We start from the raw sequence: 230,686 nt of genomic DNA on the forward strand, positions 1-230,686 counted from the left end.
TGGCCACCGACGCGCCCTTCGCCGCCTGCTACTGGGATACGCCCGACGGCCGCGTCTTCAGCCTGCGTAGCCGCGAGGACGGCGCCGACGTCTCCGCTATCGCCAAGCAATACGGCGGCGGCGGCCACCAGCACGCGTCGGGCTTTCGCGTGCCGTACGGGCATGAGCTTGCCCAGGATCGATCAAGCGTCGAACGGTTTGAATGGCGTGTAGTGGCTAATGCGGGACGTCTTTCGACCCAGGCACAGCAGCGATGGGCTCATGTGATGGATGCAACTGCATTGGGTAGTCAGTCATCGATTGAGCTATGTCATCGGCATGGCTTTGACCCTGATGAAGTGATCGGCGGGGTTGGCTCCGATGAATAGTATCGCCGCCACCATCGTCGCCCATGCCCTACGCCGCGCGCCCGACTTCATCGTCGGTGGCCCAGCCGATCCATACCTGCTGCGTTGGTACATCACGCCATGGAGTGGCCTGTATCGCGACATCCCCAACGACCAAAAAACGCTCTGGCAGAAATTCGTGTCGCGCCTGCCCGCCATCTACGTGCACGAATTCCGCCGCAGCGATGAAGACCGCGCGCTGCATGATCACCCATGGATCAATTGCAGCATCTTGGTCGGCGGCAGCTACGTCGAGCACACCATCGGCGCAGGCGGCATCAACGTGCGCACCCAGCGTGCAGCAGGTGACGTCGTGTGGCGCCTCCCAAGCGCCGCCCATCGCGTCGAGATAGCCCCCGGCACCGTCTGCCGCACCCTGTTCCTCACCGGCCCACGCGTGCGGGAGTGGGGCTTCCACTGCACGCGCGGCTGGGTGCCATGGCAGCGCTTCGTCGCGACCAATGATCGGGGTGCCGTGGGCGCGGGATGCGGTGAAGATCATGGCTAATGCCGAGCAAGCCATCACCGTCACCGCGCGACTCTACGAGCTGCGCAAAACAACTCGCAGCTTGCTCGGCGATCGTTACGACAGCGAGATCGCCGAATTCAGCGAAGCGCTGCAGACGATCGTAGCCAAACGCCACGTCACGCTGTTGGACGCTGCCATGTCCATGGGCAAAGCCGCACAGGAAATCGGCGCGGACATTGCCTTCATGAAGGTGATGTCCGCGTATGTCGAGATCACCGAAGCCGCAACGGAGCATGCTCATGGCTGACCTCGAAACCGTCATGCTATTTCTCAGAAAGTTCGGCAACCCCAGGCTTATGAGCCAGACAAAGGGCTGGATGTGCGCTATAGATATGCACGTCAACGCCACGGGCGCGACGTTCGAAATCCGCTCCGAATTCGGCCACGACACGCCAAAAATAGCCGCCAATGAGTGCCTGGATCGCGTGCAGGCAGTACTCGACGGCTTATCGACGACCATCGGCACGTCGAGCAAGGCCATTTCCCATGGCTGATGGCACCCGCCAGCACGGCTTCAACTTCCCTCGCAAAGCGCTGGTGTCCGCACTGCGCCCGGGCGAAATCGTCATCGACCTCTTCGCCGGCGGCGGCGGTGCCAGCGAGGCGCTCAAGCAAGCGCTAGGCCGTGATCCGGACTTGGCGTACAACCATGACAAACTCGCCGTGGGCATGCATGCGGCCAACCACCCGTTCACCATCCACAAGCGCGAGGATATCTGGGTCGCCGACCCATGCCGCGAAGTCGGCCTGCGCCCGGTGGGATGGTTTCATGCCTCGCCGGATTGCACCCATTTCAGCCAGGCCAAAGGCGGACAGCCGCGGTCACGCGCCACGCGCTCGCTCAGCTGGGTAGTGCTCAAGTGGGCGGGCAAGCTCAAGCGAACCGGCAATGCGCCCCGCATCATCAGCCTGGAGAACGTCGAGCAGATCCTCAAATGGGGTCCGCTCATCGCCAAGCGCTGCAAGGTTACTGGCCGCGTGCTGAAACTCGACGGCACCGTTGCCGCTGCTGGTGAACGCGTGCCGGTATGGAATCAGCAGCTGGTGCCGGACAAGCGCTACGCAGGCCGCACGTGGCTGCAGTTCGTCGCCGCGCTGCGCGCGCTCGGCTACGCCGTGGAATGGCGCAAGCTTGTGGCCAGCGACTACGGCGCCGGCACCAGCCGAAAGCGCCTTTTCATGGTCGCCCGCAACGACGTGGCCACCATCCCATGGCCCGCGCCCACGCACGGCAAAGTACCCGGCTTGCTGCCGCTGGTCACCGCAGCGGATTGCATCGACTGGTCCGTGCCGTGCCCTTCGATCTTCACCCGCAAAAAAGAGCTGGCGCCGGCCACCATGCGCCGTATTGCCAAGGGCTTGAAGCGCTACGTGATCGATGCAAACGAGCCGTTTATCGTGCCGCTAACCCATCACGGCGAGCGCCGGCAACATCCCGCCAGCGAACCGCTGCCGACCATCACCGGCGCCAATCGCGGCGAGCTGGCCGCCGTGTCGCCTACGTTGGTGCCCTTCGTCACCGAGCACGCCAACGGATCAGCACAGCGCAACTTCGCGGCCGATGAGCCGATGCGCACCCAGTGCGCCACCGTCAAGGGCGGACACTTCGCCGTTGTCGCGCCTACGTTGGTGCAGGCTGCGCATGGCGAAGGTAAGCACGACGGCATACAGCGGTGGGGAAGTGGTTGCAACACGGTGGAATCAACACTCGGAACGATCACGGCAAGTGGCGGCCATGCCGTTGCTGCGGCCACGTTGGTGCAGACCGGCTACGGCGAGCGCGAAGGCCAAGCACCACGATCGCTTGATATCGAAAAGCCGATTGGGACCGTAGTTGGCGGCGGCGTGAAACACGCCATTGCAGCTGCCCACCTGGTGAAGTTTCGCGGCGATAGCCAAGGATCATCCGCCGCCGCTCCCATGCCGACAATCACCAGTGGCGCGGGCGCCTCGCGTCCTGCTGGCGCAGCGCACGCCATGGGAGTCATGACGGCTTTCCTCGAGCAAGCCAACGGCGGCTACTACAACGGCGCCGGCAACGACCTGCGCGACCCGGCGCCGACCATCTGTGGCACAGGCAGCCAGCAGCGTCTGGTCACCGCGCATATGGCCAAGCTGCGTGGCACAAGCAGCGCCGCCGACGCTGCCGAGCCGCTGCACACCGTAAGCGCTGGCGGCGAGCACCATGCTGTGGTCGAGTGCACACTCAGCGAACAGTACGAAGCCGGCGCGCTGCGCGTCGCCGCGTTCCTCATCAAGTATTACGGCACCGCGCACGGCGTCGACCTCACCGAGCCGCTCGACGCCATCACCACACGCGATCGCCTCGCGCTGGTCACCGTCGTCATCCAGGGCACGCCCTACGTCATCGTGGATATCGGCCTGCGCATGCTGCGCCGCGAGGAGCTGTTCCGCGCGCAGGGCTTCCCACCTGACTACATCATCGACCGCACCGCCGACGGCAAGCCCCTCAGCATCAGCGCCAGCGTCCGCATGGTCGGCAACAGCGTCAGCCCGCCACCGCTTTTCGCCATCGCACGGGCAAATCTCGACTATGCAGAAACCAGCGAAAGGATTGCCGCATGAATAACGAAAATGAGCATGCGGCGTTTGAGAAGTGGTACGTCGAGAACGCGTTCGACTACGAGGCTAATCCTATCGGCAGTCGTGAATGCGGCTTACAACGCAAAGCATGGCAGGCAGCACGCGCCCAGCTCATCGCTGAGCAGGAGAAGGTGGAGCCTCTGGCTTGGTTGGAGACTGAGCCGAGTGCAACGATTAAATCGCTGCAGAACGAACACGGATTGCTTAGGCATTCGATGCAGTTCCATGTCGGAAAAGCCAAGCCAGTCAATCGACCGCCTGAAAACAAGCTATTCCCGCTTTACACAATGCAACCCATCCCAGCCGCGCAGGACGATCAAGGGAATTCGGTAGCGGCATTGGCGCGACCGATCGAATCTGCGCCTCGTGATGGCCGCATGCTGCAGCTGCTTGTTCAATTCGATGAGCATGCTACGGATGACACACTTGGTCCGGCATGGACTATCGGAAGCAACAGCTTCGACGAGAACGGCGAAGACAACTGGCAGTTCGCCGGATGGTGCTGGGATCACGACCATTTTACGGAAGGCAAAGGCACGCCTGTTGGCTGGGCGCCGATGATCGACGACAGATCCGCCCCATCCACCGACCGGTTAGCTGCGCAGGGTGGGGATGAGTTGGCGCGCGATGCGGCTCGGTATCGCTGGTTTGCATCCAACGCGAGCCTAGTGATCAAAGGTCGCGGCTCTTATTTGGAGCTACCAGTTCCCTATACTCATGACGGCATGTCTGTTGGCGAATACATCGACGCAGCCCTTCGCGCCACGCCAGCCGATGGAGAGTCGGCATGAAAGAACGACCGATCCTTTTCAGTGCACCCATGGTGAGAGCATTGCTCGAAGGCCGCAAGACGGTGACGCGGCGGATCTTCGCGCCGGAACGGATGACCTGGACGCCGAACGGTAGATACCAAACGCACGCGCTGCGCAATGGCGAAGTTGTTCAAACTGGATCGGGACCCTTTAAGCCTGAGTGCTGGTTGAACTATTGCCCCCACGGCCAGCCAGGCGATCGGCTATGGGTGCGCGAAGCGTGGCGAAGCGCTGCTGGCTTGGACGATCTCAGCGGCAAGCAGATCGCAGAGCGGTGCAAAGAGGCTGGATATCGCCTTCCATGGGCGCCGATACAGTACGAAGCTTCCGGATTTAGAAATGAACACTGGAGCGGATTCGGCGATCCGCACGGCAGTGCCATGGTGGGTCGCTATCGGCATGCCCGCTTCATGCCGCGCTGGGCCAGCCGCATCACATTGGAGGTGACAAACGTTCGCGTTGAGCGACTTTGCGAAGGCGAAGGTGATACCTCGTTCGAAAGTCGCTATCTCGCCGAAGGCATAAATAGTATTCACCACGGCGACGGTGACTATTACTACAGCGCGATCCGTGACGAACCTCACCCCAAGAATTGGAGCTACCCTGATAACGCATTTCGCGAACTCTGGGAATCAATAAACGGCATTGGCAGCTGGAACACCGATCCGTGGGTCTGGGCCATCGAATTCCGGAGGCTGGCCAGTGCTTGACGATCGTAGTCCCGACAACGACGCCACGCTCGACCTCAAGCAGGGCGCTGAATTCCTGCATCTGGGTGTGGAGGCGATGCGCGAGCTGGTGCAGAACGGTGAGGTGGCCGCGCTGGTGCTCAATCAAAAGCACACCGTCATGCTGCGCTCCGACCTCATCGGCTATATTCGCGAGAAAGGCCGCAAGCAGGCCGAGGAACGCCGCAACAAGCGCAAGGCCAAGCCGGAGCACCGCGAGCCTGCAGCGCCGCGCCAGGCGGCGCGCAGGGGCCGCGTTCTGCCCAACCTCGATACCTACGAGGCCGCTACCAAAGATGCTCAGCCAGATCAGAGCCGCGCAGGTTCGCATAGCGCTTGAGCATCGCCAGGCTGGTGTGGCCAGTAATCTTGCTGATCTGGATATCCGACAGCTTGGTGCGTTCAAACAGGCGCGATGTCGCCTCATGCCGCAGATCGTGAAAATGCAGGCCGGCACACTGCGCCGTTTCAAAAATTCGCGAAAACTGCCGCGAGAGTAGTGACGTCGTTTTCCTCAGGCTTTCGCGCGACAGGTCGCCATCCCACCACGGGAACAGCTGCGCATCCGGCGGCAGCCCTTTGATCGCCGGCCTCAGCTTTTTCAGCAGCACCGACGTGATCGGCACCTGCCGTTTGGATCCATTCTTCGTGCGGTCAAGAAAGATCGTTTTCTTTTCCAGGTCGATCTGGCCAACGCTCAGCGTGTACATCTCTCGCATGCGCATCGCCGACTCCAGCGCTATATCAAACAGCAGCACCAGCTTGTCGCCGTGCCGCAGCTCGAGCGCGCGCTGCCTGTCATCGCGCTTGCTGCCGGCGAGCGCCTCGCGGATGCGCGCTTCCTCATCGCCCTCCAGGCGGCGATCGCGTTCGTTGTCCGTCTTGGTCTTGCCCTCGATCACTTTCACCGCAACACCGTCGTCGCGTGTATACGTGGCATACCCTTTCGGTAACAACCTCAGCGGGTTGAACGGCAGCTCACCATGCGCTGCCAGCCAATCCAGCGCACGGGCCAGTGCACCCACGTGGTGGCGAATAGTCGACGGCGCCAGGTTCTGTTCGCGTTTCATCGCCGACACCCACGCCGTGGCCCACGTAAACGTCATCTCGGGAAAGCCCAACCCGCGCGGCAGGCGCATCTGCACCACCTTCAACAGATCCGCATCCTCATCGGACACGTGCTGCTCCGACAGATAGCGCCGGATACCTTCGCGTAGCGTTTTCTGCACCTCGCGCTTTTCGACAAACTCGTCGGGAACTACACCGCGATCGAGCAGCGCCTCAATGCGCCGAACATATTCATCACCCTCGGCCTCATCATCAAAGCTCAGATAGAGAGGCCTTGGCAGCAGATCAGCACGCCGAATCCGGTAATGCCATTTGCCGTTGCGCCTGCGCTTTGTCGCCATGCCTCAAACTCACGTCAGCGGAAATCACTCAAGCTTACGCCAGTTCAACACCCCAATACCGGTGGCCGAACGCGATATTTCGCCCCTATATCGCGTTATTACAGAAACGAAAAAGGCGCCCGAAGGCGCCTAAGTCGTTGATCGCAATGGAGGCCTAGGTCGGAATCGAACCGGCGTACGCGGCTTTGCAGGCCGCTGCATGACCACTCTGCCACCAGGCCGTTGCGTCTTGCTTTGCGAGTATCAGCCTATGCCGATGATCGCAGGTTGCCTCTAAAAAACAAAACCCCGGTGGACCGAGGTTTCGCTGAAACTGGAGCGGGAAACGAGACTCGAACTCGCGACCCCGACCTTGGCAAGGTCGTGCTCTACCAACTGAGCTATTCCCGCAACTGAGCGACGAATCATAGCAGAATCATGCCGGCTGTGAATACCTGCAGCGCCGATGAGCCTGCTGATTTTTCGCTCTCAACCTCGCAAGCCATGAGGCTTACTAAAACGGCAAAGCCCCGAACGAGTCGGGGCTTTGCTTGAAAACTGGAGCGGGAAACGAGACTCGAACTCGCGACCCCGACCTTGGCAAGGTCGTGCTCTACCAACTGAGCTATTCCCGCACTGCAGCCGCGCATTCTAATACGTGAACCCGGATCGTCAACCCCTTATCGTCAACCCCTGGCGTCAGACTTGATGCCACCTGCACTGTTTCAACGGCCGACTGCTGAAGATCAGGCTTCCGTATCTGTCTTGCTGGAAACCACCGGGGCGGGCACATCGCCGCGCAGCATCGGCCACGCCGCGCGCAGGTAGTAAACGCCGGACCAGATGGTGAGAATGCCGGCAATCACCAGCAGGCCTTCGCCGATGTGATACAGCCGCAGCGCCGTGGCCTCTTTCTCGTGCTGCACGATCAGCACCACCAGCGCCACCATCTGCATGATGGTCTTGAGCTTGCCGACCAGCGCCACCTTGACCGTAGCGCCCATGCCGATTTCAGCCATCCATTCGCGCAGCGCCGAGATGCTGATCTCGCGCCCCACAATCACGGCGGACGTCAGCGCCAGCAGAATGCTCGACCAGCCGCTGGTGGGATCGGACTCCACCAGCAAAAACAAGGTCACCGCCACCATCAGCTTGTCGGCGACCGGATCGAGAAACGCGCCGAAGGCCGAGGTGAGGTTCATGCGGCGCGCCAGATAACCATCCAGCCAGTCGGTGATCGCCGCCAGCACAAAGACGATAGCCGCCGTGATGTTGTGGCCTGGAAACGGCAGATAAAACACCGCGACCATCACCGGCAGCAGCGCCACGCGGAAAAGGGTCAGCCAGGTTGGCAGGTTGATACGCATGAAAGGTCCAGTGGTTGGCCGCAGTGTCGCATGGCAGGAAGTCAGCGAATGAACAAAAACGTCAGACGGCCGAATGAAAGTAAAAATCCGCGCGGGTCAGGGATGCAGGCTGGCGTAAATGCGCTCGGCCAGTCCGCGATCAATGCCCTTGACCGACATCAGCTCCTCGACGCCGGCCGCTTCAACGCCGGACAGGCCGCCAAACGCCTTCAGCAACGCCGAACGCCGCCGCGCGCCGATGCCCAACACGTCTTCCAGCACGCTCCGTTCGCGCGCCTTTTCGCGCCGCTTGCGATGGCCGCTGATGGCGAAGCGATGCGCCTCGTCACGTACGGCCGCGACCAGATGCAGCGCCGGCGACGACGACCCCGGGTGCAGCTCGCGCCCGAGACTTCCCGCGGCCTTGCGCGCCAGCACCAGGGTCTCCTCACCGGCACGTCGACCCGGGCCTTTGGCGACGCCGACCACCTCGATGCCGCTCACGCCCAGCTCGCTCAACACGTCCATCGCCTGGGCCACCTGTCCGTTGCCGCCGTCGATCAGCAGCACGTCGGGCTTGGCGCCCTCACCTTCGGCGACCTTGCGAAAACGCCGGGTCAGCGCCTGATGCATGGCGGCGTAGTCGTCGCCGGGCGTGATGCCGGCGATATTGAAGCGACGGTAATGCGACTTCTCCGGGCCTTCGGGCCCAAACACCACGCAGGAAGCCACCGTCGCCTCGCCCATGGTGTGGCTGATGTCGAAGCACTCGATGCGTCGCGGCGAAAAATCCAGCTCGAGCACTTTCTTCAGATCCTCGAAGCGCGTGCCCAGGGTCTGCCGGCTGGCCAGGCGCGCAGTCAGTGACGCCCGCGCGTTGCGCTGCGCCATCTGCAGGAACTGGGCGCGGTCGCCGCGCACGCTCGACTTCAGTTCCACCGCGTGGCCGGTCTGCTGCGCCAGCAGCTCGGCGAGAATGTCCTGATCGGCAATCGACTCGCTGAGAATCAGCTCGCGCGGCACCGGCCGATCGAGGTAGTACTGCGCAATGAACTGTGCCAGCACGTCCGCCGAATCGGCGTCTTCCAGCGGCAGGCGCGGAAAGAAATCGCGCGTGCCCAGGCTGACGCCGTTGCGGAAAAACAGCACGCTGACACAGGCAATGCCCGATTCGATGCTGCAGGCGATCACGTCCATATCCGCGTTCGCGCCCTGCACGTGGTACTGCGCCTGCAGCTGGCGCAGAGCGGAGACCTGATCGCGCAGGATGGCGGCGCGTTCGAACTGCAGCTCGCGGCTCGACCGCTCCATCGCCTCACCGAGCTCGTCGAGGACGGCCTTGCTACGGCCTTCGAGAAACATCTGCGCGTGGCGCACGTCGCTGGCGTAATCATCCACGCCGATCAGCTGCACGCACGGCGCCGTGCAGCGACCGATCTGGTGCTGCAGGCAGGGCCGCGAGCGATTGCGGAAATAGCTGTCCTCGCACTGGCGAACCTTGAACAGCTTCTGCATCAGGCTCAGGCTTTCGCGCACCGCGTAGGTGCTTGGGTACGGGCCAAAAAATTTGCCCTTGAGGTTCTTCGCGCCGCGATGAAACGCCAGCCGCGGATAATCCTCGCCGGTCGACAGATAGATGTACGGATAGCTTTTGTCGTCGCGCAGCAGGATGTTGTAGCGCGGCTTGAGCGACTTGATCAGCTGCGATTCCAGCAGCAGCGCCTCGCCCTCGGTCCGCGTCACCGTAATCTCGACGCGCGCGATCTGCGACACCATCGCGGCGATGCGCGGCTCCATCCGCGGTTTCAGAAAATAGCTGCCGACGCGCTTCTTGAGGTTGCTGGCCTTGCCGACGTAGAGCAGCTCGTCAGCGGCGTCGAAATAGCGGTAGACCCCCGACGACGAGGTCAGCGTCTGGACAAAGACTTTGCCGTCGAACGGCTGCACTTGATTGGCCTGCATGCCGAACTCTACGCAGTGCCGCGCGCTGGCGCAGTCAGCGGCTCGCCGCGCCGAAGGCGTTCGATCAATCCATCGACGCCCTGTTCTGCCAGCTTCAACACGTGGCGAAACGCATCGAGATCCTCGTAGTAGGGATCGGGGACGATCGGCGGCGCGTAGTCATCGAGACCGCCCGCGTCGAGAAACAGCACGGCGCGATCCCTGTACTGGCGCGGGCTGCTCGCTCGCAGCGCGGCGAGGTTGTCGTCATCCATCGCCAGCACCGCATCAAAACGGCCGAAATCATCCACGGTCAGCTGCCGAACACAGTGATCGGTCAGGCTGTAGCCGCCCTCCTCGGCGACGCGTATCGAACGCGCATCCGCACCCTGCCCCACGTGCCAGCCGCCGGTGCCGCACGAGTCCACATCCACCGACAGACCCGCGTCCGCAAACCGCTGGCGGGCAACGGCTTCCACCAGTGGCGATCGGCAGATATTGCCCAGACAGACAAAAAGTATCGATGAGGTCATGGCGTGGAGGTATTCGGATCAGTGTGATTTTAGATGGGGCCATGCGCCGCGCGGGCAAGGACCGCCGGCCGAGATGCCTCGGCATGGCGCAATGCGGCACATCGCCGGCACCGGGCAGGCTAAAATGGGGATCGCCCCACGTCAAAGGAAACAGCGAGTGATCATTCATCCCAAGGTTCGAGGCTTTATCTGCATTACCGCGCATCCCGTGGGCTGCGAGAAGAATGTGCAGGAGCAGATCCAGATCACCGAAGCGCTCGGCAAGCCGTCGACCGGCCCCAAGCGCGTGCTGGTGATCGGTGCCTCGACCGGCTACGGGCTGGCCAGCCGCATCACGGCTGCGTTCGGCTACGGCGCCGCGACCCTGGGCGTGTTTTTCGAAAAGCCTGGCACCGAAAAATGCGGTACGGCCGGCTGGTACAACGCCGGGGCTTTCGACAAGCTGGCCAAGCAGGCCGGTCTGTTCAGCAAGTCGATCAACGGCGACGCGTTTTCCAACGAAGCGCGCCAGCACGCCATCGACATCATCCGCAACGAGATGGGTGGTCAGATCGATCTGGTGGTGTATTCGCTCGCCTCGCCCGTGCGCAAGCTGCCAGGCAGCGGCGAACTGAAGCGCTCGGCGCTGAAGACCATTGGCGAGGTGTATACCGCCACGACGGTCGACACCAACAAGAACACCGTGGTCGAAGTGTCGGTGGAGCCGGCCACGGAGCAGGAAGTGGAAGACACCGTCGCCGTGATGGGCGGCGAGGACTGGGCGCTGTGGATTGACGCGCTGAGCGAAGCCGGCGTGCTGGCGGACCACGCGAAAACCGTTGCCTACAGCTACATCGGCACCGAAATCACCTGGCCGATCTACTGGCACGGCGCGCTGGGCCGGGCCAAGCAGCATCTCGACCGCACCGCCAGCGAACTGCGCGAACGCTTCAAATCGAAAGGCCTCGACGCCAACGTCGCCATGATGAAATCCGTTGTGACGCAGGCCAGTGCCGCGATTCCGGTGCTGCCGCTGTACATCGCGCTGGTGTTCAAGATCATGAAAGAGATGGGCCTGCACGAAGGCACCATCGAACAGGCCAACCGCCTTTTCCGCGACAACCTGTATCGCGCCGACGGCAAGGCACCAGTGACCGACGACGAGCACCGCCTGCGGCTGGACGACTGGGAGCTGCGTGACAACGTGCAGGCCCGCTGCAAGGAGCTGTGGCCGCAGGTCACCACCGAGAACCTGTTCGAGATCAGCGACTACGCCGGCTACAAGCACGATTTCCTGAAGCTGTTCGGCTTCGAGCGCGCGGATGTCGATTACGAAGTGGACGTGCCGACGGTACTGACGTTCGATTGCGACGAGCTCTGAGTGATCCGCTGCGCCGTCGACCCAAGTGTTCGACGGCGCACATCTCGATCGGCGGATAGACCGATCAAGCCTGCGCCTTTAGCCACTGCTCGGCACGCTGCAAATCCTCAAGCGTGTCGATGCCGGGCGGAAACGGTTCGGGAGTCATGCGCACCGCGATGGCGTAGCCGTGTTCCAGCACGCGCAGCTGTTCCAGCGACTCGGCCTGCTCAAGCACGGTGCGCGACAGCGTGGTGTATTGCTTGAGAAACCCCGCACGATACGCATAGATGCCAATATGCCGCAGAAAAGGCAGCTCTGGCGGCAGCACGCTGCGCTCCACCGCAAACGCGTCGCGCGCCCACGGCAGCGGCGCACGGCTGAAGTACAGCGCGCGACCGCTCGCCGCACGCACCAGCTTCACCACGTTCGGGTCGAACAGCTCATGCGCGTCACTGATCGGCGTAGCGAGCGTCGCCATTGGCGCGTCGTCCTCAGCCAGCGCCTGCGCCACCTCACGAATGCCCGCTGCCGGCGCAAACGGTTCGTCGCCCTGCAGATTTACCACGATGGCATCGTCGGCCCAGCCGTAATAGGCGGCGCATTCGGCGAGCCGGTCGCTGCCCGAGGCGTGATCCGCACGCGTCATGCAGATATCGACACCGTGTCCAGACAGCGCGTCGGCAATGCGGGCATCGTCCACCGCCACGACAACCTGAGTCGCTCCCGCCTGCAGCGCGCGCTGCGCCACCCGCACGACCATCGGCACACCGGCAATGTCACGCAGCGGCTTGCCCGGAAGGCGGGTGGAGGCGTAGCGGGCCGGTATGGCGACAATGAAGGCAAGCGCGGCGTCAGTCATGGGAGTCTCCCGACGAGGTCGCATCGCGTCGCCAACCGGATCGTGTGAGGCGCATCGCGTAGCCTACCCGACCGACCGCAGCGCGAAGCCGCAGCCGTTCGCCAGCTCCAGAAAACTGGGAAAGGACGTAGCGACATGGCTGCAATCGTGGATGCGCACCGGCGCCTCGGCGACCAGGCCGGCGACGGCAAAGCTCATCGCGATGCGATGGTCGAGATGAGTCTCCACGGAACCACCGCCTAGCGTGCCCCCGCGGATGATCGCGCCGTCCGGCGTCTCCTCGATGGAAGCACCGAGCGCGCGCAGGCCGTTCGCCATCGACGCAATGCGATCGGACTCCTTCACCCGCAACTCGGCCGCGCCGCGGATTGTGGTGGTTCCCGACGCCACCGCCGCCGCAATGAACAGCACCGGGAATTCGTCGATCATGTCGGGCACCAGCGATTCGGGCAGCTCGATGCCGTGCAGCGGCGCGTATCGGACCACCAGATCGCCCACCGGCTCGCCGCCGCTCTCGCGCGGCGACTCAATCGCGATGTTCGCGCCCATCAGGCGCAGCGCGTGCAGCAGGCCGGTACGGCGAGGGTTCAAGCCCACCGCCGGCAGCCGCAGCTGCGAACCCGGCACGATGCTGGCGGCGACCAGGAAGAACGCCGCCGAGGAAAAGTCGGCAGGCACCTCGACATCCGTCGCGTGCAGCGCGTGGCCGCCTTCGAGGCTGGCGTGACCCGGCGAAAAGTCGATCGGCCAACCAAATGCAGCCAGCATCCGCTCGGTGTAGTCACGGGTCGGATGCGGCTCGATAATCTCAGTGACGCCTTCGCTGTAAAGACCGCCGAGCAACAGCGCCGACTTCACCTGCGCACTGGCCACAGGCAGCTCGTAATGGATGCCGCGCATATGCTGACCGCCATGCACGATCAGCGGCGGCATGCCATCGTGCGTGTCGATCAGCGCGCCCATCTGCGTCAGCGGATCGGTGACGCGGCGCATCGGCCGCTTCGACAAGGAGGAATCGCCGACCAGCTCGCTGTCGAACGCCTGCCCGGCCAGTAATCCCGTCAGCAGGCGCATGCCGGTGCCGGCATTGCCGCAATCAAGCGGCTCCGAAGATCCGCGCAGACCGCGCAGACCCACGCCATACACCACCCGCTCACCCGTCGACGGCGTCTCGATACGCGCACCCAGCTGACACAGCACGGCCGCGGTGGCGCGGGTATCTTCGCCCTCGAGAAAGCCGCGGATATGCGACTTGCCCTCGGCGATAGCGGACAGCATCAAGGCGCGATGCGAGACCGACTTGTCACCCGGCACGCGAAGATCGCCATGCAGCGCCTGACCCGGCTGACTGGTCCAGTCAAAAGCATTCAATCAACGTTCTCCAAAAAAGATTTCGACAACGATCATCCACACAGCGAGAGCGTGTCGTCTCAGGGCAACGCGACCGGATAGGAACCCAGCACCCGCACGGTAGCCGCTTTCTCGCTGATTTCGCCGACCGCCGCCTGCAGCCTTTCGTCATCGATATGCCCCGACACGTCGATGAAAAACGCGTACTGCCACTTGCCCGTGTGCGCCGGCCGCGACTCGATACGGTTGAGGCTGACGTCATTCTTGGCGAACGGACTGAGCACGGCGTAAAGCGCACCCGGCTGGTCGTTCACGGTAACCAGCAGCGAGGTGCGGTCGTTGCCCGATGGGGGAAACAGCGAGCGGCCGATGACCAGAAAGCGCGTGGTGTTGTCGGCGCGATCTTCGATACCGGTAGCCAGCGTCTTCAGCCCGTAGATCTTGCCGGCCGTTTCGCCGGCAATCGCCGCCGCGTCATCCGCGTGACGCGCCATGCGCGCCGCCTCGGCGTTGCTGCCGACCGCGATGCATGCCACGTTGGGCAGGTTGATGCGCAGCCAGGTCTTGCACTGCTGCAGCGACTGCGCGTGGGCGTAGACGCGCTTCACTTCCTCGATCCTGCCGGCCAGCGAGTGCAGGCACTGGTGGACGCGCAGCTCCACCTCGCCGCAGATGGTCGCCTCGGAGGTGAGGAACATGTCCAGCGTGACCTGGATCATGCCCTGACCGGAATTTTCCACCGGCACCACGCCAAAGTCGGCGTGGCCGGCCGCCACTTCCTGAAACACTTCCTCGATGCTGCCCAGCGGCAGGCCGTACGCGGCGTGGCCGAAATGCTTGCGCACGGCCTGTTCGCTGAAGGTGCCTTCGGGACCGAGAAAGCCGATCTTCAATGGATCTTCCTGCGCCAGGCAGGAGGACATGATCTCGCGAAACAGCCGCACCATTTCGGTATCGGACAGCGGGCCGTCGTTGCGGTCCACGACCATGCGCAGCACGTGCGCCTCGCGCTCGGGTCGGTAATAGTCGATGGCCGAAAGCCCCTCACCTTTCACCTTCGCCACTTCCTGGGCGCGCTTGGCGCGCTCGGAAATCAGCTGCTGGATCTGCCGGTCGATGCTGTCGATGCGCTCACGCATTTCCGACAGCGGGGTCTGTGAATCGCTCATCAATTTAGCCGCCTGGAAGTAAAGAAGTCCAAATTACATCAGGCATCTTGCCCGAAATACCCATCTCTTGACCACTCAGCCGTGTTGACTGGCGAAGTCACGCATAAAGGTCGTCAATGCCTGCACGGCTTCCAGCGGCACGGCGTTGTACAGCGATGCGCGCATGCCGCCCACGGCCTTGTGCCCTTTGAGTGCCAGCAGGCCAGCGTCTTCGGCCTGCTTGAGGAAGGCTGCATCCAACGCACTGTCGTGCAGGGTAAAAGGCACATTCATGCGCGAGCGCGCGGGCACGGCCACGGGATTGCGATAAAAGCCGCCGGAGGCGTCGATCGTGCCATAAAGCAGCTCGGCCTTGATGCGATTACGCTCGGCCATCACCGGCAGACCGCCCAGCGCGTTGAGCCACTGAAAGGTCAGCCCCGCCAGATACCAGCCCCAGGTATTGGGCGTATTGAGCATGGAATCGTTCGAAGCCTGCTCGGCGAAACGGAAGATTTTTGCCATCGGCCGGCCGGCGCGCTCCAGCAGATCGCGACGGATGATCATCAGCACCAGCCCGGACGGGCCGATATTCTTCTGCGCGCCGGCGTAGATCAGGCCGAAGCGGGATACGTCCAACGGCTCAGACAGAATGCTCGACGACATGTCGGCGATCAGCGGTATCGAGCTGACCTCGGGGACGTTGTGAAACTCGACACCGTGAATCGTTTCGTTTGGCGTGTAGTGCACGTAAGAGGCGCCGGGATCGAGCTGCCAAGTGTCGCGCGCAGGGATGCTGCGATAGTCGTCCGCCTTGGCGCTGGCGGCGACGTTTACATGGATATACGGCGCCGCCTCGCTTATCGCCTTGCAGCTCCAGTGGCCGGTATCGATGTAGTCCGCGCTGTTACCGGCCGCCGCGAGGTTCATCGGAATCTGGGCGAACAACTGGGTCGCCCCGCCCTGCAGAAACAGCACGGCGTAATCGTCGGAAATACCGACCAGCGTGCGCAGATCGGCCTCGGTCTGCGCGGCCATCTCCACAAAACGCTTGCCGCGATGGGACTGCTCCATGACCGAGGCGCCGCTGCCGTTCCACTCCAGCATCTCGCGCTGGGCGCGCTCGAGCACCTCTTGCGGCATGGCCGCGGGACCGGCGCTGAAATTCCAGATTCTGCTCACGTGCGCTGGCATCCATCAATGAACTGTCGATCCATTATGACGCGGCACAGAACGCGATAGCCAACCGGAACATCGATTGGCGCGGCTGCCGGGCAGCCACTCAAAGATGGATCAGCAGGACCAGCGCAATACCCAGTGCAATCAGTGCCGCCGTCGTGATGAGCCACCACACTTCTCCGCTCGGGCCGGCGGCGGCTTCCGGCAACTTTGCGGGTATGGGTTCAGGCATCACGATTTCCGGCTCCGGCTCCATACCCGGTGCGTCGACCACGAATCGGTGCATGGCCACGCCGATCTGATCGCCCGGCTGCAGCGCCGTGGAGCCCGCTGTGACGCCATTGACCCGCAGCGGAAAGCGCTCGGAGGACTGCATCGGCTCCAGCATCAGCCTACCTTCCTGCCAGTGGATGCGCAGCGAAGCCGACTCACCCTGCGGCAACTCCAGCGGATAGCGGCCCTGCGCGCCGAGTTCGAGACTGGACTCCAGCGGCAACACGCGGCCCGAAAGGGGACCGGATACCGCCCGTAATGCGACCGTGCATCGAGCCTGCTTGGGCAGAGCGGGGGCGCATCGCTTTCCAGGATCCTGATCGTCCCGCAGCAGCATGCGGCAATCGCCGACGCTGATCACATCCCCAGCGCGCAGAAGGGCCTTTTCGCGCACCGGTCGCGCGTTCACGTGAATGCGGCTGGCGCTGGGCAGCACCTGCAGCACCAGGCCACGGCGATCCTGCTGGATGCGCAGATGCCTGGGCGCGGCCTGCGTAGCCGCCAGCACGAGATCATTGTCGGGCGCGCTGCCAATGGTGAGCTGCGCCTGCGTCCAATGAAAATCCTCGCGGGCCACATTGGGAAATTCGATGCGCATGGATCAACCAGTGAATAGACGCCAAAACTCTACCATGCAGCCCGTCACGTCCTTACGCCCTGCTCTCATTAAGATGCAGGTTCTTAAAATACGCATTCACTCAGTCAGAGGGCCTGTCATGGCCAAGATCGATATCCGCCGGCCGCACCATCTACCAATAGCCGACGCCCGCGCCGTGGTCGACAAGGTCGCGGTAAAGATGCGCGAAAAGTTCGCCACCGAAAGCCACTGGCAGGGCGACACGCTGAAATTTTCCCGCTCCGGTGTGAACGGCACGATCGCCGTGGCGGCCGATGCGGTGGTAGTTCACGCAGAACTTGGTCTGATGCTGTCGCCCATGAAAGGCCTGATCGAGCAGGAAATCCGCAACAAGCTGGATGAATACTTCGTCTGACGCCGGTGGACGACTACCTGGCCGCGATTTCATCGCTGATGATTGTTTAACCAAACGCTTATCCATGGCATAATCGGCGGCTTAGCAGCCATGACGGCTGTGCGTGACTACCGGAACACATGGCCAAAGACGACGTCATCGAAATGGAAGGCACGGTCCAGGAGACCCTGCCCAACACCATGTTTCGCGTGCAGCTGGAGAACGGGCACGTGATCATCGCCCACATCTCCGGTCGTATGCGCAAGCACTACATCCGCATTCTCACGGGCGACAAGGTCAAGATCGAAATGACCCCATACGACCTGAGCAAGGGACGTATTACGTACCGCATGAAGTAAGTTGCGTGGTCTAGGCCCTAGTCGACACTACTCATGCTGACGAAAAAGCCGCGCAATGCGCGGCTTTTTGCGTTGTTGCGCGGGAACTGGGTTTGGGATGTGTATTCATCCCAAACCCAGACAGCTCTCAGCCCGCCGACTCGGTGACTTCCACCGGTTCGATGCTCTCGCAGTCCACCTGCAGCTCGCCATCGCGCACGCTGAGTCGGACCAGACCGCCTTCGGCCAGCTTGCCGAACAGCAGCTCGTCGGCCAGCGCACGCTTCACCTTCTCCTGAATCACGCGTGCCATCGGGCGGGCGCCCATCTGCGGATCGAAGCCGTGATCCGCCAGCCAGCGGCGGGCATCGGCATCGACATCCAGGCTGACATGCTTCTCGCTGAGCTGGCTTTCCAGCTCGATCAGGAACTTGTCGACCACGCGCAGGATGTGCTCGAAGTCCAGCGCGCCGAACTGGATGATGGCATCCAGACGGTTGCGGAACTCCGGCGTGAAGGTGCGGCGAATCACTTCCATCGCGTCCGAATCGTGCTTCTGCTCGACAAAACCCATGCTGCGGCGCGAAGCCAGCGCGGCACCGGCGTTGGTGGTCATCACCACCACGACGTTCTTGAAGTTGGCCTCGCGACCGTTGGTATCGGTCAGCACGCCGCGGTCCATGACCTGCAGCAGGATATTGAACACATCCGGATGCGCCTTCTCGATTTCGTCCAACAGCAGCACCGCATGCGGATGCTTGACCACCGCTTCGGTCAGCAGGCCGCCCTGGTCGAAGCCGACGTAGCCCGGAGGGGCACCGACCAGCCGCGACACGGAATGACCCTCCATGTACTCGGACATGTCGAAACGGATCATCTCGATGCCGAGCTGCATCGCCAGCTGTTTGGTGACTTCGGTCTTGCCGACGCCGGTCGGACCAGCGAGCAGGAAACAACCGATTGGCTTGGACGGATCGGCCAGACCCGAACGGGCCATCTTGATCGACGCGGCCAGCGCCTCGATCGCCGGGTCCTGACCGAACACCACCATCTTCAGATTGCGCTCGAGGTTGCGCAGTACGTCCCGATCGGAGGCGGATACCTGCTTGGCAGGAATGCGCGCCATCTTGGCCACGATGTATTCCACCTCGGTCACGTCGATCTTGCCGGTGCGCTGATCTTCGGGCAGCAGGCGCTGACGTGCGCCCGCCTCATCGATCACGTCGATCGCTTTGTCCGGCAGCAGGCGATCGGGAATGTGCTTCACCGACAGATCCACCGCGGCCTTCAGGGCCTCGTTGGTATACGTGACGTGGTGATGCTCCTCGAAGCGCGAACGCAGGCCCTTAAGAATTTCCAGGCTGTCGGCCACGGTGGGCTCGACCACGTCGATCTTCTGGAAACGGCGCGCCAGCGCGCGATCCTTCTCGAACACGCCGCGGTATTCCTGGAACGTGGTCGAACCGATGCAGCGCAGTTCGCCCGAGGCCAGCATCGGCTTGATCAGATTGGAGGCGTCCATCGTGCCGCCCGACGCCGAGCCGGCGCCGATGATGGTGTGGATCTCGTCAATGAAGAGGATCGCGCCCGGCTGCTTCTTCAGCTGGCCGATGACCGCTTTCAGACGCTTCTCGAAATCGCCGCGGTACTTGGTACCCGCCACCAGCGCGCCCAGATCCAGCGACCAGATCGTGGCGCTTTCGAGCACCTCGGGCACTTCGCCGTCGACGATGCGCTTGGCCAGACCTTCGGCCAGCGCGGTCTTGCCGACGCCGGCCTCACCCACGTAAAGCGGGTTGTTCTTGCGGCGGCGGCACAGCACCTGGATGGTGCGCTCGATTTCGTCGGCACGGCCGATCAGCGGATCGATCTTGCCTTCCAGCGCCAGCTCGTTGAGGTTGCTGGCGAACTCGTGCAGCGGATTGCCCTTCGGCTCGCCGCCTTCTTCGCCTTCGCGCTCGGTGTTTGGGCTGCTGGCTGCCGCGTCGTCGCCGATCTTGGCGATGCCGTGCGAGATGTAGTTGACCACGTCGAGCCGGGTGATTTCCTGCTGATGCATGAAATACACGGCGTGCGAGTCCTTCTCGCCGAAGATCGCCACCAGCACATTCGCGCCGGTGACTTCCTTTCGGCCCGAAGACTGCACGTGATACACGGCACGCTGCAGCACGCGCTGAAAACCCAGCGTCGGCTGCGTGTCGCGCTCGTCGCCCTGCGGCAACACGGGCACGGTTTCGAGGATGATGCGCTCAAGCTCGGACGAGAGCCGTGGCAGATCGACGCCGCAGGCGCGCAAAGCGCCCAGGGCCGACTGATTTTCGGTCAGCGCCAGCAGCAGGTGCTCCACGGTCATGAACTCGTGGCGCTGTTCGCGGGCCTGCTTGTAGCAATGGCCGATGGTTACTTCCAGATCCTTGCTGAACATTCGGATCGTCTCCGCTTGCAAAGTTGAGCGGCCAGTGGCGCCGCGATGATCACGAAGTGGGGTCGCTCAGAGCTTTTCCATAGTGCAAAGCAACGGGTGTTGGTGTGAGCGTGAGTATTCGTTGACGTGAGTCACCTTGGTTTCGGCAACCTCCCTGGTGAAGACACCGCACACGCCCTTGCCACGAGTGTGTACATGCAGCATCACCTGCACCGCCTGCTCCTGATCGAGATTGAAGAAGCTTCGCAATACCTCTACCACGAAATCCATCGGGGTAAAGTCATCATTCAACAAAAAGACCTGAAAAAGTGGCGGACGAGCGACTTCCGGCTTGGCGATTTCCACCGCCAGACCGCGACCGCCGCCTTGTTCGTGTTCGGATTCGTGGGCCATGATTTCTTGGGTAGCTCATCTTTGATACGAAGTATACGCCGCCGCGGATGCGGCTTTTTCAAGCGCCGGCCGCTCGGACACACCCCTAGGTGATGGCACAATGGCGGCTTTTCCAGTGCCGTCATCCGTCCATGATCGAAACCGCCGCCCCTGCCGAAACCGGTGCCGACGTCTGGCGTCCGCATGTCACTGTGGCCTGCGTGGTGGCCGACGGCGACCGTTATCTGATGGTCGAGGAAGAAGTACAGGGCCGGCTTGCCTACAACCAGCCCGCCGGCCACCTCGACGACGGTGAAAGCCTGCTGCAGGCGGCCGTGCGCGAAACGCTGGAGGAAACCGGCTGGACCGTCGAACTCTCGCACCTGATTGCGATTGATCAATGGCGCAGCACCGAACACGGCGACGCCGTGATCCGTTTCAGCTTTGCCGCCAGGGCACTGAGTCACGATGCCGCACACCCGCTGGATATCGGCATCCAGCGCGCGCTTTGGCTCACTCGCAGAGAAATTGAAGCACTCGGCGATCGCCTGCGCAGTCCACTGGTGTTGATGAGCATCGACGCCTGGCTGGCCGGCCAGCGGCTGCCGCTGAGCACCCTCGGTTACATACCTGAGGAAGGCAGCTTTGAACGGAGCGCTCATCCGGCAGCGAAAAACTCCGCATGAAGGTCATGCTCGGCATCTCCGGTGGCGTCGACTCGTCCGTGGCCGCGCTGCTGCTGCAACAGGCTGGGCACCAGGTCGAAGGTTTGTTCATGCAGAACTGGGAGGAGGACGACCGCAGCGGCCCGTGCACTACCGACGCCGATCGCAAGGACGCCGTCGCGGTCTGTGGTCGGCTCGGCATTCCGTTTCACGCGCGCAACTTCGCCGCGGCCTACTGGGACGGCGTGTTCGAACATTTTCTGGCGGAATACCGCGCTGGGCGCACGCCGAACCCCGACGTGCTGTGCAATCGCGAGATCAAGTTCAAGACCTTTCTCGATGAGGCGCGCTCGCTCGGCGCGGAAAAAATTGCGACCGGCCACTACGCGCGCGTCGACTGCAAAGACGGCGCCTATCGGCTGCTGCGCGCGGTCGATGCAGCCAAGGACCAAACCTATTTTCTGCACGCCCTGGGCCAGCAGCAGCTGGCGGCCACGCTGTTTCCGGTCGGCGAGATCGAAAAGCCGCGCGTGCGCGAAATGGCGCGCGAGGCTGCTCTGCCGACGCACGCGAAAAAGGATTCCACCGGGATATGCTTCATCGGCGAGCGCGATTTTCGCAGTTTTCTCGCGCAGTACATTCCGGCACGGCCCGGCGAGCTGCGCACGCCGAACGGCGAGTTGATCGGCGAGCATCAGGGCGTGATGTATTACACGCTGGGCCAGCGCAACGGGCTGGGCATCGGCGGCCGCCACGGCGCCAGCGGCGACGCCTGGTATGTCGTCGGTAAAGATGTGGCCGCCAACGTGCTGTATATCGCCCAGGGTGGCGAGAACGACTGGCTTTATTCGCGACGGCTGCAGACGGAGGCGCCCACCTGGGTTGCCGGCGTTGCCCCGGCCGCGCAGTTCCGCTGCACGGCCAAAACCCGCTATCGCCAGATCGACCAGCCCTGCATCGTCGAGGTTGGCGAAAGCGGTCTTGAGGTACGCTTCGAAGACCCACAGCGCGCCGTGACGCCGGGCCAGTCCGTGGTTTTCTACGAAGGCGAGGCCTGCCTCGGCGGCGCGATCATCGCCGCCACCGACGCGCCTTACGGTGGCTTGCTGCCCGCCTTCAGGCCCTCAATGACATCACCCTCTGTTTCCGGAGAAACGCAAGCTCGTGTTTGACACTTTTGCCATGAATGAAGAGCGCGTGCTCGCCCTTGCCGGCGTCTTCCAGGCCTGCGCGCTGGCGCAGCAGCTCGCCAATGACGGGCGCTGCGACGAGGGCGTCATGGAAGCCAGCGTGGCCAGCATTTTCCGCATCGACGCGCCGTCGGTGGTTGGCGTCTACGGCTCGATTTCGAGCGCGCGGCTGGGCCTGCGCAACCTGATTGCGCAGCTCGACGAGAGCGATCGCGACATGTCGATCACCCGCATGGTGGTCACCGTGATGCGGCTGGAGCGCAGCCTGTCGCGCCGATCGGAGCTGCTGGAGAAACTGCAGCAGGGGATCGTCGCGGCACAGCGCCAGGTCGAGCACTTCGGCCAGGACTCGCCGCAGGTCTACGGCCGCCTGGCCGAGCTGTATGCCTCGACGCTATCTACGCTGAAGCCGCGCGTGATGGTCAGCGGCAATCCACAGCAGCTCGCCCTGCCGGCCGTGGTGGAGAAGGTCCGCAGCAACCTGCTGGCGGCGGTGCGCTCGGCCGTGCTGTGGCGGCAGGTCGGCGGCCGGCAGTGGCAGCTGATCCTGTATCGGCGCCAGTGCAGCATGCTGGCGCGCGGCATGCTGACCGGGGCAACGCTGGACAACCGCTGACGAGTGCGGTCCACTCGGCGCATCACCCTCGCGCCAGGACATACCATGCAAAGCACGCTGGTCAGACGCTCGTTTTCCGTGATCGAACGGATCGGACTGCTGGTGATCCTGGTCGCCACGCTGTTTGCCGTGATCGGCGAAGTGCGGCAGATGATTGCGGCCGGGCATTCCGCCGTCAGCGATCTGCTGCTGCTCTTCATGTACATCGAGCTGATCTCGATGGTCGAGGTGTACTGGCACGCCGGCAAGCTGCCCGTGCGCATGCCGCTGTATATCGCGATGGTGGCCCTGGCGCGACACATGATGGTCGACCAGCAGCTGCCCGCGCTCGATCTGCTGGGCACGGCCGGTGCGGTGCTGATCCTGGCGCTGTCAGTGATCGTGGTGCGCTACGGCCACCTGAAACTGCCCTACAACGACTCGATCGACGGGCGACACCTGAGCTGATCGCGCTGCCCTGAGCCATCCAGCCCCGAGAAAATCCAAAAGGTCTGCACAAGCATTCCCCTTCACCATGGTGCACAACCCTGCCCGCCTCAGCTGAACCATCTGGTAGCCCGACGTGCACATCCTTCTTGTGGAAGACGACATTCAGCTCGGCGAGGCGATCCGGCACGCGCTTGAGCAGCAGTCCTATGCGGTGACCTGGCTGCGCGACGGCAACGAGGCCGCGCGCGCGCTGCGGGATCCTACCGCCGATCTGGTGCTGCTCGATCTGGGCCTGCCGGGCAAGGACGGCATGGACGTACTGCTGGAGGCGCGCCGCGAGGGCGTGAAAACGCCGATCCTGGTGCTGACCGCGCGCGACGCCATCGACACACGTATCCGCGGTCTCGATCTGGGCGCCGACGATTTTCTGGTCAAGCCTTTCCACCTCGGTGAGCTGGCGGCACGCATCCGCTCGCTTACCCGAAGAGCGCAGGGTCTTGCCGATAACCTGATCGAAGCCGGCGGCATGCGGCTCAACCTGTCCACCGCCGAAGTCGAGTTTCGCGGCGAGAAAGTCAGCCTGACCCGACGCGAGTTCGCCCTGCTGCAAGTCTTGATGGAGCGCGCCGGGCGCATCGTGCGCCGCGATGCGCTTGAAAATTCGGTCTACGGCCTGGATACGGTGGTCGAACGCAATGCCATTGAAGTACAGGTGCACTGGCTGCGGCGCAAGCTCAGCCCGGAAGTGATCACCACCGTGCGCGGCATCGGTTACATGGTGCCGCGCGATGCCAGATAATTACGCCGGAATGAGCGCCATGACATGAAAGCGGCCAGCCTGCGCACGCGCCTGACGTGGCTGATCATCGCCGTGCAGGTTGGCGTGCTGATTCCGCTGGGCGTGCTGAGCTACCAGCGCGAACTGAGCGAAATGGATCATCTGCTCGACGGTCGGCTGGCGCAGGCGGGACGCACCCTCGGGGCACTGATCGAACACGTCTCGACGCTTTCCGCTCATGGCGCCAACAACGCCGTGCTGCCGGACGATGCGCTGCGCGGCGTGATGGTCCGCGTGCATGAGCGCAACTTCGAGCCGGAGGTCGGCTTCCAGGCTTATGCGCCGGACGGGCACCTGCTGGCTGCCACGGCCAATCTCGCCAGCCTGCCGCCGCCGGCCGCCAGCGAGCGAGGCTTTCGCGACCTTACCCTCGAACAGCAGACATGGCGCATTTTCACGCTGAAGAATCAGGCCGGGCTGGTGATCCGCATCGGCGAGCGGTCCGACAACCGTCGCGCCATCACCCGTGTACTGGTGATGGAACACAGCCTGCCGCTGATCATCGGACTGCCGCTGCTTGCGCTGCTTGCCAGCTGGGCCGTGGGCCGTGGTCTGCGACCGCTGGACCGGCTTGCCGAACACCTTGCCCATCGGCTGCCAGGCAGCCGGCAGCCGGTGGCCGTGGACGACGCGCCGCGCGAGATCACGCCGCTGCTGCTGACCTTGAACCAGCAGATCGAACGGCTGGAAGACACGATTGAGCGCGAACACCGTTTTGCCGGCGACGTGGCGCACGAACTGCGCACGCCACTGGCCGCGACCATGATTCATCTGGAAAGCGCGCAGATCGCCGGCAGTGCGGCGGAGCTGGATGCCATGCTGCGCAGCGCCCAGCTCAGTCTGGCCCGGCTGGCGCGCCGCATCGAACAGATTCTGGCACTCGCGCGGCTGGAGTCCGGTGCCGCGTCCGAGCAGCGTACCAGGATCGAACTGGTCGGGCTGGCGACCGAAGTGATCGAAGAGCTGGCGCCGCTGATCGCCGAAAAGGATATCGAACTCAGCCTCACGACCAACGCGGAACACATTCGGGTTAGCGGCCATGAGGTGGCGCTGACGGCGATGTTTCGCAATCTGATCGAGAACGCATTGCGCTACTCGGAATCGGGTGGTCAGGTCGATGTATCCATTCAGCGCGAGGCCAGCGCCGTTATCATCGCCATCTCTGACGACGGCCCGGGCATTCCACCGGATCGGCGCGCAGCCGTGTTCGAGCGCTTTCATCGCGAGGTCGAAAGCGAATCGCGCGGTTACGGCCTGGGCCTGAGCATCGTGCAGCGTGCCATCCAGCTGCATCAGGCGCATATCGAACTGCTGGCATCGCCGTTCGGCCATGGGCTGCAGGTGCGTATCCGCATGGCGGGTGCCGAGGCCTGACCCATCCCGCCATGGCGCGGCTCAAATGGACGGCCATTCAGGCCCCAGCAGGCCGCGCAGCCTTTCAAAAAGGTTTAGCAAAGGCTGGGTTGCGAAGATCCAGGGCAATCGCTGATCCGACCCCGGAGCTGTCCGTGGTGGTGCGCGAACCAACTGCCCACTGGAAACATCCATGCTCGGTCTCGTCCGCTTAGCCCTGTCGCGGCCCTATACCTTCGTTGTGCTGGCGCTGGTCATCCTCATCGCCGGCCCGCTGGCGGCATTGCGCACCCCGACCGATATCTTCCCGAATATCGGCATCCCCGTGATCAGCGTGGTGTGGACCTACAACGGCCTGCCGCCCGATCAGATGTCCGGTCGCGTGATCTACTACTACGAGCGCTCGCTGACCACCTCGGTCAACAACATCGAGCACATCGAGTCACAGTCGCTGCCCGGCGCCGGCGTGGTGAAGATCTTCTTCCAGCCGGGCACCGATATCCGCACCGCCACCGCACAGGTGACCTCGATCTCGCAGACGGTGGTCAAGCAGATGCCGCCAGGCATCACGCCACCACTGATCCTCAACTACAACGCCTCGACCGTGCCGGTGCTGCAGATGGCGCTGTCGAGCAAGACGCTGTCCGAATCGAAAATCCGCGACATCGCGCAGAACGAGGTTCGCCCCACGCTGGTGTCGGTCAACGGTGTGGCCATTCCCACGCCGTACGGCGGCAAGCAGCGCCAGATCACGATGGATCTGGATCCGCAGGCGCTCGACGCCAAGGGCCTGTCGGCGCAAGACGTGGCCAACGCACTGGCCTCACAGAACCAGATCATTCCCGTCGGCACCAGCAAGATCGGTACCTACGAATACCACGTGCAGCTCAACAACAGCCCCACGGCTTTCGAAAATCTCAACAACCTGCCGATCAAGACGATCAATGGGGCGACCATTACCATCGGTCAGGTCGCCCACGTACGCGACGGTTCGCCGCCGCAGAACAACCTGGTGCGCGTGGACGGCAAGCGCGCGGTGCTGATGCCGATTCTGAAAACCGGCAGCGCCTCCACGCTGGCCGTGGTGGCCGGCATCAAGAAACTGATGCCGCTGATCGAAGAGACGATGCCGCCCTCGCTGAAAATTTCCCAGCTCAACGACCAGTCGGTTTTCGTGAAGGAGGCGATCGCCTCGGTGGCGCGCGAGGGCATCATCGCGGCGCTGCTGACCTCGGTGATGATTCTGATCTTTCTCGGCAGCTGGCGCTCCACCGTCATCATTGCCGTGTCGATTCCGCTGTCGATCCTGTCCGCGATTGCCCTGCTGTCGGCCACCGGACAGACCTTGAACGTTATGACGCTGGGCGGCCTCGCGCTCGCCGTCGGCATCCTGGTCGACGATGCCACGGTGACGATCGAGAACATCAACTGGCATCTGGAGCAAGGCAAGGACGTCAAGTCGGCGATCCTCGACGGCGCCGCACAGATTGTGACGCCTGCCTTCGTCTCGCTGCTGTGCATCTGCATCGTGTTCGTGCCGATGTTCATGCTCGACGGCATCGCCGGATTTCTGTTCCGGCCGATGGCGCTGGCGGTGATCTTTGCGATGGCCTCGTCGTTCGTGCTGTCGCGCACGCTGGTGCCGACCATGGCAATGTTTCTGCTCAAGCCGCACGTCACCGAAGCTGGCGGCGGCGATCATCCGGAAGACGGTTATATCAACCATCACGAAGGCGATCAGCATCACGCACATCGGAATGTGGTGGTGCGCAAGGCGATCGCGTTCCAGCTCGCCTTTGAACACCGCTTCACCAAGATTCGCGACGGTTATTACGCATTGCTGGGTGCAGCGCTGGCTCGCCGTCGAGGATTCATTCTGGGCTTCCTCGGCTTTGTGCTGATCTCGTTCGCACTGGTGCCGTTCCTGGGCCGCGACTTTTTCCCCGACGTTGACGCTGGCGCCATCGCACTGCACGTTCGCGCACCGATGGGCACGCGTGTGGAAGAAACCGCTGCCGAGTTCGATCACATCGAACAGACGATCCGCAAGATCATTCCAGCCGATCAGCTCGAGACCGTGATCGACAACATCGGCCTGCCACTGAGCAGCGTGAACCTGGTCTACAGCAACACCGGCACGATCGGGCCGGAGGATGGCGACATCCAGATTGCTCTGAAGGAAGGCCATGGGCCGACGGCCGATTTCGTCAAGCAGCTGCGCGAAAAGCTGCCGCAGCTTTTCCCCGGCACCCAGTTCGCGTTTCTGCCGGCCGACATGACCAGCCAGATCCTGAACTTCGGTGCGCCGGCACCGCTGGACGTGTCGATCACCGGCCGCAATGCCGATGAAAACGAAGCCTATGCGATGCAGATCATGAAGAAGCTGCGCGCGGTTCCCGGCATCGCCGACGTGCGTCTGCAGCAGAGCACCAGCTATCCGCAGTTGAACGTGCACGTCGATCGCACCCGCGCCGATGCGCTTGGCATCACGGAGCGAGACGTCACCAACAGCATGGTCGCCTCGCTCGCCGGCAGCAGCCAGGTCGCGCCGGCGTTCTGGCTCAATCCGAAGAACGGCGTGTCGTACGCGATCGTCGCGGCGACGCCGCAGTACAAGATGGATTCGATGGCCGACCTCGCGCGACTGCCGGTGACATCCTCCAGCGACAAGGCCAGCCAGATGCTTGGCGGTATCGCTACCTTTACGCGTGAGCCCAGCGCGGCGGTGGTGTCGCATTACAACATCCTGCCCTCGTTCGATATCTACGCCGCCGTGCAGGACCGCGACCTCGGCGCCGTCAGCACCGACGTCAACAAGGTGCTGGCGCAGTTCGCCAAGAGCCGACCCAAGGGCACCATGGTCACGCTTCGCGGCCAGGTCGGCACGATGAACGAAGCCTTCAGCGGCCTGCTGTTCGGCCTGCTCGGTGCGGTGGTGATGATCTACCTGCTCATCGTGGTCAACTTCCAGTCGTGGCTCGATCCCTTCGTGATCATCACCGCCCTGCCTGCGGCATTGGCCGGCATCGTGTGGATGCTCTTCATAAGCCACACCACGCTGTCGGTTCCCGCACTGACGGGCGCCATCATGTGCATGGGCGTGGCCACCGCCAACTCGATTCTTGTCGTGAGCTTCTGTCGCGAGCGGCTGGCGATTCACGGCGACGCGGTGAAGGCCGCCATGGAAGCAGGTTTCACGCGCTTCCGCCCGGTCTGCATGACCGCGCTGGCGATGATCATGGGCATGCTGCCGATGGCGCTGAGCCACGAACAAAACTCCCCGCTGGGCCGCGCCGTGATCGGCGGCCTGCTGTTCGCCACCTTTGCCACGCTGCTCTTTGTGCCGGTGATTTTCAGCCTCGTCCATGCGGGTGAAAAACACGCTGCTTCCACTGACCCCGTTCTGTTGCCCGGAGAAAATCCCCATGTCGCCTAATCACGAAGCTCCAGCGCAGCGCCCGCTGCGTCTGGGCCGCCCCATCGCCATCGTTATTGTGCTGGCGGTGCTGGCTACGGCGATCGGCCTTGCTGTGCGCGCGCATGATTACCATCAGGTCGTCAGCTGGACCGATGCACAGGAATTGCCTACCGTGCAGCTGGCACCCGTTGCAGCCAAGGCCGACAGCCACGCCATGACGCTGCCCGGCCGCATCGACGCGTGGATCAGCGCACCGATCCACGCACGCGTCAGCGGCTATCTAAAGAGCTGGGACAAGGACATCGGCAGCACGGTCAAAGCGGGCGACACGCTGGGCGTCATCGATACACCCGAACTCGACCAGCAGTTCGAACAGGCCAAGGCCGTGCTGGTTCGCGCCAAGGCCGACCAGCGGCTGGCTCAGATCACCAGCCAGCGCTGGCAGCATCTGCTGAGCTCCAACTCGGTGTCCAAGCAGGAGGCCGATGAAAAAAGTGGCGAAGCCGAAGTGGCGGCGGCCAACGTGCTCTCCGCGCAGGCCGACGTGGACCGGCTGGCTGCACTGGAGTCGTTCAAGCACATCACCGCGCCATTCAGCGGCACGGTCACCAGCCGCAACACCGATATCGGCGATCTGATCTCCTCCACCAGCGACAGCAGCCCGGCGCTGTTCACCGTCGCCGATACCAGCAAGATGCGCCTCTACGTGCGTATTCCGCAGGGCTATGCGGCGTCGATAAAGCCCGGCATGACGGTCAGCCTCAGCGTGCTCGAGCATCCGGGGCAGACCTACAAGGCCACGCTGATCGGCTCGTCAGGCTCGGTCAATCAGGAATCCGGTGCGCTGCTGGCGCAGTTTGAGGCGCCCAACCCCAACGGCGAACTGCTTCCAGGCGACTATGCCGAAGTGAGCCTGCCGATAACTGTCAACAGTCACCTCATCACGGTGCCGTCGACCGTGCTGATTTTCCGCGCTGCCGGGCCACAGGTGGCCGTGCTGGGTGCGGACAACCGCGTGCAGCTACGGGACATCCACATCGGCATGGACATGGGCGATTCGCTCGAGATCGATCACGGCCTGCAGCCAGGCGACCGCATCATCGACCATCCGCCGGACTCGCTGTCACAGGGTGACAAGGTGCAGTTGGCCAGCGCGGCGACATCGGCAAAAAGCGCCCAAGCTCAGCCGAAGCAAGGTTGAAGTCATGCGCACTTATTCCTTGATGCACAAACGCAAACTGCGGATGCCTCGACGCAGCGGCGTGAAACATGCTCTGGCTGCGGCTCTGCTCGTCGCGCTTAGCGGCTGTTCGCTGGCGCCCACCTATCATCGGCCGACCGTCGACATGCCGGCCAATTACAAGGAAGCATCCGGATTGTGGACGCCGGCTGCGCCGGCCGATACGCAGGCACGGGGCGACTGGTGGCACATTTTCAACGACGGCACGCTTGATGGACTGGAGCAGAGACTCGATGCCAGCAACCCGTCGCTGGCGGTCGCGCTGGCGCGCTACGACCGCGCGCATGCCTTCGAAGGCGAACTGCAATCCGGACTCTTCCCGCACGTGGGCGTCGATGGCGGTCCGTCCCATAATCGCCAGTCGAACAATCGCCCCCTGCGCGGCAGCAACCAGCCCAACGAATACGATGCCAACACGGCGGAGTTTTCGGCGGACTATGAACTCGATTTCTGGGGCCGTGTACGCAATGAAGTCGCTGCCGGCAACGCGGAGGCGCAGGCGGCCAACGCCGACCTGGCCACCGCCAAGCTGAGCCTGCAGTCGCAGCTTGCCGATCTGTATATCCAGCTGCGCGGCTACGACATTCAGGCGCACATCCTCGCCGATTCGCTGGACGCGTATCGCAAGGGCCTCGTGCTGACCCAGAATCGCATGGAGGGTGGCATTGCCTCGGGGCTTTCCGTGGCCCGCGCCAAGACCCAGCTGTCGGACGCACTGGCACAGCAGGCCGAAGTGACGGCCCAGCGCGCGCTCACCGAACACGCCATTGCGACCCTGGTTGGCGTGCCGGCGTCGAAGTTTTCGCTGCCGGCGTCAGACGTGCAGATCGGACTGCCCGCCATTCCTGCCGAGGTGCCGTCGGTTCTTCTGCAGCGTCGCCCGGACATCGCCGCCGCCGAGCGGCTCACCTTTGCCGCCAATGCCAACATAGGCGTGGCGCGTGCGGCGTTCTATCCCAGCTTCAGTCTTTCGGCGATGTTCGGCTGGCAGAACACGGGTAACGGTAGTCTGCTCACCGCAGGAAATCGCATGTGGGCGCTGGGCCCGATCGGTGCGCTGAGCCTCTTCGATGGCGGGCTGCGCCGCGCGCGCGAGCGCGAGGCCAGGGCGAGCTTCGATGAGGCTGCGGGCCAGTACCGCGTCACGGTGCTGACCGCATTCCAGCAGGTCGAAGACAACCTGTCGCTGCTGAGCAATCTCAGCCGCGAAGCGCACGACGAAGATGACGCTGCCGTATCGGCGCAAGATGCCGCAACGATTGCGACAAACCGTTACAGCGAAGGCATCGTCAATTACCTGGACGTGGTCACGGCGCAGACCAGCTATCTCCAGGCCGAGCGCAACGCCGAGCAGGTGCGTACGCGGCGCTTGCAGGCCAGCGTGAATCTGATTCGCGCGCTGGGCGGCGGCTGGACCGAAGCCGACATGAAAAAACCGCCCACCGGGCAACCGGTGGCGGCTGTTCGGTGAGCGGCTGTTCGGTGAAACGCACAAAAGCAAACGGCGGGCCATGCCCGCCGTTTTCCGTCCCTGGGTCGAACTCCTTTCCGATAACTCGTTACAGCTGAAGCGTGGCACAGGCTGATGACATTTTCGAATCACCGCGGTGACAGTTTCGCTGCCAGCGCGGCGATGGCTGAAACGCGATCAGAACTTGTAGGTGAGCATCACGCGGTTGTACGTGAACGGCTTGTTGCCGGGGTTCAGATTGTTGATGCCGCCCGAGGATTTTTCCCAGCGATCCCGGATCTGGAAGCCCTTCATGAAGCCGTCGAAGTTGTAGATGATGTCGAAGTACGTATCGTGGAAGCTGCCGTTCAGATCGGTCGTGTACTTCGCATAGGCAGCAACCAGCTGCAGCTTCTTGTCGAACAGGTCATAGGCGAACTTGGCCTTCGTCGCATGGCCAGGACCGGCTTCCACCAGACCACGGATCATCGAGGTGGTGTACAGCGGATCGGTCGCATAACCGGTGGTGAACGGCGAAATGATCGACCCGTCGCCGATGCTTGTACCGCTCTCCTGTTCAACCTTGTTGTACATCAGGTCGAAGCGGCCGTTGGGGATCACCACGCCGAAGTCGGCGCCCCAGACGCGGCTCTTCACGTCGGTTCCGGCAATGCCGTTGATCTTGAGCTTGTTGGCAACCAGCACGTTGCTGGAACCGCCGCCGCTTTCGGTCAGGCCCTGAAAGCCGACAACGGGATTGAAACCGGTGCCCGTGTCGAAGATATAGCTACCCTCGGCATAACCCATGCGGGCGAAATCGAGGAAGTCGTAATACCAGCCCTGCGCCTTCAAACCACCGGCGACATACGTGCTGCCCAAGGCCCAGGTACCGCTGGTCTGTTTTGCGGTCAGCGGCAGACCCTGATTGCCGCCGTAAAGCGTGTCGCCTTGGTAGGCGGTGGCGTAGTAGTTGTTGTCGTTGAAGTAGTCATCGGAGGTACGGCTCTTGTAGCTGAGTTCGCGGATACCAATGATGTTCCAGCCCTTCACCGGAGTGAAAACGGCGCTCAGCGCCTCGTACGAGTTCGGCAGCAGGCGGCCGTCGCTGTTGCCCATCCAGGGCGTGTTCAGATACTGATAGCCAGCGCGTGCAAGCACCCAGTCGTTTTTGTACTGCAGGTAGGCCTGGCTCAGCGCAGTCAGCGAGTCGTTGGCGCCCATCAGCGTGGTATCGACCCGCTTCGGGTTTTCGGCCAGCGAACCCAGCGCATTGGCGCTGACCAGCGACGCGCCGGCGCTGAAGCCGTCCAGCGACGCGGTCTGGGCATTCAGAAGAATCGAGCCGCCGAACGCGCGAGCGCTGGGCTTTGCCGGGACGCTGTAGTCATAGGTGCGGTTGAAGTCGTAGAGACGAAGCTCTCCGTCGACATGGCCCTGCTTGAACAGATCGCTGAACGTGTTGATGTCAGCATCGTCAGCGTGAGCAGCGATGCTGAGTGTACCGAGCACGGTAGCGATGGCTACGGCGACGAGTTTGTTGCGCATGATGAGAAGCTCCGCATCGAGTTAGAAAAAAGTCGTACGACGGAGCTGACGCCGAATGCGCCTGTTAAATTGACTTAACGCCCCATCTCGAAGCGCAGCATGCCGGGCATGCATGACGCTTACGTATACGAATGATTACATTTACATGACAGGCCGCGCCACAGCCGGCAACAGCCTGCGGCAAATAGCAACACAGTCAAACCGACCGGTTTGGCGACGCTGAAGCAAGCTTTGCATGCTGCACGAATGAGATTTCCGGTCCGTGACATAGGCCCGCAACGCCTGCCGCTCATGTGCTGCTGGCGGCTGATACAAAAGGAGTCGTCCGACAATCGGGCATAAAAGCTCCGATGCTATGCTTCGCGCATGCCTTACAGTCCACTTACCCGTCCCGCGCGCATGGCCGAACGCTTTCGCGGCTTTCTGCCGGTTGTCGTAGACGTCGAGACAGGCGGATTCGACGCCGAACATGATGCCCTGCTGGAAATCGCCGCGGTTACCATCAGCATGGACGCGGACGGTCTCATGCGACCGCACCAGACCATCTCGACCCACGTCGAGCCATTCCCGGGCGCCAATATCGACCCGCGATCGCTGGAAATCACCGGCATCGACCCTTACAACCCGCTGCGCGGCGCACTGAGCGAACGGCTGGCGCTGGATCATGTTTTCCAGGCCGTACGGCAGGCCGTTCGCGACGCCGAATGCCAGCGAGCGATCCTGGTCGGTCACAACGCAGCGTTCGACCTGGGCTTCCTGAACATGGCCGTGCGCCGCTGCGGCAACAAGCGCAATCCCTTCCATCCTTTCAGTTGCTTCGACACCGTCAGTTTCGGCGGTCTCGCCTTCGGCCAGACCGTGTTGAGCAAGGCCGTGCTGGCGGCGGGTCATACGTTCGACGGCCGCGAGGCGCACTCTGCGGTCTACGACGCCGAGCGGACCGCGGATCTGTTCTGCACCGTGGTCAACCGCTGGCGCCAGCTGGAGCTGCTCGAACAGGAGCAACTCGGTTTGGGCGTTGCATCCTGAGCCGATTTCAGTTCAGAACCAGCTGACTTCCGAGGCGAAACCGGCGCTTGTGACAATAATTTCTTGCGTTGTCATCTCCTTGCAACATTCATCTCATCTCATTGCAACACGAAAGGCCTGAAATGGCGGGGTTCATTCCTCCGCCCCACCTAGGAGCTACCGTGTTGATCACTCGCAAATCCTCATTTCGATTCGCCGCCGTCGCGGCCATTGCCGTCTCATCGACGTTTGCCGTCGCCGCCCAGGCAACCGATATCACCGGCGCTGGCTCCAGCTTTGTCTACCCGGTGATGTCCAAGTGGTCCGCCGCGTTTGCCGAGAAAACCGGCAACCACCTGAATTACCAGTCGGTCGGTTCGGGCGCGGGCATCGCGCAGATCAAGGAAGGCACCATCGACTTCGGCGCGTCCGACGCGCCCATGAGCGCCGAAGATCTGCAGAAGCTGGGTCTGGGCCAGTTCCCGATCGTGGTCGGCGGCATCGTGCCGGTGGTGCATATCGAAGGCATCGCCGAAGATCAGGTCAAGCTCGACGGCACCACGCTGGCCGACATCTATCTCGGCAAGATCACCAACTGGAACGATCCGAAGATCGCTGCCCTGAACGCCGGCCTCAAGCTGCCGGCAGGCAAGATCACCGTCGTGCATCGCTCGGACGGTTCGGGCACCTCGTACAACTTCACCAATTTCCTGTCCAAGGTGAACGCGGACTGGGCGGCCAAGGTGAAGTTCGGCACGGCCGTCGAGTGGCCGACCGGCGTGGGCGGCAAGGGCAACGAAGGCGTGTCGCAGTACGTGCGCCAGATCCCCGGCTCGATCGGCTATGTGGAATACGCGTACGCGGTCAAGAACAAGCTGGCCTGGGTCGATCTGAAAAACGCCAGCGGCAACTACATGAAGCCCAGCGCTGCCGCATTCGCCGCCGCGGCCGCGACAGCGGACTGGAAGAGCGCCAAGGATTTCAACCTGGTCATGACCAATGCTCCGGGCGCACAGGCCTGGCCGATCACCGCGACCACCTGGATGATCATGTACAAGACGCCGAAGAACGCCGCCAACAGCAAGGTCGCCTTCGACTTCTTCAAGTGGTCGCTGGAAAAGGGGCAGGCCGACGCGTCCGCCCTCGACTACGTGCCGCTGCCGGCCCCGCTGGTCACGCAGATCGAAGCGTACTGGGCGTCCGACTTCAAACATTGAAACGACTCATGGTGAGAAAATGAAAGCGCTCACCATGTTCTAGATGGAAGTATTTGATGCGATGCCGCCCTTTTCCGGAAGGGCGGCTTTTCGCTGAAAGCGGTCGCTGCATCCGTCACACCATCGCCGTACCCTGCTACCTGTCAGTTTGAGGATCGCATCGCACATGTCAGCGCAACCCGGCACCATCGCGCCTCCCATGGTCGTGGAGCAACGTACGCGGCGCGACGCGCGGCAGGAACTGTTTTTTCGCTGGCTGCTCAAGAGCTGCGCCCTGCTCGTGCTCGCTTCCCTGCTCGGCGCGGCGTTCGCCACCCTGTGGGGCGGCCGCGAAGCCTTCGCCAAGTTCGGCTGGCACTTCCTGATAAGCACGGCCTGGGACCCTGGCAACGACGTCTACGGCGCTCTGGTTCCGGTCTACGGCACCATCGTCACCTCACTGATTGCACTGCTGATCGCCGTACCGGTGAGCTTTGGCATTGCGCTTTATCTTTCCGAGGTGGCGCCCTCCTGGCTGCGCACGCCGGTATCGTCGGCGATCGAACTGCTGGCGGGCATTCCCTCGATCATTTACGGCATGTGGGGACTGTTCGTCTTCGCGCCGTTTTTTTCCGCGCACATCAAGCCGTGGCTGACCAGCAACCTGGGTAACAAGCCCGATGACGGCAAGGTGTCGTGGGTGGCGCAGCACGTGCCCTTCATCGGCAAGCTGTTTGCTAGCGATTATCCTTTCGGCGCCAGCATCCTGGTCGCCGGCATCGTGCTGGCGATCATGATCATTCCGTTCATTTCGTCGGTGATGCGCGAAGTGTTCCAGACCGTGCCGACACGGCTGAAAGAGTCCGCCTACGCTTTAGGTTCTAGCACCTGGGAAGTGTCGTGGGACATCGTTCTGCCCTATACGCGATCGGCCGTCATCGGCGGCATCTTTCTGGGCCTTGGCCGCGCGCTCGGCGAAACCATGGCGGTGGCCTTCATCATCGGCAACTCGATGGCGTTTTCGGCGTCGCTGCTCGACCCGGGCACCTCGATCGCCTCGACCATCGCCAATCAGTTCAGCGAGGCCAGCGGACTGCAGAAATCCTCGCTGATGGCGCTGGCATTCCTGCTGTTCGTGGTCACCTTTATCGTGCTGCTCATCGCCCGGCTGATGCTTAGCCAGCTCAAGCGCAAGGAAGGCAACTGATGAGCTCGATCTATCTGCGTCGGCGCGTCACCAATTGGATCGCCATGAGCCTGAGCGCCGTGGCCACACTGATCGGGCTGGTGTTTCTCGCCTGGATCCTCTGGGAAACGCTGCGCCAGGGCATCAGCGCGCTGAACTTCAAGCTGTTCACCAGCATTACCGCCAACGGCGAGGACGGCGGCCTGGCCAATGCGATGGTCGGCAGCCTGATCATCAATTTTATGGGCATCGCCATCGCCACGCCGATCGGCGTGATGGCGGGCACCTGGCTTGCCGAATACGCCAACCGCACCAAGCTTGGCGAGACGATCCGCTTCCTCAACGACATCCTGCTGTCGGCACCGTCGATTGTTATGGGCCTGTTTGTCTACACCATCATCGTGCTGCCCAGCACGGTGCTGACCCACGGTTCGACGACCTTCTCCGGTTTTGCCGGCGGCGTGGCGCTGGCGCTGATTGCACTGCCCGTGATCGTGCGCACCACGGACGAAATGCTGCGACTGGTTCCATCGACGCTGCGCGAAGCGGCGTTGTCGCTCGGCGTGCCGCAGTGGAAGCTCACCATGCAGATTCTCATCCGCGCCGCGCGCTCGGGCATCATCACCGGCGTCCTGCTGGCGCTGGCGCGCATCTCCGGCGAAACCGCGCCGCTGCTGTTCACCGCGTTCGGCAACAACTACATGACGCTGAACCCGATCGAAAAAATGTCCAGCCTGCCGCAGATCATCTACCAGTACGCCAACGATCCGGGCGACAAGATGCATGCGATGGCATGGGCCGGTGCGTTTGTAGTCACCATGTTCGTGCTGCTGCTCAGCCTCGGCTCCCGCCTGATTTTCTCGCGCAACAAGGTTTCCCATGACTGATCCTGCCGTCGTCACCAATGTGGCGCAGACCGCAGCCACTTCGTTGGCCAGCACCAAGATGACGGTGCGCGATCTGCACTTCTACTACAACGGTTTCCATGCGCTGAAAGGCATCAACATGGACATTCCGGAGAAGAAGGTCACCGCCATCATCGGACCTTCCGGCTGCGGCAAGTCGACCCTGCTGCGCATCTTCAACCGGATCTACGCGATCTATCCGAAGCTGGAAGCGAAGGGCGAGATCGTGCTGGACGGCGAGAATATTCTCGACCCCGGTTACTCGATGAACCGCCTGCGCAGCAAGGTCGGCATGGTGTTCCAGAAGCCGGTGCCGTTCCCGATGACGATCTTCGAAAACGTGGCCTACGGCATCCGTCATCACGAAAAGCTGTCCAGGTCGGACATGGAAGGCCGCGTCGAGCAGGCGCTGCGCAGCGCCGCGCTGTGGGACGAGGTGAAGGACAAGCTGAAGCAAAACGCGCTGGGCCTCTCCGGCGGTCAGCAGCAGCGCTTGTGCATCGCCCGCGCGATCGCGCTGAGGCCCGAAGTACTTCTGCTCGACGAGCCGACCTCGGCGCTCGACCCGATCGCCACCAGTCGTATCGAGCAGCTGGTGGAAGAGCTGAAAAGCGAATTCACCATCGTCATCGTGACGCACAACATGCAGCAGGCGGCACGCTGCTCCGACCTCACCGCCTTCATGTACATGGGCGAGCTGATCGAGTTCGACCGTACCGAGAAAATCTTCACCAAACCCGGCAAGAAGCAGACCGAGGATTACATCACCGGTCGGTTCGGCTGAGCGTATAACTGATCCCTCTCCCCTGATGGAGAGGTCGGCGCGAACGGGCAAGCTGCGCGCTCCCCACGTGATGCATGAGAGAACACCTATGAGCAGCACCGGCAAAGAACACATCATCAAGAGCTACGACGGCGAACTGACCCGGCTGACCGGTGAAATCGTGCGCATGGGCGAACTCTCGGTCAGCCAGCTCGAAGCGGCCATCGACGTGATCGACCGCCGCGACGAGCGCGCCGCGCAGCGCGTGGTCGGCAACGACGAGGCCATCGACCAGCTCGAACAGGAAATCAGCCACGACGTGGTGCGCCTGCTGGCGCTGCGCGCGCCAATGGCCGGCGACCTGCGTAACGTGTTTGCCGCTCTGCGCATCGCAGCCGACATCGAACGCATCGGCGACTATGCCGCCAACGTGGCCAAGCGCTCGATCCCGTTGTCGATGGTGGCGCCGGTGGCACCAACGGCCGGACTGAATTACCTTGCCGAGCTGGCGGCCACCGAGGTCCGCGACGTGCTGCTGGCCTACCGCGACCAGGATGCCGAGAAGGCGTATCAGGTGTGGAAGGACGACGCGGAACTCGACGATGCCTACACCGGCTACTTCCGCCAGCTGCTGACCTACATGATGGAAGACCCGCGCAACATCACGCCGTGCACGCATCTGCTGTTCATGGCGAAAAACATCGAACGGATCGGCGACCACGCCACCAATATCGCCGAGAACGTGTGGTTCCAGGTCACCGGCGAACCGCTGAACAAGCAGCGCAACAAGCGCGATTTCACGTCCAACCCCGAGCTGGGCAAGCTGGGCGAATAAACCCTACCAGATAAAAAAGAAGCGCATCACGCGCTTCTTTTTTGTGCAACTGCTGACTGGCCGTCGTTCGTTCTCGCTATGCCTCGATAAAAACTATCGCACGACGTCGCTCACCATATCGGCATGTTCTGACCCTTTTCGCGGGCGCGCTGGCGAAGTCGGGTGCCGTGCACGATGCCGAACACGCCGATGATCACCCAGGCCATTTCCATCAGGAACGCCGGCCAGTTGATCGGCCCCAGGCCGAACACCAGCGAAAGGATCACGCCGATCGCACCAAGCACATTGAGCAGTTGGTAAGCGAGGCCGTTGCCCCGGATCTTGTGTGCCTGCAAAAGAAGATAGGCCAGCAAGACGAAAAAAACGCCGATGTAGCCGACCCAGTCATGCCAATAAAAGTCGCTCATTTCACTGCACTCCGTTGACGCAAGGCCTCGAATAAAACCACACCGGTAGCGACGGAGACGTTAAGGCTTTCCATCGCACCTGGCATCGGAATTTTCGCCACGAAATCGCACAGCTCGCGCGTCAGCCGGCGCATGCCCTCGCCTTCGCTGCCGAGCACGATGGCCACTGGCCCCTTGAAATCGACCGCATAGATCGATGTTTCCGTCTCGCCGTCCAGCCCGGTGATCCACACGCCGGCGTCCTTCAGCTCGCGCAGCGTGCGGGCCAGATTGGTCACCGCAATCAGCGGCACCCGATCGGCGCCGCCGGCCGACGCGCGCCGCACGACCGGCGTCAGACCGACCGCGCGATCCTTGGGCACGATCACCGCGGTGACCTTGGCAGCGGCCGAGCTGCGCAGGCAGGCGCCGAGGTTGTGCGGATCGGTCACGCCATCGAGCACCAGCACCAAGGTGCCGCTGCCGTCGCGCTCCATCAGCGCCGCCAGGTCGTTTTCATGCGCCATCGGCGGCGGCTCGTACAGCGCGGCCACGCCCTGATGGCGCGCCTCACCGGCGAGCTTGTCCAACTGCTCGCGCGGACGATGGTTGACGGTGATCTTCAGCGCCTTCGCGCGCTCGGCCAGTTCGAGCACGCGCGCGTTGCGCTGACCCTGCTCCACCACCAGCTCGCGCACGCGCTCCGCGTCGTTACTCAAAGCGCCTTCGACCGGGTTGATCCCGACGATCCAGCTCTCACTCATGGTTTGCCTTTCGGTTTCGGTTTGCGCGGACCGCGCTTGTTGCGGTTGCCGCCGGATGGCGCCGCGCTGGATGGTGCCGCCGTCGGAGCCTGCGCCGCGCGACCTGAGCGATTCTGCCCCTGCCCTTTACCGCGGCCAGAGCCGCTGCTGGATCGGCTGGGCGATGCATCTGCCGACGCCGAACCGCGCCGCGGACGCTGGCTGGCCTCGGGTTTATTCGACGCGTAGGAGCGGCGCGAGGGCGGATTTTCGTCTGCCACAGTTGGCGCCGGAGCGTCCACCACCACGGGATCCTTGCGGCCGAACGCGCGACCGATGGCTTTGGCAGCGCGGCCGAACATGCCCTGAGGCTTGGCCTCGGCGACCGGCTTTTTCGGCAGCGAATAGCGCTCGCCTGCGGCCGCGTAGTTATAGGCCTTTCCGGCCGCCTGCGCTGGCGCTGCCACGGCACGCGTGGGCACCAGTCGGAAATCGATCTTGCGATCTTCCAGGCTGGCACGCAGCACCTGCACGCGCACATGATCGCCGAGACGAAACTGCGTGCCGGTGCGCTCGCCCTTCAGCAGTTTGCGGATCGCATCGAAGTGGTAGTAATCGTTCGCGAGCTGGCTGATATGCACCAGGCCGGAAACCTTCGACTCGTCCAGCTCCACGAACAGGCCGAACGAGGTGACGCCGGTGACCACGCCCTCGAACTCGCTGCCGATGTGTTTTTCCATCCACGCGCACTTGAAACGCTCGTCGACGTCGCGTTCGGCTTCCTCGGCACGGCGTTCGCGCTGCGAGCAGTGGATCGCCATCGCAGCCATTTCGGCTGGCGTGTAGCTGTAGTCGCTCGGCTTGCGGCCGGTCAGCGCAAATCGGATCGCGCGATGGACCAGCAGGTCGGGATAGCGGCGGATCGGTGAGGTGAAGTGCGCGTACGCCGTCAGCGCCAGGCCGAAGTGGCCGCGATTGTCGGGCTGGTACGCCGCCATGCTCTGCGAGCGCAGCAGCACCGACTGGATCAGCTCGCGCTCGGGACGATCCCTGACCATGCGCAGCACTTCGGAGAAGTCGGCGGGCGTGACCCGATCGATCGACGGCATGCTGAGCTTGAATTCGCGCAGAAACTGCTGCAGGTCCTCGTACTTTTCTGCCGGCGGTGGCTCGTGCGCGCGGAACAGCGCGGGGATTTTCTTTTTCTCCAGATACAGCGCCGCCTGCACGTTGGCCGCGATCATGCACTCCTCGATCAGCTTGTGCGCGTCGTTGCGTTCGGTCGCGCCCATCGACTCGACGCTGCCGGTCTGGTCGAGGCGGAACTTCACTTCCGGCGTCTCGAAATCGATCGCGCCGCGCCGCTTGCGCTGCGCTGCCATGGCCTTGTACAGCGCGTGCAGGTTCTCCAGCTGCGGCAGCACGTCGGCCACTTCCTGCAGCGCCTCTTCCTCGCGCAGTCCCACCGCCTGCCACACCTTGTCGTAGGTCAGCCGCGCGTGGGACAGCATCACCGCATCGTAGAACTTCGACTTGACCACGTTGCCTTCGGCATCGACCTGCATGTCGCAGACCATGCACATCCGCTCGACTTTCGGCATCAGCGAGCAGATGCCGTTGGACAGCGTCTCCGGCAGCATCGGCACCACGAACCCGGGGAAATAAGTCGACGTGCTGCGTTCGTAAGCTTCCCGGTCCAGCGCGCTGCCGATACGCACGTAGTGCGATACGTCGGCAATTGCCACGATCAAACGGAAGCCGCCTCCGCGCTTGGGTTCTGCATAGACAGCATCATCGAAGTCGCGCGCATCGGCGCCGTCGATCGTGACCAGCGGCAGCGAGCGAATATCGGTGCGGCCTTCACGTTCGGCCGCGCTGACCTGCGGTTCGACCTGCGCCGCTTCGCGCAGCACTTCGGCCGGCCATTCGTGCGGCAGGTCGTGGCTGGCAATGGCCATTTCCACCACCAGCGACGGCTGCAGGCGTTCGCCCAGCACCGCCTTGATCACGCCCTTGGGACCACGCTGCGAGGTCGGCGGATCGGTGATCTCGACCACCACGATCTCGCCCGAGGTCGCGCCCTGCTCTTCGCCGGGCTTGATCATCACTTCCTGCAGGATGCGCCGATCGTCCGGCGTCACTGAAGTGACACCGTTCTCGACCACCACACGACCGACCAGTCGCGAGGAACGGCGCTGCAATACTTCTGCAATCGCACCCTGGCGACGACCACGGCGATCGATGCCGACCACGCTGGCGAGCACACGATCGCCGTGCATCACGGCGCGCATCTGCTGCGGCGACAGATAGAGGTCATCACCGCCCGCATCGGGGCGCAGAAAGCCGTAGCCCTCGGCGTTGGCGATCACCAGGCCGGCGATCAGGTCGAGCTTCTGCGTTGGCGCGTAGCCGCCGCGACGTCCCAGTAGCAGCTGTCCATCGCGCACCATCGCGCCGAGCCGCTTGCGCAGCGCTTCGAGATCGGTCTCGTCGTCGATAGCTAATGCCTCGGCGATGCGCGCCTCGGTCAGCAGCTCGCCGCGCTCTTCAAGCAGCGCAAGAATCGCCTCGCGGCTGGGAATGGGACGGTCATACTTCTGCGCCTCGCGCGCCGCGTGCGGATCGCGCACGGCGCCGCCGGATGCTTTGTTGCGAGGAGCCGAAGCACCGCCATTGCGCGGCGCTCGGCCGGCAGGTTTTGCGCGACCTTGGGTCGGGCCGGACTCTTGTCCGTTTCCGGACTGGCCCTTGCCAGACGGGGAGGAAGTTTTTCTAGTCACTAAGTTACCTTGAGTTGTTCGCGGCGCGAAGGATGACACGACGCGATGCATAGGGTGAAAAGTGTTGACAAGCCACCGGCAGGTGCCTACATTACGCGGCTCACGCAGCTTGTACAGCCCAGTGAGACCCTGCCCGGGTGGCGGAATTGGTAGACGCACTAGCTTCAGGTGCTAGCGGGGGCAACTCCGTGGAGGTTCGAGTCCTCTCCCGGGCACCAATTGTAAACGAAGGCCGCCTCACAAGGGCGGCCTTCGTCTTTTGTGGAATCCGACACGATGTCGATCGGCGATACGATACGAGCTCACCATCCACGGAGTTCGCCATGTCACGTCCGCCGCTGCCGCCGTTCACCGAAGCCACCGCCATCCAGAAAGTGCGCATGGCCGAAGACGGATGGAACGGCCGCGACCCGGCCAAGGTCGCGCTGGCTTATACGCCAGACAGCCAGTGGCGCAACCGCGCCGAGTTCATCCACGGCCGCGCGGAGATCGAAGCCTTTCTCACCCGCAAGTGGGCCAAGGAACTCGACTACCGGCTGACCAAGGAACTGTGGACATTCGCCGGCAACCGCATCGCCGTGCGTTTCGCCTACGAATACCACGATGACAGCGGCCAGTGGTTTCGCGCCTACGGCAACGAGAACTGGGAATTCGATGAGGAAGGCCTGATGCGGCGGCGTCTGGCCAGCATCAACGAACACCCGATCAAGGAAGCCGAGCGCAAGTTTCACTGGCCGCTGGGTCGCCGCCCCGATGACGCGCCCGAGCTGAGCGCGCTGGGTCTTTAGAACCGCTCGGCCACACTGTCGCAGCATCGAAGGCGCTAACGAATATCGCGGCGCTGTCCCTGTATAATTGAACGCGTAAACGCATGGTGGGAGAAGCGGATGGCGCCAGACCGGCCACCCGCTGCCGAAGACGCAACGCCCGTAATCGCTCAGGCTCCTGTACCACCACGCGCAAACACTCTGGAGAGACCGGTTCAATCCGGCGCCGAAGGTGCACGAAACGCCACGTTGTCGATATCGACCCTGATATCGACCGCCGCGTTTCCAAACTCTCAGGCAAAAGGACAGAGGGGCGCCCGACGTGCGGCACGGCACGTTGCCTTTGGATGCCTCCAGTCATGAGCCACAAACATTCCCCTTCGCTGCGCGAACTCGAGCATCACCACGCCTTCGTCGAGCGCCATATCGGTCCGAACGATGCCGAGATCGCGCAGATGCTGCACGTCATCGGCCATGAGTCGCTGGAAACGATGACCGACGCTATCGTGCCGGTCTCGATCAAATCATCCGCGCCACTGGCGTTGCCGCAGGCGATCACCGAAGTCGAAGCGCTGGCCAAGATTCGCGCCATCGCCGACAAGAACCAGGTGTTCCGCAGCTTTATCGGTCAGGGCTACTGCGGCACGCACACGCCGAACGTGATCCTGCGCAATATCCTCGAGAATCCGGCCTGGTACACGGCCTACACGCCCTATCAGGCGGAGATCTCGCAGGGCCGCATGGAAGCGCTGATCAACTTTCAGACGCTGTGCGCCGACCTCACCGGTATGGAGATCGCCAACGCATCGTTGCTGGACGAAGCCACCGCCGCCGCCGAGGCGATGACGCTGGCCAAGCGCTCGGGCAAGTCGAAATCCAACGTCTTCTTCGTGTCTCGCGGCGTGCATCCGCAGACGCTGGAAGTGCTGCACACCCGCGCCGAAGCGATGGGCCTGCAGCTGCATATCGGCGATGACGCCGAAGCCGCCAGCGTCGACAGCTTCGGCGTGCTGCTGCAGTACCCCAACACCTTTGGACAAATTCATGACTACAAGGCGCTGGCCGATGCCGCGCACGCGCGCGGCGCGCTCGTCGCGGTGGCCACCGACCTGCTGGCGCTGACCCTGATCGCCGCGCCGGGCGAATGGGGCGCCGACATCGTCGTCGGCAACTCGCAGCGCTTCGGCGTGCCGTTCGGCAACGGCGGCCCGCATGCGGCCTTCATGGCCTGCCGCGACGCGTACAAGCGTTCGATGCCGGGCCGGCTGATCGGCGTGTCCATCGATGCCGAAGGCAAGCCCGCGTATCGGCTCACCCTGCAGACGCGCGAGCAGCACATCCGCCGCGAGAAGGCCACGTCGAATATCTGCACCGCGCAGGTGCTGCTCGCCGTCATGGCCAGCATGTACGCCGTCTATCACGGTCCGGAAGGCCTGACCCGCATTGCCCGTCGCGTGCATCGCCTCAGCGCGATCCTGGCCGGCGCGCTGGGCAAGGCCGGCATCACCGTGGGCCCGGATTTCTTCGACACGCTGCACGTGGTCAACGTCGACGCCGACGCCATCCACGCCAGGGCCGAATCGGCGCGCATCAACCTGCGTCGCATCGACAGCCGGAGCCTCGGCATCAGCCTCGATGAAACCACCACCCGCGAGGATGTGATCGCGCTGGCCAAGCTGTTCGGCGCCGGGGTGGCCATCGATGACATCGACGCGCTGGATGCGGCTACCGACGACGCCCTGCCCGCTGGCCTGCGCCGCACCAGCGCCTTCCTCACGCATCCGGTGTTCAACACGCATCACAGCGAGCACGAACTGCTGCGCTACATGCGCGCGCTGGCCGACAAGGATCTGGCGATGGATCGCACGATGATCCCGCTGGGCAGCTGCACGATGAAGCTCAACGCCACCGCCGAGATGATCCCGGTGACCTGGCCGGAGTTCGGCAACATCCATCCGCTGGCGCCGTCCGCGCAGACGCAGGGCTACACCCAGCTGATCGATACGCTGGAGGCGATGCTGGTCGAATGCACCGGCTACGACGCGGTAAGCCTGCAGCCGAACTCCGGTGCGCAGGGCGAGTACGCCGGCCTGCTGGCGATTCGTGCGTATCACCGCTCGCGCAATGAGGGCCATCGCGACATCTGCCTGATCCCCGAATCCGCCCACGGCACCAATCCGGCCTCCGCGCAGATGTGCGGCATGACCGTGGTGGTGACCCAGTGCGACGCCAACGGCAACGTCGATATCGACGATATCCGCGCCAAGGCCGAAAAATATTCCGACCGTCTTGCCGCGCTGATGATCACCTACCCGTCCACGCACGGCGTATTCGAGGAAGATATCGCGGCGATCTGCGAAGTCGTTCACCAGCACGGCGGCCAGGTCTACACCGACGGCGCCAACATGAATGCCCTGGTCGGCGTGGCCAAGCCCGGCAAGTGGGGCTCGGACGTCTCGCATCTGAATCTGCACAAGACCTTCTGCATCCCACACGGCGGCGGCGGCCCGGGCGTGGGCCCCTGTGCAGTGAAATCGCATCTGGCTCCCTTTTTACCGAAGAAGTTCGGCGAAGAAGGCGCGGTCGGCATGGTTAGCGCGGCCAGCAACGGCTCAGCCTCGATCCTGCCGATCTCGTGGATGTACATCACGCTGATGGGCAGCGAAGGCCTGCGCAAGGCGACCCAGGTCGCCCTGCTCAACGCAAACTATGTGGCCAAGCGGCTGGCGCCGCATTACAAGACGCTCTACACCGGACGCAACGGCCTGGTCGCGCACGAGTGCATCCTCGACCTGCGCCCGCTGAAGGACGCCACCGGCATCGGCGCCGAGGACGTCGCCAAGCGCCTGATCGACTTCGGCTTCCACGCGCCGACGCTGAGCTTCCCGGTCTCTGGCACGCTGATGGTCGAGCCGACCGAAAGCGAATCGCAGCACGAGCTCGACCGCTTCATCGACGCGATGATCCAGATCCGCGAGGAAATCCGCGCCGTCGAGGAAGGCAAGCTCGATCGCGAGGACAACCCGCTCAAGCACGCGCCGCATACCGCAACCGCCGTGTCGGCCAGCGAATGGACGCATGCGTATCCGCGCGAGCTGGCCGCCTTCCCGCTGCCCAGCCTGAAACTGCAGAAGTACTGGTCGCCGGTGGCCCGCGTGGACAATGTCTACGGCGACAAGAACATCATGTGCTCGTGCATCTCCATCGAGGCCTTCAAAGGCGAAATCGAGGCGTTTAGCGAACCGAACGTGATGTAGCACGTCAGATCTTTTGCCATCCAGAGCCCCGCACACGCGGGGCTTTTTTGTGACCAGCGTTGAACGCGCTGTTCGATGGCGTATCCACTTCATCGTTCACACAAGTTCATCGTTCACACAAGCTTGAAGCACGGGCAATTCACTTCCCCGGGCGCACCGTTGATGGACGTCCCCACACCGCCACCGTCGATCGCTTCGGAGAAACCATGGCCAACGCCAAAAAAAATCCCAATGCTTCATCCAGAAAATCTGTCGCCAGCAAGCCGTCTGCAACAAAGTCAAAAGATCAACGCGGCAACGGCGACGAGTTGCATCAGAGCGCCGGTGGCCAGCATCCGCTGCTGACCACAAATCAAGGCCTGCCGCTATCGGATAACCAGAATTCGTTGAAGTCGTCACCGCGCGGTCCGACGCTGCTGGAAGACTTCATCCTGCGCGAAAAGATCACCCATTTCGACCACGAGCGCATCCCCGAGCGCATCGTGCATGCGCGTGGCTCGGCCGCGCACGGCTATTTCGAGCTGACCAAGTCGCTGAAGAAATACACCACCGCAAAAATCCTTACCGAAGTCGGTGAGCGCACGCCGCTGTTCACGCGCTTTTCCACGGTTGCTGGCGGCGCAGGCTCCATCGACACGCCCCGTGATGTGCGCGGATTCGCGGTGAAGTTCTATACCAAGGAGGGCAACTGGGATCTGGTCGGCAACAATATTCCCGTGTTCTTTATCCAGGACGCGATCAAGTTTCCGGACCTCATTCATGCAGTGAAAATGGAGCCGGACCGCGGCTTTCCGCAGGCGGGCTCCGCGCACGACACCTTCTGGGATTTCATTTCGCTGACGCCCGAAGCGATGCACATGATCATGTGGGCGATGTCCGATCGCGCGATTCCGCGCTCGCTGCGCATGATGGAAGGCTTCGGCATCCACAGCTTTCGTCTGCTCGATGCCGATGGCCAGTCGACCTTCGTGAAATTCCACTGGCGGCCCAAGCTCGGCCTGCAGTCCACCGTGTGGGACGAAGCGGTGAAACTCGCCGGTGCCGATCCGGACTTCCATCGCCGCGATCTGTTCGAGTCGATCCAGGCCGGTGAATACCCGGAATGGGAGCTGGCGGTGCAGCTGTTCACCGAGAGAGAGGCCGACGCCTTCCCGTTCGACCACCTCGACCCGACCAAGCTGATTCCGGAGGAACTGGTGCCGCTTACGGTCATCGGTCGCATGGTGCTTGATCGTTACCCCGACAACTTCTTCGCCGAAACCGAACAGGTCGCCTTCTGCCCGTCGCACGTCGTGCCGGGCATCGACTTCTCCAACGACCCGCTGCTGCAGGGTCGCCTGCACTCGTATCTGGATACGCAGCTGTCGCGCCTGGGTTCGCCGAATTTCCATCAGCTGCCGATCAATGCTCCCAAGTGCCCGTTCGCCAACCAGCAGCGCGATGGCCATATGCAGATGCAGGTGCCGAAGGGCCGCGTGAGCTACGAGCCAAGCTCACTTGACCCGACCTCGCCGCGAGAAACCCAGGCAGGTTTTCGCAGCGCCGCGGTGACCGATAGCAATGGCACCAAGGGCCGCGTTCGTCCGGAAAGTTTTGCCGACCACTACAGCCAGGCGCGCCAGTTTTTCCGCAGCCAGACCAAGTACGAGCAGGCGCACATCGCCTCGGCGCTCGTGTTCGAACTGTCCAAGGTGCAAACCCAGCACGTACGTGAGGCTGTGGTCGGCCATCTGCGGCATATCGGCGAAGACCTCGCCCGCCGCGTGGCCGACGGGCTGGGGCTGGACGCGCTCCCCGCGCTGCCGCCCGCGGTGGTGGCGGCGCAGGACGCCAGAGTGTCACCGGCGCTGCAGATCATCGGCAAGATGAAGGACACGCTGAAGGGCCGTACTGTCGGCATTCTCATTCACGACGGCTCCGATGCCGCCGCGATCAAGTCGGTGAAGAAAGCCGTTGAAGCCGCCGGAGGCGGGGTGAAGCTCGTGGCCACTCGCGTGGGCGGCATCAAGCTCAGCGACGGAAAAAGCACCGCGGCCGATGGCCAGCTCGACGGCACACCGTCGCTGATATTCGACGCGGTGGCATTGGTGCTGTCCCCGGCCGCCGGTAAACAGCTGGCCGGCGTGGCAGCCGCCGTGGATTTTGCCCGTGAAGCGTTCGGCCATCTCAAGGCCATTGCCGCCGACGAAGGCGCGCAGACCGTGCTGGCCGCCGGTGGAGTCGGCAAGGATGCGGGCGTGGTCGATGTCGACGACACCAAGGCCTTCATCAAGGCGGCGAAAACCCGCCAGTGGGAGCGCGAAGCCAAGCTGCGCATGCTCGCCTGAGCCTGTAGGGAGGCACAGGCCGCCCGTTGCTGGGGCGGCCCTTTTTTTGTCTTCGACGGCTGTTGATACCGAAGCCGCCGCCGACCGTGACCTACGCCGACGGCGCCTCGAACGATTGCACGATCAGCTGATGCAGCGCATCCGAGCCGTATGGCTTCTGCAGAATACGCGTACGGTCATCCAGATCGATGCCGCTCACCGTATCGTTGCCTGTGGCAAAAATCACCGGGAGATGCGCATTCTTCTCGCGCAGCGCCTTCACCAGGTCGACGCCGGACATGTCGGGCAGGCCGACGTCGGTGAGCAACAGATCGACCGGATGCTCATCGAACGCGCTGATCGCCTGCTCCGCATCACCCGACTCGATCACCTCGTAACCCTTCGCTTCGAGAATATCGACGATGCTGACGCGGATCATCCAGTCGTCTTCGCACACCAGAATGCGCCGTTTGGTGGCGGCCGCGAAGAGCGGCTGGGGAGCGGCAGGGACAGGCGATGACTCCACCTGCATGGCGGCTTTTTCGTTGCGCTGCGCCTGCGCGGCCAGCACCTGGCGCAGCTTTTTCGCCAGCGCCTCGCGCGTGTACGGCTTGGTCAGCAGATCCACGCCTTCGTCGAGGCGCCCACCGTGCACAATGGAATTTTCCGTATAGCCCGAAGTGAACAGCACGGCCAGATGCGGCAGCCGCTCGCGTGCCTTGCGCGCCACTTCGGGACTTTTCAGCGAGCCGGGCATCACGACGTCGGTAAACAGCAGGTCGATCGGAATGCCGCTTTCGATGATGGTGAGCGCGCTCTGTGCGTCGCGCGCCTTGAGTACCCGGTAGCCGAGGTCGGACAACAGCGCCACGACGGTGTCGCGCACGGCGTCATCGTCTTCGGCCACCAGAATGGTTTCCGTACCGCCGGTGACGACGCCCGAATCGTGATCGATGACCACGTCCTCGGTCTGCGCCGAGCGTGGAAGATACAGCTTGATCGTGGTTCCCTGCCCCGGCTCGCTGTAGACCTTGATGTGTCCGCCGGACTGCTTCACGAAACCGTAGACCATCGACAGCCCCAGGCCCGTGCCGTGGCCCTCGGGCTTAGTGGTGAAGAACGGTTCGAACACCTGACCGATGATGTCCTCGGGGATACCGCAGCCGGTATCGGTCACCGCCAGCATCACGTACTGCCCCGGCGCGGCGTCCGGATTGGTCTGCACGTAACGATCGTCGAGCGACGCGTTGCCCGCCTCGATGGTCAGGCGACCGCGGCCGTTCATCGCGTCGCGCGCATTGATCGCCAGGTTGAGGAGCGCGTTTTCCACGTTGGCCGGATCGATCAGCGTATTCCAGAGGCCGCCCGCCACGACCGTTTCGATTTCGATGGCTTCGCCCAGCGCACGGCGCAGCAGGTCGTCGAGATCGCGGATCAGCCGACCCAGGTTCACCACCTTCGGCGCCAGCGGCTGGCGCCGACCGAAAGCCAGCAGCTGCGAGGCCAGCTTCGAGCCGCGCGACACGCCGGCCATCGCGTTGACCACGCGGCGCTCGGCGCGCTCGTTGCCGGCCACGTCGTTGCTGAGCAGCTGGAGATTGCCGCTGATGACCTGCAGCAGGTTGTTGAAGTCGTGCGCGATGCCGCCGGTCAGCTTACCGATCGCTTCCATCTTCTGCGCCTGGCGCAGCTGCTCCTGCGCCAGCGCGAGCGCGTGGGCGTGCTCTTTTTCGCTGCCCACGTCCCGGCCGACCGCGTGGATCAGGCCGTCGTTCGGAAACGCGTTCCACGATATCCAGCAGTAGCTGCCGTCGCGCCGCCGGTAGCGGTTTTCGAACTGCATGGCAACGTGACCTTCCGACATCCGGCCGACTTCGCTACGCGTCGATGCCACGTCGTCGGGATGAATCAGATCGAACAGGTTGCTGCCGATCAGTTCGTCCTCGTGCCATCCAAGAATGCGCGCCCACGCCGGATTGGTGGCCACGATGCGCGCGTCCATCTGCACGATCAGGATCAGATCGATCGACAGCCGCCAGATGCGGTCACGCTCGATCGTGCGAGCCGCCACCTGCTGTTCAAGCGAGGCCGCTATCTCCCGCAGTTCCTGCTCCGCGCGGCGCCGCTCGATCGCCACCCGCGTGCGGTTGGCCACGTCGCGCATGAAAATCAGCTCGGCGTTCGACCACTCGCGCACGCTTTCGTGATTGGTGTAGATGATCGCCACGAAGCCGCCCTGCTCGGTGATCGGCATGTTGACCGCCGCCTGCGCGCTGATGGCTTTGAGCTTGTCCGCATTGCTGGCGGTGCGCGGGTCCTTGTAGGCGTCGGCGAACACCACCGTTTCGCCGCGCTTGAGGTCTTCGATGTACGAGCCGTACTCGCGAAAGCGCAGCGTGCCGGCAATTGTGTGGATGCCCGGAGCATTCCAGTCGCGTTCGATGGTGATGGTTTCGGCGATCGGGTCGATGGTGCCGTAGCCAGCCCGGCTGACGTTGAGCGTGCGGCCGAGAATCTCGGCCGAGGCGTAGGCCAGGTCGGAGGTGTCGTCCAGATCGAACAGCTTGGTGCTCAGCTCGCTGAGCGCCTGATGGCGCAACTCCGCCTGCTGGCGTTCGCTCTCGCTGGCGCTCAAAGCGATCTTGCTTTGCCGATGTTCGGAGATATCGCGGGAAATGCCGACGATCTGGGTGGGCTGCCCCTCGGCCTGAAAGGGTGCCAAGCTCACTTCCCAGCACATCAGCTCGTGCCTGGCGTTGTTGCAGCAGGCTTCGAAGCGCACCGTGCGCCCGGCTGCCGCCTGCTTTACCGCCGCATCGACCCGCTCGCGATCGTGCTCCAGCCACAGATCAACGTAGTGAAGCCCGACAATGTCGTTGACCGAGTCCAGCCGCATCAGCTCGGCACCACGCGCGTTCAAATACAGAATCTGCCCCTCGGCGGAGAGTATTTTCACGCAGTCCGGGCTGGCCGCCAGCATGGCAGACATCACCTCACCGGTGAGCTCAGGGTTCGCATCGTGCATCAAGCCGCTCTCGTCCGATGGGTGTATGGCGACCTAGTCTAACGGGGAGGTCGTCAAACGCCTTTCACATAATTGGGGTTAACCGGGCCGAACGACTCGGCGCAAGCGTGATGGCGAAGGACACGCAGCAGGCACGCGTCCAAGACGCGTGCGGCATTCGCTCCAGACGCCGCTTCGCGGCATGGCTGCTGACAAGAGGCCCCGCACGCGCTGCTGGAACGCACTCATCCATGCCGCCGGTCGTGAAGCCGGTCGTGAAACTGTCACGGCCGCATGGGTTGCACCGTACACTGGCCGCCTGGCCAGCCAAGGATCGTCTGATTCATGAATGCCGACACGTTACCCGCCACGGGTAGTTCGCTTGCCGCGCTGGCGCGCAAGGAATGCAAGGCGGTCGCAAAGGCCCTGGCCAACCGGAAAGACCGGCATCGCGGCATTCATGAGGCGCGCAAGGCCCTGCGCAGGCTGCGCAGTCTGCTCGCCCTGGTCGACGACGCCGTGGGGCATGAGACCGCAAAAATCGATATCGCCCTGCGCAACCAAGCCAAACGACTGTCGGCGCTGCGCGACTCGCAGGTGGCGGTAGCGATGGCTGAGAAGCTTGCCGCCGATGACGCCACGGGCGAATGGGCGATTGCGGCGCAGGTACTGGCCGTGCAGCGCGACCTGCTGCTGGAAACGGAGCTGGGCAAGGATCCGGGATTCGCCCGACGCATTGCGGCGGTGGCGGATATTGCCATGGTGTTTGACAAGCTGCGCTGGAAACACGTCAGTCAGAAATCCCTGCAGCAGGCGATCAAGCGAAGCCATCGCCGGGTGAGCAAGGCCGAGCGCGATGCCGCCGAACAGGGCACGCCGGCCAGCCTGCACCGCTGGCGGCGGCGGGTGCGGCGCCTGCGTCTGCAGCTGCAAGCGGTGCACGCGTTCAACCGACTGTCGGGCGTGGCGATCCAGGCCAGCGAAGTCCACAAAAACAAATCGACCAAGGCGCTCGGGCACCTGGCAGACCAGCTCGGCTGGCGGCAGGATATCGAGGTGCTGCGCGCGGCGCTGAGAACGTTTCCCGATGCCGCCATTCTGGCCAACCTGCGCAGACGCCTGCGTATCGAAACGAAGCGCGCCCGTTATTGAACCGCCGGCCGGAGCGTCAGCGCCCTCGGTATCATCCGGCGATAGCGGCCGCCACGTGGCGCTCCATGGCGATACTCAACCGATGCAGCATGTTCAGCACCAGGATGCCTGCGTGGGCACGCACCGCGATTTCCCGATGACGGCGAAGTCAGGGTACCTACCACGTTTCTCGCCTCGCAATCATCAACCGAGCATGCCAATGCGGCACGCGCACGGAAAACGACGGCGGCAGCGCGATTTTCCTGGCGCGGCACAAACCCTCGAATTGCTGCGGCGCCGCGAGACTGAATGGCAGCCTCCCTTGTAAAGAAGTGTGTCAACGCCCCGCAGGCAGTTGCCGTTCCTTGCCCTGCCTGCCGGCGATCGACTTGCCCGATGAACGCTGCCGGCACGCTCGACAACGGCACGGGAGATGTCGCTCGCGAGGTACGTATCCCAAGCCGGCCACCGTGGTCTGACCTTTCGCAGCGCTCGTCTGCCAGAGGTCTGATCCACTCACGCTTACCTACTCCACAAGGATGCAGTCATGAAAATCCACGCAAAGTTCCGTCTCGGCATGTTCGGCCTGGCTGCTTTTTCCGCGCTCGTCTGCGGTACGGGCATGGCGCAAGACACCAGCGTTCCCGGCCATCCGCGCGTCAACGAGGTCAACCAGCGCCTGAGCAATCAGCAGAACCGAATCCAGAACGGTGAAGCCAATGGCACGATGAACAGCAAGCAGGCCGCGCGCGACGAAAAGCAGGATGCCAATATCGCCCGGCGCGAAAGTGCCGACGAGGCCAAGCACAATGGACACCTCACCAAGGGCGAGGACCGCCGCCTGAACCGGTCGGAGAATCACGACAGCCGCCGTATCCGCCGCCAGAAACACTGACTGATTCGAAGTAACCGCCGAGCCTCTTCTCGGCGGCCTCTCGCCATACGCGTATACGGTGTGCACCGTCGGCAACTCGCCGGCGGTGCTTTTCCGGCGAAGCGCCAGCCGGCACTATGCCTACCGTCGTGCTCATGCGGTTCGTCGCCGCCTCGCAGGGATGGGACGCCACGCCGAGTGTTTGGCCGTCGCGATCGTCATGACGCCCGGCCGCAGATGCGACGCGTCCTCACATTGGCAATGCATTCGTTTTCCGGATAATCCGCCCGAACGCATGCGCAGCGTTTCAGGACGGCCGGTCGATGATTTTCTACGAGATTCCCTACGAAAAGGGGAACACCCACACTTGGTACCTGGATGGTCTTGCAGAAGGTCGCAAGAGCTTCAATTCGCGTGTCGAGGCGCTGTCTTTCGCCATGCAGTCGGCCAAGAAGGCAGCGAAGAGTTTTGGCGATAAGGCCTGCATCGCCATTCAGGGTGCCGACGGCACCTGGCGCACGTTCGACCCGGACATGCTTCCGCTGAAATAAGGTGGACGACGCCGCCTCGGTGCCTCATCCCGAAGGTCAGTGATCAGCTGATGTGGATCACCGATTCGGTCGACGGCTCGGTTTCCGCGGTCAACGGTATGCGCAGGATGAAATGGGTCCCCCTATTCGGCACCGAGTGCACCTGCACCGAAACACCCAGCGCTTCGGCCGTGCGCTTGACGATCCACAGACCCAGGCCCAGCCCGTCCGATCGCACGTCGCCCTGACGAAACGCGTCGAACAGTGCATCCACCGATTCGCTAGCCATACCGATACCGCTGTCGATGACGTGCACCGCTGCATGCTCGGCATGCCGTCGGCAGCCCACCACGATGCGGCCACCGGGCTCGGTGTATTTCACCGCGTTGGCGACCAGGTTGCCGATCAACGTTTCCAGTTGAACCTCATCGCTGTAGACGTGCAGACGCGTGCGCATCACGCGCAGGCGGATGTCCTTGCGTTCGGCCAGCGGTGAAAAATTGACGTCGATGAATTCGAGCACATCGCCCAGCTCGGCATCGCCCAATGCCGCCACAGTGAACGACGCCTTGCCGCTGGCCGCCACCAGCATGCGGTTGAAGCCCTTCTTGATGGTTTCCAGGCCGCCATCGGCCAGCGTCAGGCGCTTGACCTGATGCGGCGCCGCCTCCTGCAGCAGGCTTTGAACGGAAAGCGCCGCGACAAACAGCGGCTGGCGCAGATCATGTGCGGCGCTGGCAAGCATGCGCGCACGGTACTCGCTGGTCTGCTCACTGAGCCGGAGCATCTTGCGCAGCTCCAGCTGCATCATCACCTGACGGGCCAGCGTCTTAAGCGCATCAAGCTGGTCTGACGTCAAGCGGCGCGGAACCGTGTCGATCACGCAGACCGTACCCAGCGATAAGCCGTCGCCGGTAGTGATCGGTGCGCCCGCATAAAATCTGAAGTTGGGATTGCCGGTATACAGCGGATTGTTCGTGAAGCGCGGATCAGCGCTCAGGTCCGGCACGATCAGCAGATCGTTTTCAAGCACGACGTGGGCGCAGATCGATTCACTGATCGGGGTCTCGGCTTTGCCAATGCCGATCTGCGACTTGAACCACTGCCGCTCTGCGTCGACCAGCGTGATCGATGCGATCGGCGTGCCACAGATCATCGAAGCAATGCGCGTTATATCGTCGAAGGCTGCCTCACGAGGCGTATCCAGAATGCCGTAAGACTGAAGCATCGATAGGCGCCGCGATTCAAGCAGCGGCGGCAAGCTGGGTGCACTATTGTCTTTCACCAAGAATCCCAATGCCTTTGAAATCCTGACAGATCCGCCTGTCCGCGCAAGACGACGATTGCCTGGCCGTCTGAAGTCCTTTCATGCCTTCGTGCAGAGCCCGTTGAGGCGACGCCTTATCTTGACAGCTTATTCGCCACGCCACGCCACGCCGCATGACTCAAAAAGAGCATTGATCTCCAGGCACGATACACGCAAATCGTAGCCGCGCAGACTTTTGCTAGTCTTTGACAATTGAACCTGCGCGACCCGAATCCGGATGAACAAGGCGGCACCCCATCACACCACGCCGGATTTTCTCGCCGATGGCGGCGAGATGGGCGCCTTGATCCGCGCATTCGACTGGTCCAGCACTCCGCTCGGTTCGCCACACGGGTGGCCGCAAGGATTACGCACGGCCACGCGACTGCTGCTGACCACGCAGCACCCCATGCTGATCTGGTGGGGCAGCGAGCTGATCCAGCTTTACAACGATGCCTATCGGCGCTCGCTCGGCATCGAACGCCACCCCAGCGCGCTCGGCCAGCGCGGTCGCGAATGCTGGGCCGAGGTGTGGCACATCATCGGCGCGCAGATCGAAAAGGTGATGGCCAACCAGGGCTCGACCTGGCACGAAAACCAACTCGTCCCGACCACCCGCAACGGTCGCCGGCAGGACATCTACTGGACCTACAGCTATGGTCCGATCAACGAGGTCACCGCAGAGAACGGCGTGGGCGGCGTCCTGGTGATCTGCACGGAAACCACCCACACGGTGATGGCCGAGCGTCACAACGTGGCCGAGCGCAAGCGGCTGGAACAGATGTTCGCGCAGTCGCCGAATTTCATGGCGATGCTGGAGGGGCCCGACCATCGCTTCCAGCTGGCCAATGCGGGCTACATGCGCCTGGTCGGGGGGCGTGACGTGCTGGGAAAGACGGTGGCCGAAGCGTTGCCTGACGCGGTGGAGCAAGGCTACCTGCATCTGCTCGACGACGTGTACCGCAGCGGTACTGCCTTCAGCTCGACAGGCGCCCGTTACGCCGTGCATGCCAGCGCACAGGACACCATCGACGAGCGCTATCTCGATTTCGTCTACCAGCCGATCACCGACGGCACGGGCAGCGTCACCGGCATCTTCGTCGAAGGCGCCGACGTCACCGAGCGCGTGCGCGGCGAGCAGGCGCTGCACAGCTGGAATGAAACGCTTGAGCTCCGCGTGGCGGACGCGCTCGCCGAGCGAAAGATTTTTGCCGACGTTTTCGAATCGACCGATTCGCTTATCGTCGTGCTGGATACGGACTTCCGTATCCTGGCCTTGAACGACGTCGCCTCGCGCGAATTCCTGCGCCTGTACGGCTCGCAACCAAAGACCGGCGACAAGCTGCTGGATCTGCTGGCGCGATATCCCCATCATCAGCGGCGGCTGGGCGAGCAATGGACGCGCGCACTGGGCGGCGAGGAGTTCACCGTCAACAGCGAATTCCCGGAGTCCCCCGAGGGCACGCGCACCTACGAAACCCGATTCACCACGCTGCGCGACCGCAGCGGCAGGCAGGTAGGTGCGTTTTCAGTCAGCAGCAATATTACCGAGCGGATCCGCGATCAGCAGAAGCTGCTGGAGGCGGAAGAAAAAATCCTGCAGACGCAGAAAATCGAAGCGATCGGCCAGCTCACCGGCGGCGTGGCGCACGACTTCAACAATTTGCTGATGGTGATCTCCAGCGGTCTGGACATGATGGATCGCCAGAGCGATCCGGCGCGGCGCGAGCGCATCCTCGCGGCCATGCGCCAGGCGGTCGATCGCGGCGCTGCGCTCACCCGCCAGCTGCTGACGTTCTCGCGCCGGCAGAAGCTGCAGCCCGAGCCGATCGATCTGGGTCGGCGCATTGCCGAGATGCGCGAGATGCTCGATCGCAGCCTGCGCGGCGATATCCATGTGCAGATCGACTTCCCGTCCGACATCTGGCCGGCTGAAGTGGATCCGGGCGAGCTGGAGCTGGCCGTGCTCAACCTCGCGGTCAACGCGCGCGACGCAATGGCCGGCGGTGGCGTCATCTGCATTGCCGGCCGCAACCTGCCGGATATCGTCGACGACGATCGGCGCGGCGATTTCGTCGGCCTGTCGGTGGCCGACGAGGGCAGCGGCATGTCGTCCGACGTGATTGCGCGCGTGTTCGAGCCTTTCTTCACCACCAAGGACGTGGGCAAGGGCTCTGGCCTCGGGCTGGCGCAGGTGCACGGCTTCGCGCATGCGTCCGGCGGCACGGTGAAGATCGTCAGCGAACTTGGCCGAGGCACGACGGTATCGATCCTGCTGCCGCGCACGCTGAAACAGCCGCCGACACCTGCCTGCGGGCCGGGCAGCGCAATGCCGCCGCAGGCAAGCCATTCATCCGGGCTGGCCCTGCTCGTCGATGACGACGACAACGTCGCCGCGCTGGTTGGCGAGATGTTCCGCCAGCTCGGTTACGAAACGCTGCGCGTGGCCAGTGCGGAAGCGGCGCTCGGCGCGCTGGCGGACGGTCGCGCCGTCGACGTGGTGTTCTCCGATGTGATGATGCCCGGCGCCATGAACGGTCTGCAGCTGGCGCTGGCTATCCGCCGCCGGCATCCGGACCTGCCCGTACTGCTGACCAGCGGCTTTTCCGACGCGATCAAGCAGGAGGCTGCGCAGCAGAAGATTCCGCTGCTGCCGAAGCCTTACCGCGTGGATGAACTGCACGCCGCGCTGCGTCTGGCCAGGGACGAGTCTGCGGCTTCCAAACGGCGCTGACGAGAAGCCTGGCGGCGGACGGCGGCACGGCGAAGCGGCATCGGTGCAGCCGATCGTTCAAGCCAGTGGCGGCCGGCGCGCGCTCCACGGCTGCGCCTGCTCCAGCTGCGCGGCGAGCCGCAGCAGCATCGCCTCGTCGCCAGAGCGCGCCACAAACTGCACGCCGTACGGCAGCTCGGCACCGCCCGCGTCGGCGGGCGCCCAGTGCAGCGGCACCGACATGCTCGGCGTGCCGGTGAGGTTGGACAGCTGGGTAAACGGCACGCGCTGCAGGCTCGTCGCCACCAGCTGATCGACCATGCCGCTTTTGAAAAGCAGCTTGCCCGCACCGAGCGCCAGCACCACCTTCGCTGCCACCTGCTGCAGCGGTGGCGTGGCCAGTTCGCCGATACGGTTTGGCGGCTGCGCCGCCGTCGGCGTGAGGTAAAGATCGTAGGTCTGATGAAAGCGGCCGAGCGCGCGCGCGTAGTCGTTCCAGCGGCTGCGCTGATCGACGTATTCACCGGCGCCGAGCGTGCGGCCCAGCAGCGCAAGCACGCGTGTCTCCAGCTCGAACGCCTCGTCGCTCGCACCGGTCAGCCGCTTCGCCTGCGCGATGTTCGCCGCCGCCTGACCGAAATACATGGTGATGAAACTGCGCGCCAGCGCGTTGCCGTCGACCTCGGGCTGCGCCGGTTCCACCTCGTGTCCAAGATCGGTCAGCAGCTTCGCCGTTCGCATGACCGCCTGCACGTATTCGGGATGCACCGGCGTACCCAGCGGCGATGCCACGCTGTAGCCGATGCGCAGTTTGCCGGTCGGTCGCTGTATCTCCTCGGCATACGCGCGCTCGGGCGGCGCGATCGCAAACGGTGCGCCCGCTTCGACGCCGGCAATCGCATCGAGGATGCGCGCCGAGTCGCGCACGCTGCGCGTGAGCGCATGCTGGCTCGATGCGCCGTCCCAAAACTCGCCGTGCGTCGGCCCGCTCGGCACGCGGCCGCGCGAAGGCCGCAGCCCAAACAGACCGCAATACGAGGCAGGAATCCGGATCGAGCCACCGCCGTCCGACGCACCCGCGGCCGGCACGATACCCGCGGCTACCGCCGCCGCACTGCCGCCAGACGAACCGCCCGGCGTGCGCTGAAGATCCCACGGATTGCGCGTGGGCTCGTCCCAGATCAGCGGCGCCGTTTCACCCTTGAAGGCAAACTCCGGCGTGGCCGTTTTGCCGAAGATCACCAGCCCGGCATCGAGAAAGCGATGCACGATCTCGGCGTGTTGCGTCGGCGTCCAGTGCCTGAGCGCCCGGCTCCCGGCCGTCGTCGGCACACCGGCGTAATCCTGCGCAACGTCCTTCAGCAGAAACGGCACGCCGGCAAACGGCCCATGCAGCGGCCGCTTCGCGCGTTCGCGTGCCAGCGCATCCATCGGAATGCAGATCGCCGCCAGCTTCGGATTCACCTCGGCTGCGCGCGCCAGCGCTGCCTCCAGCACCTCAGCCGCCGACACATCCCCGCGAGCGATCAGAGCAGCCAGACCTGTAGCGTCGTAATCGAGGTATTCGTTGAACATGCGCAGTCCTTTTGAGGCAAGGTGCGGCGAGCGTCAGGTTATCGCGGTACGACCACCGCCGGACTGAGATTGAGCTTGGCAGACCGCCGAGCAAACCCACGATCGTCAAACGACGCGAGGTAGCGGCACTCGGCATAGCTGACGTGATGCAGCGCGTCGGCGAAATCGAGCCCGGCCGCCTGATTGCTCAGCGCCTGCGCCACGCGCTGCCGATCCTCGATCTCGATATGCGGTTGCGCCAGCAGATGGTTGAAAACTTTGGCAATAGCCGCGGCGCTATAGCCGTAAAAGCCTCGCAGTACCCACTCCAGCTCAAGCAACACGGTCTTGCATACCGCCAACGGTCGGCCAGCGTCGATCAGCTCGGCCGCCAGCGCATGCTGGCGCTGTTCGGTCGCATCGTCGCTGGCCGGCTCCACGTAATAGCGCGCCAGTACATTGGTATCCAGTCCGGTGATATTGCGCATCCTTTTGCCCCTTCAGTACTTTCGATCGCTGGTGTGGTCGGTATGACTGATCAGCGTTTTTTGCCGAGCAGGCTGGCCACGTCGAAATCGGCCGGCACAGCAGACCGCTTATGTTTCAGCATGCCGGCACCACTGCTCTGCACGGCAGTGTGAGCGTGTACTACCTGCAGCTCGGCGCGATCGCCCACGAGCGCAAAACGCACCCGGCTGCCAGCACGAATGCCCAACCGCTGTCGCACCGCCTTGGGAATGGTGACCTGGCCCTTGCTGGTTACCGAAAGTTCGTCCATCGACGTCGCCCGCAAAAGTATTACCTGGTAAGGATATTATGAGCATGCGCCGAAAATAACAATCGAGGCCGAGCAGCCAGGTGCATATGTGCCATATCGCCGGCCATCGTGGTTGCAAACCTCAGTGCCCCGCATAACTTGTCAACTCAAGCTCAACTTCGTTTGGCACATCACATGGCGTCCCATATCCACTTTCGATTCCAATGATGATGGCACCGCAAAGAAAGCGCCCCGACATGCGGGGCGTTTTCTTCCTAATGGCGGCAGTCACCGAATAATCGAAGGCGAAGCACCGTGCATAAGCACCCGTTCCCGTCGTTCCACGTCGTAGACAACGTCACGACGTCGCATCGCCCGTCTTGCCTGGGATCGGCGGATCGCTGATCGGCCGATCCGGTTCGACGTCAGGCGTAATCGCAGGAGCCTTTTGCGGATCGCTGGGTTCGGGCGTGGTCGGCGATGGTGAGTGCGGATGCGTAGTCGGCGGCTCTTCCTTCGGCGGCGGAAAGTCGGGGCCGTTGGGATCGGCGGGGGGATCGATCGGTTCGGGGTGACGGGGAATCGGGATGTCACCGGGTTGCTGCTGAGTCACTGCGTTGCTCCTCGACCGCTTGGGCCGCATGATCGGTTAATCGGCTTGCTTGCGCGTGCGCGCCGCTTTCTTAGCGGCGGCGGATCGCCCGGCCGCACCCTTGGTTTTCACCGCTTTCTTTGCCGCCGCCGACCTCGAGGCGGCCGTGCGCTTGGCGCTGGCCTTCTTGGTCTGCGCGGACAGCGCCTGGGTCGATGCCGCGCTATGGCCTTCCTTTTTCAGCGCCTTGGTGGTCGCCTTGGAGCGTGTGGCCGAAGGCTTGTGTGGATGCGCGGCAGCCTTCGTATCCTGCGCGGCTTTTTTCTTCACCGTCTTGCTGGCGGTTTTCGACACCGGCGCCTTGATGCCGTCGCGTCGCGCCTCGGAGAGACCGATCGCAATCGCCTGCTTGGGCGACCGCACGCCATGCTTGCCGTTGCGAATATCCTCGATCACCTCACGCACGTATTCACCTGCCTGCGTGCTGGCAGACTTACCCTCGCGCCTGTCCTTCTTCGCGGCAGCGCGCGCTTTCTCAATAGGCATGGCGATGACCCTGCGTACGACGTCGACCAGCGACATTGCCCCGATTTAGCGCGTCAAGCTGTGGAAGGCGTGTCAATCGGGAGTTGGGGGATTCGGCAGCTCATCAGGCGCATAACCAAGTCGCCACCGACTTACGAAAACTCCGTCCCACTTGAAAAAGGGACGCTGATGCTTATGGTCAAAACCAATCGGTCCATTGGCTCCGCCCGACCGCCCGCTCCTTGCATTCAGGCACCGGGACTGAGTTAATCAGCCTTTACCTACACGCCGGCAGGACGCTCGGATGACCGCATCGGTAGAGTCTGGGATCAACCAATCCGCCGCCCAACGCAAAAACATCCTCAAAGCAGCCTTCGCCGGCCAGCTGGTGCCGCAAGACCCCAACGACGAACCGGCCAGCGCGCTGCTGGAACGCATCCGCGCCGAGCGCGTCTCAGCCGGTGCGAAGCGACCGGTCAAGAATGGACGCAAGCCAAAGGAGAAGGCATGAGCGACGACAAGGGTGGGCTGATTCTTTACCGCACCGAAGACGGCCGCGCGGATATTCAGCTGCGCGCGGTGGACGGCACCGTGTGGCTGAGCCAGGCCGAGATTGCCGAGCTGTTCGATACCACCAAGCAGAACGTGAGCCTGCATATTAGAAACATTCTGGACGAGGGCGAGCTGACGGCGGAGGCAACTGTCAAGGAATCCTTGACAGTTCAAACCGAGGGCTCGCGGCAGGTCAACCGGCCCGTGCAGCTGTATCGGCTGGAAATGATCCTGTCGGTAGGCTACCGGGTGCGCTCGCCGCGCGGCAACCAGTTCCGCCGCTGGGCCGGTACCGTGCTCGCCGAGTATCTGGTCAAGGGCTTCGCCATGAACGATGCCCGGCTCAAGGACGCCGAGCGGGTCGATTACTTCGAAGAGCTGCTGGCGCGCATCCGTGACATTCGCAGCTCGGAGAAACGCTTCCATCAAAAGCTGCGCGACCTGTTCAAGGCCAGCAGCAGCGATTACGACGGCACGGCGCAGACCGCCAAAACGTTTTTCGCCACCATCCAGAACAAGCTGGTGTTCGCCGTCACCGGCCAGACTGCGGCGGAGCTGATCGTGGCACGCGCCAACCCCGACGCCAGCGATATGGGGCTGACCAACTGGCCCGGCACACGCGTGCGCAAGGCGGATGTAGTGGTGTCCAAGAACTACCTGCAGGCCGATGAGCTCGACCAGCTCAATCGCCTGGTGACGATGTTTCTCGACTTTGCCGAAGACCGCGCCATACGCCGCATCGAAACCCGCATGGGCGAATGGATCGCGCAGACCGATCGCTTTCTCACGTTCAACGAGCGCTCGATCCTGAGCGGCGCGGGACGCGTTTCGCATGACCGGATGGAAAGCATCCTCGGCGAACGCTTCGCCGAGTTCGATGCGCGCCGACGTGACCAGGAGCGGCTGGCGTCTGAAAAGGAGGCCGCCGACGATCTGGCGCAGCTGGAATCCGAAGCGGCAAAGCTCGTAACCCATAAGAAAACCAAAGGCCCCAAGAAGCCATGAACAGCAACACCCTTGTCCAGAAGCTCTGGAATTTCTGCCATACGCTGCGCGACGACGGCGTAGGCTACGGCGACTATCTGGAACAGCTGACCTACCTGCTGTTTCTCAAGCTGGCGCACGAATACGCACAGCCGCTGCATAGCCGCGATACACATATTCCGCGCAGCTGTGACTGGAACAGCCTGCGCACCAAAAGTGGCGAGCCGCTGGAAGCCCATTACCTCACCGTGCTGCACAAGCTCGGCGACGAGCCGGGCATGCTGGGCGCGATCTTCTTCAAGGCGCAGAACAAGATCCAGGATCCAGCCAAGCTCGCTCGGTTGGTGCAGATGATCGATGCCGAGAACTGGCTCAGCTTGGAAACCGACGTCAAGGGCGACCTTTACGAAGGCCTGCTGCAGAAGAACGCCGAGGACACCAAGAGCGGCGCCGGCCAGTACTTCACCCCGCGCGCGCTGATCCAGGCGATGGTGGAGTGCGTGCAGCCGGACCCGAAGAAGACCGTTGCCGACCCGGCCTGCGGCACCGGCGGCTTTTTTCTGGGCGTGCACGAGTGGCTGACCCGTCCCGGCAGCCGGCTCAATCCGACGCAGGCGAAGTTCCTGCGCCACGAAACCTTTCACGGCAACGAGATCGTCGCCAGCACGCGTCGCATGTGCTTGATGAACCTCTTTCTGCACAACATCGGCGAGCTCGACGGTGAGCCTGCCGTGGAGCGCGCCGATGCGCTGATCTCCGAACCGAAACAGACATTCGATTACGTGCTGGCCAACCCGCCCTTCGGCAAGAAGAGCAGCATGACCATCACCAACGAAGATGGTGAAGAAGATCGCGATGCACTGACTTACGAGCGCCAGGACTTCTGGCAGACCACGTCCAACAAACAGCTCAACTTTCTTCAGCACATCGTGGCGATGCTCAAGGTCACCGGCCAGGCCGCCGTGGTACTACCTGACAACGTGCTGTTCGAAGGCGGTGCCGGCGAAAAGATTCGGCGCAAACTGCTCGACACCTGCGACGTACATACCCTGCTCCGCCTGCCTACCGGCATCTTCTACGCACAAGGCGTCAAGGCCAACGTGCTGTTCTTCGACAACAAGCCAAAAGACGGCAAGGTGAACACCAAGGGCGTGTGGATCTACGACCTGCGCACCAACAAGCACTTCACCCTCAAAACCCGCACGCTCAAGCGCGACGACCTGCAGGACTTCGTCGACTGCTACAGCCCCGGCAATCGCCACGAGCGCAAAGAATCCGAACGCTTCAAATACTTCGACTACAAAACCCTCGTCGCCCGCGACAAAGCCAGCCTCGACATCTTCTGGCTGAAGGACGACAGCCTCGACAACCTGGACGACTTGCCGCCGCCCGACGTGCTCGCACTGGAAATCGTCGAGCATCTGGAAGCAGCGCTGGCGGCATTTAGAGACGTGGCTGCTGCGTTGCCTCGATCAAACGAAGAGCGAAGCTCCTGAAATAGCAAACGTGTTTCGTTCTTGAAAAACAATCGCTAGATACGAGCCATTTCTCTTACAGATTTCAGTTACATCGCCGGCTGCCCGTTCGACGCCGATACGCCGCCATCCACTGCCACGATCGAGCCGGTCATGAAGCTGGCGTCGTCGCTGGCGAGGAAGGCGATGACGGCGGCGACTTCTTCGGGTTCGCAGATGCGGCCCAGCGCGATGCGTTCTTCGAACTTGGCGATCAGTGCCTTGTTGTCCAGCATGTCTTCGGTCATGCCGGTGCGGGTGAGGCTGGGGCAGACGGCGTTGACGCGCACGCCTTTCTTGCCGAGGTCCAGCGCGAGCGCGCGGGTGAGGTTGACCACGCCGCCCTTGGAGGCGTTGTAAGGGCTCATGCCCCAGTCGCCGCCGGTGCCGGAGACGGACGCGGTGTTGATGATGCAGCCTTTGGTCTTGATGAGATGCGGAATGGCCGCGCGGCTGCCGAAGAAAACGCCGTCGAGGTTGGTGCTGATGACCTTGTGCCAGGCTTCGTCGTCGATCTCGACCGGGTCGCCGGTTTCGGCGGTGCCTGCGTTGTTGACCAGCACGTCGAGCTGGCCGAATTTTTCCACCGTCTGCGCGATGGCGCGGCCGATGGCGGCCGAGTCGGCGACATCCGCCTCGATGGCCAGCGTGCGTTCCGGCGGCAGTTCGCTGGCGATGTTGTCCGGCTTGTGGTGACCGACCAGTACCACGTTGGCACCTTCCTGCGAAAACCGCCGCGCGGTCGCCGCGCCAATGCCGGAGCGCGCGCCGGTGACGAGTACGGTTTTGTTGGCGAATCGGTGCATGGCTAAAACCCTCTTTCATTGGCTCGCGCACGGGAATGTGCGCGGCGCTGGATCGAGGGTGACGGCGCGTGGGTGGATGGCGCGTACAGGGACGGTGGGCGGAGTGATCACGCGATGGATCAAGGCCCATGGGTTGTATCCAGATGTGAAGCAGATAAATCAGTGCGGCGTCAGGGGCCGACTGAATCCCGGCTCCATCTGCTGCACGCGGCGATTCAACGCCTGCTTTACGGCGGGCGCTTCGTTCAACAAATCATCGTGAAGCGTCAATTGCTGCACGCTCGCCTCGAGCAACTGCACGATTCGCTCGTTTGGTCGCTGCACATCACAACGCTCGGCCAACTCGAACAAGTGCAGACGAGCCGCGCGAAAACTCTTGCTGCCACCGAGCAGAAGCGCCAGCGCGTCGTCCGGCAGATAGGCGGTGGTGTTGGCGATGTCGTAAGCCGGCGCCATGCGGCAATCATTGGCGGCGGGGTGTGTATAAAGCAGGCCGAAGTTTTTCAGATGCGCGTCGCCGTTACCGACGATGACCGACAGCGCCACCATGTCGAACAGCTGGGAAAGCGCAGGCCGTACGTGCTCGGCAAGGCAGTTATTGCGGATGACCTTGCTGAGGCGCTCGTAGCTGCCCTGGTATTTCTGCTGGGCGCCCAGACCCATCAGCGTCGCCATGTCCTCGAAGCCAAGCGGCATCCCGTACGCATCGCGATCGAAGCGGCGCATGACGAAAAGATCGTGCTTGTCGGAAAGAAAAAACTCCGGCACAGGAATGCCCGCCGCTCGCGCGATCGACATGCAGACGAACTCGTTGATCGCCAGACCGGGGAACTCACCCTGCCCGCTTTTCACGATCAGGTCGCCCGCAACCAGCGTGGCTTTCGAGCCGCCGGCCTCGGCGCGCTCGGGCACCAGTACTTTGGGTTGCACGCCCGACACGCCCGTGCTCAACAGATAGCGATCGACCAGCTCCGCAAACAGATTTTCGGTGCCGTCCCACGCGAGTATTTCGGACAGCCGCTCGCCCTTGGTTGCCGGCTGCATGCTGCCCAGGAAGTGATCGACATCCGGCGAGTCCACAGCGAGCCTGCCGATGGCACCGTCATGGCCGGTGATCGCCAGCAGCAGCATCGGGTCCAGCTGGGTAAGTTTTGCCAGACGCAGCCGCAGCTGCTCCAGCACGAAACCTTCAGGCAGGCTTTGCTGAAAGATCGGTAACAGCTGAGTCGATCGATACGGGCTGCGACGGACGGGCATCGTCAGACTGACGGCGACATCGGGCGTTGTGCCTGAGTAGACGTAGTCGTAGTGACCGGCTTCGTGGTGCAGGTCACCGCTGATGCCTTGCGGTGTCAGCACACGTGCTCGAGTCACTGCGACCGGCTTACTCACGGTACACATCCCCCAGTTCCTCGAACGTCGGCCGCTGCGCGGCCTCCAACAAGAAAGATGCGTCAAGCGCGGCGGCGACGCGCGCATAGCTTTCGAAAGCTACCGATCCTTGCCCTTGTTCGAGTAACACCACTTTGGACCGTGCCATGCCCGCACGCTCGGCCAATGCCGCTTGCGTGAGCCCGCGTCGCTTACGCAGCAGCTTGATCTGCCGCCCGAGGTTAGTCGTTAGGGTATGGGTATCCATGTCTGGAATATCAGACATTTATTATAAAATGTCCAGCAAATAGGACATATTGTTCATCGGCGCGTGCGCTTCGCCGGATCTTGAGGCGGGCGGTGCAAAGCCCGACTGGACGGAGCTTGATGGAAAAAAAGCCCCGCATCGCGGGGCTTCTCCATCACTTCAATGTTGAGCGATCAGGCGAACGGATCGTCCAGCACGATGGTGTCGTCGCGGTCGGCGCCGGTGGCGACGAGGGCGAGACGGCAGCCGGAAAGTTCTTCCACCGCGCGCAGGTAGGCGCGGGCGGCGGGCGGCAGCTGGTTCCAGTCGCGGATGCCTGCGGTGGATTCTTCCCAGCCCGGGAACTCCAGATACACCGGCTTGCACTCGTCCCAGCCGTCCGCGTCGAGCGGGGCCAGCTCGCGGCGCTTGCCGCGGTACTCGTACGCGATGCAGACCTTGATGGTTTCCAGGCCGTCGAGTACGTCAAGCTTGGTGATCGCCAGGCCGTCGATGCCGTTGATCTGGGTCGCCCGCTTGAGCGCGACCAGATCGATCCAGCCGCAGCGGCGCGGACGGCCGGTGCTGGCGCCGAACTCGTTGCCGACCTTGCGCAGGCGCTCGCCCATGGCGTCGTTCAACTCGGTCGGGAACGGACCGCTGCCGACGCGCGTGGCGTAGGCCTTGCAGATGCCCAGCACGTAGTCGATGTCGCGCGCGCCCACGCCGGTGCCGGCCAGCGCACCACCGATGGTGGTGTTGCTGGAGGTAACGTAGGGATAGGTGCCGTGATCGATGTCGAGCAGCGCGCCCTGCGCGCCCTCGAACAGGATGTTGCCGCCGCTCTTGCGCACGTCGTGCAGGATGGTGGCGACGTCGTCGACCATCGGGCGGATGTATTCACCCCAGGCCAGCGCGTCCTTGAGCACGGTGTCATAGTCGACCGGCTCGGCCTTCAGCCACTGGGTGAGGATGAAGTTGTGATAGTCGACAGCGGTTTTCAGCAGTGCCGGCAGCTCGTGCGGGTACATAAGATCGGCCACGCGCACGCTGCGGCGGGCGACCTTGTCCTCGTACGCCGGGCCGATGCCGCGACCGGTGGTACCGATGGCCTTGCCGCCGGCGGCGATCTCGCGCGCCTTATCCACGGCGATGTGGTACGGCATGATCAGCGGCGTGGCCGGGCTGATCTTGAGGCGCGAGCGCACTTCGACGCCGTTGCCTTCGAGCTCGGCAATCTCTTCCATCAGCGCGGCAGGCGACAGCACCACGCCGTTGCCGATCAGGCACAGCGCGTCGTCGCGCAGGATGCCCGAAGGGATCAGGTGCAGCACGGTCTTTTTGCCCTTGATCACCAGTGTGTGGCCGGCGTTGTGGCCACCCTGGAAACGGGCGACCGCGCTGACGCGCTCGGTCAGCAGGTCGACGATCTTGCCCTTGCCTTCGTCGCCCCACTGGGCACCAAGAATGACTACTGACTTACCCATGATGTTCTCGCTTGAGTCTCAAAATGTTTTACCTCTGGTAAAGAGGCGAGTTCTTTGACGCGGTTTGCAATGCGGTCACATCGCCTGGATCGACGGCGGCTTAGCGCTTCGGCGACGGATCGTTGAAGTAACGCAGGAATTCCGCATCGGGCTTGAGGATCAGCACGCCCTTGCCGTTCTTGAACGCGGTGCTGTACGCAATGAGGCTGCGATAGAAGTTGTAGAACTCCGGATCCTGACCGTACGACTGCGCGTAGATGGCGGCCGCCTGGGCATCGCCGTCGCCACGCACTTTTTCGGCGTCGCGTTCGGCGTCAGCTTTCAGCACCACCACCTGACGATCGGCGTCCGCCTGGATTCGGGTCTTGGCCTCCTGGCCGTCCGAACGCAGCTTGTTGGCTATTTGCACCTGTTCGGCGCGCATGCGTTTGTACACGGCAGCATCGACTTCGGCCGGCAGGTCGATGCCCTTGATGCGCACGTCGACCACTTCCATGCCGAGGCTCTTGCGCGCAGCCGCATCGGCGACCGTGCGGGACTGCTCGGTGATCTGCTGCGTGCCGCCGGCAATGATGTCGTCCAGCTTGTGCGTGCTGAACTGAGCGCGCAATGCGTCGTTGATCAACGGCATCAGGCGCTGCGCGGCCTGCAGCGGATCACCGCCGGTTGCACCGTAATAGGCGGTGGCATTGGCAATGCGCCACTTCACGTAAAAATTGACGTCGACAGTTTTCTTTTCCGCGGTGATGTACTGCTGCGGCTGCGCATCAAGCGACAGGATGCGGTTGTCAATGACGACCACCTGCTGCAGCAACGGAATCTTGGCGTGCAGGCCGGGCTGCTCGTCCGCGCGGACAATGCGGCCAAATTGCAGCACCAGCGCGCTGTGCCCCTCATTGACCACGAACAGGCTGTTGAGCCCGAGGATGATCAGTGCCGCAACCACGGCAGCGATAATGACCTTGTTCATGGCTGCTTGCCTTTGTCGTCTGCGGGCGGCGCATCGATGGTGGCGGGCACCACAGCGTTCACCGTCGTCGAGGCTGCCGGCGCCGCGCTGGATGCTTCGCTGCCGGCGGCCGGAAGGTTGATGACGTTGCGCCCGCCCGAGCCGTCGATGACCTTGGTGTTGTTGGCCATCACCTGCTCCATGGTTTCCAGATACAGGCGGCGGCGCGTGACTTCGGGCGCGCCCTTGTATTCCTTCAGGATCAGGTTGAAGCGGGCGGTATCGCCCTCGGCGCGGGCAATGCGTTCGGCCTTGTAGCCTTCGGCGTTGGCCGCAATGCGCGAGGCGTCACCACGTGCGACGGGCAGCACCTTGCTGGCGTAGGCCTGCGCGGCGTTCTCGCTGCTCTGCTTGTCTTCGCGCGCGTTGTTGACGTCGTCGAACGCGTCCTTGACTTCTTTCGGCGGCGCCACGTTCTGGAAGCTGATGTCGTTGACCTGCATGCCGGCGTTGTAGCTATCCAGCGTTTTCTGCACGGCCGCCTTGGCCTGCCCCGCCAGCGCCGTACCGCCGCCGGAGAGAATCTGATCCATGGTGCTGGCGCCGATCAAGCTGCGCACGGCCGACTCGGCGACGGCCTGCACGGTGCCGTCGGGATCGTTGAGCGAGAACAGGTATTTCTGCGCATCGGTCACTTGATACTGCACGCTGAGGTCGACCGCGATGATGTTCTCGTCGCGTGTCAGCAGGGTGACCTTGTCATTGACCGAACGCACGCGCGCGGCGTCGACTTTTTCGACCGACTCGAACGGCTGCGGCAGCTTGAAGTGCAGGCCCGGACCGAGCGTGCGCGCATACCCGCCGAAGCGCAGCACCACGCCGACCTGACGTGCCTCAATGACCGTGTAACTGCTCAGCAGCAGCCCGACGACGATGAGCACGATGACGCCGGTGATGATGTTGCGCGACATCTGCTTGGGCGAGCCGAGCAGCTTCCTGGCCTGCTTGAAAAACTCATCGAACGGCGACTTGCCGCTGCCGCCGTCCGGCTTGCGGTTGTTCTTGCCCCACGGATCACGCTTCTGCCCGTCGCCGGGTTCATTCCATGCCACTGTCAGTCTCCTTGGAGTCGGGAGGCCGGCAACCACGGCCGGAACACACGTTGAGGGGAATAGCGCATGCGAGGTAGCCAATACAGTCGAAACGGTGTGCTGTCCGGAAGGCTTTTAGCCGCACAAACACCGCAGATTCTAACAGAGAGTGCCGTGATCGTCCGCGGTCCGGCATACGGGTTTCAGGGCAACGGCGCCTCGGCCAGCAATTCGCGCAGGAGCTGGGTCTCGGTGGCATCGCCGCCGCTCAATGGCGCGATGACGCTGCGCGGGGCGTCGATGCGCAGCTGCCAGCCGTGCTCGTCCACCGTTTCACCGGTAATCGCACCGGCCGCCTTGAGCCGGGCATGCAGCCGGCCGGCGGTCAGCGGCAGCTGCAGACCGGACTGGATCCGCTCGCCGCCGAGCAGTTCACCCAGCGCCTGGCGCAGCAGTTCAAGGCCCTCACCCGTGGCGGCGGACAGCCACACCCGCACCGGCTTGCCGGCGGCGTTGCGATCGATGCGCGGCGTGATGCCTGATCGAGCGGGGGCGGCAGCATCTTGAGGTTCGGCGCCGGGCGTCACGCCCTCACCTTGCACGAGGTCGATCTTGTTCATCACCTGCAGCTGCGGCAGATCGCCGGCGTCGATTTCTTCCAGCACGGTGTCGACGACGTGATGCAGGCGATCGCGCTCGTCGTCCGAGGCGTCGCAAACGTGCAGCAGCAGATCGGCATCGCGCGCTTCGGCCAGCGTGGCGCGGAAGGCGGCGACCAGATCATGCGGCAGCTCGCGGATAAAACCGACCGTGTCGGCCAGCACCGCCGGGCCGCAGGCCAGTCCCTCGAGTTTGCGTACGGTGGGGTCGAGCGTGGCGAACAGCTGATCGGCCGCGTAAACCTCGCCGGTGGTCAGCGCATTGAACAAGGTGGATTTACCGGCATTGGTATAACCGACCAGGGCCACGCGCGGCACGGTGTTGCGCAGGCGCGCACGACGCTGCTGGGTGCGCTGGGTCTGCACTTTTTCCAGCCGCTTGGTGAGCATCTTGACCCTCTCGGCGAGCAGCCGGCGATCGAGCTCGAGCTGGGTTTCACCCGGGCCGCGGTTGCCGATGGCGCCGCCACGCTGAGCGTCCAGGTGAGTCCAGCCGCGCACCAGCCGGGTCGCGATGTGCTTGAGCTGGGCAAGCTCCACTTCGAGCTTGCCTTCATGCGAGCGGGCGCGCTGGGCGAAGATATCGAGGATCAGGCCGGCGCGGTCGACCACGCGGATGCCCAGGTGCTCTTCGAGATTGCGCTCCTGCACCGGGGTCAGCTCGTGATCGACCAGCACAAGGTCGGCCCCGACGGCACGTGCGGCCTCGCCCACCTCATCGGCCTTGCCGGTGCCGATGAAATAGCGCGGGTTGGGGTTTTCTACCCGCGCCGCGATGGTGCCGAGCACCTCGGCACCGGCGGACTTGACCAGCTCGGCAAATTCTTCGCCGCGACGCACAGTGTCGTGCTCGGCACGGGAGTGCGGCAGCACGAGCAGGGCGCGATCGCCTCTTTTCTGTCTATCAAACACGTGTGGGTGTGGCCTGATGAAAACCTACCCACTTCATGCGGGCTGCAGCCCCGTCAATCAAGCGTCGGCATCGGCCGATGACGCATCGCCATGGCCATCGTGACCGTCCGGGCCATCGTGACCGTTGCCGATTTTGACGTTGCGGCTGGGCACCACGGTGGAAATGGCGTGCTTGTAGACCATCTGGCTGACCTGATTGCGCAGCAGCACCACAAACTGGTCGAACGACTCGACCGTGCCCTGCAGCTTGATGCCGTTGACCAGATAAATGGCCACCGGTACGCGCTCGCGCCGCAGCGCGTTCAGAAAAGGATCCTGCAACGATTGTCCCTTGGACATTTCTTATTCTCCCCTTGGTGCGACCAGGTCCGAGAAAAAACGCCAATGGCGCCTCGGCCCAACAGTGCCATGATCTTAACCGCTTTTAAATGGCTGATGAAAGGGGATTTTTGCGCCTCGAGTCGGCGTGCGGCAAAGTGCCAAGGCCGACGAATTTCTGGACGCTACTCCGGCGCAAGACACGATTAACGGGGCCGGCCGAGAAAGAGCTCTACGGCATCAACGGCACGGGCCAGAGGAAGCGCCGTATCCGGATCGAATACGCGTGTACCGACGTCACTGCGCAGCCAGGTGATTTGTCGCTTGGCCAGCTGGCGGGTGGCGAAGATTGCGCGGTCGCGGAACTCGGCAGCATCGGTCTTGCCGTCCAGATGCTCCCACGCCTGCCGATAGCCCACGGCACGGATGGCGGGCAGATCCGCGTGCATATCGTGGCGCGCGCGCAGCGTTTTCATTTCATCGAGAAAACCATCGGCGAGCATGGCGTCGAAACGCTGCGCGATGCGCGCGTGCAGCGCGCGTCGGTCCTCGGGCAACAGTGCCAGCTTGAGCACGCGCCAGGGAAAGCGTGCATGGCCGCGCCGCTGAAGCTCGGACAGCGGGCGGCCGGTGAGTTCGATCACTTCAAGCGCACGCTGCAGCCGCTGCGCATCGTGGACGCCGATGCGTGCGGCGGCAGCCGGATCAAGCGCAGCCAGGCGCGCATGCATGGCCGGCCAGCCGATCTGCTGCGCTTCGGCGAACAGCTGCGCGCGCAGCGCGGGATTGGCGTCGGGCAGATCGGACAAACCCTGCTGCAGGGCGCGAAAGTACAGACCGGTACCGCCGACCAGCAGCGGGACCCTGCCCCTTGCCGTGATTTGCTGCATCTGCACCAGCGCGTCGGCCGCGAAATCGGCCGCGGAATAAGGCTGCGACGGTTCGCGAATGTCGATCAGCGCGTGCGGGTAGCGCGCCAGCGTGGCAGCGTCCGGCTTGGCCGTGCCGATGTTCATGCCGCGATACACGAGCGCGGAGTCGACGCTGACCAGGTCCAGCGGAAACTGATCGCTCAGTTCGCATGCCAGCGCTGTTTTGCCTGAAGCCGTGGGGCCCATGAGGAAGATGGCAAGCGGGCGCTGGTCGATGGGCATCGACGCATTGTAAAGGTCTGTTACGCAACCACGCATCGTTAGGCGCTGGTGCGAAACTTGTGACAGAGCCGTCCAAGTACCGGTTCGCAGCGATTGAAGAGGCGCCGCAGCGGCAGCCGGCTTATCTGAGCAACCACCCTCATCACGACGACGTTGACCATGCCCAATTTGCCTCGCTTCCTTTTCGTGTTCATCGCCGTTGGCGGGCCCGCCCTCGGTGGCGTTGCCGCCGCGGCCGCGCCTGCCCTGCCCGATTTCAGCGGCATCTGGCGCTTGAACGATCAGCAGAGCGATAGCCCCGACCAGATCGCCGCACGACTGCGCGCCGAGCGAAAGCGCGAAGAGGCCGCAGCACAACTACCGGCCAGCGCTTCCACCAGCAGTACCCCGCCGAGCAGCGCATCGAATTCGCATGGCGGTCGCGGCGGTGGTCACGGCGGTGGTGGTGGTACGGGTGGCGGCATGGGCGGTGGTGGAGGCCACGGCCACGGCGGCAATCGCAACCAGAGCAAAGACAGCAGCACCGACGGCGTGTCGCCAATCGTCGACACGCCGCCTCCATTGCTAGCGAACGACTCCATCCTCATCGTGTAACAGGACGCCAAACACATGCAGGTCGCCTTGAGCGACAGCGATCAACTCAACGCCAGGCTGGATGGCGTCGCGCAGCAGTCGCTCAACGGCAGCGCGGTGGTGCAAACTAGAAACTACACCGACGGTCTGTCGATCCGCATGCAGTTCGATGGCGGCACGCAGCTGGACGAATTCTGGGCGAAATCGGCCGATGGCCATCACTTGAACGTGACCGAGCAGTGGACGACGCCGACAGCAAGACAACCCATCGTATTCAATCGCAGCTACGACCGGCTGGATATCTGAATCCTCGCGTTGCCTGAGCGCCAATGATGCGGCGCGTCAGGGCGCCGGAGGGTAGAGGCGATCTATAATAAGCGATTGCCGTCACTCCTCCCCCGGATATCCCATGCAGCAGCAGACAATGAAAGCCCTGGTCAAGCGCAAGCCCGAGCAGGGTATTTGGATGGAAGAGGTGCCAATTCCCCAGATCGGCCCGAACGAAGTGCTGATCAAGATGGAGAAGACCGCGATCTGCGGCACCGACCTGCACATCTACAAGTGGGACGAGTGGTCGCAGCGCACGATCAACCCCGGCCTGACGATCGGCCATGAGTTTGTCGGCCGTATCGTCGAGATGGGCCCGGGCGTGACCGGCTACAAGATTGGCGACCGCGTGTCCGCCGAAGGTCATATCGTTTGCGGTCACTGCCGCAACTGCCGCGGCGGACGCACGCATCTTTGCCCGAACACCGTCGGCATCGGCGTGAATCGCAACGGCGCGTTTGCCGAATACATGGCGATGCCGGCATCCAACCTGTGGCCGATTCCCGATCAGATTCCGTCCGAACTGGCGGCGTTCTTCGATCCCTACGGCAACGCCGCGCACTGCGCGCTGGAGTTCGACCTGATCGGCGAGGACGTGCTGATCACCGGCGCCGGCCCGATCGGCATCATTGCCGCCGGTATCGCCAAGCACGTGGGCGCGCGCAATGTGGTGGTGACCGACGTCAACGATTACCGCCTCAAGCTGGCCGCCGACATGGGGGCGACCCGCGTGGTCAACGTTTCCAAGCAGTCGCTCAAGGACGCGATCGCCGATCTGCATATCGAGGGCTTCGACGTCGGCATGGAAATGAGCGGCAACCCGCGCGCCTTCGGCGACATGCTCGACTGCATGTACCACGGCGGCAAGATCGCCATGCTAGGCATCATGCCGCGCGGTGCCGGCATCGACTGGGACAAGGTGATCTTCAAGGGTCTGACCCTGCAGGGCATCTACGGCCGCCGCATGTACGAGACCTGGTACAAGATGACCCAGATGGTGCTGACCGGCTTTCCACTGCAGAAGGTGCTCACCCATCAGATCGCCATCGACGATTTCCAGAAGGGCTTCGACTTGATGGACGCGGGCGTCTGCGGCAAGGTGGTGTGTTCCTGGCACTAAGCGCTGCGCTTTGACGTTCAACGCAACGCCCCGCTTGTGCGGGGCGTTGCCGTTTGAGGCCGGGAAAAGGTGGACTGGCTAACGACTGGCCGACATGCCGCTGGCGTAAACTCGTTTCAGGAAAGTCACAGAACCGCAGCCTAGGGAACGCCCACGTTGCCAAATCGGCCACGCGGGATGACTCGCAACCAGGGGAGCAACGGTCGAATGCGGGAATGGAAACTGCCGCCATGGTCACATCCCTCCACCTGGCGTGAACCGGCGGGAAAATTTTATCGATCGCGCCGCGTGCGCAAGACGCTGTGTATTCTGCTCATCGTACTGGTGGCGTTCGGACTGCTGGGCTTTTTCGCAGCACCGCCGCTGATACGCAGCCAGCTGCAACGTCGATTGAGCCAAACCCTGCAGCGACACGTCAGCGTGCAGCAGGTGCACTTCAATCCGTTCACGCTGCGGCTTGCGCTTGACGGTTTGCATATCGGCGATCGCGATGGCCGCAGCCGGTTCGTCGATGTCGATCATCTGGTGATCAACGCCTCGTGGAGTTCGCTGTTTCGCTTCGCGCCGATTCTCGACCAGCTGCAGCTCGATCGACCGCGCATCCTGCTCTCACGCGACGGGCCGCAGCACTTCAACTTTTCCGATCTGATCGACAAGTTTGCTGGTGGCCCGGCCAAGCCCGATACCTCACCGGCGCGATTCGCGCTGTACAACATCAGCGTGCATCAGGGCGATATCGTTTTCGACGACGGCGTGCTGAAGACACATCACGAAGTGGCCCAGCTCGAACTGGGTGTCCCGTTTATCGCCAGTCTGCCAAGCGATACCGACATTTTCGTACAGCCCCTGCTGGCGATGACGGTAGACGGCAGCGTCGTCAGCCTGGCTGGTCAGATCAAGCCGTTCGCCAGCACGCGCGAGTCGGTGATGCATTTTCATCTCGATCATCTCGACCTGCCCCGCTACCTCGGTTACGTGCCGACGCTGCCGCTATCGGTGGCGAAGGGGCAGCTCTCCGGGGAACTGGATCTGCACTTCGTCGCCGACCCAATAGCGCCTCGTCTGAGCCTCACCGGCGCGCTGCAGTTGGATCAGCTGGCGTTGACCGACGAAGACTCGACGCCGCTGCTCAGCCTTCAACAAGCCCAGGTACAACTGACCGACGTACAGCCGCTGATCTCACGCTACACGTTCGGCACGCTGCGCCTGGATCATCCCGAGTTGCACTACATCAGCTTGATCGGAGGCCACAGCAACTTCGATCCGCTGCTCGGTAACGGCAAACCTGCCGAGGGTGCAAAGAGCGCCGTGCACATTGCACAACTGGATATCGTCGGCGGCCATCTGCTCTACGTCGATAAAACCGGGCCCACACCGACGCAGCTGAGCCTGGACAATCTGCATGGCAGCATCAGCCGATTGGCGACGATGTCGGCACCGCCAGCCGCGCTCGCTATGGCCGCCCAGCTCGATGGCGGCAACGTGAAAGCGAAAGGTACGTTGGATATTGCCGCCAGCGAGTTTCGCGGCCAAGTCAGTCTGGATGCCGTGGACATTACGCCGTTGCAGGCTTTCGGTGAGCCCACGCTTGCGGCAAACCTGAGCGGCAAACTCGCCGCCCATGGACAGCTACAGGCGCAGTGGCATGGTCCCTTCAATGCGCGGCTCAACAGCGCACAGATTACGCTGAGCGATGGCGCGCTGCTGCCGAAAAATCACAAGGATTCGGGCGTGCAGTGGAAATGTCTGCAGCTCGATCTCGACCAGTTCGATCTGGCTGAACAGCAGGCGAAGCTCGCCACGGTGACGCTTAAAGGTTTGACGGTTGATGCCCAACGACTAGCCAACGGCAATATCGATCTGGCCGAACTTGCTTCCTCAACCGCGGTGCCTTCCGCCTCAACGCCACCGTCATCCGCTGCGGATTCCCATAAAAAATCCAGGGCATCCAAAGGCATGCCCCCAGCCGGCGTTTGGCACTGGCACATCGATCATTTCTTGCTTGATGACGGCGCCGTGGCGCTGACCGATCAAAAAACTTCTGGCAAGCCGCAGACCCTGAAGTTCAGCAAGATCAGCCTGAGGGCCGACGGTCTTTCCAACGATATGCATCAGCCGTTGAAGCTCGACACATCGGGCACGATCGGCAAGAACGGCAGCTATCAGATCAGCGGTGCCGTGACGCCACAACCGCTGGACGCGCAGCTGCAGATCAAGACCACGCGACTGAACGTGGCACCGTTCGAGAACTACGGCAACGTGCCGCTGAATGTCCTGGTCAGCAGCGCGCTGCTGACCAGCAACGGGCGGGTCCACTACACGCAGCGCGGCGATCAATCGACGACTGACTACCGTGGCGTCGTCACACTGGGCCGCGTGCGGATCCAGGACAAGGTCAGCGGCGATGATTTCTTGCGCTGGGAGGCGCTGACGCTGAGCGGGCTCAGCGTGCAGCTCGGCGATGGTGCGCCGAAGGTTTCCATCGCGGCGCTGGCGATCGACCAGATCTATGCCCGACTGATCATCAATGCCAATGGACGGCTGAATACGCAGGACGTCGTGACCAACCCAGCCGCCGCACCCGTCTCGGTGACCCGCGCCGAGACCACGCCCGCTCCGGCCGCCAGCGCCGTCGCGCCGGCGATTGTGAGCAATCTGCCCGCCCCTCAGGTGCATATCGGCGCGCTGACGCTGGCGAACAGCCAGCTCAACTACACCGACAACTTCATCAAACCCAACTACACCGCCAATATCACCCAGCTCACCGGCAAGATCGGCGGCTTCGGCACCGATGCCGGGCCGCCGGCCGACCTGAGCCTACAGGGGGAACTCGACGACAACTCGCCGGTGGATATCGAAGGCTCGATCAATCCGCTGGCGCCGGTGGCGTTTCTCGATATCACCGGCAAAGCGGAGGGCATCGAGCTGACCAACCTCAGTGCCTACTCCGGCAAATACACCGGCTATCCGATTGCCAAAGGCCGACTCAATGCCGACGTTCATTACAGGCTGGATCAGCGAAAGCTGTCGGCCGACAACCATATCTTCATCGACCAGCTGACCTTCGGCGACCGCATCGAAGGCAAGGGCATCAGCCACCTGCCGGTCAAGCTCGCGGTCGCCTTGCTGAAGGATTCGCAGGGTCGCATCGACGTGCATCTGCCGGTTTCCGGCTCGCTGGATGATCCCAAGTTCAGCGTCGGCGGGCTGGTCTGGCACGCCTTCGTCAACCTGATCGGTCGGGCCGTCACCGCGCCGTTCCGGCTGCTGGCCTCCGCATTCAGCGGCAGCTCGGGCCAAGATCTGGGCTATGTGGAATTTGCCCCGGGCAGCACCGAACTCAGCGCCGACGCTCAGAAAAAGCTCGCGCTTATCGTGAAGGCGCTGACCGAAAAGCCCTCGCTCAACCTGGACATCATCGGCCGCGCGGATCCTTCCAAGGATGAAAAAGGCCTGCGCAGCGTCACCGTCGACCAGCTCGTTCGCGCCGAGCAGCGCGACGATGAAGGCGACAAGACAGATGCAGCGGCTACGACCAACGACGCACCGCTGAGTTCGGACAATTACAACAAGTATCTGGCCAAAGCCTACAAGCACGCCAAGTTCAAGAAGCCGCGCGACCTGATTGGGCTGACCAAATCGCAGCCGCCAGAGGTAATGAAGAGCATGCTGGAGGCCAATGTATCCACGGACACCGACGCCATGCGCCATTTGGCGCAGCAGCGCGCCGCTGCCGTGCGCGGCTGGCTGCGTGGCAAAGTACCGGACAAGCGATTGTTCGTGCTGGCACCCAAACTCGATACCAAGGGTATCGACGACAAGGGCGCGACCACACGCGTCGACTTCGGCCTGCACTGAAGATATGCCGGCGTGTTGCGACGAGATGACGCCCAAGGTTTTCTGATTGGCGCCGAAGGCTCACAATGGGCGCTTTCCTCCAGTCGGAATTTCCCCTCATGAGCTACCCCGGCCAGGCGCGCTACCAGAGCGAACTCGAATCCATCCGCGAACTGGGCCTGTTCAAGGCCGAGCGCATCATCACCTCGCCGCAGTCAGCGGAAATCACCCTGGCCGACGGCCGCAAGGTATTGAATTTCTGCGCCAATAATTATCTTGGACTGGCCGATCATCCCGACGTGATCCAGGCCGCGAAAGACGCGTTGGATACGCACGGCTTCGGTATGGCGTCGGTGCGCTTCATCTGCGGCACGCAGGACCTGCACAAGCAGCTGGAAGCGAAGATTGCCGAGTTCTTCGGTACCGAGGACACCATCCTCTATGCGGCCTGCTTCGATGCCAACGGCGGGCTGTTCGAACCGCTGTTCGGCGAAGAAGACGCAATCATCTCCGACGCGCTCAACCACGCATCGATCATCGACGGCATCCGCCTGTGCAAGGCCAAGCGCTTTCGCTACGGCAATTGCGACATGGCCGACCTGGAAGCGCAGCTGCAAGCCGCTGACGCCGCCGGCGCGCGCACCAAGCTCATCACCAGCGACGGCGTCTTTTCCATGGACGGCTTTATCGCGCCGCTGGACCAGATCACCGCACTGGCGAAGAAGTACAACGCGCTGGTCCACATCGACGAATGCCACTGCACGGGGTTTCTTGGCGAACATGGTCGCGGCGCAGCCGAAGTACACGGCGTCATGGACAAGATCGATATCTTCACCGGCACGCTGGGCAAGGCGCTCGGCGGCGCGCTAGGTGGGTTCACCACCGGCCGCAAGGAAGTGATCGAGATGTTGCGCCAGCGTTCGCGCCCCTATCTTTTCTCCAATTCGCTGCCGCCCCACGTGGTTGCCGCGGGTATCAAGGTATTCGACATGCTGGTTTCCGCTGGCGACCTGCGCAAAAAAGTGCAGGACAACACGCGCTACTTCCGCGAACAGATGACGACCGCTGGCTTCGACATTCGTCCGGGCGTGCACCCAATCGTACCGGTGATGATTTACGACGCGCCAAAGGCGCAGGCCATGGCCTCCGCCTTGCTGGAGCAGGGCATCTACGTGACAGGTTTTTTCTTTCCGGTCGTTCCGCAGGGCAAGGCGCGCATACGCACGCAAATGAGCGCGGCGCATACGCGTGAGCATCTGGACAAGGCCATTGCTGCGTTCACACAGGTGGGCAAACAGCTGGGTGTGATCGGCGCCTAACCGCTGCGAACAACGCGCCTTCGCTATCGACGGGTATCGAGAAGGCTCACTTCTTCGGCAGTGAGCTGGCGCCACTGACCCTTGGCCAACTCGCCGAGTGGGAGCTCGCCAATGGCGACGCGAATGAGGCGCAACACATCGAAACCCAGCGCGGCGAGCAGACGGCGAATGTGGCGATTGCGTCCTTCGTCCAGCACGACCTCGAGCCATGCGTTTTTTTCACCGGCTCGAAGCACGATGGCGCGTTTGGCTTTCAGCACCTCGCCGGACTCATTGACGCCCGCCAGCATGTTGGCCAGTACGACATCGTCCGGCTGGCCGACCACCTGGACGTGATACGTCTTCTCGAGGTGCGTCATCGGTTCGGTAATGCCGGATGCCCATGCCGTGTCGTTACTGAGCAACAACAAGCCCTCACTCGCCTTGTCGAGCCTTCCCACCGGCCCCAGCCATGGCAGACCCGCAGCAGCCAGCGCGGTGTAGACGGTAGCGCGACCCTTTTCGTCAGACGTACTGACAACCAATCCGCGCGGCTTGTTGAACATCACATACACATGGGCCTCGGCGGTGACGTTGACGCCATCCACTGCAATCACGGACCGATGCATCAACGTGGGAAACTGCGGATCGCGCTCGAGTCGACCATCCAAGCTTACCCGCCCCTCGCGTATCCACTGCTCGGCCTGAGTCCGCGAACAGATACCCATCTTGGACAATACCCGGGCCAGACCGAATCGCGGAGCTTTGGTGATCGCAGTTGTCCGCGTTGAACGTGAAATGGAGCGGTGCATCGGCGTAGGGTATCGGCGTTGGCTGCCGCGCCACAAGATTTGGTGCGCGACATTGCCTGAAAGTCGTTTGCCAAAACGCCAATCGCACACCAACGCCCATAAAAAAACCCGGCCGAAGCCGGGTTTTTTTATTTACTTGCTGCGATCTATTACTGCTTGACCTGCAGCTCGGTACGACGGTTCTGGGCGCGACCGGCATCCGTGGCGTTGTCGCCGATCGGATCGTTCTTGCCGTGACCGATCGGACCGTCGAGGCGGCTGGCGTCGATACCGTGGCTGGTCAGGTAGTCATACACGATCTGCGCACGACGCTCCGACAGGCTCTGGTTGTACGCATCGGTACCCTTGCTGTCGGTGTAGCCAGCAACGGTCACGTGCACCTGCGGGTAACGCTGCAGCGTGTCGACGGCCTGATTCAGCACAGCCAGCGAGTCAGCAGTCGGAACGGCGAGTGCCTTGCCGATTTCGCTGGCCTTGACGTGGCCCTTCTTCGGGAAGTCGAACTTGAAGTTCACGCCGCGCAGGTCGATGACGACCTTCTGCGGGCAACCGTCAGGTCCGACGATCGTGCCGGCCGGGGTGTTCGGGCACTTGTCGTCGCAATCGTTCACGCCGTCGTGGTCGCTGTCCATCGTGGAGCAGTCAGCCGGTGCCGGGGCCGGAGCGACAACCGGAGCCGGAGCGGCCGGCGGTGCACCGAAGCGCGAGACGATGCTCAGGCCCAGGAACGCATCGCCGTAACCGTTGCGGTTGGTGTTGTTGCCGGTGGTAGCAAATGCAGGGTTGCTGCTGGTGCTGTCGTCAAAGTCATAGCGGTAGCCGGCTTCCAGACGCACGTCGGTGCTGTCAGTAACGGTCTTGGACACGCCGACGCCGAGCTCAGCAGCCGGCGACCAGCCGCTGTCATACGGGTTGTTGTGATGGCTGCCCAGCACGCCAGCGAGCAGGTACGGGCGGAACGCATTCCAGTCGCCCACGTAATAACGAGCGGCGATGCCGACGTTGTTGTTCGCCCAGGAACCGTCGCCCTGACCGCCGCCGTTGGCCGGACCGCGATCGATCTTGCGCTTGGTGCGATCGACAAACAGGTCGATCGACAGATTCGGGGTGAAGAACTTGCCGAAGCCCAGGCCGTAATAGAACTGGCGGCTGTTGGTGTTGCGCTTGTCGTCGTTGTAGTAGCCGCCGACGGTCGGGGCGATGTACCAACGGTCGTCAAAGCTCGAAACCGGAGCCATCGAGGCCGAGCTGTCACCGGCCGGAGCAGCTGCGTCTTGCGCATGAACGGCACCTACGCCGCCCAGGGCCAGCGCGATCAGAAAATATAAGCCCTTACGATTCATCAGGTGTCTCCTCATTTTTAGGTTTTTTTTCGCGTCCGTTCAAATAAAACCGGAAATCGCGTATTAGAACTAAGTTACGTCATTCAGGGTTTTAAGCCCGTGCCTGGCGTTCATGCAACAAGCGGTGGAGAGTGTAGCAAATTCGTTAAGTGGTTGGGGAGTTAACACATTGGCAACTTATCTACCCCGGTGAGACTTCATTCAGGAAACTCTCGCGCCGATCAAACACATAGACGGTCGAGATAATCCTTCTCTACTCACGCCGAGGCTTGGACCAATGCGTCCGAGCAAGAGAATTGAACGTTAGCCCTGTTCTCGTGCGCTTAATATTCCAGTCACCTCGTCTTTACAATGTGAAGAGCGTGAGGACGGAGGGCTGCAAGTCGCATCTCGCGCTCGTCTCCAGGCTTCATCCGAGGAAACTCTGGTTAAAGGAGCTGAATGTTCGGATCGACCCCGTCGGACGCCTCCGCTTCTCTTGCGCGCAACGGCTCAGCTCCGTATCACGCTGAGCTCGCACCCGTAAGCTTCGCTTGACCTGCCTGCCCGCGCCACAGACAATCGAAGCTCAAGCCCCAAAAGGGAGTAGTTCCCGACGCAAGCTTCCCCTACGTCGGTGCTGTGATCGTCAACACGGGCGACGCTTCGTCCCGGTCACTGCGGCAGCCACGTTGCGAACAAGACTTTTGCGGTGGAGACGAGTCGAGCGCACTCGTCCCCATCGCATTGTCAGACGCGCGTGGAAACTGCATGGAACTGCTAGGTAGCGACTTTCTCTCCGGCCTGCTGGCCATCATCCTGCTCGATCTGGTGCTCGCCGGTGACAATGCGATTGTCATCGCCATGGCAGCCCGCGCGTTGCCAAAAAATCTGCAGCGGCGGGCAATTTTCTGGGGCAGTTTTGGCGCCATCGCGGTCCGGCTGCTGCTCACCGCGGTCGTGGTCTATATGCTCGCACTGCCCGGACTGATGCTGGCCGGCGGAATACTGCTTCTTCCCATCGCCTGGAGGCTGTTGCAGCAAAACGCAGAGTCGGAGCAGGAGGTTGGCGCTGCCAGCACTTTCTGGGGCGCTCTGCGCACCATCGTCGTGGCCGATGCACTGATGGGAATGGATAACGTCCTGGCTATCGCCGGAGCTTCCAGAGGCCATTTGCCCCTGGTAGCGCTGGGCCTGCTGATCAGCGTGCCGCTCGTGGTGTGGGGATCGACCCTGATCCTGAAGCTCATCGAACGCTTTTCCATCATCATCTATGCCGGCGCCGGCGCCATTGCATGGACGGCAGGACATATGTTCGCCAGTGACGTCCTGGTTGGCGACTGGTTCGATTCACGCGACTGGGCAGCTTACTCGCTGCAGGCAGCTCTGGTCGTTGCCATGTGCGGCGGTGGCTGGCTCCTGCAGCGATGTCGGCTTCGCGCCGCCTCTCGCACAGATGTCGCCCACTAAAAAGCCGCGACGGTGAGGCCGCGGCTCTTCAGGTTTTATCTTTTCGTTGTAGAACTCGCTGGCTGTGATCAGAAGCGGAATTTCACAAACGCCGAAGGCCCATGCAGCTTGAGATCCAGATTTGCGTTGTACGTGTCCTGCCGGTCGTTGAGCTTGATGCGGGTGTAGGCGTACTCGGCGCCTATACCGACGTTTTTCCACGGATACCATTCAAGTCCGAGCGCCGCATTGTAGATGTGACCGTTGAGATCACCGCCGTTCTTCTTGACGCCAGAAGCGTCAAAGTACATGCGCCAGCTGTCATTGAATGCGTGCCGCCAGCCGAGCTGCAGCAGCGGCGCGCCAGCCGTTTCGCTATAACTGGTGGATGCTTCCGCGCTTTCGCCATTCAATGTCGCGATCCCGCTGATGCCGGCATGCACCCGGTAGTACGCGGCACCGACGCCGAGACCGAACACATCGTTGCCACTGCCAAACCACCAGCGATACGCCGCGCTGCCAAAATCAAAGTCCAGCTTGCCGCTTACGGAAGCTGCAGCGTTGTAGTCGTTGCCGCCGTAGCTGATCCCTTCGCTGAGCGTTTTGGTTTCCGTGCGATTGATGCTGAAGTAGTCGAAAGAAAACCCCTGATGGTCACCGATCAGAAAATCGAGCTTCACACGCGGCACGGTCTTGTGGTCTTCAAAGCCCAGATCCCGCTCGAGATTCACATCGCCGCGAAGCAATCCGTTATTGGTGCCGGCGCCAATCGTGGTGTCGGTATTGGCGTAGTAGCCACCCAGCGAGAGATTGAAACGATCAAGCGCGGGAGACACGTCAGCGAAAGACGCCGAGCTTGCCAGGAGAAGAGGAAGAGCGAGCAAATGTTTACGGCTTGGACGCACCCGGGCGTCAGTTTTTGAACTCATTTCTAATTTCCGTATCGTTCGGCGTGGGAGATTAAAATTTAACCAAAACCGGGTGAAAATTCCGTCCAAAGTCAGCCGATGTCTGCAGCAGAAAATTTCCTGCATTGGTGACTTTACACAGTAGAAAACGATGTTCTTCGCGGGCCTGAGTGAACTGGCGCCGATGCCGAACTCATCGACGCAAAGCTAAGGCCCCAAAAAGGAAAAGGGAGCCGACAGGCTCCCTTCCGTGCGCACTATACAAGCTCAGCGCTTGTCGATCGGCACGTAGGACTGGTCTTCCGGTCCGACGTAGTTGGCGCTTGGGCGAATGATCTTGCCATCCTCGCGTTGCTCGATCACATGCGCGCTCCATCCCGAGGTGCGCGCGATGACGAACAGCGGCGTGAACATCGCCGTCGGCACGCCCATCATGTGATACGCGCTGGCGGAGAACCAGTCGAGATTGGGAAACATTTTTTTGATCTCGCCCATCACTTTCTCGATACGTTCGGACACGTCGAACAGCGTCGGGTTGCCGCCGTCCGTGCACAGCTTGCGCGAGACTTCCTTGATGATCTCGTTGCGCGGATCGGACACCGTATACACGGGATGACCGAAGCCAATCACGATTTCCTTGCGCTCGACGCGGGCACGGATATCGGCCTCTGCCTCGCTCGCATTGCGATATCGCGCGATGATTTCCATCGCCACCTCGTTGGCGCCGCCGTGCTTCGGACCACGCAGCGCGCCGATGGCGCCGGTGATGGCGGAGTACATGTCCGAACCGGTGCCGGCGATCACGCGTGCGGCGAAGGTCGAGGCGTTGAACTCGTGCTCGGCATACAGCACCAGCGACTTGTCCAGCGCGTGCGCATGCAGGTCGCTGGGCTTCTTGCCGTGCAGCAGATGCAGGAAGTGGGCGGCGATCGAATCGTCGTCGGTCTGCGTTTCGATGCGCTTGCCGTTGTGGCTGAAGTGGTACCAGTACAGCAGCATCGAGCCAAAGCTCGCCATCAGGCGATCGGCGATTTCGCGGGCGCCGGTGACGTTATGGTCGTCCTTTTCCGGCAGCACCGTACCCAGCACCGAGCAGCCCGTGCGCATCACGTCCATCGGATGCGTGGCAGCCGGCAGAAGTTCCAGCGCGCTCTTCACCGGCGCAGGCAGGCCGCGCAAGCGCTTGAGGCGCGCGCGGTAGTGGTTGAGCTCGGTCCAGTTCGGCAGCACGCCGTGAACCAGCAGGTACGCCACTTCCTCGAAGCAACCCTTGGCGGCCAGGTCGTGGATATCGTAGCCGCGGTAATGCAGATCGTTACCGCTGCGGCCGACGGTGCACAGCGCCGTGTTGCCGGCCGGCACGCCGGACAGCGCAACGGATTTCTTGGCCTTGGGCGCAGCTTGCGTGGTTTCGCTCATGGATAAACCCTCGATCGATGAAGCGACGCCGGAGTCCGGCACCGCTGGAAACAAACTTTTCGTCAGGCTGTTACTCGGCGGACTTGCCGTCGGCAAACAGTTCGTCGAGCTTGCGCTCGTAGGCGTGATAGTCGAGATAGTCGTACAGCTCCTCGCGCGTCTGCATGGTCGGCACGGCCGCTTTCTGGGTGCCGTCGCGGCGCACCGTCTCGTAGAAATTCAGCGCGGCCTTGTTCATCGCGCGATACGCGCCGCAGCAGTAAAGAATGATGTCCACGTTCGCGCTGGCCAGTTCTTCGCGGGTAAACAGCGGGGTCTGACCGAACTCGGTGATGTTGGCGAGAATCGGCACCTTCACCGCCGCCTTGAACTGTCGATATTGCTCAAGCGTGTAGATTGCTTCGGGGAAAATCATGTCGGCGCCGGCTTCGACGCAGGCCTGCGCGCGGTCTATCGCGGACTCGAGGCCTTCGACGGCAATGGAGTCAGTACGCGCCATGATGACGAAATGCTCGTCGCTGCGCGCATCGACGGCAGCCTTTACGCGATCGACCATCTCCTGTTTCGAAACGATCGCCTTGCCGGGCCGATGGCCGCAGCGCTTGGCTGCGACCTGGTCTTCGATATGCAAGGCGCCTGCGCCGGCCTTGATCAGCGAACGCACGGTACGCGCAATATTGAACGCCCCGCCCCAGCCGGTATCCACGTCGACCAGCAGCGGCAGTTCGCACACGTCGGTGATGCGCCGGATGTCAGTGAGCACGTCTTCCATCGTGCTGATGCCAAGGTCAGGCATGCCCAGCGAATTGGCCGCCACACCGCCGCCAGAAAGATAAAGCGCCTTGAAGCCGCTGCGCTGGGCCATGCGGGCCGCGTAGGCGGTGATCGCGCCGACTACCTGCATCGGCTGTTCTTCCGCGACGGCCGCTCGAAAACGAGCGCCGGGAGATGCAATTTTCGTCATGGCTGCTTCACCCAAAACGCCATTTTAGCGCACCGCGAAAATGCCCGCTTCCGCAGTGCGTCAGTACGCGCACGCGAAGAGCAGACTGAGTACAAAAAAAGAGGGGCCGGCTTGCGGCCGACCCTCTTCGTGAAACGCTGCGTAGTGCGTCGCCAATTATTTCTTGGCGAACAGGTGCTCCACGCCCGCGCGTTCCTCGCGCAGCTCTTTTTCGGTCGCATCGATGCGCGCCTGCGAGAATGCGTTGATCTTCAGGCCCTGCACGATTTCGTACTTGCCACCCTTGACGGTGACCGGGTAGCCGAAGATCACGCCCGGCTCGACACCGTAAGAACCGTCCGACGGAATGCCCATCGATACCCAGTCACCTTCGGCGGTGCCGTGTGCCCAGGTACGCATGTGGTCGATCGCAGCGGATGCTGCCGACGCCGCCGACGATGCGCCGCGCGCCTTGATGATCGCCGCGCCGCGCTGCTGCACGGTCGGAATGAAATCGCTCTCGTACCAGGACTGCTCGATCTGCTCCAGCGCGGGCTTGCCCTTGACGGTGGTCTCGTGCAGATCCGGATACTGGGTGGAGCTGTGGTTGCCCCAGATGGTGACCTTCTTGATATCGGTCGTGTGCGCACCGGTTTTTTCGGCCAGCTGGCTCAGCGCACGGTTGTGGTCAAGGCGCACCATCGCGGTGAAGCATTTCGGATCGAGATCCGGCGCATTCTGCTGCGCAATCAGCGCGTTGGTGTTGGCCGGGTTGCCGACCACCAGCACGCGCACGTCGCGCTTGGCGTGATCGTTCAGCGCCTTGCCCTGCGGGCCGAAGATGGCGCCGTTGGCTTCCAGCAGATCCTTGCGCTCCATGCCCGGCCCGCGCGGACGTGCACCGACAAGCAGCGCGTAATCGACGTCCTTGAACGCGACGTTGACGTCATCGGTGGCGACCACGCCGGCCAGCGTCGGGAACGCGCAGTCGTTGAGCTCCATCACCACGCCCTGCAGCGTCGGCAACGCGGGCGTGATTTCCAGCAGGTGCAGAATCACCGGCTGGTCCGGACCCAGCATGTCGCCAGCAGCGATACGGAACAACAGCGCGTAGCCGATCTGGCCAGCGGCGCCGGTAACGGCAACTCGAACGGGTGCTTTCATGGGGTTGGCTCCTTGAGTGAGCGATGAGTGATGCAGGGAAAAGGATGGGATGAACGCCGACGAGGCTTCGCGAATCGGAGCGCTCAAACGAGCTCGGCAAAAAATTGCTGGATGCGCTGCAGGCCTGGCTCCAGCTGTGCGGTGGGACAGGTGTAGGAGATACGCAAGGCGCGCGGCTCGCCAAACGCCGAGCCCGGCACGCAGGCGACGCCGGTGGCCTCGAGCAGCGCCGCGCAGAACTCCACGTCGTTGCCGATCCTGACGCCGTTGTGGCTCTTGCCAAACGCCACCGAAATATCCGGGAACGCATAGAACGCGCCCTGCGGCCGCGGGCAGATCACGCCGGGAATGGCGCGCAAGGCCTCCACCACGATGTCGCGCTTGCCCGCAAATTCCGCACACTTGGCTTGCGGCACGTCCTGCGGTCCGCTGAAGGCGGCAATCGCGGCCGCGCTGATCACTTCCGGCAGGCTGGTGATGTGGTTCGAGTTGAGCGTCGTCATCGCCTTCGCTACGGACTCCGGACCGGCAATCAAACCGACGCGCCAGCCCGGCATACCATAGGTCTTGGATACCGAGTCGACAAAAATCAGCCGCTCGCGAAGTTCAGGGCGGGCATGCACGAAGTTGTGATAGCCGAGGCCATCGAACACCATCGAGTTGTAGATATCGTCGGTGACGATCCATGTGTCCGGATAATTCACCAGCACGTCGGCCAGCGCGGCGATTTCGTCGCGCGTGTAGACCATGCCGGTGGGATTGGACGGGTTATTGAAGAGGAATACCTTCGGCTTGCGCTGCAGCGCGGCCTCCAACTGCGCCGGCGCAAGCTTGTAGTTCTGCACGGACGGGCATGGCAGCACGTTGACCTTCGCCCCCACGATATCGGCAATATCGTGGTAGGTGGTCCAGTAAGGCGCCGGGAAGCAGATCTCGTCGCCTTCGTTGAGCAAGGCTTCGGCGAGGTTATACAGAACGTGCTTCGCACCGATGCCGATCGACACGTTGAGGCGGCCATAACCGGTCAGTCCCAACGCCTCGATATGCGCGAGGAACGCATCCAGCAACGCTTCCGGCCCGCGGTTGCTGCCGTACTGGCCGGAGTCGTGCGAAAGCGCTTCGCGCGCCGCCGCGTATACGTGCTCGCCAGGCAGGAAGTTCGGCACACCGATCGAGAAGCTGATGATGTCTCGACCGGCCGCCTTGAGCTGCTTCGCCTTCTCCGCAATCACCATGATGGCGCTGGGTTTGGCACGACCGACACGCTGGGCAAGCTGGGGCATGGGCTCTCTACGCGCTTAAGCAAAGACCATGATTTTATCACGATGCTGCGCAGCCGCACGGATATCGATGACGGGCAATTGATGCCCTCGCCTCGAGAATGGGATAAATCCTACTGCGCGCTGCGCGGCGGACGCGCCGATCGTTCGCGGGTCGTCAGGCCTGCGTCGAATCGAGCAGTTTGCCGGCCAGGCCTTCGAGCATGCCGAAATTGAAACCGCCGCCCTGCCCTGCATCCGGTACCTGTCCATCCGGCGTCAGATGATCCACCGCATGCGGCAGCACCTGGGAAAGCTTGCCAAGCAGATCGTTCGGGTCCACGCCCATTCTGCTGGCAGCCTCTTCTACGACGGAGCCGAGGCCACCGTTTTGCAGTGCCTGGCCCAGTTCATCACCCGATACAGGTTGGTTGGCGCCGGAGCCAATCCACGACTGCACCGCGCCGCCGAGGCCATTCTGCTGCAGTGTGGCGACCAGCCCCTGCACGCCACCAGCGCGATCGATCAACTGTCCCGCAACGGAGATGAGTGAGCCCGCGCCCGCGGACTGACCCACCTGACCCTGAACACCCAGCAAATCATTGAGGAATGACATGTTTGTACCCCTTCAGAAGAGAGAGATGCCTGTTGCCCACCGATCATAATTTGCCGCAGCCTGAGCTGCATTGACAGCCACCAATGGAAAAGCCGCCGGCGGGAGGCTGGCGGCTTTTCAAGTACGGCTAACAGAGAGGAATCAGGCGCGCTTGTCGAGCACCGCGTTCCACTCCTTGACGCGGTCGGCATGCGCTGCCAATACAGCATCGACGTCACCTTCTACCGTGACTTTCTCGACGATGTCGCCCTGCTGGATCGCGTCAACCACTTTCTGGTCGTCCGCGCCAAGCACTTCGCCGAACACGCTGTGCTTGCCGTCCAGCCACGGCGTGGCTCCGTGGGTGATGAAGAACTGGCTGCCGTTGGTGCGCGGACCGGCATTAGCCATCGACAGCACGCCCGGCTTGTCGTGACGCAGCGAGGGATTGAACTCGTCCTCAAACTTGTAGCCCGGGCCACCGCGGCCGCTGCCTTCCGGGCAACCGCCCTGCACCATGAAATCGGCGATCACGCGGTGAAACGAGAGGCCGTCGTAGTAGCCGCGCTTGGCCAGGTTGACGAAGTTGGCCACCGTCAGCGGTGCCTTGTCGTCATGCAGACGCAGGTGGATCGGGCCGCGGTTGGTGCTGAAAGTCACGTTGATGGTCATCGAAAATCCTCGGGGTTCCTTGACGACATCGCCGTGTACGGCACGGCAATGGGGCGGGAAGAATAGCGCAGTCGTGTGAAGGGTCCCATAAACGTCTGGCGAAGACGTCTAGCCAGCGCGGTCGGCGCCCGCTTGCGAAAATAGCCGGCGGACCATTGCCGGAAAGACGAACGCCCCTGCAAAGCTGGGAAATGAACGGATAAGCGAAAGCGCAGGCAAGCTGACACATAAGTCCGTATAATCGGCAAGTTAATCCCTTGTGTTTAAACCATCAGGCGGCCCCTACGGCGCCGGCCGAGTCTTTTATGTCTATCGAAAACCTGCGCAATATCGCCATCGTCGCTCACGTCGATCACGGCAAGACCACCCTAGTCGACCAGCTTCTGAAGCAGTCCGGCACGCTCAACGAGCGCACCGTTCTGGCCGAGCGCGTCATGGATTCGAACGATCAGGAAAAGGAGCGTGGCATCACGATCCTGGCCAAGAACACGGCCATCACCTGGGAAGACAAGAAAAAAGGCATCAAGAACCGTATCAACATCGTCGACACGCCGGGACATGCGGACTTCGGTGGCGAAGTCGAGCGCGTGCTGTCCATGGTCGACACCGTGCTGATCCTGGTCGACGCGATGGATGGCCCGATGCCGCAGACGCGCTTCGTGACGCAGAAGGCTTTCGCCATGGGCTTCAAGCCCATCGTGGTGATCAACAAGGTCGACCGTCCGGGCTCGCGTCCGGAGTGGGTGGTCGAGCAGGTGTGGGACCTGTTCGAAAAGCTCGGCGCCAGCGACGAGCAGATGGAATTCCCGATCGTCTATGCCTCGGCGCTCAATGGCTATGCGTCGCTGGATGAGAGCGCGCGCGAAGGCGACATGACCCCGCTGTACGAAGCGATCATGCAGCATGCGCCGAAGCCGGACGTGGACCCGGACGGCCCGTTCCAGATGCGCATCAGCCAGCTCGACTACAACAATTTCGTCGGCGTCATCGGTATTGGCCGCGTCCAGCGCGGTGCGCTGAAGAAGGGCATGCAGGTCGCCGTGATCGATCGCGAAGGCAAGAAGCGCCAGGGCAAGATCGCGCAGGTGCTCGGCTTCCTCGGCCTCGAGCGCATCGAGCAGGACGGCGCTGAAGCCGGCGATATCGTGGCCATCTCGGGCATTCCCGATCTGACCATTTCCGACACGCTGACCTCGCCGGATACGCCCGAAGCGCTGCCGCCGCTGAGCGTCGACGAGCCGATGATCAGCATGACCTTCCAGGTCAACAACTCGCCGTTCGTCGGCAACAAGGATCTTTCCGGCGGCAAGTTCCTCACTAGCCGCCAGCTGCGTGAGCGCCTCGATCGCGAGAAAGTGCAAAACGTGGCATTGAAGGTCGAAGACGGCTCCGACGCCGACAAGTTCCTGGTGTCCGGTCGCGGCGAACTGCATCTTTCGGTGCTGATCGAGAACATGCGCCGCGAGGGCTACGAGCTGGCCGTGTCGCGTCCGGAAGTCATCCTGAAGGAGATCGACGGCCAGAAGATGGAGCCGATCGAGCAGCTGGTGGTGGATATCGAAGAGATCCACCAGGGCGGCGTGATGGAGCGTTTGGGCGTGCGCAAAGGCGAGCTGAAGAACATGGTATCGGACGGCCGCGGTCGCGTGCGTCTGGAATACATGATCCCGGCGCGTGGTCTGATCGGCTTCCAGAACCAGTTCAAGACCCTTACCCAGGGCTCGGGCCTGCTGTTCCACGTGTTCGACCATTACGGTCCGTACACCCCGGCCCCGATCGCCAAGCGCCAGAACGGCGTGATGATCTCCAACGGCGCCGGCAACACCCCCGCCTACTCGCTCGGACCGCTGCAGGAGCGCGGCAAGCTGTTCGCCGCCGAAGGCGACTCGGTATACGAAGGCCAGCTGATCGGTATCCACGCCAAGGACAACGACCTCACCGTCAATGCCATCAAGCCCAAGCCGCTGACCAACATGCGCGCTTCCGGCAAGGACGATGCGATTCAGCTGACCCCGGCCACCAAGTTCACCTTGGAGCAGGCGCTGGACTTTATCGACGACGACGAGCTGGTCGAAGTGACGCCGAAGGAGATCCGCATGCGCAAGAAGCACCTCACCGAGAACGACCGCAAGCGTTCGTCACGCGGCTGAACTTGGTGCATGTTCGATAGAAAAAAGCCGCCGAAAGGCGGCTTTTTTATGCGCGCAAGCGCCTGAGTGATCAGCCGCGTTTTGCTTTCGCCTTGTCCGGCGTCACCCGCAAACCCGGGCGTGTCCTGGCGAGCTTGCGCAGCAGATCGGCGAAGGCCTGAAGATCGGCGTGCCACGGGGACGCGTCGCGCCAGTGCAACGCAATGTCGCGACCCGACGCTTCGCCGGTGAGTTTGGCCAGCACGATATTCGGCATCGATGCGAGTCGCTCGTGCGATAACGCGGGCACCAGCGCATAGCCACCGCGCAGGCTCACCAGTGCGGCGAGGCTTTCCAGGCTGACGTCCTGCACATGGCCGCGTTGGGCAGGCTCATGACCGATGCCGTTGCCGCTCAAACCATCGGCGTGCCCTTCGGCCATCAGCGTGGCTTCGGCCGGATCGAGCTGGTCGAGCGACAGGCTGCGCTCGTTTGCCAAGCGGTGATCCGCGCGCAGCATGAGCTCCCACGGTTCGAAAAACAGCGGCCGCGTGGCTATGCCGCTGACCGCCGTCCCGGGTGGTGCCAGCACCGCATCGAGCTCGCCTTCGTGCAAGCGACGCAGCAGACCACGCGGCTTGCCCTCGGAAATACCCAGGCGTGCGCCCGGAAAGTGCTGCGGAAACGGTTCGATCAGATGCGGCAGAAGGTAGGGGCCGAGCGACGCCGGCAGGCCAAGCCGGAGTTCGCCGCCGAAGGCTACCGCACCGGCACGCGCGACCTGCTGCAGATGCTCGGCCGCGGCCAGTACGGCGTCGATCTGCAGCAGCAGCTGCTGGCCGCCTGCCGTGGGCACGATGCGTCGCCCGCCGCGTTCGAACAGCGGCGCCCCGAGCGCCTGTTCCACCTTCTGCACCTGATGCGAGAGCCCCGACGGGCTGATGTGCATCGCCCGCGCCGCGCTGTTGAAACTGCCGTGCTGGTGCACGGCTTTGACCAGCGCAAGATCACGCAGCGACACGGCCGAGAGAGTCATCGAAATCATCGAACGCTGCATGTCATCAAAGGCGTTTGTGCGTGGTCATCGTGGAGTTCATGCTGGGCGGTGAAGTTCATCCGCAAGCGTTGGCAGAGTCTACTCGTCGCACCGGTTTTTGGGCTCGCCAGGAGGATCGAAGCGGCGAATACGTTCGCGGCGACCAAGCGTTTGCGTGATAATTGTGTTTTTACCGAGCCGGCGAGTGCGCTTCGCCACGCTTGAAGTCATCCCAGCCGCAGGATCAGCCAGGAATCTACCCATGAAAGACACCTTTTCCGTACGCGACACGCTCGACGTCAATGGCCAGAAGCATGTCTTCGCCAGCCTGACCAAGCTGGGAGAGCGTTTCGACCTGAAGCGACTGCCTTACTCGATGAAGATCCTGCTGGAGAATCTGCTGCGTCATGAGGATGGCCTCAACGTCACCTCGAAAGAGATCGAGGCGATCGCCAAGTGGGACGCCAAGGCCGAGCCCGATATCGAAATTGCGTTCATGCCGGCACGCGTCGTGCTGCAGGATTTCACCGGCGTGCCGTGCGTGGTCGACCTGGCGGCGATGCGCGATGCGGTGGTCAAGCTGGGCGGCGACGCCAACCAGATCAATCCGCTGGCGCCGGCTGAACTGGTGATCGATCACTCCGTGCAGGTCGATGCCTATGGTTCGTCGTCCGCGCTGGAAAAGAACGTCGAAATCGAGTTCGAGCGCAACCAGGAGCGTTACTCGTTCCTGCGCTGGGGCCAGAAAGCGTTCAACAACTTCAAGGTCGTGCCGCCGCGCACCGGCATCGTGCATCAGGTGAACCTGGAGCATCTGGCCCGCGTGGTGTTTACCGCTGACAAGGACGGCGAGAGCTGGGCCTATCCCGACACCGTGTTCGGCACCGACTCGCACACCACGATGATCAACGGCATCGGCGTGCTTGGCTGGGGCGTGGGCGGCATCGAGGCGGAAGCCGCCATGCTCGGTCAGCCTTCGTCCATGCTTATTCCGCAGGTGGTCGGCTTCAGGCTGACCGGCAAGCTGCCCGAGGGCGTGACCGCCACCGACCTCGTGCTGACCGTGACGCAGATGCTGCGCAAGCTCGGCGTGGTCGGCAAGTTCGTCGAGTTCTTCGGCGACGGCCTCAAGAATCTGCCGCTGGCCGACCGCGCCACCATCGCCAACATGGCGCCGGAATACGGCGCGACCTGCGGCATCTTCCCGATCGATCAGGAGGCGCTGAACTACCTGCATCTCTCCGGCCGCAGCGAAGCGCAGATCAAGCTGGTCGAGGCGTACGCCAAGGCGCAGGGCCTGTGGCACGACGAAAACACGCCGCATGCCGAGTTCACCACCACGATGGAGCTCAACCTCGCCGACGTGCGCCCCTCGCTGGCTGGCCCCAAGCGCCCGCAGGACCGCGTGCTGCTGGAGGATGTCAAGCAGAGCTATCTCGACGCCGTCGGCGGCCTCACCGCCAACCGCAAGCAGACCACCGAAGAAACCGCCGATTTCGCCAATGAAGGCGGCGCGACGGCCGTTGGCAATATCGCTAATACCGTCAGCCACGGCGGCGTACGGGTGGAGAAAGACGGCGAGTCCTTCAGCCTCTACGATGGTTCGGTGGTGATCGCCGCAATCACCTCGTGCACCAATACCTCCAACCCGGCGGTGATGCTGGGCGCCGGCCTGCTGGCCAAGAAGGCCGCTGCGCGCGGCCTCAAGGCCAAGCCGTGGGTGAAAACCTCGATAGGACCGGGCTCGCTGGTCGTCACCGATTACCTGAAGAAGACCGGCCTGCTGGAGGAGCTGGAAAAGATCGGTTTCTACATCGTCGGCTACGGCTGCACCACCTGCATCGGCAACTCCGGTCCGCTGCCGGAAGAAATCAGCAAGGGCATCAGCAAGGGCGACCTGGCCGTGGCGTCCGTGCTGTCGGGCAATCGCAACTTCGAAGGCCGCGTGCATCCCGAAGTGAAGATGAACTACCTGGCCTCACCGCCGCTGGTGGTGGCCTACGCGCTGGCCGGCTCGCTGCATGTGGACCTGACAAAGGATCCGATCGGCGAAGGCAGCGACGGCAAGCCGGTCTATTTGAAGGATATCTGGCCGTCCAATCAGGAAATCTCCGACGCCATCGCCAGCTCGATCAACCCGGCCATGTTCGAGAAAAACTACGCCGACGTGTTCAAGGGCGACAGCCGCTGGAACCAGATCGAATCGCCCGATGGCGCCAACTACGACTGGGACGACTCAACCTATATCAAGAACCCGCCCTACTTCGACGGCATGAAGATGGACGTGGGCACTATCGACGATATCCATGGCGCGCACGTGCTCGGCCTGTTCGGCGACTCGATCACCACCGACCATATCTCGCCGGCCGGTTCGATCAAGAAGGACAGCCCGGCGGGCCGTTTCCTGATCGAGAAAGGCGTCGAGCCGCATGACTTCAACTCCTACGGCTCGCGTCGCGGCAACGATGACGTGATGGTGCGCGGCACCTTCGCCAACATCCGCATCAAGAACCTGATGCTCGATGGCGTCGAAGGCGGCTACACCCAGTACGTGCCCAGCGGCGAACAGCTGGCGATCTACGACGCGGCGATGAAGTACAAGGCCGACAAGACCCCGCTGATCGTGCTGGCCGGCAAGGAGTACGGCACCGGCTCCTCGCGCGACTGGGCGGCCAAGGGCACCCTGCTGCTCGGCGTCAAGGCAGTGATCACCGAGAGCTTCGAGCGTATCCACCGCTCGAATCTGGTCGGCATGGGCGTGCTGCCGTGCACCTTCAAGAACGGTGAGAACGCGCAGTCGCTCGGCCTGACCGGCAAGGAAACCTTCGATATCACCGGTCTGGACGACGGCAAGTCAAAGGAAGCCAAGGTGGTGGCAACGCGCGAGGACGGCAGCAAGAAGGAGTTCACCGTGCAGGTGATGCTGCTCACCCCGAAAGAGCGCGAGTTCTTCCGCCATGGCGGCATCCTGCAGTACGTGCTGCGCCAGCTGGCGAACAAGAAAGCCGCCTGAGCGAGCCGTGGTCCGACTGACCGCAAAGCATGACAACAGCCCCGGTACGCTGGGGCTGTTTCATTGCCAGGGTCATCGCCATGGCAATGTCGAGCTACTGGATCGGCTGCAACCAGTTCGCCGAGTAACAACGCCACTGGCCGTCGTCCTTTCGCCACGCCGACTCGATGTGATAGACGCCCAGCTGATCGGGAAGCACGTGACCGCCGCTGGTCAGGGTGACGGTGAAGGTCGCCACCATCCGGTCGCCGCGATGCTCGATGCTGATCGGCCCGGTGGTCACGCCGATAGGGTCGCCGCGCAGTCCAACCAGCCGCATCATGTTGGCCAGCGTGCGCTTGTCCAGATCGCCGGCATTGCCGTCGAAATCGTCCGTAAGCGGCTTGACCACGCCGCCCACATCGCCCGCTTCGGCCGCGTGCGCCACCGCGGCTATCGCTTGACGAACCTGCTCCTCATCCGGCGTGTGTCGGCAGCCTGCAAGCGCAAGCATCGATATGGCGAAACACAGGGCAAAAGCATACGTTCGGGACCATCGCATCATATGAAAATCTCGCTGCAACGCGGCTTGCCGCTCTGCGGGGGCTATGCTCCAATGCGGCAGCGTATGGAGCGCGGCACATCATCATCGTCGATCCATCGGCAGGCTTAAAGTCGCTATCGATGTAGAACGTCATCGATCCCGTTGTCACCGACCAAGAATTGAGAAACTACGCATGAGCAATGAACGTCCATGGCTGGATCACTACCCGGCCGGCGTGCCCGAGCAGATCAATATCGACGAGTACGCATCCGTCGCGGCAGTGATCGACCAGGCGTTGACCCACTTCGCTGATCGCCCTGCCTTCACCAATTTCGGCAAGACGCTCAGCTACCGCGAGATCGACGAAGCAAGCCGGCAGTTTGCCGGTTATCTCACCGGCGTGCTCAGGCTGGGCAAGGGCGATCGCATCGCCATCATGTTGCCTAATGTGCTGCAGTACCCGATCGCACTTTTCGGCGCGCTGCGCGCCGGCCTCGTGGTGGTCAACACCAACCCGATGTACACCGCACGCGAGCTGAAGCACCAGCTGGAAGACTCCGGCGCCAAGGCCATTGTGGTGCTGGACAACTTTGCCGCGACACTGCAGGAAGTGGTCGCACAGACCCACGTGCAGCACGTCGTCACCACCGGGCTGGGCGATCTGCTGGGTGCCAAAGGCGTGGTGATCAACTTCGCACTCAAGCACATCAAGAAAATGGTGCCGGCGTTCCATATCCCCAATGCCGTGCGGTTCCACGACGCGCTGGCGAAGGGCAAGGCCTATCCGCTGCAGCCAGTGCAGTTGACGCACGATGACATCGCGTTCCTGCAATACACCGGCGGCACGACCGGCGTGGCCAAGGGCGCCATGCTGACCCACGGCAACATGGTGGCAAACATGCTGCAGGCGGGCGCGTGGTTTGCGGCCAAAATCCAGCCGGGCGAAGAGATCATCATCACCGCGCTGCCGCTGTATCACATCTTTGCGCTGACCTGTAATTGCTTCATTTTTCTGCGCTTCGGCGGCCAGAGCATTCTGATCACCAACCCACGCGACATGCCGGCCTTCGTCAAGGAGCTCGCCGCCGTAAAGTTCACCTCGATCACCGGCGTGAATACCCTGTTCAACGGCCTGCTCAATACGCCCGGCTTCGATCAGATCGATTTCTCGCACCTGCGCATGAGCTTCGGCGGCGGCATGGCCGTGCAGCGCACGGTGGCCGAGAAGTGGGAAAAGATCACCGGCTGCGCCCTGATCGAGGGTTACGGCATGACCGAAAGTGCGCCGGTCGCGACCATCAACCCGCTGGTCGACGGTGCGCGTTTCAGCGGATCGATCGGCCTGCCGATTCCCTCGACCGAAATCGGCATACAGGACGACGACGGCAAGCCGCTGGCCATGGGCGAGGTGGGCGAAATCTGCATCCGCGGGCCGCAGGTCATGAAGGGCTACTGGCAGAATCCCGGCGAGACCAGCAAGGTTCTGAGCAGCGACGGCTGGCTGCGCACGGGTGACCTTGGCCGTATCGATGAAAAAGGCCTGGTCTATATCGTGGACCGCAAGAAGGACATGATTCTGGTCTCCGGCTTCAACGTGTATCCGAACGAGATCGAGGATACGGTGATGCAGAATCCCGGCGTCGCCGAAGTGGCCGCCGTCGGCGTGCCGGACGAACACTCCGGTGAAGTCGTGAAGCTGTTTGTGGTTCGCAAGGACCCGAACCTCACGATCGAAGCGCTGAAGGAGTTTTGCCGCGAAAACCTCACCGGCTACAAGCGGCCCAAGCAGATCGAGTTTCGCGACGAACTGCCGAAAAGCAACGTCGGCAAGATTCTTCGCCGCGAATTGCGCGACGAGAAAAAGACCGCAGCCTGAATGTATCGGCCAAGTATGAAAAATGCCCTGCCGTCGAAGCAGGGCGTTTTTCTAGCTGTCCTTCCAGTACTCGAGAATATCGGCGTAGCCGCCGAGCAGATTCCACAGCGGCACCTGCTTGTCTTCGGGAATGTGGCTATAGGAGAAGCCGATATGGTGATCAGAGATGCGCGCGACCGATGCTTCCAGATGGATATGCAGGTTGTGGCCAAAGATCATGTCCAGCACCCAGCTCTGGCCGAGTTCGCCGTCCCAGCCGAGTGGTCGCCGCAGCAAAGCGCCCGTCGCCGAGATATCCACCAGCTCGGTCGGATGCGACTCGTCGTGGCGGCTCATCAGCACCGTCGTTTCGATTTGCATACGCGCAGGCCGCAGCTGCTCCCGCTGTTTCCCATCTTTTCCATCGATCGTCATCGTTTACCGTCCTTTTTACGCTCGCGCATGCCTGACTCGGCGGTACGCTCAACCCTCGCTTCCTGAAAGCGGCCTGCGCTGTTTTTTTATGGCGCATTCACTCCCAATCTTCGCATCTGTTGCCGTAACTAGGGTAAAGCGCCGCCCCGGAATGTCGCCATGGAGGCCGGTCTTTCGTGGCGGTCTCCGGGGCGATGCAATCGACGTGCCATTCGTCAGAACTTTTGTTTCAGTACGTTCGCGGCGCGGTTCAAGGCTTGCCCGCACGTATTGGCCGTCACGCTTCAGGCGCGCCGTCATTCCGTCCTACCTGCTGGTCCCTGCTTCTGCGCACGTTGGCATGCCGGTTGTCGTGGTCAGCCAACGCGATCAGACGCTCTAGGTCACATCCGGCCCATTCGACGGCGATCACCAGGGCGTGGGGCCGAGCCAAACACCTGGCGCGACATTCGATGGCGTTGCTTTCGCGTTCAATTGCCCACGCTGAACAGCAGCCCGGCACGGCTGGACTTGTCGCGGGGCAGCGGCTACTCTTTGTTTGCGCGTGGTGTCATGACGACACGGTAAATCGAAAACTCTCGATTGCCGATGGCAACCACCGATGCTCTTGAATCGATCGATTGGACGGCCTGCGGTGTCGATGTTGGCACCCTCGCCCGCGCGCCTGCTGCGGCCTACGCCCGGATCTGGCGCACAACGGTCGCCCACGGCCCGCCTGACCGAATCACGATTATGTGGATTCGTCTTGCCCGTCGTGACGACGACGCGTCATGCGTGAGTGGTTGACTGCTTTTTTTGAACACTGCAATCGGGGACGCACCTCTATCGTCTCGTATCGAGCACGGATACTTCCCCGGGTTTTTTTGCCATCCCGGAATGATTCCGACCTGATGAACGCACTGCCAGCCGCTGTAGGCGGCCCAACGACATGTATTGATGACCACTGAGCAAGTCGAGCCCCAGAGCCCGGTAGCCGAACCCACGGACGCGTTTGCGTCGATACCGCAGCAGCAGGAGATGCCGCTGGCCATCGTTCGCGGCCAGCCGATGCTGCAGATGCCGCAAGATCTGTACATTCCGCCAGATGCTCTGGAAGTGATTCTGGAAGCGTTCGAAGGACCGCTCGACCTGCTGCTTTACCTGATACGCCGCCAGAATCTGGATATTCTCGACATTCCGGTCGCCGAAATCACCCGGCAATACATGGCCTATATCGATCTGATGCGCGATGTGATGCGGCTGGAGCTGGCCGCCGAATATCTGCTGATGGCCGCGATCCTTGCAGAAATCAAATCGCGACTGCTCTTGCCAAGGCCGCCCGCCGAGGAAGGGCTGGAGTTGGACCCGCGGGCGGAGCTGGTTCGCCGTCTGCAGGAGTACGAGCGCTTCAAGCGGGCGGCCGAGGATATCGAAGCCCTGCCCCGGCTGGAACGCGACACCTCGGTGGCGCATGCCGAGGTCGGCGAGCGCAACGTGATCAAGCTGCCGCCGCCGCTCGAATTGACCGAGCTGCTGCTGGCGCTGAAAGACGTGATGCACCGGGCCGAGCTGTTCGGCCATCACGCGATCAAGCGGGAAGCGCTCAGCGTGCGCCAGCGCATGGGCGAGTTGTTGAGCCGACTGGACGACGGCAGTTTTCATCGTTTCGAGAGCCTGTTCGACGCCAGCGAAGGTCGACTCGGCATCGTGGTGACTTTTCTGGCCATGCTGGAACTGGCCAAGGAGTTGCTGGTCGACATCGTGCAGGAAGAGCCGCTCAAGCCGATCTACGTCAAGGCCAAGGCGAGCCACTCCGAAGAAAATGCTTCGTTGGACACCGACGACGATGCGCGGCGGGATTCGGCCTCGGTCGAACCGTCGGTCTTCGAATCGGGCGCCGAATAGCCCGGTCCCGACCCACCCGACTCAGAATATTCATGATCCAAACGACACGGCCATTGACCAGGCAACAACCATTGAATCGGCATCCGACCTAAGGCACATGCAGATCGAGCAACTCAAACCCATTATCGAGGCGGCCCTGCTGGCCTCGAGTCAGCCGATGACGGTTCATCAACTCGCAGACCTGTTCAACGAGGCCGACGACGTCAGCACCGAGCTGATTGCCCGTGCGCTCGAAGCGCTGGCCAGTGACTGTGACGGCCGTGGCGTCGAGCTGAAGGAAGTGGCGTCGGGCTTTCGCTATCAGGTGCGTCAGGATGTCCACGCGTGGATCTCGCGCATGTGGACCGAAAAGCCCAGCCGCTACTCGCGCGCCCTGCTGGAAACGCTCGCACTGATCGCCTATCGCCAGCCGATCACGCGTCCTGAAATCGAGCAGATCCGCGGCGTGGTGGTGTCGTCCAACATCATCAAGACGATGGAAGAACGCGAATGGATCCGCGTCGTCGGTTACCGCGACGTACCTGGCAAGCCGGCGCTGTTCGGCACCACCCGCGCCTTTCTCGACTACTTCAATTTGAAATCGCTGGACCAGCTGCCGCCGCTGTCGGAAATCCGCGACATGGAAGACCCGCAGCTGCGCTTCGAGCAGGAGCCCCTGCCCGTGCGCATTGCGCGCGATCTGCCGATCGATCCCGACGGCGACAGCGATGGCGATGAACACGCCGAAGCCGACCATTTAGAAGGCAAACAGGCCGCCGAGCCGGCCGCCGATAGCGCCAATCACCGCGAAACGAGTCAAACCGATACCGACGCCGATGTGTCGGATGCTTCCACCGAATCCAACGAACATCGCTCCGAAACGAGCGCGCTCGATGAGAGCAGCCCTTCCACTGCCGATGAGGCAGCGACCCCTGCGGACGTCGAGTCCGACGCCGCCGACCAAGATACCGAGGAGTACCGCGCATGACTGCGCCGCATAAAACCGTTTTATCCCTTAAGCGCGAACCGCGCAACGAAGCTGAAGCCGCGCTAGAAGAGCGCCTGCACAAGGTATTGGCCAACGCCGGCCTCGGCTCGCGTCGCATGCTTGAATTGCGCATCCAGTCCGGCGAAGTCGAGTTGAACGGCAAGCCGGCCGAAATCGGCACCAGCGTGCACGCCGGTGACCGCGTCGTTATCGACGGCAAGCAGTTCGTCGTCGCCACCGACAACCGCGACGACACCGAAGTGCTGGTCTATCACAAGCCCGAAGGCGTGCTCACCACCCGTGACGATCCCGAGGGTCGTCCGACGGTATTCGAGCAGCTGCCACGCCTGAAAGGCGCGCGCTGGGTTGCCGTCGGTCGCCTCGACATCAATACCACCGGCCTGCTGTTGCTCACCACCGACGGCGAATTGGCCAATGCGCTGATGCATCCGAAAAGTGGGCTGGAGCGCGAGTACCTGTGCCGCGTCCACGGCGAAGTACCGGATGAAATTATCGAAAAGCTCAAAGCCGGCGTGGAACTGGAGGACGGCCCCGCGCGTTTCGACGATATCGCCGTGATCAGCCGCGGCGGCAGCCACAGCTGGTTCCGCGTGGTCATCCGCGAGGGCCGCAATCGCGAAGTGCGGCGGTTGTGGGATTCGCAGGGTTTCCTGGTCAGCCGCCTCAAGCGCATCCGCTACGGCAGCATCGAACTGCCGCGCGGCCTTCGCCGCGGCGACTGCGAAAATCTGGACGAGGCGGCGGTCAAGCAGCTGCGCCAAACCACCGGCACCAGCATGCCGCAGCCGGTGCTGACGCTCAGCCCCGTGCTGCACCAACGCCGTGCCAACCGCAGCGTCACAGAATATCGTCCCGAGCGCGGCAGCAGCAGCGCCTGGACCGCCAGCCAGGACGAAGGCCGTGAACTGCGCGCCTACGACCGCATCCGCGAGGAACCGACGCGCGGCCGCAAGCCGCCCAATCGCAGCGGCAAGGAAGTCAACGGTAACGTCGTCCGCCCGGAGCGCGGCGCCGGTGGCGCGCGCGGCGGCAAGGGTCGGCGCGTGGCGCCCGGCCAGGAGCTGCCGTCAGTGCGCACCTGGTTTGCCGGCGAGAGCCGCGACGGCGCGGGCGGTCGGCCCGCCGGTCAGGGTCCGCGTGGCAACGGACCCGGCGGTGCAGCGGCGGGAAATCGTCGACCCGCCGGCGGCAAGCCTTTCGGTGCCCGCTCAGGCGGCACTGGCGACAATCGCGGCAACAGCAGCGGCCCATACAGCGGATTCGGCGGCGAGCCGCGCAGCAACAGCGGCAACCGCAGTTTCGCCGGCCGTCCAGCCCAAGGCGCTCGTCCGCAAGGCCAGGGCAATGGCAACCAGGCCAATGGCAATCAGCTGTATGGACGTCCAAACGGCCAAGGCGGCGCTGCGCGTCCGCAGGGTTCGGGCCGTCCGCAGGGCCAGGGTGGCAACCGTCCACAAGGCGCAGGACGACCATCAGGCCAAGGCGGCAATCGCCCTCAGGGCGCCGCCCGTCCGCAGGGTCAAGGCGGTCCGGGCGGCGGGCGCCCACCCGGTCGCGGCGGTAACCGCGGCGGCAATCGCTGATTAAATTGCCTGATCCAAAATGTAAAAACAGAGGCTGCCATCGGGCGGCCTTTGTTTTTAAGCGGTCACCGTCGAGTACTCGCGGCCCGAAGGCCCCCTACATCAGATCGATCGAAAAGATATCTGCATCCATCCATGCCGGAAAGCGCTCGCGATGCGCGAGCAAAGGCGCTGGATCGAGGATAATGGTGACGACCTGCTCCTGCGCACCGAGTTCGACCAGTGGCTCGCCGACAGAATCGATCACCGCGCTGTCGCCCGCGTAAGGCAGCTCGTTGCCGTCCACGCCCACACGGTTGAGGCCGATCACGTAGCTGAGATTCTCAATGGCACGCGCGCGCAGCAGCGTGCGCCACGGCTGACGGCGCGGTGCGGGCCAGTTGGCAACGAAGATCGACAGATCGTAGTCCATGCCGCCATTCGCGGCTTCAAGACGCCGATTGCGCAGCCACACGGGAAAGCGCAAGTCGTAACAAACCTGCGGAAGAATCCGCCATCCCTTCAACTCGACGATCAGTCGCTGATTGCCACTGCCGTAGCGCGTGTGTTCGCCGGCCATGCGAAACAGATGGCGCTTGTCGTATTGAACGAAGCTGCCGTCGGGCGCTACCCACAAGAGCCGGTTATAGACCGTCTCGTTTTCCCGAATCGCCAGGCTGCCGCAGATCACGGCACCCACTTCGATCGCCAACGCGCGCAGCCACGCCACGCTCTCGCCATCCATGGTCTCCGCGCTGGCGCGAGTGTCATTGCTGAAGCCCGACAGGAAGGTTTCCGGCAGCATGATTAAATCGCTGCCCGCCGCCTGCCGCACCAGCGCACCGTAATACTCGCGATTGGCGGGTGCATCGTGCCAGCGCGTGGCGCCCTGCACCAGTGAGACCTTCAGGCTTTGCATCTCAGATGTTGGCAAATTCACAGCTGACATAGGCGCTCCGCCGCGGCATCCATGGTTGCACTACTTTTGGCAAAACACAGGCGCAGCAACCGCGTGCCCGGTGCGCTTTCGTAGAACGGCGTCAGCGGAATCGCCGCTACTCCGCCCTCCAGCAGCAGCCACTTGCTGAAGGCGAGATCGTCTTCGTCACGAATCGCGGAATAGTCCACCAGCTGGAAATATCCTCCCGGCACGTCGAGCAGCTTGAAACGCGACGGCTTGAGCAGATCACGGAAACGATCGCGCTTGGCCTGATAGAACGCCGGCAGCTCCACATAGTGTTCTGGATGGCGTGCCATGAATTCGGCAAACGCCACCTGTGCGGGATGGAAGGTGCAGAACGTGAGGTACTGATGCACCTTGCGGAACTCTGACGAGAGCGCGGCAGGCGCGATCGCGTAGCCTAGCTTCCAGCCGGTGCAGTGGTAGGTTTTGCCGAAGGAGGAGATCACGAAGCTGCGCTCGGCCAGTTCGGGGTGACGCAACACGCTCTCGTGTTGGGCACCATCGTAAACGATGTGCTCGTAGACCTCGTCCGAAAGCACCACGATGTCGGTGCCGCGAACAATTGCTGCCAGCTCTTCCAGATCGGCGGACGACAACACCGCGCCGCTGGGATTGTGCGGGCTATTGATCAGAATCATGCGCGTCTTTGGCGTGATCGCGTCACGCACGCGCTGCCAGTCGATGGCAAACGTCGGCACCGTCAGCGGAATATGCACGGCACGCGCGCCCTGCAGCTCGATTGCGGGCTCGTAGCTGTCGTACGCAGGATCGAACATGATGACTTCATCGCCGGCACGCACCACGGCGGCAATCGCTGCGAACAAGGCTTCCGTAGCGCCAGAGGTCACCGTGATGTCGGTATCGACGTTGACCTTGCGTCCGTACAGCCGCTCGATCTTCAAGGCGATCTGCTCGCGCAGCGGCGCGATGCCGTGCATCGGCGCGTACTGGTTGCGGCCTTCGTTCATCGCGCGACTCAAGCTATCGCGCAGCGGCTGCGGCGGTTCGAAGTCGGGAAAACCCTGGCCGAGATTGACCGCCTTGTGCTGCACCGCCAGCTGGCTCATGACCGTAAAAATGGTGGTGCCAACCTTGGGCAGCTTGGTTTCAATAATCATCAGTCAGCCGTATGGATGTCTATAGCGGGAGTAAGTGGTTGAGCCTAACGCATGGATCGCCATGTGCAAGTCAGGAAGCGGGCGTCGATGTCGCAGCAAGATCATCCAGCCGGCGCTCCTTGCACTGCTGATGTTTCAGCAAGGTAGTTGCCGGAAGCCGCTCGGCCAGAAAATCCACCAGCGCCCGCACGCCGGGCAGCATGCCGCGGCGGCTCGGGTAGACAAAGTGCATGATGCCCTGCGGCACGCTCCATTCGGGCAGCACGACCTCCAGCTCGCCGCGGGTGATCGCCGGTGCGCAGACGAATTCCGGCAGCAGCGCAATGCCCATACCGCGCCGCGCCGCCTCCAGCAGCAGCGCGAAATCGCCGGTGATCAGCCGCGCCTGCATCTCCACGCTGATCTGATGGCCATCGGCACCGATCAACTCCCATACCTGCGCGCCCTCGTGCTCGCGCATGGACAGCGCCGGCAGCTGCGCCAGTTCCGAGGGCTGAGTCGGGCGACCCGCACGATCGAGAAGCATGGGACTGGCGACCAACAAGGTGCGGCCCTGGCCAAAGCTTCGAACCACCAGGTTGGCGTCGGTATCGAGCTTCGTGCGAACCCGAATTGCCAGGTCGAAGCCCTCGCCGATCACATCCACACGGCGATCGCTCGAGGTCACCCGAACCTGCATTTTCGGATAAAGCGCCAGAAAATCAGGCAGCAGGTGCGCAAGCACCGTCTGCACCAGCGATACGGGACAACTCAATCGCACCACGCCGCGTGGCTCGGCTCGCAGCTCATCGACGGCGTCCTGCGCGGCCTGGGCTTCTTCCAGCACGGCGCGGCAGTGACCGTAAAAGCGCTCGCCCACTTCCGTCACCACAAAACGGCGCGTGGTTCGCTGCAGCAGCCGCACGCCCAGCCGCTCCTCCAGCTGGGCCACGCGTTTGCTCAACCGCGACTTGGGCACGCCAAGCGCCCTGCCCGCGGCCGAAAAACCGCCGTGATCAACGACCGCCGCAAAAAAGTACAGGTCATTGAGATCCTGCAGGGCGCCCGCCAATACCGTCATGATCGTTTCCTTGAAAGGACGAGTTGTTCGATTATTGCCATCTTATCGCCAGATTGTCCGGAACGTATGGTGAGTGCATTGCCGGAACACCGGCGCACAGAGGCAAACTCCATGGAACTCCTTCATATCGATTCAAGCGCTCTGGTTGACTACTCGGTTTCGCGCCAGCTCAGCGCCGACATCGTCGCCGAGCTGAAGCAGCAGACGCCGGACATCCAGATCAGCTACCGCGACCTCGCCGCGCAGCCGCTGCCGCACTGGACGCCTGCCGTTGCCGATGCCGGCACCGCCGAAGGTCAGCAAGGCAACGCGTTGGTCGAGGAATTTCTGGCCGCCGATGTCGTGGTGATCGGTGCGCCGATGTACAACTTCGGCATTTCCAGCCAGCTGAAAGCCTGGATCGACCGAATCGCGGTCGCCGGCAAGACGTTTCGCTATACCGAGCAAGGTGCCGAAGGCCTGGCCAAGGGCAAGCAGGTCATCATCGCTTCCAGCCGCGGCGGCATGTATGTCGACGGCCCGTTCGCTGCCTTCGACCACCAGGAAACCTACTTGAAGGCGGTGCTGGGATTCCTCGGCGTGACCGATCTGACCTTCGTACGCGCCGAAGGCGTGGCGATCAGTCCTGAAAACAAGGAACAGTCGATCAAAGCGGCGAAAACCTCGATTCCCTCGCTGGTAGCAAGGCTCGCCAAAGCCGCCTGATTCGGCGAACTCACGTTTGAAGCGAACGGCCCCTCGGGGCCGTTTTTCGTTCCAATGGATAAATAGCCATATAAAACAAAGCAATGAACATATAGGCCATCAGTCATGTTGCAAACCCAGGCTTGAGCTATTGACGACTGTTGTTCTGGTGTTATAGTTAACTACAACACCGGTCCACAAGCTCACTAAGGAGCCTCGTCATGAAAACGCTGAACTCGAAACTGATCGCCGCCGCCGCCGCCGTGCTGATGACTTCCGCCAGTCTGACGACGACCGCCTTACTGAGCATGGCGCCGCAGGCTGCCAGCGCCAATCAAACCAGCGCGACCGAAATCAAAGGCCTCAAGGTCACCAATCTGGCGCCGGTCAGCGTCCGCCCCGGCGCCAAGGAACAGCGTGCCGCAGGCCTTCTTAGCGACATGGGTACCGCCGCACTCATCACGCTGCCAGCGCCGGGCCAGACCAACGAAACCGCGCAGCTGAGCCTGCTCGGGTCGCAACTGGCCATGCCCTACTATTCGTTTGGCAACAAGTTCGGCCGTATCAGCAAGGAATAATTGAATGACCATTACCTGGAACGACAGCGTCCCGATCTATCGCCAACTGCACCAGCGTGTGGTGGCGATGATCCTGGACGGCGCATTGAACGAAGGTGACCCGCTGCCGTCGGTACGCCAGGTGGCCGCGGATTATCAAATCAATCCGCTGACCGTGTCGAAGGCGTACCAGGAGCTGGTCGACGAGCAACTGGTTGAAAAACGGAGGGGTTTGGGCATGTTCGTTATAGAAGGCGCTCGCGAAGCGCTACTGAAATCGGAACGCGAGCGCTTTTTGCGCGAAGAATGGCCCGTGCTGTTTGCACGCCTGCAGCGGCTGGGCCTGGATCTGAAGATCCTGCTGCGCGAGGCCGATACGCACAGCAACGCTGCTGACAACAACAAGGAACCCTCATGAGCGCGGTGATTACGGCCACAAACCTGAGCAAGCGCTACAAAAGCTCGGTGGCGCTGGACAACGTGAGTTTCCAGATTCCGGCTGGGCGCATCGTTGGCCTCATCGGCCCCAACGGCGCCGGCAAGACCACCGCGCTGAAGGCCATTCTCGGCCTGACCGACTTCTCCGGCCAGCTCAACGTGCTCGGCCTCGACCCACGCAAGCAACGCGACAAGCTGATGGAACAGGTCTGCTTTATCGCTGATGTCGCCGTGCTGCCGCGCTGGCTGAGGGTGAGCGAAGCGGTCGACTTTGTCGCCAACGTGCACCCGAGGTTCGATCGCGCCAAATGCGAGGCGTTTCTCGCCCGCACCAAACTCACGCCCGGGATGCGCGTGCGTCAGATGTCCAAGGGCATGATCGTGCAGTTGCATCTGGCCCTGGTGATGGCCATCGACGCGCGCCTGCTGATTCTCGACGAGCCCACGCTGGGGCTGGACATTCTGTATCGCAAGCAGTTCTACCAGAACCTGCTGGAAGACTACTTCGACGAGAACAAGACCATCATCGTCACCACCCACCAGGTGGAGGAAGTCGAGCACATCCTCACCGATCTGATGTTCATTCGCGACGGCAAGATCGTGCTGGATGCCGACATGGATGCCATCGGCGAGCGCTTTATCGAAGTGATGGTCAACGGCGATCGCGCCGCGGCTGCCCGCGCCTTGAAACCGCTCGACGAGCGTCAGGTGTTCGGCAAAAGCATTTTTCTGTTTGACGGCGTCGAACGGTCAACCCTGGAGGCGATGGGCGAAGTCCGCCGTCCCTCGGTCAGTGACCTGTTCGTTGCCACCATGAAGGGAACCTACGCATGAAAACCTTCTACTGGCTTGTGAAGCGCGAATTCTGGGAGCATCGCGGCGGCTTTTTCTGGGCACCACTGATCAGCGGCAGCGTATTCCTGGTGCTGAACATCATGGCGCTGATTACCGGTGAGGTACTCGGCAACCGCGGCAACACGCATTTCAATATCGCCGGAGGCCTCAACCTCAGCGGCCATATGGATGCCGACATGCTGGGCAAGATCGGAGCGGGGCTGGATATCGCCATGTACGTGGTCGCCGGCATCGTGCTGATGATCATGGCGATCATCGTGTTCTTCTACTGTCTCGGCTCGCTATACGACGACCGCCGCGACCGCAGCATTCTTTTCTGGAAGTCCTTGCCTATTTCGAACCGCGACACCGTGCTGTCGAAAGTCGTCAGCGCATCAATCGTTGCGCCAGTGATTGCCTGCGTGTTCGGTACGGCCGCTGGCTTACTTCTGCTCCTGATCGCCGCGTTCACGGCGTCGCTGCACGGATTGAACATGTGGGCACTGTTGATGAATTCGCACCCGCTGCTGGTGGCCATCAACATGATCTCGCTGATCCCGCTGTATGCCATCTGGGCGCTGCCAACCGTGGGCTGGCTGATGTTCTGCTCGGCATGGGCGCGCAGCAAACCGTTCCTGTGGGCCTTGCTGGCGCCGCTTGCCGCCGGTGTGATCGTGAGCTGGTTCGGCTTGATGGGCCTGTTCAATCTCGGCTCGGGCTGGTTCTGGAAAAACATCGTTGGCCGCATGCTGTTGAGCCTGATTCCCGGCGGCTGGATTCGCGATGCTGCCTCGATCGACTACGAGCCAAAAGATCCTTCCGTCATCCTGAACCACATCGGCCTTGCCCACAACTACGCCACCCTTGTCTCACCCGACCTGTGGATCGGTGCCATTGCCGGCATTGTGTTGATCAGCGCCGCCATCTGGCTTCGCCGCTGGCGCGACGACAGCTGATTAGTGCCGACCCTTTGATCGCATTCGAGACTCAAGGAGAACGCTTGTGAAACACATCAACTTCAACGCGCTTGCTCTCGCTCTGCTGCTGCCGCTGGCCGCCTGCGGCCAGTCCGGCTCGGCGTCGAGCCACACGGACCCTACCGCGTCTGCAACAAGCAACTCCGGCGCGCCCACCCAGTCGTTCATCGGCGCCGAAGTACAGGAAGGCATGCAGAAGGCCAAACAGGAGCTGGCTACCAAGAACATCAGCATCAACAGCGTGGGTGTGCGCGTCCATGGAGAACGACGCGACGACGACGATTCGCGTCCCAAGGCCGAGATCACACCGCAGGGCGACCTGCTGATCGCCGGCAAGGAGGTAGCGGCTACGCCAGCGCAACACGCCCTGCTGCTGGATTACCGCCAACAGATCGTCGGCATCGCCGAAACCGGTATGGACATCGGCACACAAGGCGCCGACCTTGGCATCAATGCGGCCAAGCAAGCCATGTGGGGCGCGCTATCGGGAAAAAGCGACAAAGACATCGAAGCCGCGATCAAGCCGCAGACTGACAAGATCGAGGCCTCAGCCGCCAAACTGTGCCTGCGCCTGCCCGACCTGCTGTCCACGCAGCAGAAACTGGCGGCCGCGATGCCCGAGTTCCGGCCCTACGCGACCATGCAGCAGAAGGACGTCGACGACTGCGGCAAGGACAAAAAGGACAAGGACGACAAGAAAGGTGTTGAAGTGATCTCCGACTGATCGAATCCGGCGCGCCTCGTGCAACCGCATGGGGCGTGGCCGACTCATACAATGCAAGCGCCCGATTCAACCGCCGCTGTTTCCACCGTCGCCGATACCGCCCTTCGTCAGCGTCAGCGGATCTAGCAGCTTCTTCAATTCTTCCTTCGACAAACCGGTGGTCTCCAGCGCCACGTCAATAATCGGCCGGTGCTCCTTGTACGCCTGCTTGGCGGTGGCGGCGCCCTTCTCATAACCGATCACCGGATTGAGCGCGGTGACCAGAATCGGATTCATCGCCAGCGCTTGATTGACCCGCTCGGCATTGACGGTGAAACCGGCAATCGCCTTGTCGGCCAGCAGGCGGGAGACGTTGGCCAGCAGGCCGATTGACTGCAGCAGGTTGTAGGCGATCAGCGGCAGCATCACGTTGAGCTGGAAGTTGCCCGACTGGCCGGCAACCGTAATAGCGGCATCGTTACCGATCACCTGGGCGGCCACCATCGCGGTGGCTTCGGGAATCACCGGATTGACTTTGCCCGGCATGATCGACGAGCCCGGCTGCAGCGCGGGCAGCTCGATCTCGCCCAGACCGGCCAGGGGGCCGGAATTCATCCAGCGAAGATCGTTGGCGATTTTCATCAAGGCCACGGCCAGCGTCTTCAGCTGGCCGGACAGTTCAACGGCCGCGTCCTGCGAGGCCATGCCCTCAAAATAATTATCGGCCGATACGAATTTCGCACCGGTGAGCTTTTTTAGCTGCGCCGCCATCGCCGGGCCGAACTTCGGGTCGGCATTGATGCCGGTGCCCACGGCGGTACCGCCCTGTGGCAGGCGGCGCATGCGCTTGAGGCTGTCCTCGATGCGCTCGATCGCCGAGGCAATTTGCGCCGACCAGCCGGACAGCTCCTGCCCAAACGTGATTGGCATCGCGTCCATAAGATGCGTGCGTCCTGTCTTGGCGACCCGCTTGAGCTGGCGCGCGCGCCGATCCAGCACGCGCTGCAGATGTTTCAGCGCGGGCAGCAGCTTTTCGCTGGTGGCGAGCGTCGCGCTGACGTGGATCGCGGTGGGAATCACGTCGTTGGAACTCTGCCCGTAGTTGACGTGATCGTTGGCGTGTACCGCGGTGCCGGCCTTTACCGCCAGATGCGCAATGACCTCGTTGGCATTCATGTTGGTGCTGGTGCCGGAACCGGTCTGGAAGATGTCGATGGGAAACTGCGCGTCGTATTCCCCTCTCGCCACCGCCAGCGCCGCCTTGCTTATGGCGCTGGCCTGATTTTTCTTCAAATAGCCCAGCGCGAGATTGACGTCGGCCGCGGCCGCCTTGATCAGGCCTAGCGCCCGAATGAACTCGCGCGGCAGGTGCAGGCCAGAGATCGGGAAGTTGTCGATGGCGCGCTGCGTCTGCGCGCCGTACAGCGCCTCGGCGGGCACCTGCAGTTCGCCCATGCTGTCGTGCTCGATCCGGAACTTGCTCATGCTTGCCGTCCTGTTTCTCGAAAGGGTAGCCGTTCTTCACGATAGGCCTGATCGATAACAATTCAAGGGCAGGCGTTTGTCCAACAGAAAACGAGGCCGCGGCGGGCCGTTGTAGAATGCGCGTTTTACCGCTCAACGGACCCGTCGATGTCATCCCATGCCCTGACCGCCCTCTCGCCGCTGGACGGCCGCTACGCCAGCAAGGTCGAACCGCTGCGTCCGATCTTCAGCGAATTCGGCCTGATGCATCGGCGCGTGCACGTGGAAATCGAATGGCTGCTGGCGCTGGCCGCCGATGCGCAAATCGTCGAATTGCCGGCGTTCACGGCGGACCAGATCAAGACCCTGAAGGCGATTGCCATCGACTTCAGCGTGGACGATGGCGCGCGCATCAAGGCCATTGAAGCGACCACCAATCACGACGTGAAAGCGGTGGAATACTTCATCAAGGAAAAGCTGGGCGCCGATGCCAGCCTGAAGCAGGCGCTGGAGTTTGTGCATTTCGCCTGCACCAGCGAGGACATCAACAATCTTTCCTATGCGCTGATGCTGCGCGACGCTCGCGAGCAGGTGCTGCTGCCGATGTTCGACGGCGTGATCGGCCAACTGCGCGATCTTTCCCACGCTAATGCGGCTTTGCCGATATTGTCGCGCACGCACGGCCAGACCGCCTCGCCCAGCACGCTGGGCAAGGAAGTCGCCAACGTGGTGGCGCGCCTGCAGCGTCAGCGCAAGCAGCTCGCGGCGGTGGAAATCTCCGGCAAGATCAACGGCGCCGTGGGCAACTACAACGCGCACGCCATCACCTACCCGGAAGTGGACTGGCAGGCGTTTTCGCGCCGCTTCATCGAAAGCCTCGGGCTCGAGGTCAACGCCTATACCACCCAGATCGAGCCGCACGACGGCGTGGCCGAGTACTGCGACGCCGTGCGCCGCGCCAACATCATTCTGATCGATCTGGCGCGCGATATCTGGGGCTATATCTCGCTGGGCTACTTCAAGCAGACGCTGAAGGCGGGTGAAGTCGGCTCGTCGACCATGCCGCACAAGGTCAACCCGATCGACTTCGAAAACGCCGAGGGCAACTTCGGCCTGGCCAACGCCTTGCTTGGTCATTTCGCAGAAAAATTGCCGATCAGCCGCTGGCAGCGTGATCTCACCGACTCCACCGTGCTGCGCGCGCTGGGCACCGCTTTCGGCCATACGCTCATCGCGCTGGAGTCCCTGAAGAAAGGCCTGGGCAAGCTCACCGTGAACGCCGATCGCCTCGTCGCCGATCTCGACGGCAGCTGGGAAGTGCTGGCCGAAGCCGTACAGACCGTGATGCGCCGCTACGGCCTGCCCGAGCCTTACGAGCAGCTCAAGGCGCTGACCCGCGGCCAGGGCATCACACGCGAGTCGATGCACACGTTCATCAGTGGCCTCGATTTGCCAGGCGAGGCCAAGCAGCGCTTGCTCGCGCTCACGCCCGGCAGCTACATCGGCCTGGCCGAAACGCTGGCGAAAAATATCTGAGGCCATCCAGGCGGCTCGTCGGCCGGCGAGCCGCCTGCATCAGCAAATTCATTCGACGTCGTCGGAGCCTTCGTTGACGCCCTCGAACAGGAACGTCGACAGATAGCGCTCGCCGGTGTCCGGCAGCATCGCCAGCAGCACCGAACCTTCCGGCGCATCGACGGCCACCTTCAAGGCGGCCGCCAAGGTCGCGCCGCAGGACAGGCCAACGAAGAGCCCTTCCTTTTGAGCCAGTGCGCGCGAGGTATCGCGCGACAGCACGTCGTCGACGAGCACGATTTCGTCGGCAATCTGGCGATTGAGCACGCTGGGCAAAAAGTCCGGCGTCCAGCCCTGGATCTTGTGGGGCTGCCACTCGCCACCGGAAAGCAGCGCCGCGCCGGCGGGTTCCGTGGCGATGATCTTTACCTCGGGCCGCGCCACTTTCAGCACCTCGCCGACGCCCGTCAGCGTGCCGCCGGTGCCCCAGCCGCTGACGAAGTAGTCCAGCCGGCGGCCAGCAAAATCGCGCAGGATCTCCGGCCCGGTCGTCTGTCGGTGGTAAGCGGGGTTGGCCGGATTGTCGAACTGGCTGGCGAGGAACCAGCCGTGCTTCTGCGCCAGCTCTTTGGCTTTCTCCACCATGCCGCTGCCGCGCGCCGCAGCCGGCGTCAGCAGAACTTTGCCGCCGTAGGCGCGGATCAGCTTGCGCCGCTCGACCGAAAACGTCTCGCTCATCACGGCGACAAAGGGATAGCCGCGTGCCGCGCATACCATCGCCAGCGCCACGCCGGTATTGCCCGACGTGGCCTCGATCACGGTCTGGCCGGGCTTCAGCGCGCCGCGCTGCTCGGCGTCGAGGATGATCGCCAGAGCAAGGCGGTCCTTCACCGAACCGCCCGGATTGAATGCCTCTACCTTGACGTACATCTCCACGTGCTTCGGGGCGAGGCGATGCAGTTTGACGATCGGCGTGCGGCCGATGGTGTCCAGAATGCTGTCGTAAATCACGGGCGTCTCCAAAAGGCGGCGGGGGAAAATTGAGGCCACAGGATCATGCGCCGGCACGAGTAAAATTTGTATCGGCCCGACCGCCGGCGCACCGCTACAATGCGGCCATGACCAAGCCAGCCTCCTTTCCGATTGAAGTTCGCGGCACCGCCAGGCAGCCGCTGGGCATGTCGCCCGCTCAGTTTCTGCGCGATTACTGGCAGAAGCGCCCGCTGCTGATTCGCAACGCGTTCGCTAATTTCGAGCCGCCGCTGCAGCCGGACGACTTGGCCGGCCTGGCCTGCGAGACAGGTGTGCTCGCGCGCCTGATCGTGCACGATGAAAAGCGCGATCGCTGGCACGTCCATCCCGGGCCGCTGAGCGAAGAGGATTTCGCCAGGACGCCGAAGGACCACTGGACTCTGCTGGTGCAGGATGTCGACAAGTGGGACGCCGATGTGGCGAAGCTGCTCGAACACTTTCGCTTTCTGCCGAGCTGGCGCGTCGACGACATCATGATTTCGTACGCCGAGGAAGGCGGCGGCGTCGGCGCGCATGTGGACCAGTACGACGTGTTTCTGCTGCAGGGTATCGGCCAGCGCCATTGGGCGATCAGCACCGACCCGGCCGCGCCGAAGGATTTCCGCCACGACGTCGAACTCAAGCAGCTCGCGCATTTCGAATCGACCCACGAGTGGATGCTCGATCCAGGCGACATGCTCTATCTGCCGCCCGGCGTGCCGCACGACGGCGTCGCCTTCGGCGGCCCATGCATGACGCTGTCGATCGGCATGCGCGCGCCATCCCAGGCGGAGCTTACCGGCGATCTGGCCGACCATATCGCCGAACGCCTGCCCGAAGAGCTGCGCTACGCCGATCCCGACCTGACGCCGGCCAAGGCCACTGGCGAAATCGATCGCGCCGCGATCGAACGCCTGAAAGCATCGCTGCCGTTTGCCGCCGCGCTGGACGACGCCATGCTGCGCGACTGGTTCGGCCGCTTTATCACCCGCTATCGCAACGCGCAGGTGCCCGCGGCGCTGGACAAGCCGCTGAGCGAAGCGGCGTTTGACAAGCAGCTCGATCATCTGCCCACCCTGCTTCGTCATCCGTGGTCGCGCATGGCGTGGACGCGCGCGAAATCCGGCTGCACGCTGTTCGTCAGCGGCCACGCGTATCCGGCCACGCCGGCGCTCGCCCAACAGCTGTGCGAGCAGCGTGAGATCGCACTTACCGCCAAGCCTGCCGCCGCCGAAAAAGCGCTGCTGCTTGCGCTGGTCAACGACGGCCACCTGCTGGCAAGAAAGTCGCGCCGCCGGTGAAGCTGCAGAATTTCCACGTCGATCTTGCCGACTGGTCGCGCGAACGCGATCGCGAGGCGCTGGCCGGCATTCGGCAACAGGTTTTCGTGGTGGAGCAAGGCGTGCCCGAGTCGCGCGAGCGCGACGGCCTGGATGCCCAATGCTGGCACGTGCTGGCGCGCGACGAGGCCGGCCAGCCCATCGGCTGCGCGCGCCTGTCGCCCGAGCACAAGATCGGCCGCATGGCGGTATTGCGCGAATGGCGCGGCCAGGGCGTCGGCGCAGCCTTGCTGCGCCAACTCATCCAGCGCGCCCGCACGCTGGACTGGAGCGAGGTCACGCTCGGCGCGCAGGTGAGCGCGATGGGTTTTTATGAGCGCGAGGGTTTCGTCGCTTACGGCGATGTATTCGACGATGCCGGGATGCCGCACCGCGCGATGTCGCTGACGCTTACTTCAACCGACAATGATGAGGCAGAGCCGCTTCGCGATATCGACGCCCTGCCGCTCACCAGCAGGGCCGAAGCGGTAGCAGCTCGGGCGCAGATTCTCGCCGATGCACGCCACCGGCTGTGCATCCACCTGCCGCTGCTTGCCAACGATCAATACGCCAGCACGGAAGAGCTCGCCGAATTCCGGCGCGTGGCGATCTCCGGTCGCGGTGCGCAGATCCGCATCCTGCTGCACGATCCCGCGGCCGCGCTGCGCAACAGCCACCGCCTGATCGCGCTGGTGCAGCGCCTGCCCAGCGCGATGCAGGTACGCATGCCGGTCGAAGAGGCGGACCTGGGCTACATTTCCGCCTATCTGCTCAACGACGTCGGCGGCTACCTGTTTCTGCCAGAAGCCGATCGTCCTCAGGGGCGTGCGGCCCGTCATGACCGCGCCTCCGCCGCGCCGCTGCAAAAGCACTTCGATGAAGTGTGGGAGCGCTCGGAGCGCGCCAGCGTACTGCAGACGCTCAATATCTAGGCTTCAGCGTGCCCTGCGTCTGCTTTCGGCTGAACATCAGCTGGCCCGAGGTTTCGGCGACGTGGCGCGCCTGATATCGGCAAAGCGCGCAAAAACGCACTCTCCGGTGAAACTGTCGCCAGAGGACCAGTATCGATACCAGCGAACTTGGCATTTTGTGGCGGCTTGGGTTGCCGCGTCGCAGCAGGCAAAGGGTATAATTGGCCGGCTTTCTCCCCAGCCATCCGTGGGGGCGTTCCGTCGGGCTTGCATTAGCGGCGGACAACCGCGACTTCACGGTCACACGGATGGGTAAGCATCCCTTCTCTGCCGGTGGTGACGTGAGTACTAATCTGATCCGCGAGTTTTTCGACTCTTCGCAACTCGCTGGCGGCAACGCCGATTACGTCGAATCCCTTTATGACTCCTGGCTCGCCGACGCCTCGTCGGTATCTGCGGATTGGGGTCGCTATTTCGAAACGTTCAAAGGCCGCGAATCGGGCGACGTCTCGCACGTGCCGGCGATCGCGCGCATCGAGGCGGCCCAGAAGCAGCGCCATAACGGCGCCACGGTGGTGTCCGCCAGTGACGACGAGCACGCGCGCAAGCAGGCCGGCGTGCTGCGCCTGCTGACCGCTTACCGCTCGCGCGGCCATCTCGCCGCCGAACTCGACCCGCTGGGCCTGACCGAGAAAATGCCGGCGCCGGACCTTGGCCTGGCTTTCCACGGCCTCTCGGACGCCGATCTCAACACCGAATTCGATACCGGCAACTATGCCGGCGACGGCAAGCGCATGAAGCTGGGCGAGCTGCTGACGAACCTGAAGAAAACCTACGCCAGCACCATCGGCGCGGAGTTCATGTACATCAGCAATCACGAGCAGCGCCACTGGATCTATACCCGGCTCGAGCAGCGTGCGGGCCAGTCCGGCCTGGACAAGACCGGCAAGCAGCGCGTGCTCGAATGCCTCAACGGTGCCGAGGGGCTTGAGCGCTACCTGCACACCAAGTACGTCGGCCAGAAGCGCTTTTCGCTGGAAGGCGGCGACAGCCTGATCCCGATGCTCGACGACGTGGTGCGCGCCGCCGGCGACAACGGCATCAAGGAGCTCGTCATCGGCATGGCCCATCGCGGCCGCCTCAACGTGCTGGTCAACATTCTGGGCAAGGCGCCGAAGACGCTGTTCGACGAATTCGAGGGCCGCTTCGAGCATCCGGACGACCCGGCGCACTCGGGCGACGTGAAGTACCACATGGGCTTCTCGGCCGACATCAAGACGCCGAAGGGCGGCGTGCACGTGGCGCTGGCGTTCAATCCCTCGCATCTGGAAATCGTCAACCCGGTGGTGTCCGGCTCGGTGCATTCGCGCCAGACGCGCCGCCGCGACACCATGCACGAAAAGTCGATGGCCGTGATCATCCACGGCGATGCGGCCATGGCCGGCCAGGGCGTGAACATGGAGCTGTTCAACATGTCGCAGACGCGCGGCTTCAAGGTCGGCGGCAGTCTGCACATCGTGATCAACAACCAGGTCGGCTTCACCACCTCGAACCCGCAGGACGCCCGCTCCACGCTGTACTGCACCGACCTGGCCAAGATGGTCAACGCACCGGTGTTTCACGTGAACGGAGACGATCCGGAAGCGGTGATCGAAGTCACCCGCCTCGCCTACGAATTCCGCAAGACGTTCCGCAAGGACGTCGTCATCGACCTGGTCTGCTACCGCCGCCACGGTCATAACGAAGCCGATGAGCCATCGGCGACGCAGCCGGTGATGTATCAAATCATCCGCAAGCGTCCGACCACCCGCGATCTGTATGCGCAGAAGCTGGTGAAGGAAGGCGTACTGGCCGAGGGAGAGCCGCAGAAGCAGCTCGAGGCCTACCGCGATCGCCTCGAAGCCGGCGCGCCCATGGCCGACCTCGATCTGTCGCCCAACCGCGATCGCCCGGTCGACTGGGCACGCTTCGTCGGCGGCAGGCTGTCGACGCCGGCCGACACCACGGTGCCGAAGAACAAGCTGCAGGAGTTGGCCAACCGGATCCTCACCCTGCCCGCCAATCTCGCGCTGCAGGCGCGCGTCGCCAAGATTTACGACGACCGCCGCAAGATGGCCGCCGGCGAGCAGGCTGCCGACTGGGGCTTTGCCGAAAACCTGGCTTACGCCACCCTGATCGACAGCGGCCACGACCTGCGCATGGTCGGCCAGGATTCCGGCCGCGGCACGTTCTTCCATCGTCATGCCGTGCTGCATGACCAGAAAGACGGCCACACATTCCTGCCGCTGGCCACCATTCGCGAAGGCGCCGACGTCGAAGTGATCGACTCGCTGCTCAGCGAAGAAGCGGTCATGGCCTTTGAATATGGGCACTCGACCACCGATCCGGACACGCTCAATATCTGGGAAGCGCAATTCGGCGATTTCGCCAACGGCGCGCAGGTCGTCATCGACCAGTTCATCAGCTCCGGCGAAGCGAAGTGGAATCGTCTCAGCGGCCTGGTGCTGCTGCTGCCGCATGGCTACGAGGGCCAGGGCCCGGAGCATTCCTCGGCGCGTCTGGAGCGTTTCCTGCAGCTGTGCGCGATGGAAAACATGCAGGTCTGCGTACCGACCACGCCGGCGCAGGATTTCCACATGATCCGCCGCCAGATGCTGCGCCCGGTGCGCAAGCCGCTGATCGTGATGACGCCCAAATCGCTGCTGCGTCACAAGCTGGCCGTCTCCAGCCTGGACGAGCTGGCCAACGGTAGCTTCCAGCTGGTGATCGGCGAGCACCGCGAGCTGGCGCCGAAGAAGGTGAAGCGCGTGGTGCTGTGCTCCGGCAAGGTGTACTACGACCTGCTCGAAGAATCCGAGAAGCGCGAGCTGAAGGATGTCGCCATCGTCCGCGTCGAGCAGCTGTATCCCTTCCCGCGCGCCGAAGTCACCGCGGAACTGGAGAAGTACCCGGCGGCCAAGGAAGTGTTCTGGTGCCAGGAAGAGCCGATGAATCAGGGCGCGTGGTTCCAGATCCGTCATCACCTGCAGGCCTGCGTCAGCAGCAAGCACAGCCTGTCGTATGCGGGCCGCGCGCGCTCCGCGGCTCCTGCTGCCGGCCATCTCAATACGCACGTTGCCGAACAGGCTGCACTGGTCGAGCAGGCGCTCGTCGCGCCGGTCGGCACGGATCACTCGGCAGAATAAGATGTTTGGCCGCTTTATGACCTTCGCGCTCGCCCACGAGCGCTAAAACCTAGGATTCCCCATGTCGATCGAAGTCAAAGTCCCCGTACTGCCCGAGTCGGTCTCCGACGCCACCATCGCCACCTGGCACAAGAAAGCCGGCGACGCGGTGAAGCGCGACGAGAACCTGGTCGATCTCGAAACCGACAAGGTGGTGCTGGAAGTTCCTTCCCCGGTGGACGGCGTGCTGAAGGAAATCAAGCACAAAGTGGGCGACACCGTGAACAGCGAACAGATCATCGCGATCATCGAGGAAGGCGCCGCGGCAGCCAAAGAAGAGCCCAAGGCGGAAGCCAAGGATGAGACGCCGGCGCCCGTCGCCGCGGCCAACTCCGAAGCACCCAAGGCCGAGAGGGCTTCCGGCAAACGCAACGAGGATCTGTCGCCGGCCGGCCTGCGCGTGGCCACCGAACAGAAGATCGACGCGTCCAAGGTCGAAGGCACCGGCCGCGACGGCCGCGTAACCAAGGAAGACCTGGTCAACTATGGAAAGGATGGTGGCGCGAAGGCCGCGCCGGCAGCTGCCAAGCCGACTCCGGGTTCGCGTCCGGAAGAGCGCGTACCGATGACCCGCATGCGCGCCAAGATCGCCGAGCGTCTGATGCAGTCGAAGAACTCGATTGCCATGCTGACCTCGTTCAACGAAGTGAACCTCGCCGAAGTCACCAAGATGCGCAAGTCGCTGGGCGAGCAGTTCCAGAAGACCCACGGCATCAAGCTCGGTTTCATGAGCTTCTTCGTCAAGGCCGCGGCTGAAGCATTGAAGCGTCGCCCGATCGTCAATGCCTCGGTCGACGGCAACGACATCGTCTATCACGGCTACCAGGACATCTCGATCGCGGTGTCGACCGAGAAGGGCCTGGTCACGCCGGTGCTGCGCGACGTGCAGAACATGGACTTTGCCGATATCGAACAGGGCATTGCCGACTATGCCAAGAAGGCCCGCGACGGCAAGCTGGGCCTGGACGATCTGCAGGGCGGCACGTTCACCATCACCAACGGCGGAACCTTCGGTTCGCTGCTCTCCACGCCGATCGTCAACCCGCCGCAGAGCGCGATTCTGGGCATGCACACGATCAAGGACCGCGCGATCGTCGAGAACGGCCAGGTGATTGTCGCGCCGATGATGTACATCGCCATTTCCTACGACCATCGCATCATCGACGGCAAGGATGCGGTGCTGTTCCTGGTCGACATCAAGGATCAGCTCGAGAATCCGCAGCGGATGCTGCTCGGCATTTAAATTTGACGCGGGAACGGGGAGCGGGAATCGGGGAACGGCACAGCAAGCCGCTCCGGATTACCGTTCCCCGTTCCCTGTTCCTTGTTCCCGCTTTGAAAGGACGTAAACCATGAGCGACAAATTCGACGTCATCGTCATCGGCGGCGGCCCGGCCGGTTATCACGCCGCCATCCGCGCCGCGCAGCTGGGTCTGAAGACCGCCGTGGTCGACGCCTGGGCCGGCAAGGACGGCAAGGCGGCGCTGGGCGGCACCTGCCTCAACGTCGGCTGCATTCCCTCGAAGGCGTTGCTGGATTCGTCCAAGCAGTTCTACAACCTGGCGCACAACCTGCCCGCGCACGGCATCAGCGTGGAAAATGCCAAGGTCGACCTGAAAACCTTCATCGGCCGCAAGGAAAAGATCGTCAAGCAGTTCACCGGCGGCGTGGCGCAGCTGTTCAAGGCCAACAAGATCACCAGCTATTTCGGTACCGGCAAGCTGCTGAAAGGCAATGAGGTCGAGATCAGCGGCAACGATGGCCAGAAACAGACCATCAGCGCGACCAACGTGATCCTGGCGTCGGGCTCGGTGCCGATCGAACTTCCGTTCGCCAAGTTCGACGGCAAGCACATCATCGACAACTCCGGCGCGCTGGAACTCGACGCGGTGCCGAAGCGCCTGGGCGTGATCGGCGCCGGCGTGATCGGCCTGGAGCTGGGCAGCGTGTGGCGCCGTCTCGGCGCCGAAGTGACCGTGCTGGAGGCGTTGCCGGAATTCCTCGGCGCCGCCGATCCCGACATCGCCAAGGTGGCGTTCAAGGAATTCGGCAAGCTCGGCCTCGACATCAAGCTTGGTGCCAAGCTGACCAAGGCCGAGGTCAGCAAGAACGAAGTGCACATCACCTATAACGACAAGGACGGCGATCATGATCTGGTCGTCGACAAGCTGCTGGTCGCCGTGGGTCGCCGTGCGTATACCGATGGCCTGCTGTCCGAGGACTGCGGCGTGAAGCTCGACGAGCGCGGCCGCATTGTCGTCGATGAGCATTGCCACACCGGCGTCGATGGCGTCTGGGCAGTCGGCGATGCGGTGCGCGGCCCGATGCTGGCGCACAAGGGCTTCGAGGAAGGCATGGCCGTGGCCGAGTGGATCGCCGGCAAGGCCGGCCACGTCAACTACGACACCATTCCGTGGGTCATCTACACCGAGCCGGAGATCGCCTGGGCCGGCAAGACCGAAAAGCAGCTCAAGGAAGAAGGCGTGCCTTACAAGGTCGGCAGCTTCCCGTTTGCCGCCGTCGGCCGCGCCGTGGCGATGAATGAGGCCATCGGTCAGGTGAAGATGATCGCCCACGCCGAAACCGATCGCATCCTCGGCGTGCATATGGTCGGCCCGGGCGTCTCCGAGCTGATCGCCGAGTGCGTCGTGGCGATGGAGTTCAAGGGTTCGGCCGAAGACATGGCGCGCATCGTCCACGCCCATCCGACCCTGTCCGAAGCGGTGCACGAGGCGGCGCTGTCGGTCGACAAACGCGCCATCCACAAAGGCAACTGATCGCGCTGATCATGTCTGGTTTTTGTACGCATCGCGACCCGTCCCCCAAGGACGGGTTTCGCGCTTATGGAGGCTTCATGGCTGAACTGACTTCGCTCTGCGTTTACTGCGGTTCCAGCAGTGGCAAGCATCCCGAATACGCCGAACAGGCGCGCGCCTTCGGCACCGAAATGGCGCGCCGGGGAATCACCCTGGTCTACGGCGGCGGCAACGTCGGCCTGATGGGCGTGGTGGCCGATGCGGTGCTCGCCGGTGGCGGCCAGGTCATTGGCGTGATCCCGCGCCAGCTGGTCGATCGCGAGGTGGCACACGCCGGCCTGACCGAGCTGCAGGTGGTCGACACCATGCACCAGCGCAAGACGCGCATGTTCGAACTGTCCGATGCCTTCGTCGCCCTGCCCGGCGGCTTTGGCACGCTGGACGAAATATTCGAGATGCTGACCTGGGCGCAGCTGGGCCTGCACAGCTATCCGTGCGCCTTTCTCGACGTGCGCGGCTATTACGCGCCGCTGCGCGGCATGATGGACCATATGGTCGGCGAAGGTTTCGTCCGCGCGGTCCAGCGCGAGAACGTCTGGTTCGGTGAAAACATGAGCCAGCTGTTCGACTGGATGAGCCGCCTTCCGGACGTCCATACGTCCAAACCGAAAGAGGAAGCGCTGTGACCGAGCTGTCCGATTTTCGCGCGTTTCGCATCCACAACGACGATGCCGGCTATCGCGCCGGCATCGAAAGCATCGGCGCCGACGCGCTGTCGCCCGGCGAAGTGCTGGTCGCCGTCGCCTACTCCTCCGTCAACTACAAGGATGCGCTTGCCGGTACCGGCAGAGGCAAGATTCTCCGCCAGTACCCGTTGAATGGCGGCATCGACGTGGCCGGTCATGTGGTTGCCTCGACCGATCCGTCCTTCAAGGAGGGCGACGCCGTGCTGTGCACCGGCAGCGGACTGTCCGAAACGCGCGACGGCGGCTGCGCCCAGTACATCCGACTGCCGTCCGCGTGGACCATTCCCCTGCCGGATGGCCTGAGCCTGCGCGAAAGCATGATCCTGGGCACCGCCGGCTTCACCGCAGCGCTTGGCCTGCTGCGCATGCTGGACAACCATCAGACGCCGGCGCTCGGGCCCATCGCGGTGACCGGCGCCAGCGGCGGCGTGGGCATGCTGGCCATTGATATCTTCAGCCGCGCCGGCTACGAAGTGCACGCGATCAGCGGCAAGACCGACCATTTCGATTTTCTGCGCGCGCTGGGTGCCGCCGAGTGCATCGATCGGCATCAGCTGGCTTTCAGCGGCAAGCCGATGGATTCCGTACGCTTCGGCGGCGTGCTGGACAACGTGGGCGGCAGCATGCTGGCCGGCCTGTTGCCCCTGATCAGCCCCTACGGCAACGTGGCGCTGTGCGGCAACGCAGGCGGCGCGGCTTTCGACACTACCGTACTGCCCTTCATCATCCGCGGCGCGGCGCTGCTCGGCATTGCCTCGGCCGGAACGCCGCGTGCGGTGCGCGACGAGGTATGGCGCCGCCTGGCAAGCGACTGGAAGCCGCAGCACCTCGACCGTATGGCCACAAATGAGATCGCCCTCACAGAGCTGCCCGGTACGTTTGCGCGTATGCTGGCCGGGGACTCGTTCGGCCGCACGCTGGTACGCATCGATAGCGCCGTTTGACCAAGGCGCGCTTGGAACTGCCACAGCCACAGCTTAGAATTCACGAAAACCGAAGGAACCAACATCTAATGGCACGCATCTTGATCGTCGACGATTCTCCGTCCCAGCTTTTAGGCATCAAGCGGATCGTCGAAAAACTGGGGCATGAAGCCTTCTCCGCCGAAGACGGCGCTGCCGGCGTCGAGGTTGCCAAGCAGGAACTGCCCGACCTGATCCTGATGGACGTGGTTATGCCGAACCTCAACGGCTTCCAGGCCACCCGCACGATCAGCAAGAATCCGGAAACAGCGCATATCCCGATCATTCTGGTGACCACCAAGGATCAGGAAACCGACAAGGTCTGGGGCATGCGCCAGGGCGCCAAGGCCTATGTCACCAAGCCGATCAAGGAAGAGGATCTGGTCAAGACCTTGAATGAATTTCTGCCGGGTGCGCATACGGCGTAAGCGCCAGACTCCAGCAGGAAAGAAAAAACGGCGCCCTCAGGCGCCGTTTTTTCTTTCCTGCTCCGCCACGATCACCCTCGCGGATCGTAAGCCTCGAACTGGTCCCGCAGCGCCTCGTAAGCTGCGCGCTGACCGTCGGTCTCCACCAGCGGCGCACGAATGGAAAGCTCGACCAGCTGATCGCCCGGATTGGCTCCCGGCATGCCGCGGCCTTTCAGGCGCAGCTTGCGTCCGGATTGCGACCCCGGCGGTATGCGCAGATCGACCTTGCCAGCCAGCGTCGGCACGGAGAGCGTGGCGCCCAGCGCCGCTTCCCAGGGCGAGATCGGCAGTACGTGCAGCACGTTGCGCCCGTCCAGGCGGAAGCGCGGATCATCCCGAACAATCACCTCGAGCAGCAGGTCACCATTCGGACCACCGGCCATGCCCGCCTGGCCCTGCCCGGACAGGCGAATCGTCTGACCGGACGCAATGCCGGCCGGAATCTTCACTTCCAGCACGCGTTCGCCACCGGCGGGATCCTGCATGGACAGTCGCGTGCGGCCACCGTCGAAGGCGGTTTGCAGATCGATCTGCACGCTGGCCTGGACGTCGCGCCCGCGCCGCGGACGCGCCTGACCACGCTGACCGCCGGCCGCATTGCGGCCGAACAGGCTCTCGAAGAAATCGCTGAAGTCGCCATCGCCCATGTCGCCGTGGCCGGGTTGACCCTGCCAGCCCGGCGGCGGCCGAAACTGTTCGCCCTGCCGATAGCCGCCCGCACGCAGCTCGTCGTAGGAGCGCCGCTTGTCGGCGTCCTTGAGCACTTCGTTGGCTTCGTTGATCGACTTGAATTTTTCCTCGGCGCCCGCGTCCTTGTTTTTATCGGGATGGTACTTGCGCGCCAGCTTGCGATACGCCGCCTTGATGTCGGCCTCGCTCGCGTCGGGCTTCACACCCAGAATGTCGTAATAATCTTTGAATTCCACTGCCATTCCCCAACTTCCGCAAAATCCGCGCCGGTTCGCTCACCGTCACGGCCTGTGCCGCACTACGCCGCAGTCAATCTGCACCTCACTGACCGCTGCTGTTGATGGTAATGCGTTCCGGCGTCCTCGGGCCTTGATTCGGCCAGATTGGCCTCGTCAAACGCGGCCCACCGATGCACTCCGTGCGCCGTCATGCTCAGACAACGGTCTGCCCATCGGCCATTCGATTGACAACGGTCGATCCGGCAACCACGACTGGCGAACATGCCATGATCTACCCAATGCGATACGGTGCACTTACCGCATGGCTTCGAACATAGGTGCGATGGACGATGATTCAAGCCGACGGAGCCCGCGGATCGGCGCCGAGCTGCCTGCGATTCAGCCACGCCACAGCGAACGCACGATCGAACACGGTCACGCCGCCACCCCATCGACGAGAGACACATGGTCATCCAGCCCGGAAAAATGATTCCCGACGCCTCCGTGCAGGTTATCGACACCGAGGTGCGCAAATGCCGTACCAGCGAGCTGTTCGCCGCGCGCAAGGTGGTGATGTTCGGCGTGCCCGGTGCATTTACTCCCACCTGCTCGAACAAGCATCTGCCGGGGTACGTGAACCATCTGGCCGCTTTTAACGAACGCGGGATTACGGTCATGTGTCTCGCCGTCAACGACGCGCACGTGATGCAGGCCTGGGCGGCATCGCTGCAGGTGCCCGCGGAGCTGCTGATGATCGCCGACGGCAACGCCAGCTTCACCCGTTCGATGGGGTTGGAGCTGGACGGCACGGCCTTTGGCATGGGCATTCGGGTAAAGCGCTTTGCGCTGTTTGCCGAAGACGGTGTGGTCCGTCTGCTGCAGGTCGAGGCGCCGGGCGAATATCGCGTGTCCAGCGCCGAGGCAATGCTTGCCGCGATCGATCAATAAACTCCACTGCACGGATAACGGCTAAGCGCTGCTGCCGTTCGGCCGCCGATAAAACTTCCAGACATGTCGGAGAACTCCGTGCGCCATCGCTCGAAAGCATCCGCGCTGAAACTTTTGGCTCCGATGCTTTTCGCATTCGGTGCGGCGCTGGCAAGCGCACAAACGACGCCTCCTTCTTCGGCCGCTGCCTCCGCCACGCTCGTCGCACCGCCAACGGGCGGCGACCGCGCGTCGATGGAGACGATGCAGATACCCAGCCACGGCTCATTGATGAATGCGCCCGTCTACGTAGCGGCCGGCGCCGGCCCGCATCCGGCCGTGATCCTGCTGCACGGCTTTCCGGGCAACGAACGTAATCTGGATCTGGCGCAGGACATGCGCCGCGCCGGCTGGGACGTTCTGTACTTCAACTATCGCGGCTCGTGGGGCACGCCAGGCAAGTTTTCCTTCGCGCACGGCATTGAAGATACCGCCGCCGCACTCGCCTATTTGCGGCAGCCGGATGTTGCCCGAAAGCTGCGGCTGGACCCTGCGCGCATCGTGCTGATCGGCCACAGCATGGGCGGGTTCATGGCGGTAGAAGCCGCGGCAAACGATCCCGCAGTCAAGGCGTTCGCCACCATCTCGGCGGCTGACTTCGGCGGCAACTTTCTGGCGTCGTTGGACAAAGAACCGAAGGCCGCCGCGATCGATCAGCTGAGCAAAGCTCTCGCCAACGAGGGCATGGCGCCGCTTGCCGGCTGCACGCCCAAAGAGCTGGCGCTCGATGTCGCCGACCATGCGAAGGGCTGGAGTTTCCACGCCAACGTGGATGCCCTGAAGAATCGTACGGCGCTCGTCATTACGGCAGACGACGGTCTGGCGAAGCAGAACCAGACGTCTGCGGATGAGCTGACTCGCGCTGGCGACAGCAAGGTCACATCGGCGCATTTTTCCACCGACCACGCCTACTCCGATCAGCGCACCGAACTTTCGTCCGCCGTTCTGCACTGGCTGGCGTCGCTGCCAAAGTAGCGCAGCCCGCACGGCACGCGCGGAAGAAAGCACTCCAGAATTTGTCCCATAAAAAACCCCGGCTGCCCGGGGTTTTTTATGTTGCGTGAAGTGGCTGATCAGTCTTCGGCGGGCGGTGCATCGACCTCTTCCGATCCACCGCCATCGACGGGCGTCGTGCCGACGATGATCTCGCCCTCTTCACCGTTTTCTTCCTCGGCATCGAGCCGCATCACGCTGACCAGCTTTTCATCGGCCGGCAGCTTGATCAGGGTGACGCCCTGGGTGTTGCGGCTGAGCTGGGATACTTCGGCGACGCGCGTGCGCACCAGCGTGCCCTGATTGGAGATCAGCATCAGCTCGTGCAGTTCGGTGACCTGCGTCGCCGCCACCAGAGCGCCGTTGCGCTCGGAACACTGGATACCGATCACGCCCTGGGTGCCGCGTCCCTTCTTCGGGAATTCGCTGAGCTCGGTGCGCTTGCCGTAGCCGCGTTCGGTAGCCGTGAGAATGTCGCCCTCGGCGGCCACGATCAGCGAGACCACGTTTTCATCCTTGGCCAGCCGCATGCCGCGCACGCCGCCGGCGGTACGGCCCATCGAGCGCACGGTGTTCTCGTCGAAGCGATTGACCTTGCCGTTGGACGCGAACAGCAGCACGTCACTGTCGCCATTGGTCAGCGCCACGTTGACCAGCGCATCGCCCTCATCGAGCTTGATCGCGATCTTGCCTTTCTGCAGCTGGAAGGCGAACTCGGTGAGCGGCGTTTTCTTGACCGTGCCCTTGCGGGTCGCAAAGAACACGAAGCGATCTTCGGTGTACTCGCGCACCGGCAGCACCGCCTGCACTTTCTCGTTTTCACCCAGCGGCAGCAGGTTCACGATCGGCTTGCCGCGCGCACCCGAGCCCGCTTCCGGCATCTGGTACACCTTGAGCCAGTAAACGCGACCGGTGCTGGTGAAGGTCAACAGCGTATCGTGCGTATTGACCACCCACAGCTGCTCGACGAAATCCTCGTCCTTCAGCGCGGAGGCCGAACGCCCCTTGCCGCCGCGACGCTGCGAACGATAGCTGCTCGCCGGCTGACGCTTGATGTAGCCGGTGTGCGACAGCGTCACGACCACGTCTTCGGGCGTGATCAGGTCGAGTACGTTGAGGTCCTCCTGCGAGTGCTGGATCTCGGTGCGGCGCGCATCGCCGAACTCTTCCTTGACCGTCTCAAGCTCACCGCGAATTACTTCGAGCAGGCGTTCGGGATTTTCCAGAATTTCGATCAGGCCGCGAATGGTTTCCAGAATCTGCTTGTATTCGTCGGAGAGCTTTTCCTGCTCCAGCCCGGTCAAGCGGTGCAGACGCATCGCCAGAATTTCCAGCGCCTGCGCTTCGGACAGCTGATAGCCGTCGTCCTTCAGGCCATCGCGCGGGTCCATTTCTTCCGGACGCGACGCATGCGCGCCCGTGGCGGACAGTAGCGCGCGCACCATGCCCGCTTCCCAGCGCCGCACGACCATGCGCTCGCGCGCTTCCGCCGGCGAGGCCGACGTCTTGATCAGCTCGATCATCTCGTCGATGTTGGCCAGCGCTACCGTGAGGCCTTCGAGGATGTGCGCACGCGCACGCGCCTTGCGCAGTTCGAAGATCGTGCGACGTGTCACCACTTCGCGACGGTGGCGGATAAACGCCTCGAGGATGTCCTTGAGGTTCAGCAGCTTCGGTTGGCCGTCCAGCAGCGCAACCATGTTGATGCCGAAGGTGACCTGCAGCTGGGTCTGCTGGAACAGGTTGTTGAGCACCACGTCGCCCATTGCATCGCGGCGGATTTCGATCACCACGCGCATGCCGTCCTTGTCGGATTCGTCGCGCAGCTCGCTGATGCCTTCGAGCTTCTTTTCCTTGACCAGCTCGGCGATCTTTTCGATCAGCCGCGCCTTGTTCACCTGATAAGGCAGCTCGTGAATGATGATGGTTTCGCGACCGTTGGCCTCGGTTTCCACCTCGGCCCTGGCGCGCACCAGAATGCGGCCGCGGCCCGTGCGGTAAGCCTCGATGATGCCGGACGAACCGTTGATGATGCCGTGGGTCGGGAAATCCGGCCCCGGGATGTGCTGCATCAGGTCTTCGACGCCCAGCGACGGATCGTCGATCAGCGCCAGCGTCGCCGCGATCACCTCATTGAGGTTATGCGGCGGAATATTGGTCGCCATGCCCACCGCGATACCGGCCGAACCGTTGATCAGCAGGTTCGGCACGCGTGCCGGCAGCACCAGCGGCTCGTGCTCGCTCTCGTCGTAGTTGGGACCGAAGTCGACGGTTTCCTTGTCGATATCCGCCAGCAGCTCGTGCGTGAGGCGCGACATGCGCACCTCGGTGTATCGCATGGCTGCGGCGTTATCGCCATCGACCGAACCGAAGTTGCCCTGACCGTCGACCAGCAGGTAGCGCAGCGAAAACGGCTGCGCCATGCGCACGATGGCGTCATAGACCGACGCATCGCCGTGCGGATGGTATTTACCGATCACGTCACCGACCACGCGGGCGGATTTTTTGTAGGGCTTGTTCCAGACGTTGCCCAGTTCGCTCATCGCAAACAGCACGCGACGGTGTACCGGCTTGAGACCATCGCGGACATCGGGGAGCGCGCGACCCACAATCACGCTCATGGCGTAATCGAGGTAGCTCTGGCGCATCTCGTCTTCGATATTGACGCGAATGATTTCTTTGGCGAGATCTGCCATGAATTAGCTTTCCTGGAGGACAAAAAAGGTCGCCGGAAGAGCGCTCGCAGCGCGTATACAGACGACTCGAAATCAACCTCGGGAGTGTACCACGAATGGTCTCAGAAAGATAAGTTTTAAACCTTATCTATCAATGACTTACGCGGAAGCTTTGGGGCTTTTGAAAAGCGTGCTGCGCGCGGCGGCAAAGTTGACAAACGCCGCAACCACCGAGCCCCCCGCAGCGCCGACCGCCGGCCACCGGTGGAGCACCGGAAAGTTCATCAACAAAAGCGCGTAGACGCCGTAATTGACCGCCGCACCGATGCTCATCAAGGCCATCCAGTGCAGCCATTCGGCGTGCGCGGATCGATCGCTGCGACGATCGGCAAACGTGTAGTGGCGACTCCACCACCAGGTGAATGTGGCCGCGATAAGAAACGACGGTACACGCGCGATGTACGGGTTCCACCCGGCCACGCCGACCAGCAACTGCACGATGCCCGTATCAATCACCAGACCGATGACGCCGCCCACAGCAAACAGAAAAATTTCCCTGTGCAGTCTTACCATCCGAACATCGCCTGCATGGCAATCGGGGATGGCCGCTCGATCACGCCACGCTCGGTCACGATCGCATCGATCAGCTCCGCCGGCGTTACGTCGAATACCGGATTCCACGCCTGCGCGCCATCCACCACGGTGCGCTGCCCGGCGGTGCTGAGCAGTTCGGTGGCATCACGCAGCTCGATCTCGATATCCTCGCCGGTGCTGGTCGCCATATCCACCGTCGACGACGGCGCGACGACCATGAATTTCACGCCGTGGTATTTCGCGGCAATGGCCAGTTGATACGTACCGATCTTGTTGGCGGTATCGCCGTTGGCCGCAATGCGATCGGCGCCGACGATCACCCATTGCACCGCGCCGGATTTCATCAAATGCGAGGCGGCCGAATCGGCAATCAGCTTGGCCGGAATGCCGTCGCGCACCAGCTCCCACATGGTCAGACGCGCGCCCTGCTGCCAAGGCCGCGTTTCGCCAGCGTAAACGCAATCGATCTTGCCACCGGCCACGCCGGCGCGGATGACGCCCAGAGCCGTGCCGTAACCCGCCGTGGCGAGTGAACCCGTATTGCAATGGGTCAACACACCGGAGTTAACCGCAATCAAGGAGGCGCCAAGTTCACCCATTCGGCGATTGGCCGCGAGGTCTTCATCCTGGATGGCCTGCGCCTCGTGCACCAGCGCCTGCGCATCGGCGCCGGAAGCGATGCGCTTTTTCATCCGATCAAGCGCCCACATCAGGTTGACCGCAGTGGGCCTGGCCGCCCGCAGCGTGCTCAGCACAGGATCAAGGTCAACCTGCTGCTGGGCCGCCATGGCGACACCCCAGGCTGCCGCAATACCAATGGCCGGAGCACCGCGCACGGCAAGATCGCGAATCGCCTGGGTCACCTGTTGCGCGTCACGGCAGTCGATCCAGCGCTCTTCGGCAGGAAGCAGACGCTGATCGAGCAACCGCAGATGATCGCCCTGCCACTGCACGGCGCGAATGGAGTCGAGGTTGGAATTGGACATTGTCATCCGTCCATTATCGCCGATGGCAAGGCGCCGCGGCGACACCTCGCCGCGTAATGGAAATGAAGCGGGCTACGCGTTTGAACTGTCAGCCAGCTTCGGGCACCACAAGCCACAGGATGAAGTAAATCAAAATGCCGGAGCCACCGAAAAAAGTCAGCACGATCCACGCAATGCGCACCAGCGTAGGATCCCAGCCAAAATAATCCGCGATGCCCGCGCAGACGCCGGCGATGGTCCTGTTGGTACGTGAGCGATACAAGCGCTTTTCGGTATTCATCCCTATCACCCCTCGAGAGTAATCAGTCGCGTTCGTGCAGCCACTGATGAATGGCCGGCGGCACTTCGCGCTGTGCCCGGCCGGAGACGTAGATACCGATATGCCCACCCTTGAACGCCAGCTGGGTGTAATCGTCCGTGCCCAGACGCGTTGCCATGGCGCGCGACGCATCCGGCGGCACCAGATGATCCTGCTCGGCAAAAATATTCAACACGGGATGCTTGATCTGACCCAGATCCACGCGCCGGCCGCCGATCTCCAGCACGCCATTCATCAGGCCGTTTTGCTGATAGAACTTCTGGATGAACTCGCGGAACGCGTCGCCCGCCTGATCGGGAGAATCGAATATCCAGCGCTCCATGCGCAGAAAATTTTCCAGCTCGATGGGGCTTTCCAGAATATCGACCAGCCCTACGTATTTCTGCTGATTCAGGCGCACCGGCTTGAGCGAGAGATAGACGTAATTCATCAACGAGGCAGGAATATTGCCAACCGTATCGACGAATCGATCCACGTCGAGCGTGCGTGCCCAATGCGAAAGCATGTTGTCCGGCGTCTGGAAATTCACCGGTGTCACCATGGTGATCAGATTGCGAATTTTCTGCGGATGCAGCGCGGTATAACAAAGCGAAAACACGCCGCCCTGGCAAATGCCGAGCAAGTCGATCGCATCGAGCGTGTGTCGCTGGCGCACGGCGTCGACGCAGCGGTCGAGATAGCCGTTGATGTAATCGTCCAGCGTAAGCCAGCGATCGGAGGCATCGGGATAGCCCCAGTCGATGAGATAAACATCTTCCCCCTGTTCCAGCAGATTGCGCACCATCGACCGGTCTTCCTGCAGATCGGTCATCCAGACGGTGTTGACCAGCGCATAGGCGATCAGCAGAGGCGTCGTCGACGTCGGTTTGTTTGCGCCCCTGAAATGCCAGACTTTCAGTTTGTCTTCGCTGTAGACGAGCTCGCGCGGGGTGTTGGCGTACTCGGGCTGGCGCGCTCCCCGCAACTGGCCCATACCCGAGGCCAGCTTGCGCTGAAAAGCGCTGACCTCGTCCATGATCTTGCTGGGGTCCATCCGGAACGGCGAGTGCTCCACGGCCGCTCCTTAGCTGCGCTTGCGCGGTTTGGATGGCGCCACGCGCTTTGCCCGAGGCGGGGAAACTACCGATTTTTTTGCCGCCGCCTTAGTTATTTTTCTCGATGACGGTTTGGCAACGGACTTCTTTACCGCCAGACGCGACACCTTTTTCGCGACGGCAGCTTTCGTCGTCGGAGCTTTCTTGGCGGCCGATTTCGGCGACCTGCTCGCCAGCAGCTGTTCCTTCAGCAAGGCCACATCGCGGCGCAGCGCCGCGAGCTCATCGGCATGATCGGCGGGCGGTGCTGTTTTACCTTGGCGCATCTCGCGCCGCAGCGCATGCAAACGCTCACCCAGAGTCGACACGTCGCTGCGCGTCGGTATGCCGAGCTGCTGGCAGAGATATTCGGTCTGCTCCTGCTGCAGCTGCCGAACGCGTATCTGCGTGTTGACCATCTCGCCGTACGCTTCGCGGAATTCTTCCGAGAGCGCAATCTCGGCATAGGCTTCTTCCGCGCAATCGACCCACAGGTCGTACAGCACCTTCAGCGATTCGATCTGCTGGCCCGACGCCGTAAGCTTGGACAATCTCGCCTGCATTTTTTCGATAGCCTGCACATTCGACCGCTGCATCAGTGCCTGATAACGCTGAGCAGCTTCCAGATGTTTGGCAACGGCATCCGCCAGCGCCTGCTGCTGTGCATGCTGCTCGTTGCCAAAGCCAAATCCGCCCGCACCGGGAGCCTGCGGCTTCGCACTCGCCGCGGAGGCATCCGCTTTTTGATGGGAATTCAGCCACGTCTGCCACTGCTCGACAAAAGTTTTGGACGCCGCGTTATCGGCACTCGCAAAGCCGTGAGAGAAAGGCTGGCCAGCGCCGGAGAAAAGCTCCCGAATCTGCTGCTGCCAGTCGTTCTGCGGTGTAGAAACACTGGCAGCGGCACTCTGCAGCCAGTCGGCGTAACTTTTCAGGCCAGCCAGCGCGTGGTCGAGCGTGAGGTTGACCGGCGCGCTTTTTGTCGAAGTGGAAGACGAGCGACGCGCCTCTTCGGCGCTGGGGGCACCAAACGGTGGCTGCATGTGGGCCGCAAACGCTTCCCAGGATTTGCGCACCATGTCCTGATAGTCCTTGGCGGCACCGGTCTTGAAAAAATCGTCTGCTTGCTTGGTCACGCGCGGATTCTCATCGCTCTTGTCGCTTCATCCTAACAAAAGCGACACGCAGAAAACGGTTACCGCAAAAGCAAGAGGCCCGGCGTCAAAGCCGGGCCTCTCGATCGCATCGGTAACTTTAGACTCAGACGCCGGCGGCGGCTTCGTCCTCGGTCACGGCTTTCATGGACAGGCGGATACGGCCCTGCTTGTCGACTTCGAGCACCTTGACCTTGACGATGTCGCCTTCCTTCAGCTTGTCGGAAACCTTCTCGACCCGCTCACTGGAGATCTGCGACACGTGCACCAGACCATCCTTGCCCGGCATGATCGTCACGAAGGCACCGAAATCCATCAGCTTGGCAACCTTGCCCTCGTAGATGCGGCCCGGCTCGACGTCGGAAACGATCTGCTCGATGCGCTTCTTCGCCGCGTCACCCGCTTCGCGGTTGACCGAGGCGATGATCACCGTGCCGTCGTCGTTGATGTCGATGGTGGCGCCGGTCTCTTCGGTGATCGAACGGATGGTCGCGCCGCCCTTGCCGATCACTTCGCGGATCTTGTCCGGGTGGATCTTGATGGTGATCAGGCGCGGCGCGTACTCGCTCATTTCCTGACGCGCCGTGGTGATGACCTTGGCCATTTCGCCGAGGATGTGCAGACGACCACGCTTGGCCTGCTCCAGCGCCACCTTCATGATCTCTTCGGTGATGCCGTCGATCTTGATGTCCATCTGCAGCGCGGAAATACCGTTGGCGCTACCGGCCACCTTGAAATCCATGTCGCCCAGATGATCTTCATCACCGAGGATATCGGACAGCACGACAAAGTCGTTGCCTTCCTTGACCAGGCCCATCGCGATACCCGCCACAGGCGCCTTCAACGGCACGCCGGCATCCATCATCGCCAGCGAAGAACCGCACACCGAGGCCATCGATGAGGAGCCGTTGGACTCGGTGATTTCCGAAACCACGCGCACCACGTACGGGAACTCTTCGATGCTCGGCTTCACTGCCTGCACGCCGCGCTTGGCGAGACGGCCATGGCCGATTTCGCGGCGCTTCGGCGCACCGAAGCGGCCGGCCTCGCCCACCGAGAACGGAGGAAAGTTGTAGTGGAACAGGAACGGGTCTTTCGACTCGCCTTCCGGGGCGTCGATGATCTGCGCATCGCGAGTCGTACCGAGCGTGGCAATCACCAGCGCCTGGGTTTCACCGCGGGTGAACAGCGCCGAACCGTGCGTGCGCGGCAGCACGCCAACGCGGCAGGTGATAGGACGCACGTCATCGAGCTGACGGCCGTCGATGCGCACCTTGGTCTTGAGCACGCTGTCGCGCATGGTGTGATATTCGAGCTCGGCGAATTCCTTCGACAGTTCGGCCGAGTGCCAGCCGTTCTCCTCAGCCTGACCCTTGATCGAGGCCAGCGCTTCGGCCTTGATCGCCGAAATGGCGTCGCGGCGCTGCAGCTTGTCGCGCACCTGGAACGCCTCTTCCAGCTTGTTGCCGACGGCGCCCTTGACGGCGGCGCTCAGCGACTGGTTCTGTGCCGGTGCCTGCCAGTCCCACGACGGCTTGGCCGCCTCGGAGGCAAGCTCGGCAATCGCGCGGATGGCGACCTGCATCTGCTGATGACCGAACATCACGGCGCCGAGCATCACTTCCTCGGAAAGCAGCTTGGCCTCGGATTCCACCATCAGCACCGCACCGCTGGTGCCGGCCACGACCAGGTCGAGGTCCGACGTCTTCAGCTCGGTGTGGGTCGGGTTAAGCAGGTACTGGCCGTTGGCGTAACCGACGCGCGCGGCGCCGATCGGGCCCTTGAACGGGATACCGGCCAGGCTCAGCGCGGCGGATGCACCGAGCAGCGCGGCGATGTCGCCATCGACTTCCGGGTTCAGCGACACGACCTGGGCGATGACCTGCACTTCGTTCTTGAACTGTTCCGGAAACAGCGGACGCACCGGGCGATCGATCAGACGCGAGGTCAGCGTCTCTTTCTCGGTCGGACGGCCTTCGCGCTTGAAAAAGCCGCCGGGAATACGGCCGGCCGAGTAAAACTTTTCTACGTAATCCACGGTCAGCGGGAAGAAATCCTGACCTTCCTTCTGTTTGGTCGCCGCCACCGCGGTGACCAGCACCACCGTGCCGCCCATGCTGACCATCACCGCGCCGGACGCCTGGCGGGCAATTTCGCCCGTCTCCAGAGTGACTTCGTGACTACCGTACTGGAATGACTTGGTTACTTTTGCCACGTTGAATTGTCCTGATCTGATTGAGAAGTGCGCCCGGGAATGGGCGCCTCTTGATCTTTGCGTTCGCGACGAACGGATTGATTACCGACGCAGGCCGAGGCGTTCGATCAGGGTCTGATAGCGTGCAAGATCGCGGTCTTTCAGGTAGCTCAGCAGGCGCTTGCGCTGGTTGACCAGTTTCAGCAGGCCACGGCGGGAATGATGATCCTGCTTGTGTTCCTTGAAGTGGCTGGTCAGGTGGTCGATGCGGGCCGACAGCAGCGCAACCTGGACTTCCGACGAACCGGTGTCGTTGGGGACGCGGCCGAAATCAGCAATGATTTTGCCGGTTTGTTCTACGGTGAGTGACATGAGTATGTATTTCCTTGGAAAGACGATGCGAAGCTTACGCAACAGCAAAAACGACAAGAGCGGCACAAATGCCGTTGCGTAAGCTTCGCCTAATGAATGAAAGCAGTTAAATAACCTGCCTATTCTACTGACCACAACGCTGTTACAACAAGTGCGTCGCGGATTATCACGCCAAATCAGCTAATTCGGCGGCAGATTGAAGCCGCGCACGATCCGGGTAAATCCCTCGATATCCACCTCAAGCAGCGCCAGCAGAGCGCCATCGCTGGCGTACGCAGAGCACTGGCCAGGTCGCGGCGCCGGTTGGAGCTGAATTTTCTGCCCCCTGGAAATGGCCATGCTTTGTGCATCGTCCAGGTGCGCGGCAGGCAAGTCACACAAGCCCGCCGAGACGGGAAGCAGCGACTTGAGCAGCACCTCGTCGCCCTGTTCCGCCGCCTGCTGCAGTGCATCCATGCTCACCATCTCTGGTTCGATGAAGGGCTCGACCCAAAGACGCCGAAGCGCGATGACATGCGCGCCACACCCAAGCGCCTCGCCGATATCCACTGCCAGCGAACGGACATACGTGCCGGAGCCACATTCGATGTGCAAAGTCAGCGTATCGGCCGTACGGGACAGCAGCTCGAGACGGTAGACATCGACTTCGCGCGGCGGCACTTCGACCGCGTCGCCCCGGCGCGCCTTGACGTACAGCCGCTCACCGTCCTGCTTGAGCGCCGAATACACCGGAGGCACCTGCAGAATGCGGCCGCGCAACTTGACCAGCACCGCCTCGATGGCGGCCTCATCCAGTAACGGCACGGGTCGCTCAAGCAGGATTTCGCCTTCCCTGTCCGCGGTATCGGTGGTGACGCCAAGCCGGCATTCGGCGATATAGGCCTTGCGCGAACCGAGCAGATTGCCGGCAAGCTTGGTCGCTTCACCAAAACACAGCGGCAGCAATCCCGTAGCCAGGGGATCGAGCGCCCCGGTGTGCCCGCCTTTGGATGCGCGAAGCAGCGACCGAACGGCCTGCAGGGCCTTGTTGGAACTCAGGCCCAGCGGCTTGTCGAGCAACAGGATGCCATGCAGATCGCGGTTATGAATACGCGGAATACGGACCGGACGACTCATCAGTGCAGCACTACCAAGGTTGATCGCCTAGTCTTTCTTGTCGCCAGAGGGCGGCAACAGATCGCGCGACTGCTGGCGCAGCAGCGATTCGATGCGCTCGCCCTTGTCGACCGAATCGTCGTACTTGAACTTCAATTCCGGCACGCGCCGCATGCGCATGCCGCTGTGCGCCAGCGAATGGCGGATCTCGTGGCTGATGTCGTTGAGCGCCTTCACCGCCGGCAGCCCCTGTTCGGGCATCAGCGCGGTAACCCACACCGTCGCCCAGTCGAGATCACGAGTGATATCGACGTCAGACACGCTGACCGACGGCAGGCCGTGATCGCGCACGGCCGAATGAACCAGCAAACCCAGTTCGCGGCGCAGTTCGGCACCAATGCGGTCGGTGCGTTTGAAATCACGGGATGGCATAGGCTTTTAAATCTTGGGAAACAGGGAACGGGGAATGGGGAATGGGGAATGTGCAGTTTGCCGAGATGACGGAGCGGAGCGCGGGAATTTGCCTGAGGTAAGTATACGGACAGCAGGAACCGTAGCCTTAAAGCTCACGTTCCCTGTTCGCTGTTCCTTGTTCCCCGTTTCCCGTTCCCGCTGTAAGCGCTTCCAGCGCTACAGCGTGCGAGCAACCTCGGTGCGCTCGAAGCACTCGATCTGGTCGCCCGGCTTGACGTCGTTGTACTGCTTGACGGCGATACCGCACTCCATGCCGTTGCGCACTTCGTCGACCAGCTCCTTGAAGCGGCGCAGCGATTCGAGCTCGCCTTCGAAGATCACCACGTTGTCGCGCAGCACGCGGATCGGCTTGCTGCGCTTGACCGAGCCCTCGACGACCATACAACCGGCCACGGCGCCGAACTTGGAGCTGCGGAACACATCGCGGACCTGGGCGATACCGATGATGTCCTCGCGCACTTCCATGCCGAGCAGGCCGGTGGCCGCCTGGGTCACCTGATCGATCACGTCGTAGATGATCGAGAAATAGCGCACGTCCAGACCGGACGTCTCGATCACCTTGCGTGCGGAAGCGTCGGCACGCACATTGAAGCCAATCACCAGCGCCTTGGAAGCCGCCGCCAGCGTAGCATCGGATTCGTTGATGCCGCCCACGCCCGAGGAAACCACGTTAACGCGCACACGCTCGTTGCCGATCTGCGTCAGCGACTCGCGCAATGCCTCGACCGAACCCTGCACATCGCCCTTGACCAGAATGTTGAGCGTCTGCTGCTCCACGCCCTGACCCATCTTGGCGATGATGTCTTCCAGACGATTGCTCTTGCTGACCATCCGCGTCTCGCGGCGCTTGAGCTCACGCTCCTGCGCCACTTCGCGCGCCAGGCGCTCGTCGTCGACGCAGACAAAGTCGTCGCCGGTTTCCGGCACGCCGGAAAGGCCCAGCACCTGCACCGGAATCGACGGGCCGGCTTCCTGCACCTGCTTGCCGTTTTCGTCGATCAGCGCGCGCATGCGGCCGTATTCGACGCCGCAAACGATGAAGTCGCCTTTCTTCAGCGTGCCCTGCTGCACCAGCACGGTCGCCACCGGACCACGGCCGCGATCGAGACTGGACTCGATCACCACGCCGGAGGCGCGGCCGTCGGCCACGGCCTTCAGCTCCATCACTTCGGCCTGGATCGAGATCGCATCGAGCAGGTCGTCCACGCCGGTACCGGCCTTGGCCGACACGGGAATGAACTGCACGTCGCCGCCCCAGTCTTCCGGCACCACTTCGTACTGCACCAGACCCTGCTTCACGTTCTCCGGGTTGGCGCCATCCTTGTCCATCTTGTTGACGGCGACGATCAGCGGCACCTTGGCGGCGCGCGCATGCTTCACAGCCTCGATGGTCTGCGGCATGACGCCGTCGTCGGCGGCCACCACCAGCACCACGATATCGGTCGACTGCGCGCCACGGGCGCGCATCGAGGTAAACGCCGCGTGTCCGGGCGTATCGAGGAAGGTGATGACGCCACGCGAGGTTTCGACGTGATACGCGCCGATGTGCTGCGTGATGCCGCCCGCTTCGCCCGAGGCGACCTTGGTACGACGGATGTAATCGAGCAGCGAGGTCTTGCCGTGATCGACATGGCCCATGATGGTGACAACCGGCGGACGCGTGATCTTGTCGCCGACCAGCTCCACATTCTGCGTATGCGCGGCCAAGGTATCTTCGGCATTGCTCTGCGTGTCGGCTACAACGGTATGACCGAGTTCTTCAACAACGAGGACGGCCGTATCGTGATCGACGGTCTGGTTGATGGTCGCCATGACGCCCATCTTGAACAGCGCCTTGACCACCTCCGAGCCCTTGACCGCCATCTTCTGCGCAAGGTCAGCGACGCTGTTGGTCTCGGCCACGACGACTTCACGCACTACCGGCGCGGTCGGACGCGAGAAGCCGTGCGGGCCGGTCGGCGCGCTGCTGCTTCGGGACATCTCGCGACCGGACAAACGGCCGGCCTTGCCGCCGCGCTTGTTGTTCGACGACGAGGAACGGCGAGCGCGGTCGGCCTCGCTCAGATGCATCTGGCCACCGGCGAAACGCTTGCTGCCATCGCGCTCTTCCTTGCCGCTGCCCGGGCTCTCGCTGCGCTCGCGCGCATGCTTGGGCTTGCGGCTGGCATCGCCCGACGCCGCCGCAGCGGGCGCATTAGCGTCGGCGCTGGGACGTGTCGCTGACGCAGCGGCAGGCGCTGCCGGTGCGGGAGCCGGCGCGGGTGCCGGCTTGACCAGCTTTTCGCGTTTGCGCGGCTCGTGGATGCGCGGAAGAATCATGCCCAGCTCGCGCGTGTCCATACGCTGGGTTACGAACGGCTCGTCGGCCGCTGGCGCTGACGCCGGTGCATCGGCCACTGGGGTCGGCGCCGGCGCCTCCTCGGCCTGGTGGGCGCTGGCGGCGGCCGATTCGACGGCAGCCTGGGCATCGGCCTGCTCCTGCTGGCGCTGCTGCTCATCGAGCGCGCGCTGCTGCGCTTCCTGCTGACGGCGCTGCTCGGCTTCGGCGCGCTCCTGCTCTTCAGCCTCGCGCTGCTGCTGCGACTCCTGCAGTTTGCGCATGGCGTCCTCGCGCTCGCTATCGAAGCCGGCGTCTCCCGCAATTTCGCTGCGCTTGACGTAGGTGCGCTTGGCGCGAACCTCGACGTTGACCGTCTTGGCCGTGCCCACGGTACCGCGGGCCCCTGGCGTGGCGATTTTCAGCTCTCCGACGGTGCGCCGCTTGAGCGTGATCTGGCGCGGCGCGCTGTCGTCGGTTTCGGCGGCGACTTCGTTCTTGCCGTGCGTGCGACGCAGGAACCCGAGCAGCTTCACCTTTTCGGTGCTGCTGATGGTCTGCTCCTGGTCGGAGAATTCCATGCCGGCTTCGCCGAGCTGCTTCAGCAGCCGGTCGACGGGCATGCCCAGAGTATGGGCGAGTTGTTTGATCGTATCCGACATCGTGTTGTTGCTCCGCCGTTTCCGCGCTTGGACCGTTTCGGGTCCTGAAGACCTCTCGGTCCTTGTCGACTGTGCCGCGATAAGTTGCACCGCCACCGCCATCCCTGGTGAAAGGCTTCCGGAAAAGCCTTTTTTGGCGCGCCCATCCAGGGCGCAGCCTCGTCCGCGGGTTAGCCGCCTTTCTCCAACCGTTCGATCATCGGCGCTCGTGCAGCCATGATCAGGGCGGCCGCCCGCGCTTCGTCCATGCCTTCGATATCGATCAGGTCGTCCACGGCCTGATCGGCCAGGTCGTCCAGCGTGCTGATTTCGCGTGCGGCCAGTGCGTAAGCGGTGGCCTCGTCCATGCCCTCAAGCGCGAGCAATTCGTCGGAAGGCTGATGGTCACCCACGCCCTCCTCCGCTGCCAGTGCCTCGGTGAGCAGGGCATCGCGGGCGCGGGCGCGCAGTTCCTCGACGATATCTTCGTCGAAGCCCTCGACGGCCAGCAGCTCGGCGCTCGGCACGTAGGCGATTTCCTCGACGCTGGAGAAGCCTTCCTGCACCAGGATAATGGCGATTTCCTGGTCGACTTCAAGCTTGTCCATGAACAGCTGGCGCGCGGCCTCCTGCTCGGACTCGCTCTTGGCGGTGACCTGATCCTGGGTCATCACGTTGAGCTGCCAGCCGGTGAGCTTGCTGGCCAGACGCACGTTCTGGCCACCGCGACCGATCGCCTGGGACAGCTTGTCCTCGGCCACCGCGATGTCCATGGAGTGCTTCTCTTCATCCATGATGATCGACTGCACTTCGGCTGGCGCCATCGCATTGATGACGAACTGCGCCTGATTCTCGTGCCACAGGATGATGTCGACGCGCTCGCCGTTGAGATCGTTCGACACCGCCTGCACGCGCGAACCGCGCATGCCGATGCAGGCGCCGATCGGATCGGTACGGCTGTCGTGTGCCAGCACGGCGATCTTGGCGCGGTCGCCCGGATCGCGGGCGCAGCCCTTGATCTCCACCAGGCCCTGGCCCACTTCCGGCACTTCGAGCTTGAACAGTTCGATCATGAATTCCGGGGCGGCGCGCGACACGAACAGCTGCGGGCCACGCACTTCGGACTTCACCTCGTAGAGATAGCCGCGCACGCGATCGCCAACGCGAGCCGATTCGCGTGGAATCGTCTTGTCGCGCGGGATGAAGGCCTCGGCATTGCTGCCCAGGTCGAGGTAAATGTTGCCGCGCTCGACGCGCTTGACGATGCCGGTAACCAGCTCGCCCACGCGATCGGCGAAGGCGTCCACGACTTGCTGGCGCTCGGCTTCGCGCACGCGCTGCACGATCACCTGCTTGGCGGCCTGCGCAGCGATGCGGCCGAACTCGGCGTTCTCGACCTGCTGCTCGATGAACTCTCCGACCTCGGCGCCGGGGCGCTCGTCGATCGCGTCCATCAGGCGCAGCTGATAGGACGGCGACTCCATCTCGCCATCGTCGGCAATCACTTCCCAGCGGCGGAAGGTTTCGTACTCGCCGGTATCGCTGTCGATAGACACGCGAATATCCGGCTCTTCGTCCGGATAGCGCTTCTTCGCCGCCGAAGCCAAAGCGGCCTCCATGGCTTCGAAAATGACTTCACGCGGCACGCCCTTTTCATTGGCGACGGCATCAACGACCAGCAAAAGCTCTTTGCTCATTGCAGCAACTCCATAGGCGCCCGCAGGCTTCCCAAACGTTGTCTATTGCGTTCATCCCTGAACACCAGGATCACGAAGCGGCCATCCATGGCCGCACTATTCAATGCCTCAATCACTTGCCGGCCGGCTTGCCGCCGCGTTTGGGCTGCGGCGCATAACCCAGCGCCACCCAATCCGGCACCACGCGGGCGGTATCCACCAGCGAATGCTCGAACGCGAACGTCTTGCCTTCCGCTTCCAGCGTAATGTGCTCGCCTTCCACGGAGACCAGCTTGCCGCGCAGGCGCCGACGACCGTCCAGTGGCGCATTCAGCAGCAGCTTGATTTCCTGACCGACAACCTTCGCAAACTGCGCTGCGCTAAACAGCGGACGATCCAGGCCGGGCGAGGACACTTCCAGCACATAGTTGCCCGGAATCGGATCCTCGACATCCAGCAGGGCCGACAGTTCGCGGCTTGCCGTTTCGCAATCCTCGATGCCTACCTCGCGACGTTCACCGTCTGCGCCAGCCTCACCGGGTTCGCTCTTGTCCAGCAGATCCAGATAAACCCGAAGGGTACTCTGCCCATGCGACGGGGTGAACTCCACACCGATGCATTCCAGCCGCAGATCGGCCAGAACGTCGTTGAATCGCACCGCCAATGCCTTTGTATCCATGGGTTTGTCTCCCAGACCACCGTCAATCACATCATCAAACTGGGAACCGCAGAAACAAAAAAAGGGCTCCGACGGCCCATTTCCTTACTCCGCCGATGTATCTGCTCTACCGCACCTTACCGCGCCAAAAACATCCGATTCCAGCGCCGCGTGGCCTTACGCCCAACAAAAAAGCCTCACAAGGAGGCTTTCTTTGCATCAAGAAAGATCTGGTAGCGGGGGCAGGATTCGAACCTGCGACCTTCGGGTTATGAGCCCGACGAGCTGCCAGACTGCTCCACCCCGCATCAGAGTCCAAGAAGTTTAATCGTATGGCCGGTTTCTTGCAAGCGAATGGCCACCGAAAAAGTCATAAACATGCAATTGAACGGTCCGACGACGAAGCGGTGGACGATCACAGACCGAACGCGCTGCGGCACCAGCCCAGCAGGGGACCCCAGAACAGGCCCAGAGCCAGCAATGCCAGTGCATTGAGTGACAGCACGATTCGTAGCGACGCATCCGGCTTCGCGGCCAGCACGCTGCCTTCGGCCGGTTTGTCGAAATAAACCACCTTGACCACGTGCAGGTAGTAGTACAGGCCGATGATCGCAAACACCACGCCCACCAGCGACAGCCACAGCATGTTGGCGTGAATCGCCGACTCCAGCACCAGCACCTTGGCCCAGAAGCCGACCAGCGGCGGCACGCCGGCAAGCGAGAACATCGCCAGCATCATCAGAAAGGCCAGCCAGGGCGACTTCTGATTCAGGCCTTTCAGATCGGAAATCTCCTCGCACTCGAAGCCCGATCGTGCCAGCGCCAGAATCACGCCGAATGCCGCCACGCTCATCAGCGCGTAGCAGATCGCATAGAACATCGCCGCGGCATAGCCCTCCGGGCTGGCAGCCGACAGGCCGAGCAGCAGATAGCCCATATGCGAGATGGTCGAATAGGCCAGCAGACGCTTCAGATTGGTCTGCACGATCGCGACCAGGTTACCTATCGCCAGCGACAGCACCGCCAGTACCGCCAGCATCAGCTGCCACTGGTGCGCCAGGTCGCCCATGCCGGCATCGAGCAGGCGATACGCCATGCCGAACGCCGCCAGCTTGGAACCCGACGCGATAAACGCGGTGACCGGCGTCGGCGCACCCTGGTAAACGTCCGGAATCCACATGTGGAACGGTGCGGCGCCCAGCTTGAAGCCGATGCCGACGATCATGAAGATCAGCCCGAACAGCAGCAGTTTCGGCGCCGTGGTGTACGACGTGACGTGGTGCAGCTGCGCCAGATCCAGCGTCGGCGTGCCGCCCATGCCCGAGGCGCCGTAAACCATCGACATGCCGTACAGCAGCATGCCCGAGGCCAATGCACCGAGCACGAAATACTTGATCGCCGCTTCCGACGGCAGCCGGGCATCGCGATTCAATGCCACCAGCGCATACGAAGACAGCGACAGCAGCTCCAGACCCAGGTACACCGTGACCAGGCTGCCGGCAGACACCAGCAGCATGATGCCGATCGCCGCGAAGATCATCAGCGTATAGAACTCGCCGTTCACCAGCTTGCGATCGATCAGATACGGCCTGGCGTACACAAAAACGATGGCCGTGGTGAGCAAGGCGAAGACCTTGAGGATCTCGGCCACGTGATCGCGCACGAACATGCCGCCAAAGGCGGTGACCGTCTGCGCCGGCTGGCCGGCGATGACCAGATAGATCCCCACGAGCAGCACCGCAATGGAAATCCAGTGCAGCATCGGCCGCTCGGCGGACTTCATGAACGCGTCCAGCAGCAACAGCAAGCACGCGGCCACTACCAGATAGAACTCCGGCAGCATGATCAGGATGTCATTCAAATTCGGCATTAGGGCGTGTCCGCACATATGAAATGGGCCGCGCCGGAAGCTGTTTGCGCGCAAGACCAGGAAGAGTGAGAGAGCGTATGTCGATACGCGACCGAGCGATGACGCAGGCATGCGGGCAAACAGATCCGGCCCGAAGGGTTGTCCCGTAATGGCCGCCATGCGGCAGCGCGCGGCTTGATCAGGGAGCCACCCTGACCTGCGCCACGCACTCCCACCTGACGGCCATTACGGGACAACGCGACCCATTTGATATGTGTGGACACGCCCTCGGTCCCGATCAAATCTTGTGAATGGCAAGCTGCTGCACCAGATGCGACACCGAAGTGTCCATCAGGTGGACCAACGGCTGCGGCCAGACGCCGAGCGCCAGTACAGCTGCGGCAAAGGCGATCAGCACGAAAGTCTCGCGACCGTTGATCTCCTTCATCTCGGCCACGTGCGGATTGGTGATGTCGCCCCAGAGCACGCGCTTCACCATCCACAGCGTGTAGGCCGCACCGATGATCAGCGTGAAGGCGGCGAATAGCGCAATCCACGGATTGGCGCTGAAGCTGGCCAGAATCACCATGAACTCGCCGACGAACCCGCTGGTGCCCGGCAGGCCGCAGTTGGCCATCGCAAACAGCACATAGAAAAAGCCGAACCACGGCATCACGTTGATGACGCCGCCGTAATCCTTGATCTGGCGCGTGTGAAGGCGGTCGTACATCACGCCGATACAGCTGAACATCGCGCCCGACACGAAGCCGTGCGAAATCATCTGGATCATGGCGCCCTGCATGCCGAGCTTGGCCATGTCGACGCTGGCCGGATCGCGCACCAGCAGAAAGGCGATGAAAATGCCCAGCGTCACGAAGCCCATGTGGGCGATCGACGAATACGCCACCAGCTTCTTCATGTCCTCCTGCACCAGCGCGACGTAGCCGATGTAGACGATCGCGACCAGGCTCAGCACGATCACCAGCCAGGCGTAGTGTGCGCCGGCGTCGGGCGTGATCGGCAGAATGAAGCGCAGGAAACCGTAGGTACCCACCTTCAGCATCACCGCCGCCAGCACCACCGAGCCGCCGGTCGGCGCCTCGACGTGCGCGTCGGGCAGCCAGGTGTGCACCGGCACCATTGGCACCTTGATGGCAAAGGCGATCAGGAAGGCGAAGAAGATCCAGGTCTGCTCCTTCATCGTCAGCGGCAGTGCCGCCAGCGTGGCGAGGTCGAACGTGCCCGCCTTTTGATACAGATACAGCAGCGCGATCAGCATGAAGACCGAGCCGAAGAACGTGTAGATGAAGAACTTCAGCGTGGCATACACGCGCCGCGGCCCGCCCCAGATACCGATGAGGATGAACATCGGGATCAGGATCGCCTCGAACAGCGCATAGAACAGCAGTGCGTCGGTCGCGCAGAACACGCCGATCAGCAGGCCTTCCAGCACCAGCATCGCGGCCATGTACTGATGCGGCTTGTCCTGAATGACTTCCCATGCGCCGACGATGACCAGGATGCTGACGAAGGTGGTCATCAGAATCAGCGCGACGGAGATGCCGTCCGCCGCCAGGCCGTAATGCACGCCCCACGACGGGATCCACAGGTAGTTTTCGACCAGCTGCATACCGGCGGCATCGGGTTGGTACTGCACCAGCAGGAACAAGCTGACCACGAAGGTGAGCACCGCCACGATCAGCGACAGCCAACGTGCGAGATGGGGCCGCTTCGACCCGGCCAGCAGCACCGGAATCGCGCCGGCAACAGGTAGCCAGATCAGCAGGCTAAGCAAGTGAGTGAACATGTGTGCCTGCTTCCCTTATTGCCCGGCCACGCCGGAACCGATCAACCAATATCCGCCCAGCAAAACGATCAGGCCGACGATCATGGCAAACGCGTAGTGATACAGATAACCCGACTGCAGACGGCGCACCGTGGCCGCGATGCGATGAACCAGGCTCACCGACCCGTTGACCATCACACCATCGATCAGGCCGGCGTCGGCAACCTTCCAGAAGCCCTGCCCTAGCTTGACGCCGCCGCGAGCAAAAACCGCAAAGTAGACATTGTCGACCCAGTACTTATTGTCCAGAACGGTCCACAGCGGCTTCAGCGCGCTCTTGATCTTGCCCGCCATCGCCGGGTTGAACAGGTAGATATAGGTCTGGATAAGGAAAGCCAGCACGACCAGACCGAACGGACCGATCGGGTTGAACCCGTGCAGCGCCATGTCCATGGCGCCGTGGAATTCCTTGCCGACTTCCGCCAACACGTTGTTGGCCTCGTCGATATGGATCGCGCTGCCGAACCAGTTGCCGAACAGCATCGGGCCCACGGTGAAAAAACCGATGAACAATGAGGGAATCGCCAGCAGCACCAAGGGCACCGTCACCACCCAGGGCGACTCGTGTGGCGCATGCTCCAGCACGCCCGACTCATGGTGATCGTGATGATCGTCCAGGTGCGCATGCCCGTGGTGCTCGACCACGGTAAAGCGCTCCTTGCCGTGAAAAGTCAGATACATCTGGCGGAAGGTATACAGCCCCGTGACCATGGCGCCCGCCATCACACAGAAGTAAGCGTAGCCCGCACCCCAGCGATGGGACTCGCCGACCGCCTCGATGATCGCGTCCTTCGAATAGAAGCCCGAAAAGAACGGCACGCCGCACAGCGCGAGCGAACCGATCCACATGGTGATCCAGGTGATCGGCATGTACTTGCGCAGGCCACCCATATAGCGCATGTCCTGCTCGTGATGCATCGCGATGATCACCGAGCCGGCGCCGAGGAACAGCAGCGCCTTGAAGAACGCGTGCGTCATCAGGTGATACACGGCACCGGTGTAGGCCGACACACCCAGCGCCACCGTCATGTAACCCAGCTGCGACAGCGTGGAGTACGCGATCACGCGCTTGATGTCGTTCTGCACGATGCCGATCATGCCGGTGAACAAGGCCGTGGTCGCACCGATCACCATGATGAAGCTGAGAGCGGTCTGCGACAGCTCGAACAGCGGCGACATGCGCGCCACCATAAAGATACCCGCCGTCACCATCGTCGCCGCGTGGATCAGCGCGGAAATTGGGGTAGGGCCTTCCATCGAGTCCGGCAGCCACACGTGCAGCGGAACCTGGGCCGACTTGCCCATCGCGCCGATGAACAGGCAAATGCACACAACAGTGGCAGCATCCCAGTGCGTGTTAGCGGTGATCTGCAGCGTCTTGCCGACCAGGCTGGGTGCGGCGGCAAAGGCGGTGGTGTAGTCCATCGTGCCGAGGAAATACAGCACGCCGGCGATGCCGAGCAGAAAGCCGAAGTCGCCTACGCGGTTGACCAGGAACGCCTTGAGATTGGCGAAGATCGCGGTGGGCTTCTTGTACCAGAAGCCGATCAGCAGGTACGACACCAGGCCCACTGCTTCCCAGCCGAAGAACAGCTGCATGAAGTTATTGCTCATCACCAGCATGAACATCGAGAAGGTGAACAGCGAGATGTAGGCAAAGAAGCGCTTATAGCCCGGGTCATCGCTCATGTAGCCAATGGTGTACAGATGCACCAGCAGCGAGACGAAGCTCACCACCACCAACATCATCGCGGTCAGGCGATCGACCATGAAGCCGACGCTGGCGCTGAAATGCCCGATCTGGAACCAGGTATAGAGGTTCTGGTTGTAGACCGGCGCACCGCCGAGGGTGAGCTCGTACAGCACGTAGAAAGCCAGCGCGCACGAGATCGCGACGCCGAGGATGGTGACGGTATGCGAACCGGCCCGACCGATGAACTTGCCGAGAAAACCGGCCAGCAGACACCCGACCAGGGGCGCCAGGGCGATCGTCAGCAAAATGGAGGTGGAAAGACCCATGTGCTCAGCCCTTCATGCTGTCGATATCGGAGATATTGATCGTGCTGCGATTGCGGAACAGCAGCACCAATATCGCCAGACCGATGGCCGCTTCTGCCGCGGCCACGGTGAGGATGAAGAAGACGAACACCTGACCCGACACATCGCCGAGAAAACGCGAGAACGCCACGAAGTTGGTATTCACCGCCAGCAGCATCAGCTCGATCGACATCAGCAGCACGATGACGTTCTTGCGGTTGATGAACAGGCCGGCGACGGCGATGCAGAACAAAATGGCGCCAAGCACGATGTAGTGCGATAGCGTGATCATGAGCTTGGCTCCTGGGGCGGAACAGGCGTTGGCTGAGCGGGACGCACGGCGTCCATTTTCACGAGGCGGACGCGGTCGCGCGGATTGACGCGCACCTGCTCGCTGGCCGACTCGTGCCGCGTGGCGTCCACACGCTGACGCAGCGTCAGTGCCACGGCGGCCACCACACCCACGGTAAGAATCAACGCCGCCACTTCGAACGGCAGTAGGTATTTGGTATACAGCGCCTGGCCCAGCCACGCCGTGTTGGACACGCCGGCCACGGCCGCGGGATCGGCGCCCATGGCCTGTGCATGCATGGCCTTGACGCCGATCAGGCCAAGCATTTCGACCAGCATCGCCGCGGCCACGATCAGGCCCACCGGGAGGAACTTGACGAAGCCCTCGCGCATTTTTTCCTGATCGATGTCCAGCATCATCACCACGAACAGGAACAGCACCATCACCGCGCCGACGTAGACGACGATGACCGCCAGCGCGAGAAACTCGGCGTCGGCCAGCATCCACAGGCATGCCGCGCTGAAAAACGTCAGTACCAGCGAGAGCACGGCGTGCACGGTGTTCTTCAGCGTGATCACCGCCAGCGCGGCCACTACAGCGATGAAGCCGAACAGGTAAAAACAGATGAGTTGCAGCAGTTGGGGATTCATGAGTCGACGGCCTCAGCGATATGCCGCGTCTTGGGTACGGTCAGCGGCGATCTGCTTCTCGAAGCGATCGCCGATGGCGAGCAGCTGCAGTTTGTTCACCACGTTCTCGCCTCGATGCTCGAAGTGGTACTCGTGGATGCTGGTTTCGACAATCGAGTCCACCGGGCAGCTCTCCTCGCAAAAGCCGCAGAAGATGCACTTGAACAGATCGATGTCGTAACGCGTGGTGCGACGCTGACCGTCGCTGGCGCGCGGCGCCGAGTCGATCGTGATGGCCAGGGCCGGACACACTGCCTCGCACAGCTTGCACGCGATGCAGCGCTCTTCGCCGTTGGCGTAGCGGCGCAGCGCATGCAGGCCGCGGAAGCGGTTCGACTTCGGAATGTGCTCCATCGGATAGCGCACGGTGTATTTCGGCTTGAACATGTAGCGAATGGTCAAGCCCATGCCGCGAAACAGTTCGATCAGCAGCAGACTTTTGAAATAGTGGGTAATGCGGGACATGACTTTCTTCAGACTCCCGTGCCAGGAATGAAACCGACCGTGACCCAGCCGAAATATTTCAGGCAGCCGGCCACGAGAACCCACACGATGGCGATGGGAATGAATACCTTCCAGCCCAGCCGCATGATCTGGTCATAGCGGTAGCGCGGAAAGCTGGCGCGAAACCAGAGAAACAGGAACGAAAACAGGAAAGCCTTGATCAGCAGCCAAGGGAAGCCGGCGTGCCCAATGAAACCCCACGACGACGGGAACGGCGACAGCCAACCGCCCATAAACAGGATCGCCGAGAGAAAACTCACCAGAATCATGTTGGCGTATTCGGCGAGGAAAAAAATCGCGAACGCCGAGCCGGAATACTCCACGTGGAAACCGGCAACGATTTCAGACTCACCCTCTGCGACGTCGAAAGGCGCGCGGTTCGTCTCGGCCACGCCGGAGATGAAATAAATCACGAACACCGGCAGCAGCGGCAGCCAGAACCAGTCGAGCAGACCTTTGTGACCGGCTTGCGCGTTGACGATATCGGTGAGGTTGAGGCTGCCTGCCAGTACCAGCACGCAGACCAGGCAGAGACCCATCGCCAGCTCGTACGAAATCACCTGGGCGGCAGAGCGCATCGCGCCGAGCAGCGCATAGCGCGAGTTGGACGCCCAGCCGGCCAGAATGATGCCGTACACGCCCATCGAGGTCATCGCCAGCAGATACAGCACGCCGGCGTTCGCGTTGGACAGCACCATCTTGCTGCTGAAGGGAATCACCGCCCAGGCCGCCAGCGCAGGCACCAGCGTCAACATTGGTGCCAGGTAATAAAGGAAGCGATTCGCCGTGGTCGGCAGGATCACTTCCTTGATCAGCAGTTTGACCACGTCGGCGAACGCCTGCAGCAAGCCGAAAGGACCGATCTTGTTCGGCCCCATGCGGACGTGCATCCAGCCGATGACCTTCCGCTCCCAGTACACGAACATCGCTACGGCGAGGATCAGCGGGATCGTGATGCAAAGGATGTAGACGATCGGCCACACGAGATGATTGATGAGTTGATCAACCATGATGCTTATGCCTTGCTCAAAGTAATGGCGGCGCCGTAAGGCGGCAGTGCGGCGGTAACGTCATACCCGGCTTCGATCCAGACGGTGCCAGCGGGAACGGTCTCATCGATCGTGAGCAGCAGCGTCGCGTCGGCCACGCGGACCTGCTCGCCACCGGCCAGACCGAGGCGCTTCGCCTCGTCCAAGTTGACGCGCACGGCAGCCGCACGGTTCAGTGGATGCGCCTGCAGTGCGGTGGCACGGCGCAGCACGGCGTCGGTGCGATAGATCGGCAGCGTGGCCAGACGCACCAGACCGGAAACATCCTGACGCTTGGCCAATGCGGCGGAGGCTATCGCCGGCCGCTCTACAATGCCGTCGCGCAGGCCGGCAAGATCGTCGAATTCGAAGCCGGCCAGCTGCAGCGAACCGCCCAGCGCACGCAGCACCTTCCAGCCCGCGCGCGTCTGTCCGGGGGCTTTAGCACCGGCAGCCACGTTCTGGGCCAGCCCGTCGACGTTGACCAGGGTCGCGTCGATTTCCGGCAGCAGCGCGATCGGCAGAATCACGTCGGCCACTTCGCGCAACGCCGGGCTGGCGTAAGCGCTGAAAGCGACGACCTGCTCTGCCGCGCGCAAAGCCTTCAGCGCCGCGGCGCCGTCGGCAAAATCGTGCGGCGGCTCGACGCCGTACAGCACGTAGCTCTTGCGCGCCTGGGCCAGCATGGCCTGCGCATCGAGGCCGCCGTTGCCCGGCAGCACGCCGAGCTTGGCCAGACCAACCGCGTTGGCACCGACCGGCAATTCGTTGTAGCCGGCGCCGGTCGCTTCGGCGATGAAACGGGCAATTGCACGCAGCCACGAGGCCTGCGGATGGGTGACCGCGGCTTCGCCAAGAATGATGACGGCGCTACCGGATTTCAGCGCGTCGACGACCTCGCTGTCGCCATCGTCGCCGTGCGCGCCGTCAATGGCGTCGGCCAGCGCAGCTGGCGCCGAAGCGCCTGCGCCCACGGCGGCCTTGGCCACTGCCAGCAGGGCGTCGACCATGGCATGCGGCGCCACGATGGCCTGACCTGCCAGCGGATAGTTGAAGGCAAACTGTGCCGGGTTGACCAGATAGACCTTGGCACCCTTCTTGGTCGCCTGGTGCAACCGGTGATTGACCAGCGGCATCTCGTGACGCAGATCGGAACCGACGATCAGCGCCGCCTTGACCTTGTCGATCTCGGCCACCGGCAAACCGAACGTCGCGGCGACCGCGTTGTCGGCAAAGTCGAGCTGGCGCAGTCGGTGATCGACGTGCGCACTGCCCAGACCGCGGGCCAGCCGCATCAGCAGATCGCCCTCCTCGTTCGAGGTCGCGGGGTGAACGAGAACGCCCAGTTCGCTGCCCGATTCCTTCTTCACGGCTTCGCCGGCAAACTTCAGCGCGTCTTCCCACGTCGTGACTTGCCACTGGCCGTTGCGCTTCACTTCCGGTGCGCTGATGCGATCAGCCGCATACAGACCTTGATAGCTGTAGCGATCGCGGTCGGACAGCCAGCATTCGTTGACCGCCTCGTTATCGCGCGGCACGGTGCGCAGCACGTCGCCGCGACGCGTATGCAGCCACAAATTGGAGCCCAGCGCGTCGTGATAGGCGATCGACGGCTTGGCGATCAGCTCCCAGGCGCGCGCCTGGAACTGATATGGCTTGTTGGTCAATGCGCCGACCGGACAAACGTCGATGATGTTGCCGGAAAGCTCGGTTTCCAGCGTCTTGCCAATATAGGTGCCGATCTGCAGATTTTCGCCGCGGCTCATGCCGCCGAGCTCGTAGGTACCGGCAATTTCGCTGGTGAAGCGCACGCAGCGCGTGCACTGGATGCAGCGGGTCATTTCCGTGGCGACCAGCGGACCGAGATTTTCGTCGGTGATGGTGCGCTTGCGCTCGGTGTAGCGCGACACGCTGCGGCCGTAGCCCAGCGCCACGTCCTGCAGCTCGCATTCGCCGCCCTGGTCGCAGATCGGGCAGTCCAGCGGATGGTTGATCAGCAGAAACTCCATCACGTCTTTCTGGAATTTCAGCGCCTTGTCCGAACGCGTGGTGACCTTCATGCCCTCGGCGACCGGCGTGGCGCAGGCCGGCTGCGGCTTGGGCATCATCTTGCCGCCCATCTCCACGTCAACCAGACACATGCGGCAGTTGGCGGCGATCGGCAGCTTGCGGTGATAGCAGAAGCGCGGGATGGCCACGCCAATGGCGTCGGCCGCTTCGATGATCATCGCGCCCTTGCGGATCTGGGTCGGCTTGCCGTCGACCTCGATATTCAGCAGATCGGGCGCAGCGTGGCTAACGGGCTGCGCGCTCATGCGGCCACCCCGCGGCTCGCTTCGGCCATCTGGTCTTCAGTCATCGAACGACCGTGCTCCACGTAATATTCGAATTCATGCCAGAAGCGGTTGAGGAAACCCTGCACTGGCCATGCGGCCGCCTCACCGAAGGCACAAATGGTGTGACCCTCAATCTGACCGGCGACGGCCTTCAGGCGATGCAGATCGTCCGGCACGCCCTTGCCCTCGACGATGCGCGACAGCACGCGGTACATCCAGCCGGTGCCCTCTCGGCACGGCGTGCACTGGCCGCAGGATTCGGCGAAATAGAAGCGCGAAATGCGGTGGCAGACCTTCACCATGCAGGCGGTGTCGTCCATCACGATGACCGCGCCCGAACCCAGGCCGGAACCGGCCTTTTGCAGACAGTCGAAGTCCATCGTCATGTCCATCATGATCTCCGCCGGCAGCACCTTCATCGAGGCACCGCCGGGAATCACGGCCTTCAGCGTACGACCCGGCCGCAGTCCGCCGGCCATGTCGAGCAGGTCCTTGAACGGGGTGCCCAGGGCGATTTCGAAGTTGCCCGGCTTGGCCACGTGGCCTGACACCGAGAACACCTTCGGACCGCCGTTGTTCGGCTTGCCGATATTAAGGAACCAGTCCGCGCCGTTGCGCATGATCGCCGGGATCGAGGCGTAGGTTTCAGTGTTGTTGATCGTCGTCGGCTTGCCGTACAACCCAAAGTTGGCCGGGAACGGCGGCTTGAAGCGCGGCTGCCCTTTCTTGCCTTCGAGCGACTCCATCAGCGCGGTTTCTTCCCCGCAGATGTAGGCGCCGGCGCCGAGCGCGGCGTAAATGTCTACATCCACACCGCTGCCCAGAATGTCCTTGCCCAGCAGGCCGGCGGCATAGGCTTCTTTCAACGCCTCTTCGAAATGCTCGAACGGCTCATGATGAAACTCGCCGCGCAGATAGTTGTACGCCACCGTGGAACCGGTGCAGTAGCAGCCGATGGCCAGACCTTCGATGACCGCATGCGGGTTGTAGCGCAGAATGTCGCGATCGTGCGAGGTGCCGGGCTCCGATTCGTCGGAGTTGCACAGCATGTATTTCTGCATCGTACCTTTCGGCATGAACGACCATTTCAGACCGGTCGGAAACCCGGCGCCACCGCGCCCGCGCAGCGCGCTCTTCTTGACCTCTTCGATCAACGTGGCCGGATCGGGCTTTTCGGCGAGAATCTTCCGCCACGCCTTATAGCCGTCCATTTGCTCGTAGCTGTTCATTGCCCACGGCTTGTCGAAATGCAGCGTGGTCAGGACAACCTGATGCTCTTTGGGTGCGGGTCCGACTGCCATGATCTACTCCAGCCCGTCCAGAATTTTGTCGAGCTGCTGGATATCCAGATACTCGTGGTAATGCCCGTTGACGGTCATCGCCGGCGCGCGCACGCAGGCCGCGATGCACTCTTCTTCTTTCTTCAGATACACGCGGCCGTCGGCCGTGCTTTCGCCCAGCTTCACGCCGAGCTTCTTTTCGCAGTGGCGCACGAGATCGTCGGCGCCGTTGAGCCAGCACGAGATGTTGGTGCAGATCGCCACGTTGTTGCGGCCGACCGGCTTGGTTTCCAGCATCGAGTAGAAGCTGGCCACCTCGTACGCCCAGACGGTGGGCAGATCGAGGTACTTGGCCACGGCGGCGATCAGGTCGTCGCTGAGAAAGCCCTGGTTCTGCTCCTGCGCCGCGAACAGCGACTGGATCAGCGCCGAGCGCTTGCGGTCGGGCGGAAACTTGGCGACCCAGGCGTCGATGTGATGACGCGTGTGCTCGCTGAGCACGACCAGCGGGTCGACGTTCTTGACCTGGTCAAAATGTCCGGTGACTTTCATAGATGCTTTCCTTCGGACTCAGCGGTCGACTTCGCCGAACACGAGATCGTAGGTTCCAATCATGGCCACCACGTCGGCGAGCATGTGGCCGCGCACGATGGTGTCCATGGACGAAAGATGGGCAAAGCCCGGTGCGCGCAGATGCACTCGGAACGGTTTGTTGGCGCCATCGGAAACCAGGTAGCAGCCGAACTCGCCCTTGGGCGCTTCCACCGCGCAGTAGGTTTCGCCAGCCGGCACGCAGTAGCCTTCGGTGAACAGTTTGAAGTGATGGATCATGGCTTCCATGTCCTCCTTCATCTCGAAGCGCGTGGGCGGCGCGACCTTGAAGTTTTTCACCATCACCGGACCCGGGTTCGCCTTCAGCCACTGCACGCATTGCTGGATGATGCGATTGGACTGGCGCATTTCTTCCACGCGTACCAAGTAGCGGTCGTAGCAGTCGCCGTTGACGCCGACCGGAATGTCGAAATCCACGTCGGCGTATTTCGCGTAAGGCTGCTTCTTGCGCAAATCCCATTCCACACCCGAACCGCGCAGCATGGCGCCGGTCATGCCCCACTGCTGGGCCAGCTCCGGGCTGATCACGCCGATACCAACGGTGCGTTGCTTCCAGATGCGGTTGCCGGTGAGCAGCTCTTCGTACTCGTCGACCTTGCTCGGGAAATCGTTGGTGAATGCTTCGAGGTAGTCGAGCATCGAGCCTTCGCGCCAGCTGTTGATGCGCTTGAGGTCGTTACCCTTGTGCCACGGCGACTCGCGGTACTGCGGCATCTGCGCCGGCAGATCGCGATACACGCCGCCGGGCCGGTAATACGTCGCGTGCATACGCGCGCCAGAAACGGCCTCGTAGCAGTCCATCAGCTCTTCGCGCTCGCGGAAGGCGTACAGGAATACCGCCATCGCACCGAGATCCAGCGCGTTCGAGCCCACCCACATCAGGTGGTTGAGGATGCGGGTGATCTCGTCGAACATGGTGCGGATGTACTGCGCACGCTCGGGCGCCTCGATACCCAGAAGGGTTTCGATGGCGCGTACGTAGGCGTGCTCGTTGCACATCATCGAGACGTAATCGAGCCGATCCATGTAACCGATGGACTGGTTGAACGGCTTGGACTCAGCCAGCTTCTCGGTGCCACGGTGCAGCAAGCCGATATGCGGATCGGCACGGACGATGGTTTCGCCGTCCATTTCCATGATCAGACGCAGCACGCCGTGCGCCGCAGGATGCTGCGGGCCGAAGTTCATCGTGTAGTTACGAATCTCTTGCACGATCAGTTCCTCTGCCAGTCGTCGGCGGCTTCGGCTTCGGCCTGCATCAGGTCGGCGTCGTTGCGGATGGTGCGCGGTACCAGCACGCGCGGCTCGATCGACACCGGCTCGTAGATCACGCGCTTCTGCTCGGGGTCGTAGCGCACTTCGACGTTGCCGATCAGCGGGAAATCCTTGCGGAATGGATGCCCCACAAAACCGTAGTCGGTGAGGATGCGGCGCAGGTCCGGGTGACCGTCGAAAATAATGCCGTACAGATCGAACGCTTCGCGCTCGAACCAGTTCACGCCCGGCCAGATCAGCGTCAGCGACGGCACCACCGGCAGCGTGTCGTCATCGCAGAACACGCGCAGGCGCAGGCGGCAGTTGTGCACGATCGACAGCAAATGCACCACCACGGCGAAGCGGCGCGGCTTGTCTTCGCTGCGCGGGCGGCTGGCCCAGTCGAAGCGACCCATCGCCTGGCCTTCCACGCCGCGCGAAAAGCCAGTGCTTGAAACCGAGTCGGTATCCCATTCGACCTGGCTGTAGCCGAGGTAGTCGATACCGCACATATCCACCAGTTCGCTGAACTGGAACGCCGACTCATCGCGTAAAGCGGTGGCGACCGCAATCAGATCGGTGGCAGACAGTTCGGCGGTGGTCTCGTTGCGGACCGTGCTGATAGTGAGCGTTTCGCCGAATCGCGCGGCGAGACGGTCGGCCAGCGCGTTCGAATGTGGGTCGGACATGAAGAGCCTCTTACGAACGCGCGATGGTGCTGGTGCGACGAATTTTTTTCTGCAGCTGCAGAATGCCGTGGATCAACGCTTCGGCCGTCGGCGGGCAGCCCGGCACGTAGATGTCCACCGGCACGATGCGGTCGCAGCCGCGCACCACCGAATACGAGTAGTGGTAGTAGCCGCCGCCGTTGGCGCAGCTGCCCATCGAGATCACCCACTTCGGCTCCGGCATCTGGTCGTAGACCTTGCGCAGCGCGGGGGCCATCTTGTTGACCAGGGTGCCGGCCACAATCATCACGTCGGACTGGCGCGGGCTGGGGCGGAAGATCACGCCGTAGCGATCCAGATCCAGACGCGCCGCACCGGCGTGCATCATCTCTACCGCGCAGCAGGCCAAGCCGAAGGTCATCGGCCACATCGAACCGGTGCGCGCCCAGTTCATCAGCGCATCCACGCTGGTGGTGGCGAAGCCGCGCTGGACGATAGGATTGTCACCGGCCGGCCGAAGAATATCGTCGACCAGATTCAGCGGCTCCGGGTTATGCATCACCCGGCTGATGGAATTGCTCATTCCCATTCAAGCGCCCCTTTCTTCCAGACGTAAGCGAAACCGATCACCAGCAGCAGCAGGAACAGCGCCATCTCGATCAGCGCCACGGCGCCGATCTTCTGAAACACCACCGCCCACGGAAACAGGAAGGCGATTTCCAGATCGAAAATGATGAAGAGAATGGCCAGCAGGTAATAGCGCACGTCGAACTGCATGCGGGCGTCCTCGAACGCCTCGAAGCCGCACTCGTACGGCGCCAGCTTTTCAGCGCCCGGACGGCTCGGACCTGCCAGCAGGCCGATGGCGAGAAGCGCCAGGCCCAGGCCGATGGCCACGGCGATGAACAACAGAACGGGCCAATATTCGGCAATCACGATGCAACTACCTCCGCGCCGTGAGGCGCATCAGTGACCGCGGGGAAACGGTCTGGCGGCTTTGGGGTCGTCAGGCCAATGCAGCGGGGAGCTGATCAGCCAAGCCTGCAGGCACGGGGCCCGAAGCATCTGACGTTTCGCGAAGAACGGGTCCGCGAACCTCGGTATTGTACCAGCGCGTACGGGTACTACGACAAGCACTAATGAGCGCAACGTGCCGATTGACCGCAGGTCGACACGGCCGTCCCGGCGGCACGATTACATCGTGTGCGTCGCGCGATCCGAGGTCAGCGTACCGGCGAGAATATTTTCGATGCGGCTGCGCGCCGCTTCGGCGTCGCCGGATTCGTTGAAGTGCACGCCAATACCAGCCGTGCGATTTCCCTGTGCACCAAGCGGGCTGATCCATACCACTTTGCCGACCACCGAAAGCCGCTCGGTTTCCTCGGCCAGCGTCACCAGCAAAACCACCTCGTCGCCCAACGCATAATGTTGCGCCGTCGGGGCGAACAGGCCGCCGTTCTTCAGGAACGGCATATAGGCGTTGTAGAGCGAGGGTGCATCTTTGATCTTCAACGAGATGATGCCCTGTCGGGCAGCGGTCACCACGGGTTTCATACTTGACTCCTGCCGGTCGAACGCATCAACCAATCGATGGCTCGATCATAAAGGCTGCGCTCCCATCGCACCACCGCGGCGGCGGCGCACAACCGCCGTGGCCGTGTGCACGCCCGCGGCTTCGATCGCGCATCAGGCGCCGGGCTGACGACCATCCAGCAGCGACTGGCGCTCGCCGGCCAGTTGACTCCACGAAAGCGGCGGCAGCCAGCCAGCCACCCATCGGGGTACCGACTCGCCCGGCATCGGACGCGAAATGGAAAATCCCTGCAGCTGATGGCAGCCCAGCGACGCCAGCACGTCACCCTCTTCCGACGACTCGACGCCTTCGGCAATCACCGACTTGGCCAGCATGCGGGCCGTGGTGATCACACCGGCAGCGATCGCCATATTGCGGTCGTCGCTGAGGATATCGCGCACGAACCGCTGGTCGAGCTTGATATGTTCGATGTCGAGCTGCTGGATATGGCTCAGCGATGCGCTGCCGGTGCCGAAGTCGTCCAGCCCCACGCGGATGCCGCGGCGACGGCACTCCTCGATCACCACAGTCGCCTGCGCGTGATCCATGCTTGGGCCCGTTTCGGTGATCTCGATGCCGAAGCCCACGTCCATCACCTCAGGATACGCATCCAGCGCCACATCGATATCGCTGAAGAACGCCGGATGCAGCAGATGCCGCGTGCTGATGTTCACCGATACCGGCATCGATACGCCTCGCCGCAGCCAGTCCCGACAGTGCTTGAACGCCTCGCTCAAGACGAAGCGGCCGATGGGCCGAGCCAGCTGCGGGTCGTCGAGTGCGTGAGTAAAGTTGGCCGGTTCGATCAGGCCCAGCTCATCGTCGTACAAACGGATCAGCGCCTCCATGCCGGCCACGCCCTGCGGACCGGCAAGACCATCCACATAGACGATCGGCTGAAACAGCAGCCGCAGTCTCGACTGCACCAGCGCCTGGGCGACGCGTTCGCGCATGGCCTGCAGGCGCAGCTGCTCCAGCTCCATCGCCGGCTCGTACAGCGCGCCGCGATCCTTGCCCTGCTGTTTGGCCGCGTACATGGCCAGATCGGCGTGGCGTACCAGCCCTTCGGCATCGGCCGGGTCGAGCGGAAAAAGCGTCCAGCCAATGCTGGCCGACAGGTGCAACTGCTCGCCGCTGCAGTGGAACGGCAGCCGCAGCGACTGCAGGATGCAGCGGCTGATCGCGTCGAGCTGCTCCCTGCTGTCCAGCCCGGGAATCATCAGCGCAAACTCATCGCCACCGAACCGCGCCAGCACGTCGACCGGGCGCAACAGGCCACGTACCCGTGCCGAGGCCTCCACCAGCACCTGGTCGCCGCCGTCATGTCCGATCGTGTCGTTGACGCTTTTAAAGCGATCCAGATCCAGCACGCCGATCGCCAGCAGCGACCCATGCTGGCGCGCGCTGACCCGCTCTTTTTCAAGCAGATCGAACAGCAGTCGTCGATTGGGCAGCCCGGTGACCACGTCGTAAAACGCCAGGCGGTGAACGCTGGCCTGCTGGATTTTCTGCGAGGTGACATCGCGCTGATTCCAGATGCGCCCGTGGCGAACGCCGTCGATATAGATCGGTGTGAAGTCGCGCAGCAGAATGCGCCCGTCGCGCATGTGCACTTCCTCATCCTTGATTGCGACGCCACGGTGGAGGATCTCCCTGAGCCGCAGAAACTCCGCGTCAGGATCCTGATATGCGTCTGTGAGGCGTTCAAAAATTACGCTCGAAGTCTGGTTCTCCAGCTCGGCCGGCGTCTTCTCGAAACCGTAAAGCCTGCAGAAGGCCTCATTGGCGAACATCACCCGCCCTTCTTCGGAGATCACCAGAATGCCCGAGTGCTGGTGCGAGAGAATCATGCGGAAATGCTGCAGGCTGAAGCGCAGCTCGCGCTCTGCCGCGAGACGCGCTGCGCGCGCGCGCTGAATCTGCAGACCCAGACCCAGTTCGACGCCCATTTCCGCAAACACCTGCAGTTCCGTGGCGCTGAACGCACCAGCGTCGGTGGTGCCGATGACGAATGCACCGACGATCACGTCATCCACCCTTAGCGGCAGCGCCAGGAGTGCGCGCAGCGGCATCGTATGATCGTCAGCGGGGCCTTCGTGGAGTCCCGCAGACGACGGATACGAAACCCGCGGCTCACCTGCCCGCCGCGCCAGCAGTGCGACTGCGGCGGCGTGACCCTCAACCCGCGCCAAGACCACGGGCTCCGTCGCGTCGCAGCGACTGAAGCCATGGCGCGCTTGCCACTGGATGCCCGATTCGCTCGCATCATCCGACAATCCGATCCATGCCAAAGCGTAGCTGCCGATGTCTCCGGCCAGATCGCAGGCGTCAGCCAGCAGCTGCAGCTCATCCCTGCTGCGCGATACCAGCTTGATCATTTCACTGAGCAGCCGCAGCGCCTGCCGCTGGCGCGCCTCTTCGCGCACCGACTCCAGCAGACGCATACGCTGCTGATACGCCTCCAGCCCGAGCCCGATACTCGCCGCGGCCTGCTGCAGCAGATCGATCATGGCCGGCGAGAAAAAATCGGCGTCGGACGACCGTATCACCAGACCGGCCCGCACTTCACCGAACATCAGTACGGGTACCGCGATCGACGAAGTGACGCCATGGCGCTTGAACGCATGGCGAAAGCCTTCCATGCCCGACATATGCGCAATATCGGCTTCCAGCTGCGGCGTGCCCTCCCAGAACGAAGGCAACGCAACGGCAAACGGCAGCCGCTCGGGATAAATATCCTCCATCCCCGCCGGGACCCGCGCCGGCGCTATGCGCCGAAACCAGCCGCCGGCGCGATCGACCTCGCCGACCATGACCAGACGCGCGCCGATGCGCCGCTCCAGCACCTCGATCACCGCTTCGTACAGCACCGCAGGATCGAGCGAGCGCAGCAGCAGTTGGCCGAGATCGGAAAGCGCCGCATAACGGCTTTCGCCCGATACGTCCCGAGGTTTCAGCCCGGGGCCAACCAGTCGCGGGTTCTGATCCGATGTACGCATGCAGGTTGCCAGCCGGTAAGCGGAATCCGTCCACCTGCCATAAGCCCACAGGGCGAACAGATCGGCGGCATTCTTTTCGGTCCGGACGATGCCCTCAGCAGTTCTGCGCTGGTCCCCAACATCGGCATGGTCGTTTCCCCTCCAGCGAAGCTAGCGCTGTCGCCCAGCCGATGCAAGGGCCGCGCCGATCCGCCCCGCTCTCAGAGTTCGCACCAGCCCCAGCGGTCGAAGATCCACAGCGAGGGGAGCGCGCACGCCAGTCGAGCGAAACGCGGACCGACGGCGCCCGCAGTGGGCAGCTCCAGGTGAAACCTGCCCTCATTGTCGCGCCGCAGCGGCGCCTGCGACCACGGCCAGGTCTGCGCACCCGACTGATCCACCACACTGAGGCGCAGCGACGGCCGCAGCCACGCCGGCGGCTGCCAGGGAAGCACGTCGCGTGGCGGCGGCGCCGGCAAAACCGGCGCATACCGTTCGGCGCGGCCGGCCAGCCGGCGCATGCGGCGGCGGCTCAACGCCATCTGGCTCCGATGCGCGTTCAGCGCCTGCAGTTTGGTGGCCGACTGTTCGGGCGTCCCGCTCATATCAACAACGTGCTCGTGTGCGCTGTGTCCGTGGATGAGATAAGCCAGCTGCAGAGGCGCATCGGGAAGCGAGGCCAAGGCCAGCCGGGTCAGCACATAAGCGGAGCCGTGGTCCGGGTGACGATCGTCGATCGACGGCATGGCAACGATGTCGGGACAAAACGCACGCATGGCCGCGGCCAGCTCTTCAACAGCGCGCGCGGGAGAGCCCAGCACAACGTCGGTCACGCCCATGTCCGGCCAGTCCAGCGTTTGCAGCGCGGCAAGTGGAACGTCCAGCTGCTGCAGCGCCTGACCCAGTTCAATACGACGGCGCCGCCCCCAGCGCTGCCGGTCGGCCGCGTCAATCCAAAGTCGCCGCTCCAGCCAGCGCTGCGGCCAGGGATTGTTTTCGCCCGCGGTCAACAGCACGAGTTTCACTTCGCCACCGGCGGCGCGGACGCGCTGGATCAGCGCGCCGTTGGCGATCGTCTCGTCATCCGGATGCGGCGCGATCACGAGCAGGCGGGTCTGCGCGGAAAAGGCCGGTAGCTTCAGCGTGGAAGAGGATGGATGCATGTTGACGGCCGCGGCCGTCAACGCCATTGCGCCAGCAGCTCCAGCAGCAGCAGGTCGGCGCGCAGCGGACCGCGCAGGCTTTCCCGCGTGCGGTTGACCGCGTTGAACCACTGATCCAGCGCCTCAGCGCTCAACGCGCTGGTGAGCGGGCCGGATTTGTCCGTGACCTTGGCGCGGATTTCATCGGCCGCGGCCTGCGCGGCAAACCACAGCCGCTGGGCCGGCTCGTCGTCCAGCCAGCGCCTGACCACTTCCATCGGCTGACCGCGACCAGCCGCCAGCGCGGCCAGATCCTTGCGCACTTCGAGCCGGCGATCCAGCGCACCTTCCTGCGCCCACGCGCTGGCCAGACCGGGATTGCCGCCCGCCGCCGCCAGCGCCCCGGCCGCGTCGCGAATGCCCTGCGCCTGCAGCCAGGCCAGCGCTTCGGCGGCGTCGGGCAGATGAAATTCGATGCGCTGGCAGCGGCTGCGAATGGTTTGCGGCAAACGCCACGGCGCATCCGCGATCAGGATCAGCATGGTCTGCGGGGACGGCTCCTCCAGCGTTTTCAGCAGCGCGTTGCCGGCGGCCGGATTCATCGCGTCGGCTGGATCGATCAACGCCACCTGCCAGCCGCCGAACTGGCTGCTCATGGCCAGCCGGGCCGACAGATCGCGAATCTGGTCCACCACGATTTCGCTGCGCTGCACGCCGTCCTTGCGCAGGCCGAAACTCAACTCGATCAGATCCGGATGACTGCCCGCTGCCAGCAGCAGGCAGCGACGGCAGTGGCCGCAGGCGTCGCCATCGACCGGCTGCTCGCACAACAGCGCGTTGACGAAACGCTGCACGAACTCGCGCTTGCCCAGACCTGCAGCGCCGCAGACCAGCAGCGCATGCGGCAGCGCATCGCGCTGACGGCGCGACTGCAGACGCGACCAGTGCTCGGCATGCCACGGTAAGGCGCTCATAACGGCCGACCTGCAAATAATTCGGCGATGGCCTGAGTAGCCGCTCTCAGCACGTCGGCCGGCGACTGGCTGGCATCGAGCACGCGAAAGCGATCCGGCTCGGCCGTCGCCCGTTCGCGATAGGTGGAACGAATGCGCTCGAAAAACGCGTCCGCCTCGACTTCGATGCGATCGGCTTCACCGCGACCGGCGGCGCGAGCGCGGCCGGTCGCCACGGGCAGATCGAGCAGCAGCGTCAGGTCGGGCTTCAGCCCGGCGCAGGCCCAGCGCTCGAGTTCCGCGATGCGCTCGACCGGCTGGCCGCGCCCACCGCCCTGATACGCGTAACTGGCGTCGGCGAATCGATCGCACAGCACCCACTGCCCGGCCTCGAGCGCGGGAGCAATCACCTCGCGCACCAGTTGCGCGCGTGAGGCGAACATCAGCAGCAGCTCCGCTTCGGCCGTCAGGCCACGCTGTGACGGATCGAGCACGATGGCGCGCGCCGCCTCGCCCAGCTGCGTGCCGCCGGGTTCGCGCGTCAGCACCAGCGTGAACCCACGTTGCTCAATGCTTGTGCGCAGGCCGGCCAGCAAGGTGCTTTTGCCCGCGCCCTCGCCGCCTTCGAGGCTGATGAATTTCCCACGCTTTGTGGCTTGTGCTGCCGCGCTCACTGGCAATGCTTCCGCTGGTAGCAGTCGACGTTGCGATTGTGCGCTTCGAGCGTGCTGGCGAACACATGCCCGCCGTCGCCGCGAGCGACAAAATACAGCTCGTTGCCCGCCGCAGGATGCAGCGCGGCTTGCAGCGCGGGCTTGCCCGGCAGGGCGATCGGCGTCGGCGGCAGGCCGGCGCGGGTATACGTGTTGTACGGCGTATCGGTGGCGAGATCGGTCTTGTGGATATTGCCGGTGTACTGCGCGCCCATGCCGTAGATCACGCTGGGATCGGTCTGCAGCATCATGTGGCTTTCCAGCCGCCGCACGAAGACGCCGGCGATGCGCGGACGCTCATCGGCCCGACCGGTTTCCTTTTCCACGATCGAGGCCAGGATCAGCGCATCGTACGGCGTGGCCAGCGGCAGATCCTTGTCACGCAGCGGCCACAGCATAGCGAGCATCTTGCTCATCGCGCCGTGCGCACGCTTGAGGATATCCAGATCGCTGTCGCCTTTGACGTAGGCATACGTCTCCGGCAGAAAGCGGCCCTCGGGCGCTTCGCCGGCCGCACCGATTTTCCGCATGACAGTGGCGTCGTCCAACCCCACGCTGTCGTGCCTGAGTTTGTCAGCATTGCCCAGTGCCTGGCGCAGTTCGGCAAAGGTCCAGCCGTCGACGATGGTGAAATTACGCTGCAGCACCTTGCCGGCGGACATATTGGCCAGCAGCTGGCGCGGCGTCATACCCACATCGATGGCATATTCGCCGGCGTGCAGTTTGCCCGCTACGCGCATCTGCTCGGCCAGCAGCCGCCAGTAAAGTCCGTTGGCATCGCTCACACCGCGCTGCTGCAGGTCGGTCACGATATTGCGGAAACCCGTGCCGCGCGCGATATCGATGCTCTCGCCCGATGCCGTGACATGCAGCGGCGCGCTGGTAAAACGACTGTAATCGTAGGCGCCGAAAGCCACGCCGCCAACGATGATCAGCAGCACGATCGTCCACAGCAACTTCGTCAACGCGCCGCCTTTTATCGCCCTGCGGCTCATCCTGCCTGCTCCATCGAAAACCCCAGTGTGTGCCAGTGCTGCTGAACTTCGCGGGTGATGGTACCCGGCGCATAGACCCGATCGCCGAGCAAGCTTACCGGCACAATGCCCCGCACGCTGGAGCTTAGAAAAATTTCCTTGGCTCCCCGCAGCACGTCGAGAGGAATGTCGCTGATATGCGTTTGCGGGAATGCCTGTAAGACCTCGGCGCGGGCGACGCCGGCGACGCCGCAGTGATCCACCGATGGCGTCAGCAGCGCACCGTCGATGACGGCAAAAAGATTGGCCATCGTGGCGCAGACGACCCGACCATCACTGGCGCAGAGCAGTCCCTCGGCAATCGCCGGATCGCTCCACTCAGCGCGCGCCAGCACCTGTTCCAGCCGATTGAGATGTTTGATGCCGGCGAGTAATGGCTGCTGCGCCAGACGCATCTCGCAGACGCGGATACGCACGCCCTCCGCATAAATTTCTGCTGGCACGACAGGCGCTGCGAAAGCCGCAACGATGCGTGTCACCGACGGCGATACCGGCGGCGCATAACCGCGCTCGCCCACGCCGCGAGTCAGCGTGATGCGCACGACGGCGTGCGTCAGATCGCGCGAAACCGAGATGGCCTCTTCCCACAGCTGCGCCGCATCGGGTGCTGGAATGTGCAAACGCCGGCAGCTTTCGTCGAGTCGCTGTATATGCCGCTGCCAAAGCGGCGCTTTCGTTCCGATGAAGCGGACGCTTTCGAATAGCCCGTCGCCGTAGGCAAGGCCGCGGTCCAGCGGAGAAATGATGCCCTCGGCAGAACCGTTGACAAGCATGGTCGCAGCCATCAGTCCGGCACTCCCAGCGCACGAAGCAGTCCTCGCGCCTTGGCGCCGGTTTCGTCGAGCTCGAGCTCGGCAATGGAATCGGCCACGATGCCGGCACCGGCGCGCAGGCTGACGCGGTCACCGACCAGCGTCAGCGTGCGGATCAGGATATTCAGATCGAGGTCGCCGCTGCGGTCGAGATATCCCAGTGCGCCGGTGTAGGCGCCGCGCGGCGCGTCTTCCAGTTCGGCGATGATTTCCATGCAGCGTACCTTCGGGCAGCCGGTGATCGTACCGCCCGGAAACGTGGCGGCGATGACTTCGCCGGGCGTGACCTCGGCGCGCAGTCGGCCTCGCACATTGGAGACGATGTGGTGAACGTGGGCATAACTCTCCACCGCCATCAGCTCGTCCACATCGACCGTGCCGGGCACGCAAACGCGGCCCAGGTCGTTGCGCTCCAGGTCGATCAGCATCACGTGCTCGGCGCGCTCTTTCGGATGGGCGGTGAGTTCGCGGATGCGCTCGTCGTCGTCATCGCCGGGCAATCTCGCACGCGTGCCCGCAATCGGTCGGGTCTGCGCCAGACCCTGACGCACTTCCACCAGCCGCTCTGGCGATGAACTCACCACCGCCCAGTCAGGCTGCTGCAGCAAGCCGGCGAACGGCGCGGGATTGGCTTGCCGCAGTTGAGCGTAAAGCGATGCGGGCGAAGTCGCTTCGACGTACTGCGCCTGCCAGGCGCGCGAGAGATTCACCTGAAAAATGTCGCCCGAGCGGAGGTACTCGTGGATGCGTTCCACGCCGGTGAGAAACAGCTCGGGAGCATCCTCGCGCCATGCTTTCAACGGCGGCAGCGCAGGAATCAGCGGCGCCGCGGCGAGGTCGGCCTCGAGCTGATCGAGCAGGCTTTCGTCACCCGCTTCGGCGATGAGAAACGTGCAGTCGCGAACATGATCCACGACGACCGCCGCAGGACAGCGAACGGCCAAGGCCACGGGTAGAACCGACGGCGGACGCAGCCGCAGGCGCGGCTCGATGTCACCGGCAAGTTCATAAGCCAGCAACAGCACCCAACCGCCGTGAAACGGCAGCTGATCATCTTCGGCGTGCGCAACGCGCTCCGCTTTCCACGCAGCATCGAGCGCGTCGAGAAAGGCACCGGCAACAACCTGCCCTGCCCCATCACGCACGGTGCCATCGGCACGCAGCGTCAGCGCCTCACGCGGAAACGCAAACAGGATGTCGTAACGCGACTGCGCCGTGCCGCGCACCACGCTTTCGAGCAGGCAGGGATAGCGCGCCGGAAAGGCGCCGGCCGGCGCGAGTAGATCGCGCCGGCCGCCGAGAACTCGCCGGCTGAGCGCCGGACCATGCTTGTCCACGCTCAGACGCGGCGGAATGCCAGCGTGCCGTTGGTGCCACCGAAGCCGAACGAGTTGGAAATCGCCACGTCGATCTTGGCCTCGCGCGCCGTGTTCGGCACGAAGTCCAGATCGCAGCCTTCGCTGGGCTCGTCGAGATTGATCGTCGGCGGCAGCACCTGATCGCGCAGCGCGAGGATCGAGAAGATCGCCTCGACGCCACCGGCCGCGCCAAGCAGATGCCCGGTGGTGGACTTGGTCGAACTCATCGCCAGCTTGTAGGCGTGGTCGCCAAAGACCGTTTTTGCCGCCATCACTTCGCCCAGATCGCCCAGCGGCGTCGAGGTGCCGTGCGCGTTCACATACTGCACGTCGGACGCGTTGAGGCCAGCATCGTTCAATGCGGTTTGCATACAGCGCGCCGCGCCTTCTCCACCTTCGCTCGGCGCGGTCATGTGGAAGGCATCGCCGCTCATACCGAAGCCGACCAGCTCGGCGTAGATGCGGGCGCCGCGCGCCTTGGCGTGTTCGTATTCTTCAAGCATCAGCACGCCGGCGCCGTCGGACAGCACGAAGCCGTCGCGGTCCTTGTCCCACGGACGGCTCGCCTTGGTCGGCTCGTCGTTGCGGGTGGACATGGCCTTGGCCGAGCAGAAGCCCGCCATGGCCGTTCCGGTGGTGGCAAATTCGGTGCCGCCCGCAATCATCGCATCGGCGTCGCCGTACTGGATCATTCGCGCGGCCAGACCGATGTTGTGCGAGCCCGTGGTGCAGGCCGTAACGCAGGCGATATTCGGACCCTTCAGGCCAAACATGATCGACAGCTGGCCGGACACCATGTTGATGATCGAGCTGGGCACGTAAAACGGCGAGACCTTGCGCGGACCTTTGGCGGCAAGATCAAGCGTGGTGGCTTCGATCGTGTAAAGCCCCCCGATGCCGGCGCCTACCGCCACACCGATACGCGGCGCGTTGGCCTCGGTGATTTCCAGCCCGGAATCCTTCAGCGCCTGCGTGCCAGCGGCCACACCGTAGTGGATGAACGGGTCCATCTTCTTGACGTCTTTCGCCGCCATCCACTGGGCTGGATCAAAGTCGCTGACCTGACCGGCGATGCGGGTGGCGTAGGCAGAAGCATCGAAATGCGTCACCGGGACGATGCCGCTGATCCCCTTGACGACGCGATCCCATGCGCTGGCGATGTCGTTGCCAACCGGGGAAATGATGCCCATGCCAGTGACTACTACTCGACGCTTGCTCATGCTGTGTTCCTTGGTAATCCGTCATCCGCCTTGGTTGCCAATCGGCGCATTGGCGATAGGCTGCCTATAGCTACGTCGTCAGCGGCAACGCAGACGCAGCGCGGACCATACGGGGTCGGACGTTACAAAATGCAGAAATGAAAACTGCGCCGGGAGAGGCGCAGTGTTCGATGTGGCCGGATCGGCGAACGGGCAACAGCGCTGCCTGTCTCCGATGCGACCCATGTCGGATCGATCAATCCTTGGAGTGGGCCTTGATGTAATCCACAGCCTGCTGCACGGTGGTGATCTTCTCGGCATCTTCGTCTGGAATCTCGGTCTCGAACTCTTCCTCGAGTGCCATGACCAGTTCCACCGTATCGAGCGAATCAGCGCCCAGATCATCTACGAACGACGCGTTCGCCGTGACTTCATCTTCCTTTACGCCCAGCTGTTCGATGACGATTTTCTTGACGCGCTCTTCGATGGTGCTCATGTTGCCCATACCTCTCAAGGAGTAGTTGTTTGTTCATGCAGGCGAGTGCCTGCACAAGCCCGGCGGCATTGTAGTGGCTTCGCCGTGAAGCCGCCACGATGTGCCGGTGATACGTGACGACAGCCAACTCGGCCATCGCGAAGGCGTAATTGTCGCCTAAAACGTGGCCGCTGGCGACCACCTGGCCCGCAGAGCCTACGGCATATACATGCCGCCATTGACGTGAAGGGTTTCGCCGGTGATGTATGCCGCCGCGGGCGAGGCCAGAAAGCCGACCGCCTTGGCGATATCCGCGACCTCACCAAGCCGACCCAGCGCAATCTGACCGAGCAGCGCCTGCTTCGACTCTTCGGGTAGCGCCTTGGTCATGTCGGTGTCGATGAAACCGGGCGCCACTACGTTCACCGTGATGCCACGCGAGCCGATCTCGCGCGCCAGCGATTTGGAGAACGCGATGATGCCGGCCTTGGCCGCCGCGTAATTGGACTGACCCGGATTGCCGGTCAGCCCGATCACCGAGGCGATCGAAATGATGCGGCCCTTGCGCGCCTTCATCATGCCGCGCATCACCGCCTTCGACGTGCGATAGACCGAGCTGAGGTTGGTATCGAGGATCACGTTCCAGTCTTCTTCGCGCATGCGCATCAGCAGCTGATCGCGGGTAATGCCGGCGTTGTTGACGAGAATCGAGATCGAGCCGAACTCCTTGCCGATGCCGTCGATCAGCGCCTCGACCGCGGCGCTGTCGGTGACGTTCAACACGCGGCCGTGCCCGCCGCTGGCGGCCAGACGCGCGCCGATGGCTACGGCGCCGCTTTCGCTGGTCGCCGTGCCGATCACTGTGGCGCCCATGGCAGCCAGCTCGTCGGCGATGGCGGCGCCGATGCCGCGACTGGCGCCGGTCACCAGCGCGACTTCACCTTGCAGGGTATGGCTCATCGATGTGTCCTGATATTCGCGGAGTGAAATTTGAGAATGAAAAACCCGTACGCGGTCAGATCCATTCAGCTACGGCCGTATCGATGTCGGCAGGCGTACCGATCGCGCGCGCTTCGAGGGTCTTGTCGATACGCTTGATCAGGCCGGTCAATACCTTGCCCGGGCCGCATTCGGCAATGCGCGTGGCGCCGCCGCTGGCCAGCGCCTGCACACACTGCGTCCAGCGCACAGGCAGGTACAGCTGGCGCTGCAGCGCGGTGCAAATATCGTCGACCGTGGCATAGGTCTTGGCATCGGCATTCTGCACGACCGGAATCGAGGGCAGCTGCCATGAGATCGACGCCATCCGCTCACCCAGACGATCGGCCGCATCGCGCATCAGCGCGCAGTGCGAAGGCACCGACACGGCCAGCTTGATGGCCTTCTTTACGCCCAGCTCGGCCAGTCGCGCCAGCGCCCGATCGACCGCCTCGGCATTGCCGGCAATCACCAGCTGACCCGGCGAATTGAAGTTCGCCGGCGAGACGACCTGGCCCTGCGCGACCTCTTCGCACACGGCCGCAATTTGCGCATCGTCACCGCCGAGGATGGCGGCCATGGCGCCGACGCCTGCCGGCACCGCCGCTTGCATCAGGCGACCGCGCTCGGCCACCAGCGCGGCGGCATCGTGCAGCGACAGCGCGTTGGCACAGACCAGGGCGCTGTATTCGCCGAGGCTGTGGCCCGAGAGCTGCGCCGGCTGTGCGCCACCGAGCTTCTGCCATACCCGCCACACCGCCACGCTGGCAGCCAGGAGGGCCGGCTGGGTGTTTTCGGTGCGGTTGAGCTGATCTTCGGGTCCCTGCGCGGCAAGGCTCCACAGATCCAGGCCTGCGCCTTGCGAGGCCTCTTCAAACGTTGCCTGCACTTCCGGGTGCGCGGCGGCCAGTTCGGCCAGCATGCCAACCGACTGCGAACCCTGGCCGGGGAAAACAAACGCGAGCGAGGCGGACTTTGTGTTCATGAGTCAGGCGAATTCGTTCGGGAAAACCACCATGGTGCCAGCATCTGCCGCCATACGCAGCTGTATCCGGCTATCCAAGAGCAAAACACAACGATGCCGCCCTGAGGCGGCATCGATAAGCGACACGGACTGACGGCGCAGTCGTCTTCAATAACGCAGCAGCGCGGAAGCCCAGGTAAAGCCGCCGCCAAATGCCTCCAGCAGCAGATTCTGGCCGCGCTGCACCTTGCCCGAACGCACCGCATGATCCAGCGCCAGCGGCACCGAACCGGACGACGTATTGGCGTGCTGGTCGACCGTGACAATCACGCGGTCCATCGACATCTTCAGACGCTTGGCGGTGGCTTCGATAATGCGCAGATTGGCCTGGTGCGGAATCAGCCAGTCGATGTCCGACTCGTGCATGCCCGCGGCCTGCAGGGTTTCGTCGACCAGCGAATCGAGCGTTTTCACCGCGACCTTGAACACTTCGCGGCCGGCCATGCGAATGCGCACGCCGTGGTTCGGCTCGTCGGTAAACCCGACCGATACGCCGACCGGGTTGTACAGAAGATTCTTGTGGCCGCCGTCGGCGTGCAGGCAGGTGGCGTAAATGCCCGGTTCGCTAGACGCTTCCAGCACCACGGCGCCGGCGCCGTCACCAAACAGCACGCAGGTTTCGCGCTCGGTCCAGTCGACCATGCGGGTCAGCGTTTCGGCGCCGATCACCAGCACCTTTTTGGACGCCCCGCTCTTGATGAACTTGTCGGCCACGCCCAGCGCGTAGACAAAGCCCGAACAGGCCGCGTTGACGTCGAACGCGGCGCAGCCGTTGGCGCCGAGGCGATGCTGCACCAGGCAGGCGGTCGATGGAAAAATCAGGTCGGGCGTGGTGGTTCCCAGCACAATTAGATCGAGCTCGGACGCCTTGACGCCAGCGGCTTCCAGCGCGCGCTGCGCGGCGTCGAAAGCGAGGTCACCGGTGGTCTGGCCATCAGCCGCAATATGGCGCTGGCGAATGCCGGTGCGCGTGCGTATCCACTCGTCACTCGTGTCGACGATCTTTTCCAGATCGGCGTTGGTTACCACGCGCTCGGGCAGGGCGCTGCCGGTCGCGATAATGCGGGAGTAGATCTGGGTCATCGTTTATCCATCAACCAAAGCTCGGGTATCGCGCAACACGGCCGCATCGATATCAACCACGCCACGTTACTTTCCACCGGGTAGAAACGCAAAACGGCGCGTTAACGCGCCGTCTCGCCTAATGGACAACATCGGGAATCGGGTAGGACTCCCGACGCACCATCAATCGTCGACCGACACCGCACCCTTGGTTTCGATCACTTTCTTGCCACGGTAGTAGCCGTCCTTGGTGACGTGATGGCGCAGATGCACCTCGCCGCTGGTCGGATCGGTGGACAGCTGCACGGTCTTCAGCGAGTCGTGCGAACGACGCATGCCGCGGGTGGACGGGGTACGGCGGCTCTTGGCAACTGCCATGGCATTTCTCCAACAGGAACTTGAGTGGTCTGAATCAACGTGACCTGGATCGACGACCCGGGCCGGTGGCTATTTCTTAGTTACTTCTTCAGTTCGCGCAACACCGCAAACGGATTCTCCGAACGCCCCTCTCCGGAAGATTCCTCTTCCGATTCATGGCCTGTCACTTCGTCAGGCAGCGTGCTGTCCGGATTGACCGGCACCAGCGGCAGCGCCAACAACAATTCATCTTCAATGACATCGGCCAGACTCATCCGGCCATCGTCAGCAACCAGCAGCGGCTCGCACTCGGGCGGTAAACCCGCTTCGTCGCGCTCATGCTTGATCAAGCCCAGGCGCGCATTCACAACCACCGGCAAGGCAAACGGCTCGAGCGAACGCTGGCAAACCACATTCAGCGATGCCCTCGCACGAACGTCGACGTAGCTGATGCCGAGGCTGTCGCGACCAAAATCCATGCCGTATTCGACGACGCCATCGCTCGACGATAACGCCTCACACAGTCGTGCGAGGGCCGCGATAGGTAGCGTTCCTTCAAACGAACGCCGCGCCGAAACCATGCGCCAAGCGTCCACGGACTCTGGCAGCGTCACGGACATAATCCGCAAATGTTAGGTTTCCGGCGCGCTTAAGTCAACTGATACGGTTCAAAAGCGGGCTTAATTCGCTGAATCAGCCAGATATTTTGCCCTACCCGACCGCTATGCGGCAAACTGCGTGGCATTGCAGCCGAGCCAGAGTTTCGTGAATGTCCGATTTGACGCTCGGCGCAGCCGCCATCGCCGTTTTTCTTGCCGCTGCCGGGGCCTGGATGGTACTTTCACGCCGCCGCCAGGGAAAACGCACCGTCAGCCTTCAGCATCTGCTCGATCTGGCCGACCGGCTCGAAGTCGACCTAAAGACTTGTCGCAGCGGCCTGCAGCAGGCGCATGCGGTGATGTCGCTCAATCCGGATCTGCCGGCAGCCAGTGAACAGGACGCGCAAAACGCCATCGACGCCGGCCTGCGCGCCCTTTTGCAACAGCGGCTCTGGATTCGTGACCGCTCGCCCCGAGCCAGCCAGCGTGAGCTGGACGAGGCTTCACTGTCAATGACAGCCGCCCGCAACCGCCTACAACCGCTGCTGCAGGCGCTGAGCCAGGCCCAACGCGATCTCAACAGCGCGATGCGCGAGCACATCCGGCGGGAGCCTGAAGCATGAGCAGCGCTCGGGCAAACCTCCCAAGCATCGTGCTTGGCTCCACGTCACGCTACCGCGCTGAGCTTCTCCAGCGGCTGGTCAGCAACTTCGAGCAGCGGGCGCCGGGCACCGATGAGACCACGCTGGCCGGCGAAGCGGCCGGCGCACGGGCGCTGAGGTTGGCCGCAGAAAAAGCGCGAGCGGCAGGCGCCGGCATGCAAAACGCGCTGATCATCGGCTCGGATCAGGTGGCCGAACTCGATGGATCGACGCTGGACAAGCCCGGCAGCGTCGAAAACGCCTGCCGTCAGTTGACCTTGAGCTCCGGCCGCATCGTACGATTCCACACAGCCCTTTGTCTGCTCGATACGCGCGACGGCCGCGAGCACATGCACCTGGATCTGACCAGTGTGCACTTTCGCCATATCGAGCGGGCAGAGATCGAGCGGTACATCGCGCGCGAAAGGCCGCTCGACTGCGCCGGCAGCTTCAAATGCGAAGGATTGGGCATCAGCCTGTTCGAGCGCATCGACAATCAGGATCCCAGCGCGTTGATCGGACTGCCGCTGATCGCGCTGGCGCGACTGTTGCGCCAATGCGCGGTTGCTCTCCCGTAACACGCTTAGCGACGCCGCAGCATTCTGGTTATGAGCTTAGCTCGCGCATTTCGTCGCACGCTCCAGGCATCCGGGCAAAATATCGCCAACAGGCGAAAGCGAAAGCTACACTGGCAAAGACCTACGCACGACGCCTCGCCCCTTCGCCAAACCCAAGAAGACCCATGGCCGCCCCTATCCAGCCGCGCGACGAGACTCTGCAAAAACATCTTGACGCCGCGATGGCTCAGGTCAATCAGGTGCTGCTGGGCAAGCCACGGCAGGTGAAGCTGGCCTTCGCCTGCCTCATCGCCGGCGGACATCTGCTGCTGGAAGACGTGCCGGGCGTCGGCAAAACCACGCTTGCCCACGCACTGGCCGCCACGTTTTCGTTGGAATTTCAGCGCGTGCAGTTCACCAGCGATCTGCTGCCGTCGGACATCATCGGCGTCAGCATCTACGAGCGTGAAACCGCGACTTTCCGCTTTCATCCCGGCCCGATCTTCACCGGCCTGCTGCTGGCCGACGAAATCAATCGCGCCAGCCCGAAGACGCAGAGCGCGCTGCTGGAAGCGATGGCCGAAAATCAGGTGACCGTTGACGGCCAGACGCATGTGCTGCGGCCGCCGTTTTTCGTCGTGGCGACGCAGAACCCGCTCGACCTCAACGGCACCTTTCCCCTGCCCGACTCGCAGCTCGATCGCTTCATGCTGCGACTGTCGCTGGATTATCCCGACGCTGCCGCCGAACGGTCGCTGCTCACCGGCAGCGACCGGCGCGATCTGCTGGCGCAGCTGACGCCACAGCTCGATGGCGCGGCACTGCTCGCACTGAACCAGCAGTCGCAGACCATCACCGCAAGCGCCGCCCTGCTCGACTATCTGCAGGCCCTGCTGGCCGCCAGTCGCCGGCATGCCGATATCCGCGTGGGCCTGTCGCCGCGCGCGGGCCTGGCGCTGCTGGGCGCCGCGCGCGCCTGGGCTTTGCTGAGCAACCGTTCGCACGTGCTGCCCGAAGATATCCAGGCACTGTTCGTGCCGCTGGCGGCGCATCGCCTGCTGCCGGCGCGTGGCGCCAACGGCGACCAGCTGGCGCGCCAACTGCTGGCCGAGGTGGCGGTGGATTGATGCGCGGCCAGCTGCAGCGTCTACAAACCTGGGCCGAGCGCCGCCTGCCTGCGCTGACCCGCTACCGTCGCCTGGAGACGCTGCCGATCGAACTGCATCGGCGACGCATTTACATCGTGCCGACGATGTTCGGCCTGGGCTTTTCCATCCTGTTGCTGGTCATGCTGGTCGGCGCGCTCAACTATTCGAACAATGCCGCCCTGCTGCTCACCTGCCTGCTCGGCGCGGCAAGCTCGACCAGCATGCTGTTCGGCTTTCGCAGTCTCGACGGCCTGAGGCTGACGCAGATTCGCGCGGGACACGCGGTAGCCGGTGAGCCGATCGAGCTCACCCTGATCTTCGAGACGCAGCGCGCGCGCAGCGCGATCCGCCTCGATATCGACGACACATTCACGGCGTTTGCCATCGACGCGAACAGCACTGCTGTCGTAAAGCTGACCCTGCAGACCTTTGATCGCGGCTGGCTGCCGCTGCCACGCATACGCCTGTGGACTACTTGGCCGCTGGGGCTGTTTCGCGCCTGGAGCTGGCTGCATCCGGATCAATCCGTACTGGTGTGGCCGCGACCGGAATTGTCCGGTCCGCCGCCGCGGGCGCCGGCGGACGATGCCCGGCACATGCGGCTCTATCGCGGCGATGAACTGGCGGCGTTGCGCGAGTACCGCCCGGGCGATCCGCAGCGCCACATCGCGTGGAAGGCCAGCGCCCATCACGACAACCTGCTGGTCAAGGATTTCGAACAGCCGCAGAGCCGTCCACAGTGGCAACTTGACTGGCGACTGTTGCGCAGCATGGACAGCGAGTCGCGCATCGCCAGACTGGCGCGCTGGGTCGGCGAGGCACAGGCCGAACGACGCAGCTGCAGTCTCTGGGTGCCGGGGACCGAGATCGCTGCCAACAGCGGACCGCTGCACTATGCCTATTGCATGAGCACGCTGGCGCAATTGCCATGACGTCAGTCGACGTGATGGCCTGGATACGGCGCAAACGAACCATCGAGCCGGCGATCGACAGCCGTACATTCGACCTTCTGGGCATCACCGTTGCCCTGGTGCTGCTGGTGCATGCCTCGCACATGCCGTGGTGGCTGAGCGTTGGCTTGGTGCTGATCCTGGGCTGGCGCTGGTGGCAGCGACGCCAGCGCACAGGCCGCGTGCCGGCGTGGCTGAAAATACCGCTGCTGGCCTTGCTTACCCTGGCGGTTGTTGTCAGCTACGGCAGTATCTTCGGGCGCGAGCCCGGCACGGCGCTGGCCGTTGGTCTGCTCATCCTGAAACTGCTGGAGACCGAAACACCGCGCGACGTTCGCGTGGGCGTCGGCTTTGCCTGCTTTGCGCTGATGAGTGCGCTGCTGATTGATCAAGGGCTGGTCGCTACGGCCGTGGTAGCACTGGGTCTGCTGCCGGCGCTGGCGACGCTGCGTTCGCTGGAGCCGGCGCAGCAACCGATGAGCCTGCCGCGCACGCTGCTGCCAGGGCTGGGGCTGCTGACCGCAGCGGTGCCCATGGCGCTGCTCGCTTTTCTGCTGGTCCCGCGTCTGAGCGAACCGCTATGGGGCGCGCCGACACCGGATGAGGCCCGCACAGGTCTCAGCGACAGCATGTCGCCGGGCAACTTCACCGATCTGCTGACCGACGACCGCCCCGCCATGCGCGTGACGTTCGACGGCGTTCCGCCGCCGCCGGATCTGCGCTACTTCCGGGCCTATGTGATGTGGGAGTTCGACGGCCGCAGCTGGCGTCGTCCGTTTGTTCGGCGCAACGAGAATCAGTCGGTGACACCGATCGAGGTCGCCGCGACCATCGGTTACAGCATCAGCCTCGTGCCGACGCACCAGCGTGTGCTGCCGGCCCTCGACGTGGCGCTGAATGCGCCAGCGCAGGCGCGGCTGCTGCCGGATCATGAAATAGTCGCCGACAAGACGGTCAACGATCAGCTCAACTACACGCTGCGCTCGGCCTTGCGTTATCGCCTGCAGCCCGAACTGGACGCTCGCGCGCGTCGGCTTGGGCTGCAGCGGCCGATCGGTTTCAATCCGCGCACGCTCGCCCTGGCGACGCAGTGGCGGCAGCGCTTCGGCACTAACGATGCCGCCATCGTGCAGGCGGCCCTGTCGCTTTTCCACGACGGCGGCTTCCGCTACACCCTGGCGCCGGCTCCGCTGGGCCGTGATTCGATCGATGATTTTCTTTTCTTTACACACGAAGGTTTTTGCGAGCACTACTCCTCGGCTTTTACGATGCTGATGCGCGATGCCGGCATTCCTGCGCGCGTGGTCACAGGCTATCAGGGTGGCTTCTGGAACAAGCTCGGCAACTATCTCCTGGTGCGCAATTCCGACGCGCACGCGTGGAGCGAAGTGTGGCTCGAAGGCCGCGGCTGGGTGCGCGTTGATCCCACTGGCGCCGTACGTCCGGAACGCGTCTCGCTGGGCGCATCGGCGGCCGCCGGCGATCAGCTCGCGTGGTATCGCAACGACTGGCTGCAGGGCATCCGCAATCACTGGGATATCGTCAACCGCTGGTGGGATCAGGGCGTCGTCGGATTCGACGCGCTGCGCCAGCGCGGTTTGCTCACGCCCTTTGGCGTACGTGATGTCGACACCGCCACGCTGGGCGCGCTGCTGGCGCTCGGCAGCGTTCTGTTCATCGCTGCCGGGCTCGCCTGGGCGCTGCTGCGCAGAAAACCGCGCGACGGATTGCGCGAAGCCCTGCGTGAACTTGAAAAGAAACTCGCGCGCAAAGGTATTGTGCGAAGGCCAAGTGAAGGTCCCCAGCATTACCTGAGCCGTGCGGCGCGCGCGCTGCCGCATCAGCGTGAGGAACTTGCGACGCTGATGACGCATTACCTTGAACTGCGCTATGCAAATGACATACCGGCACCTGAACCGCTGCGCGCGTTCCGACGCGCGGTGAGGGATTTTCGGGTCGTCAGCGTGGTCAAATGAACTCAATCTGACGGCGTACGCCGTCGTCCTTCCGGAGATGCCGACATGTCACTCTATCGTCCGCTCGCTCTCGTTGCTGCCGTCGCCCTGCTGGGCGGTTGCGTGACGGTACCGCAGCCGCTGCAAGGCAACTACACCAACATCACCACGGCGGCCGCGCAGCAGGGCGGCGCGGGTGGCACTCGCGTGCGCTGGGGCGGCGAGATCATCAAGACCGACCCGGGTCCGCAGGAAACCTGTTTCTATATTCTGTCTCGACCGCTGGACAGCGAGGCACGCCCGGCGCGTGGCTCGAACGATGGCGACAGCCAGGGCCGTTTCGTCGCCTGCCGTACCGGCTTCTATGATCCTGAGGTCTTCACTCGCGGCCGCGAGCTGACCATCACCGGCACGCTGCATGGCACCGTGTCGCAGAAGGTCGGCAACTTCGATTACGCCTACCCGCGCGTCGAGGCTGACGTGGTCTACCTGTGGCCCAAGCGCGTGGTCAATTACGGCTATCCGGGCTATTACGACCCGTTCTGGGGTGACCCCTGGGGTCCGGGTTTCTACGGTGGCTACTGGGGCGGCGGCTGGGGCGGCTATGGCTGGGGCGGTCCGCGCGTCATCGTGGTGCAGCATCCCGTACACCGCTGATCGCGCAGTGCTCGAAGCACATAAAAACGCCGGCTCGAAGCCGGCGTTTTTATGTGTAAGTTGAGATCACCCAAAGCTGCCCGATCATCCCGGTGGCCAGCTCAGGTGGCGGCCGGCCAGCAGGTGCACGTGCAGGTGGTATACCGTCTGTCCACCATCCTGATTGCAGTTGATCACGGTGCGATAGCCCTGCTCGGCAAAGCCTTCCTGCTTCGCGTACGCAGCGGCAGCAAGCAGCAATTTGCCCAGCAGCTCGGCGTCAGACGCCGGCACGTCGTTAAGCGTGGCGAACGGCTGCTTCGGAATAAACAGCACGTGCACCGGCGCCTGTGGATTCACGTCGCGAAAGGCGAGAACGTCGCCGCTCTCGAAGACAATATCTGCGGGAATTTCGCGTCGAATGATTTTGCCGAAAATGGTGTCGCTCATGGCAGGTTCCTTGGTGGGTTAGTCCAGCAGCTGTCGGCTGCCAAACGCATGCGCCAGCGTGCCGCGATCGACGTATTCCAGCTCGCCGCCCAACGGCACGCCGTGCGCAAGGCGCGTCGGACGCACGCCACCGGCGCGCGCCAGCTGGGCGAGATAGTGCGCGGTCGCTTCACCTTCCACGGTGGGGTTGGTGGCGATGATCATCTCTTCGATCTCGCCCTCGCCCAGGCGCTGGGCGAGCTGCTCCAGACCGAGTTCTTCCGGCCCCAGACCATCGAGCGGTGACAGGCGGCCCATCAGCACAAAGTACTGACCGCGAAACCCAGTGGCCTGTTCAATCGCCGCCAGGTCGGTCGGCGATTCCACCACGCACAGCACCTGCCGGTCGCGGCTGCTGCTGGCGCACAGCGGGCACAGCGGATCTTCGCTGAAGTTTCGGCACTGCGTGCAGCGCCCGATGCGCTGCATCGCCTGCTCCAGCGTTGCCGCCAGTTTCAGGCCGCGTTCGCGCTCGCGCTCCAGCAGATGGAAGGCCATCCGCTGCGCGCTCTTGTTGCCCACGCCGGGCAGGCAGCGCAGCGCTTCGATCAAATCACTCAGCAGCTTGCTCATGAATGCGCGCAGTCAGTGGAAACGTTGGGCTGCATGATCGCAGCTCGGTGCAGAAGCAATGGCCGAAAAAATCAAAACGGCATCTTGAAGCCGGCCGGCAGGTTCATGCCGGCGGTAACGCCGCCGAGCTTGTTCTTGCTGACCTCGGCGACCTTGTTCACCGCGTCGTTGATCGCCGCGGCAACCAGATCTTCGGCCATCTCCGGGTCGTCGGCGAAGGTCTGCCGGTCGATCTGCACGCGCCGAACCTCATGCGCGCCCGTCATCACGATGCTGACCAGGCCGCCACCGGCACTTCCGGTCACCTCGAGTTGGGCGATCTCTTCCTGCGCGCGCTTCATGTCTTCCTGCATGCGCTGCGCTTGCTGCATCAGCTGACCGATCTGACCTTTCATGGCGATACTCCGAATGTGTTGCTCAGGGATTTTGACTAAAGGGTTTGACGGACTGCGGCACCACGCGTGCGCCGAATTCGCGCTTCAGCGACTGCACCAGCGGATCGCCTTCGATCGACTGCTCGGCCTCGGACTGCGCCGTGTCGCGCGCCTGCGCCGCGCGTGCGGCTGGCGTCTCCGCGATAACGTCTGCTGTGATGCTGACAAAGCGCAAACGAATGCGTTCACCCAGCGCCTGGCCAATGCGCTCCTCCATCTGGCTGACCATCGGCTCCACCGCCAAGCTCATATGCGCCGGCTGCAGGGCAAGTACCAGCGTGTTGCCGTCGCGCTCGCGCAGGAGCGCGTTCTGCGCCAGGAGGCCGAACGGTCCGCGCAGGTTGGCGCGTTCGATCAGGCTGTCCCAATGCGGCAGGCCATGGCTGTCGGTGGCGATGGGTGCGGCGGCGACGGGCGCTGGCGCTGGAGCTGGCGCGGGCTCCGCGCGCGCTACCGGCGGCGCTGACCTGACTTCTGCCTGCTGCTGTGTGACTGGGGCTGATCGCGTCGGCGGCGCGGACGCGGCAGCACGCTGGGGCGCAACAGCCGATGATGGCGCCGCTGCCGCAGGCCGCTCGGCACGCGCTGCCGGCGTACCGCCATCATCCGGCCGAAAGGCCAGCATGCGCAGCATCGCCATCTCAAAGCCGGTGCGCGCGTCCGGCGCAATCGACAGGTCGCGTCGGCCTGACGTGGCAATCTGGTAATACAGCTGCACGTCTTCCGGCGTCATACGCTCGGCCAACGATACCAGCGCGCTGTCGTCGTCGCTGCCCTCTTCGGGCTTGTAACCGGGAATGAGCTGGATCAGCTGCAGGCGATGCAGCACGCTGGCCAGATCGTCCAGCACGCCGCCGAAGTCCGGCGAGTACGAGGCAATCTGCGTGCATTCGGCCAGCAGCCGCTCACCATCGCCGGCGGCCAGCGCTTCGAGCACGCCTAGCACCTGACCGCGCGCCACGCTGCCGAGCATCGTGCGCACATCGTCGGCATGCAGCGCACCCCCGCCATAGGCAATCGCCTGGTCGAGCAGCGACAAACCATCGCGCAGCGAGCCGTCGGCCGCACGCGCCAGTTCGCCGATGGCACTGTCGTCATAGGCAATGTTTTCAGCGCCGAGAATGTGACGCATCTGGCCGGAAATCTGTTCCGGCAGCAGCCGCTTCAGGTTGAATTTTAGGCAGCGGGACAGCACCGTGACCGGCAGCTTCTGCGGGTCGGTGGTGGCGAGCAGAAATTTCACGTGCGGCGGCGGTTCTTCCAGCGTCTTCAGCAACGCGTTGAACGCATTGCGCGAAAGCATATGCACCTCGTCGACCAGGTACACCTTGAAGCGACCGCGCGACGGTGCGTACTGCGCGTTCTCGATCACCTCGCGCACGTCGTCGACACCGGTGTTGCTGGCCGCATCGATTTCCAGCAGGTCGACGAAGCGCCCCTCATCAACCGAGGTACACACCGAACACTCGCCGCAAGGGTCCGCCGACTGGCCGCGCTCGCAGTTCAGCGACTTGGCGAAAATGCGCGCGATCGTGGTCTTGCCGACGCCGCGCGTACCGGTAAACAGGTAGGCATGATGCATGCGGCCGGTATCGAGCGCATTGGTGAGCGCGCGCACCACGTGCTCCTGCCCGACCAGTTCGGCGAACTTGCGCGGGCGCCACTTGCGTGCGAGTACCTGATAGGACATAGCTACCAACGTTGGGGCAAAGGAGGATTGTGCCAAGTCGGCGATGGCAAGTCAGTAGCCAACGCCGCGCGGTGGCGGCCATTCTGCGCCGTGCCTGTCGCACGGGCTGCGAGGCGGACCCGAAAAAGGCGGCGGCCCCGCCAGCCACACCCCGGCACCCGAATCATTCGCTACCGTTGCTTCCTTCCGGACCTGGCGGAGTTTGCGAACTATCGTCGCGGGGGGACCGACGGGGCCACCATAGACGTCAAGCTGATTGCTTAGCTTGTATGTTTCAGCGCGCCCGGCTTTTGGCCTGTCGCGCCTACCACTCAAAAATTGGCGGAGAGAGCGGGATTCGAACCCGCGATACGTTTGACCGTATACACACTTTCCAGGCGTGCTCCTTCAACCACTCGGACACCTCTCCTTGCAACCTCTTCCATCAAGCCATCCGGCCCGACAAAGAAGCGGAAGGATAGCGTCCGGGGCCATTACAGGCAAGCAAACCTCGCATGATTCAACCCGCATCGGCCCTTGGCGGGGCGGGCTGGGCCAGCGCGACGCGTTCGTCGGTGCCGGCGATACGAAACCCGCGGGCAACGAGCGCAGCACCGTCGGCAGCGCTGCCGTAGTGATATAGCAGGCATTGCGAACGCAGCGAGGCGGCGTATTCACGCTCGAGATCGTCCACGCCCGTGTGCGAGGGATTGCCGACCAGGCCGCAATCGTGCGCGATCAGCTCCGGGCCACCGGCGTAGCGCTCCAGCACCTCCGGAATCGGCCGCGTGTCGCCGGTGTAGACAAAGCTGCCGTCCAGCGCCACGCCGTACGAGGTTCCCGGCGCGTGGTGGCGCGTGCCGAACACGTCGAACCACAGCCCCTCCAGCCAGAATCCGCGCGTGCACGGCACCAGCCGGAAGGCCTCCCAGTAATTGACCCCGCCTTCGGCGAGCGCGCCTGGATAGTCCGCCACGCGCGCCTGCAGCCACGGCAGCAGCGCGGCATGCAGAAAGACCTTGGTGGTGCCGCGCAGGGCCTCGTCAAACCATAGCCGGAAAAACAGACGCTCCAGCCCCGCGACATGATCCATATGCGTATGCGTGATGTACAGCGCGGACGGCGGCTTGCCGTATGCCGCCTGATAGCGATCCAGCGTATCGGGGCCACAGTCGATTAATAGCAGCGGTTCGCCATTACGCTCAAGCACCGCGGACGACGAACCCAGCTCCACCGCATGGGCGGCGCCGACGCCGAGAAAGTGCAGATGCCAGTTCATGCGCCAAATGTACGCTGATAGGCCTGCAGCAGGGGCTGCCAGATGGCCTGATCGAATGCCGCATCACTCTGCGCGGCAGCCCCGAGCTTTATCAGCGAGCGACGCAGACGCTGCAGATTGGCAAGCCGCCACGCCTGCGCAGGCGCGCGCAGCTCGCCGCGATCGAAGTCGATGAGGTAGAGCTGCCCCGGCGTGACGAGAATATTGTGCGCGTTCAAATCGGCATGCCAGACGCCTGCCCGATGGAACCGCGCGATCAGCACGCCGACCTGACTGGCCATGTCGGCATCGAGTTGCCCGGCGGCCAGGCATTCGGCGAGAGTGCGCGCATCGGCAATGCGACGCGTCATCAGGTCCGCGGAATAGTAAAAGCCCCGGCGCCGATAGCGGGCGGCCACCACCTGCGGCCCCGGCAGACCGAGCTGCGCGATCGCACCGAGCAGGCGGAACTCGGCAAAGGCGCGCGTTCGATCGGCACCGGTCCACAGATAGCGATCACCCAGCAGCGCGGCCACCATGCCGCCGCGACGATAGTGCCGAAGCACGCATTCGCCCGCCGGCGTGTTGATCACGGCCACGCCACCGCGCCCGCCCGACTGCACGTGCAGGGCGCCGCGCGCTCGCCAGTAGTCGGCGGAAAACCAGTCGGCGTTGACCGCTGGCGACACGTCGGCATCGAACAGGATCCCATCGGTTGTATCTTTGAGCGTTCGTTCCTGCATCATCCTGCCTGGTGGCGTCGGTTCTATGACGCCGTGCATGCGCGCCAATGTCACTTTTCGATTCTAGCCCACGTCCGTCTAGCCCAAGCCCGATGACTGCCTCCTCCGCCCCGTCCACGCCATCAGCCATCTGTCTGCTGCGCACCTCCGCCATCGGTGACGTCACGCATGTGGTGCCGCTGGTGCGTACGCTGCAGCAGACGTGGCCGCAAACGTCACTGACGTGGATCATCGGCAAGCTAGAGCGCAAGCTGGTTGGCGACCTGCCGGGCGTGGCGTTCGTCACGTTCGACAAGAGCGCGGGCTGGTCGGGTATGCGCGAGGTCCATAGTGCATTGCGCGGCCGGCATTTCGATGCCCTGCTGCAGATGCAGGTGGCGATACGATCCAATCTGCTGAGTCTGGGGATCAAGGCGACGCAGCGCATCGGTTACGACGCTGCGCGTTCGAAAGATCTGCATGGCCTGGTGATCAACCGGCGCATCCCGGCGCGCAGCGGCGAGCATGTGCTCGATGCGCTGGGCAGCTTCGTCGAGCCACTGGGCCTGAGGCAGACGCAGGTGCGCTGGGATATCCCCGTTCCCGACGAAGCACATGCCTGGGCGGCCGAGGCGTTACCCGGCGATACGCCGACCCTGCTGGTCAGCCCGACCTCCAGTCACGCGCTGCGCAACTGGCGGCCCGAGCGCTATGCCGCCGTCATGGACTACGCCGCCGCGCGCGGCTGGCGCGTCGCATTGATCGGCGGCCCGTCATCCGGCGAACGTGCGATGGCTGACTCCGTGCTGGCTTTTTGTCAACGCACACCGCTGGACCTGACCGGCAAGGACACGCTCAAACGTCTGATGGCCATGCTGGCTCGGGCGCAGCTGGTGCTGACCCCGGACTCCGGCCCGATGCATATGGCCAACGCGGTCGGCACGAAGGTGCTCGGTCTGCATGCTGCGAGCAATCCGGACCGCTCCGGCCCCTATTCGGACCGGCGCTGGTGCGTCAACAAATACGATGCGGCGGCGCAAAAATACTTCGGCAAACGGGCCAGCGAGCTTGCCTGGGGCAGCAAGATCGAGCGGCCCGGCGTGATGGACCTGATCAGCGTGGACGACGTGATCGAGCGCTTCGATGCCGCCGCACTCTACCTCGGCCTAGGCTAATGGCGCGGCGCGGAAGAGCCGTTAGACCGCGCGGTAATCCTGGTACGACTTTTCTTCGACCAGCTCCGAACCCAGCTTGAGATTGATCTCGCGCTTGAATGCGGCACGCTCGTCATTGCGGAAATACACCGCGCGCGCCAGCTCGATGAACTCCTGATCGAAGGCCTGCGCACGCTCCTTCATGCGGATCGCGTCCTCGATATCCCACAGCGTCTCGTTGACCGTGTGCAGACGCTCGCGCTCGTCGGCAATATCGATCTGTGACGCTGAATCGTTGGCCCACGTCGCGTTGAGCATGTCCAGCTCGTTGCGTACGTTGGCCAGCTTGGCGTCGTCGGTGATGCGGCGCGACTTGATTTCGAGAATCGTGATCTTGTCGATCAGCTCGCCGTAGGACACCGGGGTCTGGATAAGGCTCATGGTAAATCTCCGCAGTAGGGATTCAGTGCGATCGACGAAACGCGCCTTGCTGGACCAGCTCGCACACGGTGCGTACCTCGCCATCCATCGCACGATCGCGATGCATAAAATCGATATGTTGACGCAGCACGGCATGGGCCTCGCGCACGCGCGTTCCCGCGTGGAAATCACCCACCTCGGCCAGCGCGGACGTGAGCTGCCGCACCTCGGCCACAAACTGCGGGTAGTGCGCGTGGCCTTCGCGCGGCGCATTGGCAATCTTTTCCGCAATCGCCTGCCAGCCGGCGCGTCCGGCCAGCCGGCGCGCAGCGTTCAGCATGGCCTGACGAAAATCGAGCGCCTGCGCGGCGGTGTATATCTCCAGGGCCAGCACGTGGCTGAGGTCTTCGGTCATTTCCAGCACGTGGCGCGCTTCGTTGGCGCCCATCGAGACATGGTCTTCGGCGTTCGAACTGGTCGGTATGGAATACACGCTGGCCGGATGCGCGCGCGTGGCCAGATCGTTGACCAGGGCCGCCGCCGTGTACTGCACGATCATGAAGCCGGAATCGGTGCCGTCCTCGTTGCCGGTCAGAAACGCCGGCAGGCCGTCATTGGTGGCCGGGTCAACCAGCTTGTTGAGGCGCCGCTCGGAAATCGACGCCAGCACGGGAATCGCCGCCTTGACGTAGCTCATCGCCAGCGCCAGCGGCATGCCGTGGAAGTGGCCGGCCGAAATCACCTGATCCTCGATGAACTGCGCATCTTCCGCATCGGGGAAGATCAGCGGGTTGTCGGTGACCGAGTTCAATTCGATATCGATCACCCGACACGCCTGCGCCCACGCGTCGCGCACGGCTCCGTGCACCTGCGGCATGCAGCGCAGGCTGTAGGCATCCTGCGGCTGATGCTTTTTACCGCCCTTGAACGGTAGAAAACGACTGTAGAACGCCTCGCGACCGTGCCGCTGGTTGGCCGGCACCCAGTCCCAGCCGATATCGAAGCTCAGCGCCTGATCGTCCGGCTCGCTCCAGGCTTCGGCACTCCACGATTTGAAGCGCGGCACCAGGTGATACGGAATATCGACCAGCGTGGAGCCGACCAGCAGTTCGCGCACGTTGGCCGCGGTTTCCACCTGCCCCGGATGCGGGCGCAGCGCGTGCACTTCCGGTCGCAATGCCCCGCTGCGGCCAGCGAATGCGTCGAGCGTCATCGATGCCGCAAGATCGGCGGTATCGAGCAACTGTTCCAGCGTATCCAGCGCAAGCGCGGCGGTCGCCAGCATCTGCGCGGTGCCGTTGTTGAGCGCAAGACCCTCCTTGAAGGACAGGCGGATCGGCGACAGCCCGGCGCGCTTCAGCGCCTCGGCGCCCGACACGCGTTCGCCCTGGTAAAACGCCTCGCCGCCGCCCAGCAGCACGATCGCCAGATGAGACAGTGGCGCCAAATCGCCGCTGGCGCCGACCGAACCCTTTTCCGGCACCACCGGCACCACGCCGGCGTTGAGCATCGCGGTCAGCGCTTCAAGCGTGCTGACCCGAATGCCCGAATGACCGCGCATCAGCGTGTTGATGCGGATCAGCAGCATCGCCCGCACCACTTCCTCGCTGAACGGCCTACCCACGCAAACCGCGTGGGTGATGATCAGGTTGTGCTGCAACTCTTCGAGCAGGGTGCCTTCGGTCTCATGCGGCCCGCGTTTGATCAGAGCCGCGCCGGGCAGCTCGTCGCGCAGACGATGCGCGCCGAGCAGCTTGTCGGCATTGCTGCCAAAGCCGGTGGTGACGCCGTAGGTCGGTTCACCGCAGCTGACTTTTTCGGCCAGAAAATCCGCGGCGTGCTGCACGCGCCTTAGGCCTGCCGGATCGAGCGATACCTTGATGCCGGAACGAGCCACGGCAACCAGCTGCGCGCGAGTGAGATGGTTGCCGTCAAGAAGAATGGTGTCGGAGTGGCTCAAGGTCGCCTCGTTGAAATGCGTGAATCATTGGATGCCAGAGTAAGTCGGAGCAAGCGGGGCACGTAGGTTGGGGTGAGCGAAGCAAACCCCAACAAATACCTCGGCATCCTCAAAGCGTTGGGGTTCGCTTTGCTCACCCCAACCTACGGCGCTGCTGTTGCAAAGCTCTGCTCTTTTCTCTCGAGTGGAAGCGAACTCAGCCCATCGCCGCGGCCTGCTCCAGTTCCACCCGCAGCGTCTTTACCAGCTCGCTGCGCGCCACTTCGAACTGGTCTTCGCGGCGCAGATCCTTCACCGTCACCACGCCCTTGGCGATTTCGTCCTCACCCAGCACGATTACGAAACGGATGCCGGCGCGATCGGCGTATTTGAACTGCTTGCCGAGCTTGCCACCTTCCAGCACGACCTCGGTGGCGATGCCCGCGGCGCGCAGCTCGCCGGCCAGCGCGAGGTATGCAGGCAGCTGCGCCTCGTCCATCTGCGTTACCAGCACATCGACCGTGCTCTTGGCGGTATCGATCAAACCGGCGTCGCGCAGCTGCCAGTAGAGCCGCGTCAGTCCGATCGAAATGCCAACCCCCGGCAGGTGCGACTTGGTGTACTGGCCGGCCAGATTTTCATAACGGCCGCCCGAGCAGATCGAGCCGATCTGCGGATACTCGTTGAGCGTGGTTTCGTAGACGGTACCGGTGTAGTAGTCGAGACCGCGCATGATCGAAAAATTGAGCGCGTAATGCGTCTCCGGCACGCCGAAGGCATGAATCAGGCCCAGCACCTCTTTCAGCTCCGCACGCCCTTCCTCCAACGCTTCCGGTCCGGCGCCCAGCGCATCGAGATGCTCGAAGGCATTTTTCAGCGAGGTCGAACGCAGCTGCACGACGCTGAGAATTTTCTGCACCACGTCGGCATTCAGTCCAAACGCTTCGCCAGTCAGCGTATCGCGCACGTAATCGGCGCCGCGCTTGTCCAGCTTGTCCACCTCGCGCAGCACCAGCATCTGCCGCTCGCCATCGACAATGCCCAGGCTCTCGAAATAGCCACGCATCAGCTTGCGGTTATTGAGCTGGATGGTGAACGCGCCGATGTTCAGCTCGCGGAACACGCTGTAAATCACCGCGGGAATCTCGGCGTCGTAGCGTACCGACAGCGCGTCCTTGCCGATCACGTCGATATCGCACTGGTAAAACTCGCGGAAGCGACCGCGCTGCGCGCGCTCGCCGCGGTAGACGCGCTGCATCTGATAACGACGAAACGGAAAGCTCAACTCGCGCTCGTGCTCGGACACATAACGCGCCAGCGGCACGGTCAGGTCGAAGCGCAGCGCCAGCTCGGGCATGCCCTCCTTGTCGGCCGCGTTCAACGCGCCGGTGGACTGCACGAAGTACACCTGCCGCTCGGTCTCGCCGCCGGTCTTGGTGAGCAGCACGTCGGAGTATTCGATCACCGGGGTTTCGATCGGCAGAAAGCCGAAGCGCTCGTAGTTGCGACGGATCACGTCGAGCATGCGCTGAAACGCGATCTGATCGAGCGGCAGCAGCTCGAGCACGCCGGGCATGGTGCGGGCCGGGGTAAGCGCCATGAAATCCTCTGCTGACAATAGGGAATGCATGCCGCGCAACGCGCGCGGCGGCAGCCGTCAAGATTAACAGAAGGCAGCGCCCGTTCCGAAGCGACCCGGTCCTCCGGGTGTCCGCGGCTGTTGCCAAGGTTGCCGACCGCCATTAAGATATGCGGCTTACCACGGGGTGTAGCTCAGCCTGGTAGAGCGCTACGTTCGGGACGTAGAAGTCGCAGGTTCGAATCCTGTCTCCCCGACCAAATATTCGATGATCAAGCCGGCCTTGCGCCGGCTTTTTTATGGCCGCCGTTTCCCTGTTGCCAGCTTACTCCGCCGTGGCCGGGTCGATGATGGTGTGGATCGGCGTGACCTTGTTGGCCGGGAAGCCGCCCTGCTTGGCATGTTCACGCACGGTCGCTTCGTCCGGCGCGATGTAGACACAGTAGATTTTGTCGTCCGTCACGTAGCTTTGCACCCACTGGATACTGGGGCCCATCGCCTGCAGTACGCCACAGGAGGTCTGCGAAATACCTTTCAGCTCGGCGGCGTTGAGCTGGCCCGCTCCGGGGATGTCGCGCTCGATCAAAAACTTTGGCATGGCTGGATTCCACGATGCGTAAGGGAGATTTGTCGTGAAACGCGTTGATCCCGCAAACACGCACGTGCCTGCGATGTGGCGATTCGACTGTTCGAACGTACTCGCCCGCTGCGCCTGGCAAAAGCTGCAGTGCAGCGTTGGCGTATCAGGCAGACAGTTCGACGCGCGACAGCGCTACGGCATCAACGCCAGCAGCTGATCAAGTTCATGCTCATCAAAACCAGCCTCGCGTCGCGCGGGCAGGTTGAACGGACCGCGCAGGCTAACGCCCATGTATTCGCGCAGCAATTCGAAAAAATGCTCGGCGGGATCGACGCCGTCACGTTCGCAGCAATAGCGGTACCAGCGCGTGCCGGCAGCCACATGGGCCACTTCCTCACGCAAGATCACTTCGAGAATGGCAACCGTGCGGGTGTCGCCGAGGTGGCGCAGGCGTTCGATCATCCCTGGCGTCACATCCAGCCCGCGCGCTTCGAGCACGCGCGGCACCAGCGCCATGCGTGCCGTGTCGTTATCCGCGGTTTTCTCGGCCATCGCCCACAGGCCGTCGTGGGCGTCGAAGTCGCCGTAGACGTGATCCAGCTCGGCAAGCCGACCGGAGAGCATGGCAAAATGCCGCGCCTCGTCATTGGCGCAGCTGGCCCAGTCGCGGTAATAGGCATCGGGCTTGCCGCGAAAGCGGTAGACCGCGTCCCACGCCAGATTGATCGCGTTGAATTCGATGTGCGCTACCGCATGCACCAGCGCAGCGCGGCCTTCCGCACTGCCGATGCCACGCTGCGGCACCTGGCGCGCGTTGACTAGTAAAGGTTTGGCCGGGCGGCCCGGTGCGCCGATCGGCTCGGGCGCAGGCGATGCGGTATCAGGATGTAACTCGCCGGCCAGCAACGCGTCCCAAGTGGCACGAGTCAGCCGAAGCTTTTCGGCCGGATCGGCCGCGTCGAGGCAGCGCTTGGCGGCGGCATGGAGATCGGTCATGAGGTTTCCGCCCGTCGGCATCCTCTCCCTAACGGAAGAGGATGCGAAGCGTCAGGCAATGCGCCGCGCCGCCTTGGCGTCATCCGAGCGCAGCATCTGAATCTGCTCGAGATAGCGATCGTCCAGGCCGGTCACGTATTCGCCGGAGAAGCACGAGGTGTCGAAGTGCTTGAGGTCTTCGTTGCCGTCCTGCACGGCCCAGATCAGATCCTCGAGATTCTGATAGATCAGCCAGTCGGCACCCAGCGTCTGCTCCACTTCCTTTTCGGTGCGGCCGGCCGCGACCAGCTCGGAGACCGACGGCATATCGATCCCGTAGACGTTGGGATAGCGCACCGGCGGCGCGGCCGAGGCGAAATACACGCTCTTGGCGCCCGCATCGCGGGCCATCTGGATGATCTGCTTGGAGGTGGTACCGCGCACGATGGAGTCATCCACCAGCAGCACGTTCTTCTTGCGGAATTCCAGGTCGATCGCATTGAGCTTGCGGCGCACCGATTTCACCCGCTCGCCCTGCCCGGGCATGATGAAGGTGCGGCCGATATAGCTGTTCTTGACGAAGCCCTCGCGGAACGGCACGCCCAGCGCGCCGGCCAGCGCGCTGGCGACGGTGCGGGCGGTGTCGGGAATCGGAATCACCGCGTCGATGCCGTGATCCGGACGCTCGCGCAGGATCTTTTCAGCCAGCTTTTCGCCCATGCGCAGGCGCGCCTTGTACACCGACACGTCTTCGATCATCGAATCGGGCCGCGCCAGATACACGTATTCGAAGATGCACGGCGCATGCACGGCGCCCTCGGAGCAACGACGCGAATGCAGCTGCCCGCCGTCGGTGATGATGATCGCCTCACCCGGCAGAATGTCGCGCACGCGCTTGAAGCCCAGCACGTCGAACGCCACCGATTCGGACGCCACCGCATATTCGGTGCCGGTAGCGGTGACGCGTTCACCCAGCACCAGCGGACGGATGCCGTGGGGATCACGGAATGCGACCAAGCCATAGCCCAGCACCAGCGCGATGCAGGCATAGCCGCCGCTGGCGCGCGCGTGCACGCCGGCCACGGCCTTAAAAATATGGTCCGGCGTCAGGCGCATGCGGTCCTGGATCTGCAGCTCGTGCGCCAGCACGTTGAGCAGCACTTCGGAATCCGAATCGGTGTTGATGTGCCGGCGATCGTCCTCGAACATCTCGCGGCGCAGCGATTCGGTGTTCACCAGGTTGCCGTTGTGCGCAAAGGCGATGCCGTAGGGCGAGTTGACGTAGAACGGCTGTGCCTCGGACGAACCCTCGGAGCCCGCCGTCGGATAGCGGCAGTGGCCGATGCCGATGCGCCCGCGCAGTTCGGCCATCGCCGCCTGGCCGAACACGTCGCGCACCAGCCCGTTGCCCTTGTGCAGGCGCAGGCGCGAACCGTCCACGGTGGCGATGCCGGCGGCGTCCTGGCCGCGGTGCTGCAACACGGTCAGCCCGTCGTAAAGGGCCGAGGCGACTTCGGTGATACCGACGATACCGATGATTCCGCACATGGTCGTAGCCTGCTTCAGTGATTCGTAGAGGATGGGGCCACGCTGGTCGCGGGGGCCGGTAACGCTGTGCGTGCAGTCGAAGGGCTCAGAGGCGAGCCGAACGTGGGGGCGTGCGGCAGCTTGGACAAGTCGGGCATGTGATCCAGCATCTCGGACGGATGAATCTTGTCGAGCATGGCTTCGGGATGAACGCGCTCACGCACGCTGGCGGGAATGTTCGCCGGAACCGCCTGCCCCAGCCAGGAAGCCAGGCCCTGAAACTGCGGGGCGAGGGTCGACTGTTGCCACCACGATTCCTTGGTGAAACCGGTCAGGTCGATCAAAAACACCAGCACCGCCACGATCAGCACGCCACGAACAAATCCAAATAGCGTGCCGAACAGGCGGTCGACGCCGGACAGACCCGCGCTCCAGATCAACCGCCTCACCGTGAACCGGATGATCGCGCCAAGGATCAGCACCACCACAAAACAGACGCCGTAGCCGACGAAAGTACGCAGCGGCACCGAACTGATCGAATGCGCCAGCTGCGCCGTCACTATCGGACCGAACAGCGCGGTCGCCCAGAACGCCGCCGCCCAGATCACCAGCGACAGCACTTCGGCGATCAGACCCCGGAACAGGCCAATCAACACCGAAAGAGCCAGCACGCCAAGAATGACGCAGTCGGTCCAGTTCATCCCTTCACCTGAGCTGATGACGCATTAGTTGACTGCAACCACCCGAAGCAACGCAATGCCAAAGCTCAGGGAACCGGGACGATATTGCCTGCGATGCCGAGTTTGGCCTTGATCTGATCCCGAATACGCTCCGCATCGGCACGCTGCGTCTGCGGACCGGCGCGTACGCGCCACAGCTGCTTGCCGCCGGCCTGCACCGAATCCACGAAGCCGTCGAAGCCGGCGCCGCGCAGTTTGTCGCGCAGTGCGGTCGCGTCGCCCTGGCTGCTCATCGCGGCCAGTTGCACCGCAAAACCGCCGGCCCTGGATCTCGCCGCGGTCGGCACCGCCGCTGCCACGGCCGGCTTGCTCGCCGGAGCCGAAACTGGCGCCGCGGCGGATGCGATTTCTTCGCCGGCATCCTGCTGCAGCCGGGCCGGCACGCCCGGCACAGACTGGGTGATCTTCAAACGCGCCGCTTCGGCCGCCGCGCGCGTCTCGAACGGCCCCGCGATAACCACGGTGCGCGGCTGGCCGCCCTGGGTGATGGCGTGACTGCTCACCGGATAACCGAGCGCCTGTACGCGGCGCTGCAGGCTGGCGGCGCCCGCGGCACTGGCGTAGGCGCTGAGGTTGACCTTGTAGCTGCCGTGGCCACTGACGGGCGCGACGTCATTTGCCGGCGGCGTCCTCGGCGTTTTCTGCGCGACCGCGGCCACGCTTGTCTGCTTTGCAGCGGGCACGCTGGCCGGCGTCCGATTCTGCATCGGGATCACTGGCTCCGCCGAACTTGCGCCCGAACCGGTTGTGACCGTGGTCGGCGCCGGTTTTTTGCCCGCAAGCGGATCGGTTTCCACGTCACGCGGCCGGGTTGAGCCGATGTTGACGGTCGCCAGCTGGCCACTGGCCGACGGCGCACCCTTGGAGGCGTCCGCCTGCGCCGCGGTAGACCCCGGCATACCGGCGGCACCAACGGCGGCGTCCGGGTTGAGGCTCATGGTCTTGGTCTGCAGATCCCGATCCGGTGCGGGCGGAATCGCCAGGCTGACCGCCTGATCGCCACCGGGAGCCGGCGGCTTGCTGGAAAAAAGCATCGGCACGAACAGAACCAGCAGTGCTAGCAGGACGGCGGCACCCAGCAGGCGTGTTTTCAAGACGTGGCTCCAAAGCGGCAAACGCGATACGAAACATTCCGATTATACCCGTCTGCGTCGCCCGCCACGTTCAATCGGCCAACGCAGGTTTATCCGCGGCCGCCGCCATCACCGCGCTGGCCACGAAAAACGACCCAAACGCCAGCATGATCTCACCCGGCCGGGCGTGCTCCCGGGCCGCCGCCAACGCGCTGGCCACGTCGGCATGCGCGTCGAACGATGCCCCCGGTAACGCCTGACGAAGCCGCTGCGCCAGATCCGCTGACGACAAGCCGCGCGGCGTGTCGGCATCCAGACCAGCCAGATGCCATTGATCGACGCGCTGCCCCAGCGCCGTCAGCACGCCGGCCACGTCCTTGTCGGCCAGCGCACCGTATACGGCATGCACGCGGGCGCGCGGCTGCGCATCCAGCCACTGCGCCAGCGCGCGCGCCGCCTGCGGGTTATGACCGACATCTACCAGCAAGGCCGGATCGCCCCCCAGCGACTGCAGCCGCGCCGGTACGCGAACCGACTGCAGACCGAGGCTGACTGCCGCAAAAAAATCCTTCGGGAGCAGCGATACGTAATCGGAGAACAGCGCATGCAGCGCCGCAATCGCCGTGGCCGCGTTCGCGTATTGAACGGGCGCCGCCAGCGCCGGGTCGGGCAAGGCCATCGCCAGACCATCGCGATGCTGCCAGCGCCAGCCGGTGTCAAGACGCTCCGCCGAAAAATCGATGCCCGCGCGCTGCATCTTCGCACCGATGCCCGCGAGCGCATCGAGCAGGCCGGCAGGTGGATCGACCTCGCCCACAATCACCGGACGCCCTGCCCGCGCGATGCCCGCCTTCTCGCGGCCGATGCTGTCGCGGTCGGGACCCAGCCAGTCCATGTGATCGAGATCCACCGTCGTCACGACGGCAACGTTGGCGTCGACGATATTCACCGCATCGAGGCGTCCGCCCAAGCCCACCTCGAGAACGGCCACGTCCAGGTCGGAGCGGGAAAAAATATCCAGCGCAGCCAGCGTGCCGAATTCGAAATAGGTCAGCGGGATTTCTCCCTGTGCCCCGGTCTCGTGCGCAACCGCCAGGCGTGCAAACTCGATGCGCTCAAACGACGCGATCAGCGTGGCATCGTCGGCATCGATCCCATCGACGCGCACGCGCTCGTTGTAATGCGTCAGATGCGGCGATGTGAAGCTGCCGACGCGCATACCGGCCGCCCTCAGCGTCGCTTCGAGCAACGCGACCGTCGAGCCTTTGCCATTGGTGCCACCGACAGTAATGACCCGAGGCGCCGGCGCCGCCGCGCCCATCCGTTGCCATACTGCACGTACGCGATCAAGCCCCAGCTCGATGCTGCGCACGTTGACCTGTTCCTGGTACGACAGCCATTCGGCGAGGTTGCGGGTCATGCGGGAACTTCGTGCAGGTATGGCCAGCGCCAGCGATTCCACATCGGATCGCTGGCGAACGAGCGCGAAGTTTAGGGCATCCTCTTAGCCCCGCGGCACGCTGTCCGGCCCCGGCAGCACAACGTCGATGCGACGACGCAGTAGCCAGAACGCGGCAATGGTCAGAAAATTCACCATGGCCACTGCCGTCATGCCAAGACGCACGCCGCGAGCGCCGTCCGTCGCGGATTGCCAGTGATCGCTGAGAAAGCCCACCAGCACCGGCCCAAGCCCCTGCCCCAACAGCACGCCGAACAGCGACACGATGGCCAGTGCCGTGGCGCGCACGCTGGGATCGACCAGGTCCTGCAGCATGGCGAATATCGGCCCGACGATCATGCCCGCCACCAGAAAAGCCAGGAACAGTAGCGTGAACGCCAGGGTCGGATTTGGCGCAAAAAACACGCCCAGAAAAAGCGGCATCACGACGACCGTGTTGGCAGCCGAAAAGCTTGCTCCCCATGACTTCGAGTGCCTGGAGTAGCGATTGCCCAGCTGACCACCGACGACCGCGCCAATGGCGGTTGCCACGCCGATGGCCAGACCCAGGCCCAGCCCTATCTGGATCGGCGTGAGCACAAAGGCGCGACCCAGATAAACCGGCAGCCAGGTCACCACCGAGCCAGCCAGTGCCGTGGTCGAGAACGCCACCACCAGCAGGCAGAAGCAGCGCAGATCGCCGAGCCGGGCGATGACGCCGGCCGTTGGCAACGGCAGCTGTTTCATTTCATCCACGCGTGGCGGCTCACGCACGGTCAGCTGGAAGAGCAGAGAGATCAGCAGTCCGCTTAGACCCAGCCAGACGAAACCGTGTCGCCAGCCGATGGTCTGCGCCAGGATGCCGCCGCCGACCAGGCCGCCGAGCAGGCCGAGACTCGTGCCCGCCCAATGCACGCCAAGCGCACGACTGCGCATCTCGCGCGGGTAATAGTCACCCAGCATCGAGTGGGTCGCAGGTATGCAGCCCGCCTCGCCGACGCCGACACCCAATCGAGCACCCAACAGCTGGATAAAGTTGGCAGCAATGCCTGTGGCTGCGGTCAGCAGCGTCCAGACCAGCAGGCTGGCCCCGATGATCCATTTGCGGCTGCCCCGATCGGCCAGCCGTGCCAGCGGAATGGCGACGATACCGCCCATCACCGCAAAGGCCACCCCGGTCATTACGCCGAGCTCGGTATCGGTCAGGCCGAATTCCAGTTTGATCGGTGCCATGAACATCGAGATGACGACGCGATCCACCGCGCACAGAAAGCCGATCAACGACACCACAAACAGCACGTAAGCGCGGTAGGCCGAGCTAAAGGACGCGGGTGATTCGGACGGCAGCACAGGAACAGTGCCCACCAGCGGAATATCGGCAAGATGGACGTCCAAAGTTTCTTCGGGATGGCGGGCCAATGGTTTCATGGAAGTTCCTCGGACACTTTTTCCGCCGGACGGCCGTCCGTATTCAGATAAGCGGATGGCGCTTTGCTATCGACGCTGCCGTCGCGCATGAACGTAGCCAGCGCGTCGGACCAAAGATGCCAGTCGGCACCGGAAGCGAAGTGACCCTTTTCGCTATCCAGTTCGAAATAGAACCAGGTCAATTTTGCCGCGTCCAGAAACGGCCCGACCTCTTCGATCAGTGCCGGCGAAAAGACCGGATCGGTGCGCGAATTAACCAGCAGCAGCGGCGCACGAATGGTCTGCAAGCGCGGCCGCACGTCAAACATTTCCGCCGCGCGAAGCAAGGTCACCAGGCTGCCGGCATCGAACTCGTTCGCCCATTCGCGCGCGAGCCGCTGAAGCTCGGCTGCGCGCAGCTCTGGGTCGGGAAACCGCGGCAGCAGCTCTGCTTCGACGCCGTACAAGGTCAGCGTCGCGGTGCGCATCTTGGTCAGCGTCTCGATCATGGCGCCGGGAACATCGCAGTAGCGACCATCGTTCCAGGTCGGGTCCTTGCTTAACAGCGCCACTACTGCGCCGGACTGGCCGGCCGAGCCGGGATGAAACGGTGCGCTGACCGCAGCAACCACACGATCCATAAAATCCGGATAGTCGACCGCCCACTGGAAGGCCTGATAGCCGCCGAACGACGGCCCCATGACGGCCACGACGTGATGCACGCCGAGTGCTTCAAGCATCTGCTTCTGCAGTGCCACGATGTCGTGCGGCGAGATCAGTGGAAAATCGCCACCGTAGGGTTTGTTCGTCGCCGGATCGATGCTGCCTGGACCGGTCGAACCGTAGCTCGATCCAAGCATGTTCGGGCAAATTACAAAATAGAGCTCCGTATCAACCGCGCGACCCGGGCCGATCAGCCCGCTCCACGAACCTTCGGCAACGTTCGAACCCTCGTCCAGCATGGCCGGTCCAGTGGTATAGCCGTGTAGCACCAGCACGACGTTGTTGCGCTGGGTATTCAATACGCCCAACGTACGATAGGCCGTGGTGGCCTGCGCCAGCACGTCACCGCTGGACAGCTTGAAATTCGGCACGGTGTGCGTGTGCGGCGCGGGGCGAGTATCGATCGGGATCATGAGGTTATTGGCGCCAGCTTGCGAGGTTCGTTGCGCGGCGCATGCCAGCGAATCGATCGAGGTCATGCGCTTGCGCCGGTTAGAGGGGGCATTTGCGGCTAAAAACCCGCGCGGCCTTCGCGGGTCGGCTCGCTTCAGAACTGGAAGTTGGCTTCCACGCCGATCGTGCGCGGCGTGGTGATGCCGACCTCGGTGGGATTGAGTCCCGGCAAATAGGAGCGCGTCGCCAGATAGGTGATGCCGTGGCTATTGCCCAGATTCTTCACATACAGGCTGTAGCGCCAGCTGTCATGCGTGATCGCTGCATCCAGATTCACCGTGGTGTACGCCGGCACGGTCACCGGCGCACGCAGGCTGTAATCGGAGCGGCGGTTGCCGGTGAAATTCACGGACCCACCCACGCTGGCACCCCAGCCATTGCCTACAGCCCAGGCATAGTTCGAGCTGAGCGAAGAGGTCACCTTCGGAACAAACGGGAGTTCGTCACCGTTAAGACCACCCGCCAACGGCGCTGCCGAAGTGAGTTTGGCATCGGTGTAGGCACCGGTTGCGCGCAGGCTCCAGCCCGCCACCGGGTAAAACAGCACGGTGAGCTCGGCACCCTTGCTGGTCGCCGCGCCGCCGTTGACGAAGAAATTGAAACCGCCGGCGCTGGTCTGAATCTGGATATCTTTCCAGTGCGTGGTGAACAGGGCACTTTCGAGCGACAGCTTGCCGTCGTCCATCACTGCTTTGTAGCCCACCTCGTAGCTTGTCAGCGAATCCGGCGCAAAGGTTTGCGGCGCTGGATAGACGCTTGCCGGAGGCACGGCATTGGGACCGCCCGCGCGATAGCCGTTGGCGACACGGGCGTACAGGGTCTGCGTATCGGTCGGTTGGTAGCTCGCCGTGGCCAGATACGTCACCTTGTCGCCGTGCTCGCGACCGTCGGTCACCACCAGCGGAACCGGTCCGACAAGCAGGCCGTTGTAGTTTTGCGAATACTCCTGGTGATCGGAGCTGTAGCGCACGCCGCCCTGGATGGAAAACTGCGGCGTGAAGGCATACGTCGCGTTGGCGAACGCGGAATATTCCTTGTACGTGGTGTCGATATTGGCGTTGACCAGGCTGAAAGGTAACGGGATGGGTTGCAGCGTGGTGGTGGAAAACGGCGTAATGCCCGGAATCATGTTGCTGTCGATTTCTCGGGTGAAATACAGGCCGCCTTCGTACTGCAGCTTGTCGTCGAACGCGCTGGAATCGATCCGCACCTCTTCGGAAAAGCGCTTGGTCGAGGTGTACTGGGCTATGCCGGTGCCCAGATCGGGTATGCCCAGCACCGGTCCGAGAAGCGCGCCGTAGGTCGGAGTGACATCGCCAACGGCATTGGCGTTGATGATTTGATAGGTCGTCGATGACACCAGCGCGAAATTGCCCATCTGCCCATGCACGGCGATGTTGTACAGATCGAGCTTGGTATTCGCCGGCTGGGGAATCAGGGCGTTCTGAGTCAGTTCGCCATACAGCGGCTTCAGCGTCTTGGCGTCGACGTCTTCGGTCTGGCTGTCATCGTCGTGCACGCTCTGATAAAGCGCGGATGCGGCCACTTTCCAGTTGCTGTTGATGATCCAGGTAAAGGCGGCTCGACCGCCCTTCAGATGCGCGCCATTGACGTCCTTGCGGCCATTGACGTCATCGATAAATCCGGGATACCGCTGATCGAACCCACTCAACTGCAAGGCCATGCTGTTGTCGGCCAGCGGCAGATTGACGTAGAACCGACCTACTCCGCCATTGGCGCCGCCGTCGACGGTATCGCCGCCCACCGTCACGCTGCCTTTGACCTTCTGAAAATCGGGCTGCGTGGTGACATAGCGAATCATGCCGCCCATCGCGCCAGAGCCGTACAGGGTGCCCTGAGGGCCCTTCAACACTTCGATGCGACTCAGGTTGGCCGGATCGATATCGGGCGCAAGCTGGCTGCCTGCGGTATAGGCATTGACCGAGCCCACCGGCGCATCGTCGATATAAACCGCCGTGGTCGGTGCCGACTGCGAACTGCCGGTGGTGATGCCGCGTATCGTCAGCTGGTTTTCGCCCGGTTTTATCGACGTCAGGGAAAAGCCCGGTATCTGATCCGCATAGTCGGATAGCCGATCCAGGCCACCGCGCGACAGCGATGAGGCATCGATCGAAGTCACCGATGCAGGAACGTCGATCGCCGCCTGTTCGCGCTTTTGCGCCGTCACCATGATGGTGGATAGATTCTTGGGCTTGCCTTTGGCATCCGCCGCCGGGCTGGCCGTGTCCTGCGGCGCTGGCGCAGCGGAAGGCGACGCGGAGGCGGCGGGAACGATCTCGACTGGCGCGGCCATGACGCAAGGCGTCAATGCGGTCGAGCAAAACAGCGAAACCGCAACGGCCAGCGCTTTACGGTTGAAACTTGGCGTGATGTTGACGCTCATTTGAATTCCCCAATCTGCGTTTTAGTTTGTTGTCGCAAAAAATCGACCAACGAAAATTCGCAAAGATATGAGAATCAACTCCGGATCCCCGCCTTGCTTCATCCCCGCTCTCCCCTCTCTTCAGAGCGCGTCTCTGACCGCTGCCCCGGTACTGCTATCTGCCGAAAATCTTGCCTGGATTAAGGATCGACTTCGGATCCCAGGCCAGCTTGGTGATCTGCATCAAATCGACGACGTCCTGACCGCACTGGTCCACCAGCTTGGCCTTCTTGCCCAAGCCGATGCCGTGTTCACCGGTGCAGGTCCCACCCAGTTCCAGCGCGTGTGTGACCATGGCGCTGTAGACGCGCTCGACCGCGGCGTGCTCTTCGGGCGCGTCGGGCATCGGCAGAAAGATCACGTGAAAATTGCCATCGCCAACGTGGCCGAGAATCGGTGCGATAAGGCCGGCTTTGTCGATCTCTTCGCGCGCGCGCTCCACGCACGCGGCGAGCGCGGACACCGGCACGCAGACGTCGGCCACCACGTTCTGGCAGCCCGGCCGCATCGCCAGCGCCGCGAAATACGCCAGATGCCGCGCACGCCACAGCCGTGAGCGATCCTCGGTCTGCGTGGCCCACTCGAAGCCGATGCCGCCGTGCTCGGCAGCCACCGTCTGCGCCAGCTCCGATTGTTCGCGTACCGAGGTTTCGCTGCCGTGGAACTCGAGGAAAAGCGTCGGCCGTTCGACCAGTCCAAGATTCGAATGCAGGTTGCAGGCGCGGATCTGGTGCTCATCGAGGAACTCGATCCGCGCGAACGGCATGCCGGTCATCGTGAGTTCGCTCACCGCGGCAATCGCCTCACGCAAGGTCGGAAAGGCGCAGCTGGCCGCCGATACCGCTTCGGGCAGCGGATGCAGGCGCAAGGTGATTTCAGTGATCACACCGAGCGTTCCCTCGGCGCCGATCATCAAATGCGCCAGGTCGTAGCCGGCGGACGATTTGCGCGCACGCGTGCCGAAGCGCAGCAGACGTCCGTCCGCCATCGCTACTTCAAGCGCCATCACGTTGTGCGCCATCGAGCCGTAACGCATCGTGGTGGTGCCCGAGGCGCGCGTCGATACCATGCCGCCGATGGTGGCATTGGCGCCGGGGTCGACCGGAAAAAAAAGGCCCGTGCCCTTGAGATAGGCGTTGAGCGACTCGCGTGTCACGCCTGGCTGCACCACGCAGTCGCTGTCTTCGGCATGTACATCCAGCACGGCATCCATTCGCGAAAGGTCCATGCAGATACCGCCATAGGGCGCACTGACATGACCTTCCACCGAGCTGCCCGCGCCAAAGGCAATCACCGGCACACCCAGCGCGTTGCAGCGGGCAAGGATGGCGCTTACGTCGTACTTGTCCGCCGGCCACACCACCGCGTCCGGCGCAAGACTGGTGGCGAGCCCCTCCCCCCGTGCATGGTGCTCGCGCACGGCCTGGGAAACATTGACGCGATCGGCGAAGTGTTCCTGCAGAAATGCGACCGCCTGGGCAATGGCACCGGGCTCGACGTGAAAAGCCGTATCGACGGTTCGAACTGGCATTTCCTCACGCAAACTGGCGTTCACTTTTCACCCCGGGAAATATCGCTGGCCCGGGTCGGCACGGCGGCGTCGCCGGTATCTGCGGCGGTGCGCGGATCGGCCACGTACGCCGGCACCGCAGCAGCTTCCGACTCCTGGCGCTCGACGTGAACCATGGCCAGATCGAAGTGATAAGACATGGCGGACACGGCACCCACCGGATCGCCGGCGCAGATGCGCTCGACCACGGCATCGTGGCCGTCGATGACGCGAATCAGCTCGCTTTCGCTGCGCATGTCATCCAGATGCATGCGCGACGACGCTTCGACGGGCGAGCGCAGCGCACCAAGCAGCATGCTGTTGAGCGGATTGCCACTGGCCTCGGCGATCACGTCGTGGATGGCCATGTCACTGGCTACCCGACGCGCGTGGTTCGCGCCGGCCGAACGCATCTGCGCGACCAGCTCACGCAACAGGCGACGCTGGGCATCGCTGGCATAGCGGGCCGCGAGCTGGGCGGTCTGCAGCTCGATCGCGCGGCGCGTCTCCAGCACATGGGCAAGACTGACCTGGGCCGTGTTCAGTGCGTAATCGAAGACCTGGGTCAGCACGTTGCGGTCGATCGGGCGAAGACGGGGACGACGACCCGCTTCGATGTCCAGAATGCCCAATGCCGCCAGCGTGCGGTAGGCCTCACGCACGCTGCCGCGGCTGGCCTGCAGATCACGCACGATCTGGACTTCGCTGGGAACGATATCGCCGGGACGCAGCTGCTCGCGCTGAATCAGGGCAAGGATATGCCGCGCGACCTGGGCCGACAGCGTCGAGCCGTCGAGTGACGAAAGAACCGTGATCGAACCCATGGGTCTGCACCGTGTTTGGACGACTGGCGCGCAGGCTAGTCCTGTTTCAGGCAACCTGTCAAACATGTTTTATATGTTGCTATGCAACAACTTAGCGCCGTTTTTTTGGATACGATCCGCCATGCCCGGCTAAGCCCTATGCTTTTCAGGTAATGTGAACCATGATCGCCATCAGCGGCGGCAGATGCGCCGATCGATGGGTCGACATTTATTGCCAACATGTCCTACACGTTTGCCACCAAAGGTGCCCCATGTCTAATTTCGCCGCGACGCAAACCAGCGCCAGCCCTGTGCTCATCCTGTTGCACGGCGCGACCTCGAACGGTCACATGTGGGACCCGGTCCGGCGCTTTCTGGACCCGGCCTATCGGGTTCTCACACCTGATTTGCCGGGGCACGGCACGCGGCGGGATGAGCGATACACGCTCCAAGGCGCGGTCACGACGGCCGTCGCCGCGGCACGAACGGTGGCGCCGGCGCCGGTCATTCTTGTGGGCGATTCGCTGGGCGGATACACGTCAATCGCCTCGGCCAGCGCATTGCCGCCAGAGCAACTGATCGGCCTGGTGATTGGCGGCGCGAGCTTCAACTTTGTTGGCCCCGAAGTATGGCCGTATGTGATCAAGGGAGCCATGTTTCGCGGCATGAGTTCGCTGTTCGGCGAGCAGCGGCTGATCAGGAAATCCATCTTCAAGGAACTAGGTCCGGGCAAAGTGGGCATCTCGCACGAGGACATCCAGACGATGCTGGACGGCGGCATGAGCGTGCGTGTCTTCGGCCAGTGCGTCGCGGCCCTGCGTGGCGTCGACTTCAAGGCGAAGGTGGCGGCGATTACGCAGCCGATGCTCTTCGTCAACGGCGATCAGGACAAACCCAATGTTCGCCACGAAGCCAGCTTTCTGGCGGTTGCGAAGAATGCGCAGGTCCATCGATTCAACTGCGAACACGGCGTCAGCATTCGGCGGACGCGCGAATTTGCCGAGCTGGTGAACGCATTTGCCAGACAGGTATCGCCTCGCACTGCTGTGGCGTGAGTCTGCCCCGTCCATCTCATCAATCCACGCAGGAAGTTTCATGGACTTTCGATTCACCGAAGAGCAGCTGGCCATCCAGTCGATGGCTCGCGATTTCGCGCAACGACGTATCGCACCGGTCGCAGCCGAGCTCGATGCGAAGGGCGAGTTTCCGCTGGACAATATTCGCGAAATGGGTCGACTCGGCCTGATGGGCATCGAGGTTCCCGAGCGCTACGGCGGCGCCGGCATGGACACCATCGCCTACGTGCTGGCGATGATCGAGATCGCCGCCGCGGATGCGGCAACATCGACCATCATGTCAGTGAACAACTCGCTCCTGTGCAACAGCATCCTCAAGCACGGCACGGAAGAGCAGAAGCAAACCTACGTTCGTGCGATTGCGACCGGTGAGGCGATCGGCGCTTATGCCCTTACCGAACCGCAATCGGGTTCCGACGCTTCGGCCATGCACACCCGCGCCACGCGGGATGCGCACGGGGACTGGGTCATCAACGGCAAAAAGAGCTGGATTACTTCCGGCTCGGTGGCGCGCTACATCCTGCTGTTTGCGATAACCACGCCGGGCATTGGCGCAAAAGGCGTATCCGCCTTCATCATCGATACCCGGCTGCCGGGTTTTCTTGCCGGCAAGATCGAACCAAAGCTGGGCATTCGGGCCTCAGCCACGTGCGAAATCGAATTCGCCGATTACGTTTGCCCGAAAGAGAATCTTCTGGGCCAGGAAGGCAAGGGCTTTGCGATGGCAATGGGCGTGCTCGATGCCGGTCGCATCGGCATCGCCTCGCAGGCCGTCGGCATCGCACGAGCGGCCTATGAAGCGACGCTGCAATGGGTGCGGGATCGCAAGGCCTTCGGTCAGGCGATCGGCACGTTCCAGATGACCCAGTCGAAAATCGCCGACATGAAATGCAAGCTCGATACGGCCACTCTGCTGACGCTGCGCGCGGCGTGGCTGAAGGGTGAGTCGGAGCGGCACGGTGGCCGCTTCGGCACCGAGGCCTCGATGGCCAAACTTGTCGCCTCCGAAGCCGCGATGTGGATCACCCATCAGGCCGTACAGATCCACGGCGGCATGGGTTATTCGAAGGAGATGCCGCTGGAGCGTTATTTTCGTGATGCCAAGATTACCGAGATTTACGAGGGCACCAGCGAAATCCAGCGGCTGGTGATCGCCAGAGCTGAAACGGGGCTGCGCTGAACGGGGAGATCACAACGGGCCAGCCAGCGGCCGCAGCCAGAAGCGCAGGCTGTGCGCAGTCGGTGCAGCATCGCCCAGCTCTGTCCAGTCCAGATGGCAGAACATCGTTTCCTGCCGCTGATAGCCGCGCTCGCGCCAGAACGTGTCATTGGATCGATAGTGCGGCGGCCGCCGCGGATCGTCGGCATCACGCTCGACCGAGCAAAACGCCGTGCAGCGAAACCCGCCAAGCCGACGCGCATGCGCTTCGCGCTCGTCAAAAAATCGATGGCCGAGGCCCTGGCCGCGATACGCGTTCAGCAGCACCGATTCGCCGAAGTAGAAAACCTCGTCCACCGCAATGCCACGCTCGAGAAACGGCTGCTGGAACGCGTGGCCGTCATCGGCCAGAGGGATGCCGCTGGAAGCGCCGACGACCATATCCCCATCGAACACCAGCACGAACACGCTGCGCGGTGAACGCGCGTAAGCGGAGAGATAGTCCCGCTCGTACGCAATATCGCCGTCGTACACATACGGATAGTCGCGAAACACCGCGATGCGCAGGCGCGACAGATCCTCCAGATACGGCGCGACGGCGTCGCCCACGCAGGTGGTCACGCGAACGCTCACTTCTCAGCCGCCCGTGACCTGGGCAATCCAGTCGTTGAGATTGTAGTAATTGCTGACGCGAGCAATGCGGCCGTCGCGTATGTCGAAGAACGCCCCGCCCGGCAGCACATAGCGCTGATTGTTCGCCGGCGGCAGACCCTCGTCATCGGCCAGGTACACGCCGTGCACTTCGTACTCGGCTGCGGCGCGCCGACCGTCGACCGATGTCATGATCACGATCTTCTGCAGCTGCTCGCTGTAGCTGCCCTGCATGCGCCCGAGAAACGCGCGAAATGCGTCGAGCCCCTGCTCACGCGGCCCCTGGTTGAGGTCGTGCGCCACATCGTCGGCGAGGCAGGCCAGCATCGCCTCCCAGTCCGCGCGATTGAACGCGTCGTAATACTGCTCGATCAGCGCCTTGGTATCGGACATGCCTCAAGCCTCCGTCTTGTTGAGGCGAACAGCTTAAAGCATCAAACGGCGCAGGTAAGGCACAGCCTGCGTTTTGCCGGCGCCCGGACACGCGTTATCGATCAACGGACTAAACCGAACAGATGGATGCCGCTGTAATGCAACGCCATATACATGCCGAAAGCGGTCCAGAACATTTTCTTCAGCGCCTTGCCGGCAAGAAACGCGATCAGCAGGGCAAACATCAGGGGCACATACTTTTCCAGCTTGCCGACCAGGTCATTGACGCGGGTGTCGCTGCTGCCGTGATTGAAGACGTTCATGCGTGTTCTCCTGCACCGTGTCCGTGGCGGATGGTGCCCAGATGGATGATTAAAGGCGGTTTGTCTGCGCGATCACGGACAGTCGTCAGGCCGGCAGCAGCAGGCTGGCCTGCCAAAGGGCGAGTGTGATCGACGCCGTGATGAAGGCGGCGCCCAGCATGGCCAGCGGCTTGTCGAAGGTTGGATAAGCGGTCAAGGCTTTCATGGCAGTTCTCCGGCACCACCGTGGTGCGTGGAGAGATAATCCCTCAGTCACGTCGACGAAAGCAGGGGCAGCCGTCAGTCATCGACAGTGACACTCGTCATTAAGGCGGCGGCCGCCGATTGAACCAACGGCAACATGAGCTAGTCTCAAAAGAAACCAACTTCCCTGTTCGTGTTGCTCATGATCAAGCCAGACATTCCGCTCGATGAAAACGAGCGCATCGCCGCCCTGAAGCGTTACCGCATTCTCGATACGCTGGCCGAGGACGCCTACGATGATCTGCTGAACATCCTTGCGGGCATCTGCGGCGCACCGATGGGTGCGGTGACCCTGGTCGACGAGGATCGCCAGTGGTTCAAGGCCAAGCTGGGCCTGGAGGTGTCGCAAACACCGCGCAGCGATTCATTCTGCGCGCACGCCATTTTGCAGCCCAGCGAACTCATGGTGGTGGAAGATGCCACCAGGGACCCGCGCTTCTTCGACAATCCGCTGGTCACGGGCGAGACGAAGATCCGCTTTTACGCCGGCGCGCCGCTGACCAGCAGCGACGGCCATGCGCTGGGCGCGCTGTGCGTGATGGACCATAAACCGCGCCAGCTGACCGCGTTCCAGAAATCGGCGCTGAGCAGCCTGTCACGCCAGGCCAGCGCGCTGATGGAGCTGCGCCGCAGCACGCAGGAGCTGCGCCATCAGCTGAGCGAACGCGAATGGTACGAGCGCCGCCTGCAGGAGCATCGTGACGCGCTCGAGCTACAGAATGCCCAGCTGATCGCACAGACGCGCGCCGACCCGCTCACCGGACTGGCCAATCGGCGCGCCTTCAACGCCCAGTTGGACGCCGAACTGGTGCGCTCGAACGCGCTCGGAAGCCCGCTTGCGCTGGCCATGTGCGATATCGATCACTTCAAGAAGATCAACGACACCTATGGCCACCCGGCTGGCGACCTAGTGCTGATCGAGCTGGCGCTGATGCTACAGCAGGCCCTTGGCGAAGGCGCGATGGCGGCACGCTGCGGCGGCGAGGAATTCGCCCTGCTGCTACCCCAGTTCGACGTCGCCGACGCCTCCGCACTGTGCGAATCGATACGGCTGACCACGCCCATGCTGCCTGTCATGACGCCGGTCACGCTGAGTCTCGGGCTCGCGATGGCGAATCCGGATGACACGCCGGAAGACCTCTACAAGCGCGCCGACAAACTGCTTTATGCCGCGAAGGAAGGCGGTCGCAATCGGCTCATGCTGGACTCGTAGACCGCCACGCCTTCGAACGCTTAGACCAGCGCGTCCTCGGCCGCCACGAAACCGCCGGTCTGGCGCTGCCACAGACGCGCATACAGGCCGTCATGCGCAATCAGTTCGGCATGCGTTCCGGTTTCGACGATACGTCCCTTGTCCAGCACCACCAGCCGATCCATTCGCGCGATGGTGGACAGTCGGTGCGCGATCGCAATCACCGTCTTGCCCTGCATCAGAATATCCAGGCTGTCCTGGATTGCGGCCTCGGCCTCGGAGTCGAGCGCCGAGGTGGCTTCGTCCAGCACCAGAATCGGGGCGTCCTTCAACAGCACGCGCGCAATGGCGATGCGCTGGCGCTGGCCGCCGCTGAGCTTGACGCCGCGCTCGCCGACCAGGGCGTCGTAGCCGAAACGACCTTCGCCATCGACCAGCTGCGGAATGAATTCGTCGGCGCGCGCCTTGCGCACCGCCTCGAGCACCTGCGCTTCGCTCGCGTCCGGACGTCCGTACAGGATGTTGTCGCGGATCGAACGATGCAGCAGCGAGGTGTCCTGAGTGACCACACCGATCTGCGAGCGCAAGCTCTCCTGCGAGACTTGCGCGATGTCCTGACCGTCGATGAGGATGTGACCGCTTTCCAGGTCGTACAGGCGCAGCAGCACGTTGACCAGGGTCGACTTGCCCGCGCCGGAAGGACCGACGACGCCGATCTTCTCGCCGGCACGCACGGCCAGATTGAGCCCCGCGATCACCCCGCCCTTTTTACCGTAGTGAAAGTGGATATCGTCGAAGCGGACGTCGCCGCGCGTCACCGCCAAAGGCTTCGCGCCTTCGTCGTCCTGCACTACACGCGGCTGCGAAATCGTGGTGATGCCATCCTGCACCGTACCGACGTTTTCGAAAATGCCGTTGACCACCCACATGATCCAGCCGGACATGTTGTTGATACGGATCACCAGCCCGGTCGACAGCGCGATCGCACCGACAGTGACCTTGCTCTCGCTCCACAGCCAGATCGCCAGCCCGGAAGTACCCACGATCAGGAACCCGTTGAGGATGGTGATGCTGGCATCCATCGCCGTGGTGAGCCGGGTCATGTGGCGCAGCCTGCCGGTCTGCTCGCCCATCGCGTCGGCCACATAGGCCTCCTCGCGGCGGGTATGCGCGAAAAGTTTCAGCGTGAGGATGTTGCTGTAACCGTCGACGATGCGGCCCATCATCTTCGAGCGCGCCTCGGACGCCAGCCACGAGCGCTGCTTGATGCGCGGAATGAAGTACGCCATGAGCCCGATATAGCCGAGCAGCCAGACCACCAGCGGCAACGCGAGCCACGTGTCGGCCTTGGCAAACAGCACGATCGCGCTGCCGGTGTAGATCGTCACGTACCAGAGCGCATCGACGATCTGCACCGCCGACTCACGCAGGCTGGAGCCGGTCTGCATGATGCGGTTGGCGATGCGCCCGGCAAAGTCGTTCTGGAAAAAGCCCAGGCTCTGCCGTATGACATAGCGATGGTTCTGCCAGCGGATGCGGTTGGTCAGGCTCGGCACGATCGCCTGATTCACCAGCAGATCGTGCAGGCTGCTCAAGACCGGCCGCGCGACCAGCGCCACCAGACCCATCAGAATCAGCTGCCGCCCATGCAGGCGGAAGAAATCCGCTCCAGGCACGCCCTTGGTCATGTCGACAATGCTGCCGATAAAGCCGAACAGCGAAACCTCGACAATCGCCACACCGAAACCCACCACGATCGCGGCCAGAAATACCGGCCACACCTGGCGCAGATAAAACGCGTAGAAGCGCCACACCTGCTTCGGCGGCATGCCGTCGGAGGGCTCTTTGAACGCGTCAATCAGGGATTCGAACCAGCGAAAAATCATGAAAGCTCCGTAGGCTGCAGGCGCCCATTGTGATGGATGCGCTTCACCGCAGCGGTGACGGATATGGGGTCGACAGTCCGAAAGTCACGCAGCAACGCCTGGCTCCGAATGACCTGTCCCACGCATGCCGGGATCAACGAAGGAGTAAACGTTGCTGTTCGGATCGATCCCGTCGCGATGCCAGCCGATCGGCCAACCGCGTCGGCTCGGGCAGCTTGTAGCGCGTGCAGCAGGCCAGCACGAGATCCGGCGCGCTGGCCTGACTCACGCGATGGCCGGGCGAGACGATCAGCGGCTTGATCCGGTCCTTGCTGCGCAAGACGGTGCCGATGCGTTTCCCGCGATGGACAAGATCGGCGCGATCCCCGCGCAGCGGACCCGGTTCGGCGTGATGCCCGACCAAAATCGACTTGGCCACGCCGATGGTGGGCAGGCCGGTGATCACGCCCAGATGCGCCGCAATGCCAAGCCCGCGCGGATGCGCCACGCCGAGACCGTCGACAAGAATAAGGTCCGGCCGCTGCGGCAGCTCGACCAACGCCTGGATTATCGCCGGCAGCTCGCGAAACGACAGCAGCCCGGGGATGTACGGCATCCGCGTCGGCAGTCGGGCAATGACCTGCGCCAACGGCTGCAGGGTTTGCGCATCCAGCAGCACCGCCGCTGCCCGCGTGATCGCGCCATCCTCCTCAAAGCCCACATCCACACCGGCCAGCAGACGCAGCGGCGGATAGTCGTCCTCAAGACTCACACGAAGCGCGAGTTCGGTCTGCAGTGCTCGGGCGCGCGCCACGTCGCCGTCCCAGGCCAGCGTTTCGCCAATGTCGACGTGTGGCCCGCCGTGTTGGCTCGACGCCTCGTTACCCCGCTCAGTCATGCCGCAAGCCTGGATGGAACAGCCTGAACACCGCGTCAAAGCAGGCGTGAGGCCATCGTCATTTCGGTTGACCGACCGCGGCCAGGGCCGGATCATCGCCGGATGCCCAACTCGCTTCGCTATCTCTTCGTACTTCTGCTGGCCTTTTCCGGCAGCACCGTCATGGCGCAGGATGCGCCGGCCAGCAGCTCGTCCGCCGCACAGCCCGCGCTGACGCCGGTGCAGACGCTGACCCAGCTGCGCTCGCAGTTGGACGACATCAAGAGTTCGGTGGATGCGAAAAAGCCGGACACGCCGCTCAACGATCTGCGCACCAGCGCGCTCGCCGTGCAACAGAAGGCCGACCAGCTGGCCTCAAGCCTCGCACCCCAGGATGCCAGCCTGCAGACGCGTCTGGACGTGCTCGGTCCCGCACCGGCCAAAGGCGCGCCGCCGGAATCGGCCGAACTCAGCGCGCAGCGCCGGCAGCTGACCAAGGCCAAAAACGAACTGGACGGCCAGATCAAACAGGCCAATTCACTCAGTACCGAGGCAACCCAGCTGGCCGCGCACGTGTCCGATTTGCGCCGCGATCAGTTTCAGGCATCGCTGGCCTCGCGAACGGCCACGCCCTTCAGCAGCGCCTTCTGGGCCGATCCGGCGCAGGCGTTTCCCGACGATCTGGCGCGCGCCAAACAACTGAAAAGTGACGTCGCCGATGCGGTGTCCACCGCATGGCAGCCGCCCAACCGCACGCCGTTCATTCTGTGCCTGATCTTCGCCGTGCTGCTGATGACGGCCGTGCGCTGGCTGATCGAAAAAGCGCTGATACACGTCACCACCAGCAGCATGCCGGCGGGTCGGCTGCGGCGCAGTGCTCTGGCCGTGACAATCGCCCTGGCCTACACCCTGACCGTCGGACTGGCCGCCCATTTCGTGTATGAGGCAGTGAACTGGAACAACACCCTCAGCGACGACCTCGCCGAGCTGGGACAGAAGCTGTCGCGCCTGGTGACGTTCGCCGCGTTTCTTACCGGCCTGGGCCGCGCCATCTTGTCGACGCAGCGGCCCTCGTGGCGATTGGCTGGACTCTCCGACGATGCCGCGCAACGCCTGCGCCTGTTTCCATGGCTACTCGGCGCCGCGGCGTTTTTGTTGGGCCTGTTGGAAAGCGTGATCAGCGCCATCGGCCTGAGCCTGCCGGCCACCGTGGCCACGCGCGGCTTTGTGGCCGCCTTGATCGCCGTGCTGTTCGCCGATGCGCTGATTCGTCTGGGCAAGTCCCGCCGCGTCATGCTGGCGTCGGGGGAAGAACCCGGCCCCCGGCCGGTATGGGTCGGCCTGATTGTGGCATCGGCCTTCGTTTCGGTTGGCCTCATCCTGCTCGGGGTCGCGTCGGGCTATATCGCGTTCGCGTTTTTCATGGCGCGGCAGATGCTGTGGGTTGGCGTGATCCTTACAGCGCTGTATCTGCTGATGCATCTGGTCGACGATATTTTCGACACGGTTTTCGCACCCAGGGGGCGCACCGGCAAACGCCTGCAGGCCAGCTTCGGCCTGCGGGCGAGCGCGCTGGAGCAGATTGGCACAGTACTGTCCGGCGTCACCCGCGCCATTCTGCTGCTCATGTCGATTGCGTTCGTGCTGGCGCCGTTCGGCGCTGGTCCAACTGAACTGGCCGGTCGCGTCGGCGCGCTGTTGTCGTCGGGCGGTTCGCTGGGCGACCTGAAGATCGTTCCGGGCAATATCTTTGCCGCGCTGCTGGTATTCGGTACCGGCCTGGTGGTGCTTCGCATCATCAAGCGTTGGCTGAGCGAGCAACTGCTGCCGAAGACCTCGTTCGATCTGGGCATGCAGAACTCGGTGCTTACCCTGCTCGGCTACGTTGGCGGCGTGCTGGTCTTCGTGCTCACCCTGCTTGAGCTGAAGGTCAACCTGACCAGCATCACCTGGATGGCCAGCGCGCTGTCGGTCGGCATCGGTTTCGGCCTGCAGGCGATCGTGCAGAACTTCATCTCCGGCCTGATTTTGCTGGCGGAGCGGCCCGTAAAAGTGGGCGACTGGGTCAGCATCGGCGGTGTCGAAGGCGATATCCGCCGCATCAACGTGCGCGCCACCGAAATCCAGATGGGCGACCGCTCGACCATGATCGTGCCGAACTCGCAGTTCATCACCCAGAACGTGCGCAACGTGACACTGGCCAATGCGCAGGGCCGCGTGCACATCACCCTGCCGATGCCGCTGGACACCGACGCCAGCAAGGCGCGCGAGATCATTCTCGACGTGCTCAACACGCATCCCTCGACGCTGACCACGCCGGCACCCGTGGTACGGCTGGACAACCTCGACGCCGGCACCATGACCTTCGACTGCACCGCCTATGTCAACAGCCCGCGCGACGTGAGCGCCGTAAAAAGCGACCTGCTGTTCGAAACGCTGGATCGCCTGCGCGATGCCAAACTGCCGATGACCAGCCCGCAAAGCATGGTCGTCCGCACTTTGCCCGCGCCGGCGGTCGGCGAGGAAAACCACGACGACAAGGATTGATTGGCCCGATCCGGGCGGCGTTCGCTCATCAGGAGTCTACGATGGGACTGCAGCAAAATCGGCCGGCCGCACCGCTGGACGCCCTCATCGAAAAGATCTGGGACTGGGACATGCCGCCCCCGTTGCACCGATTCGAACGCGTGCTGCCTCTGCCGGGCGCGGCGCTGATCATCAACCTGCACGAAGACGAGACTCGCGTCTATACCGACGACGAACACCGCACGTGCACGCGTTCGGCCGCCGCCATTCTCGGTGGACCCATGCAACGCAGTCAGATCATCGATACGGCCGAACAGGTGCGCGTGATGGGTGTCGTTTTTCGTGCTGGTGGTGCACATGCATTTACCGGCGAGGATCTTGCCGCGAGCGCGCAGCGCGACATCGACCTGCATGACCTTTTCGGGCCCGATGCGGACCGACTGCGGCAGCGCCTGCTCGAAACCGCGACGCCGACAGCGCGTCTTGTATTGCTGGAGCAATGGCTTCGAGAGCGTTTGCGGTCTGCGACAAAAAACGCAGCCATGGACCATGCCCTCATGCTGCTGAATCGTGTCCCTCAGGTGCGCCGCATTCCCGCAATTGCCAAGCACATCGGCATGTCGGAGCGACGCTTCACCCAGCTGTTCCGCCGCCAGATGGGTATGACGCCCAAGCACTACGCGAGGCTGATACGGTTTCGTGCCGTGGTCGATCACGCCCATGGCCGCCAGTCGGTGAACTGGAGCGCGGTAGCGACCGACTGCGGCTATTGCGACCAGGCGCACCTGACTCATGAGTTTCGGCACTTCGCCGGGGTTACGCCCGCCGTTTTCTCACGGCAGCGTGGGCCCTACGTCAATCATCTTGCACTCGAGTGATTGAATACCGCCGCCACGCTCCGTGCGGAAATCTACAAGACGATGGCACCCGCCCGGCGCTAGCCTGCGATTCGGATTCCGGCAAAGGAGACTCAGCAATGCCCAAATCAGCGCCCTGCGGCAGCACCATCATTCCCGGCCTGCGCTATCGTGATGCGCACGCCGCCATCGAATTTCTCTGCAAGGCCTTTGGCTTCACCCGCCATGCGGTCTATCAGGACGACAAAGGCAACGTGGAACATGCGCAGCTTACTTACGGCAACGGCATGATCATGCTGGGCGAAGTGCGCGACGACGCGTTCGGCCGGCGCATTGCTCAGCCGTCCGATATCGGCGGCCGGGAAACGCAGTGTGCCTGCGTCACCGTGATCGACTGCAAGGCGCACTACGAGCAGGCCGTGTCCGCCGGGGCGAACATCGTCGATGACTACGCTGAAAAGGACTATGGCGGCGCCGGTTACAGCTGCCGCGACCCCGAGGGCCATCTGTGGTACTTCGGCAGCTACGACCCCTGGCAGCATGCATAGCCGACATTGTGCGGTGTCAGAGCATGGGAACAAAAGGCCGGCGGTCAGTCTGGCGATCAGCCGGCCTTTTGCGGGTTACCAGACATCTACGCACGACGGATCATGGCGTACAGGTCTTGCCGTGCGCCGCATGGTTGCCCTTGGCCTTGGCGTCGGCCTCGGTCATGTACTCGCCCTGCTTGGTCTTGCCGTACCACTTGTCGCTGGGGCAGTGATAAACCTTCTTGCTCGAATTGACCCAGACCATGCCCGGACCGCCGCCCGGTGCGGCATTGGCCGCAGGCGCCGGCATGCTTTTCTTGGACGTTGCTCCGGCAGCGGGCGCCGGTGCAGCGGCGGGCGCGGCTTTGGCGGCAGTTGCCGGAGCCGCGGATGGTGTCGCCGCAGGCACCGCGGCATACCATTCCTGGACGCCCTTGTGACCCTTGCAGGCACCGCGCTTGGTCGCGGTGCTGGTGTAGCTGCCGTCCTTGCATTGGCCGGTGGAACCGGCGGGCGCAGCGGATTGCTGCGCGTGAGCCGAAAAACCGGCGAACAGACAGAACGCGGCAACGGCAATCAGACCTGATGATTTCATCTCTGAGACTCCCATGACGGTGACATGACCCCTTGGAAAGCGCCGCCCGAATGCAAGCGGACCCTCCGCCCTATCGACCGCTATCGGACGCCCTGAGCGCGCGCTGAGGCGACGTACTGCGGCAGATATCTCCCAGGCACCGTCATCACAGCGCCTGCGGCGCGACTATGCGCCAAGTCCGTGCCGACCGACAGTCCCGCAGCACAGGGCCTTTTCCGCATGCGCGGCGTGCCCTATTTCACGCGCTGCGCCAGCGCAGGCGGGGGCGCGACCATCGCCGCGTGTGCCGGCGGCTTGATCGAGGAGTCTGGCCGTGCCACGGCGTACATCTCCCAGCTGATCTGCTTGAGCAGCGCACGCGGATCATCGCCCTGCGTATAGAGGTCCGCGTGCGTCTTGCCCGGCAGGTAGCGGAAATCGGATCGGGCATGCAGGCCATCCAGCACCGCCTGCAGCTTGTGCACGGCGCCGTCCAGATAATACGTATCGGCGGTGCCGACCATGAGGTGAATCTTGCCGTCCAGATCCGGCCTAAGCTGAGGCCATTTCGTCTTCAGCAGATGAGCGATGTCGTAATGGTCGCGCCAGTACGCCGCCACGTCCGGATCAACCGCGCCGGTATCGCGATCGAACAGCAGGGCTGGCCGACCGTCCTCGCGGCGCGGCGAAAAGACCCATTCGTACGAAGACATCTGGCCACCGTAGGCGCCCAGCACACGCTCCAGCCGGGCCGAATCCTCGAAAGTGCCCTGAACCTTGCCGTTCAGCCGCTCCAGCGGCCATGGCGTGCCGTCGGGACGGTGATAGACGTTGGCGTGGGGCGCATACAGATCGACGCCGGAAAAGTCGTGGAAATCCACCGGATCGGGTGAGGTCGACCAGGTGCCGCCGAAGAGTTTCGGATAATTGACCTGCAGCCAGAGGGTCGCCCAGCCACCGGACGAGTGGCCGGTGAGAAGACGTCCGGAGGCCTTCGCGTCCATGCGGTAATGCGATTCAAGCGCGGGAATCAGCTCGCTCGTAAGCGCCTTGCCCCAGGGTCCGTTGTTGACCGAATCGGCAAATTCATGCGTGCCGGTGGGGCCGGACTCATCCAGAAACACCCAGATCATTGGCGGCATCTCGCCTTTGCTCATGGCCAGATGCACGCCGACAACGGTATTGATCAGCCGCTCCTCGTTGCCACCGAAACCGTGGGTGTAATACACCGTGGGAAAGTGGGTGGCGCCGCTGGTTTCATAACCCGGCGGCGTCAGCACCCACCCGCGCATGTGGATCGGCCGGCCCCAGAACGCGGACAGCACCGGGCTCACCCTGTCGATCGGCTTGGTATGCGCGCGTGCGTCCGGCGCCGCCGCCCGCAGGTCCGGCGCCGATGTCATCTGCCACGGATACGGCTCGGACTGCACCTGCACCAACCTGAGCGTCGACGGCGTAATGGCGGGCAGATGCACGCTGATGACGGGACTGACCAGATCGCCGGCGCTGCGTCCGCTGTAGTTGTAGTTGTGATCCAGATCGAGCACGGCCTGCAGCAGATACTCGCCCGGCGGCAGGCTTGAGAAACTCCGCGGAAACGCCTGATTGTCCGTATCGATGGTGACGCTCTGGCGCGGCGCCAGCCGGCTCACTTCACGCGAGGCCACCGCCGTGCGCATGGGGTACAGCGGATCGGCATCGACGCTTTCGACCCTGCCGTTCCTGGCTGCCTTGCGCGCCGCCGAAGCCTCGGTGGCGAACAGCAACAACCTGCCCGATACCGGCTGCGTCGCGGCTCCATCCAGTTCCACCTTGAAGATCGGCGGCGTCACCCCGGCGTGCCAGCGCAGCGTCAAGGCCGATGCGAGCAGGGCCAGCGCAACCACCAGAGACAACGTCAGAGCGATCCATACCGACTTGCGCATGCCAAAGCTTTTCCAGTGAATCCAATCTACCCAACGCGGCACGGCGCACTTCGGGATACGAGCGTCAGAATAGCGGGCGCAAAGTCATCTTCGCGTCAGCAGGGCAATCCAGTCGTCGAATGTTCTTGCCGTCCTTTCAGTGAGCCGGCGGCTTCAGCGGCGAATTCGGCCGCGCCTGCGCATACATCTCCCAGCTGATCTGCTTCAGCAGGCCTTGTCGATCCTTGCCCTGCACGTAAAGATCAAAGTGCGTGCGGTTGGGCACAAACGTAAAGCTCGATTTGGCGTGCAGCCCATCCAGCGTGGCCTGCAGCTTGTGCGCAGCGCCGTCAAGGTAGAACGTATCCGCCGTGCCCACAATCAGGTGGATCTTGCCGTCCAGGTCGGGTTTCAGCTGCGGCCAGTTGTGCTGCAGTCGCCAGCCGATGTCGTAGTGATCGCGCCAGTAGTCGACGACGGCGGGATCGATATCGCCGGTGTCGCGATCGAACATCGGCAACGGCAGGCCGTTCTTGCCGCGCGGCGAAAACACCCACTCGAACGATCCGAGCTGACCGCCGTAGGTGCCCAGCACGCGCTCAAGCTTGGCGAACTGTTCGAACGTGCCCAGCACCTTGCCGTGATCGCGCACCAGCGGATAGGCCGAGCCGTCCGGCTTGCGATAGGCATTGGCATGCGGCGCGTACAGATCGATGCCGGTGAAATCGTGGAAATCGCTCGGGTCGGGCGACGTCGACCACGTGCCGCCGAAGATTTTCGGGTAGCGCGTCTGCAGCCACAGCGTCGCCCAGCCGCCGGAGGAATGGCCGTTGAGGAAGCGCCCGCTCGGCTTGGCATCCATCCGATATCGGGTTTCCAGCTGCGGAATCAGCTCCGTCGTCAGCGCCTGCCCCCACGGCCCGTTGTTGACCGAGTCGGCGAACTCGTGCGTGCCGGTCGGGCTCGATTCGTCGAGAAACACCCAGATCATCGGCGGCATCTCGCCCTGCTTCATCGCCGCATACACGGTCGTCAGTGGACCGGCAACGCGATCGTTGTTGCCGCCAAAGCCCTGCGTGTAATACACGGTGGGATAGCGCTTGCCCGCCTTCGCGTCATACCCCGGCGGCGTCAGCACCTGACCGTGCATCGCGATGGGCCGGCCCCAGAAAGCGCTCAGCGACGGGCTCACGAACTGGATCGGCGTCGCGTGCTGGCGCGCCTCAGGAAGCAGCGCGCGGGTCGCCGCCGGCGTGGATGCCGACAGCGTCCAGGGATCGCGCGCCGGCAGGGCCCTGGTCAGCGCCAGCGTCGGGATGTCGGCAACCGGCAGATGCAGCTTCACCACGTTGCTGACCAGATCGCCCGCGCCGCGCCCGAGGTAGTCGTAGCTGTGGTCGGTGTCGAGCACCGCCTGCACGTAGTAGTCGCCGGGCGGCAGCTGGGAGAAGCCCGCGGGAAAGGCCAGCTGGTCGGCGTCGATATCGTTGATCTGACCGGGCGCCCACCGGCTGATTTCGCGCGCGGCCACCGAGGTCTGCGTGGCACTGAAGGGATTGGCGTCCACGTCATCGACCGTGCTGCTCTTGCCGTCGGATGCGGTCTTCGCATCGGCCTCGGCCGCCTTGGCCTCGACGGCGAACAGCAGCAGCCTGCCGGAGGTCGGCGTGGCCGACGCCGAGCTGTCCAGTTGCACGTGAAAGAAGCGGTGCGCGGGGAGCGCGTCCGTCTGCGCGCCGGCCGCGCCGACAACAAACGCGGATAGCAACAGAAGGACAGCGGCGTGGCGATAACGCATGGGGTATCTCCGAAAAAGAAGGACAGATAAGCGGAACTTCACCTGCCGATGCAGCATGACGCCCAGCGTTTCACTCACTGGCCGTATCCGACGATTTCGGCTTCACCGGCGCCAGTCGCAGATCCTGGAAGTCGAAACTGAAATCGGTCAGCGGCGAGATCGGCTCCATCCGCGCCTCGCGGATATGGCCGTCCATATCGAGGCTGAAGCTGATGAAGGCATCGGCATTCAGGTCGCGATCGTCCCAGCGTACGGTGAAGCTGTCGTGCTGCCACGGCGACAGGGTGCCGATCAGCTGCGCAGTCTTGCTGAAGCGCAGGCGCAGCTTGCCGCCTTCGTTGCTGATGATGACGTCGCCGTACCAGGGATCGCGATAGGTGCCGGCATATTGCGCCAGCGGCAGCGACGGCTTGCTGCTCTTGTCGCGCGCCTTTTCGTGCGCGGCAAAGCTGCCGTCAGCTTTCGATTCGGCCTGCTTCACCGCCTTGTCGTACACCGCTACCCAGTTCGTCTTCTGCGCCGGGTTGAGGTAGGCATCGAGCGCCCGGTAGGTCACCGCGTTGAACGCCGCGCCGGATTCCTGATTGGTCAGCACCACCACACCCAGATGCAGCTCGGGCACCAGGGTGATCCGCGACACCATGCCCGGCCAGCCGCCGGTGTGCCAGACCAGGCGCTGGTTGCGGTAGTCGGACAGGAACCAGCTCTCGCCATAGCCGTAGAAGTGCGGCGTCAGCGGCGCCAGCTCGGGGATCGGCGGCTTGTTGATGGTGATCGGCGTGAGCATTGACCACATCTGCTGTTGGCTGTCCTCGGAGAACAGCCGCGCCGGCTTGCCGTCTTTTTCCTGACCGGGCAGCACGCCGCCGGCCAGCTGCACGTTCATCCACTTGGCCAGATCGTGCACGCTGGCGTAGATGCCGCCCGCGCCCGGATCGTTCAGCCAGGCCATCGGCGGCACCGGCTCCAGATTCTTGAAATTGGCCCGGGCGTGGCCGGTCGCCACGTCCATCCCCGGCCTCAGATAGGTCTTGTCGATCAGCGACTCGTCCATGCCGACCGGCTGGAACAGGTGCGTGCGCACGTAGTCGGCGTAGCTCTGGCCCGACGCCTGTTCGATCACCAGGGTGGCCACGGCGAACAGGATGTTGTCGTAGGCGTAACCGCTGCGAAAGCCGTTCTTGATCGGCACGTAGCGCAGGTGCTCGACCACCTCTTTCGTGGTGTAGGAGGTCGGCGGCCAGTACAGCAGATCGCCCGCGCCCAGACTCAGGCCGCTGCGATGCGCCAGCAAATCGCGGATGCGCATCTCGTGCGTGACGTAGGGATCGGACATGCGGAACCACGGCAGGTGATCGATGACCCGATCGTCCATCTTCAGCTTGCCCTGCTCGGCCAGCTGCTGCAGCGCCGCGGCAGTGAACGCCTTGGTATTGGACGCGATCGCGAACAGCGTGTGCGCATCGACCTTGTCCGGCTTGTCGATCTCGCGCAGGCCGAAACCCTGTTCCATCACCACCTTGCCGTCCTTGACGATGGCCACGGCGATGCCCGGCACGTCGAAGGTCTTGCGCGCGCTGTCGACGTAGGCGCCGAAATCCTGCAGCTGGGCCGGCAATGCCGCGGCGTCCTGGGCACTTGAAGAGGCCGCCCCTGCGTTGGCGGGAGCTGATGCGGGCGGCGTCTGCGCGCCGGCGGACCCTGCCAGCGCCAGCAACACGAAAAGGCTTACCGTCCTGAGAGAAAGCGAGGGGCAGAACGAGAACGGCTTGGGCATGTCGATTCCTTCAGGTCAATCGCCCAACTATCGCGGCAAAGCCGGCGCGAAGCCAGCGCTGGAAGTCATGGTTCTTCACGCTACCCCGGTCGGCGACACGGCATTGTCCTAGCCCGTAACCATCATTCTCCACTCGCAGGATGTTGCCGCCGATGCAATCGACCACCGACGATTTATTTGCCAGCCCGGCGCACGCTGCCGGCGCCTCGCCGGTTCGCGTCGGTATCGGCGGCTGGACGTTCGCACCCTGGCGCAAGAATTTTTATCCCGAGGGGCTGGTGCAGCGGCGCGAGCTGGAATACGCCAGTCGGCATCTGCGAGCTATCGAGATCAACGGTACCTTCTACCGGCCGCAGACGCCGGCCGTCTACGCGAAGTGGGCCGCCGAGACGCCGGAGGACTTCGTGTTTTCGCTGAAGGCGCCCAAGACGGTAACCCAAGGTAGACGGCTGGCCGAGTCAACCGCCGCTGCGAAGCGTTTCATCAGCGGCGGCCTGGCCGAGTTCGGCGCGCGGCTGGGACCGATTCTCTGGCAGCTGCCGCCCTCACGTGAGTTAGACCGGGACGATCTGGATGCCTTTCTCGACGCGCTGCCCCGTGCATTGAACGGACGCCCGCTGCGCCACGTGCTGGAAGTGCGGCACGAAAGCTTTCTGTGCGATACCTACCTGCAGCTGGCGCGCGCACATAACGTGGCCACAGTCTTTACCGACTCGATCACCTATCCGTCGATGGCCGATATCACCGGCGATTTCGTCTATGCGCGGCTGATGCGCAGCCAGGCGGATATCGCCACGGGCTACTCGCCCCGCGCGCTCGGCCAGTGGGCGAAACGCGCGAAGCTCTGGGCGAGTGGCGGCGATCCGGCCGACCTGCCGCACGTGGGCGAGCCCGCCACCAAGGCAAAAGCGCGCGATGTGTTCGTGTTCTTTATCAGCAGCGCCAAGGAGCGCAATCCCGCCGCGGCCATGGCGCTGCAGGCGCGCGTCGACCCCGTTTAAACCACGACAGCCACTGGAGATTGTCGCTACGCGCACGGCCAACGGACTAAGCTTTCGGTCTCTCAACCCTGCGTGTGAATTCCGATGCGCCAAGTCAAGCCTCTGTTCCTGCTTATCGCGCTGGCGGCTGCCGCGATCTTCTGGTCGGGGCACGGCACATCGATCGGCGGAAGAACGAACGCTTTTCCCATAACCGGGAGCGCCAGTAGTGATGTCGGGCTGCCTAGCTTTCTCCCAGCGGAAGCTCGCGCCACGCTGGACCGAATCGCCAGCGGCGGACCATTCACACATCGGCAGGACGGCGTGGTGTTCGGCAACTACGAAAACCTGCTGCCGCAGGAGCCGCGTGGCTATTACCACGAGTACACGGTGGAAACACCCGGTGCGGACACGCGCGGCGCGCGACGCATCATCACCGGCGGAACGCCGCCGCAAATCTATTACTACACCGACGATCACTACCGCAGCTTTCGCGCGTTCAAGGTGGCCCAATGAGCCTGTATCGCTCGCACGGCCCGCGCGAGATCGACCCAAATCTCACGCAGCCGACGCAAAGCGGTATCTACTTCGTGGGCAGCGATGACCTTGCGCGGCTGGCCAAAACCGCGGCGCGCGAAGAGCTGCGCGTTTGTCATACTGACCTTTCCGGTTGCCAAGGCAAGGACGATTTGCTCCGACGGCTGAGCGTGTCGCTTGAACTGCCCGCCACGTTCGGCGACAACTGGGATGCGCTGGCCGATAGCCTGCGCGATCTGCGCTGGATGCCGGCGTGGGGCTATGTGCTGCTGTTCGACCACGCCGACGATTTGCGGCGCTCGGCGGCAGCGGACTTCGACATCCTGCTTGGTATTCTCGACGACGCCGCCACCTTTGCCACTGACAACGACATGCCGTGGTTCGCGTTTCTCGCGCTGCCCGACGCGGCCACCGAAACCACTCTCTGACCTCGCCCATCCCCTACCTAACGGAACATCATGCAAACCCAGGATTTCGAACTCGAGGGCGACTACGTCGAACTCAACATGCTGCTCAAACTGACCGGCATCTGTGACAGCGGCGGCGCCGGCAAAGCCATCGTGGCCAGCGGCGCCGTGCTGGTCGACGGCACGATGGAACTGCGCAAGACCTGCAAGATCCGCGCGGGTCAGGTCGTCACTATCGACGACATGGAAATCCACGTCTTGGCGGACGCCCGCTAAGGCGCATCGATGATCGAAGCGGAGGTAACCCGCGCCGGCCGATGAGCGAATAACGTGTATCCGGGGCATCCGGATGCTGCAGGAAAGCCGGGCCAGCGCTGCGAGAAGCAAAGGCCACGCAGCCTCCCGCTGCATCCGCTGCCGTTGTCACCACGTAACTGGATGCATCGCGACCTGCCGCATCCTTACCGCCAGCGAGGCCACCATGAATCGTCGCACCCTGTTCAAAGCCCTGCCCCTGGCCGCCGCCCTGATGATGGCCGGCCTGAGCGCCTGCCAGTCGGCGTCTGCCGCCAGCGACGCCGGCGTTGTGCCCGCACCGACCATCGACGCCCCGAAAACCGCCGCATCGAAAGACCAGATCGCCGTGCTGGCCGGCGGCTGCTTCTGGGGCATGCAGTCGGTGTTCGAACATGTCAAAGGCGTGCAGAAAGTAGAGGCCGGCTACTCCGGCGGTGCGGCCAACACCGCGCACTACGACCAGGTCAGCGACGGCGATACCGGCCACGCCGAGTCGATCCGCGTGGAGTTCGATCCCAGCCAGATCAGCTACGGCCAGCTGCTGCAGGTGTATTTCTCGGTGCCGGTCGATCCGACGGAACTGAACCGGCAGGGCCCCGACAGCGGCACGCAGTACCGCTCGGCGATTTTCTACAGCAGCCCGGAGCAGCAGAAAATCGCCAGCGGCTATATCGCGCAACTGACGGCTGCCAAAACCTTCCACGGGCCGATCGTGACGCAGGTGGTGCCGCTGAAGGCGTTCTATCCCGCCGAGGCCTACCACCAGAACTATGCGCAGCTGCATCCGGACAATCCGTACATCGCCTACAACGATGCGCCGATGGTCTCCCAGCTGAAAAAGCTGTTTCCGACGATCTACAAGGATGAGCAGCAGGTCGTCGAAGTTCAGCTGCACTGAGTCAGCGGCCACGCGCCATCGCGGGCTCGACTTGCGTGAGGCGTCACAATCCCCATCTCTGGACTTCCGCGCGTGCCGCGCAGCTGGCCGGAAAACTCTCCCCTCGTGACGCCTCACGCCACCGCTTCGTCAACGACTGAATCGAACGAACTCACGCGCAGTTTTCTGGGTGTGTTCCGTTACAGCGGCCGCGCGCTCCAGCTCGTCTGGAGCACCAGCCGCTCGCTGACCATCGCGCTGGCCCTGCTCACGCTTATCGCCGGTCTTTTGCCGGCCGGCGTGGCGTATGTGGGGGCGCATATCGTCGACGCCGTAGTCCACGCCAGTCGCCAGTGGGCGGCAAGCGGCAGTGCGCCGTGGCGGCCGGTGATTCAATGGGTGCTGCTCGAAGGTTTGCTGGTCGCCTTGCTTGCCGGCGCCCAGCGCGGGCTCTCGGTATGCCAATCGCTGCTGCGCGCGCTGCTGGGCCAGCGCGTCAACGTGATGATTCTTGAGAAGGCGCTGACGCTGGAGCTGGCCCACTTCGAGGATTCGGAGTTCTACGACAAGCTCACCCGCGCGCGACGCGAAGCGTCGACGCGGCCGCTGTCGCTGGTCACGCGCACGTTCGGGCTGGGGCAAAACGCGATATCGCTGATCAGCTACGGCACCTTGCTGTTCCACTTTTCGCCGTGGGCGGTGCTGGTCCTGCTGCTGGCCGGTTTGCCGTCTTTCATTTCTGAAACCAAATTTTCTGGCGACGCGTTTCGCCTGTTCCGCTGGCGCTCGCCCGAGACGCGCATGCAGCTGTACCTGGAAACGGTGCTGGCGCGCGAGGATCACGCCAAGGAGGTGAAGCTCTACGGCCTCGGGCCGCTGCTGCTCGAGCGCTATCGCAACATCTTCAACACGCTTTACCGCGACGACCGCGACCTGACCATTCGTCGCGACAGCTGGGGTTTCGGGCTGGGCCTGCTCGGCACGCTGACGCTTTATGCCGCCTATGTGTGGATTGCCATGAGCACGGTGGTCGGGCGCATCACGCTGGGCCAGATGACGATGTACCTGATGCTGTTCCGGCAGGGTCAGTCGGCGGTGTCGGCGATGCTGTCGGCGATCGGCGGCATGTATGAGGACAACCTCTATCTGTCGACACTCTACGAGTACCTCGAAACCCCGGTGCCGCCATCCACCGGCACCGTGCAGGTCGGCGCCCAACCGAGCGACGGCATTCGCTTCGAGCGGGTCAGCTTCACCTATCCCGGCGCCAGCGAACCGGCGCTGCACGATATCGACCTGCACATCAAACCCGGCGAGTCGCTGGCGCTGGTCGGCCAGAACGGCTCCGGCAAAACCACCTTGATCAAGCTGCTGACTCGGCTGTATTCGCCCGACAGCGGCCGCGTGCTGCTCGACGGCACCGACCTGCGCGACTGGGATGAAGGCGTGCTGCTGCAGCGTGTCGGCGTGATTTTTCAGGATTTCGCGCGCTACCAGATGCGCGTCGGCGAGAACGTCGGCGTCGGCGACGTGACCGCGTTCGAAAACGCCGAGCGCTGGCGCGAAGCGAGCGACAAGGGCATGGCCAGCGAATTCATCGACACCTTGCCGGCCGGCTTCGATACCCAGCTCGGCAAGTGGTTTCGCGACGGCCGCGAGCTGTCCGGCGGGCAGTGGCAGAAGATCGCATTGGCGCGTGCCTTCATGCGCTTGCGCGCCGACATCCTGGTGCTGGACGAGCCCACCGCGGCGATGGACGCCGAAGCCGAAGCCACCATCTTCGAGCATTTCCGCGAACTGTCCGGCGGGCGCATCGCGATCCTGATTTCTCACCGCTTCTCGACGGTGCGCATGGCCGACCAGATCATCGTGATCCAGGACGGCCGCATCAAGGAACGCGGCAGCCACGAGCAGCTGATGGCGCAGGCCGGCCACTACGCCCACCTGTTTTCGCTGCAGGCGCAAGGCTACCGCTAGGTCGCGCGTGGCAGCTTGACCCTGCCCGCCTGCGCGCCCCATGCTTCGCTGTCCGCTAGACCTATCTCCCTGGTTGAAACATACGCATGAGCAGTCGCTACAACGCCGCCGATATTGAAGTCCTCTCCGGTCTGGACCCGGTCAAACGCCGCCCCGGCATGTATACCGACACCACCCGCCCGAACCATCTGGTGCAGGAAGTGGTCGACAACTCGGTGGATGAGGCGGTGAACGGCCACGCCCGCAGCATCGAAGTCACGCTGCACGCGGACGGTTCGGTTGAGGTGAGTGACGACGGCCGCGGTATGCCGGTGGACATCCACCCGGAAGAAGGCGTGTCTGGCGTCGAGCTGATCATGACGCGGCTGCACGCCGGCGGAAAATTCAGCGGCAAGAACTACAGCTTTTCAGGCGGCCTTCACGGCGTCGGCGTGTCAGTGGTGAATGCGCTATCCGATCGCGTCGAGGTATCCATCCGCCGCGATGGCCACGAATACCGCATGGCCTTCGAGCACGGCGACAAGGTCAGCCCGCTCGAAATCATCGGAACGGTACCGAAGAAGCGCACCGGCACTACCCTGCACTTCTGGCCCGAAGCCAAATACTTTGATTCACCGAAGGTGTCGCTGACACGCCTGCGCCATCTGCTGCGGGCCAAGGCAGTGCTATGCGCCGGCCTCAGCGTCAAGCTCACCGATGTCGCCAGCGGCGAGGTCAACGACTGGTATTACGAGGACGGCCTGCGCGACTATTTACGCGGCGAACTCGACGGCGCCGAGACACTGCTGCCGCATGATTTGTTCGTGCATCAGATGGCGCGCGATGTCGAAGGCATGGAAGTCGCGCTGGCCTGGCTGCCGGAAGGCGAGCTGGTGCAGGAAAGCTACGTCAACCTGATTCCCACCGCGCAGGGCGGCACCCACGTCAACGGCCTGCGCACCGGCCTGACCACGGCCATCCGCGAATTCTGCGATATCCGCAACCTCCTGCCGCGCGGGGTGAAGCTGGCGCCGGAGGA

At 63.1% G+C, this 230,686-nt stretch carries 205 protein-coding genes, 7 tRNA genes, 1 other RNA gene and 1 riboswitch (2 of these 214 running past the window's edge); of the genes, 87 read left to right on the forward strand and 126 right to left on the reverse strand.

The annotated features are described in order from the left end of the window. The 8 genes in view from ACDK93_RS11305 to ACDK93_RS11340 are tightly spaced (each overlapping or abutting the next) and all read left to right on the forward strand, a layout consistent with a single transcriptional unit that may run on beyond the window. Nucleotides 1–368: the final stretch of a hypothetical protein gene (locus ACDK93_RS11305; RefSeq protein WP_458068686.1), read on the forward strand. The gene continues 682 nt to the left of window position 1, outside the view; 368 of the gene's 1,050 nt are visible here — the last part of the coding sequence; its start codon lies beyond the left edge, outside the window; the stop codon is at nt 366–368. After that, nucleotides 361–894, forward strand: a complete 534-nt coding sequence (locus tag ACDK93_RS11310; protein WP_458068688.1) for a hypothetical protein — start codon at nt 361–363, stop codon at nt 892–894. The genes ACDK93_RS11305 and ACDK93_RS11310 overlap by 8 nt, the downstream gene beginning before the upstream one ends. Beyond that, the gene (locus ACDK93_RS11315) at nt 887–1,162 is read left to right on the forward strand and encodes a hypothetical protein (RefSeq protein ID WP_458068690.1); all 276 of its coding nucleotides are present in this window, start codon (nt 887–889) and stop codon (nt 1,160–1,162) included. Before ACDK93_RS11310 ends, ACDK93_RS11315 begins: the two co-directional genes overlap by 8 nt. After that, nucleotides 1,155–1,409 (forward strand): hypothetical protein, encoded by a 255-nt coding sequence (locus tag ACDK93_RS11320; RefSeq protein WP_458068691.1) that lies wholly within the window; start codon nt 1,155–1,157, stop codon nt 1,407–1,409. Before ACDK93_RS11315 ends, ACDK93_RS11320 begins: the two co-directional genes overlap by 8 nt. Continuing rightward, nucleotides 1,402–3,501, forward strand: coding sequence for a DNA cytosine methyltransferase (locus ACDK93_RS11325; protein ID WP_458068693.1), 2,100 nt, complete (start codon nt 1,402–1,404; stop codon nt 3,499–3,501). The genes ACDK93_RS11320 and ACDK93_RS11325 overlap by 8 nt, the downstream gene beginning before the upstream one ends. Beyond that, nucleotides 3,498–4,310 (forward strand): hypothetical protein, encoded by an 813-nt coding sequence (locus ACDK93_RS11330; RefSeq protein ID WP_458068694.1) that lies wholly within the window; start codon nt 3,498–3,500, stop codon nt 4,308–4,310. Before ACDK93_RS11325 ends, ACDK93_RS11330 begins: the two co-directional genes overlap by 4 nt. Further along, complete coding sequence (locus ACDK93_RS11335; RefSeq protein WP_458068696.1) at nt 4,307–5,041, forward strand: hypothetical protein; 735 nt, start codon at nt 4,307–4,309, stop codon at nt 5,039–5,041. The genes ACDK93_RS11330 and ACDK93_RS11335 overlap by 4 nt, the downstream gene beginning before the upstream one ends. Further along, nucleotides 5,034–5,399: a hypothetical protein gene (locus tag ACDK93_RS11340; RefSeq protein WP_458068697.1), complete on the forward strand. Its 366-nt coding sequence runs from the start codon at nt 5,034–5,036 to the stop codon at nt 5,397–5,399. Before ACDK93_RS11335 ends, ACDK93_RS11340 begins: the two co-directional genes overlap by 8 nt. Here ACDK93_RS11340 and ACDK93_RS11345 read toward each other — a convergent pair. The 7 genes from ACDK93_RS11345 to ACDK93_RS11375 form a co-directional block, all read right to left on the reverse strand. Then, a complete protein-coding gene (locus ACDK93_RS11345) occupies nt 5,347–6,468 on the reverse strand; it encodes a site-specific integrase (RefSeq protein ID WP_458068699.1) in 1,122 nt (373 codons plus the stop codon). The two genes, ACDK93_RS11340 and ACDK93_RS11345, sit on opposite strands and share 53 nt — an antisense overlap. 147 nt (nt 6,469–6,615) lie before the next feature. Next, nucleotides 6,616–6,689 (reverse strand) — tRNA-Cys (locus ACDK93_RS11350). 93 nt (nt 6,690–6,782) lie between these two features. Beyond that, nucleotides 6,783–6,858 (reverse strand) — tRNA-Gly (locus ACDK93_RS11355). Between the two features lie 148 nt (nt 6,859–7,006). Next, a tRNA-Gly gene (locus tag ACDK93_RS11360) sits at nt 7,007–7,082 on the reverse strand. A gap of 111 nt (nt 7,083–7,193) precedes the next feature. After that, nucleotides 7,194–7,814: a CDP-diacylglycerol--glycerol-3-phosphate 3-phosphatidyltransferase gene (gene pgsA / locus ACDK93_RS11365; protein WP_458068700.1), complete on the reverse strand. Its 621-nt coding sequence runs from the start codon at nt 7,812–7,814 to the stop codon at nt 7,194–7,196. Nucleotides 7,815–7,910: 96 nt separating this feature from the next. Further along, nucleotides 7,911–9,755 carry an excinuclease ABC subunit UvrC gene (gene uvrC, locus ACDK93_RS11370; protein ID WP_458068701.1) on the reverse strand — a complete coding sequence of 615 codons (1,845 nt, stop codon included), beginning with the start codon at nt 9,753–9,755 and terminating at the stop codon, nt 7,911–7,913. 8 nt (nt 9,756–9,763) lie between these two features. Continuing rightward, nucleotides 9,764–10,267 carry a low molecular weight protein-tyrosine-phosphatase gene (locus ACDK93_RS11375; protein ID WP_458068703.1) on the reverse strand — a complete coding sequence of 168 codons (504 nt, stop codon included), beginning with the start codon at nt 10,265–10,267 and terminating at the stop codon, nt 9,764–9,766. A 157-nt stretch (nt 10,268–10,424) separates the two neighbouring features. On the opposite strand from ACDK93_RS11375, the gene fabV reads away from it, so the two are divergent. Then, nucleotides 10,425–11,627, forward strand: coding sequence for an enoyl-ACP reductase FabV (gene fabV / locus ACDK93_RS11380; RefSeq protein WP_458068705.1), 1,203 nt, complete (start codon nt 10,425–10,427; stop codon nt 11,625–11,627). A gap of 64 nt (nt 11,628–11,691) precedes the next feature. On the opposite strand, the gene kdsB is transcribed toward fabV, so the two are convergent. The 5 genes from kdsB to ACDK93_RS11405 all read right to left on the reverse strand — a co-directional run bounded on the left by kdsB (nt 11,692) and on the right by ACDK93_RS11405 (nt 17,016). Then, the gene (kdsB, locus tag ACDK93_RS11385; protein WP_458068706.1) at nt 11,692–12,468 is read right to left on the reverse strand and encodes a 3-deoxy-manno-octulosonate cytidylyltransferase; all 777 of its coding nucleotides are present in this window, start codon (nt 12,466–12,468) and stop codon (nt 11,692–11,694) included. Between the two features lie 63 nt (nt 12,469–12,531). Beyond that, nucleotides 12,532–13,839 carry a 3-phosphoshikimate 1-carboxyvinyltransferase gene (gene aroA, locus ACDK93_RS11390; protein WP_458068708.1) on the reverse strand — a complete coding sequence of 436 codons (1,308 nt, stop codon included), beginning with the start codon at nt 13,837–13,839 and terminating at the stop codon, nt 12,532–12,534. A gap of 59 nt (nt 13,840–13,898) precedes the next feature. Next, a complete protein-coding gene (gene pheA, locus ACDK93_RS11395) occupies nt 13,899–14,987 on the reverse strand; it encodes a prephenate dehydratase (RefSeq protein ID WP_458068709.1) in 1,089 nt (362 codons plus the stop codon). Nucleotides 14,988–15,062: 75 nt separating this feature from the next. After that, nucleotides 15,063–16,148, reverse strand: coding sequence for a 3-phosphoserine/phosphohydroxythreonine transaminase (gene serC / locus ACDK93_RS11400; protein ID WP_458068711.1), 1,086 nt, complete (start codon nt 16,146–16,148; stop codon nt 15,063–15,065). 100 nt (nt 16,149–16,248) lie between these two features. Continuing rightward, complete coding sequence (locus ACDK93_RS11405; RefSeq protein WP_458068713.1) at nt 16,249–17,016, reverse strand: FHA domain-containing protein; 768 nt, start codon at nt 17,014–17,016, stop codon at nt 16,249–16,251. A gap of 118 nt (nt 17,017–17,134) precedes the next feature. On the opposite strand from ACDK93_RS11405, the gene ACDK93_RS11410 reads away from it, so the two are divergent. Both ACDK93_RS11410 and infA read left to right on the forward strand, forming a co-directional pair. Beyond that, nucleotides 17,135–17,410: a polyhydroxyalkanoic acid system family protein gene (locus ACDK93_RS11410; protein ID WP_458068714.1), complete on the forward strand. Its 276-nt coding sequence runs from the start codon at nt 17,135–17,137 to the stop codon at nt 17,408–17,410. A gap of 119 nt (nt 17,411–17,529) precedes the next feature. Next, nucleotides 17,530–17,748: a translation initiation factor IF-1 gene (gene infA / locus ACDK93_RS11415; protein ID WP_007508585.1), complete on the forward strand. Its 219-nt coding sequence runs from the start codon at nt 17,530–17,532 to the stop codon at nt 17,746–17,748. Between the two features lie 127 nt (nt 17,749–17,875). On the opposite strand, the gene clpA is transcribed toward infA, so the two are convergent. Continuing rightward, nucleotides 17,876–20,152 (reverse strand): ATP-dependent Clp protease ATP-binding subunit ClpA, encoded by a 2,277-nt coding sequence (clpA, locus tag ACDK93_RS11420; protein WP_458068716.1) that lies wholly within the window; start codon nt 20,150–20,152, stop codon nt 17,876–17,878. A 66-nt stretch (nt 20,153–20,218) separates the two neighbouring features. Beyond that, nucleotides 20,219–20,545: an ATP-dependent Clp protease adapter ClpS gene (clpS, locus tag ACDK93_RS11425; RefSeq protein ID WP_179482690.1), complete on the reverse strand. Its 327-nt coding sequence runs from the start codon at nt 20,543–20,545 to the stop codon at nt 20,219–20,221. 131 nt (nt 20,546–20,676) lie between these two features. Here clpS and ACDK93_RS11430 point away from each other — a divergent pair, with 131 nt between their 5' ends. The 9 genes from ACDK93_RS11430 (at nt 20,677) to ACDK93_RS11470 (ending at nt 31,744) form a co-directional block, all read left to right on the forward strand. Then, nucleotides 20,677–21,210 carry an NUDIX hydrolase gene (locus ACDK93_RS11430; protein ID WP_458068718.1) on the forward strand — a complete coding sequence of 178 codons (534 nt, stop codon included), beginning with the start codon at nt 20,677–20,679 and terminating at the stop codon, nt 21,208–21,210. Further along, on the forward strand, nt 21,207–22,361 hold the full coding sequence (gene mnmA / locus ACDK93_RS11435; RefSeq protein WP_458068720.1) for a tRNA 2-thiouridine(34) synthase MnmA: 1,155 nt from the start codon (nt 21,207–21,209) through the stop codon (nt 22,359–22,361). The genes ACDK93_RS11430 and mnmA overlap by 4 nt, the downstream gene beginning before the upstream one ends. A 10-nt stretch (nt 22,362–22,371) precedes the next feature. Continuing rightward, on the forward strand, nt 22,372–22,995 hold the full coding sequence (gene hflD / locus ACDK93_RS11440; protein ID WP_458072428.1) for a high frequency lysogenization protein HflD: 624 nt from the start codon (nt 22,372–22,374) through the stop codon (nt 22,993–22,995). A 45-nt stretch (nt 22,996–23,040) separates the two neighbouring features. Then, the gene (locus ACDK93_RS11445) at nt 23,041–23,442 is read left to right on the forward strand and encodes a phosphate-starvation-inducible protein PsiE (protein WP_458068721.1); all 402 of its coding nucleotides are present in this window, start codon (nt 23,041–23,043) and stop codon (nt 23,440–23,442) included. A 115-nt stretch (nt 23,443–23,557) separates the two neighbouring features. Further along, on the forward strand, nt 23,558–24,223 hold the full coding sequence (locus ACDK93_RS11450) for a response regulator (RefSeq protein WP_458068722.1): 666 nt from the start codon (nt 23,558–23,560) through the stop codon (nt 24,221–24,223). Between the two features lie 24 nt (nt 24,224–24,247). Beyond that, nucleotides 24,248–25,636, forward strand: coding sequence for an ATP-binding protein (locus tag ACDK93_RS11455; RefSeq protein ID WP_458068724.1), 1,389 nt, complete (start codon nt 24,248–24,250; stop codon nt 25,634–25,636). A gap of 172 nt (nt 25,637–25,808) precedes the next feature. Then, nucleotides 25,809–29,051, forward strand: coding sequence for an efflux RND transporter permease subunit (locus tag ACDK93_RS11460; RefSeq protein ID WP_458068725.1), 3,243 nt, complete (start codon nt 25,809–25,811; stop codon nt 29,049–29,051). Beyond that, nucleotides 29,041–30,234, forward strand: a complete 1,194-nt coding sequence (locus ACDK93_RS11465) for an efflux RND transporter periplasmic adaptor subunit (protein ID WP_458068727.1) — start codon at nt 29,041–29,043, stop codon at nt 30,232–30,234. Before ACDK93_RS11460 ends, ACDK93_RS11465 begins: the two co-directional genes overlap by 11 nt. Nucleotides 30,235–30,238: 4 nt before the next feature. Beyond that, nucleotides 30,239–31,744: an efflux transporter outer membrane subunit gene (locus ACDK93_RS11470; protein ID WP_458068728.1), complete on the forward strand. Its 1,506-nt coding sequence runs from the start codon at nt 30,239–30,241 to the stop codon at nt 31,742–31,744. Nucleotides 31,745–31,921: 177 nt separating this feature from the next. On the opposite strand, the gene ACDK93_RS11475 is transcribed toward ACDK93_RS11470, so the two are convergent. Then, nucleotides 31,922–33,268 carry a hypothetical protein gene (locus tag ACDK93_RS11475; protein WP_458068730.1) on the reverse strand — a complete coding sequence of 449 codons (1,347 nt, stop codon included), beginning with the start codon at nt 33,266–33,268 and terminating at the stop codon, nt 31,922–31,924. A gap of 366 nt (nt 33,269–33,634) precedes the next feature. Here ACDK93_RS11475 and rnt point away from each other — a divergent pair, with 366 nt between their 5' ends. The 6 genes from rnt to phoU all read left to right on the forward strand — a co-directional run bounded on the left by rnt (nt 33,635) and on the right by phoU (nt 39,161). Next, nucleotides 33,635–34,297, forward strand: coding sequence for a ribonuclease T (rnt, locus tag ACDK93_RS11480; RefSeq protein ID WP_458068731.1), 663 nt, complete (start codon nt 33,635–33,637; stop codon nt 34,295–34,297). A 122-nt stretch (nt 34,298–34,419) separates the two neighbouring features. Beyond that, nucleotides 34,420–35,493, forward strand: a complete 1,074-nt coding sequence (pstS, locus tag ACDK93_RS11485) for a phosphate ABC transporter substrate-binding protein PstS (RefSeq protein WP_458068733.1) — start codon at nt 34,420–34,422, stop codon at nt 35,491–35,493. 166 nt (nt 35,494–35,659) lie between these two features. Continuing rightward, the gene (pstC, locus tag ACDK93_RS11490) at nt 35,660–36,679 is read left to right on the forward strand and encodes a phosphate ABC transporter permease subunit PstC (RefSeq protein ID WP_458068734.1); all 1,020 of its coding nucleotides are present in this window, start codon (nt 35,660–35,662) and stop codon (nt 36,677–36,679) included. After that, entirely contained in the window at nt 36,679–37,545 is an 867-nt protein-coding gene (pstA, locus tag ACDK93_RS11495) for a phosphate ABC transporter permease PstA (RefSeq protein ID WP_458068736.1), read from the forward strand. The genes pstC and pstA overlap by 1 nt, the downstream gene beginning before the upstream one ends. Before the next feature lie 58 nt (nt 37,546–37,603). Further along, nucleotides 37,604–38,347 carry a phosphate ABC transporter ATP-binding protein PstB gene (pstB, locus tag ACDK93_RS11500; protein ID WP_458072430.1) on the forward strand — a complete coding sequence of 248 codons (744 nt, stop codon included), beginning with the start codon at nt 37,604–37,606 and terminating at the stop codon, nt 38,345–38,347. 88 nt (nt 38,348–38,435) lie between these two features. Further along, on the forward strand, nt 38,436–39,161 hold the full coding sequence (gene phoU, locus ACDK93_RS11505; RefSeq protein ID WP_458068738.1) for a phosphate signaling complex protein PhoU: 726 nt from the start codon (nt 38,436–38,438) through the stop codon (nt 39,159–39,161). Nucleotides 39,162–39,271: 110 nt separating this feature from the next. On the opposite strand, the gene ACDK93_RS11510 is transcribed toward phoU, so the two are convergent. The 3 genes from ACDK93_RS11510 to rnr are packed head-to-tail and all read right to left on the reverse strand — an operon-like array spanning nt 39,272 to nt 42,920. After that, nucleotides 39,272–39,568 (reverse strand): CBU_0592 family membrane protein, encoded by a 297-nt coding sequence (locus ACDK93_RS11510; RefSeq protein WP_458068739.1) that lies wholly within the window; start codon nt 39,566–39,568, stop codon nt 39,272–39,274. Further along, nucleotides 39,565–40,311 carry a 23S rRNA (guanosine(2251)-2'-O)-methyltransferase RlmB gene (rlmB, locus tag ACDK93_RS11515; RefSeq protein WP_458068740.1) on the reverse strand — a complete coding sequence of 249 codons (747 nt, stop codon included), beginning with the start codon at nt 40,309–40,311 and terminating at the stop codon, nt 39,565–39,567. The genes ACDK93_RS11510 and rlmB overlap by 4 nt, the downstream gene beginning before the upstream one ends. Next, entirely contained in the window at nt 40,308–42,920 is a 2,613-nt protein-coding gene (gene rnr / locus ACDK93_RS11520) for a ribonuclease R (RefSeq protein WP_458068742.1), read from the reverse strand. The genes rlmB and rnr overlap by 4 nt, the downstream gene beginning before the upstream one ends. Nucleotides 42,921–43,201: 281 nt before the next feature. Here rnr and ACDK93_RS11525 point away from each other — a divergent pair. The 4 genes from ACDK93_RS11525 (at nt 43,202) to ACDK93_RS11540 (ending at nt 49,421) form a co-directional block, all read left to right on the forward strand. Next, a tRNA-Leu gene (locus ACDK93_RS11525) sits at nt 43,202–43,288 on the forward strand. 105 nt (nt 43,289–43,393) lie between these two features. Continuing rightward, nucleotides 43,394–43,858, forward strand: a complete 465-nt coding sequence (locus ACDK93_RS11530) for a nuclear transport factor 2 family protein (protein ID WP_458068743.1) — start codon at nt 43,394–43,396, stop codon at nt 43,856–43,858. Between the two features lie 170 nt (nt 43,859–44,028). Then, a riboswitch (glycine riboswitch) is annotated at nt 44,029–44,156 on the forward strand. Between the two features lie 40 nt (nt 44,157–44,196). Next, nucleotides 44,197–47,094: an aminomethyl-transferring glycine dehydrogenase gene (gene gcvP, locus ACDK93_RS11535; RefSeq protein ID WP_458068744.1), complete on the forward strand. Its 2,898-nt coding sequence runs from the start codon at nt 44,197–44,199 to the stop codon at nt 47,092–47,094. A gap of 206 nt (nt 47,095–47,300) precedes the next feature. After that, nucleotides 47,301–49,421, forward strand: a complete 2,121-nt coding sequence (locus ACDK93_RS11540) for a catalase (protein ID WP_458068746.1) — start codon at nt 47,301–47,303, stop codon at nt 49,419–49,421. 91 nt (nt 49,422–49,512) lie between these two features. Here ACDK93_RS11540 and ACDK93_RS11545 read toward each other — a convergent pair whose 3' ends face one another. Next, nucleotides 49,513–52,425, reverse strand: coding sequence for a response regulator (locus ACDK93_RS11545; RefSeq protein ID WP_458068748.1), 2,913 nt, complete (start codon nt 52,423–52,425; stop codon nt 49,513–49,515). 324 nt (nt 52,426–52,749) lie between these two features. On the opposite strand from ACDK93_RS11545, the gene ACDK93_RS11550 reads away from it, so the two are divergent. The 3 genes from ACDK93_RS11550 to ACDK93_RS11560 all read left to right on the forward strand — a co-directional run bounded on the left by ACDK93_RS11550 (nt 52,750) and on the right by ACDK93_RS11560 (nt 54,960). Further along, nucleotides 52,750–53,556: a CHAD domain-containing protein gene (locus ACDK93_RS11550; protein WP_458068750.1), complete on the forward strand. Its 807-nt coding sequence runs from the start codon at nt 52,750–52,752 to the stop codon at nt 53,554–53,556. A gap of 526 nt (nt 53,557–54,082) precedes the next feature. Beyond that, nucleotides 54,083–54,430 (forward strand): hypothetical protein, encoded by a 348-nt coding sequence (locus tag ACDK93_RS11555; RefSeq protein ID WP_458068752.1) that lies wholly within the window; start codon nt 54,083–54,085, stop codon nt 54,428–54,430. Between the two features lie 302 nt (nt 54,431–54,732). Then, nucleotides 54,733–54,960, forward strand: coding sequence for a hypothetical protein (locus tag ACDK93_RS11560; protein ID WP_458068753.1), 228 nt, complete (start codon nt 54,733–54,735; stop codon nt 54,958–54,960). Nucleotides 54,961–55,003: 43 nt separating this feature from the next. On the opposite strand, the gene ACDK93_RS11565 is transcribed toward ACDK93_RS11560, so the two are convergent. After that, complete coding sequence (locus tag ACDK93_RS11565) at nt 55,004–56,167, reverse strand: GAF domain-containing sensor histidine kinase (RefSeq protein ID WP_458068754.1); 1,164 nt, start codon at nt 56,165–56,167, stop codon at nt 55,004–55,006. 316 nt (nt 56,168–56,483) lie between these two features. On the opposite strand from ACDK93_RS11565, the gene ACDK93_RS11570 reads away from it, so the two are divergent. Beyond that, nucleotides 56,484–58,979 carry a PAS domain-containing protein gene (locus tag ACDK93_RS11570; RefSeq protein ID WP_458068755.1) on the forward strand — a complete coding sequence of 832 codons (2,496 nt, stop codon included), beginning with the start codon at nt 56,484–56,486 and terminating at the stop codon, nt 58,977–58,979. Nucleotides 58,980–59,036: 57 nt separating this feature from the next. Here the strand turns inward: ACDK93_RS11570 and ACDK93_RS11575 are convergent, their stop codons facing one another. The 5 genes from ACDK93_RS11575 to ACDK93_RS11595 all read right to left on the reverse strand — a co-directional run bounded on the left by ACDK93_RS11575 (nt 59,037) and on the right by ACDK93_RS11595 (nt 62,407). Continuing rightward, nucleotides 59,037–60,533: an amidase gene (locus ACDK93_RS11575; RefSeq protein WP_458068756.1), complete on the reverse strand. Its 1,497-nt coding sequence runs from the start codon at nt 60,531–60,533 to the stop codon at nt 59,037–59,039. Between the two features lie 38 nt (nt 60,534–60,571). After that, entirely contained in the window at nt 60,572–61,000 is a 429-nt protein-coding gene (locus ACDK93_RS11580) for a type II toxin-antitoxin system VapC family toxin (protein ID WP_458068757.1), read from the reverse strand. A gap of 50 nt (nt 61,001–61,050) precedes the next feature. After that, a complete protein-coding gene (locus ACDK93_RS11585; protein WP_458068758.1) occupies nt 61,051–61,290 on the reverse strand; it encodes an AbrB/MazE/SpoVT family DNA-binding domain-containing protein in 240 nt (79 codons plus the stop codon). Nucleotides 61,291–61,627: 337 nt separating this feature from the next. After that, nucleotides 61,628–61,882 (reverse strand): hypothetical protein, encoded by a 255-nt coding sequence (locus ACDK93_RS11590; protein ID WP_458068759.1) that lies wholly within the window; start codon nt 61,880–61,882, stop codon nt 61,628–61,630. Nucleotides 61,883–61,918: 36 nt separating this feature from the next. Next, nucleotides 61,919–62,407 (reverse strand): DUF6496 domain-containing protein, encoded by a 489-nt coding sequence (locus ACDK93_RS11595; RefSeq protein ID WP_458068761.1) that lies wholly within the window; start codon nt 62,405–62,407, stop codon nt 61,919–61,921. Nucleotides 62,408–62,690: 283 nt separating this feature from the next. On the opposite strand from ACDK93_RS11595, the gene ACDK93_RS11600 reads away from it, so the two are divergent. The 3 genes from ACDK93_RS11600 to ACDK93_RS11610 are packed head-to-tail and all read left to right on the forward strand — an operon-like array spanning nt 62,691 to nt 65,418. Beyond that, on the forward strand, nt 62,691–62,897 hold the full coding sequence (locus ACDK93_RS11600) for a hypothetical protein (protein ID WP_458068762.1): 207 nt from the start codon (nt 62,691–62,693) through the stop codon (nt 62,895–62,897). Next, a complete protein-coding gene (locus ACDK93_RS11605; RefSeq protein WP_458068764.1) occupies nt 62,894–63,943 on the forward strand; it encodes a virulence RhuM family protein in 1,050 nt (349 codons plus the stop codon). The genes ACDK93_RS11600 and ACDK93_RS11605 overlap by 4 nt, the downstream gene beginning before the upstream one ends. Further along, entirely contained in the window at nt 63,940–65,418 is a 1,479-nt protein-coding gene (locus ACDK93_RS11610; RefSeq protein ID WP_458068766.1) for an N-6 DNA methylase, read from the forward strand. Before ACDK93_RS11605 ends, ACDK93_RS11610 begins: the two co-directional genes overlap by 4 nt. A 68-nt stretch (nt 65,419–65,486) precedes the next feature. Here the strand turns inward: ACDK93_RS11610 and ACDK93_RS11615 are convergent, their stop codons facing one another. The 9 genes from ACDK93_RS11615 to miaA all read right to left on the reverse strand — a co-directional run bounded on the left by ACDK93_RS11615 (nt 65,487) and on the right by miaA (nt 74,430). After that, a complete protein-coding gene (locus ACDK93_RS11615; RefSeq protein ID WP_458068768.1) occupies nt 65,487–66,242 on the reverse strand; it encodes an SDR family NAD(P)-dependent oxidoreductase in 756 nt (251 codons plus the stop codon). 159 nt (nt 66,243–66,401) lie between these two features. After that, nucleotides 66,402–67,634 (reverse strand): type II toxin-antitoxin system HipA family toxin, encoded by a 1,233-nt coding sequence (locus ACDK93_RS11620; RefSeq protein WP_458068770.1) that lies wholly within the window; start codon nt 67,632–67,634, stop codon nt 66,402–66,404. Then, complete coding sequence (locus ACDK93_RS11625; RefSeq protein WP_458068772.1) at nt 67,627–67,881, reverse strand: helix-turn-helix domain-containing protein; 255 nt, start codon at nt 67,879–67,881, stop codon at nt 67,627–67,629. Before ACDK93_RS11625 ends, ACDK93_RS11620 begins: the two co-directional genes overlap by 8 nt. 173 nt (nt 67,882–68,054) lie before the next feature. After that, the gene (locus ACDK93_RS11630) at nt 68,055–69,347 is read right to left on the reverse strand and encodes an adenylosuccinate synthase (RefSeq protein WP_458068773.1); all 1,293 of its coding nucleotides are present in this window, start codon (nt 69,345–69,347) and stop codon (nt 68,055–68,057) included. Between the two features lie 100 nt (nt 69,348–69,447). Beyond that, nucleotides 69,448–70,317 (reverse strand): protease modulator HflC, encoded by an 870-nt coding sequence (gene hflC / locus ACDK93_RS11635; protein ID WP_458068775.1) that lies wholly within the window; start codon nt 70,315–70,317, stop codon nt 69,448–69,450. Continuing rightward, on the reverse strand, nt 70,314–71,408 hold the full coding sequence (gene hflK / locus ACDK93_RS11640; RefSeq protein WP_458068777.1) for an FtsH protease activity modulator HflK: 1,095 nt from the start codon (nt 71,406–71,408) through the stop codon (nt 70,314–70,316). Before hflK ends, hflC begins: the two co-directional genes overlap by 4 nt. Before the next feature lie 182 nt (nt 71,409–71,590). Then, entirely contained in the window at nt 71,591–72,958 is a 1,368-nt protein-coding gene (gene hflX / locus ACDK93_RS11645; RefSeq protein ID WP_458068779.1) for a ribosome rescue GTPase HflX, read from the reverse strand. Nucleotides 72,959–73,015: 57 nt separating this feature from the next. Further along, nucleotides 73,016–73,297, reverse strand: a complete 282-nt coding sequence (gene hfq, locus ACDK93_RS11650; RefSeq protein ID WP_458068781.1) for an RNA chaperone Hfq — start codon at nt 73,295–73,297, stop codon at nt 73,016–73,018. A gap of 185 nt (nt 73,298–73,482) precedes the next feature. Further along, the gene (miaA, locus tag ACDK93_RS11655; RefSeq protein WP_458068782.1) at nt 73,483–74,430 is read right to left on the reverse strand and encodes a tRNA (adenosine(37)-N6)-dimethylallyltransferase MiaA; all 948 of its coding nucleotides are present in this window, start codon (nt 74,428–74,430) and stop codon (nt 73,483–73,485) included. A gap of 159 nt (nt 74,431–74,589) precedes the next feature. On the opposite strand from miaA, the gene ACDK93_RS11660 reads away from it, so the two are divergent. The 5 genes from ACDK93_RS11660 to kbl all read left to right on the forward strand — a co-directional run bounded on the left by ACDK93_RS11660 (nt 74,590) and on the right by kbl (nt 81,606). After that, entirely contained in the window at nt 74,590–75,024 is a 435-nt protein-coding gene (locus ACDK93_RS11660) for a hypothetical protein (RefSeq protein ID WP_458068784.1), read from the forward strand. 15 nt (nt 75,025–75,039) lie between these two features. Continuing rightward, nucleotides 75,040–75,309: a hypothetical protein gene (locus tag ACDK93_RS11665; protein ID WP_458068786.1), complete on the forward strand. Its 270-nt coding sequence runs from the start codon at nt 75,040–75,042 to the stop codon at nt 75,307–75,309. Nucleotides 75,310–75,427: 118 nt separating this feature from the next. Beyond that, entirely contained in the window at nt 75,428–76,450 is a 1,023-nt protein-coding gene (tdh, locus tag ACDK93_RS11670) for an L-threonine 3-dehydrogenase (protein WP_458072432.1), read from the forward strand. A gap of 207 nt (nt 76,451–76,657) precedes the next feature. Then, complete coding sequence (locus ACDK93_RS11675) at nt 76,658–80,308, forward strand: DUF748 domain-containing protein (protein ID WP_458068787.1); 3,651 nt, start codon at nt 76,658–76,660, stop codon at nt 80,306–80,308. Nucleotides 80,309–80,406: 98 nt separating this feature from the next. Next, a complete protein-coding gene (gene kbl, locus ACDK93_RS11680; protein WP_458068789.1) occupies nt 80,407–81,606 on the forward strand; it encodes a glycine C-acetyltransferase in 1,200 nt (399 codons plus the stop codon). A 23-nt stretch (nt 81,607–81,629) separates the two neighbouring features. Here kbl and ACDK93_RS11685 read toward each other — a convergent pair whose 3' ends face one another. Further along, the gene (locus tag ACDK93_RS11685) at nt 81,630–82,397 is read right to left on the reverse strand and encodes a pseudouridine synthase (protein WP_458072434.1); all 768 of its coding nucleotides are present in this window, start codon (nt 82,395–82,397) and stop codon (nt 81,630–81,632) included. 149 nt (nt 82,398–82,546) lie between these two features. Next, the gene (locus ACDK93_RS11690) at nt 82,547–83,740 is read right to left on the reverse strand and encodes an OmpA family protein (protein WP_458068791.1); all 1,194 of its coding nucleotides are present in this window, start codon (nt 83,738–83,740) and stop codon (nt 82,547–82,549) included. Between the two features lie 750 nt (nt 83,741–84,490). Here ACDK93_RS11690 and ACDK93_RS11695 point away from each other — a divergent pair. Next, a complete protein-coding gene (locus ACDK93_RS11695) occupies nt 84,491–85,189 on the forward strand; it encodes a TerC family protein (RefSeq protein ID WP_458072435.1) in 699 nt (232 codons plus the stop codon). A gap of 68 nt (nt 85,190–85,257) precedes the next feature. Here the strand turns inward: ACDK93_RS11695 and ACDK93_RS11700 are convergent, their stop codons facing one another. The 7 genes from ACDK93_RS11700 to ACDK93_RS11730 all read right to left on the reverse strand — a co-directional run bounded on the left by ACDK93_RS11700 (nt 85,258) and on the right by ACDK93_RS11730 (nt 92,128). Beyond that, nucleotides 85,258–86,202 carry a hypothetical protein gene (locus ACDK93_RS11700; protein ID WP_458068793.1) on the reverse strand — a complete coding sequence of 315 codons (945 nt, stop codon included), beginning with the start codon at nt 86,200–86,202 and terminating at the stop codon, nt 85,258–85,260. 141 nt (nt 86,203–86,343) lie between these two features. Next, on the reverse strand, nt 86,344–87,495 hold the full coding sequence (gene prpC / locus ACDK93_RS11705; RefSeq protein ID WP_458068795.1) for a bifunctional 2-methylcitrate synthase/citrate synthase: 1,152 nt from the start codon (nt 87,493–87,495) through the stop codon (nt 86,344–86,346). Nucleotides 87,496–87,565: 70 nt separating this feature from the next. Continuing rightward, nucleotides 87,566–88,459 carry a methylisocitrate lyase gene (prpB, locus tag ACDK93_RS11710; protein WP_458068797.1) on the reverse strand — a complete coding sequence of 298 codons (894 nt, stop codon included), beginning with the start codon at nt 88,457–88,459 and terminating at the stop codon, nt 87,566–87,568. Nucleotides 88,460–88,615: 156 nt separating this feature from the next. Further along, nucleotides 88,616–89,602: a malate dehydrogenase gene (locus tag ACDK93_RS11715; RefSeq protein WP_458068799.1), complete on the reverse strand. Its 987-nt coding sequence runs from the start codon at nt 89,600–89,602 to the stop codon at nt 88,616–88,618. 83 nt (nt 89,603–89,685) lie between these two features. After that, nucleotides 89,686–90,885, reverse strand: coding sequence for a pyridoxal phosphate-dependent aminotransferase (locus ACDK93_RS11720; protein WP_458068801.1), 1,200 nt, complete (start codon nt 90,883–90,885; stop codon nt 89,686–89,688). A 154-nt stretch (nt 90,886–91,039) separates the two neighbouring features. Further along, on the reverse strand, nt 91,040–91,477 hold the full coding sequence (locus ACDK93_RS11725) for a YidB family protein (RefSeq protein ID WP_458068803.1): 438 nt from the start codon (nt 91,475–91,477) through the stop codon (nt 91,040–91,042). Between the two features lie 141 nt (nt 91,478–91,618). Then, nucleotides 91,619–92,128 carry a peptidylprolyl isomerase gene (locus ACDK93_RS11730; RefSeq protein ID WP_458068804.1) on the reverse strand — a complete coding sequence of 170 codons (510 nt, stop codon included), beginning with the start codon at nt 92,126–92,128 and terminating at the stop codon, nt 91,619–91,621. Nucleotides 92,129–92,433: 305 nt separating this feature from the next. On the opposite strand from ACDK93_RS11730, the gene typA reads away from it, so the two are divergent. Beyond that, nucleotides 92,434–94,278, forward strand: coding sequence for a translational GTPase TypA (gene typA, locus ACDK93_RS11735; protein WP_458068806.1), 1,845 nt, complete (start codon nt 92,434–92,436; stop codon nt 94,276–94,278). Between the two features lie 70 nt (nt 94,279–94,348). On the opposite strand, the gene ACDK93_RS11740 is transcribed toward typA, so the two are convergent. Further along, nucleotides 94,349–95,314: a LysR family transcriptional regulator gene (locus ACDK93_RS11740; protein WP_458068808.1), complete on the reverse strand. Its 966-nt coding sequence runs from the start codon at nt 95,312–95,314 to the stop codon at nt 94,349–94,351. A gap of 241 nt (nt 95,315–95,555) precedes the next feature. Here ACDK93_RS11740 and acnA point away from each other — a divergent pair, with 241 nt between their 5' ends. Next, nucleotides 95,556–98,306: an aconitate hydratase AcnA gene (gene acnA / locus ACDK93_RS11745; protein ID WP_458068810.1), complete on the forward strand. Its 2,751-nt coding sequence runs from the start codon at nt 95,556–95,558 to the stop codon at nt 98,304–98,306. Nucleotides 98,307–98,400: 94 nt separating this feature from the next. Here the strand turns inward: acnA and ACDK93_RS11750 are convergent, their stop codons facing one another. Continuing rightward, on the reverse strand, nt 98,401–98,799 hold the full coding sequence (locus ACDK93_RS11750) for a hypothetical protein (protein ID WP_458068812.1): 399 nt from the start codon (nt 98,797–98,799) through the stop codon (nt 98,401–98,403). Nucleotides 98,800–99,022: 223 nt separating this feature from the next. Here ACDK93_RS11750 and ACDK93_RS11755 point away from each other — a divergent pair, with 223 nt between their 5' ends. Further along, on the forward strand, nt 99,023–100,705 hold the full coding sequence (locus tag ACDK93_RS11755; protein ID WP_458068813.1) for a long-chain-fatty-acid--CoA ligase: 1,683 nt from the start codon (nt 99,023–99,025) through the stop codon (nt 100,703–100,705). 51 nt (nt 100,706–100,756) lie between these two features. Here ACDK93_RS11755 and ACDK93_RS11760 read toward each other — a convergent pair whose 3' ends face one another. Further along, nucleotides 100,757–101,119: a PilZ domain-containing protein gene (locus tag ACDK93_RS11760; protein WP_458068815.1), complete on the reverse strand. Its 363-nt coding sequence runs from the start codon at nt 101,117–101,119 to the stop codon at nt 100,757–100,759. A 936-nt stretch (nt 101,120–102,055) separates the two neighbouring features. On the opposite strand from ACDK93_RS11760, the gene ACDK93_RS11765 reads away from it, so the two are divergent. From ACDK93_RS11765 to ACDK93_RS11775, 3 genes are all read left to right on the forward strand, one after another. Continuing rightward, a complete protein-coding gene (locus tag ACDK93_RS11765; protein WP_458068816.1) occupies nt 102,056–103,003 on the forward strand; it encodes a segregation and condensation protein A in 948 nt (315 codons plus the stop codon). A 97-nt stretch (nt 103,004–103,100) separates the two neighbouring features. Then, complete coding sequence (gene scpB / locus ACDK93_RS11770) at nt 103,101–103,970, forward strand: SMC-Scp complex subunit ScpB (protein WP_458068818.1); 870 nt, start codon at nt 103,101–103,103, stop codon at nt 103,968–103,970. Further along, nucleotides 103,967–105,574, forward strand: coding sequence for a pseudouridine synthase (locus ACDK93_RS11775; RefSeq protein WP_458068820.1), 1,608 nt, complete (start codon nt 103,967–103,969; stop codon nt 105,572–105,574). Before scpB ends, ACDK93_RS11775 begins: the two co-directional genes overlap by 4 nt. A gap of 97 nt (nt 105,575–105,671) precedes the next feature. Here ACDK93_RS11775 and ACDK93_RS11780 read toward each other — a convergent pair whose 3' ends face one another. The 3 genes from ACDK93_RS11780 to ACDK93_RS11790 form a co-directional block, all read right to left on the reverse strand. Continuing rightward, the gene (locus ACDK93_RS11780; RefSeq protein WP_458068821.1) at nt 105,672–106,472 is read right to left on the reverse strand and encodes an amidohydrolase; all 801 of its coding nucleotides are present in this window, start codon (nt 106,470–106,472) and stop codon (nt 105,672–105,674) included. Nucleotides 106,473–106,489: 17 nt separating this feature from the next. Further along, entirely contained in the window at nt 106,490–107,635 is a 1,146-nt protein-coding gene (locus ACDK93_RS11785) for a pyridoxal phosphate-dependent aminotransferase (protein WP_458068822.1), read from the reverse strand. A gap of 70 nt (nt 107,636–107,705) precedes the next feature. Next, nucleotides 107,706–108,695 (reverse strand): LysR substrate-binding domain-containing protein, encoded by a 990-nt coding sequence (locus tag ACDK93_RS11790; protein ID WP_458068824.1) that lies wholly within the window; start codon nt 108,693–108,695, stop codon nt 107,706–107,708. Nucleotides 108,696–108,806: 111 nt separating this feature from the next. Here ACDK93_RS11790 and ACDK93_RS11795 point away from each other — a divergent pair, with 111 nt between their 5' ends. The 6 genes from ACDK93_RS11795 (at nt 108,807) to ACDK93_RS11820 (ending at nt 112,909) form a co-directional block, all read left to right on the forward strand. Beyond that, on the forward strand, nt 108,807–109,400 hold the full coding sequence (locus tag ACDK93_RS11795) for an FMN-dependent NADH-azoreductase (protein ID WP_458068825.1): 594 nt from the start codon (nt 108,807–108,809) through the stop codon (nt 109,398–109,400). A gap of 200 nt (nt 109,401–109,600) precedes the next feature. Continuing rightward, on the forward strand, nt 109,601–109,957 hold the full coding sequence (locus tag ACDK93_RS11800) for a hypothetical protein (RefSeq protein WP_458068827.1): 357 nt from the start codon (nt 109,601–109,603) through the stop codon (nt 109,955–109,957). Nucleotides 109,958–109,961: 4 nt separating this feature from the next. Then, complete coding sequence (locus ACDK93_RS11805) at nt 109,962–110,354, forward strand: GntR family transcriptional regulator (RefSeq protein WP_458068828.1); 393 nt, start codon at nt 109,962–109,964, stop codon at nt 110,352–110,354. Next, the gene (locus tag ACDK93_RS11810) at nt 110,351–111,208 is read left to right on the forward strand and encodes an ABC transporter ATP-binding protein (protein WP_458068829.1); all 858 of its coding nucleotides are present in this window, start codon (nt 110,351–110,353) and stop codon (nt 111,206–111,208) included. Before ACDK93_RS11805 ends, ACDK93_RS11810 begins: the two co-directional genes overlap by 4 nt. After that, nucleotides 111,205–112,164: an ABC-2 transporter permease gene (locus ACDK93_RS11815; protein ID WP_458068830.1), complete on the forward strand. Its 960-nt coding sequence runs from the start codon at nt 111,205–111,207 to the stop codon at nt 112,162–112,164. The genes ACDK93_RS11810 and ACDK93_RS11815 overlap by 4 nt, the downstream gene beginning before the upstream one ends. Before the next feature lie 46 nt (nt 112,165–112,210). Continuing rightward, nucleotides 112,211–112,909 (forward strand): hypothetical protein, encoded by a 699-nt coding sequence (locus tag ACDK93_RS11820; protein ID WP_458068832.1) that lies wholly within the window; start codon nt 112,211–112,213, stop codon nt 112,907–112,909. A gap of 66 nt (nt 112,910–112,975) precedes the next feature. Here the strand turns inward: ACDK93_RS11820 and ACDK93_RS11825 are convergent, their stop codons facing one another. After that, nucleotides 112,976–114,373 (reverse strand): class II fumarate hydratase, encoded by a 1,398-nt coding sequence (locus ACDK93_RS11825; protein WP_458068833.1) that lies wholly within the window; start codon nt 114,371–114,373, stop codon nt 112,976–112,978. A gap of 147 nt (nt 114,374–114,520) precedes the next feature. Between ACDK93_RS11825 and purB the strand changes: the two genes are divergently transcribed. Further along, nucleotides 114,521–115,888 carry an adenylosuccinate lyase gene (purB, locus tag ACDK93_RS11830; RefSeq protein WP_458068835.1) on the forward strand — a complete coding sequence of 456 codons (1,368 nt, stop codon included), beginning with the start codon at nt 114,521–114,523 and terminating at the stop codon, nt 115,886–115,888. Nucleotides 115,889–115,936: 48 nt separating this feature from the next. On the opposite strand, the gene cysK is transcribed toward purB, so the two are convergent. Beyond that, nucleotides 115,937–116,878 (reverse strand): cysteine synthase A, encoded by a 942-nt coding sequence (gene cysK, locus ACDK93_RS11835; RefSeq protein WP_458068837.1) that lies wholly within the window; start codon nt 116,876–116,878, stop codon nt 115,937–115,939. A gap of 107 nt (nt 116,879–116,985) precedes the next feature. Here cysK and ACDK93_RS11840 point away from each other — a divergent pair, with 107 nt between their 5' ends. The 8 genes from ACDK93_RS11840 to ACDK93_RS11875 all read left to right on the forward strand — a co-directional run bounded on the left by ACDK93_RS11840 (nt 116,986) and on the right by ACDK93_RS11875 (nt 127,224). Next, entirely contained in the window at nt 116,986–118,179 is a 1,194-nt protein-coding gene (locus tag ACDK93_RS11840; protein ID WP_458068839.1) for a JmjC domain-containing protein, read from the forward strand. After that, nucleotides 118,176–119,129: a GNAT family N-acetyltransferase gene (locus ACDK93_RS11845; RefSeq protein ID WP_458068841.1), complete on the forward strand. Its 954-nt coding sequence runs from the start codon at nt 118,176–118,178 to the stop codon at nt 119,127–119,129. Before ACDK93_RS11840 ends, ACDK93_RS11845 begins: the two co-directional genes overlap by 4 nt. A gap of 320 nt (nt 119,130–119,449) precedes the next feature. Continuing rightward, on the forward strand, nt 119,450–122,293 hold the full coding sequence (locus ACDK93_RS11850) for a 2-oxoglutarate dehydrogenase E1 component (RefSeq protein WP_458068843.1): 2,844 nt from the start codon (nt 119,450–119,452) through the stop codon (nt 122,291–122,293). A gap of 61 nt (nt 122,294–122,354) precedes the next feature. Then, a complete protein-coding gene (odhB, locus tag ACDK93_RS11855) occupies nt 122,355–123,575 on the forward strand; it encodes a 2-oxoglutarate dehydrogenase complex dihydrolipoyllysine-residue succinyltransferase (protein ID WP_458068844.1) in 1,221 nt (406 codons plus the stop codon). 109 nt (nt 123,576–123,684) lie between these two features. After that, on the forward strand, nt 123,685–125,109 hold the full coding sequence (gene lpdA, locus ACDK93_RS11860; protein WP_458068845.1) for a dihydrolipoyl dehydrogenase: 1,425 nt from the start codon (nt 123,685–123,687) through the stop codon (nt 125,107–125,109). 86 nt (nt 125,110–125,195) lie between these two features. Next, entirely contained in the window at nt 125,196–125,774 is a 579-nt protein-coding gene (locus tag ACDK93_RS11865) for an LOG family protein (protein WP_458072437.1), read from the forward strand. A 5-nt stretch (nt 125,775–125,779) separates the two neighbouring features. Next, a complete protein-coding gene (locus tag ACDK93_RS11870; protein ID WP_458072439.1) occupies nt 125,780–126,778 on the forward strand; it encodes an oxidoreductase in 999 nt (332 codons plus the stop codon). Between the two features lie 68 nt (nt 126,779–126,846). Next, complete coding sequence (locus tag ACDK93_RS11875; RefSeq protein ID WP_458068847.1) at nt 126,847–127,224, forward strand: response regulator; 378 nt, start codon at nt 126,847–126,849, stop codon at nt 127,222–127,224. A gap of 71 nt (nt 127,225–127,295) precedes the next feature. Here ACDK93_RS11875 and ACDK93_RS11880 read toward each other — a convergent pair whose 3' ends face one another. After that, the gene (locus tag ACDK93_RS11880; RefSeq protein ID WP_458068849.1) at nt 127,296–128,192 is read right to left on the reverse strand and encodes a DnaJ C-terminal domain-containing protein; all 897 of its coding nucleotides are present in this window, start codon (nt 128,190–128,192) and stop codon (nt 127,296–127,298) included. Between the two features lie 447 nt (nt 128,193–128,639). On the opposite strand from ACDK93_RS11880, the gene ACDK93_RS11885 reads away from it, so the two are divergent. Both ACDK93_RS11885 and ACDK93_RS11890 read left to right on the forward strand, forming a co-directional pair. Continuing rightward, nucleotides 128,640–129,122: a redoxin family protein gene (locus ACDK93_RS11885; RefSeq protein WP_458068851.1), complete on the forward strand. Its 483-nt coding sequence runs from the start codon at nt 128,640–128,642 to the stop codon at nt 129,120–129,122. A 243-nt stretch (nt 129,123–129,365) separates the two neighbouring features. After that, entirely contained in the window at nt 129,366–130,136 is a 771-nt protein-coding gene (locus ACDK93_RS11890) for an alpha/beta hydrolase family protein (protein ID WP_458068853.1), read from the forward strand. A gap of 98 nt (nt 130,137–130,234) precedes the next feature. On the opposite strand, the gene gyrA is transcribed toward ACDK93_RS11890, so the two are convergent. The 43 genes from gyrA to ACDK93_RS12105 form a co-directional block, all read right to left on the reverse strand. Further along, nucleotides 130,235–132,850, reverse strand: coding sequence for a DNA gyrase subunit A (gene gyrA / locus ACDK93_RS11895; protein ID WP_458068854.1), 2,616 nt, complete (start codon nt 132,848–132,850; stop codon nt 130,235–130,237). Nucleotides 132,851–132,988: 138 nt separating this feature from the next. After that, a complete protein-coding gene (locus ACDK93_RS11900; protein WP_458068856.1) occupies nt 132,989–133,402 on the reverse strand; it encodes a GtrA family protein in 414 nt (137 codons plus the stop codon). Next, nucleotides 133,396–134,409 carry an S-methyl-5-thioribose-1-phosphate isomerase gene (mtnA, locus tag ACDK93_RS11905; RefSeq protein ID WP_458068857.1) on the reverse strand — a complete coding sequence of 338 codons (1,014 nt, stop codon included), beginning with the start codon at nt 134,407–134,409 and terminating at the stop codon, nt 133,396–133,398. The genes ACDK93_RS11900 and mtnA overlap by 7 nt, the downstream gene beginning before the upstream one ends. Nucleotides 134,410–134,497: 88 nt before the next feature. After that, entirely contained in the window at nt 134,498–134,689 is a 192-nt protein-coding gene (locus ACDK93_RS11910) for a PspC domain-containing protein (RefSeq protein WP_458068859.1), read from the reverse strand. Between the two features lie 22 nt (nt 134,690–134,711). Beyond that, nucleotides 134,712–135,761, reverse strand: coding sequence for a class III poly(R)-hydroxyalkanoic acid synthase subunit PhaC (gene phaC / locus ACDK93_RS11915; protein ID WP_458072441.1), 1,050 nt, complete (start codon nt 135,759–135,761; stop codon nt 134,712–134,714). A gap of 30 nt (nt 135,762–135,791) precedes the next feature. Further along, entirely contained in the window at nt 135,792–136,937 is a 1,146-nt protein-coding gene (locus tag ACDK93_RS11920; protein WP_458068861.1) for a poly(R)-hydroxyalkanoic acid synthase subunit PhaE, read from the reverse strand. Between the two features lie 124 nt (nt 136,938–137,061). Further along, nucleotides 137,062–139,170 (reverse strand): polyribonucleotide nucleotidyltransferase, encoded by a 2,109-nt coding sequence (gene pnp / locus ACDK93_RS11925; protein WP_458068862.1) that lies wholly within the window; start codon nt 139,168–139,170, stop codon nt 137,062–137,064. Between the two features lie 81 nt (nt 139,171–139,251). Further along, nucleotides 139,252–139,521, reverse strand: coding sequence for a 30S ribosomal protein S15 (rpsO, locus tag ACDK93_RS11930; protein WP_179481595.1), 270 nt, complete (start codon nt 139,519–139,521; stop codon nt 139,252–139,254). A 180-nt stretch (nt 139,522–139,701) separates the two neighbouring features. Continuing rightward, nucleotides 139,702–140,637, reverse strand: coding sequence for a tRNA pseudouridine(55) synthase TruB (gene truB / locus ACDK93_RS11935; RefSeq protein ID WP_458068864.1), 936 nt, complete (start codon nt 140,635–140,637; stop codon nt 139,702–139,704). A gap of 27 nt (nt 140,638–140,664) precedes the next feature. Continuing rightward, nucleotides 140,665–141,048 carry a 30S ribosome-binding factor RbfA gene (gene rbfA, locus ACDK93_RS11940; protein WP_458068866.1) on the reverse strand — a complete coding sequence of 128 codons (384 nt, stop codon included), beginning with the start codon at nt 141,046–141,048 and terminating at the stop codon, nt 140,665–140,667. A 198-nt stretch (nt 141,049–141,246) separates the two neighbouring features. Further along, entirely contained in the window at nt 141,247–144,069 is a 2,823-nt protein-coding gene (gene infB, locus ACDK93_RS11945; protein WP_458068868.1) for a translation initiation factor IF-2, read from the reverse strand. Nucleotides 144,070–144,239: 170 nt separating this feature from the next. Continuing rightward, the gene (gene nusA, locus ACDK93_RS11950) at nt 144,240–145,745 is read right to left on the reverse strand and encodes a transcription termination factor NusA (RefSeq protein WP_458068870.1); all 1,506 of its coding nucleotides are present in this window, start codon (nt 145,743–145,745) and stop codon (nt 144,240–144,242) included. 112 nt (nt 145,746–145,857) lie between these two features. Then, a complete protein-coding gene (locus ACDK93_RS11955; protein ID WP_458068872.1) occupies nt 145,858–146,403 on the reverse strand; it encodes a ribosome maturation factor RimP in 546 nt (181 codons plus the stop codon). Nucleotides 146,404–146,613: 210 nt separating this feature from the next. Further along, nucleotides 146,614–146,690 (reverse strand) — tRNA-Met (locus ACDK93_RS11960). Between the two features lie 107 nt (nt 146,691–146,797). Next, on the reverse strand, nt 146,798–148,252 hold the full coding sequence (nuoN, locus tag ACDK93_RS11965) for an NADH-quinone oxidoreductase subunit NuoN (RefSeq protein ID WP_458068873.1): 1,455 nt from the start codon (nt 148,250–148,252) through the stop codon (nt 146,798–146,800). A 277-nt stretch (nt 148,253–148,529) separates the two neighbouring features. Next, nucleotides 148,530–150,038, reverse strand: a complete 1,509-nt coding sequence (locus ACDK93_RS11970; RefSeq protein WP_458068874.1) for an NADH-quinone oxidoreductase subunit M — start codon at nt 150,036–150,038, stop codon at nt 148,530–148,532. A gap of 15 nt (nt 150,039–150,053) precedes the next feature. Continuing rightward, complete coding sequence (gene nuoL, locus ACDK93_RS11975) at nt 150,054–152,096, reverse strand: NADH-quinone oxidoreductase subunit L (RefSeq protein WP_458068875.1); 2,043 nt, start codon at nt 152,094–152,096, stop codon at nt 150,054–150,056. Between the two features lie 4 nt (nt 152,097–152,100). Next, complete coding sequence (gene nuoK / locus ACDK93_RS11980; RefSeq protein ID WP_179481613.1) at nt 152,101–152,406, reverse strand: NADH-quinone oxidoreductase subunit NuoK; 306 nt, start codon at nt 152,404–152,406, stop codon at nt 152,101–152,103. After that, nucleotides 152,403–153,056 (reverse strand): NADH-quinone oxidoreductase subunit J, encoded by a 654-nt coding sequence (locus ACDK93_RS11985; RefSeq protein ID WP_458068877.1) that lies wholly within the window; start codon nt 153,054–153,056, stop codon nt 152,403–152,405. The genes nuoK and ACDK93_RS11985 overlap by 4 nt, the downstream gene beginning before the upstream one ends. Nucleotides 153,057–153,068: 12 nt before the next feature. Further along, nucleotides 153,069–153,560, reverse strand: coding sequence for an NADH-quinone oxidoreductase subunit NuoI (gene nuoI / locus ACDK93_RS11990; protein WP_179481617.1), 492 nt, complete (start codon nt 153,558–153,560; stop codon nt 153,069–153,071). 8 nt (nt 153,561–153,568) lie between these two features. Beyond that, on the reverse strand, nt 153,569–154,609 hold the full coding sequence (gene nuoH, locus ACDK93_RS11995; protein ID WP_458068879.1) for an NADH-quinone oxidoreductase subunit NuoH: 1,041 nt from the start codon (nt 154,607–154,609) through the stop codon (nt 153,569–153,571). A gap of 5 nt (nt 154,610–154,614) precedes the next feature. Further along, nucleotides 154,615–156,942 (reverse strand): NADH-quinone oxidoreductase subunit NuoG, encoded by a 2,328-nt coding sequence (gene nuoG / locus ACDK93_RS12000; protein ID WP_458068880.1) that lies wholly within the window; start codon nt 156,940–156,942, stop codon nt 154,615–154,617. Next, nucleotides 156,939–158,264 carry an NADH-quinone oxidoreductase subunit NuoF gene (nuoF, locus tag ACDK93_RS12005; protein ID WP_458068881.1) on the reverse strand — a complete coding sequence of 442 codons (1,326 nt, stop codon included), beginning with the start codon at nt 158,262–158,264 and terminating at the stop codon, nt 156,939–156,941. The genes nuoG and nuoF overlap by 4 nt, the downstream gene beginning before the upstream one ends. Before the next feature lie 3 nt (nt 158,265–158,267). Continuing rightward, nucleotides 158,268–158,795 carry an NADH-quinone oxidoreductase subunit NuoE gene (gene nuoE / locus ACDK93_RS12010; protein ID WP_458068883.1) on the reverse strand — a complete coding sequence of 176 codons (528 nt, stop codon included), beginning with the start codon at nt 158,793–158,795 and terminating at the stop codon, nt 158,268–158,270. Between the two features lie 18 nt (nt 158,796–158,813). After that, a complete protein-coding gene (locus tag ACDK93_RS12015; RefSeq protein WP_458072443.1) occupies nt 158,814–160,043 on the reverse strand; it encodes an NADH-quinone oxidoreductase subunit D in 1,230 nt (409 codons plus the stop codon). A 26-nt stretch (nt 160,044–160,069) separates the two neighbouring features. Next, the gene (locus ACDK93_RS12020) at nt 160,070–160,798 is read right to left on the reverse strand and encodes an NADH-quinone oxidoreductase subunit C (protein WP_458068885.1); all 729 of its coding nucleotides are present in this window, start codon (nt 160,796–160,798) and stop codon (nt 160,070–160,072) included. Nucleotides 160,799–160,808: 10 nt separating this feature from the next. Next, entirely contained in the window at nt 160,809–161,366 is a 558-nt protein-coding gene (locus ACDK93_RS12025; protein WP_179481631.1) for a NuoB/complex I 20 kDa subunit family protein, read from the reverse strand. Then, nucleotides 161,357–161,713, reverse strand: a complete 357-nt coding sequence (ndhC, locus tag ACDK93_RS12030; protein ID WP_179481633.1) for an NADH-quinone oxidoreductase subunit A — start codon at nt 161,711–161,713, stop codon at nt 161,357–161,359. The genes ACDK93_RS12025 and ndhC overlap by 10 nt, the downstream gene beginning before the upstream one ends. 258 nt (nt 161,714–161,971) lie before the next feature. Then, nucleotides 161,972–162,331, reverse strand: coding sequence for a PilZ domain-containing protein (locus ACDK93_RS12035; RefSeq protein ID WP_458072444.1), 360 nt, complete (start codon nt 162,329–162,331; stop codon nt 161,972–161,974). Between the two features lie 132 nt (nt 162,332–162,463). After that, the gene (locus ACDK93_RS12040) at nt 162,464–165,349 is read right to left on the reverse strand and encodes a bifunctional diguanylate cyclase/phosphodiesterase (RefSeq protein ID WP_458068887.1); all 2,886 of its coding nucleotides are present in this window, start codon (nt 165,347–165,349) and stop codon (nt 162,464–162,466) included. Between the two features lie 200 nt (nt 165,350–165,549). After that, a complete protein-coding gene (locus tag ACDK93_RS12045) occupies nt 165,550–166,518 on the reverse strand; it encodes a PIG-L deacetylase family protein (protein ID WP_458068889.1) in 969 nt (322 codons plus the stop codon). Then, nucleotides 166,509–167,444 (reverse strand): DNA polymerase III subunit delta', encoded by a 936-nt coding sequence (gene holB, locus ACDK93_RS12050; RefSeq protein ID WP_458068891.1) that lies wholly within the window; start codon nt 167,442–167,444, stop codon nt 166,509–166,511. The genes ACDK93_RS12045 and holB overlap by 10 nt, the downstream gene beginning before the upstream one ends. After that, a complete protein-coding gene (gene tmk, locus ACDK93_RS12055; RefSeq protein ID WP_458068893.1) occupies nt 167,441–168,097 on the reverse strand; it encodes a dTMP kinase in 657 nt (218 codons plus the stop codon). Before tmk ends, holB begins: the two co-directional genes overlap by 4 nt. Beyond that, nucleotides 168,094–169,131 carry an endolytic transglycosylase MltG gene (mltG, locus tag ACDK93_RS12060; RefSeq protein ID WP_458068895.1) on the reverse strand — a complete coding sequence of 346 codons (1,038 nt, stop codon included), beginning with the start codon at nt 169,129–169,131 and terminating at the stop codon, nt 168,094–168,096. Before mltG ends, tmk begins: the two co-directional genes overlap by 4 nt. Then, entirely contained in the window at nt 169,128–169,955 is an 828-nt protein-coding gene (gene pabC / locus ACDK93_RS12065; protein ID WP_458068896.1) for an aminodeoxychorismate lyase, read from the reverse strand. The genes mltG and pabC overlap by 4 nt, the downstream gene beginning before the upstream one ends. Continuing rightward, nucleotides 169,955–171,319 carry an aminodeoxychorismate synthase component I gene (locus ACDK93_RS12070; RefSeq protein ID WP_458068897.1) on the reverse strand — a complete coding sequence of 455 codons (1,365 nt, stop codon included), beginning with the start codon at nt 171,317–171,319 and terminating at the stop codon, nt 169,955–169,957. The genes pabC and ACDK93_RS12070 overlap by 1 nt, the downstream gene beginning before the upstream one ends. A gap of 2 nt (nt 171,320–171,321) precedes the next feature. Next, nucleotides 171,322–172,560, reverse strand: coding sequence for a beta-ketoacyl-ACP synthase II (gene fabF, locus ACDK93_RS12075; RefSeq protein WP_458068898.1), 1,239 nt, complete (start codon nt 172,558–172,560; stop codon nt 171,322–171,324). 235 nt (nt 172,561–172,795) lie between these two features. Continuing rightward, nucleotides 172,796–173,035, reverse strand: a complete 240-nt coding sequence (gene acpP / locus ACDK93_RS12080; protein WP_007805185.1) for an acyl carrier protein — start codon at nt 173,033–173,035, stop codon at nt 172,796–172,798. 195 nt (nt 173,036–173,230) lie between these two features. Next, nucleotides 173,231–173,974 (reverse strand): 3-oxoacyl-ACP reductase FabG, encoded by a 744-nt coding sequence (gene fabG, locus ACDK93_RS12085; RefSeq protein ID WP_458068899.1) that lies wholly within the window; start codon nt 173,972–173,974, stop codon nt 173,231–173,233. A 55-nt stretch (nt 173,975–174,029) separates the two neighbouring features. Next, nucleotides 174,030–174,977 carry an ACP S-malonyltransferase gene (gene fabD, locus ACDK93_RS12090; protein WP_458068901.1) on the reverse strand — a complete coding sequence of 316 codons (948 nt, stop codon included), beginning with the start codon at nt 174,975–174,977 and terminating at the stop codon, nt 174,030–174,032. 147 nt (nt 174,978–175,124) lie between these two features. Then, nucleotides 175,125–176,099, reverse strand: a complete 975-nt coding sequence (locus ACDK93_RS12095; RefSeq protein ID WP_458068902.1) for a beta-ketoacyl-ACP synthase III — start codon at nt 176,097–176,099, stop codon at nt 175,125–175,127. 162 nt (nt 176,100–176,261) lie between these two features. Further along, nucleotides 176,262–176,456, reverse strand: coding sequence for a 50S ribosomal protein L32 (gene rpmF / locus ACDK93_RS12100; RefSeq protein WP_179481653.1), 195 nt, complete (start codon nt 176,454–176,456; stop codon nt 176,262–176,264). 80 nt (nt 176,457–176,536) lie between these two features. Continuing rightward, on the reverse strand, nt 176,537–177,016 hold the full coding sequence (locus ACDK93_RS12105) for a YceD family protein (RefSeq protein ID WP_458072446.1): 480 nt from the start codon (nt 177,014–177,016) through the stop codon (nt 176,537–176,539). 188 nt (nt 177,017–177,204) lie between these two features. Between ACDK93_RS12105 and ACDK93_RS12110 the strand changes: the two genes are divergently transcribed. The 6 genes from ACDK93_RS12110 (at nt 177,205) to ACDK93_RS12135 (ending at nt 182,942) form a co-directional block, all read left to right on the forward strand. Next, the gene (locus tag ACDK93_RS12110; protein ID WP_458068903.1) at nt 177,205–177,657 is read left to right on the forward strand and encodes a hypothetical protein; all 453 of its coding nucleotides are present in this window, start codon (nt 177,205–177,207) and stop codon (nt 177,655–177,657) included. After that, nucleotides 177,654–178,253, forward strand: coding sequence for a Maf family protein (locus ACDK93_RS12115; RefSeq protein ID WP_458068904.1), 600 nt, complete (start codon nt 177,654–177,656; stop codon nt 178,251–178,253). Before ACDK93_RS12110 ends, ACDK93_RS12115 begins: the two co-directional genes overlap by 4 nt. 164 nt (nt 178,254–178,417) lie before the next feature. Next, nucleotides 178,418–179,359 (forward strand): AAA family ATPase, encoded by a 942-nt coding sequence (locus tag ACDK93_RS12120; RefSeq protein WP_458068906.1) that lies wholly within the window; start codon nt 178,418–178,420, stop codon nt 179,357–179,359. Then, nucleotides 179,359–180,312 carry a DUF58 domain-containing protein gene (locus ACDK93_RS12125; protein ID WP_458068907.1) on the forward strand — a complete coding sequence of 318 codons (954 nt, stop codon included), beginning with the start codon at nt 179,359–179,361 and terminating at the stop codon, nt 180,310–180,312. The genes ACDK93_RS12120 and ACDK93_RS12125 overlap by 1 nt, the downstream gene beginning before the upstream one ends. Continuing rightward, nucleotides 180,309–182,306: a transglutaminase TgpA family protein gene (locus tag ACDK93_RS12130; RefSeq protein ID WP_458068908.1), complete on the forward strand. Its 1,998-nt coding sequence runs from the start codon at nt 180,309–180,311 to the stop codon at nt 182,304–182,306. The genes ACDK93_RS12125 and ACDK93_RS12130 overlap by 4 nt, the downstream gene beginning before the upstream one ends. 45 nt (nt 182,307–182,351) lie before the next feature. Continuing rightward, entirely contained in the window at nt 182,352–182,942 is a 591-nt protein-coding gene (locus ACDK93_RS12135) for a Slp family lipoprotein (RefSeq protein WP_458068910.1), read from the forward strand. Between the two features lie 84 nt (nt 182,943–183,026). Here ACDK93_RS12135 and ACDK93_RS12140 read toward each other — a convergent pair whose 3' ends face one another. From ACDK93_RS12140 to ACDK93_RS12175, 8 genes are all read right to left on the reverse strand, one after another. Next, on the reverse strand, nt 183,027–183,371 hold the full coding sequence (locus ACDK93_RS12140; RefSeq protein ID WP_458068912.1) for a histidine triad nucleotide-binding protein: 345 nt from the start codon (nt 183,369–183,371) through the stop codon (nt 183,027–183,029). Nucleotides 183,372–183,389: 18 nt separating this feature from the next. Beyond that, the gene (recR, locus tag ACDK93_RS12145; protein WP_458068913.1) at nt 183,390–183,983 is read right to left on the reverse strand and encodes a recombination mediator RecR; all 594 of its coding nucleotides are present in this window, start codon (nt 183,981–183,983) and stop codon (nt 183,390–183,392) included. A gap of 71 nt (nt 183,984–184,054) precedes the next feature. Next, nucleotides 184,055–184,378 (reverse strand): YbaB/EbfC family nucleoid-associated protein, encoded by a 324-nt coding sequence (locus tag ACDK93_RS12150; RefSeq protein WP_179481668.1) that lies wholly within the window; start codon nt 184,376–184,378, stop codon nt 184,055–184,057. A 22-nt stretch (nt 184,379–184,400) separates the two neighbouring features. After that, entirely contained in the window at nt 184,401–186,107 is a 1,707-nt protein-coding gene (gene dnaX, locus ACDK93_RS12155; RefSeq protein ID WP_458068915.1) for a DNA polymerase III subunit gamma/tau, read from the reverse strand. A 135-nt stretch (nt 186,108–186,242) separates the two neighbouring features. After that, nucleotides 186,243–186,339, reverse strand: an RNA gene (ffs, locus tag ACDK93_RS12160) — signal recognition particle sRNA small type. A gap of 87 nt (nt 186,340–186,426) precedes the next feature. Further along, a tRNA-Ser gene (locus ACDK93_RS12165) sits at nt 186,427–186,516 on the reverse strand. Between the two features lie 90 nt (nt 186,517–186,606). Continuing rightward, nucleotides 186,607–187,365 carry an MBL fold metallo-hydrolase gene (locus ACDK93_RS12170; protein ID WP_458068916.1) on the reverse strand — a complete coding sequence of 253 codons (759 nt, stop codon included), beginning with the start codon at nt 187,363–187,365 and terminating at the stop codon, nt 186,607–186,609. Next, nucleotides 187,362–188,087: a 3-deoxy-D-manno-octulosonic acid kinase gene (locus tag ACDK93_RS12175; RefSeq protein ID WP_458068918.1), complete on the reverse strand. Its 726-nt coding sequence runs from the start codon at nt 188,085–188,087 to the stop codon at nt 187,362–187,364. The genes ACDK93_RS12170 and ACDK93_RS12175 overlap by 4 nt, the downstream gene beginning before the upstream one ends. A 92-nt stretch (nt 188,088–188,179) precedes the next feature. Here ACDK93_RS12175 and ACDK93_RS12180 point away from each other — a divergent pair, with 92 nt between their 5' ends. Next, nucleotides 188,180–189,241: a glycosyltransferase family 9 protein gene (locus ACDK93_RS12180; RefSeq protein WP_458068920.1), complete on the forward strand. Its 1,062-nt coding sequence runs from the start codon at nt 188,180–188,182 to the stop codon at nt 189,239–189,241. Nucleotides 189,242–189,262: 21 nt separating this feature from the next. Here the strand turns inward: ACDK93_RS12180 and ACDK93_RS12185 are convergent, their stop codons facing one another. The 3 genes from ACDK93_RS12185 to hisS all read right to left on the reverse strand — a co-directional run bounded on the left by ACDK93_RS12185 (nt 189,263) and on the right by hisS (nt 193,179). Then, nucleotides 189,263–189,661 (reverse strand): DUF6165 family protein, encoded by a 399-nt coding sequence (locus ACDK93_RS12185; protein WP_458068922.1) that lies wholly within the window; start codon nt 189,659–189,661, stop codon nt 189,263–189,265. A 22-nt stretch (nt 189,662–189,683) separates the two neighbouring features. Further along, nucleotides 189,684–191,600 (reverse strand): HAL/PAL/TAL family ammonia-lyase, encoded by a 1,917-nt coding sequence (locus tag ACDK93_RS12190; RefSeq protein ID WP_458068923.1) that lies wholly within the window; start codon nt 191,598–191,600, stop codon nt 189,684–189,686. 196 nt (nt 191,601–191,796) lie between these two features. Beyond that, a complete protein-coding gene (gene hisS / locus ACDK93_RS12195) occupies nt 191,797–193,179 on the reverse strand; it encodes a histidine--tRNA ligase (protein WP_458068925.1) in 1,383 nt (460 codons plus the stop codon). Between the two features lie 162 nt (nt 193,180–193,341). On the opposite strand from hisS, the gene ACDK93_RS12200 reads away from it, so the two are divergent. After that, a tRNA-Pro gene (locus tag ACDK93_RS12200) sits at nt 193,342–193,418 on the forward strand. Nucleotides 193,419–193,483: 65 nt separating this feature from the next. On the opposite strand, the gene ACDK93_RS12205 is transcribed toward ACDK93_RS12200, so the two are convergent. The 11 genes from ACDK93_RS12205 to ACDK93_RS12255 all read right to left on the reverse strand — a co-directional run bounded on the left by ACDK93_RS12205 (nt 193,484) and on the right by ACDK93_RS12255 (nt 206,890). Then, nucleotides 193,484–193,756, reverse strand: coding sequence for a DUF4242 domain-containing protein (locus tag ACDK93_RS12205; RefSeq protein ID WP_458068926.1), 273 nt, complete (start codon nt 193,754–193,756; stop codon nt 193,484–193,486). Nucleotides 193,757–193,930: 174 nt separating this feature from the next. Beyond that, the gene (locus ACDK93_RS12210; RefSeq protein ID WP_458068928.1) at nt 193,931–194,734 is read right to left on the reverse strand and encodes a ferritin-like domain-containing protein; all 804 of its coding nucleotides are present in this window, start codon (nt 194,732–194,734) and stop codon (nt 193,931–193,933) included. 51 nt (nt 194,735–194,785) lie between these two features. Next, the gene (gene purF / locus ACDK93_RS12215) at nt 194,786–196,261 is read right to left on the reverse strand and encodes an amidophosphoribosyltransferase (RefSeq protein WP_458068930.1); all 1,476 of its coding nucleotides are present in this window, start codon (nt 196,259–196,261) and stop codon (nt 194,786–194,788) included. Nucleotides 196,262–196,275: 14 nt separating this feature from the next. Then, the gene (locus tag ACDK93_RS12220) at nt 196,276–196,941 is read right to left on the reverse strand and encodes a CvpA family protein (protein WP_458068932.1); all 666 of its coding nucleotides are present in this window, start codon (nt 196,939–196,941) and stop codon (nt 196,276–196,278) included. A 65-nt stretch (nt 196,942–197,006) separates the two neighbouring features. Beyond that, entirely contained in the window at nt 197,007–198,074 is a 1,068-nt protein-coding gene (locus tag ACDK93_RS12225; RefSeq protein ID WP_458068934.1) for an SPOR domain-containing protein, read from the reverse strand. Between the two features lie 70 nt (nt 198,075–198,144). Then, entirely contained in the window at nt 198,145–199,473 is a 1,329-nt protein-coding gene (gene folC / locus ACDK93_RS12230) for a bifunctional tetrahydrofolate synthase/dihydrofolate synthase (protein ID WP_458068936.1), read from the reverse strand. Between the two features lie 84 nt (nt 199,474–199,557). Next, nucleotides 199,558–200,919, reverse strand: a complete 1,362-nt coding sequence (locus ACDK93_RS12235) for an MFS transporter (protein WP_458068938.1) — start codon at nt 200,917–200,919, stop codon at nt 199,558–199,560. Continuing rightward, on the reverse strand, nt 200,916–202,100 hold the full coding sequence (locus tag ACDK93_RS12240; protein ID WP_458068940.1) for an alpha/beta fold hydrolase: 1,185 nt from the start codon (nt 202,098–202,100) through the stop codon (nt 200,916–200,918). Before ACDK93_RS12240 ends, ACDK93_RS12235 begins: the two co-directional genes overlap by 4 nt. A gap of 68 nt (nt 202,101–202,168) precedes the next feature. Next, entirely contained in the window at nt 202,169–204,478 is a 2,310-nt protein-coding gene (locus ACDK93_RS12245) for a TonB-dependent receptor (RefSeq protein WP_458068941.1), read from the reverse strand. Between the two features lie 154 nt (nt 204,479–204,632). Then, the gene (locus ACDK93_RS12250) at nt 204,633–206,048 is read right to left on the reverse strand and encodes an FAD-binding oxidoreductase (protein WP_458068943.1); all 1,416 of its coding nucleotides are present in this window, start codon (nt 206,046–206,048) and stop codon (nt 204,633–204,635) included. A 20-nt stretch (nt 206,049–206,068) separates the two neighbouring features. Next, complete coding sequence (locus tag ACDK93_RS12255) at nt 206,069–206,890, reverse strand: FadR/GntR family transcriptional regulator (RefSeq protein WP_458068944.1); 822 nt, start codon at nt 206,888–206,890, stop codon at nt 206,069–206,071. Nucleotides 206,891–207,051: 161 nt separating this feature from the next. Here ACDK93_RS12255 and ACDK93_RS12260 point away from each other — a divergent pair, with 161 nt between their 5' ends. Beyond that, entirely contained in the window at nt 207,052–207,924 is an 873-nt protein-coding gene (locus ACDK93_RS12260; RefSeq protein ID WP_458068946.1) for an alpha/beta fold hydrolase, read from the forward strand. A 40-nt stretch (nt 207,925–207,964) separates the two neighbouring features. Then, nucleotides 207,965–209,125: an acyl-CoA dehydrogenase family protein gene (locus ACDK93_RS12265; RefSeq protein WP_458068948.1), complete on the forward strand. Its 1,161-nt coding sequence runs from the start codon at nt 207,965–207,967 to the stop codon at nt 209,123–209,125. A gap of 9 nt (nt 209,126–209,134) precedes the next feature. Here the strand turns inward: ACDK93_RS12265 and ACDK93_RS12270 are convergent, their stop codons facing one another. The 3 genes from ACDK93_RS12270 to ACDK93_RS12280 form a co-directional block, all read right to left on the reverse strand. Next, nucleotides 209,135–209,737, reverse strand: coding sequence for a GNAT family N-acetyltransferase (locus ACDK93_RS12270; protein ID WP_458068950.1), 603 nt, complete (start codon nt 209,735–209,737; stop codon nt 209,135–209,137). 3 nt (nt 209,738–209,740) lie between these two features. Further along, nucleotides 209,741–210,148, reverse strand: a complete 408-nt coding sequence (locus ACDK93_RS12275; protein WP_458068951.1) for a ketosteroid isomerase-related protein — start codon at nt 210,146–210,148, stop codon at nt 209,741–209,743. A 101-nt stretch (nt 210,149–210,249) separates the two neighbouring features. After that, nucleotides 210,250–210,450, reverse strand: a complete 201-nt coding sequence (locus ACDK93_RS12280; RefSeq protein WP_458068952.1) for a hypothetical protein — start codon at nt 210,448–210,450, stop codon at nt 210,250–210,252. 385 nt (nt 210,451–210,835) lie between these two features. On the opposite strand from ACDK93_RS12280, the gene ACDK93_RS12285 reads away from it, so the two are divergent. Continuing rightward, nucleotides 210,836–211,906, forward strand: coding sequence for a diguanylate cyclase domain-containing protein (locus tag ACDK93_RS12285; protein WP_458068954.1), 1,071 nt, complete (start codon nt 210,836–210,838; stop codon nt 211,904–211,906). Nucleotides 211,907–211,926: 20 nt separating this feature from the next. On the opposite strand, the gene ACDK93_RS12290 is transcribed toward ACDK93_RS12285, so the two are convergent. Next, nucleotides 211,927–213,768 (reverse strand): ABC transporter ATP-binding protein, encoded by a 1,842-nt coding sequence (locus ACDK93_RS12290; protein ID WP_458072448.1) that lies wholly within the window; start codon nt 213,766–213,768, stop codon nt 211,927–211,929. A gap of 136 nt (nt 213,769–213,904) precedes the next feature. Continuing rightward, nucleotides 213,905–214,648, reverse strand: coding sequence for a deoxyribonuclease V (gene nfi, locus ACDK93_RS12295; protein ID WP_458068955.1), 744 nt, complete (start codon nt 214,646–214,648; stop codon nt 213,905–213,907). A gap of 102 nt (nt 214,649–214,750) precedes the next feature. Here nfi and ACDK93_RS12300 point away from each other — a divergent pair, with 102 nt between their 5' ends. The 3 genes from ACDK93_RS12300 to ACDK93_RS12310 all read left to right on the forward strand — a co-directional run bounded on the left by ACDK93_RS12300 (nt 214,751) and on the right by ACDK93_RS12310 (nt 218,558). After that, complete coding sequence (locus ACDK93_RS12300) at nt 214,751–217,174, forward strand: DUF3772 domain-containing protein (protein ID WP_458068956.1); 2,424 nt, start codon at nt 214,751–214,753, stop codon at nt 217,172–217,174. Continuing rightward, nucleotides 217,171–218,031, forward strand: coding sequence for a helix-turn-helix domain-containing protein (locus ACDK93_RS12305; protein ID WP_458068958.1), 861 nt, complete (start codon nt 217,171–217,173; stop codon nt 218,029–218,031). The genes ACDK93_RS12300 and ACDK93_RS12305 overlap by 4 nt, the downstream gene beginning before the upstream one ends. Before the next feature lie 98 nt (nt 218,032–218,129). After that, on the forward strand, nt 218,130–218,558 hold the full coding sequence (locus ACDK93_RS12310; protein WP_458068960.1) for a VOC family protein: 429 nt from the start codon (nt 218,130–218,132) through the stop codon (nt 218,556–218,558). A gap of 100 nt (nt 218,559–218,658) precedes the next feature. Here the strand turns inward: ACDK93_RS12310 and ACDK93_RS12315 are convergent, their stop codons facing one another. The 4 genes from ACDK93_RS12315 to ACDK93_RS12330 form a co-directional block, all read right to left on the reverse strand. After that, the gene (locus ACDK93_RS12315) at nt 218,659–219,135 is read right to left on the reverse strand and encodes a DUF3761 domain-containing protein (RefSeq protein WP_458068961.1); all 477 of its coding nucleotides are present in this window, start codon (nt 219,133–219,135) and stop codon (nt 218,659–218,661) included. 233 nt (nt 219,136–219,368) lie between these two features. Further along, nucleotides 219,369–221,039 carry an alpha/beta hydrolase gene (locus ACDK93_RS12320; RefSeq protein ID WP_458068963.1) on the reverse strand — a complete coding sequence of 557 codons (1,671 nt, stop codon included), beginning with the start codon at nt 221,037–221,039 and terminating at the stop codon, nt 219,369–219,371. Nucleotides 221,040–221,175: 136 nt separating this feature from the next. Beyond that, complete coding sequence (locus tag ACDK93_RS12325; protein ID WP_458068965.1) at nt 221,176–222,816, reverse strand: alpha/beta hydrolase; 1,641 nt, start codon at nt 222,814–222,816, stop codon at nt 221,176–221,178. A 70-nt stretch (nt 222,817–222,886) separates the two neighbouring features. Further along, nucleotides 222,887–224,593 carry a serine hydrolase gene (locus ACDK93_RS12330; RefSeq protein WP_458068967.1) on the reverse strand — a complete coding sequence of 569 codons (1,707 nt, stop codon included), beginning with the start codon at nt 224,591–224,593 and terminating at the stop codon, nt 222,887–222,889. Nucleotides 224,594–224,745: 152 nt separating this feature from the next. Between ACDK93_RS12330 and ACDK93_RS12335 the strand changes: the two genes are divergently transcribed. The 7 genes from ACDK93_RS12335 to parE form a co-directional block, all read left to right on the forward strand. Continuing rightward, nucleotides 224,746–225,594 (forward strand): DUF72 domain-containing protein, encoded by an 849-nt coding sequence (locus ACDK93_RS12335; RefSeq protein ID WP_458068969.1) that lies wholly within the window; start codon nt 224,746–224,748, stop codon nt 225,592–225,594. 84 nt (nt 225,595–225,678) lie between these two features. Beyond that, nucleotides 225,679–226,089 carry a ribonuclease domain-containing protein gene (locus ACDK93_RS12340; RefSeq protein WP_458068971.1) on the forward strand — a complete coding sequence of 137 codons (411 nt, stop codon included), beginning with the start codon at nt 225,679–225,681 and terminating at the stop codon, nt 226,087–226,089. After that, nucleotides 226,086–226,538: a barstar family protein gene (locus ACDK93_RS12345; RefSeq protein ID WP_458068972.1), complete on the forward strand. Its 453-nt coding sequence runs from the start codon at nt 226,086–226,088 to the stop codon at nt 226,536–226,538. The genes ACDK93_RS12340 and ACDK93_RS12345 overlap by 4 nt, the downstream gene beginning before the upstream one ends. A gap of 30 nt (nt 226,539–226,568) precedes the next feature. Beyond that, complete coding sequence (locus ACDK93_RS12350; protein WP_179481718.1) at nt 226,569–226,793, forward strand: RNA-binding S4 domain-containing protein; 225 nt, start codon at nt 226,569–226,571, stop codon at nt 226,791–226,793. A 205-nt stretch (nt 226,794–226,998) separates the two neighbouring features. Then, nucleotides 226,999–227,712, forward strand: a complete 714-nt coding sequence (gene msrA, locus ACDK93_RS12355; protein WP_458068974.1) for a peptide-methionine (S)-S-oxide reductase MsrA — start codon at nt 226,999–227,001, stop codon at nt 227,710–227,712. 105 nt (nt 227,713–227,817) lie between these two features. Next, nucleotides 227,818–229,668: an ABC transporter ATP-binding protein gene (locus ACDK93_RS12360; RefSeq protein ID WP_458068976.1), complete on the forward strand. Its 1,851-nt coding sequence runs from the start codon at nt 227,818–227,820 to the stop codon at nt 229,666–229,668. 86 nt (nt 229,669–229,754) lie between these two features. Continuing rightward, nucleotides 229,755–230,686, forward strand: partial view of a DNA topoisomerase IV subunit B gene (gene parE, locus ACDK93_RS12365; RefSeq protein ID WP_458068978.1) — the 5' portion only. It continues 961 nt past the right edge of the window; only the first 932 of its 1,893 coding nucleotides appear in the window; it begins with the start codon at nt 229,755–229,757; its stop codon lies beyond the right edge, outside the window.

Source organism: Rhodanobacter sp. BL-MT-08 (genome assembly GCF_054161255.1).

Coding starts and splice junctions, on each gene's coding strand:
- ACDK93_RS11310 (WP_458068688.1), top strand. CDS start 361: ATGAATAGTATCGCCGCCACCATCGTCGCCCATGCCCTACGCCGCGCG.
- ACDK93_RS11315 (WP_458068690.1), top strand. CDS start 887: ATGGCTAATGCCGAGCAAGCCATCACCGTCACCGCGCGACTCTACGAG.
- ACDK93_RS11320 (WP_458068691.1), top strand. CDS start 1,155: ATGGCTGACCTCGAAACCGTCATGCTATTTCTCAGAAAGTTCGGCAAC.
- ACDK93_RS11325 (WP_458068693.1), top strand. CDS start 1,402: ATGGCTGATGGCACCCGCCAGCACGGCTTCAACTTCCCTCGCAAAGCG.
- ACDK93_RS11330 (WP_458068694.1), top strand. CDS start 3,498: ATGAATAACGAAAATGAGCATGCGGCGTTTGAGAAGTGGTACGTCGAG.
- ACDK93_RS11335 (WP_458068696.1), top strand. CDS start 4,307: ATGAAAGAACGACCGATCCTTTTCAGTGCACCCATGGTGAGAGCATTG.
- ACDK93_RS11345 (WP_458068699.1), bottom strand. CDS start 6,468: ATGGCGACAAAGCGCAGGCGCAACGGCAAATGGCATTACCGGATTCGG.
- pgsA (WP_458068700.1), bottom strand. CDS start 7,814: ATGCGTATCAACCTGCCAACCTGGCTGACCCTTTTCCGCGTGGCGCTG.
- uvrC (WP_458068701.1), bottom strand. CDS start 9,755: ATGCAGGCCAATCAAGTGCAGCCGTTCGACGGCAAAGTCTTTGTCCAG.
- ACDK93_RS11375 (WP_458068703.1), bottom strand. CDS start 10,267: ATGACCTCATCGATACTTTTTGTCTGTCTGGGCAATATCTGCCGATCG.
- kdsB (WP_458068706.1), bottom strand. CDS start 12,468: ATGACTGACGCCGCGCTTGCCTTCATTGTCGCCATACCGGCCCGCTAC.
- pheA (WP_458068709.1), bottom strand. CDS start 14,987: ATGAGCGATTCACAGACCCCGCTGTCGGAAATGCGTGAGCGCATCGAC.
- ACDK93_RS11405 (WP_458068713.1), bottom strand. CDS start 17,016: ATGCGCATCGAATTTCCCAATGTGGCCCGCGAGGATTTTCATTGGACG.
- ACDK93_RS11410 (WP_458068714.1), top strand. CDS start 17,135: ATGGCCAAGATCGATATCCGCCGGCCGCACCATCTACCAATAGCCGAC.
- infA (WP_007508585.1), top strand. CDS start 17,530: ATGGCCAAAGACGACGTCATCGAAATGGAAGGCACGGTCCAGGAGACC.
- clpA (WP_458068716.1), bottom strand. CDS start 20,152: ATGTTCAGCAAGGATCTGGAAGTAACCATCGGCCATTGCTACAAGCAG.
- clpS (WP_179482690.1), bottom strand. CDS start 20,545: ATGGCCCACGAATCCGAACACGAACAAGGCGGCGGTCGCGGTCTGGCG.
- ACDK93_RS11430 (WP_458068718.1), top strand. CDS start 20,677: ATGATCGAAACCGCCGCCCCTGCCGAAACCGGTGCCGACGTCTGGCGT.
- mnmA (WP_458068720.1), top strand. CDS start 21,207: ATGAAGGTCATGCTCGGCATCTCCGGTGGCGTCGACTCGTCCGTGGCC.
- hflD (WP_458072428.1), top strand. CDS start 22,372: ATGAATGAAGAGCGCGTGCTCGCCCTTGCCGGCGTCTTCCAGGCCTGC.
- ACDK93_RS11445 (WP_458068721.1), top strand. CDS start 23,041: ATGCAAAGCACGCTGGTCAGACGCTCGTTTTCCGTGATCGAACGGATC.
- ACDK93_RS11455 (WP_458068724.1), top strand. CDS start 24,248: ATGAAAGCGGCCAGCCTGCGCACGCGCCTGACGTGGCTGATCATCGCC.
- ACDK93_RS11460 (WP_458068725.1), top strand. CDS start 25,809: ATGCTCGGTCTCGTCCGCTTAGCCCTGTCGCGGCCCTATACCTTCGTT.
- ACDK93_RS11465 (WP_458068727.1), top strand. CDS start 29,041: ATGTCGCCTAATCACGAAGCTCCAGCGCAGCGCCCGCTGCGTCTGGGC.
- ACDK93_RS11470 (WP_458068728.1), top strand. CDS start 30,239: ATGCGCACTTATTCCTTGATGCACAAACGCAAACTGCGGATGCCTCGA.
- ACDK93_RS11475 (WP_458068730.1), bottom strand. CDS start 33,268: ATGCGCAACAAACTCGTCGCCGTAGCCATCGCTACCGTGCTCGGTACA.
- rnt (WP_458068731.1), top strand. CDS start 33,635: ATGCCTTACAGTCCACTTACCCGTCCCGCGCGCATGGCCGAACGCTTT.
- pstS (WP_458068733.1), top strand. CDS start 34,420: ATGGCGGGGTTCATTCCTCCGCCCCACCTAGGAGCTACCGTGTTGATC.
- pstC (WP_458068734.1), top strand. CDS start 35,660: ATGTCAGCGCAACCCGGCACCATCGCGCCTCCCATGGTCGTGGAGCAA.
- pstA (WP_458068736.1), top strand. CDS start 36,679: ATGAGCTCGATCTATCTGCGTCGGCGCGTCACCAATTGGATCGCCATG.
- pstB (WP_458072430.1), top strand. CDS start 37,604: ATGACGGTGCGCGATCTGCACTTCTACTACAACGGTTTCCATGCGCTG.
- phoU (WP_458068738.1), top strand. CDS start 38,436: ATGAGCAGCACCGGCAAAGAACACATCATCAAGAGCTACGACGGCGAA.
- ACDK93_RS11510 (WP_458068739.1), bottom strand. CDS start 39,568: ATGAGCGACTTTTATTGGCATGACTGGGTCGGCTACATCGGCGTTTTT.
- rlmB (WP_458068740.1), bottom strand. CDS start 40,311: ATGAGTGAGAGCTGGATCGTCGGGATCAACCCGGTCGAAGGCGCTTTG.
- ACDK93_RS11530 (WP_458068743.1), top strand. CDS start 43,394: ATGTCACGTCCGCCGCTGCCGCCGTTCACCGAAGCCACCGCCATCCAG.
- gcvP (WP_458068744.1), top strand. CDS start 44,197: ATGAGCCACAAACATTCCCCTTCGCTGCGCGAACTCGAGCATCACCAC.
- ACDK93_RS11540 (WP_458068746.1), top strand. CDS start 47,301: ATGGCCAACGCCAAAAAAAATCCCAATGCTTCATCCAGAAAATCTGTC.
- ACDK93_RS11545 (WP_458068748.1), bottom strand. CDS start 52,425: ATGCACGATGCGAACCCTGAGCTCACCGGTGAGGTGATGTCTGCCATG.
- ACDK93_RS11550 (WP_458068750.1), top strand. CDS start 52,750: ATGAATGCCGACACGTTACCCGCCACGGGTAGTTCGCTTGCCGCGCTG.
- ACDK93_RS11555 (WP_458068752.1), top strand. CDS start 54,083: ATGAAAATCCACGCAAAGTTCCGTCTCGGCATGTTCGGCCTGGCTGCT.
- ACDK93_RS11560 (WP_458068753.1), top strand. CDS start 54,733: ATGATTTTCTACGAGATTCCCTACGAAAAGGGGAACACCCACACTTGG.
- ACDK93_RS11565 (WP_458068754.1), bottom strand. CDS start 56,167: ATGCTTCAGTCTTACGGCATTCTGGATACGCCTCGTGAGGCAGCCTTC.
- ACDK93_RS11570 (WP_458068755.1), top strand. CDS start 56,484: ATGAACAAGGCGGCACCCCATCACACCACGCCGGATTTTCTCGCCGAT.
- ACDK93_RS11575 (WP_458068756.1), bottom strand. CDS start 60,533: ATGTTCAACGAATACCTCGATTACGACGCTACAGGTCTGGCTGCTCTG.
- ACDK93_RS11580 (WP_458068757.1), bottom strand. CDS start 61,000: ATGCGCAATATCACCGGACTGGATACCAATGTACTGGCGCGCTATTAC.
- ACDK93_RS11585 (WP_458068758.1), bottom strand. CDS start 61,290: ATGGACGAACTTTCGGTAACCAGCAAGGGCCAGGTCACCATTCCCAAG.
- ACDK93_RS11595 (WP_458068761.1), bottom strand. CDS start 62,407: ATGCCTATTGAGAAAGCGCGCGCTGCCGCGAAGAAGGACAGGCGCGAG.
- ACDK93_RS11600 (WP_458068762.1), top strand. CDS start 62,691: ATGACCGCATCGGTAGAGTCTGGGATCAACCAATCCGCCGCCCAACGC.
- ACDK93_RS11605 (WP_458068764.1), top strand. CDS start 62,894: ATGAGCGACGACAAGGGTGGGCTGATTCTTTACCGCACCGAAGACGGC.
- ACDK93_RS11610 (WP_458068766.1), top strand. CDS start 63,940: ATGAACAGCAACACCCTTGTCCAGAAGCTCTGGAATTTCTGCCATACG.
- ACDK93_RS11615 (WP_458068768.1), bottom strand. CDS start 66,242: ATGCACCGATTCGCCAACAAAACCGTACTCGTCACCGGCGCGCGCTCC.
- ACDK93_RS11625 (WP_458068772.1), bottom strand. CDS start 67,881: ATGGATACCCATACCCTAACGACTAACCTCGGGCGGCAGATCAAGCTG.
- ACDK93_RS11630 (WP_458068773.1), bottom strand. CDS start 69,347: ATGGGTAAGTCAGTAGTCATTCTTGGTGCCCAGTGGGGCGACGAAGGC.
- hflC (WP_458068775.1), bottom strand. CDS start 70,317: ATGAACAAGGTCATTATCGCTGCCGTGGTTGCGGCACTGATCATCCTC.
- hfq (WP_458068781.1), bottom strand. CDS start 73,297: ATGTCCAAGGGACAATCGTTGCAGGATCCTTTTCTGAACGCGCTGCGG.
- miaA (WP_458068782.1), bottom strand. CDS start 74,430: ATGCCCATCGACCAGCGCCCGCTTGCCATCTTCCTCATGGGCCCCACG.
- ACDK93_RS11660 (WP_458068784.1), top strand. CDS start 74,590: ATGCCCAATTTGCCTCGCTTCCTTTTCGTGTTCATCGCCGTTGGCGGG.
- ACDK93_RS11665 (WP_458068786.1), top strand. CDS start 75,040: ATGCAGGTCGCCTTGAGCGACAGCGATCAACTCAACGCCAGGCTGGAT.
- tdh (WP_458072432.1), top strand. CDS start 75,428: ATGAAAGCCCTGGTCAAGCGCAAGCCCGAGCAGGGTATTTGGATGGAA.
- ACDK93_RS11675 (WP_458068787.1), top strand. CDS start 76,658: ATGCGGGAATGGAAACTGCCGCCATGGTCACATCCCTCCACCTGGCGT.
- kbl (WP_458068789.1), top strand. CDS start 80,407: ATGAGCTACCCCGGCCAGGCGCGCTACCAGAGCGAACTCGAATCCATC.
- ACDK93_RS11685 (WP_458072434.1), bottom strand. CDS start 82,397: ATGCACCGCTCCATTTCACGTTCAACGCGGACAACTGCGATCACCAAA.
- ACDK93_RS11690 (WP_458068791.1), bottom strand. CDS start 83,740: ATGAATCGTAAGGGCTTATATTTTCTGATCGCGCTGGCCCTGGGCGGC.
- ACDK93_RS11695 (WP_458072435.1), top strand. CDS start 84,491: ATGGAACTGCTAGGTAGCGACTTTCTCTCCGGCCTGCTGGCCATCATC.
- ACDK93_RS11700 (WP_458068793.1), bottom strand. CDS start 86,202: ATGCAGGAAATTTTCTGCTGCAGACATCGGCTGACTTTGGACGGAATT.
- prpC (WP_458068795.1), bottom strand. CDS start 87,495: ATGAGCGAAACCACGCAAGCTGCGCCCAAGGCCAAGAAATCCGTTGCG.
- prpB (WP_458068797.1), bottom strand. CDS start 88,459: ATGACGAAAATTGCATCTCCCGGCGCTCGTTTTCGAGCGGCCGTCGCG.
- ACDK93_RS11715 (WP_458068799.1), bottom strand. CDS start 89,602: ATGAAAGCACCCGTTCGAGTTGCCGTTACCGGCGCCGCTGGCCAGATC.
- ACDK93_RS11720 (WP_458068801.1), bottom strand. CDS start 90,885: ATGCCCCAGCTTGCCCAGCGTGTCGGTCGTGCCAAACCCAGCGCCATC.
- ACDK93_RS11725 (WP_458068803.1), bottom strand. CDS start 91,477: ATGTCATTCCTCAATGATTTGCTGGGTGTTCAGGGTCAGGTGGGTCAG.
- ACDK93_RS11730 (WP_458068804.1), bottom strand. CDS start 92,128: ATGACCATCAACGTGACTTTCAGCACCAACCGCGGCCCGATCCACCTG.
- typA (WP_458068806.1), top strand. CDS start 92,434: ATGTCTATCGAAAACCTGCGCAATATCGCCATCGTCGCTCACGTCGAT.
- ACDK93_RS11740 (WP_458068808.1), bottom strand. CDS start 95,314: ATGCAGCGTTCGATGATTTCGATGACTCTCTCGGCCGTGTCGCTGCGT.
- acnA (WP_458068810.1), top strand. CDS start 95,556: ATGAAAGACACCTTTTCCGTACGCGACACGCTCGACGTCAATGGCCAG.
- ACDK93_RS11750 (WP_458068812.1), bottom strand. CDS start 98,799: ATGCTTGCGCTTGCAGGCTGCCGACACACGCCGGATGAGGAGCAGGTT.
- ACDK93_RS11755 (WP_458068813.1), top strand. CDS start 99,023: ATGAGCAATGAACGTCCATGGCTGGATCACTACCCGGCCGGCGTGCCC.
- ACDK93_RS11760 (WP_458068815.1), bottom strand. CDS start 101,119: ATGACGATCGATGGAAAAGATGGGAAACAGCGGGAGCAGCTGCGGCCT.
- ACDK93_RS11765 (WP_458068816.1), top strand. CDS start 102,056: ATGACCACTGAGCAAGTCGAGCCCCAGAGCCCGGTAGCCGAACCCACG.
- scpB (WP_458068818.1), top strand. CDS start 103,101: ATGCAGATCGAGCAACTCAAACCCATTATCGAGGCGGCCCTGCTGGCC.
- ACDK93_RS11775 (WP_458068820.1), top strand. CDS start 103,967: ATGACTGCGCCGCATAAAACCGTTTTATCCCTTAAGCGCGAACCGCGC.
- ACDK93_RS11780 (WP_458068821.1), bottom strand. CDS start 106,472: ATGCAAAGCCTGAAGGTCTCACTGGTGCAGGGCGCCACGCGCTGGCAC.
- ACDK93_RS11785 (WP_458068822.1), bottom strand. CDS start 107,635: ATGATTATTGAAACCAAGCTGCCCAAGGTTGGCACCACCATTTTTACG.
- ACDK93_RS11790 (WP_458068824.1), bottom strand. CDS start 108,695: ATGACGGTATTGGCGGGCGCCCTGCAGGATCTCAATGACCTGTACTTT.
- ACDK93_RS11795 (WP_458068825.1), top strand. CDS start 108,807: ATGGAACTCCTTCATATCGATTCAAGCGCTCTGGTTGACTACTCGGTT.
- ACDK93_RS11800 (WP_458068827.1), top strand. CDS start 109,601: ATGAAAACGCTGAACTCGAAACTGATCGCCGCCGCCGCCGCCGTGCTG.
- ACDK93_RS11805 (WP_458068828.1), top strand. CDS start 109,962: ATGACCATTACCTGGAACGACAGCGTCCCGATCTATCGCCAACTGCAC.
- ACDK93_RS11810 (WP_458068829.1), top strand. CDS start 110,351: ATGAGCGCGGTGATTACGGCCACAAACCTGAGCAAGCGCTACAAAAGC.
- ACDK93_RS11815 (WP_458068830.1), top strand. CDS start 111,205: ATGAAAACCTTCTACTGGCTTGTGAAGCGCGAATTCTGGGAGCATCGC.
- ACDK93_RS11825 (WP_458068833.1), bottom strand. CDS start 114,373: ATGAGCAAGTTCCGGATCGAGCACGACAGCATGGGCGAACTGCAGGTG.
- purB (WP_458068835.1), top strand. CDS start 114,521: ATGTCATCCCATGCCCTGACCGCCCTCTCGCCGCTGGACGGCCGCTAC.
- ACDK93_RS11840 (WP_458068839.1), top strand. CDS start 116,986: ATGACCAAGCCAGCCTCCTTTCCGATTGAAGTTCGCGGCACCGCCAGG.
- odhB (WP_458068844.1), top strand. CDS start 122,355: ATGTCGATCGAAGTCAAAGTCCCCGTACTGCCCGAGTCGGTCTCCGAC.
- lpdA (WP_458068845.1), top strand. CDS start 123,685: ATGAGCGACAAATTCGACGTCATCGTCATCGGCGGCGGCCCGGCCGGT.
- ACDK93_RS11875 (WP_458068847.1), top strand. CDS start 126,847: ATGGCACGCATCTTGATCGTCGACGATTCTCCGTCCCAGCTTTTAGGC.
- ACDK93_RS11885 (WP_458068851.1), top strand. CDS start 128,640: ATGGTCATCCAGCCCGGAAAAATGATTCCCGACGCCTCCGTGCAGGTT.
- ACDK93_RS11890 (WP_458068853.1), top strand. CDS start 129,366: ATGCAGATACCCAGCCACGGCTCATTGATGAATGCGCCCGTCTACGTA.
- gyrA (WP_458068854.1), bottom strand. CDS start 132,850: ATGGCAGATCTCGCCAAAGAAATCATTCGCGTCAATATCGAAGACGAG.
- ACDK93_RS11900 (WP_458068856.1), bottom strand. CDS start 133,402: ATGGTAAGACTGCACAGGGAAATTTTTCTGTTTGCTGTGGGCGGCGTC.
- mtnA (WP_458068857.1), bottom strand. CDS start 134,409: ATGTCCAATTCCAACCTCGACTCCATTCGCGCCGTGCAGTGGCAGGGC.
- ACDK93_RS11910 (WP_458068859.1), bottom strand. CDS start 134,689: ATGAATACCGAAAAGCGCTTGTATCGCTCACGTACCAACAGGACCATC.
- phaC (WP_458072441.1), bottom strand. CDS start 135,761: ATGGACCCCAGCAAGATCATGGACGAGGTCAGCGCTTTTCAGCGCAAG.
- rpsO (WP_179481595.1), bottom strand. CDS start 139,521: ATGTCACTCACCGTAGAACAAACCGGCAAAATCATTGCTGATTTCGGC.
- truB (WP_458068864.1), bottom strand. CDS start 140,637: ATGAGTCGTCCGGTCCGTATTCCGCGTATTCATAACCGCGATCTGCAT.
- rbfA (WP_458068866.1), bottom strand. CDS start 141,048: ATGCCATCCCGTGATTTCAAACGCACCGACCGCATTGGTGCCGAACTG.
- infB (WP_458068868.1), bottom strand. CDS start 144,069: ATGTCGGATACGATCAAACAACTCGCCCATACTCTGGGCATGCCCGTC.
- nusA (WP_458068870.1), bottom strand. CDS start 145,745: ATGAGCAAAGAGCTTTTGCTGGTCGTTGATGCCGTCGCCAATGAAAAG.
- ACDK93_RS11955 (WP_458068872.1), bottom strand. CDS start 146,403: ATGGATACAAAGGCATTGGCGGTGCGATTCAACGACGTTCTGGCCGAT.
- nuoN (WP_458068873.1), bottom strand. CDS start 148,252: ATGCCGAATTTGAATGACATCCTGATCATGCTGCCGGAGTTCTATCTG.
- ACDK93_RS11970 (WP_458068874.1), bottom strand. CDS start 150,038: ATGTTCACTCACTTGCTTAGCCTGCTGATCTGGCTACCTGTTGCCGGC.
- nuoL (WP_458068875.1), bottom strand. CDS start 152,096: ATGGGTCTTTCCACCTCCATTTTGCTGACGATCGCCCTGGCGCCCCTG.
- nuoK (WP_179481613.1), bottom strand. CDS start 152,406: ATGATCACGCTATCGCACTACATCGTGCTTGGCGCCATTTTGTTCTGC.
- ACDK93_RS11985 (WP_458068877.1), bottom strand. CDS start 153,056: ATGAATCCCCAACTGCTGCAACTCATCTGTTTTTACCTGTTCGGCTTC.
- nuoI (WP_179481617.1), bottom strand. CDS start 153,560: ATGTCCCGCATTACCCACTATTTCAAAAGTCTGCTGCTGATCGAACTG.
- nuoH (WP_458068879.1), bottom strand. CDS start 154,609: ATGGTTGATCAACTCATCAATCATCTCGTGTGGCCGATCGTCTACATC.
- nuoG (WP_458068880.1), bottom strand. CDS start 156,942: ATGAGCGCGCAGCCCGTTAGCCACGCTGCGCCCGATCTGCTGAATATC.
- nuoF (WP_458068881.1), bottom strand. CDS start 158,264: ATGGCAGTCGGACCCGCACCCAAAGAGCATCAGGTTGTCCTGACCACG.
- nuoE (WP_458068883.1), bottom strand. CDS start 158,795: ATGAAAGTCACCGGACATTTTGACCAGGTCAAGAACGTCGACCCGCTG.
- ACDK93_RS12015 (WP_458072443.1), bottom strand. CDS start 160,043: ATGAACTTCGGCCCGCAGCATCCTGCGGCGCACGGCGTGCTGCGTCTG.
- ACDK93_RS12020 (WP_458068885.1), bottom strand. CDS start 160,798: ATGTCCGACCCACATTCGAACGCGCTGGCCGACCGTCTCGCCGCGCGA.
- ACDK93_RS12025 (WP_179481631.1), bottom strand. CDS start 161,366: ATGGGAATGAGCAATTCCATCAGCCGGGTGATGCATAACCCGGAGCCG.
- ACDK93_RS12035 (WP_458072444.1), bottom strand. CDS start 162,331: ATGAAACCCGTGGTGACCGCTGCCCGACAGGGCATCATCTCGTTGAAG.
- ACDK93_RS12040 (WP_458068887.1), bottom strand. CDS start 165,349: ATGCGTACATCGGATCAGAACCCGCGACTGGTTGGCCCCGGGCTGAAA.
- ACDK93_RS12045 (WP_458068889.1), bottom strand. CDS start 166,518: ATGGCGTTGACGGCCGCGGCCGTCAACATGCATCCATCCTCTTCCACG.
- holB (WP_458068891.1), bottom strand. CDS start 167,444: ATGAGCGCCTTACCGTGGCATGCCGAGCACTGGTCGCGTCTGCAGTCG.
- mltG (WP_458068895.1), bottom strand. CDS start 169,131: ATGAGCCGCAGGGCGATAAAAGGCGGCGCGTTGACGAAGTTGCTGTGG.
- pabC (WP_458068896.1), bottom strand. CDS start 169,955: ATGGCTGCGACCATGCTTGTCAACGGTTCTGCCGAGGGCATCATTTCT.
- fabF (WP_458068898.1), bottom strand. CDS start 172,560: ATGAGCAAGCGTCGAGTAGTAGTCACTGGCATGGGCATCATTTCCCCG.
- acpP (WP_007805185.1), bottom strand. CDS start 173,035: ATGAGCACCATCGAAGAGCGCGTCAAGAAAATCGTCATCGAACAGCTG.
- fabG (WP_458068899.1), bottom strand. CDS start 173,974: ATGAGCCATACCCTGCAAGGTGAAGTCGCGCTGGTGACCGGCGCCAGT.
- fabD (WP_458068901.1), bottom strand. CDS start 174,977: ATGAACACAAAGTCCGCCTCGCTCGCGTTTGTTTTCCCCGGCCAGGGT.
- ACDK93_RS12095 (WP_458068902.1), bottom strand. CDS start 176,099: ATGACCCAGATCTACTCCCGCATTATCGCGACCGGCAGCGCCCTGCCC.
- rpmF (WP_179481653.1), bottom strand. CDS start 176,456: ATGGCAGTTGCCAAGAGCCGCCGTACCCCGTCCACCCGCGGCATGCGT.
- ACDK93_RS12105 (WP_458072446.1), bottom strand. CDS start 177,016: ATGGTTTCGGCGCGGCGTTCGTTTGAAGGAACGCTACCTATCGCGGCC.
- ACDK93_RS12110 (WP_458068903.1), top strand. CDS start 177,205: ATGTCCGATTTGACGCTCGGCGCAGCCGCCATCGCCGTTTTTCTTGCC.
- ACDK93_RS12115 (WP_458068904.1), top strand. CDS start 177,654: ATGAGCAGCGCTCGGGCAAACCTCCCAAGCATCGTGCTTGGCTCCACG.
- ACDK93_RS12120 (WP_458068906.1), top strand. CDS start 178,418: ATGGCCGCCCCTATCCAGCCGCGCGACGAGACTCTGCAAAAACATCTT.
- ACDK93_RS12125 (WP_458068907.1), top strand. CDS start 179,359: ATGCGCGGCCAGCTGCAGCGTCTACAAACCTGGGCCGAGCGCCGCCTG.
- ACDK93_RS12130 (WP_458068908.1), top strand. CDS start 180,309: ATGACGTCAGTCGACGTGATGGCCTGGATACGGCGCAAACGAACCATC.
- ACDK93_RS12135 (WP_458068910.1), top strand. CDS start 182,352: ATGTCACTCTATCGTCCGCTCGCTCTCGTTGCTGCCGTCGCCCTGCTG.
- ACDK93_RS12140 (WP_458068912.1), bottom strand. CDS start 183,371: ATGAGCGACACCATTTTCGGCAAAATCATTCGACGCGAAATTCCCGCA.
- recR (WP_458068913.1), bottom strand. CDS start 183,983: ATGAGCAAGCTGCTGAGTGATTTGATCGAAGCGCTGCGCTGCCTGCCC.
- ACDK93_RS12150 (WP_179481668.1), bottom strand. CDS start 184,378: ATGAAAGGTCAGATCGGTCAGCTGATGCAGCAAGCGCAGCGCATGCAG.
- dnaX (WP_458068915.1), bottom strand. CDS start 186,107: ATGTCCTATCAGGTACTCGCACGCAAGTGGCGCCCGCGCAAGTTCGCC.
- ACDK93_RS12170 (WP_458068916.1), bottom strand. CDS start 187,365: ATGAACTGGCATCTGCACTTTCTCGGCGTCGGCGCCGCCCATGCGGTG.
- ACDK93_RS12175 (WP_458068918.1), bottom strand. CDS start 188,087: ATGCAGGAACGAACGCTCAAAGATACAACCGATGGGATCCTGTTCGAT.
- ACDK93_RS12180 (WP_458068920.1), top strand. CDS start 188,180: ATGACTGCCTCCTCCGCCCCGTCCACGCCATCAGCCATCTGTCTGCTG.
- ACDK93_RS12185 (WP_458068922.1), bottom strand. CDS start 189,661: ATGAGCCTTATCCAGACCCCGGTGTCCTACGGCGAGCTGATCGACAAG.
- hisS (WP_458068925.1), bottom strand. CDS start 193,179: ATGGCGCTTACCCCGGCCCGCACCATGCCCGGCGTGCTCGAGCTGCTG.
- ACDK93_RS12205 (WP_458068926.1), bottom strand. CDS start 193,756: ATGCCAAAGTTTTTGATCGAGCGCGACATCCCCGGAGCGGGCCAGCTC.
- ACDK93_RS12210 (WP_458068928.1), bottom strand. CDS start 194,734: ATGACCGATCTCCATGCCGCCGCCAAGCGCTGCCTCGACGCGGCCGAT.
- purF (WP_458068930.1), bottom strand. CDS start 196,261: ATGTGCGGAATCATCGGTATCGTCGGTATCACCGAAGTCGCCTCGGCC.
- ACDK93_RS12220 (WP_458068932.1), bottom strand. CDS start 196,941: ATGAACTGGACCGACTGCGTCATTCTTGGCGTGCTGGCTCTTTCGGTG.
- folC (WP_458068936.1), bottom strand. CDS start 199,473: ATGACCCGCAACCTCGCCGAATGGCTGTCGTACCAGGAACAGGTCAAC.
- ACDK93_RS12235 (WP_458068938.1), bottom strand. CDS start 200,919: ATGAAACCATTGGCCCGCCATCCCGAAGAAACTTTGGACGTCCATCTT.
- ACDK93_RS12240 (WP_458068940.1), bottom strand. CDS start 202,100: ATGACCTCGATCGATTCGCTGGCATGCGCCGCGCAACGAACCTCGCAA.
- ACDK93_RS12245 (WP_458068941.1), bottom strand. CDS start 204,478: ATGAGCGTCAACATCACGCCAAGTTTCAACCGTAAAGCGCTGGCCGTT.
- ACDK93_RS12250 (WP_458068943.1), bottom strand. CDS start 206,048: ATGCCAGTTCGAACCGTCGATACGGCTTTTCACGTCGAGCCCGGTGCC.
- ACDK93_RS12255 (WP_458068944.1), bottom strand. CDS start 206,890: ATGGGTTCGATCACGGTTCTTTCGTCACTCGACGGCTCGACGCTGTCG.
- ACDK93_RS12260 (WP_458068946.1), top strand. CDS start 207,052: ATGATCGCCATCAGCGGCGGCAGATGCGCCGATCGATGGGTCGACATT.
- ACDK93_RS12265 (WP_458068948.1), top strand. CDS start 207,965: ATGGACTTTCGATTCACCGAAGAGCAGCTGGCCATCCAGTCGATGGCT.
- ACDK93_RS12275 (WP_458068951.1), bottom strand. CDS start 210,148: ATGTCCGATACCAAGGCGCTGATCGAGCAGTATTACGACGCGTTCAAT.
- ACDK93_RS12280 (WP_458068952.1), bottom strand. CDS start 210,450: ATGAACGTCTTCAATCACGGCAGCAGCGACACCCGCGTCAATGACCTG.
- ACDK93_RS12285 (WP_458068954.1), top strand. CDS start 210,836: ATGATCAAGCCAGACATTCCGCTCGATGAAAACGAGCGCATCGCCGCC.
- nfi (WP_458068955.1), bottom strand. CDS start 214,648: ATGACTGAGCGGGGTAACGAGGCGTCGAGCCAACACGGCGGGCCACAC.
- ACDK93_RS12300 (WP_458068956.1), top strand. CDS start 214,751: ATGCCCAACTCGCTTCGCTATCTCTTCGTACTTCTGCTGGCCTTTTCC.
- ACDK93_RS12310 (WP_458068960.1), top strand. CDS start 218,130: ATGCCCAAATCAGCGCCCTGCGGCAGCACCATCATTCCCGGCCTGCGC.
- ACDK93_RS12315 (WP_458068961.1), bottom strand. CDS start 219,135: ATGAAATCATCAGGTCTGATTGCCGTTGCCGCGTTCTGTCTGTTCGCC.
- ACDK93_RS12320 (WP_458068963.1), bottom strand. CDS start 221,039: ATGCGCAAGTCGGTATGGATCGCTCTGACGTTGTCTCTGGTGGTTGCG.
- ACDK93_RS12325 (WP_458068965.1), bottom strand. CDS start 222,816: ATGCGTTATCGCCACGCCGCTGTCCTTCTGTTGCTATCCGCGTTTGTT.
- ACDK93_RS12330 (WP_458068967.1), bottom strand. CDS start 224,593: ATGCCCAAGCCGTTCTCGTTCTGCCCCTCGCTTTCTCTCAGGACGGTA.
- ACDK93_RS12335 (WP_458068969.1), top strand. CDS start 224,746: ATGCAATCGACCACCGACGATTTATTTGCCAGCCCGGCGCACGCTGCC.
- ACDK93_RS12340 (WP_458068971.1), top strand. CDS start 225,679: ATGCGCCAAGTCAAGCCTCTGTTCCTGCTTATCGCGCTGGCGGCTGCC.
- ACDK93_RS12345 (WP_458068972.1), top strand. CDS start 226,086: ATGAGCCTGTATCGCTCGCACGGCCCGCGCGAGATCGACCCAAATCTC.
- ACDK93_RS12350 (WP_179481718.1), top strand. CDS start 226,569: ATGCAAACCCAGGATTTCGAACTCGAGGGCGACTACGTCGAACTCAAC.
- msrA (WP_458068974.1), top strand. CDS start 226,999: ATGAATCGTCGCACCCTGTTCAAAGCCCTGCCCCTGGCCGCCGCCCTG.